This window comes from Deinococcus koreensis, from assembly GCF_002901445.1.
GTDB lineage: Bacteria > Deinococcota > Deinococci > Deinococcales > Deinococcaceae > Deinococcus > Deinococcus koreensis.
In genome coordinates, this window is record NZ_PPPD01000001.1 from 837,160 (window position 1) to 1,057,420 (window position 220,261).

Genomic DNA, 220,261 nt, shown 5'->3' on the forward strand with positions numbered 1-220,261 from the left:
CGTGTCCCAGATGAACTTCATCTTGGGGTTGGCGAACGCCCGGGCCTGGGCGACCTTGTTGGCGCGCAGGGTGTCGCGGCGGTGGATCAGCGTGACTTCCTCGGCGAACTTGGTCAGGAACAGGCCCTCTTCCACGGCGGCGTCGCCGCCGCCCACCACGACCACCTTCTTGCCCCGGTAGAAGAAGCCGTCGCAGGTGGCGCAGGTCGAGACGCCCTTGCCCCAGAAGTGCTCCTCGCCGGGCACGTACAGCCGCTTGGGGTTGGCGCCGGTCGCCAGGATCACGGCCTTGGCGCGGTAGCTGGCGCCGTAGCCGGTGACCGTGAAGGGATACTCGTGACTCAGGTCGTCATCGGTGCGGACGATGGCCTGCACCTCGTCCATCTCGATCCGGCCGCCGAACTTCTCGGCCTGCTGCTGCATCCGCATGGCGAGTTCCATGCCGGAGATCGGCTCGGGAAAGCCGGGGTAGTTCTCGACCTCCTCGGTCTGGGCGATCTGGCCGCCGGGCAGGCCTTTTTCGAGGATCAGGGTGCTCAGGCTGGCGCGGCCGGTGTAGATCGCGGCGGTCAGGCCGGCGGGGCCACCACCGACGATCACCACATCGTAGTTCTGGGGTGCGGCAGGGGAACTCGTCATGCAAGGAGCGTACCACCGGCCACCTTCGCCCATGGTCAGCCGCGCACAGTTTACTTTTTAAAGCATCAAGTGAAAGCATCAGGAGGTTGCTTAGCTATTGATAATCCATTATCATTTCCAGCCTGACGGCCCCCGGGCCACCTGCCCTGTCCTGCTCTCACCCCCGGAGACCCCTGCCCATGATCCGCACTTCGCTGGCCCTGCTGACCCTGTCGACCACCGCTCTCGCCCAGGCGGCCCCGCTGCAGGTCAGCGCGACGACCTCGATCATCGGCGACTTCGTGCGGGCAGTCGGCGGCGCCCGCGTGCAGGTGGGCTTGATCGTGCCCGTCGGCGCCGATGCCCACACCTTCCAGCCCTCCACCGGCGTGATCCGCAGCCTGGAGCGCAGCCGGGCGCTGTTCGCCAACGGCGCGGGCCTGGAGCCCTGGCTGCCCCGATTGAGCGCCAGCGTGCCGAAGGTGCCGGTGAAGGCCCTGACGGCCGGGTTGAAGCTGCGCGCCGCTCCGGACGAGCCTGGCCCACACGAGCCCGGCGAGGAACACCCCGATGAGGGCCACGGCGCCTCCGACCCGCACGCCTGGTGGGACGCCACGCTGGCGGCCGGGTACGTGAAGACGGTTCAGGCCGCCCTGAGCGCCCTCGATCCGGCCGGCAGGGCCACCTACGCGAACAATGCCGCCGCCTACCTGAAACAGCTCACGGCGCTGGACGCCTACGCGAGGAAGCAGTTCGCCACGGTGCCTGCCGCGCGGCGCCAGATCGTGACCAACCACGACAGCCTGCACTATCTGGCGGCCCGCTACGGCCTGAAGGTCGTCGGCGCCGTGCTGCCGGGCCTGAGCACCGAACGCGAGCCCAGCGCCCGCGAACTCGCCACGCTGATCGGCGCGGTGAAGAAGAGCGGCGCCCGCGTGATCTTCACCGAGAACTCCGTGAATACCCGTCTGGCCCAGACCCTGGCGGCCGAGACCGGCGCCCGGATCGCGCCCCCGCTCTACACCGACTCGCTGGGGCCCAGGGGCAGTTCCGGCGACACCTTCCTGAAGGCGTTCCGGGCGAACGTGGACACGATGGTGCGGGCGCTGCGCTGAATCGAGGGGGCGCTGAACTGAGGAGGGCGCTAAATCGACGAAGGGGCTGGATCAAACACGGCGCCGGGTGGCCGACGGGCCTGGAGGAACCACGTCAGCCGCTCGATTCCGATGGGCTCTCTCCCACACCACAGGCGAGGCTTGGCGCTGCTCAGCATGACCAATTTGACTGAATGAATTGAGCGGCTCAAGACGAAGCCCATGTCACCCTGAGCGCAACGAAGGGGCTCGCGGCTCCGCTCGAACAGCGCCCGAATCGCCCATTCGGCAGCTCAGCGCGTCCAGACATACGGCGTGGTCGTCGTGACCCGGCGCAGTCCGCTGCGTTCCAGGATCGGGCGGGAATATTCGGTGCAGTCGCTGTGCAGATAGCGGACGCCCCGGTTCAGGGCCGACCGGGCGCGGGCCGCCGTGAGCGCGCGGTAGATGCCCTTTCCGCGCCACTCGGGCAGGGTGCCTCCACCCCACAGGCCCGCGAAGTCGCTGCCTGGAACGACTCCAAGCTGCCCTATGCAGACGATCTCACCGGCCGCCTCGGCCACCCAGAGTTCGAAGAGGTCTGGACTCCTCTCGATCTGCCGCAGATAACCGCCCACCCCGAAGCCGTAGCCAAACGCCTTCTCCTGCGCGGCGGCGGCCCGCACCACGTCCGGGAGGGGGTCGGGCTGGTCGTCGATGCGGCGTAGGGTCACGCCCTGGGGGAGCGGCACGGGCTGGGCCAGCAGAGCCGCCTCGCCCACCATCACCGTTTCCACGGCCTGCGCCTGGAACCCGTGAGTGCTCAGGCGCTGCGGAAGGTCGGCGGGCGCGTCGTGGCCACGGGTCTTCCATTCGAAGGTCTGGATGTCCGGGTCGGCGGCGTAGTGGGCCACGGTATCCGCGATCAGGGCGTCCAGGGCTGGCCCGGTCAAGCCGTCCAGCGAGCGGTAAGACACGAAACCCCGCCCGCCCTCCTTGCCGCGCCAGAGCGGCCCGGCCCGGTCGAAGCTCGTCATGGATACCATCTCGGCCCCCTCGCGGAGCTGGGCGTCGTAGGCGTCCAGCAGACGCTTCAGGTCGCTGTCTGGCGCAGGGTCGGGCATGGGGCCAGCTTAACGCCCCGACCAGAAGTTCGAGATTCTGATAGCGATTTTCCATTATCAATAGCGGCGCGGTATCCTGCCGGGATGCTGGGCGTCGAGCACCTGACCGTCACCTATGGCCCCCAGGTCGCCCTGGAGGACGCCACCGTGCGCTTCGAGGCCGGACAGTTCAGCGCCATCATCGGCCCGAACGGCGCGGGCAAGAGCACGCTGCTCAGGACTCTGGTGGGTCTGCTGCCCGATCACGCCGGCGCCGTGCAGTTCGACCCCGGCCATACCGCGCAGGGGTGCATCTCCTACGTGCCGCAGCAGCAGACGCTCGACTGGGCCTTCCCCGTGACCGTCTGGGACGTGGCGATGATGGGCCGCACCGGGCGGCTGGGCTGGCTGCGCTGGCCGGGCCGCAAAGACCGCGAACTCGTGCAGGCGGCGCTGAGGGAGACCGGCGTGTACGACCTCAGACACCGCCACATCGGGGCGCTCTCGGGGGGGCAGCGCCAGCGCGTGCTGCTGGCCCGGATGCTGGCCCGCAGGGGCCACCTGCTGCTGCTCGACGAGCCCCTGACCGGCGTGGACGCCGCCACCCAGGAAAGCCTGATGGCCCTGCTGCGCGCCGAGGCGAACCGGGGCCGCGCCGTCGTGATGGTCACCCACGATCTGGAGCAGGCCCGGCGCTGGTGCGACCAGCTCGTGCTCATCAACCGCCGGATCATCGCCGCCGGCACGCCGGAGCAGGTCTACACGCCGCAGAACATCGAGGCGACCTTTTCCTCCAGCCACCTCGGCCACACGCACGCGGAGGCATGAGGAGAGTGATGAGCGGGGAGGCAGGAGTGATGAGGGAGGCCGTGTCTCCTGCTCCTCCTCATTCCTCATCTCTCGTCACTCATCACTCCACCCCATCCCCAAGGCGCACCTGTGAACCTGCTCACTGACCCCCTCCAGTACGACTTCTTCGTGCGGGCGCTGCTGGCGGTCGTGCTGGTCAGCGTGCTGTGTGCGCTGATCGGGGCGTGGGTGGTGCTGCGCGGGCTGAGCTACATCGGGGACGCCATGAGCCACGCGGTCTTTCCGGGGATCGTGGCGGCCTTCCTGCTGCGCGGCAACCTGCTGCTGGGGGCGCTGCTGGCGGCGGTGCTCACGGCGCTGGGGATCGGGGCCATCGGGGGGCGGGGCGGGCTCAAGCAGGACAGCGCGATCGGCATCGTGTTCGTGGGGATGTTCTCGCTGGGCGTGGTCATGCTCTCGCGGGCGCCCACCTTCACCACCGACCTCAGCGCCTTCCTGATCGGCAACCCGCTGGGGGTCACGGACGGCGACCTGTGGGGCGCGCTGGGCGTGACCGTGGTGGTGGGCGGTCTGCTGAGCGCGCTCCAGAAGGAGCTGCTGCTGGCATCCTTCGACCCCACCGAGGCCCGCGCCGTGGGCCTGCCGGTGGGCCGCCTGAACAACCTGCTGCTGGTGCTGATCGGGCTGGTCGTGGTGCTGACCGTGCAGCTGGTCGGTACGACCCTGAGCGTGAGCCTGCTGATCACCTCCAGCGCCGCTGCCCGCCTGCTGGCCCGCTCGCTGAGGAAGATGATCGCGCTGGCGGCGGCACTGGGCACCGTGGGCGGCGTGACCGGCCTGTACCTGAGCTATTACCTCGATACGGCTCCGGGGGCGACCATCGTGCTGGTGAACACCGCCATCTTCCTGCTCGCACTGATCTTCAGACGGCGTGAGTAGGCCTGGTCAGAGGTCATCGAGCTGCGTCAGGACGCACTCCACCCCGGCCTCGACCGGCTGGGCCACATCCACCTCGATGGCGCCTACAGGCGGCTCCAGGGCCGCGAACTGGGTGGCGAGCAGCGAGGGGGGCATGAAGTGGTCGCGCGCCTTCATGCGGGCCTCGATCAGTTCGCGGGGGCCGTGCGCGAACACGATCCGGACGCCGGGCAGGTCGCCGATCAGGGTGCGGCGATAGCTCTCCTTCAGGGCGGAGCAGGCCAGCACGAGGGGGCGGCCCTCCCGGAGGTGCCGCGCCAGGAGGCCGTGCAGACCGGCCAGCCAGGGGGCGCGGTCGGCGTCGTTCAGGGCCTCGCCGCGCGCCATCTTCTCCACGCTTGCCACGCTGTGATGGTCGTCGGCATCGGCGAAGGCCCAGCCCAGGCGGACGGCCAGCGCCCGGCCCAGCGTGGTCTTGCCGGAGCCGGACACGCCCATGACGAGGATGGCGGTGGGGGGCATCTGAGCCCGATTATCGCTCCTGTCCGCCGTCCGTCACCGTGAACCAGCCGGAGCCCGCCACGATCACGCGCCAGGGATCGTAGGTGGCCTGGGCGGCGCTGCGCCCCGTGCGGGCCAGGTAATCGCGCACGACGTGGTAGCCCAGCGCGTAGCCGGCGTAGGGGGGAATGCCCAGTTTCGCCTGCTTCCCAGAGAGGCCGCCGAAGTTCTCCATGACGGCATCCCCGAAGATGTAGCCGCGCACCAGGCCGAAATCCTGCTCCAGCAGCGCGGCCCCGTAGCGGGGGGCCAGGGCGCGCAGTTCCGGCTCCCGCAGCGTGGTCGTCCAGGAGCCCAGGCTGGCCTCGCCGTGCAGCTCGGCGGCGAAACACTCGGCCAGTCCCTCGGCGACCAGGTAGGCGCCCAGCGTCATGGGGAACGTCCAGTCGGGCTGAGCGAAACGGACGTTGTGGTTGAACTCGTGCGCCGTGATGGCCGGCAGCCGGCAGAAGTTGTCGGCGCCGTCGGGCAGGGCCTGGGGCCAGACCGACAGCATGACCCAGCCCGGCGTGTTGCCCGCCCCGGTGTACCCGTCCTCGCCCAGGCCGCCCGGCTCGGCCAGGGTCAGCACGAGATGGACTTCCTGCAGGGAAATTCCGTTCTGCCCAGGGTTCAGCGCCTGGACGGCCTGCTCCAGCGCCGCGCGGTTCTGGCCGAACACGTCGGCCGCCGCCAGCGTGTCCAGCGCCCCCAGGCCGGACTCGGCGTCCAGTTCCGGCCGGTAGAGCTTCAGAGTGCGGGCAACGGCCAGGGCGGGGTCGGCCCCGTCGGCCCCCGGTGGCATGTACCGCCGTATGGGCTCCCAGACGGGCCGCAGGGGTTCCATGACCTGCTCGCGGAAGCGCTCGGGCTGGGCCTCGGCCGGACTGGTCAGCACGCCCCGCAGGGCCTCCAGCAGATTGACTTCGATGATCTCCACAGAGGTCACCTCCTGCGCCACCCTAGACCCACGCCGCGTCCGGCTCAAGCTCCGCATCATGGCCTAGTCGGGCCAGCCCGCGCTACCCTGGGCCCAACGCTTCCGGGCTCCCCGGCGTTCCCCTCCCCTGCTCTCAAAGGACTCCGCTGACGTTGCGCGCCTGACCCCTGTCCAACCGGTTTGAAGCCACGTCCCGCACAGCCGGATATCCGGCCGGGACGGCTCGCCCGATGGGGGTTCCAGAGTGCTGTTACGTGTGAACGAGGTCGCCCGGACGTTCGGCGACCAGAAGATATTCGAGGACGTGTCCGTGGAGGTCGGGGCCGGAGGGCGGCTCGCGCTGATCGGCGAGAACGGCAGCGGCAAAAGTACGTTGCTGCGGCTGATGGCGGGTCTGGACGCGCCCGACGCCGGCACGGTCTCGCTCCAGGGCTCGGTGGCCCTGCTGACCCAGCACGCCGAGGGAGGCGAGGGCAGCGTGCTGGACGGCGTGACGCCGCCGGAGGTGCGGGCAGCGGGCGAGGCCTTCGAACGGGCCTCCGAGGCGCTGGGGGGCGGAGACGAGACGGCGCTCCAGACCTTCGCCGATGCCGAGGAACGCTACCGGCAGGCCGGCGGCTACGACTTCGCGGCTCGGGCGACCTCTGTGCTGGCCGGGCTGGGGCTGGACGCCGGAGCGAGCGCGGCGGCGCTGTCGGGCGGGCAGCGGCGGCGCCTGACGCTGGCGCGGCTCCTGCTCTCCCCTGCCGACCTCTACCTGCTGGACGAACCGACCAACCACCTCGATGAGGAGGGCGGGCGCTGGCTGGAGGGCTGGATCCGGGACTCGAAAGCCGCCTTCGTGCTCGCCAGCCACGACCGGGCCTTTCTGGACGCCGTGGCGGCCCAGACCGCCGAGCTGGAACGCGGCACGCTGAGCGTCTACCCCGGCGCCTACAGCGAGGCGATGGCCCTGAAACAGATTCTGAGGGAGGCGCAGCAACGCGATTATGCGGCGTACAGGCGCAAACGCTCGGCGCTGGACGAGGAGCAGTCGCGCCGGGCCAGCAAGGCGCGCAGCGCGGGTCAATACAACCCGAAGCGGGCCAGCGACGGCGACAAGCTGCTCGCCAAGGGCAAGGCCCAGAACGCGCAGAACGTCAATGCCAGCCACGCCCGCAGGCTGGAGCGTCAGATCGAGCGCCTGGACGCGCAGGCCACCGACCGGCCCTATCAGGATCGCCGCGTCCTGCGCCTGGAGCTGCCCCCGGCGCCGCCCGGCCCCTCGGAGGTGCTGAGCGTGCGTGACCTGTGCGTGTGCCGGGGTGGACGAGCGGTGCTCTCGGGCGTGCGCCTGGACGTGCGGCGCGGCGAGCGCGTCGCCCTGACCGGCCCCAACGGCGGCGGCAAGAGCACGTTGCTGGGCGCGCTCCTGGGCACGCTGCCCGGCGCGGGCCCCATCACCGGCATGGTTCGCTGGGGCGTGGGCCTGACCCGGTACGTGGCCGGGCAACAGGGCGAGGAGCTGGCCGGTCTGGAGACGGTCGCCGACGCACTGCTGGACGCCAACCCGCTTCTGACGCCCCACCAGCTGCACGAGGTGGCGGCGGGTCTGGGCCTGCCGGGCGGCCCGGCCTTCGCGCTCGCGGGCCTGTCCGGGGGGCAGCGCACGCGCCTGAGCCTCGCGCGCCTGAAAGTCACGCGGGCGCAGGTGCTGGTGCTCGACGAACCGACCAACCACCTCGACATCCGCGCCATCGAGGCGCTGGAGGCGCTGCTGCTGGCTTTTCCCGGCACGGTGCTGCTGGCCAGTCACGACCGGGCGCTGGTGGGCCGGGTCGCCACGCGGATCTGGCGCGTGGCGGGCGGCGGGGTGGTCGAGAAGGAACCTGCCCGGCTCTGAAGCATTTGTCCGAATTACAGCGTCAGACAAACTGCGTCTGATGCTTTCATCCTCTGCTTCGCAGCTTTGCAAGCCCCAAATACTCCGGCAAATTCACTCACTGGGTTCGGTCAAAAATGAACAGCTCTTTTGACAAATGCTTGAGGTCAATCTGCGCTGGCCTGCTGTTCGCGGGTGCCGGTGGACGGAATGCCGCGCAGCACGCCCAGGATCAGCAGGGTGCCCGCCACCGAGAAGGCCGCGCCCATCAGGAAGGCGGCGCCGGGAAGGCGGAAGGGGGCGCCGCCACCGTTGAAGTAGGCGAACACGGCGGTCGACAGCACCGGCCCGACCACGCCCACCAGACTGTTCAGGCTGGTAATGGCGCCCTGCACGCGGCCCTGTTCGGTCTCGCTGACCTGCCGGGAGATCAGTCCCTGGATGGCGGGGCCGGCCAGCCCGCCCAGCGCGCCCACGACCAGCGACAGGTACAGCAGCGGGCCGCTGCGGGCGATGCTGAGCACCAGAAATTCCAGAATGGACGCGATCAGGCCGGTCATGATCGTGCGCCGCTCGCCGAAGCGGCTGATGAAGCGGCCGATCAGCCCCGCCTGCACCCCGGCGGTGAGCAGCCCGAAGAAGGCCAGCGCGAGGCCGTTCTGGGCCGGCGTCCAGCGCAGCACGCCCTCGGTGTACAGCACCCAGGTGCTGAAGATGACCTGCCCGGCCAGCCCCAGCAGCACGAAGGTCAGCGCGAGGTTACGCAGCAACGGGTACTCGCCCAGCGCCCGCAGCGGCGTGAAAGGGTTCAGGTTGCTGCGGTTCAGGCGCTTGCCGCGCGCCGAGGCCGGCAGCGATTCGGGCAGCACGAAATAGCCGTACAGCAGGTTCAGGAGGGTCAGGCCCGCCGCCACCAGAAAGGGCACGCGCAGCCCGTATTCGCCCAGCAGGCCGCCCAGCGCCGGCCCCAGGATGAACCCCACCCCGAAGGTCGCGCCCAGCAGGCCGAAATTCTTCGCCCGGTCTTCGGGCGGCGAGACGTCGGCGATATAGGCGTTCGCCACGGTCAGGCTGGCGCCCGTGATCCCGGCGATCAGGCGGCCGATCAGCAGCCACCACAGAGTGGGCGCGAAGTACAGCAGCAGGTAGTCCAGCGCCATACCCAGCAGGCTGAGCAGCAGCACCGGCCGCCGCCCGTAGCGGTCGCTGAGCGTGCCCAGGATCGGCGCGAAGACGAACTGCATGATGGCGTAGGCGGCGGTGAGCCAGCCGATGAAGCGGGCGCCGCCGGCCTCCGATCCGGCCAGATCCTTGACCAGCCCCGGCAGCACCGGAATGATCAGGCCGATGCCCATCACGTCGATCAGGACGGTGATCAGGATGAAGATCAGGGCGGCGGGGCGCCGGGAGACGGCAGGCGGGCGCATAGGGAAACACTGTACGGGAATGGGCCGAAGGGGAGTGGCGGCCTTTCTTCATGTCGCCTCTTAACGTCGCCCCGGTGGGGCCACCGCTCATCCCGGCTCCAGCAGAACCTTGCCGAGGGCGCCGCCGCTCTCGGCAAGGTGGTGGGCAGCGGCAGCCTCGGCCAGCGCGAAGCGGGCGCCGATCTCCACGCGAAGCTCGCCGCGTTCCAGGTGGCCCAGCGCAGCCTGGGTGATGGCCCGGGCCTGCTCAGGCCGGTGCTGGCGCAGGGTGCCGCCGCTGTAGCCGACCACGGCGCGGTGCTCGCGGTGCAGCGGCGCGGTGGGAATCCGCCCGCCCACCCCGCCCGCGTGCCCGAAGGTCACCAGGCGGCCGAAGCGGGCGAGCAGGCCGGCCCCGCGCTCGGCCGTCTCGCCGCCCACCGAGTCGAGGATCACGTCCACGCCCCGGCCCCCGGTGAGTTCCAGCGTCCGGGAGACGAAGTCCTCACGGCGGCGCTCGATGACGTGGTCGGCCCCGAGCCGGCGCACGAAGGCGGCGCGCTCGCCGCTCCCCACCACCCCCAGCACCAGGCCCGCCCCCAGCGTCCGCGCGAGCTGCACCGCCAGGTGCCCGACGCCGCCCCCGGCCGCGTGGATCAGCACGCTCTCGCCCGCTTCCAGGCGCGCGGCCCGGGTCAGCACGCCGCAGGCCGTCGAGAGCTGCGCCAGGGCCGCGGCCGCCTCCGGGGGCACGCCAGGGGGCAGAGGCAGGCACAGGTCGGCCTGCGCCAGCACCTGCGTGGCGTAGCTGCCCCCCACCGTAAAGCAGGCGACGCGCTGGCCGGGGGCCGGGGACGTGACGCCCGCGCCCAGCGCCTCGACGGTGCCCACGGCGTCCAGGCCGGGCACCAGCGGCAGCGTACCGCTCGGCCCGTAGCCCCCCCGCCGGGCCAGCAGGTCGGCGTGGTTGACCCCGGTGACCTCGACCCGCACCCGCACCTGGCCGGGGCCGGGCCGCGGGGTCGGCCGCTCCTGCCAGGTCAGGACCTCGGGGCCGCCGTGCTGGTGAACGACGATGGCGTGGCTCATGCCACCATCAAAGCAGAAAGAGCCGCCCCCAGTGTGGGAGCGGCTCTGGTCTGGTCGCCGGGCGTCTGGTGGCCTGGAAAGGATGCGCCCATGAGCATGGGCCCGTCACCCCTTCCAGGCTCACCTGACCGGGATCAGTAGAACTTGGTGATGCGCTCGACGGCGTGACGGTGGTGCGGGAAGCCTTCCTCGGCGCGCTTGCCGATGGGCAGCAGGCCGGCGAACTGCACGTGCTCGGGCAGGCCCAGCAGCTCCTTGACCTTGTCGGGCTGGAAGCCGAGCATGGGCACGGTGTCGTAGCCCAGACCACGGGCGGCCAGCATCACGAAGCCGAAGGCGATGTTGGCCTGCGACAGGCCCCAGGCGCCGCGCTGGGCAGTGTCCTGTCCGCCGAAGGCGCCGTTGAAGGTCTTGCGCTGGCCGGTGCGGCCCTCGTCGCCCATACCGGGGTGGGCGGTTTCTTCCACGGTGTTCAGCGTGTCTTCCATGTCGGAGTACACGACGATCACGGCGGGGGCGTTGGTGACCTGGCCCTGGCCATAGGCCGCTTCCTGCAGCCTGGCCTTCAGTTCGGGATTCTGCACCACGGCGAAGCGCCAGGTCTGGGCATTCCAGGCGCTGGGCGCCAGGCTGGCCAGACGCAGGATCTCGTGCAGGTCGTCCTGGTTCATGGGTTCCTGCACGTACTTACGGATCGAGCGGCGGGTCTGGATAGCCTCGCTCACGCTCAGGGCTTCGGTGGTGGGGCGCTGTTCGGTCATCGTCATGCCAGGAGGCTATCAACATCACTTTAGAAAGTCAATCGATGTAACTTCGGTTCCACTTTAGGATGCGTTTAGGTGTAGAGTATCATCATGAGCACTGAGCACACTGGATTCTGCCCGGTTTACCAGGCTATCGGCGTGTTGCAGGAGAAGTGGGTGCTGCACATCGTGCGCTCCCTGCTGGACGGTGAGAAAGGCTTCAACGAACTGGCCCGCGCGGTCGGCGGCTGCAACTCCGCCACCCTGACCCAGCGCCTGGAGCATCTGGAAGCCCTGCAGATCATCTCCAAGCGCACCGAGGACACCCACGGCAAGCTGGCGCGCAGCGTGTACACGCTGACCCCCGCCGGGCGCGAGCTGCAGGGCGTGATCGACGCCATCGACACCTGGGGCCGCAGCCACCTGCAACAGAGACTGTCCGAGCACTCACTTCCCCAACCGCAGAGCGCCTGAACTGGCCCCTGCCCCCCACCGGCGCCCCCGCAGTACTGAGCGGGGCGCCGCTTTTCTTGTGATCCGCTCAGCGGCGGAGACCCGTTCCCCCCATCTGCGACCTGGGATACTGACTCCATGATCGCCTTCCTGCTGTTCATCGTGCTGCCGCTGCTCCTGCTGGTGGTGGCGTGGCGGATCAGGCCGCTCGTGCCGCGCGACGAGCACCAGACCGACCCGCTCGGGGGCAGTCTGGCAGCGGGCGGGATGTTCGGGAGTCATGGCCTGGAAGCCGACAGGGTCAGCGTCCGTGAGGAGACGGAGCAGGTACGTTTCCGGCTGGATGACCTCAAGGAACGTGAATAGACTCCCAATCTGCAGCGGGCGAGCGGGGCTTACGCTGACCACATGAGCCTGAAAGACAGCTTCACCAGAGACGAGTGGTTCAAGGTCATGACCGGCCCCGGCCGGGCGGGCGCGGCGGTCGTCACGGCCAGTCCCAGCGGGCTGACCGGCCTGCTGGCCGAGGCCCAGGCGATTGCCGCCAGTGTGCGCGAGAGCGTGAGCAGCGGGGGCCGCACGCCCCTGATGGAAGCCATGGCCGCCGACCTGCTGGGCAAGGCGCCCGATGCCAAAGAGCTTCAGGAGATGGGCGGCGAGCGGGCCAGGAATATCGAGGAGGCCAAGGCGCAGAGCATCGAGGGCGTGCGTCAGGCCGTGTGGCTGGTGTCCAGCAAGGCCAGCCCCGAGGATGCCCAGGCCTACAGGGACATGCTGATGCAGGTCGTGGAGCGCACGGCGCAGGCGGCCAAGGAGGGCGGCTTCCTGGGCATCGGCGGCGAGCAGGTGAACGACAAGGAACGCGCCGTGATGCAGGAGCTGCAGAGCGTGATCCGGGGCCCAGACAGCGGCGCCTCCCTCTCCCCCTCTCTGGCCCCTTCCCCGGACGGCAGCGGCAACAGCAACTGACAGAAGGAGCCACCTTGAACCGTAGGATGGGTCATGACCGACCCTCCTGCGGTTCGTTTCATGACGGTGACAGCGCTGGGGCGAGCAGATCGTCACTCTCCTCTCGTCAGCGCTTCAACCAACTGCACCTCCTCAGAATGTGCTGTGATTCCAATTTCGGCTATACTTATGGTGCCCCTGGGGCGAGTTGCATGACAAGCGGGTACAGAGAGGCCACTCCTCGATCAAGAGGAAATGCAAAAGCCGTCGCTCTAACGACGGCCAACGCAGAAAGGTGGTGCTCTGTATGCACAGAAAGCCTACCAGAAAAAGGAAGTGGCCTCAACCCAAGCGCGTTCTGGAGTGGCTGGCGGTCTTGACCGCCCTCACGACCCTGATCAAGCTGGCGGTTGAGGTGTTCCGACTCCTCTCCTGACCTGAGCCTCTTGTGCGTGCCCGCCGCGTTTCAGATCCGCCCTGTGGGTAAAGACCCCTGGCTCCTCAACGGGCTGGGGGTTTTTCGGTTCATCCTGTAGACTGCCTCCAGCGCGGAGGCAACTGGCGCTGAACGTGGGCAGACCACGGGGAAGCCTCCGGGAATACACCTGATCGCGCGCCTGGGTCGAACGTCCTGCCTGTTGGGGTGAGGGTGTTCGTGGACTTCAGGGAGGACGGCCATGGCAAGACGGGCACTGATCTCGGTGAGCGACAAGACCGGCGTGGTGGACTTCGCGCGGCAGCTCGCCGAGCGCGGCTGGGAGATTCTGAGCACCGGGGGCACCTTCGCCGCCCTGACCGGGGCAGGCATCGCGGCGCGGCAGGTGAGCGACGTGACCGGCTTCCCCGAGATGTTAGGTGGCCGCGTGAAGACGCTGCATCCCGCCATCCACGGCGGCATCCTGGCGCGGCGGGAGGAGGATCACCTGGCCGAGCTGAGTGCCCAGGGCCTGAGCACTATTGACCTCGTGTGCGTGAACCTCTACCCCTTCCGCGAGACCGTGGCACGCGGCGCACCGTTTGATGAGGTGGTCGAGAACATCGACATCGGCGGCCCGGCCATGATCCGCAGCGCGGCCAAGAACCACGCGGGCGTGCTGGTGCTGGTCGACCCGGCCGACTACGCGCTGGCGCTGCAGGACGAGGTCTCGGGGGCCGACCGCCAGCGACTGGCGGCCAAGGCCTACCGCCACACCTCCGAGTACGACGCGGCGATCACGGCCTACCTGGAGGGCGCGTCCGACGTGCTGCCCACCGCGCTGCCAGACACCCTGAGCCTGAAGCTGAGCCGCGTGGCCGCCGTGCGCTACGGCGAGAACCCGCACCAGCCCGGCGCGGTCTACCGGCTGGGCGGGGCACGCGGGCCGGTGATCGACGCGCGGGTGGTGGCGGGCAAGCCCATGAGCTTCAACAACTACGCGGATGCCGACGCCGCCTGGGCGCTGTGCCAGGAATTGAACGTGCAGGAGGCGGCGCTGCCGGAACACGCGGCGGTGTGCGTGGCCGTCAAGCACGCCAACCCCTGTGGCGTGGCCCTGGCCGGTGATGTGAAGACCGCCTGGGAACGGGCCAGAGACGCCGATACGCTGTCGGTGTTCGGCGGCGTGGTGGCGGTCAACCGGCCGGTGGATCTGGCGGCGGCCCAGGCCATGCGCGGCACCTTCCTGGAAGTGCTGATCGCCCCGGACGTCACCCCGGACGCGGTCGAGTGGTTCGCGGCCAAAAAGCCTGACCTGCGCGTGCTGATCGCCGGCCCCAGCCAGGACGTGAGCGTGCTGGACGTGCGCCCGCTGACCGGCGGCTTCGCGGTGCAGGAGAAAGACGCGCGCCCCTGGGACGACCTCTGCCCGGAGGTGGTCACGACCCGCCAGCCCACCGAGCAGGAATGGCTCGATCTGCGCTTCGCCTGGGCCACCGTGAAGCACGCGCGCTCGAACGCGGTCGTGCTGGCACGCGGCGGCGTGAGCGTGGGCCTGGGCGCCGGAGCGGTCAGCCGCATCTGGGCGGCCGAGCGGGCCGTGGAGAACGCGGGCGAGCGGGCCCAGGGCGCCGTGCTGGCCTCCGAAGCCTTTTTCCCCTTCGACGACGTGGTGCGGCTCGCGGCCTCGGTGGGCGTAAACGCCATCCTGCAGCCGGGCGGCGCCAAGCGCGACCCCGAGGTCGTGGCCGCCTGCAACGAGCTGGGCCTGAGCATGGTCTTCACCGGCTCGCGGCACTTCAGGCACTGAATGCAGAGGGCAGAGGGCGGAGGGCAGAGGGCGGAACCGCAGGCCCTGAGCGGTAAGGGGCTGGCCGAGGACGTCATGGCGGGCGTGCGCGCTGCGCTGGCCGAGTGGGCGCAGGCTGATCCGCCCTTCCAGCCGCATCTGGTCAGCGTGCTGGCGTCCAGCGACCCGGCCTCGGCCGTGTACGTGGACGCCAAGGCCCGCCGCGCCCGCAAGCTGGGCCTGAGCTTCAGCGTGCGCGATCTGGGCGCGGGGGCCACCCAGGACGAGTTGCAGGGCGTGCTGGACGAGCTCTCGCAGGACGCCGCCGTACACGGGATCATGCTGGAACTGCCGCTGGCCCCCGGTCTGGACGCCGAGGAAGCGCTGCTGCACGTGGCGCACCGCAAGGACATCGAGGGCCTGACCCCTGGCAACCTGGCCCTGATCGCGGCGGGCCGCGAGAGCGAGGCGCTGCTGCCGCCCACGCCTCGCTCAGTGCGCTTTTTGTTGCGCTCGGTACTGGGCGACGACCTGCGCGGCCTGCGGGTGGCGGTGATCGGGCCGGGCCGCACGGTGGGCCGCCCGCTGACCTTCATGCTGAACAACCGGGGCGTGACGGTCACGCTGTGCAACGAGCACACCCGCGATCTGGGCGGGGTGCTGGCGGGTGTGGACGGCGTGGTGATCGCGGTGGGGCGGGCGGGGCTGCTCAGGGCGGAACACGTGCAGCCCCACCACGTCGTGATTGACGCCGGCATCAACGTGCGGGAGGGGGGCGGGGTGGTCGGGGACGCGCTGCCCGATCTGCCGGTACGTGCCCAGTCGCCCGTGCCCGGCGGCGTGGGGCCGCTGACCAGCGCGCTGATGTACCAGAACCTCGTGCGGGCCGTGAAGCTCCAGCGCGGGGAGCGGGTGGAGTAGGCCAGGGGTGGGCCGCTCAGTCGCCGGTCGTGGGCAGGGACTCGCCGGGCTCGGCGTGGCGGGTGCTCTTGTCCCAGGTGCGCCGACCTGTGAAGTGGTGCCTGTAGGCCATGGGCAGGCTCAGGAACAGCGCGAAGCCGTAGACCGGCAGGCTGGCCAGTGTGAACAGCACGCGCGCGGGCGAGAGGCCGTTCTCACGCTGGTAGCGGGCCACCCACTGCAGCTGCAGGCCGATGTTCAGTGCCGTGATGACCGCGCTGACCGTGGCGTCCAGCACCAGCCCCTGCGTGCCCATCAGCCAGCGCAGGGGCTGGGTCAGCAGCGAGAGCACGATCACGGCGTTCATCCACGGGCTGAGGATGAAATAGGTCAGGTCGAGCCGGGCCAGCCAGGGCACCCGGGAGGCCCACAGGCGCGGCAGGTAGGGCAGGCACTGCATGGTGCCCTGCGTCCAGCGGGCGCGCTGGCGCGAGAACAGGCGCAGATCCGGCAGGCCCTGCTGGGTCACGGCGCTCTCCAGAAAGGCCATGCGGTTCTCCGGGCGGGCCAGGCGCATCTCCAGGCCGCTGGCGAAATCCTCCGAGAGGCAGTCGGGCCAGGCCGGCACGCCGCGGGCGAGCTGGGACGCCAGATACGAGGCCCGCATGAACTGCCCGTTGCCGAACAGGCCCACCGAATGCCAGCGCTCCCGCAGCCGCTGCACGTGGCGGATGATGAAGAACTCCAGATCCTGCTGCTGCTCCAGCATGCGGCCGACCAGGGTGCGGGGGCTCAGGCGGGTCACGCTGGGTCGGATCCGCACGCGGGCCTGCGCGCCCACCACGTGGCCGTCGGCCAGCGCGGCGCGCGCCTCCGCGAGCAGGCCCGGCGTGATCCGGCCGTCGGCGTCCACGACCACGAAGATCTCGCGGCTCAGGTCGGCCCCCGCCGCCTGCAGGGGCGTCAGGAGCTGCTGCACGGCCCAGTTCAGGGCCTGGCCCTTGCCCTCGCGGGCCTGCGGGGCCGTGCGGCTCAGCAGGCTCACCCGGGCGTCCTGCACCGCCAGCCGGGTCATGATGGCGGCGGTGGCGTCGTCGCTGGCGTCGTCGATGACCGCCACGCGCGCCTCGGGGGCCAGTTCGCGCAGGGTCAGCACCGTCGCCCCTATCACCCGCTCCTCGTTCAGCGCCGGGATCAGGAAGGTGAAGTGCAGGGTATCGTCCGGCCGCAGCTGGCGCCGGGGCGTGGGCAGTAGCGCCGACAGAAGCATCTGCAGGAAATACAGGCCCAGCATGACCAGTCCGGCAAGGTCGAGCAGGGTCAACAAGACTGTGAGTGCGTTCGTCAAGGCTCACCCCGAGGGGCCCGGCACCGACCCTGCTGGTCAGGCGAAGCGGCCCGGGCGAGTGCTGGGAACTGTGCTCTCCAGGGTAACGGTTTCAGGATGAGAGCGGCGGCGCCTGCCGCCATCGCGCCTCCAGGCACCCGCCTTGCCGGGCTCGGCCGTGGCTCAGTCTGAACTGAACTGCGCTTCGGCCGGGTGGGCCTCGCGCCTGTGCGGCTCAGCCGGAACGTGGTCGTGCGTCAGTTCGTCGTGGCGTTCACTCTTGTACCAGCCCCGCTGACCGCTGAAATGCCGGATATAGGCCAGCGGCATGTTCAGCAGCAGCGCCGCCGAGTAGATCGGCAGGCTGACCAGGGTGTAGGGCACGGCCGACCACGGCAGCCCACGCTCGGCGCGGTAGCGCAGCGCCCAGTTCAGTTGCAGGGTCAGCGGCAGCAGGGTCAGCCCCAGTCCCGCCCAGCCGGGCAGCGCCAGGCCGTCCCAGCCCGTCAGGCGGCGCAGGAGCTGGCTGCCGATGCTCAGGATCAGGATCAGGTTGAGCCAGGGCGCCAGGATGAAGTAGCTGAAGTCCAGCCGGGTCAGCCCGTGCATGGGGCGCTGCCACAGCCGCGGCAGGTAGCCCAGGCACTGCATGGTGCCCTGTGTCCAGCGTGCCCGCTGCCGGATGAACTGCCCCAGGTCGACCAGCCCCTGCTGCTGCACCTGGGCACTCAGGAAGGCGACGCGGTGGGAGGGATCGTGCAACCTCACCTCGACCGCGCTGGCGAAATCCTCCAGCAGCACGTCGGGCCAGGGCTCCACACCGCGCCTGAGCTGATCGGCGAGGTAGCTGGCGCGCATGCACTGGCCGTTGCCGGTCAGCGAGGCCGTGCCGCCCAGCAGGCGGTAGCGCTGGATGTGGCCGGTGATGAAGGCCTCGAGATCCTGCTGGAACAGCAGCATGCGGCCGGCCGCGCCCCGGGCACCCGCCGGGGCGCCGGTCTGGCGAAAGCGCATCCAGCCCTGCGCGGCCATGACCCGTGGATCGGCGAAGGCGCCGCGCACCTGTGGCGCAAAATCCGTGCCGATCCGGCCGTCGGCGTCCATGACCACGAAGACGGTCTGTGACAGGTCGCGCCCCCGGAGATCAGGGCTGGCGAGCAGGGTGCCGACGGCCCAGTTCAGCGCCTTGCCCTTGTTCTCGCGCGCCTGGGGAAACTCGCGGCGCAGCAGCGTGACCAGTGGGTCGCGGGCGGCAAAGTCCCGCACGATCGAGGTCGTCCAGTCGTCGCTGGCGTCGTCGACGACCACCACGCGCGCCTGCGGCACGGTGGCGCGCAGGTTCTGAACAGTCGCCCCGATGACCTGCTCCTCGTTCAGCGCCGGAATCAGGAACACGATGTCCACCCCGCTGCCCGCCTGTGGAGCCTTTGGGCGCGGCCGGGTGGCACTCAGCACTTGTTGAAGCACGTACGCGGCGAAGAGCAGCAGTCCAAGTACGTCGAGCACGGTCAGCACATTCGTCAAGTTCACCCCGGCAGGCCGGCTCCGGCTGCGCAATCTCGGTACTATGCCGGACAGGTCATGTGGTTGGCCAGGGACAGACGGCCTGGGGTCAGGCTGGTCTGGGTCTGGAGACAAGCGGGACTGAAGTGGAGCGGTGTCCCGTCTCCCCTGGTCTTTATACCCGAGCCGACCGCTTCATGCTGAACGAATTGGGGGAGTGCTGTGGGGGGTGGGCGTGACGTCTGCGCCGGGCCAACCGCGCCGCACCTCGCCCCGTATGCTGTGCCCCATGAGTCTCGTGACCCGCATCGCGCCCAGCCCCACCGGCGACCCCCACGTGGGCACCGCGTACATCGGCCTGTTCAACTTCACCCTGGCCCGCCAGGGTGGCGGCCGCTTCATCCTGCGCATCGAGGACACGGATCGGGGCCGCTATGTGGCCGACAGTGAAACGCGCATCTTCCAGATGATGCAGTGGCTGGGCCTGAGTCCCGACGAATCGCCGCTGCAGGGCGGCCCAGGCGGCCCCTACCGCCAGAGCGAGAGATTTGACCTGTACGGCCAGTACGCCCGGCAACTGGTCGAGTCCGGCCACGCCTACTACGCCTTCGAGACGCCGGAGGAACTGAGCGCCCTGCGGGAGGCGGCGCAGGCCGGCGGGCACGTCATCGCGGTGCCCAGCCGGGAGCTGGAGCCGGCCCAGGCGCAGCGCCGGGTCGATGCGGGCGAGGCCGCCGTGATCCGCCTGAAGGTGCCGCATGACGGCGAGACGGTCGTGAACGACGTGCTGCGCGACCCGATTCATTTCCAGAACCGCGAGATCGACGACAAGGTGCTGCTCAAGGCCGACGGCTTCCCCACCTACCACCTGGCGAACGTGGTCGACGACCGCCTGATGGAGGTCACCCATGTGGTGCGCGCCGAGGAATGGATCACCTCCACGCCGATCCATGTGCTGCTCTACCGCGCCTTCGGCTGGCCCGAGCCCGTCTGGGCGCACATGCCGCTGCTGCGGAACGCCGACAAGTCCAAGATCAGCAAGCGCAAGAACCCGACCAGTGTCGAGTGGTACATGGAGCAGGGCTTCCTGCCCGAGGCCATGCTGAACTTCCTGGCGACCATGGGCTGGACGCACCCGGACGGCCTGGAGATCTTCGATCTGGACGAGTTCGCGCGGGTCTTCCGGCTGCAGGACGTGACGCTGGGGGGCCCGGTCTTCAGCCTGGAGAAGCTGCGCTGGTACAACGGCAAGTACCTGCGCGAGGTGCTCGGCGAGGCCGAGGTCGCCCGCCGCCTGCACGCCTACCTCTCCGGGCACAAGGTCGACCTGCCTGACGACGCCTACTTCCGCGCCGTGACCCGCCTGATGACGCCGCGTATCGAGGTGTTCAGCGAATTCATGGACAAGACGCCCTATTTCTGGTCGGAGAACTACCCGGTCACCGAGAAGGCCCAGGGAGCCATCGACGCGGCCCAGGAACTGCTGCCCGAACTGGCGGCGCGTCTCAAGAACCTGCCGGAGTTCGACGCCCCCAGCATCAAGGCTGCCTTCCACGCCTACGCCGAGGAACAGGGCCTGAAACTGGGCAAGGTGATGCCCCCGGTGCGCGCGGCCGTGGCGGGCACGCTGGAAAGCCCTGATCTGCCCGACCTGCTGGCCACCCTGGGCCGGGAGCGGGTCGTGAGCAGGATCGAGCGGGCCCGGAAGTAGGAGCGCTCGCCCCTGGCCAGAGAGCGAGGCTGATCCCGACCCCAGCGCCCTGCGCCGATCGACTGCCCATGAGAACGCCGCCGACCCTACAGGATCGGCGGTCGCGTTCATCCGGGCTGGGGTTACGGCGCGGGAGGCAGCAGCACCGTGTCGATCACGTGGATGACCCCGTTGCTGGCGGGCACATCCGTCTTCGTGACGGTCGAGTTGCCGTTCAGCGTGACCGTTCCCCCACTGACCGCGATGGTGACGTTCGCGCCGTTCACGGTTTTCGCGCTGGTGAGCTTGACCACATCGGCGGCGAGCACCTTGCCGGGAACCACGTGGTACAGCAGGATCGCCGAGAGCTGCGCCTTGTTCTCGGGTTTGAGCAGGGATTCGAGTGTGGCCGCAGGCAGTTTGGCGAAGGCCGCGTTGGTCGGGGCGAACACGGTGTACGGCCCGGTGCCGTTCAGGGTCTCGGTGAGGCCAGCGGCCGCCAGCGCCGCCTTCAGCGTGCTGAAGTTGGCATCCGCCGCGACGACCCCTGCGATGGTCGGGGTGGTGTCCATCATGGAGCTACAGGAGGTCACGGTCATCAGAAGGGCTGGGCCTACGATTAAAAACGTGCTTTTCATGTTTACTCCTCCAAAACAGCGAATAGCCGAAGGCTTCCCTGAACTCCGCATCGGAGAGTCAGGAAACAGGCACACAAATCATCACTTCGACGCCGATAGTGTAAGCAGAGGCAGGGTTGAGGACGTGTGGGCTCTCATACCATCCCGCCGACGCGGCCATTAGACCGCACCCGACATCAGCACTGTTTCTGCTGTCTGGCATTAAGAGGATCGCGCGATTTTGACCTGGCCCAAAGCGGGGAACGACCGGGGTTCAGCGCTCGGGCCGCGCAGGAGGATCGCCTGCCCCACGGATGAACTTCAGGAATCCAGCCGGGCCGGAGATCGTCAGGGTCTCGCCCTGGAGTTCGTAGCGGGTGGCCGAACCGAGCAGGAACGTGAAGTCCTCCCGCAGGCTCAGCGCGTGATCCGGGCAGCGGTCGCTGGAGCCGGCGTCGATCCCCCGGATCACGATGCTCTGCCCCCGCACGCGCACGCTGGCCTTCAGGGGGCTGCAGCCGGTGGTGCCGGTCAGGGAGGGGCCGGTCAGACTGGGGCCGGAGAGCCGGAGGCTGGGCCGGGTCAGCCGCCGTCCCGGCGCGATGGACACGCCACCCAGCGACAGCGAGGTCAGTGTCCAGATGGTGTCGCCCAGGGCCAGGGCAGGCGGTGTCATGGCGGCTCCTCCGGGGCCGGCGGCTCCCGGCCCACCTCCGAAGGTCAGGGCCAGCAGGGCGAGCAGCGGCAGCATGACCCATAGTGCGCCACTTCGGGCACGCCAGCGGTCCGGGCCGAGGGTGTACCCGCCCCCACGCGGCGCGTAGAATGCAGCCGAACGCTCGTTAGGAGGGCCTCACTGATGGACGACCGCCGAATTCGGGTCTTGATCGCCAAACCGGGCATGGACGGCCACGACCGGGGCGCCAAGGTCGTGGCCCGCGCCCTGCGCGACGCGGGCATGGAAGTGATCTACACGGGGCTGCGCCAGACCGCCGAGATGATCGTGAACGCCGCTGTGCAAGAAGACGTGGACGCCATCGGCCTGAGCGTGCTCTCGGGCGCCCACATGCACTATTTCCGCGAGGTCATGGCGCTGCTGAAAGAACGCGGCGCCGAGGACATCATCGTGTTCGGCGGCGGGATCATCCCGGATCAGGACCTGCCGAAATTGGAGGAGCTGGGCGTGGGCAAGGTCTTCACGCCGGGCGCCAGCACCCAGGACGCCGCCGCCTACCTGCGGGACGCCGCGAGGCAGCGCTGGCAGGCCCAGGGCGAGGCGTGAGCCGTCTGCCGTCCCTGATGACCCATGAGTGAGGCCACCTCCGCCCCGGCCGCCCGGCTGGATCTGGGGCGGCTCTTTCCGCTGTATCTGGCGCAGGCCCTGGCGACCGGCGCGACCACGGTCAGCACGGTGCTCTCCAGCCTGATCATGTCGGGGCTGGGCAGCGAGAGCCTGGCCGGGCTACCCAGCACGCTGATCCAGGCCTCGGCGGCGCTCTCCGCCGGGGCCTTCGGCGCGCTGATGCTGCGCTCGGGGCGACGGCTGGGGCTGGGGCTGGCCTTCACGCTGGGAGCGCTGGGCGCGGCCGTGGGCTTCCTCGGCGCCCGCGCCGGCCTGATGGGACTGTTCCTGCTGGGCGCGGCCATGATGGGCGGCGCCCAGGGCGGCTACCAGCAGGCCCGCTACGCCGCCGCCGAGAGCGTGCCCGAAGCCCGGCGCGGCACCGCCCTGGGCGCCCTGATGCTGATGAGCGTGCTGGGCTCGTTCTTGGTTACCGGCTTCTCGCGGCCCATCGAGGGGCTGGGCGGCCTGCTGGGCACCACCGCCGAGGTCGCCGGCTGGCTGGTCGGCGGCAGCCTGCTGGGCGTGGCGGCCGGGCTGATGCTGGCGTGGCGGCCCCTTCAGGCGCCGGCGCTGGGAGCGAAGACGGCGCGGCTCTCCATGCGGGCCGCCTTCGCCATTCCGGGGGTGCGCTCCACCGCCCTGGCCCTGGCGACCGCGCAGGGCGTAATGGTCACGCTGATGAGCCTCACGCCGCTGCGGGCCCACCACATGGGCGTGGAGCACGCGGGGGTGGCAGCGCTGATCTCGGGGCACATCCTGGGCATGTTCGGCTTCGGCTGGCTGACCGGGCCGCTGATCGACCGCTTCGGCCTGCGCCTGGGCTACGTGGGCGGCGCGGCGCTGCTGCTGTCGGCGGCCCTCACGGCCGCGCTGCCGGGCACCGTCTGGCTGGGCGTGAGCATGTTCCTGCTGGGCCTGGGCTGGAACCTGGCCTTCGTGGCGGGCTCCAAGGCCCTGACCCGCTTTCCGGCCGTGCAGGGCGTCACGGACGGCCTGGGCTACGTGGCCTCGGGCCTGGGCACGCTGCTGGGCGGGGTGATCATCGCCCGCGCCGGCTTCACCACTCTGGCGGCCCTGTGCGCCCTCTGGGCGCTGCTGCCGCTGTTCAGCGCGTGGCGGGTGCGCCCGGCCGCGCCGGTCAGTACAGCCCGGGGATAAAGCGCCTCACGCGGGCGCGGTAGGCGGCGTACTCGGGAAACCGCCCCAGCAGCGCCGCTTCCTCGTGGTCGGCCTTGAAGTGGAACAGCACGCCCAGCGCGGCCGTCCAGCCCAGCGCCACACCGCTCCCCCGGTAGACACCCCAGCCCACGGCGGCGAGCAGCAGCGCTGCATAGATGGGGTGTCGCACGACGCTGTAGGCCCCGCCCGTGACCAGGTGCCCGCCTGGCAGGGGCTCCGGCAACGGCGTCAGGTTGCGGCCCCCGCGCAGGCCCAGCGCCCCTCCGGCGAGCATCAGCGCCAGCCCGAGCACTGAACCTCGCCGGCCCGACCTCGCCCCGCTCAGGCCGATCAGAAAGAGCAGTAGAACCTGCCCGACCACGAACGCGCCGCCCCGCGCCATGAAAGCCGACACTGCACGGTCTTGCCCTGGACTGCGCATGCCTGGAGTGTACGCGCCGCTGGGTATTGGACGGTCTGTGTGGGAACGAAAAAACCTCCGGGCGCTGTCGCCGGAGGCTCCTCGTCCACATCCTGCCTGCTCAGCCTGCCTGCTCAGCCGAAGCGGCCGCTGATGTACGCCTCGGTGCGCTCGTCGCGCGGGGAGGTGAAGATCTGGTCGGTGACGCCGTGCTCGACCAAGTCGCCCACCAGGAAAAAGGAGGTGGTGTCGCTCACGCGCGCCGCCTGATGCATGTTGTGGGTCACGATCACGATGGTGGCGATCTGCTTAAGCCCCTGCATCAGATCCTCGATACGGGCGGTGCTGGCGGGGTCGAGGGCACTGGTGGGCTCGTCCATCAGCAGGATCTCGGGCTCCACGGCCAGCGCGCGGGCGATACACAGCCGCTGCTGCTGCCCGCCGGACAGGCCGGTGGCCGGCGCCTTGAGGCGGTCTTTGACCTCGTCCCAGAGAGCGGCGCCCTTGAGGCTGCGCTCGGCGACCTCCATGAGCTGGTCGCGGTTGCGGACGCCCGCCAGCTTCAGGCCCGAGACCACGTTCTCGAAGACGCTCATGGTGGGAAAGGGATTGGGCTTCTGGAAGACCATGCCCACCCGGCGGCGCATGCTCACCGGATCGACGCCGGGGTCGTAGATATCCTGGCCGTCCAGCAGGATCTTTCCGGTCACGCGGGCGCCGGGGGTCAGGTCGTGCATGCGGTTGATGGCGCGCAGGAAGGTGGTCTTGCCGCAGCCGGACGGGCCGATCAGGGCGTTCACGGTGCCGCGCTGCACGTCCAGATTCACGTTTTTCACGGCGTGGTTGGCGCTGTAGTAGATGTTCACGTCTTGCGCGCTGAGCAGGGGGGTCATGGAAGGGCGTCTCCTTGGATGCGGTGCAGCTGAGAGCTTTGAGCTATGGGCTATGAGCAACACAGGGACTGGTGGTGGCTCAGAGCCCACAGCTCAGAGCCCCAGTCCCCTATCTGCGGCGGCTGAAGCGGCGGGCCAGCAGGCTGGTCACGAAGATCAGGCTGATCAGCAGCAGGGCGCCGGCCTTCGCCAGCCGCTGGTTCTCGTCGTAGGCGCTGGTGGCGCCCCGGTAGATTTCCAGGGGCAGGGCGCTCATGGGCTTACCGGGGTCGAGGTTCACGTTCGGGTTGCCGAAGGCGGTGAACAGCAGCGGCGCGGCCTCGCCCGCCACCCGCGCCAGCGCCAGCATGATCCCGGTGATGATGCCCCCGGCCGCCGCCGGCAGCACGATCCGCAGCGTGACCAGCCATTTGGGCAGCCCCAGCGCCAGCCCGGCCTCGCGCACCGTCTGGGGTACCAGTTTGAGCACTTCCTCGCTGGTTCGCACCACGATGGGAATCATCAGGAAGCCCAGTGCCAGCGCGCCCGCGAAGCCCGAGAAGCCGAACTGCAGCACGATCAGGCCGTAGGCGACCAGGCCCATGACGATGGCCGGAATGCCGGCCAGCACGTCGCTGAGCATCCTGATACTGGGCATCAGCGGGTGGCGCGGGTACTCCGAGAGGAAGATGCCGCCCGAGACCCCCACCAGCACGCCGATCACCGAGGCCATCAGCAGCATCTGCACCGAGCCGGTGATGGCGTTGAGCAGCCCGCCGCCAGTCTCGCCCTCTGGGGCCGGCACCTTGGTGAAGAAGTCGGCGTTCATGGCGCCCAGGCCCTCGCGCAGCAGGTAGATGAAGATCAGCACCAGCGGCGCCACCACGACCAGGGTCGCCACCAGGATCAGCGCCCCCATGATCAGGTTCTGGGCGCGGCGGGCCGGACTGAGCCGCGTGGGCGCGTTGGCGCGTGCAGGGGTGGCGGCGCTCATCACAGGATGCCCTTGGGCGTCAGGCGGGCGATGATCAGCCGGGCCACGTAGTTCACGGCCACGCTCAGGAAGAACAGGCTCAGGCCCAGCGTGACGACCGAGGAGCGGTGCAGCCGTTCCTGCGCGTCGCCGAACTGGTTGGCGATGACGGACGCCATGGTGCTGGCGCCGCCGAACAGGCTCTTGAGGAGTTCCTGGGAATCCCCGATCACCATCGCCACGGCCAGGGTCTCACCCAGCGCGCGGCCCAGCGCCAGGATCACGCCGCCCATGATGCCGGCGCGGGCGTAGGGCAGGATGGCGCGCGAGATGACTTCCCATTTGGTGGCTCCCAGCGCATACATCGCCTCGCGCTGGTCGGCGGGCACCAGCCGGATCACGTCGCGGGCCACCGAGGCGGTGTAGGGCAGGATCATCACGGTCAGGATGATGATCGCCAGCGCCAGCCCGCGCCCGTCGAAGGTACTGGGCACGAAGAAGCACTGCAGCGTGGTCTGTCCCTGATCCCAGAGGTTCTTGCAGGCCGTGTAGGTCGCCACCTTGTCGGGCTGGGCGAAGAAGCCCTGCTCCCAGCGGCTCAGGATGGGCGCGATCACGAACAGCGCCCACAGGCCGTACACCACGCTGGGCACGGCGGCCAGCAGCTCGATCAGGTAGCCGACCGGGTTTGCCAGCCACTTCGGGGCGTACTCAGCGACGAACAGTGCGCTGGCGATCGCCAGGGGCACGCTGATCACCAGCGCCGCCAGACTGGTCACCAGCGTGCCCGTGATCATCGACACCGCGCCGAAGGAGTTGTTCACCGGATTCCACGTCCGCTCGGTGAAAAAGCGCCAGCCGAACTGCTGCAGGGCGGGCCACGACTCCTTGGCGAGCTGCCAGATGCTGGTCAGGAACACCAGCACGATCACCGAGGCGAGCGCCAGGATCACCACCTCGAAGGTGCGGTCGCTGCGGCTGGACAGGCCACGGCGCGGGGCGGGTTTGGCAGGTTCACTCATGGGGTCATGACCTCGGCAGGCATCTGGCGCACAGTTCACTCTGGATTCGTCAGGGGGAAGTCAGCCCGGTGTCCGGCGCCCGCGGATCGCCGCGCTGCGCCGCCTCCAGCGCTCCAGTCCTCTTACACAGCAAACAGGCGGCCTCCACATGGAAGGCCGCCCCACAGAGATCCAGTTCAGGTCAGATCTTCTTGCCGTCGAAGGTCAGCGAGTTGATCAGCGCTTTGGCCTTGCTGGACACGTTGTCGGGGAGTTTGGCGTAGTCCAGGGGCTCGTTGAACTGCTGGCCCGTGGTGACCATCCAGGTCAGCATCTTCTTCAGGGCCGCCGCCTGGGCCGCCGTGCGGTTGCCGTACTTCTGCTCCTTGTAGAAGATCAGGTAGGTGAAGCTGGCAATCGGGTAGGCGTCGGCGTTGGCCGAGTTGGTCAGCGAAACGCGGGTGTCGGCGGGAATCACGACGCCCCTGGCCGCCTGGGCAGCGGGGCCGTTGTCGGCCAGCACGAACTTGCCGGCGCGGTTCTGCACGGAGCCGAAGGGCAGCTTGTTCTGCTTGGCGTACACCAGTTCCACGTACCCGATCGCGCCGGGCGTGCTCTTGACCACACCGGCCACGCCGTCGTTGCCCCGGGCGCCGGTGCCGACCGGCCACTGCAGCGAGTTGCCCACGCCGACCTTGCTCTTCCACTCGGTGCTGACCTTGGACAGGTAGTCCGCGAACACGAAGGTCGTGCCCGAGCCGTCGGAGCGGCGGGCCACCGTGATGGGCAGCGGGGGGATGGTCACGCCGGGGTTCAGGGCGGCGATGGCCTTGTCGTTCCAGGTCTTGATCTTACCCAGGTAGATGTCGGCGAGCACCTTGCCGGTGAACTTCAGGGGCTCAGTCACGCCGGGCAGGTTGTAGGCGGGCACCACGGCGCCGATGGCGGTGGGGATATGCACCAGCGCGGCGGGCGCAGCCTTCATCGACTCGTCGCTCATGGGGTTGTCGGAGCCGGCGAAGTCCACGGTGCGCTCGGTGATCTGCTTCTGGCCGGCGCCGCTGCCGACCGACTGGTAGTTCACATCGACGCCGCTTTCCTTCTTGTACTCGGCGAACATCTTGGAGTACAGCGGGAAGGGGAAGCTGGCGCCCGCGCCGGTCAGGCTCTGCGCGGAGGCGGAGGTTACGACAAGGGCCAGGCCCAGGAGGAAGGTCTTCTTCATACGTCATAGCCTGCCGAAGGTTTGTCAGCGGGCGGTCAAGGCCTGTCATGGCGATGTCAGGGCCGTGGCCTCCCAGCCCGGCTTCCCGAGCCGGGGGCGGGGCCTGAGGCCCCACATACCCCTCCGTCCGCTGGATTCGGGCGCATTCGTCAGCTCCGCTTCAGGGTCAGCTCACACCGGGCACATGAAACCCCCGCCGGCGAGGGCGGGGGCGTTCATTCATCTGACCGTCGTCAACGGTTCCGATATCGCTTGGCGGAACGGGAGAGATTCGAACTCTCGAACAGGTTGCCCCGTTACACACTTTCCAGGCGTGCTCCTTCAACCACTCGGACACCGTTCCAGCGCTGAGCAGATTAGCAAGGGGGGGGAGGAAAATCAAACCCGCGGCCAGGGGGGCGTGTCAGGGGACAGTCCGCGGAACTGCCCTAGAATCCGGGCGTGATCCTCCTGACCGTGCTCGCCCTGCTCGCCTCGTATCTGCTGGGGGCCATTCCGGCGGCCGCCTGGGTGGCCCGTGGGCGCGGTGTGGACATCCGCAAGGTGGGCAGCGGCAACAGCGGCGCCACCAACGTGCTGCGCTCGCTGGGCAAGGGCCCGGCGCTGACCGTGGCCCTCTTCGACATCCTGAAGGGCGGGCTGGCGGTGTGGCTGGCGCGCACCCTGGGGCTGGAGCCGGGCTGGGACGGGCTGTGTGGGCTGGCGGCCGTGCTCGGGCATAATTTCAGCCCCTTCCTGCGATTCCGGGGCGGCAAGGGCGTGGCGACCAGCTTCGGCACCATCGCGGCGCTCGATCCGCTGGTGGGGGCCAGCGTGTTCGTGCTGGGTATCGCCACCATGTGGCTGACCCGTTTCGTCAGCGCGGGCAGCATCCTCGGGGCGGTGGGCGCCGGGCTGATGGTGCTGGTGCTGAACCGGCCGTGGTGGCTCAGCGCCGTGGTGATCGTGCTGGCGGCCCTGCTGATCGTCCAGCACCGTGAGAATGTCCGCAAGCTGCAGGCCGGCACCGAGCGGCGGCTGGGCGAGCGGGTGGATGAACAGGTGAACTGAGCCGGCCCCTGGAGCAGTTTCGCCTTCCGGTGGTTCCGGCGCGTTATCCTGTGCGGGCACCACAACCTGACCGTCATCAACCCTGTGCGGCGGCCCGACGCCGTTTCATCATCGCCCAGTCCCGTTCCCGTTCCCGATCCGTTCAGCCCCGGAGTCATCCATGCCCGCCAGGATTCGTATTTATGGCCAGGAAGCCGTGTTCAGTGAGGGCCGCTGGATCTGCGAGGACGAGAGCCTGCAGGCCATGTTGCAGGCACTGGCCGACCCGCGGGCGCTGAGCGAGGAGGCCGAGCAGGAGCACGCCCGCTACGCCGCCGGGCGCTACGGCGGCCTGGTCGCCACTGCACTGGGCTGGGAGGCCGCGCCGCACCCGGAGGCCGAGATCAAGCTGGAGGACTTCGCCCCGGCACGGAACCCCGAGCGCGCCGGCTGGCTCAGCTTCATGCGAAAGCGCAAGTAGCGCCCTCCACGAACGCGGCATAGGCAGCCGCCTTGACCACGCCCCCGCCAGCGTCTACCCTGACACGCATGAACGCCCGCGCGACCACCATCACTCCCTAGGGGCGGTGTCGTGAGGACAGCCGCCCGCAGGACATGCGCGGCGGTTTTTTCGTGGAAGGAGTGATCATGCGCGTAGCCATCGTCGGAGCCACCGGAGCTGTAGGACACGAACTCATGCAGGTGCTGGAGAGCCGCCTGAAGTTCGACGAGCTGCTGCTGTACGCCTCGCCGCGCAGCGCCGGAAGCAGACTGACCTTTGGGGGCCAGGAACTCACCGTGCAGGTCACCCCGGAGGGGCCCATCGACGCCGACGTGATCCTGGCGAGCGCGGGCGGCAGCGTGAGCAAGGCGCTCGCCCACAGGTGGATCGAGGGCGGCGGCGTGGTGATCGACAACTCCAGCGCCTTCCGCTACGACGCCCAGGTGCCGCTGGTCGTGCCCGAGGTGAACGGCGAGGCCGCGCTGAGCCACCGGGGCATCATCGCCAACCCGAACTGCACGACCGCCATCGCTGTGGTCGCCGTGGCGCCCATCCACCGCGAGTACGGCGTCAAGCGCATGATCGTCAGCACCTACCAGGCCACCTCCGGCGCCGGCCAGAAGGGCATGGACGAGCTGTTGGAGCAGACGCGCGTGCAGCTGGAGGGCGGGCAGGCGACCCACGAGGTCTTCGCCCACCCGATCCCCTTCAACGTCATCCCGCACATCGACGCCTTCCAGGACAACGGCTACACCAAAGAAGAGATGAAGGTGGTCTGGGAGACCCACAAGATCATCGGCGACAGCTCCATCCGGGTGAGCTGCACCGCCGTGCGGATTCCCACCCTGCGCACCCATTCGGAGGCCATCACGCTGGAGCTGGAGCGGCCCGCCACCCCGGCGCAGATCCGCGAGCTGCTCGCCCGCTCGGCCGGCGTGGAGGTGCGCGACGATCCCGCCGCGGGGCTCTACCCGATGCCCCTGACCGCCTCCGGCAAGTACGACGTGGAGGTCGGCCGCATCCGCGAGTCGCTGGTCTTCGACGGCGGGATCGACCTGTTCGTGTCGGGCGATCAGCTCCTCAAGGGCGCCGCACTGAACGCCGTGCAGATCGCGGAATACCTGCAGGAGAAGGGCGCGCTGAAAGAGCGGCAGCGGGTCTGAACCATAGCGGTCTGGAGGGGCGGCCGCGCAGAATTCCGCAGGCGCGGGGTCGCCTTCCGACCTGGGGTTGGCCCCCTCCCTTGACCCCAGCCCCCCACCCCTGTACTCTCCCCCCCATGAGCGAGCAGACAGCCCCCCACACCCTGCGTGTGGGTGCGGGCCTGCCCGTGCTCCCGCCACCCTTTGGGGTGTAACTCCGCCAAGACAGACCATGCGCGGTTTACACGCGCCGGCTTGACGTTTTTACACTCCAATCGAGGTCGAGATGCGGGTATCACAGGGACTCTTCCGCACCTGGCGGGAAGCGCCCACGGGCGCCGAGACGCGCGGCATCACCATGTTGCTGCGCGCCGGGTACGTTCATAAACTGGGCAGTGGGCTGTACACGAACCTGCCGCTGATGCAGCGCACGCAGGCGAAGCTGGAGGCGCTGATCCGTGAGGAACTCCCTCGCGTGGCGCAGGAGGTCAGTTTCCCGGTGCTGCAGCCGGGAGCGCTCTGGCAGGAGTCGGGGCGCTGGGACGGCTACACGCAGCCGGGGGGCATCATGTTCAGCCTGCGCGACCGGACCGGGCGGGCGCTGGCGCTGGGCCCCACCCACGAGGAGGTGGCGGTGGCCACAGTTCGGGAACTCGTGCGGAGCCGGCGCGACCTGCCGGTCAGCCTGTTCCAGATCGGACGCAAGTTCCGCGACGAGCTGCGGCCCCGCTCCGGTCTGCTGCGAACGTGCGAATTCACCATGAAGGACGGCTACTCCTTCCACGCCACCCCAGGGGAACTGGCCACACACTTTGAGGACATGGCGGGCGCCTATGCCCGCATCCTGACCCGCCTGGGCCTGCAGTGGCGGGCGGTGGACGCCGACAGCGGCTCCATCGGCGGCAGCGCCAGCCGTGAATTCACGGTGCTCTCGGAGGTGGGCGAGGACGAGGTGCTGTACACCGACGACGGCCTCTACGCGGCGAATGCCGAGCGGGCGGTGTCGCGGGCTGCGGAAGCTCCGCCCAGTCCGTTCCAGGGCTTCGCCCGGCACCACACCCCCGGCACCGTGACCGTCGCCTCGGCCTGCGCGGCGCTGGGCTGCGAGGCCGCCCACATGCTCAAGAACGTCCTGTACGACGCGGCCTTCCTGACCGCTGACGGCGAGCGGCGCCGGGTGCCGGTGCTGGTCAGCCTGCGGGGCAACCATACGGTCAATCCGGTCAAGCTCTGGAACGCCGTGCAGGAGCGGGAAGAGGGCACCCTGCTGAGTCTGGAGGTGGCGCAGACCGGGCAGTGGGCCGCCTCTCCCCTGCCCCTGGGCTTTCTGGCCCCCGATCTGCCGGACACGGTGATCGCGCGCCGGGAGGGCCTGCAGCCGGCCTTCCTGCGGCTATGCGACCTGGCCGGGGCGGATCTGCGCGACTTCGCCACCGGCGGGAACGAGCCGGACATCCACGTCAGCGGCGCGAACTGGGGCGCCGACTACGCGCTGCCGGAGGTCGCGGATCTCCGGCAGGCTCAGCCGGGCGAGGCGAGCGTACACGACCCGCGGCAACCCCTGCGCTCGGCCCGCGGGATCGAGGTCGGGCACGTGTTTCAGCTGGGCACGCGCTACACGGCCGCCATGAACGCCACCTTCGTCGACACGGGCGTCAATACGGGCGTCGGCGCGGACGGCGCGGCCCACCCACTGCAGATGGGCTGCTACGGCATCGGCGTCAGCCGGCTCGTGCAGGCCGTGGCGGAACAGCTGGCCGACGACCGGGGCCTGAGCTGGCCGGACGTGATCGCGCCCTACCACGTCCTCCTGACGGTGGTGGATGGAGGCGATGCCGCACAGGTGGACGCCGCCGAGGCCCTGTACCGCATGCTGCGGGCCGCCGGTCTGGACGTGCTGCTGGACGACCGGCCGGAGCGGGCCGGGATCAAGTTCGCCGACGCCGACCTGTGGGGCATTCCCTACCGGGTCACGCTGGGCCGGGCGCTGAAGGAGGGGCAGGTCGAGATCAGGGTCAGGCGCAGCGGCGAGGAGCACCGGCTGGCGCCAGAGGAGGTGCCGGACTGGCTGGCCGCGCGGCTGGACTGGCAACGCGGCTGAGCTGACGCTGGGGGTTGACCTTGGGTGCCGGCACCGACCGACGCTGGAGCCGACCCGAGCTCCGTGAGCCGGCCGAAGACTTCGACCTACAGCATTTGTCAAATAAGCTGTTCTCTTTTGACCGAACGGAGTGAGTGAATTTGACGGAGTATTTGGGGCTTGCAAAGCTGCGAAGCAGAGAATGGAAGCATCAGACGCCCTTTGTCTGATGCTGTAATTCGGACAAATGCTCTAAACTTCGGCCCGGCGCTGGAAGATCCAACGCCGGGCCGAAGCAGGGAGGTCAAGCTACAGTTTTATCTTTACTCGTCGTCGCGGCGGGGGGTGTTGCTCCAGCCACGATCCGTACGGGCACGCGGGCGATCCGCAGCGCCGGCGTCGGCCTCGCGGGGGACCGCCGTATCGCGGGGGCGGAACTCGCGGTCGGGGGCACCGCCACGGTCTTCACGGGGACGGTCTTCGCGCGGGCGGAACCCGCCGCCCTGGTAGCCACCACGGTCTTCGCGCGGCCGGAACCCGCCACCGCTGGAACCACCACGGTCGCCGCCGCCCTGATACCCACCACGATCTTCACGGGGACGGAACCCGCCACCACTGGAACCACCACGGTCGCCGCCGCCCTGGTAGCCACCGCGGTCTTCGCGCGGCCGGAACCCGCCACCGCTGGAACCACCACGGTCGCCGCCGCCCTGATACCCACCACGATCTTCACGGGGACGGAACCCGCCGCCACTGGAACCGCCACGGTCGCCGCCGCCCTGGTAGCCACCACGGTCTTCACGGGGACGGAACCCGCCGCCGCCGGAACCACCACGGTCGCCGCCGCCCTGGTAACCGCCACGGTCTTCGCGGGGACGGAACCCGCCCTGTCCACCGGGACGGTCACTGCTGGGGCGGTCGCCGCTGGGCCGCTCGCTCGGGCCGCCGGGGCGCAGGCCAGTCTGGGCCTGGCTCTCGCGCAGTTCGCGCATCTCGCGGCGCAGGCCACGGATTTCCTTGCTCTGGGTTTCGAGCATGTCCTTCAGTTCGGCCAGCAGGCCCAGCAGATCATCGGCGTCGATGAACTCGTCCTCGCCGTCCTCGTCCTCGCCCTGCTCACCGCTCACGGCGCCCTCGGCGCTCAGGCCCGCTTCCTGCTGGGCCTCCTGTTCATCCAGCACGGCGTCCTCGTCGGGCTCGCCCTGAAGCTGGGGAATGATCTCGCGCAGTTCTTCGGGGGTCTGCTCACCCTGGCGCGGTTCCTGGTTCTCGGTCATCTGGTCTGCTCCTTTGCTCTGCGGAACCGGCCTCTGGTGGGTCTCGGGCCGCAGACGTGCCCTGGAGTCTACCACCCCCGACCCCCGCCTCCGGGACGTGAACGACCCCATAACGCGGCCTCATCCCGGAGCCGCCCCGGTGCGCTGTACCCGTGGACAGGGATCATGGGGGCGTCACCTGACGACCCTATACTTCCCGGCATGAGACGCGCGACCCTCGCCACGCTGAGCCTGCTCGCCCTGGGCAGTGCCGGGGCCCAGACCGGAGCACAGACCAGTGCACCCACCCGTACCGTCACCATCGGCCTGGGGTACTTTCCCAACGTGCAGTTCACGCCCTTCTACGTGGCCGACCGGCTGGGGTATTTCAAGGCCGAGGGCCTGAACGTGAAGTTCCAGCACGGCTTCATCAACGAGCTGATGCCGCTGCTGCTGCAGGGCAAGCTCGACTACGTGGTCGGTGATCCCGAGGACGCGATCTTCGCGAAAAACCAGGGCGCCGACGTCCGCTACGTCATGGCGATGTACCAGAAGAGCCCCGTGACCGTGTTCAGCCTGAGCCCCCTGAACTCGCCCGCCGACCTCAGGGGCAAGACGGTCGGGATTCCCGGCCCCTTCGGCAGTTCCTACAACGCCATCCAGGCGCTGCTGGACGACGCAAAGCTGAGGGAGGGCCAGGACGTGAAGCTGGCCACCATCGGCTTCACGCAGCAGGACGCGGTGCGCTCGGGCCGGGTCGACGCTGCCGTGGGCTATATCAACAACGACGTCGTGCTGCTGGGCAAGGCGACCGGCAAGAAGGTCTACAGCCTGGATCTCAGCGGCCCCTACCCGATGGTCGGCGCCGGCCTGATCGCCACCGGCCGGAGCCTGGGCGGCGACGTGGTTCGCAAGGTGGTGCGCGCCTCGCAGCGTGGCCTGAAGTTCACGGTGGCCGACCCGGCGCGCGCCTTCAAGCTGGCCCAGCCGGTCTTCGGCGCCGAGGGCGGGTCGCTGGACATTCTGAAGGCCAGCACCGCCCTGATGACCAGCGCCTACACGCAGCAGAGCGGCCTGGGCGCAATGAATCCCGCCGCCTGGACGAAGGCCGTGGCCGCGCTGGTGGGGCAGAAGAAACTGCCTGCCGGCGCGAAGGCCACGGACTATTACTCCAACAGCTTCATCAGCAAGACCCTGAAGTAAGGGGGGCGGGAGGTCGAGACGGGCGTCGGAACACGCGAGTGAGACGGCCTACGGGCGCCGTCTCACTCTGACCTCCCTCCCCCCGTCTGCGGTCGACCCTCCTCGGGGTCTGATACGCACTGCGCTCCATTCCGGAACATCCAGGACAGCACCGGATGTTCCTCCATACCGCACAGCACGTCCTTTTGTCTCACCCCACGCCCGACCCCCGGTTCGGTGAACGGCCGCACCCCGGCGGCGTCACCGTACCCACATCCGTTCGGCAGGCCGAGCTAGGGCCTGAGCGCGCAGGGTGGCCGCCGTGCGGAACGACCACTTCAGCGGCGTCCCGTTGACCGTCACGCTCACGTGATAGGTCTGTCCGGCGACCAGGGGCGAGCGTGGGATCACGAACACCGCCCCGTAGCCCCTGAGGATGCTGCGCCCGATATCCTGCGCGCTGCGGGGGCCGCCGGGGTAGTTGCCGGGGCTGTCCGTGGTGTTCACGTACTGCGTGCTGCCGAAGGCACACACCTCCAGCGCCCCGCCCCCCTCCAGGGTCAGGGTCGCGTCCGTGGCGGTCGTGTCGCCATGCACGCGGCTGGACGCCACCAGGGGCAGGCCGGTGCGGCGGGGATCGAAGCCCGCGCAGGGCGTCAGCGGGTTCGGCCACTCGCCGCCCGGATACTGCCCCATGTCCGTCTCCCGGCCGTTCCCCGGAAACGTGACCGGCTGCCCCGCGCCCGCACCGTCGGGCCGGATGGACGTGATCCCGCTGCCCGTCTGCACGTACCCCTCGTCATTCGGCCCACCCCCATTCGGCCCACCCACGTCCGGTGAGCGCCGCGCGAACGAGCCGATGCCCACCCGCGCCTGGGCCGAGTGCAGCATCCCCACCGCATGGAAGGGCACGCTGAACAGCGTATCGGTCGCCGACGTGCTTCCGGCCAGCTCCGAGGCCCGCTGCACGCTCCACGACAGGTTGCTGTTGGCCGCGCAGCTCAGGCCCTGCGGGGTCGCCATCGGCAGGGCGGCATCCTCGTTGTGGCCGTACACGCCATTGACCACGCTGTAGCGGCCGTGCAGCCAGCAGTTCATGCTGGCGTCCTCGTCGAAGGCCACCGCGCCCAGGCCGGCCTGGGCCCGCACCGCATTGAAGCGCGCGAACTCTGCCGCGATGCGTGTCCCGATCTCCACCCCGATCCGCGTGCTGGCCGTCTGGCCGCCGCCCTCCACGGTCACCGTGACCGGCACCAGCCCCTGTGGCAGGGCCCCGGCCGCCGCGCGGATGGAGACACCCGCCGCGCCCTGCAGACTGACCGCCAGCAGGTCACCGTCCGGGCTCTGCACGCTCACGCGCACGTCGTCCACCCCCTCCGGGCGCGTGATGCTCAGCGGCACCGTCAGCGCTGCTCCCGGTACCAGGCGCTGCGCGGGCACGGCCGCCACGCCCAGACGCACAGGCTCGGGCTTCGGCTCGACCAACTGCTTCACGGCCCCGCAGCCCCCCAGCAGCAGGGCCAGTCCAGCCAAAGTCCAGAGCTTCATCCTTCCCCCCTTCCCTGTTCTATGGGTCGCTGAACACGTTGTCCGGTGTGTTGCCGGTCAAGGAACCGCCGGGCTGGGCGTAGGCCCCAACACGGGTGTTGAACACGCCGCCGCCATTGCGGGCCGAGTTGCCCGTCACGCTGCCGCTCTGGATGGTGAGGCTTCCGTCGTTCCAGACCCCGCCGCCGTCGAGGCCTTCCGCCCGGTTGCCGCTCAGGGTCGCGCCCGACAGGACAAAGGTGGAGGTCGGCGAGGCCTGGAAAGCGCCGTTGGTCTCGATGCCGCCGCCGTACCAGGCGCTGTTGCCGCTGATCGTGCCGCCGCTGGCGGTCATGCTGGCCCCCGCGTACAGGCGCACACCGCCGCCGCCCCCTCCCGTATCCGCGCCGCTGGTGCGGTTGGTCGCTCGGTTGCCGGTGATCCGGCCGCCCGTCATGGTGACGCTTCCCCCCACGGTGATCCCGCCGCCGGTCTTGACGGCCGTGTTGTCCCGGATCTCCCCGCCCGCCAGGGTCAGTGCGCTGCTGCTGAACACCCGCACGCCGCCCCCCCCATCCACGGTGCCGGTGAGCCGGTTCCCACTGATGACGCCGCCCTGGATGGCGCTGGAGGTGCCGCCGCCGAAGGCCAGGCCGCCCCCGCTATTGACGGCCGTGTTGCCCTGAACGATGCCCCCGGTCATGGTGAAGGTGGTGCGGTCGACCAGGATGCCGCCGCTGTGTTCTGCAGCCCGGTTGCCCCTCACGGTGGCCGTTCCGCCAAGCGTGACGCTGGAAATGACAGTGCGGGCGGGCGGGGTGTACACCAGCAGGCCCCCACCGTGCTTCGTCCGGGCTTCGTTCCCCTCTATGGTGCCGCCCGTGATGCTGGCGTCGCGGAACACCGCGATTCCGCCCCCATAGGGCGCCGAGTTGCCTTTCACGGTGCCGCCCGTCATGGTCAAGGTGCCGCTGATCCAGAAGGCGCCACCGCTGCCTCCACCGGCGTCGTCGGTGACCCGATTGTTCTCGAAGCTGCCGCCACTGAGGGTCACCGTGGGGATGGTCACCGTTCCCTGGGGATCTACGGTGGCCTGGGCGGTGACGCCTGCTCCAAAATAGGCCGCAGTATTGCCGCTGACGCTGCCGCCACTGATCAGGAGGCTCCCGTTGGTCAGGATGCCGCCCCCGGCGCTGCCGCCCGCCACGCTGTTCGAGACGGTGAGAGGCGCGGTCACCGTGTTGGTGTCCACAGCGCCGGCGCTCAGCGTGATGCTGCCGAGGGCGGAGCCATAGATCCCGCCGCCTGCGTATACGGCCGTATTGCCGCTGACACTGCCGCCGCTCACGGTCAGGGTGCCCTTGTTGAAGACTCCGCCGCCGATGCCCTGGTCAATGGTGGTGTCGGCCGGATCGACCAGTTCCGCCGTGTTCCCCGTGACGCTGGTGGTGCCCTTCAGGGTCAGGGTGGCGCCGGCCGCGTTGTAGATCCCGCCGCCGAGATTGGCCTTTCCGCCGGTCACGGTCACGCCGTCCAGGGTCAGGGTGCCGCTGTTCAGCAGCACGCCGCCCGCCGTGGGCGCGGCGGCCTGAGCGCGGAGGCTCGCGGCGCTGAGCTTCGGTGCCGCAGGATCTGCCATGCGGGGCGGGCCGAAGCGTTCACCCAGTCGGGCAGCGTTCAGCCCGGCCGGGAGCACCTGCCCCACCCCGCCCTTGAAGGTGCCCCCCAGCACCGTCACGTTCGCCCCGCTCCCCACCTCCAGGGCGCGGCCCTTGCCGGCGGCGTCCAGGGTGACCCCAGTGGCGATGATCGTGAGGTTCTTGTCGATGCTCAGCGGACTGTTCAGGCTCAGGGTGCCGCTCTGGGTCAGGCGCAGGGTGGCGCCGGCACTGGCCGAGGCGATGGCCTCGCGCAGGCTGCCCGCACCGCTGTCGGCCAATGAGCCGACGGGCGTGCCGGGCGGGGGGCCGCCGCCCCCGCAGGCGGCCAGACTCAGGGCGAGCGAAACGAAGATCAGCGGTGTCCTCCGGGATACCCTCATCCATTCCCTCCTCCCTCCGGGTCGGGCGGGCGGGAGGGAATGCCGCGCCCACCCGGACCGAAGGTGGACACAGGGTCGGTCAGGGGCCGTCAATTCACCGTCAAGTCCACCCGGGGTCAGAGGGCAGGGGCACGGGCGGCCCGCAGCCGGGCGGCCAGATCGGCCAGGATGGGGGGCGGCGCGTGAAAGAGCACCACCTGCCGCAGCGCCGGGGGATGCACCGCGTGCCCGACCACCGCGCCCGACTGGTACAGCCCCTCCAGGGCGCCCACCACGCTGCGCCGGGGCCATCCCAGCACGCCGCTCAGCAGGTCGACCTCCAGGGGCTCCCCGTCACTCAGGGCCAGCAGGCGCAGGACATCCAGTTCGGCCGCGCCCAGCAGGGTGAGCCCCAGGTGCAGCCGGGCCTCCTCGGCGGCGCCCAGACTCAGGCGTTCGGGCAGACCGCCCCGCCGGACGGCCTCCTGCAAGACCGGCACCAGCAGGCCGGGAATGCCGCCGGCGTACCCATGCAGCTGCCCGACCTGCGCGTCCGTGAGCCCCGGCAGGAAGCGCTCACCCACCGCGGCGACCTCCTCCAGGGTCAGTGGGGGCAGCGGGATGATCACGCCGCGGCCCTGGTCGATACAGCGCAGGATGCTCCGGCGGCACCCGGCGCTCACCTCGCCGGGGCGGAAGGTGTTGATCACGCCCGCACGGGGGCTCTGGGCCAGCAACCGGGGCGAGTGGCGGGCCACCACCAGGGTCGAGGCGTCGTCCCAGTGGTGGATGTCGTCGCCCCAGCTGATGAAGGGCTGCTCGAAAGCCTCGGCCAGCAGGGGCCGGGCCAGGGGATCGAGGTCTCCCGAGCGGCGCACCTCGGGCCGCCGCGACAGGTGGGCGGCCACCTCGCGGGAGGGCAGTTCGGGCAGGGAGCGGCCCAGCTCCAGGCCCCGCTGCAGATCCCGCAGGGCGCGGTAGATGGTGGTGTACGGCCACGCCCGGTCGGCGACCTCGCTGGCCACCGGCATGACCAGCTGCCCGAACAGCGGGGCGAGGGCCGCCTGCAGGGCAGTCTTGCCCATTCCGGGCACGCCGCTCAGAAAGACCATCTGATGACGCTCGACCGCCGCCGCCACCGCGTCGAGCACCTGCTCCCGGCCCACGAGGGCGGGGGGTGAGCCACGGGCCGGCGCCTGCTGGCTCTCGGCGCCCGAACTCCGGAGCAGCAGCGGGGCCGGGGGCACCGGCGCGGGGGCCAGCCATGCCGAGAGCTGCCGGGCCCGGCGGCGCAGGCGGCCCGACAGCGGCTCCGGGTGCAGGCGGGCCGCGCGGCGCAGGTGCTCGATGTGCTCTCCCAGCAGCCGGTCTTCGGTGTGCTGCGCCCACTCCAGCCACGCCTCGCTGCCCCGGCTCCGCTGACCGCTCAGGAAGCCCCGCCAGTGGCTCAGCAGCGCGTCCGGGTGCTCGGGCACCGACAGTGCGTCCACCCGCAGCCGCTGCAGATCCAGTTCCAGGAAGGAGGAGCGGCGGCGCAGCACGGCCGCGTGTTCCCCCAGGCCCAGGCACAGGTGATGCACGGTCATGCGGAGGTTGTGCAGCGCCTTGTGGGTGGTCGTCTCCCACAGCAGATCGGCCAGCTTCAGCCGCTCGGACGCGCCCTCCAGCGCCAGGATCGCCAGCAGCCGCAGGCCCATGTTCCGGCAGGGGAGCGGCACGCCGTCCAGGCAGAGCTGCGGCTCTCCGAGCAACTGTAGGGTGACGTCCGCCATGTTCAGGTTCCCCCAGGATAGAGCACGCGCACGCGCCTCCGGGCCGATATTGACGCCGGCACGATCCTCCGGCTTCCCCTCTCGGAACCCTCCACGTCTGTCCAGCGGCCACCATCGGCGCCTGTCCTGGGGTTTCGGGCGGCCCGGACGGCTCGGACAGGTGAGGCCCGCGCCCGTCCTGTTGCCCTGGGCGCGCCTAGGCCTGATGGCTTAGGCGCATCCGGATGGCGGGCCGGGCTGCTACCCTGAGGCCATCACCGAAAGGAGGTGCCGCATATGACCAACATCGACATCGTGTTCCTGAAGGCCGCAATTCCCGCTTCCCGCCCCGCTTCATGGAGTCATCTTGACGAGTTCTGCTCACCTGCCGCGCCCACCTTCGGGCACCCGATCCGCCAGCACTAAGCCCCCGGAGACGCCATGAGCGCCCGCTGGCTCGACGACGAGCTGGCGGACGCCGACACGCGCCCGGCCCCGAAGGGCAAGACCAAGACCAAACGCCCGCTGGGCCGCCGCAAGCTCGCCACCCTGACCACGGCGGACGAGGGCGGAACCGACGAGATCATCCTGCGGCTGCTCGACCTGGGGCACATCACCGAGGTGGTCGCGGAACTCAAGAGCGGCAAGGAGGCCACGGCCTACGTGGCGCGTGGCCCCCGGGGCAGCGTGCTGGTCAAGCTCTACCGCGAACTCGAGGCCCGCTCCTTCAAGAACGACGCCATCTACCGCGAGGGTCAGGTCGTGCTCGACGCCCGCGCGAACCGGGCCATGGGCGGCCGCTCGCGCAAGGGGCTGGGGATGCTGCAGAGCGGCTGGGTGAACGCCGAATACGCCCACCTGTGGACGCTCTGGAAGGCGGGCCTGAGCGTGCCCGAACCGCTGGTCGGCCCGGCCCCCTTCGACTACGCCGCCACCACTCCCGCCGTGCTGATGCGCCTGATCGGCACCGAGGACGAGATCGCGCCGCGCCTGAGCGACGCCTCCCTCAGCCCGGACGAGGCCTGGAGTGCCTGGGAGCAGAGCCTGGACGGCCTGGCCGGGATGCTCCGCCTGGGCTACGTGCACGGTGACTACAGCACCTACAACCTGCTGTGGTGGGAGAACACAGTGACGATCATCGACTTTCCGCAGCTGACCACGAAACAGAACCCCCACTTTCAGGATCTGCTGCGCCGCGACGTGCAGAGCCTGGTGACCTCCTTCCGCAGGCACGGCATCCAGGCCGACCCCGACACCGTGCTGCGCGACGTGCAGCGCCGCGTCACGGGGCCGGCGCCCGCACCCCGGGTGCTGCTGCCGTGACCGGGCCGGCGCGCACGCTCCTGCTGCGCCCCGAACAGCCCGCCGACGCCCCCGCGACCTTCGAGGTGACCCGGCGGGCGTTCACCTGGGACGACGGCGTGGCCGAGAACGCCATGATCCAGTGCCTGCGCGCCAGCCCCGCCGCGCGCTGCTGCTGGGGCCGATGAGCGTCCTGCCGGAGCAGCAGCGCCAGGGCATCGGCAGCGCCCTGATGCGGGAGGCGCTGAGCCGCGTCCGGGACTCCGGCGAGGCGATGGTGGTGCTGTGGGGCCATCCGGAGTTCTATCCGCGCTTCGGCTTCCGGCGGGCCTCCGACTTCGGCCTTCTCCCCGACACGCCCGCAGCGATGGTGTACCCCCTGCAAGCCGATCTGCGCGCCTACGCCGGCCTGTCTCTCCCCCACTGAGGTTTCATTGCATATTCCCGAATGTTACGGCTACCTGCGCCGTTCCCGGCGTGACCTGTGGGCCTGCCTGGAAGGCGTGCCGGACGAGGTGCTTTCCAAGCCTGTCCTGCCCGGCAAGCGCTTTCACTGCGTCAAGGATCTGATCCTGCACATCCCTATGATCGAGGATTCCTGGATCCACGAGGACATCCTGCGCGACACGCCCGTCTGGGAAGGGGTGGCGGCCCTGGCCGGCGCGAAGGACGGCCCGAACTACGCCGCCTTTCCGCTGGACACACTGCTGGACTACTGGCGGCAGGTCGAGGCGAGCACGCTGGGGTATCTGGAGCGTCTGGGCCCCGAGGAACGGGCGCGGCTGGTGGTGGTGAACGGCTCGAAAGGAGAGGAACACTTCACGGTGGACGGCCTGCTGTGGCACGTCATGGTGCACGAGATCAGGCACGGCGCGCAGATCGGCGTGCTGCTGCAGCAGGCGGGCATCAAGCCCCCGTTTCTTGATCTGCTGAACTATCTGCCCACCGTTTAGAGCCTTGGCCGTCCTTCCGTTCCCGGAACTCATCGCCGCCTGCAGCGTCCAGACCTCGCCGGTCGCGTCTCCTCCGGCGAACACCCGCCCGTCCAGGCGTCGCTCCAGTGCTTCCGGGGTCTGAAGGAACCTGGGCCGGGCATCATGAATTCCGGAAGCGCGGTGGGAGAGGCAGAATGAAAAGGTGGACAGGCGGGAATGTGGCGGGCGGCTGGCCCTGTGCGTCGGGGCCGTCTGGATCGGCAGTGTGGGTATCGGGGGTGTGGGCCGGGCCGAGGCGGGCGCTGCCGGCTCCCTTCTCAGCACCGGCGCTCTCAATGCTGGGGCAGGGCCGGGCGTGACCCGCCCGGCGCCGGCCCTCCTGAACGCCCAGCTCCTGAAGGCGGCCGAACTCGGGGACGCCGCCCGGGTGCGCGCGCTGCTCCAGGCGGGGGCGGACGTGAACGCGCGCGACGCGTCGGGCCGCACCCCGCTGACCTGGGCGGCGCTGGGCGACCGGGTGGCGGTCGCCCGCCTGCTCGTCGCGGCCGGCGCCGACCCGGATCTCCAGGACGCCCAGCGCAACACCGCCCTGCTGGTCAGCGGTGAGACCGGCTCGGTGGCGATGCTGCGCGAGGTGCTGCGGGCGGGGCCCGACCTGACCCGCACCAACCGCTTCGGGGGTACGGCGCTGATTCCGGCCGCCGACCGGGGCCACCTGGCCTACGTGCGGGAGATTCTGGCGACCACGACCATCGACGTGAACCACGTCAACGACCTGGGCTGGACGGCCCTGCTCGAAGCGGTGATCCTGGGAGACGGCGGTTCCACCCACACCGAGATCGTGCGCGTGCTGCTGGCCCACGGCGCCGACCCGGGCCTGGCCGACCGGGGCGGCGTCACGCCCCTGAAGCACGCCCGGCAGCGCGGCTACGCCGGCATGGTGAAGTTACTCCAGGCCACCAAGTAGGCGGCGCCGGGGCGGGATACTGCGGCCATGACCCGCGTCCCTGTTCCCCGCCCGCTGCGCTTCCTGCTGGCCCTGTTGCCCTTCCTGCTGGCGTCGAGCGCGGCCCGGCGCCGCCCCGCGAGACAGGACACCCGTGAGCGCTGAGCCCCTGTTGGACACGCTGGTCGTCGGCGCTGGGCTGGGGGGGCTGGCCTGTGCCCGCGACCTGCAGGCGGCGGGCGAACGCGTGCGCGTGCTGGACAAGTCGCGCGGCGTGTCCGGGCGGGCCTCGACCCGGCGCCTGCCCCTGCAGGGCGGCCCGGAGGCCCGGCTCGACCACGGGGCGCGCTTCTTCACCGTCCGCCATGAGCGCACCCGCGACCTGGCCGCCCGGGGCGTGCAGGCCGGCTGGCTGGGCGAGTGGGCCCGCGGCTTCGCCCGCTGGGACGGCGGAACGCTGCAGGAGGCCCATCCGGACGGCCACCCCCGCTATGTCCCCCTGGACGGCATGAGCGCGCTGGGCCGCCACCTGGCGGGGGGACTGGACGTGCAGACGGCCGTCACGGTCACGCGGCTGGAACGCCAGGACGGGGCGTGGCAGGTGTCGGATGCCACGGGGCCGCTGGCCCGCGCCCGGCGCGTGGTGCTGAACCTGCCCGTGCCGCAGCTGGGGCCGCTGCTGGCGGGCGTGGGCCAGGACGCCCCGGGGCCGGTGGAATACGCCCCGGCCTGGGCAGTCGGCGCCGTGCTGAAGGCCGACCTGCGGGCCGACTGGCCGGCGCTGGAACTCCGCGGGCACCCGGCGCTGGAGTGGATCGCCCGTGAGCACACCAAGCGGCGCCCCGGCCACCCGCCCGCGCTGATGCTGCACGCCAGCGCCGACTGGTCTGCGGCGAATCTGGAGCGCCCGCCAGAGGACATCGTGCCCGAGCTGCTGGACGCCGCAAGTGGGGTGCTGGGCGAGACACTGGACGTCCTGGAGGCCTTCGCCCACCGCTGGCGCTACGCCACCCTGCGCCGGCGCGTGCCCGCGCCCGGCCACTGGGATGCGGAACTTGGCCTGGGCATCTGCGGCGACGGCTTTACCCCCGACGACCACGGACCGCGCGTGGAGGCCGCGCTGCTCAGCGGCTGGTGGGTGGCCGCGCAGGCGACAGGCCGGGCTCCGTGACTCAGCCCCCTTAGCATGGCGGGATGACCCCCTCCTCCCCTCGCTCCGGGCCCTTCCGTTCCGTGCTGTACGTGCCGGGTGACAAGCTCCGCGCCATCGAGAAGGCCCGCACGCTGGAGGCCGACGCCGTGATCCTCGATCTGGAGGACGCCGTGGCGCCCGAGTTCAAGGCGCAGGCGCGGGAGAACGTGCGGGAAGCGCTGCAGACGCCCTGGCGCGTGCCCGTGCTGGTGCGCGTGAACGGCCTGGGCAGCGAGTGGGCGCACGACGACCGCGAACTGGCCCTGACTGCCGGCGCGGCCGGACTGGTGCTGCCGAAGGTCGAGGACGCCCACAGCGTTCACGCCCTGAGTCTGGGCCTGCCGCTGTGGGCCATGATCGAGACGCCCCGGGGCGTGCTCAGCGCCCCCGCCATTGCCGCCGTGCCGGGGGTGGCGGGCCTGCTGGTGGGCACCAACGACCTCGCCCGTGCCCTACGGAGTCGCCCGCACCCCGACCGCCTGCCCCTGCTGCACGCCCTGAGTGCCGTGGTGCTGGCCGCCCGCGCCGCCGGCAAGCTGCCCCTGGACGCCGTGCACAACGACGTGCGCGACCCGGACGGCTTCGCCCGCGAGTGTGAACAGGGCCGCACGCTGGGCTTCGCCGGCAAGACCGTGATCCACCCCGGTCAGATCGCCGCCGCCAACGCCGCCTTCGGGGTGTCGGACGCCGAGGCCGCCGAGGCCCACGCCCTGATCGCCGCCTGGGACGAGGCACGCGCCCAGGGCAGAAGCGTGGCCCCCCACCGCGGCGCCCTGGTCGAGCAGATGCACGTGGACGAGGCGCAGGACACCCTGAGGCTCTGGGAGGGAACGCGGGGGGAAGGCGGGGAATAAGGGGCCTGGACTGCATAGGGGTGGTCACACGCCCCCGCTGCTCCGCAGCTGTACCAGCCCCCCCAACCGCTCTCTGCTGGGCAGCTCCGCGAGTCCCACGAGGGGAGAAGGGGGTTCGTTTCCTGGTTCTCACAGTCAGCCAGCCGGAATAAGCGTCCTGCCCGGCACTCACCTCCCACTCCCACCGGCCTTCGGGCGCGTAGGACACGGCCTAGCTCGTTGCGGGATGCCCAGCGCTGCGAAGCAGAGGATGGCATCGAGGCGGACACGTCAGCATCCGACCCAAGCGCGCCCCAGCAGTCGAAACACTGGTCCAGTGCAAGTTGAGCCTCACGGCCCTTTGGCTAACTTCTCCTTATCCCCCTTGCTTTACTCCAGCCTATCCCTTTACTCTGCTTAAGCCGTGCCGCTGACCGAACGAGAACAACACCTCCTGGCCCTGATCCGCGACACGCCCCTGGCGACGCCGGAAGAACTGGCCCGCCGCCTGGGCACCTCCCGCGCGGCCGTGAACGTGCATGTCAGCGCGCTGGTTCGCAAGGGCGCCCTGCTGGGCCGGGGCTACCTGCTCCCCCTGGACACGGCGGCTCCACGGATCGTGGTGGTGGGCGGCGCGAACATGGACGTGAAGGCCCGCACGCTGGGCCCGGCGCTGCCCGGCACGAGCAATCCCGGCGTGAGCGTGCAGTCGCCGGGCGGCGTGGCCCGCAACGTGGCCGAGAACTTGGCGCGGCTGGGCGTGGCCGCCACGCTGATCTCGGTCGTGGGCCGCGACCCGCTGGGCGAGCGCCTGCTGCGCGAGACCGAGGCGGCGGGGGTGGACGTGCGGCCCGTGCTGCGCGCCCCTGGCGTGACGACCGGCACCTACACGGCGGTGCTCGACGACCGGGGCGAACTGCTCGTGGCGGTCGCCGCGATGGAGGCCGCGGAGGCGCTGACCCCGGCGACCCTGCACGAGCGCCGGAGCGTGCTGCGCGGCGCGGCCTGGGTGGTGGTCGACGGCAACGTGCCCGGAAACACGCTGGCGCACCTGCTGACCCTGGCGGCCGAAGCCGGGGCGCGGGTGGTGTTCGAGCCGGTCAGCGTGCCCAAGGCCGGCCGGCTCCGCGCGGCGCTGGCGGCGGGGCTCTCGCCCTACGCCGTGACGCCCAACGTGGCCGAGCTGGGCGCCCTGCTGGGCCGCAAGGTTCCGGACGAGCCCGGCGCCCTGCGGAGTGCAGCGGCGGAGCTTCAGGCCCTGGGGGTGGAACTCGTCTGGGTGCGGCGCGGCCCGCACGGCAGCCTGCTCTCGATTCCCGGCGGCGCCCACGACCTGCCCGCGCTGAGCGCTGCGGTGCGCGACGTGACCGGGGCCGGCGACGCCATGCTCGCCGCGTTCCTGGCCGCCCTGGCGTCGGGCCTGCCCCCCCTGGAGGCCGCCCGCTGGGGCCACGCCGCCGCCGCCCTGACCGTGGAAAGTGAGTTTGCGGTCTCCCCCGACCTGACCCTGGCCGCCCTGCGGGAGCGCGCCAGCCGTTCCTGATTTCCCTCCCTTCCAACCCCCTTTCAAGGAGTGCCCATGACCACCTCGCCCGACCGCCTGCACCAGACCCGCCCCGAGATCGCCGCCCTGATGGACATGCACCCCGACGTCGCCGCCGCCCTGCAGGCCGGGCGGGCGGTCGTGGCGCTGGAAAGCACCATCATCAGCCACGGCATGCCCTTTCCGCAGAACGTCGAGATGGCGCGCGGTGTGGAGGACGTCGTGCGGGCGAACGGCGCGGTGCCCGCCACGATCGCCGTGCTGGGCGGCCGCCTGAAGGTGGGCCTGACGCCCGAAGAGCTGCACCTGCTCGCCACCGATAAGGGCGTGGACAAGATCAGCACCCGCGACCTGCCGGTGACCGTGGCGCTCGGCAAGCACGGCGCGACTACCGTGGCCTCGACCATGCGGATCGCGGCGCTGGCCGGCATCCGCGTGTTCGCCACGGGCGGCACCGGGGGCGTGCACCGGGGAGGTGCGCAGACCATGGACATCAGCGCCGACCTGCTGGAGCTCGCCCGCACCGACGTGTGCGTGGTCAGCGCGGGTGTGAAGAGCATCCTCGACATCGGCCTGACGCTGGAGGTACTGGAGACGCAGGGCGTGCCGGCGATCACGCTGGGCAGCGAAGAGTTTCCGGCCTTCTACTCGCGCCATAGCGGTTTCCGGTCACCCCTGAGCGTGCAGACCCCGGAGGAGGCCGCCCGCGTGCTCCGGGCGAAGTGGGCGCTGGGCCTGTCGGGCGGCGTGCTGCTCGCCAACCCCGTGCCCGCCGAGTCCGAGATTCCTGCCGCCGAGATGAGCGAGCACATCGACCGCGCCCTGGCCGACATGGACGCGCTGGGCCTGACGGGCAAGGACACCACGCCGTACCTGCTGGGCCGCATCGTGGAGCTCACGGGTGGGCGCTCCCTGGACACCAACATCGCCCTGGTGCGCCACAACGCGGCGGTGGCGGCGCGCCTGGCCGTGGCCTACGCGGCGCTGGGCTGACCTCTGGCCTGTTCCCCCTGCAGGAACGCGCCACCTTCCGCATGAGAAGCGGGTGCTAGGCTTATGGGCGCTATGGATTCCTTCGATGTACTGGTGATTGGCGGCGGCCCCGCAGGCTATGTGGCCGCCATCCGCGCGGCGCAGCTCGGCTTCAAGACCGCCTGCGTGGACGCCTTCGAGCGCGGCGGCAAGGCCAGCCTGGGCGGCACCTGCCTGAACGTGGGCTGCATTCCCAGCAAGGCCATGCTGGACAGCTCCGAGAAGTATGAGGTCATGCAACACGACTTTGCCGACCACGGCATCAACGTACAGGGCGCCAGCATCGACCTGGGCAAGATGCTGGGCCGCAAGGCCGGCGTGGTGGACAAACTGACCGGCGGAGTGGCCTATCTGTTCAAGAAGAACAAGATCACCTCCTTCTTCGGCCTGGGCAAGCTGGTTCGGCAGGACGGCGACGGCTGGATCGTGGACGCGGCCGGAACTGAAGTGCGGGCGAAGCATGTGATCGTGGCGACCGGCTCCAGCCCCCGCGAACTGCCGCTGGCCCCCTTCGGCGGGCATGTGGTGGAGAACAGCGGCGCCCTGGAGTTCACGCAGGTGCCGCAGAAGCTGGGCGTGATCGGCGCGGGCGTGATCGGCGTGGAGCTGGGCTCGGTGTGGCGCCGCCTGGGCGCCCAGGTCACGGTGCTCGAAGCCCTGCCCGGCTTCCTGATGGCCACCGACGACGCCGTGGCGAAAGAAGCCCTCAAGCAGTTCCAGAAGCAGGGCCTGGAGTTCCACTTCGGCGTGAATATCAGCAAGGTCGAGCAGACGGACTCCGGCGTGAGCGTGACCTACACCAAGAAGGACAAGGAAGTCACCGCGCAGTTCGACAAGCTGATCGTGTCCATCGGGCGCGTGCCGCACACCGCCGGGCTGGGTGCCGAGAACGTCGGCCTGGCGCTGGACGAGCGCGGCTTCGTCAAGGTGGACGGCCACTACCGCACCAACCTGGAGGGCATCTACGCCATCGGCGACGTGATCGGCGGCGCCATGCTGGCCCACAAGGCCGAGGAAGAGGGCGTGGCGCTGGCCGAGATGCTGGCCGGGCAGGCCGGGCATGTGAACTACGACGTCATCCCCTGGGTGATCTACACCTCGCCCGAGATCGCCTGGGCGGGACTGACCGAGAAGGGGGCCAGGGAACAGGGCCTCATGGTCAAGACCGGTCAGTTCCCCTTCAGCGCCAACGGCCGCGCCCTGGGCCACGGCGACCCGCGCGGCTTCGTGAAGGTCGTGGCCGACGCGGGAACCGACAAGCTGTTGGGCGTGCACATGGTCGGCCCCAACGTCTCCGAACTCATCGGCGAGGTCGTGGCGATCATGGAATTCGGCGGCTCCAGCGAGGACCTCGCCCGCACGGTGCACGCCCACCCCACCCTGAGTGAAGTGGTGAAGGAAGCGGCGCTGGCGGCGGATAAACGCGCGCTGCACATGTAGGGTGGCAGAAAGCTGAAGGCAGATGGCTAGATTCCAGAGCCGTCTGCCTTCAACCTTCCGCCCTCCGCAGCGGCAGGTACTGCGGCAGCCACGCGCGCTCGCGGATCGCGGCCTCCAGCGCCTCGTCGTTCATGGAGCGGATCGAGCGCTGGGCGCACACACCATCGATGATGGCCTGGCGGGCCACGGCCACGGCGATCTGCACGCTGATCTCGCGCAGCTCACTGATGGGCGGGTAGACGTGGTCGGGGTGGCAGCGGCGGGTGTAGTCGGCCAGCGTCAGTGCGGCGGCCATGATCATGGCGTCGGTGATCTCGCGGGCGCGGGCGGTCACGGCGCCGAAGCCCAGGCCCGGAAAGATGAAGGCGTTGTTGCCCTGCCCGACCGGGTAGCGCTGCCCGGCGTACTCCACATCGGCAAACGGGCTGCCCGAGGCGATGATGGCGCCGCCCTGCGTCCACTCGATCAGGTCGGCGGGGCGGGCCTCGACGTGGCTGCTGGGGTTGCTCAGCGGAAAGATGATGGGCCGCGCGGTGTGCGCCAGCATGGCCTGCACGCTCTCCTGCCCGAACAGCCCCGGCACGCCCGTAAAGCCCAGCAGGGCGGTCGCGCGGGCGTTCACGATGACCTCGTGCAGCGTGGGATACTCGCCCGCATAGCTCCAGCCGGGCAACTGCTCCGGCGTGCGGGCGAAGGGCAACTGATGTTCCTCCAGGTCGGGCTGGCCGTGCATCAGCAGGCCGTGGCGATCCACGACGAAGATGTGCTGGCCCGCCTCCGGTGCGCCCAGACCCCGGAACAGCAGCCCCTGGAGGATGGCGCGCGCCACCCCGATACCGGCCGCCCCCGCGCCCACCACGACGAACACCTGATCCGTCAGGCGTTCCCCCTTCATGCCGCAGGCGCACCAGAGGCCCGCCAGGGCCATCGCGCCCGTGCCCTGGATGTCGTCGTTGAACGAGGGGATCACGCGGCGGTAGCGCTCCAGCACCCGGAAGGCGGTGCCGCGTGAGAAGTCCTCCCACTGCAGGATGGCCTTCGGGTAGCGGTGGGCGACCGCCTCGACGAAGGTGTCCAGAAACTCGTCGTACTCGGCGCCGCTCAGGCGGCGGTGATGGACGCCCAGGTACAGCGGGTCGTCGATCAGATCCTGGCGGTTGGTGCCCACGTCCAGCTCGACCGGCAGGGTCTTGTCGGGGCCGACCCCGCCCGCCGCCGTGTACAGCGACAGCTTGCCGATACTGATCGCCATGCCGCCGAAGCCCTGGTCGCCGAGGCCCAGGATGGCGCTGGAGTCGGTCGCCACGATCATCCGCACGTCGTTCACGGATACGTTCTCCAGCATCTCCTCGACCCGGCCGATGTCCTCGGTGCTGACCGCGAAGCCGCGCGGGTAGCGGTAGTTGCTGGAATAGGTCTTGACCGCCTCGCCCACCGTGGGTGTGTAGATGATGGGCAGCATCTCCTCGAGGTGGTCTTCCAGCACGCCGTAGAACAGCACCTCGTTGCGATCCTGCAGGGCGCGCAGGTATTCGTGCTTCTCCAGATCGGAGCCGCATTTCAGGTAGCGCAGGTAGGTGCGCTCCTTCTGCTCGTCGAAGGTGCTGACGTGCGGCGGGATCAGCCCCTCCAGGCCCAGTTCGCGGCGTTCCTTGCGGGTGAAGGCCGTGGTCTTGTTCAGCAGCGGGTTCTGCAGCAGCGCCAGGCCGCTGACCTGCACATCAATGACCCGCTGGCCGCGCTCGTCGCGGCAGACATCGTAATAGCGCGAGACGGGAGGAGTTCTGGGCATGACGCTCCAGCATAGCGGGGAGCGGCCAGGCGCAGCTGCAGACCGGCGGCCAGCGGTTCCGCCTTCAGCGGGCGCCGGCCCGGCGCCGCCGCCACGCCGTTCCGGCCACCAGCAGGGCGGCGAGCCCGGCTGCGGCGGCCACCACCGGCTGCGGCTGCGCGGCCAGATTCAGGACGGTCAGATTCTGCGCGGCCACGCCCCCCAGCCCCCACACCACGGCGGCGGGATAGGTCAGGGGCGCGCGGTGGCGGTTCACCCCCAGGTGCCGGATCACCACGCCCGCCAGCACCCCCGCCGCGCCCAGCATCAGCGCGGCCCAGGCCGGTTCGCTCAGCCCCAGCGGCGTCCGGATGCCGAGCTGGTAGAGGGTCGCGGCGGTGTTGGCGACCGTCGCCAGCGTGATGTAGCCCGCATACAGCCCCAGCGGCGCCACGACCAGCAGGCGGTCGCGCGGGGTCTCGGCCAGGGCCACCGCCCGCAGCAGGGCCACCAGCAGCGACCCGAACAGGGCGAAGATCATCGCCACCGTGCCCCAACTCAGCAGGGGCGGCGGAAACCCGGCCGCCAGCGCCCACAGCGCCGAAGCGCCGAACGCCAGCGCCGCCCACGGCCCGACCTGCCGGTGAAGCGGGCGCGCTCCCTGTCCCGGCCACGCCTGATAGGTGGCGTAGGCCAGGCTGCCCAGGTAGATCGGCCCCCAGATGGCGAAGGTGAAGGTGGCCGGGATCACCGGGGGGTCGCTGCTGCGGGCGTACAGGTCGGTGCCCGCCGTACTGCCCTGCACCTGCCAGACGATCGCCCCCACCTGCGCGGCCGCGAGCGCCAGCACGAGCAGTTGCCGGCCCCGGTCACGTCGGGGGTCGGGGGGAGCGGATGCGGACGCCATGAGCTGGGTCATACGAGCCTCCTGGAAGATAATTGAATCTGCGTTTAATTTAATCAGTCTCCGTTCGCAGACCGCATCAGGCGCCACAATGAGGCCGCGTGCCCGCACAGGGCGCCACCAGGAGTCCGTCATGACCAGTTCCCCCCGGCGGGGTCGCCCGCGCAAGACCGAGACGCCCGCCGATCTGGCGGCCCGCGCCCGCCGCGCCGCCGCCGAGCTGCTGGGCGAGCAGGGCTACACGGCGACCCGCATGGTGGACGTGGCCCGCCGGATCGGGGTGACCCCCGCCGCGCTGTACCACCACTACGCCTCCAAGGAGGCCCTGCTGGTGGCGCTGGTCGAGGAAACCCTGAGCGGCGAATACGCGGAGCTGCAGGCCCTGCCAATCAGCGACGCCCCCACGACGCTGCTGCGCCTGCTGGAACGTCAGCTGCAGCGTGGCGCGGCGCGGCACACGGCCCTGCGCGAGGCGCTGCGCTACCTGCCGCCCACCGCCCAGGCCCAGGTCGCCGACTTCTTCATCCAGCACCTCTACCGCTTCGTCCATGACACCCTGCAGCGGGGCGTGCAGGAGGGAACGCTGCGGTCTCACCACACGGAAATGGCCGCCTGGTCGTTCCTGAGCCTCGTGGGCGGGATCGGCGACCTGCCCCCGGAGGTGCAGGGCGCCCCGCAGGCCACGCTGGAACTGTTCCTGAACGGGGTGGCGCCCCGGTAGTGCGGCCTTAGCCCTGCGCCCCGACCCAACGCGCCCGCAGCTCCTCGAAATTCGCATCGATGCGCGCCTGGGGCAGCACCATCTGGGTGCTCGTGCCGGTGCCGATCTCGTCGCCCAGCGCGTTCATCGCCCGCATGGAAGCGAAGATGCGGCGGCCCTCCTGCCGTACGAAGGTCGCCGTGACGGTCACGCTCATGCCGGGCAGCGCCGAGGCCGTGTGGATCACCTCCACCTGGGTGCCGATGCCGCCCTCGCCGTCTTCCAGGAAGGGCAGGATGATCTTGCGCCCGGCTTCCTCGAAGTGCCGCGCCATCCAGTAGGTCGCGTAGACCTCATGCACCTTGCCCAGCTCGCCGAAATCGACGGTCATCTCCTCGGTGACGGTCACGCTGAGGGTCTGGGTGAAGCCGGCGGGGATGGGGCGCATGAACAGAGGCTAGCAACCTGGGGCGGCGGTCAGATACAGGTTCACCGTGGCCTGTGACACCTCTGCCAGACGGTGCCCTGCTGGTGCGCGATGGGAACTCGCTCAACTGGTGGCGAATGACGCCCTGAGGGCGGGCCCGTAGACTGCCCGGATGAGGCTGACTGCCAGCGACCTGTTCACCCTGATCCGCGAGGCGGCGCTGGCCTTCGGGCAAGACCGTGCGCCGCGGCTGGCGGCGGCCATCGCCTACTACGCCATGTTCAGCATCGCGCCGCTGCTGCTGTTCGCGGTGGCCATCGCCGGGCGCTTCCTGAGCAACGACGCCGTGACCGAGCAGCTGTTCGGCCCCGGCAGCCTGGTCGCGGAGAACCTGGGGCAGGGCGCCGCCGACTTCCTGCGGGGCCTGATTCCGAACGAGGCCTCCTTGCAGCAGGGCAGCGTCACCGCGACCGTGCTGGGCTTCGGGGCGCTGTTCCTGGGGGCCACCGGGCTCTTCGTGCAGCTTCAGGACGCACTGAACAGCCTCTGGGGCGCCGATCCGGCCCCGCAGCAGGGCGTGGTGAACATCATCCGCACGCGCGTCGTGTCGTTCCTGATGATCATCGCCATCGGGCTGCTGCTGTTCGTGTTCCTGGCGCTGAACACCTATCTGGCAGCCATCGCGCAGGGGCTGGGCGACCGGATCGGGGCGGGAGCCATCCTGGTGCGGCTGGGCACCTTCGTCCTGTCCACGCTGTTCCTGGCGCCGGTCTTCGCGGGCATCTACAAACTCCTGCCGGACGTGAAGCTGGAGTGGCGCGAGGTCTGGGTGGGCGGGCTGTTCACCGCCACGCTGTTCACGCTGGGGCAGCTCCTGATCGGCATCTACTTCGGCCGGGCCGCGCCGGGCAGCGTCTTCGGGGCCGCCGCCACGCTGGTGCTGCTGCTGCTGTGGATCTACTACTCGGCCATGATCTTCTTCTTCGGCGCGGAGGTGACCTGGGTGTATTCGCAGAAGTTCGGCACCCACGCGGGCGGCGCCGCCAACGTGGCGAAGAAGCGCGCGATGGCCGCCCAGGGCGCCGAGATCAGCACGGCGCCCAGTCCCCAGGAGCGGGCAGCCGCCGCACGGGCCAGCGGCCCGGTGCACGATTCGCGCGGGCGGGTGCTGGGGGTCAACGTGCCCCGGCTGCCCCGGGTGCTGCCCGCCGTGCCGCGCCACGGCGAGGGCCGGCTGCTGCCCTCAGTGCGCGGCGCCCTCTGGAACGCGCTGCTGGCGATCATGGCCGTGCCCGCCGTGATGGTGCTGCGGGTGCTGGGGCTGGCGGGGGGCAAGCGGCGTGAGTAGCCGGCGCTTCAGTCCAGCACCACCGGATAGCTCAGGGTGCCCTCGTAGATCGCCCGGCCCACGATGGCGCCCTGGATGCCCTCCTCCCGGAGCAGCCGCACGTCGTCCGTGTTCGCCACGCCGCCGCCCACGATCAGGGTGTTGAGCCAGAGCTGCCGTACCTGACGCATCAGCTCGCGGTTCAGGCCCTTTAACGTGCCGTCGCGGGTCACGTCGGTGAAGATCAGCGTTTCGAGGCCGGCGTCGGCGAGGCGGGGGGTCAGCTCGGCCACGTTCACGCCGCTGCCCTGCGCCCAGCCGTGGGTGGCGACCTCCAGGCCACGGGCATCCAGACTCACCACCACGCGCTCCGGGCCGTGCGCGGCGATCAGTTCAGGCACCAGTTCCGGCGACTTCACGGCGGCCGTGCCGATCACGACCCGGTGGACGCCCTGGCGCAGCAGTTCCTCGGCGCCCGCGCGGTCACGGACGCCGCCGCCGACCTCGACCGGCACGCCCAGCTCGCGGGAGATCTGGGCGATCACCCCGCGGTTCTCGCCCCGGCCGGTGGCGGCGTCCAGATCGACCAGATGCACCAGCCCGGCGCCCAGGGAGACCCAGTGCCGGGCCGCCTCCAGCGGGGACTCGAAGTACACGGTCTCCCGGTCGGGGTCGCCCTCGTAGAGCCGCACGGCGCGGCCGGACTGGATGTCCACGCAGGGGATGATCAGGGGAAGGGCCACGGAAGGGGCGGGCGCGCTCATGGCGTTCAGGATACGGGCCGGATCACGATGCCTGATCACAGTGCCGGATCAGACGGCAGGGGGCCGCCCGGCCCGGAGCGTTCCGGCTAAACTGCTCTCCAGCGTGCGGATCGGAATCGTTACAGCCACCTACCTGCCCTCGCGCAACGGCGTTGCGACGAGCACAGCGCTGTTCGCCCGCGGTCTGCGCGAGCGCGGCCACGACGTCCGCATCTTCGCCCCCCGCCACCCCCTGATGCCGGGGCACGAGGACGGCGTGTACCGCCTGAATTCCTCGTTCGCCGGCGCCCGCGCGCTGGGCGCCCCGGCCGACTATCCGGTCATGCTGGCGCCGGGGCCGCTCCTGACGGGGAGGCTGCCGCTGCGCGATCTGGACGTGCTGCACACCATGCACCCCTTCCTGGCCGGGCAACTGGCGCTCAAGTGGGGGCGCCTGGCCGGGGCGCCCGTGGTGTACACCGCGCATACCCAGTACGACCAGTACCTGCATTACGCGCCCATGCCCCCTTCCGTGGGCCGCGCCATCCTGCGCCCGCACATCTCCGCCTTCGCGCGGCGGGTGGACGCCGTGCTGGCGCCCGGTCAGGCGATGGTCGACATGCTGCGCGCCTACGGGTACGCGGGGGCAGTGCAGCTCTTCCCGAATCCGGTGGATCTGGCGGCCTTCCGTGCGGCGGGCGGCGACGCCTTCCGGGCCGAGTTCCACGTTCCAGCCGATGCCCCGCTGGTGATGTACCTGGGTCGCCTGGCCCCCGAGAAGAATCTGGACGTGATGATGCACGCCTTCAACGTGGCCCGCGCCAGCCGCCCCGAGCTGCGCCTGCTGGTGGTCGGCGACGGCCCCAGCCGCGCCCAGGCGCAGGCCCGGGCGCTGGAGGGCGTGACGTTTACTGGCCCCCTCCCCTACGCCCGTGTGCCCGAGGCCTTGAGCGCCGCCGACGTCTTCCTGACTGCCAGCACCTCCGAGGTGCTGCCCATGAGCATGATTGAGGCGCTGGCCGCCGGCACCCCCCTGGTCGCCGCCCGCAGCCCCGCCGCGCTCGATCTGATCCGCGAGGGCGTGAACGGCCTGATCCGCGACGCCACCCAGAGCGCCCTGGCCGACGGCCTGCTGGCCGCCCTGCACCGGGACGCGCTGGCCGGCCTGCAAGCCCGCGCCCGCGAGAGCGCCGCGCAGTACGACCTGGGCACCCTCGCCGGAAATCTGGAAGGGGTCTATCAGGCAGTCATGGGGCGGGGGCGCCGCCGCCCGGCCGGCTGACGGCGAAGAAGACGGCTTGGGTTCCCCCGGGCGAACCCGCTCGGCGCCGTTGAGGGTCTGGGGCCCAGCTCAGCGGCGCAGTCGCCGCAGCACGCCCGAGACTTCCGGCACCCTCAGGGCCAGCGCCCCGGCCAGGTAGGCCGCGAGCCCCGCGCCGCCCGCCACGCTCAGGCCGATCACGCCGGGCACGATGAAGCCGGGCGCCGGCATCAGGCGCGAGACCAGCCAGGCCACCCCCCCCGCCAGCACCGAGAGGGGCACCACCCGCAGCAGGTGCGTGGCGACCTCGCGGCCCGGAAAGCCCAGGGCGCGGCGGTAGAGCACGATCAGCGCCCCCGACATCAGCAGGCCACTCAGGGCCGTGCTGACACCGAAGCCCAGGAAGCCCAGCGGCGGCACCAGCAGGCGGTACAGCCCGACCTCCAGCACGAAGCCCAGGGCGCTGACCACCACGGCCTCCCGCGTGCGTTCACGGGCATAGAAGGTACGCAGCAGCACCGTGACGAGCGCCCAGGGCACCAGGGCCAGCGCCCAGCCGGTCAGGATGCCCGCGCCGGCCTCAAACTTCGTAGTGACCCCGAGGCCGCGCTGCAGGTTGAAGAGACTCACGGCCCAGGGGGCGAGCACCACCAGCAGGGCGCTCATGGGCGCGGCCAGGAAGGTCGTGGTGCGGATGGCCTGGGCGGTCAGGGCGCGGAAGGCGGCCCAGTCGCGGTCGGCGGCGTGCTGCGAGAAGCGCGGGAACATCGCCAGCACCGGCGAGACCACGAACAGGCCGTTGACCGTGGTGAACAGCGCCTCGGCGTTGCCGTAGCCGGTGGTCGTGCCTGTGGGAAACTGCGCGCCGTTGGTGAGCAGGCGGGTCACGTAGACGTTCAGGATCTGCCGCGCGCCGGCGGTCAGGGTGAACGGCGCCATCTGCACCAGCACGCGCCGCACTGCCGGGTGGGGGGTCAGGGCGGGCGTGGGCAGCAGGCCGTATCTCCGCAGCGCCGGCAGCTGCACCAGTAGCTGCGCGACCCCGCCGATCAGCCAGCCGAAGGCCAGCCAGGTCGCGGTGTCGGGCAGCAGCAGCAGCGCCACAATGCTGGCAAGGTTGAAGGCGACCGGGGCGAAGGAGCTTTCCCGGAAGTGCTCGTCGGCGTTCAGCAGGCCCATCGCCACCGCCGACAGGCTGATGAGCGTCAGGAAGGGCATGACGAGCTGGGTCATATAGACCGCCACCGCCCGGTCAATATTCGAGTCGGCGGCGGTCAGCAGTCCCACGATCCAGGGCGCCGCCAGGATGCCCAGCGCCATCAGGATCAGGTTGACCGCGATCAACACGCCTGAGAACGTCGCGGCCAGCTTGCGGCGTTCGGCCGCGTCCAGCGACTTGTAGACCGGGATGAACGAGTTGACCAGCGCGCCCTCGGCCAGCAGTTCGCGCAGCAGGTTGGGCACCTTGACCGCCACGTTGAAGGCGTCGGTGAGCGAAGTATCGAACAGGTTGATGATCTGCTGCCGGACGATGCCCGAGAGCCGCGAGCCCAGCGTGCCCGCCATGACGATCAGGGTGTTGACCCGCAGCGACCGCCGGGGCAGCGGCGAGGGCTGCGCGGGGCCCTGCGGCGGCGCGGCGGGATCGGGTTCGGCGGGCGGAACGGTCACGCGCCCAACTGTACTGTGCCGGCTGCCGGGTGGTGGCTGGCGGTCGCCCTGGGGCCTGGCCCCGCGCGACCGCTGAGGCCGTCAGCGTATGAGACACAAAAAACCCGCCTCCTGAGCGGGTTCCTGTCTTCTCTGGAGCCAGGGGTCGGACTTGAACCGACGACCTGCTGATTACGAATCAGCTGCTCTACCACTGAGCTACACTGGCCGGCCTGTGCAGGCTTGAAAAGTATATGGACGCCCCGGGGGGGTGTCAAGCTCGCCACATGCGCCCGGAATGAGCATGACGCCCTATCCTGGCCGCATGAATGCTGCTTTCGAGACCGTGTATGGCGCCGCCGAACCGCTGGACTGGCTGTGTCTGGCCCCCCACCCGGACGACGCCGAGATCGGAGCGGGCGGCACGCTGATCCGGCTGGCCCAGGCGGGGCGCGCGGTGGGCATTCTGGAACTGTCGCGCGGTGAGAAGGGCACCCAGGGCACGCCGGACATCCGCACCCAGGAGTGCGTGCGCTCGGCGCAGCTCATGGGGTTGAGCTGGCGGGGGCAACTGGGACTCATCGACGGGGAGATCGTGGACACGCCCAAGTCGGCGCACCGGCTGGCCGCGGCGCTGCGGGTTCTGCGGCCCCGGGTGCTGGTGGTGCCTCACTTCCAGGATCGCCACCCGGATCATTTCGGGGCCTACCATCTCAGCAAGCGCGCCGTGCATCTGGCACAGCTGCAGAAGGCCTACGTGGCCGGCGAGCCGCACCGGGTCTCGCGCGTGCTGCTCTACCAGGGCAACGCGGACATCACGCCCACGCTGCTGGTCGATGTCGAGGGCGTGCAGGAGGTCTGGGCCGCCGCCATCCTGGCCCACGAGAGCCAGTTCGCCGGCGCGGCCATCTCGGAGACGGTGACGCCGGAGATCGTGGAGCGCCGCCGCGCCCGCCAGAGCTACTGGGGCACCCTGGGGCGCGTGCGCTACGCCGAGGCCTTCGAGGTCGAGGACGCCCTGCTGGTCGACCCGGCCGCGCTGTAGGCGTTCCAGCGGGAGAGATTCAAGCGGGCACGGCCAGCAGGTCTTCGAGTTCGTCCGCGAGATCGAGGCCGTAGCGGTACGCGGCCTGCCCGCCCACCAGGCCCCCGCCGTACTTATCGCGGTAGGTGCCGGTCGGCCGGTCATAGGTCATCGCCTCGGCGCTGGCGTTGGTCTGCGGCAGGATGGTGCCCAGGATGGGCGGGGCGCCCTCGCCGGTGCCTGCGAAGGCGCGCTCCAGATCGCCCGGCAGCCGCGCCAGCCCCTGCCGGTGCTGGGTGCTGCTGGACTGGTACTTGGTGATGACCACCCCCAGACAGCGGATCGTCAGCGCGCGGGCCCGGCGGATCTCGGCGATGCGCCCGGCGATCTGCCCGATGCCGTAGGTGCTGAGCCGGTCGGGGATGGTCGGGATCAGGTAGTGGTCGCTGACCTCCAGCCCGTTCTGGGTGATGAAGCCCAGGTTGGGCGGACAGTCGATGAGGACGTGATCGTACCCGGCGAACCGGGGCGCGACGAACTTCCGCACGACCTCCATCGGGTTGACCGCGTAGAAGGAGCGGCTGGCGATGTCCTGCATCCGGTCTTGCACGTCGATCAGGCGGATGGAGCTGGGCAGCACGTCCACCCGGCCGTAGCGGGCGCCCTCGGGCAGCTGCTCGATCAGGCTCGCCGGCACCCGGTTGAGGTTGCTGGCGCCCTTGATGACCGCCCGGTTCACGTCGAAGACCTGGGTGCCGTTCACCTGATCGAGAAAGAGCTGCGCGAGGGTCTGCCCCTCCTCGTCGGCCTGCGCCCAGCGCTCCTCGCCGATCAGGGCCAGGGTCGCGTTGGTCTGTGGATCGAGGTCGAGCACGAGCACCCGGCGCTGCTTCATGAAAGCCAGCGTGTCGGCGAGCTGGACGGCCGTGGTGGTCTTGGCCACGCCACCCTTGAGGTTGATGAAACTGAGAACGGAGGGCATCGGGCCCCGTTCTAGCACCCGCACGCCTGCGCCCTGAACCCAGGTGCGCGGGGGGGCAGTCACCATTTCTTCAGGCAGCGGGGGCGGGCCTACAACTCCCGGAGTTTCGCCAGCACCACTTCCGGCCGCACGGTGTAGTCACCGGTCTTCGCCTCGACGTGCTGGAAGCGCACCACGCCAGACTTGTCGATCAGAAACACGGCCCGGCCGCTGATGCCCCGCTCGTCGATGGCGACCCCGTACTGGCGGGCGACCGCCAGGGTCATGTCGGCCAGCAGGGGCACCTCGATGCCGTATTCGGCGGCCCAGGCCTTGTGGGCGTGCACCGAGTCGCGGTTGATGCCCAGCACCGCCGCGCCGGCATCGGCGAAGTCGTCCTGGCGGCCGGAATACTCGGGCAGCTGCATGGAGCAGACCGGGCTGAAGTCCAGCGGGTAGAAGATCAGCACCACGTGCTGGTGGCCCCGGTACGAGCTGAGGGTGATGGTCTGCCCGGTCGAGGCCGGCAGGCTGAACTCGGGCGCGGTCTGTCCGACGAGACTCATGGGCCGAGTGTAGCGGCCGGGTCTGGCGGGAGACACTGGCCCGTCTGTGGCAGGGTTCATCAAACAGCACGGTGCGGGGTTCTCCCTGACGGGGCGATGAGCTCCCGCTCTGCGAGACCGCAAGAACTGTGCCCTTGAACCGCGTACCAGCTCACGGCCCCCCGGCTGGGCGGCGCGTAGGGTGAACCCATATCGTCCGCACCCTGTCTTCACGGACGTCCCAGGAGGAACCCCGTGGCTGACCCCACCGCCGACATCATGCCGCCAGACACCCTGATCGACCGCCCGCCCACCCCGGCCGGGCTACTCAGCAACCGGGAAAAAGACCGCCTGATCGAGCGCGGCTTCCTGGGGCTGTACCGCTGGTACACTGCCCGCAGCCAGGAAACGCGCAACTGGAACCCGGACAAGTCCTTCGACTGGCGGGCCATGAACAAGGCGCTGCCGCCGGAGATCATCACGGTGATCCAGGGCTTCTTCGCCGTGGAGCAGTACGCCCCCGACTTCACCTCCAACCTGATCCACCTCGTGCGCCGCAGCCACGGCCGCAGTCACTTCCAGATGCGCTGGGGCAGCGAGGAGGAAAAGCACGCCGACGCCTGGGAAAACGCCGTGCTGTTCAGCGGCCAGCGCAGCCCCCAATGGATCGCGGACTACAAGGATCGCCTGAAGTCCCAGACCTGGGAGCTGCCCTTCCCCGACGCCATTCACAACCTCGTGTACACCGTGTTCCAGGAGCGCGCCACCCAGCTCAACTACCTGAACATGATGAAAATCGCCCAGGGCAGGAGCGACAAGCCGCAGTTCCAGGGCGTGCAGGACGCCGTGCTGGCGAAGGTCGCCCAGACCATCGCGGTGGACGAGGCGGCGCACTACAACTTCTTCCTCGAAGGCGTGCGGATGTACCTGTACTATTACCCCGAGCAGACCCTGAAGGCCATCCAGAACGTGATCGGACAGTTCTCGATGCCCGCCGCCACGCTGATTCCAGACTGGCAGCAGTTTCAGGAGACCGTCTACCGCGCCGGCATCTACGGCCCGCGCGATTTCCAGCGCGACGTGATGCAGGTGGCCTTCCGTAACATGGGCATCGAGAGCCGCAAGGCCCTGGAACATGGCATCCGCAAGACCCGCGAGGTGCCCGATTTCGACGGCGGCAACTTCAAGACCACCGCCATCTGGGACACCTTCGACTACGGTCAGGTCGAGGGCGACGTCAAACGCCTGCACGTCAAGATCCAGGACTACGAGAAGGACATCGGCTTCGACCTCTACGACCCGACCGGCTTCGTGGAGAACCCCGAGATGCCGCGCCCGCAGGTGCAGGCGGCAGACGACTGAGCGCCGCGTATTCGAGCTACAGCCCTGGTGTCCGCCGGGGCTGTTGCTTTTGGCCTACCGACTCCCGACCCCTTACCCTGTTCCCCATGCGTGCCCTGGAGGTCTTTCTGGTCTTCCTGCGCCTGGGCCTGAGCAGTTTCGGCGGGCCGGTGGCGCATCTGGGGTACTTCCGCACGGAGTTCGTGGCCCGGCACGGCTGGCTCAGCGAGGACGGCTACGCCGACCTGGTGGCGCTGGCCCAGTTCCTGCCCGGCCCGGCCAGCAGCCAGACCGGCCTGGCGGTGGGGTTGTTGAGGGCCGGCTGGCCCGGCGCGCTGGCGGCCTGGCTGGGTTTCACGCTGCCCAGCGCGGCCCTGATGGTCGCCTTCGCCCTGGGGATCACGCGCATGGGCGAGGTGGGCGGCGCCGGCTGGCTGCTGGGCCTGAAGGTCGCGGCGGTCGCCGTGGTCGCGCAGGCGGTGGCGGGGATGTGGGGGCAACTGGTGACGGATCGCCTGCGGGCCGGGCTGGCGCTGGGCGTAGCGGCCGCGCTGGTGGTGTGGCCGGGGGCCGGCTGGCAGGTCGGAGCGCTGGTCGTGTGTGCGCTGGTGGGCTGGCGCTTCCTCCGCGGACAGGCGTCAGCCCAGGGACACCTTCCGGCCGTTCCGGTCTCCAGGCGCGTGGGGCTGGCGCTACTGACCGCCTGCGGAGCGCTGCTGCTCCTGCTGCCGCTGCTGGCGACGTACGGGCCGGGCTGGGCACTGCTGGACGCGACCTTCCGCGCGGGGGCGCTGGTGTTCGGGGGCGGGCATGTGGTTTTGCCCCTGCTGGAGGCCGGCTTCGTGCCGCGGTTTCTGGATCACGAGACCTTCGTGGCCGGCTACGGCGCGGCGAACGCGGTGCCGGGGCCGCTGTTCACCTTCGCCACCTACCTGGGCGCGGCGCAGGGAGCACTCTCCCCTGGTGCGGGCGCCCTGGTCGCCACCCTGGGCGTGTTCCTGCCCGGCGCGCTGCTGATGCTGGGGGCACTGCCCTTCTGGTCTGCCCTCTCGGCCCTGCCGGCGGCCGGCTCGGCGCTGGCGGGGCTGAACGCGGGGGTGGTGGGGCTGCTGCTCGCGGCGCTCTATGCCCCGGTGTTCACCGGAGGCGTGCGGGGGCCGCGCGAGTTCGCCCTGGCCCTGCTGGCCTACGCGGCCCTGAGTGCGCTGAAACTGCCTGCCTGGGCGGTGGTGCTAGGGTGCGCGGTCGCCGGGCAGCTCGCTCTCTAGACCGTAGATCGCCAGAAAGCGCTCCACGCGCCGCTCCAGCGTGGGCAGGGGCGCGACCTCGCCGCACACCCAGTCCGGGCGGTAGTTGCGGCACACGCCGGGGCGCGACTCGTAGATGCGGCACAGGCAGCCGAAATCCAGATGCACACAGGGCACGCCCAGGGGCTTGTTGAGGGCCGCGATATCGGGCGCCGCGCAGCACGCCCCGCAGGCGGTACAGCTCCGCACCAGCGTGGAGCGCGGGGCGTACTCGGGCGGGGCCTGAAAGGGGTCGCTGTGGCTCACCGACCGGCCTAGCGCAGCTCGGCCACGGCCCGCAGGAAGGCGTCGTTCTCGGCGGGCGTGCCGATGGCCACGCGCAGGCAGCCGGAGAGCAGGTGCAGCCTGTCCTGGCGGCGCACCACGATGCCGCGCGACAGGAAGTGCCGGTAGGCGCCGTCGGCGTCGGGCGTGCGGAGCAGGAAGAAGTTGGCCTGACTGGGCAGGGCCTGGCAGGTCGGGTGATCCCGCAGTGCCCCCAGTACCCGCCCGCGCTCGGTGATGGCCTCCTGCACCCGCGCCTGCACGTAGCCCGGCTGTTCCAGGGCGACTTCCAGCGCGGCCTGGGTGAGCGCATTCACGTTGAAGGCCGAGACCAGTTTCTGGATGTTGGCGGCCAGCCCCGCAGACGTGAGCGCGTAGCCGGCGCGCACGCCCGCCAGGCTCCAGGCCTTGGAGAACGTCCGCAGGCTCAGCACGTTGGGGCATTCGCGCACCAGCGGCCGGAAGTCCGAGGCGCTGTACTGGTGGTAGGCCTCGTCGAGCACGACCACCCACTCCGGGGCCGCCCCCACCAGCGCCCGCACGTCCCGCTCGGCGTCCAGGTGCCCGGTGGGCGCGTGCGGCTGGGTGATGTACAGCACGCCGGGGGGGCGCGAGCGCAGTTCGGCGGTGAGGGCCGCCACCGGCAGCGAGAAGTCGCCCTGCAGGGGCACCTGCACCAGATTCGCCCCCAGCAGCTGCGCTTCCAGGGTGTACACGCTGAAGGTGGGGTTCACGGTCAGCACGGTCTGGCCGATGCCCGCCAGTTCGGTGAGCAGCTTGATCAGCACGTTGCTGCCGGGGGTCACGACCACGCCGCGCTCGTCCCAGCCCTCATAGGCGGCGATGCGGCGGCGCAGCTCGTCGGCGTGCAGGTCGGGGTAGCGGTTCCAGGGGCGCAAGAGCAGCCGCTCGGCGGCCAGGGCCTTGAGCTCGGCCGGGAAGTCGTAGGGATTCTCGTTCTGGTCGAGCTTGATGGCGGCGTCGATGGGCGTGAAGGGATAGGCAGGCACCGCGCGAACCGCCGGGCGGATGCCGTCCGGGCTCTCCTGAAGGGTGGGCACAGAGGGGGCGTGGCTCATGGGCCCAGTTTTACCACCCGTTCCCGCACGGCACAGGGCGCCGGCCCACCCACTCCGAACGGGCGTTTGGTCGCGTGCTACCCTCCGCGTAGACGCCCCCGGCGTTCCCGCGACCATGACCGAGCGCCCCCCCGACCCCAGCAAACCCCGCCGCGAGCAGATCCTCGATTCGGCCAGCCGCCTGTTTTCCGAGCGCGGCTACCACGCGACCTCCATGCGTGATCTGGCCGGCGAGTTGGGGATGCAGGGCGGCAGCCTGTACGCGCACATCAGCGGCAAGGAAGAGCTGCTGATCGAGATCGTCAACCAGGCCTCGCGGCAGTTCGACGGGGCCCTGTTCAGCCTGCGGGACACCCCGCTGCCCGCCGATCAGAAACTGCGCGAGGCCATGCGCCGCCATATCCAGGTCGTGGCCGACAACATGGAGAGCGCGACCGTGTTCTTCCACGAATGGAAGCACCTCTCGCCCGGCGCCTACGCCCGCGTGACCGGCTGGCGCGACTCCATCGACGCCTTCTACCGCGAGCTGATGGTGCAGGGGATGAAGGAGGGCGTGTTCCGGGCCGACCTCGACCCCAAGATGAGCGCGTATCTGGTGCTCTCGGCCGTGAACTGGGCCTACACCTGGTATCGCCCCGGCGGCGCCCTGAGTTCCCGCGACGTGGCCGACAGCTTCGCCGACATGCTGCTCAGCGGCCTGAGGAATCCGATATGAAGGTGCTGCTATGAGTAACCCCACCGTCACCGTCCGGATTCGCGAGGCCCTGCAGTACGCGCAGGGCCGCGCCGCCCGCCTGGAGCGCACCCAGCAACTGGAGATCGGCGCCGATCTGTTCATCCGCATCGCGCCCGGTGGGCGGCGCTTCCTGCTGTTCAGCCTGGAGGGCGAGCCCGAGAGGAGCGCCGCCGTGGCCATCGCCGCCGCGCTGGGTTTGAAGAATCCCCAGTACGGCTGGCATCAGGGCGAGACCCTGCGCTCGCTGACCGTAATTGAGGAGGGCGCCGAGGTGCCCGTGCCAGAGCGCAGGGCCGAGGCGGGCGACGACGAATCGGCGGATTCGGCCCGGGTCGAGCGCTGAGCCGGACAGCGCGAGCATCAAAACCCTTGTGATCCGACAGCAGAGGAGGATTTTCCGTTGCGCTGGGGCAACAGCGAAACTTCCGGGATGGTGTGCGAGATGGCGCTACGTAAACCCCTCTGCTTCGCAGCTCTCCGAGTCCCCTTAGAAGAGAGGCAAGGAAAAGCCCGACTGGTACGCTTTTCCTGGCTCCCTTCTAAGGGGAGCTGGCTGTGAAGCAGACTGGCTGGTACAGCTCCGCAGGAGAGGGGTCGCCTTGCCGCCCACTCCTCAGAGCGCCCACTCAACTTCGCGGTCGCCGTTCCTACAGGCCGGGAGAGATGTTTCGCCTCGCTCAACATCACACGCCATCGTGACGAGCCCTGTCCTCAACTCCCGTCCCACACAACTAAAAAGGAGGGTCGCCCACCTACGCGGGCCACCCTCCTCCAGCACCTGCTTACGCCTGGGCGCTGCTGCCCTCGAAGACGGTCTTGAACTTCTGCAGGTCTTCGGCGATCTGCTGGCTGGGCTCCTCGCCGAACAGCTTGGCCACGGCGGCGCCCAGCGGGCCGGCGGGCGGCCGGTACGAGAGGGCCACGTGGATGCGCGTGTGGCCGCCCGGCAGTTCCTCGAACTGCACGCTGCCGGCGTTATCCACGGTGGCGCCGGGGAGCGAGTGCCAGCCGATGCGCTGGCCGGGCTTGTCGTTCACGATCTCGGCTTCCCACTCGACGTGCGTGCCCAGCGGCGCCTTGGCCACCCAGCGGCTGCGCTTGTCGTCCAGGGTGGTCACGCTTTCCAGGTGGCTCATGATCTGCGGCAGGTTCTCCAGCTTGCGCCAGTAGTCGTAGACCTGCTGCGGGGAACGCTCGACCACCACGCTGTGCTCGACGAAGATCGGCTTGGAGGCGGTCGAGTTGCCGCTCAGCCCGGCGGCGGCCATCACCGGATCGTTCCCGGTGGCGGCGCGGTAGGCCAGGTAGCCCCCCACGGCGGCCATGCCGATCCCCAGCACCCCACGCTTGCGAAGACCCATCAGCAGCAGAGCGCCGCCTGCGGCCCCCGTCATCATTCGAGTCTGATCCATTCCAGTCTGGTTGGTCATGCTTGATCCTCCGTAAAGGGCAGTGTAGACGCGCCGTCAGTGGGACATGTGAAGCCTTGCCCAACTTCACATAAACGCGGGTCGGACGCGGCCCGGCTCACTCAGGGCCGGTGTCCTGCACGTGCTGGCGCTCGATCTCCTCGGTGGCGGCGCGATCGGCCGGGGTGGCCGGGCCACCCTGCATATTGGGATCGAGGTTGGTGTTCACGCCGTGTGTGGAGGCGTCGCCGCCGCCGTGTGTGTCCATCGTTTCCGGCGTGCTGACGCCCGTGCCCTGCTCCGTGGTCTGCGGTTTCTCCTGTCCCATTGCCGAGTCCTCCCCTGTGCTGCCGGATGGCGGTGCTAGGTGCCCTGCGTTCATGCTGAGGCCAGCCGGGGCGCCCCGAGTGTGGAGCAGGTCAACCCCCCCTCACGTGGGAACTGGCTCACATGGGAAATGAGCGGGGACGGATACAGAGCTTCCGATCAGTGGGTGAAAAGGTGATGGATCGACAATTCGGCCATCCACTCCACCCTCCGTTCACCTTGAAGGTGCTTACATAGAGGTTCCCCATGCGCATTCCACTGGCCGCCCTGTGCCTGACGCTCCTGTTTCCCGCCCAAACCGCCCAGGCCAGTTCCAGTCGGCCCAGCGCCAGTCAGCCCAGCACCAGCCGGCCCAGCCCGTTCCAGAGCTTCGTGGGCCGTTGGGCAGGAAACCTCGAATATCAGGACTACGGCGCCGACCGGCGGGTAAAAATTCCCGTGCAACTGACGATCACAGCCAGCGGCACCGACAGCGCCCGCTGGCTCTTCAGCTACGACGATTTCGGCACGACCGTGAGCAGCGACGAGACGCACCGCTGGGCCACCGGCACCTACACCGTGAAGACTGCCGGGCAGCCCACCACGCAGACCTTCAGGAGCACGACCTTCGCGGCCCTCGCCAGACCGGGTGGACAGGCCACGCTGCTGGGCAGCGAGCTGGAAAACGGCGTGAAGGTCGAGGTTCGCCGCACGCTGCGCCTGGGTGCGAGAACGCTGGTGACCCTGACCGAGACGCGCCAGCCGGGCGGAGACTTCCGCTTCCGCAACCAGAGCAGCTACACGCGCAAGTAGAGCCGCCCCGTCTGTTCCCTCCGCTGGGACACCAGCCACCGCCATGCTCTAGGCTCAGGCCATGCGCCCGGCCGCTCCCTCCCCTGCTCCTGCCCCTGCGGCGCCCCAGACCGGCCGACTGGACGCCCTCTCGCTGGGGGCGATCCTGGTCACCATCGTGTTCTGGGCCTCGGCCTTCGCGGGCATCCGCGCCGGGCTGGAGGCCTTCACGCCCGGCCACCTCACGCTGTACCGCTTCGGGGTCGCGGCGCTGGCGCTGGGGCTGTACGCGCTGGTGGCCCGCATTCCGCTGCCACCCAGGGACGTGCTGGCGCGCATCGCGCTGCTCAGCTTCTCGGGGATCACGCTGTACCACGTCTGCCTGAACTACGGCGAACTCAGCGTGCCTGCCGGCACCGCCAGCCTGATCATCGCGGCGGGGCCGGTGATCACGGCGCTGCTCGCCACGCGCTTCGGCGGCGAGCGCCTGAACGCGCTGGGCTGGCTGGGCACGCTGGTCAGCCTGGGCGGCGTCACCCTGATCGTGCTGGGCAGCGGCGAGGGCCTAAGCTTCACGCGCGGGGCGCTGCTGATCCTGGCGGCGGCCCTGTTCACCTCGCTGTACTTCGTGTTCCAGAAACCGCTGCTGAAGACCATGAACCCGCTGCACTTCACGGTCTGGTCGCTGATCCTGGGCACCGTGCCCATGCTGGTGTTCCTGCCGGGTTTCGTGGGTCAGCTGCGCGCCGCGCCGCTGGAGGCGCATCTGGCCGTGATCTACATTGGTCTGTTCCCGGCGGCACTGGCCTACCTGACCTGGACCTTCGCACTCTCGCGGGTGGGGGCCAGCACGACCACCTCGTTCCTGTACGTCTCGCCGGTCTTCGCCATTCTCATCGCCTGGGTCTGGCTGGGCGAGGTTCCCAGGCTGGTCACGCTGCTGGGCGGCGCGGTGGCGATCGCCGGGGTGGTGCTGGTGAACACCCTGGGCCGCCCGAAGGCCCCGGTGAAGGCGTGACCGAGGGAACACCTGGGGGCACGCCCCCCATCCAGCTGCAGGACGTGACCCTGCGCCTGGGCGGCGAGACCATTCTGGACGGCGTGACGCTGGACGTGGAGCGCGGCGAGTTCCTGGCCCTGATCGGCCCCTCGGGCGGGGGCAAGAGCACGCTGCTGCGGGTGATCTCGGGGCTGCTCCGTCCCGAGAAGGGCCGCGTGGTGGTGCAGTCCGCCCCAGCGCTGGTCTTTCAGGACTACCGCCTGCTGCCCTGGCGCACGGCGCTGCGCAACGTGCAGCTTCCGGCCGATCTGGGCGCGGGCGGCGGCCTGGAGGCGCACGAGGCGCTGCATCTGGTCGGTATGGACGGTTACGCGGACTACTACCCGGCGCAGCTCTCGGGCGGGATGCGCGCGCGGGTGGCGCTGGCCCGCGCGCTGGCCCAGAGCGGCGACGTGCTGCTGCTCGACGAACCCTTCGCGGCGCTGGACGCCCTGGTGCGCGAGCGCTTCAACGCCGAACTGCTCAAGGTTCATCAGAAGACCGGGCGCACCACCGTGCTGGTCACGCACTCCATCCGCGAGGCGGTCTGGCTGGCCGACCGGGTGGCGGTGCTGCGCGGCGGCCGGATCGTGGAGGTACTGGACACCCGCGGCGAGGGCCGGGTCAGCGCCTACACCGACGGCCTGGAGCGGCACCTGCGGGCCGTGCTGGGCGCCGGCGACTCGACCCGCATCCGAACCGAGGCGCCCGAACGCTTCGGCTGGTCGCGCCTGCTGCCGCTGCTGGCGATCGCGCTGGGGCTGCTGCTCTGGCAGCTCACCGCCGCGCGGGTGGACGACCGGCTGGTCTTCCCCTCGCCGGCCGACGTCTGGGCGAGCTACGTGACACACGCGCCCACGCTCTGGCGGGCCTTCGGGATCACCACCGGCACGGCGCTGCTGGGCGCGCTGACCGGGGGGCTGGTCGGCCTGCTGCTGGGCTACCCGATCGCCAAATCGCGCACGCTGGAGCGCTTCCTGAGCCCCTTCATCGTCGCCTCGCAGAGTACGCCCATCGTGATCCTGGCGCCGTTGCTGGTGCTGGTGCTGGGCTTCGGGCTGTGGCCCGCCGTGGTCGTGTCGTCGCTCAGCGCCCTGTATCCGCTGCTGGTCGCCACGATGGTCGGCGTGCGCGAGGTCGACCGGGCCTACCACGAGGTCTTCAGCTCGCTGCGGGCCACCTTCTGGCAGCGCCTGACCCACCTGGAGCTGCCCGGCGCCCTGCCGGTGCTGCTGGGCGGCCTGCGCCTGTCGGTCAGCCTCGCGACCATCGGGGCGGTGGTGTGGGAGTTCACCGATTCCAACCAGCAGGGGCTGGGCTTCCAGGTGCAGCGGGCCGGCTACAACTACGAAAAACCGCTGCAGTACGCCGCCATCGCCCTGCTGGTGCTGTTCGGGGTGCTCACCTACACGGTCATCACGACCCTGGAACGGCGGGTCATGCGTAGGCGTGGACGCTGAACGCGGCTTCTCCCCCACGCTAGGCTGGCCCCCATGAACAGGCCGACTGCGTGCGTGGGCGCGCTCGTGTGGGGAACGGACGGACGGGTGCTGCTGGTCCGCACGACCAAGTGGCGCGGGCTGTGGGGCGTGCCGGGCGGCAAGGTCGAGTGGGGCGAGACCCTCCTGGCCGCCGTGCAGCGCGAATTCCGCGAGGAGGTCGGCCTGGAGCTGCATGACGTGCTGTACGCGCAGACCCAGGAATCGGTGCTCTCGCCTGAGTTCCACGCAGAAGCTCACCTGCTGCTGGTCGACTTCTTCGCCTCCACGACCGGGCACACGGTCACGCCCAACGAGGAGATTGAGGAGTGGGCCTGGGTCTCGCTGCAGGAGGCGCTGGACTACCCGCTGAACACCATCACCCGCACGCTGGTGGAGCTGGCCGTGCAGCGGGAGCGCGCATGACTTCGGGGCGCGGCACGGCCCTGGTCACGGGCGCGGCGCGGGGCATCGGGCGGGCGCTGGCGGTGGCGCTGGCCCAGGAGGGCTACCACGTCGCCGTCCATTACCGCTCCAGCGAGGCCGATGCCCAGGAGACCGCCCGACTCTGCCGCGAGGCTGGCGTTCAGGCGGTCGTGCTGCCCGCCGACGTGACCGTGCCGGCCCAGGCCCGGCAGCTCGTCCGGGACGCCCACGCAGCCTTTGCGGACTCGCCGCTGGCCGTGCTGGTGAACAACGTCGGCAATTACGTGCACCGGCCGCTGCTGGACACCACGGACGCCGAGTGGGCCGACATGCTGGGCAGCAACCTGACTTCCACCTTCGCCACCTGCCAGGAGGCGGCGGGGCTGATGAAGGCGGCGGGCTTCGGGCGGATCGTGAACCTGGGCTACGCCGGGGCCCGCAACGTGCTGGCGCGACCGGGGATCGTGCCCTACGTGATCGCCAAGGCGGGCGTGCTGCACCTGTCGCGCTCGCTGGCGGTGGCGCTGGCGGGCACGGGGGTGAGCGTGAACGTGGTCTCCCCCGGCGTGATCGAGACCAGCGTCAGCCAGCCGCTGCGCGAGATCCCGGCCGGACGGCTGGGCACGGTGCAGGAGCTGGTGGACGGCGCCCTGTACTTCGTGCGGGCCAGCGACTACGTGACCGGCCAGGAACTGGAGATCGCCGGCGGCTGGAACCTGTAGACCTGTAGATCAGGAAGCCGAGACCGTGAGATTCAGGGTGGAGCGGGACTGCCGGGGCAGAGGCAGATCGGCGCTGCGGTAGAGCAGCCTGCCCGCGCTGTCCACGATGCGGCAGCGCACCACGTAACGGCGCCCGCTGCTCAGGCGGCCGGCGCTGAAATAGAGCTGGTACGGCGTGCTCAGGCGGCTGGTGCCGAATTCCGCGCTGGCGAGGCTGCCCGACCCCCCGACCTCCTCCACCGTGACCCGGATCCGGCTGCCGGCGGGCAGGCGCTGGCCTTCCTGGCCCGTGCCGATGCGCCCGCGCAGTTCGTACATGCCGGCGGGAACAGCTTCCCAGGTGTATTCCGAAGGGCCGGAGCGGGCTGGGGCGCTGGCAGGCGGCGACGGCGTCAGCGTGACCTGCCCGATGCGGGTCTGGGCAGACGCGGGAAGCAGAGACAGGACGAGCAGGGGGAGCAGAACAGTAACAAATTTCACACTCCTATCCTGCCCCGCTTTCCTGATCCCCGTGTGAAGTGGCCCGCGACCCGCGTAGACAGGCCGGGCGGTGGGCGAAGATGGGGTGTGTCCACGTCCATCCTGCCGCTGACCCACCACGACGACGCCCTGCTTCACCTCGCCCGCGACCCGGTGATGGCCTTGGTCACCGCGCAGGTGGGCCCGCTGCCGGTGCTGGCGCCCACGCCCGACCCCTTCGGCACGCTGGTGCGCTCGGTGAACGGGCAGCAGCTCTCGGTGAAGGCCGCCGCCTCCATCCACGCCCGGCTGGTGGCCCACCTGGGCGAGGTCACGGCGCCGGCCCTGCTGGCCGCGCCGGGCGAGGAACTGCGCGCGCTGGGCCTGTCGTGGGCGAAGGTTCGTACCGTCAAGGCCATCGCCGAGGCCGCTCAGACCGGCGCGGTGGATTTCGCCCACCTGTCCACACTGGACGACGAGGAGATCATCCGCGAGCTGCTGCCGCTGCCCGGCATCGGCCGCTGGACGGCCGAGATGTTCCTGATGTTCGCCCTAGCCCGCCCCGACGTGTTCAGCATGGGCGACCTGGCCCTGCGGCAGGGGCTGGCGCGCCTGTACCCGGACACGCCGGGCGCCGAGGTGCTGGCCGGCTGGGCGCCCTACCGCACCCTGGCCGCCCGCTATGTCTGGGCCGACTACACGCGGCTGCAGTCGGGCCAGAAGTCTGGGGGCGCGCCGCTGTAGGAGGGGCGATCAGTCCTCGGGCGCCTTCTCCTGCGCGGCCTGCCACGCCTCGTACCCGATCCGGTCGACCGTGAAGGTGCCCCGCGTGGTCGTGTAGCCGCCCCGGCCCCCCATGCGGCCGATCAGGTCGAGCGCCGCCGTGTCCACGTGATGCTTCCCGGCGTCCTGCACGGCGTCCGAGCGCAGGGTCAGGCCCAGCACCTCGCCCAGGATGATGCGGGTGCGGCCGATCAGCACGGTCTGGACGTGGCGGCATTCCAGGGCGGCGGGGCTGGCGGCCACGCGCGGCGTCCGAACCTGGATGCCGGGCACGAGCGCGATGTCCAGCGTCTCCGGCTCGCCCAGGTGCCGTGGGAAGTCGGTGGCGGTGGCGTTCATGGTGGCCGCCAGCGCCGCGCTGACCAGATTCACGGTGAATTCGCCGCCGGAAGCCACGTTCAGCGCGGTGTCCTTGGGCGTGCCGTCGGCGCGGTCGCCGGGCGCGAAGGCCACCACGGGCGGGTCGGAGCCCAGCAGGTTGAAGAACGAGTACGGGGCGAGATTAACCGTGCCCGTCTCCGACACCGTGCTCACCCAGGCGATCGGGCGGGGCACGACGCTGGCGGTGAGCAGCTTGTAGCGCGCGGCCTGCGGAAGCGCCGTCAGGTCGAAATACGTGGACTCGGGAGCCGTGGAGTCGGGAGCGGGGATGAACTCCGGGGGGTTGGTCATGGCTCAGCCTAGCGGGGTTCCGCCCTATTCGAGCCGCTGCACCTTCAATCTCCAGTGCCCGGCCTCCAGTTCGCGCCAGGCGACCAGCACGCCCCCCGGCCCGGCCGCCAGACTGGCGTGGTCGGTGTCGGCGCGGGGGTCGGCGTTGAGTGGCCCGCCCAGCGGCAGCCAGCGGCCGGCCTCCCAGCGGGCGGCGTGCACCCCTCGCGCCCCGTCGGGCCCCTGGTTCCAGGCCACCACCGCCCGGCCCTGTGGATCGAAGCCCAGCGACGCCGAGGACGCCAGCTGTCCCGGCACGCTGACCGGCCCGCCCAGCCGCTGCCACGTCTGCCCGTTCCAGCGTGAGACATACAGGACGTCCAGGCCGTTCAGGTCTTCGAGCCACGCCACGACCGGGCGCTCGGCCGGGTCGACCCTTAATCTGGGCAGGAAGATGAAGGTGCGGGGATTCACGTTCAGCCTCCCGCCCACGGTCTGCCAGCGCACGCCGTCCCAGACGCGCACCCACAGGTCGGACTGGGTGGTCGCGCCCTCCACGTAGGCGACCATGACCCGTCCGCCCACCGCCGCCACAGAGGGCATGAAGGCCGGGCGCCGGAGGTCAAGGTTGAGGTACGGCGTGGCCTGCCAGCCGCTCCCCGTCCACCGCCGCAGGGAGACCACGCTGGGGTAACGCCGCGAGCCCGTACCGATGTCGGTCCAGCCCACCAGCGGCCGGTTGTCCGGCGAGGCCGCGAAGGAGCGCGAGCGGCCGGCGTCCGAGAGGTTGCGGCGCAGGGCATAGGGCGTGGGGCTCGTCCAGGCCCCCCCCTGCCAGTTGGACATCAGGTACGAGTCGATGTGCGCCAGACCGCTGCCCTCCTCCCAGGCCAGCCAGACCGAGCCGTCGGCGCCCGGATGCACCGTGGGCTTGGCGGCGTTGAAGGGCGCGTTCTCGTTGACCACGCCGCCCAGGGGCTCCCAGGCCAGTCCCCGGAGCCGCGCGGCGTGGAGCTGTTCGGCGGGGTGCCCACCGGCGCGGTTCGTCCGCTCGACCCAGGCCACCACGGCGTTCCCCCGGCCGTCCGTGCCCGCCGCGACCGCCAGCACGGGGTCAGGGCCCGTGGGAGAGCTCAGGCCGGGAGCACCGCCGGCCTCGCCGGCCGGGAGGAGCAGGGAACCGAACAGGGTGAGGGCCAGCCAGTGGGCGCGGTTACGCATGGTTCCTCCATGTCTGGTCATTCTGAGCCGGCAGACCACGGCTGGCAACGGTCAGACCACCCATAGGGCCTGGGGCGGTAGCATGGCGCCGTGAGTTCAGACGCCGCCCTCTCCTACCGCGAGGCCTACGCCACCCTGTCGCGCATCGCGGCCGAGCTGGAAAGCGGCGAGGCCGACCTCGACCGCGTGCTGCCGCTGCTGGAGGAAGCGCGGGTCGCCTACGCCGGGTGCCGCGACCGCCTGGAAGCGGTGCGCGCCGTGCTGGCCGGCACCTGGGCCGACGAGGGTTCAGACGACGAGGCAGATGCAGACGAGTACGACGAGGATGAAAGCTGACCTGAGTCCGGGCGCCATCCGGTACTGCTCCAGGGAAGGGAAAGCCCTTCACGCCGTTCAGGGTGACAGCCGAAGGAACCGGTCTCATCAATAGTCTGGACAGTTTAGGCTCAGTGTCCTTTCAAATGCGCTGAGGACGAGGTTTTTGGCTCCTCTCCCCTTGTGGGGGACTGGAACAGCTCGCTCCGCGAGAGGCTGGGACTCGGAGAGCTGTGCAGCAGAGGGGGGGACGGAAATGGCGTCCCAGACAGCAATAACGGAGTTGTTCAGCACTGGCGGTATGAAACTGTCCGCACCATTGATCACGCCCCCTCCGCTCAGAGCGGCAGGCCCCCCAGCGCGTCGGTGATGCTCTGCTCGCCGGAGACCACCTCGAAGACCCGGCCGACCGTGCGGGGGTCGTCCAGGCAGGCGAGCACCACCGCCGCCACGTCGTCCCGCGGGATCATGCCGCCCGGAAGCTGCGCGGCCACCCGCACCCGGCCGCTGCCCGGCGTGTCGCTCAGGCCGCCGGGGCGCACGATCGTCCAGTCCAGGGCGCTGGCCTGCACGTGCGCGTCCGACCCCGCCTTGATCCGCAGGACGCCCGCCAGGAAGGGCGGCATCTGATTCGGGCGATCCACGCCCATCGAACTCACGACCACCAGCCGGCGCGGGCCGCGCACGGGCAGGGTGTCGGCCACACGGATCAGCGCGTCGCCGTCGATGGCCTGGGCGTGGCCCGCCACGCCGGCGCCGGCGGCCCAGACAACCGCGTCGGCGCCGTCCAGCACGTCCTGCCAGTCGCCGGTCAGGTCACCCAGCACCGGCTCGGCCCCGTGCAGGCGCAGCATCTCGGCCTGTTCCTCGGTTCGTACCAGACCACGTACCCTGTGTCCTGCCGCACTGGCCTGGGCCACGACCCGTCGCCCCACGCCGCCCGCCGCCCCGATCACGCTGAGATTCATAGGCCGAGGCTACGCCGCGGGCGCAGATAAAGAGTTCGTCAATGCACCTTTGCGGGTATCCTGGCAGACATGAGCGACGCCATGCGTCCCGAGTCTCCACAGGCCCCGCCGACCACGCCGGCACTGCCGGCCGACGTGCCGGCGCCGGTCGTGAACCCGCTGATGTACCGCTTCGTGGTGGCCGTGACCTACCTGCCGGTGCTCCTGTCGGGCATGCGGCTGGACGTGGAGGGCCAGGAACACATGCCGCCGCCGGGCACGCCGCTGGTGGTGGCCTCCAACCATGTCAGCGGGCTCGACCCCTTCCTGGTGGCGCGCGCCCTGCCGCCGGGGAGACACCTGCAGTTCATGGCGAAAAAGGAGCTGTTCCTGCCGCTGATCGGCTGGATCATCCGTACCGGCGGTTCCTTCCCGGTCGACCGCTCCGGCAACGATGTCGGCGCGGTTCGCACCGCCCTGCGGATCTTGAAGAACCAGGGCACGGTGGGCATCTTCCCCGAGGGCACACGCGGTGGCCACGAGCTGCAGGGCGGGGTCGCGCTGATCGCCGCCAAGGGCCGCGCGCCGATCCTGCCCGCCGGAATCAGCCGGCAGGGACGGCGCTGGCTGGTGCGCTTCGGCCCGGCTATTTCTCCCAGAGGCGGGATCAAGGCGGTCACGGCCGAGCTGGGCAGCGAACTGGAACGGCTGGCGCAGCCGGGGGCGTAGGGAGTGAACCGGGTTCAGGACGGTGGCGGCGTATACCAGAGTGGAGCATTGGTGTGCAGGACGCTCAGGCCACTCCTGAGTCGGATCGCTGTGCATTCGAAGGCTTCGCGCCCACCCCTCGCGTTCATCACGCCGTCCAATTCCCACCGCATCCGTCCCTTCCTGATGTAGCTCGGAACCCGGGGAGCAGCGTTCAGATCGACCGTCAGGGCCGCGTCGTGGGGATGGAGAAAGCGCATGTCCGCCTCGCAGGCGAGCAGGATGCGCCGCAAAGTCCCCGGACTCGTGACCCACTTGCCGGCCGTGGCCCGCCCTCCAGATGCAAAGCTCGCCAGTCCCAGTAAGGCGAGCAGCAGCAGAGGGATGAACCCGAACAGGCAGTTTCGCATCGTGGATCGGCCTCAGCGTACCTCTACCCTCGCTCTGGAGAATCCACCCTTGGAATGACGGGCAGAGCGACTGGAACGCACCGCCCCACCAACCCTCGCCGCCTCAGCGCCGCAGCGGCGCGGCCAGCGGGATCGGGCAGGGTCGGGGGGAGCTGACAGGCACGGGCGTCAGGGGAACAGGCACCATCTGCGCGCTGCCGGGCCGGAAGGGCTCGCGGGGCAGTACGCGGCCCGAGACCACCGCCGGACATACTGAAAATTGGGAAAGGTTGAAGGCCGGGCCAGAAGCGGCCGAGCCCTTCACGGCCGGGGCCGTGTTCACGCTGAGACCCGTGGTCAGGGCCAGCACCACCATCATCCAGGGCATGCCTCAGCGTACCCCCGTGCCCGCAGCGCTATAGTGCCCGCGACGGCGATGGGGGAAGCCCGGTGAAGGCCCGGCAGGTTCAAGACCTGCACAGCGGCCCAGTCCGGCACTGTCGCGCAACGGTAATCCAGCCTTTCGCGGGTCTGGAAAGTCCGAATACCTGCCGCCGTCCGCGTGACCCACCACAGTGTGGGCCGCGTCTGGCCTGACCTCTCGCGGAAGGAGGGAACGCCGCGCTGCGCCACAGCAGCCCGACGATTCAGCCATCCGCCCTTCCAGCACCCGCTGGCGGGGCGGTGTTCAGTTCCGGCGCCTGTACTCCAGCGCAGAGGTCAGGGGCAAGGAGACCTTCATGAAAAGCACCATCCTGATCAGCCTCACCTTTGCGCTGTCCGCGAACGCCGGCGCGACCACCTATCCCCTGACCCTGCAAGACGACCTGGGCCGCAAGGTGATCATCAAGAGCGAGCCGAAGCGGATCATCTCGATGCTGCCCAGCACCAGCGAAACGCTCTGCGCGCTGAAGGTCTGCGAGCGGCTGGTCGGCGTGGACGCCTACAGCGACTATCCGGCCCAGCTCGGCAAGGTGCCCAAGGTGGGCGACCTGTTCACGCCGAACATCGAGGCCATCGTGGCCGCGAAGCCCGATCTGGTGCTGATCAGCAAGGACGGCAAGCTCGAAGGCCCCCTGACCCAGGCCGGCATCACGGTCTTCGCCCTGTACCCCGTGACCTACGACGAGGTGTTCAGCAAGACCCTCACGCTGGGCAAGCTCGTGAACCGCGAGGCCGCCGCGAAGACCCTGGTGACGGGCATGGCCCGCGACATCGCCAAGACCGAGATCCTGACCCGCTCGGCCGTGAACAGGCCGACCGCCTACTACGAGATCGACCCCACGCCGTACACGGTCGGGCCGAAGTCCTTCCTGGGCGTGCTGCTGGGCAAGGCGGGGGCGCGCAACATCATTCCCGAGAGCATGGGCGAGTTTCCCAAGGTCGATCCGGAGTTCATCGTGAAGGCCAACCCGCAGCTGATGCTGGGGCTGGATCGCCAGGCGGCCGCCGCGCGCCCCGGCTGGGCCGGGCTGCAGGCCGTGAAATCGGGCCGGGTCATCGACATCCCGGCCGAGCTGGGCAGCAGCCTGTCGCGCCCCGGCCCGAGGTTGCCGCAGGCGCTGCGTGGGCTGGCCCGCCTGATCCACCCGGAACTGTTCCGGTAGGGGCGGGAGGTCGTGGCCGTGACCCAGCCCCGCCCGGTGCCCGTCCCCCCGCGCTCCGTGGGCTGGGCGCGGCTGCCGCGCACACTGGGCCTGATCGTGCTGGTGGCGGTCGCGGTCGTGCTGGGCACCGGTCTGGGCAGCGTGACCATCCCGCCGGCCGAGGTGCTGGGCGCCCTGTGGCGCGGCCTGAGCGGGCAGGAGGCGCTGGGCAGCGACGTGATCGTCTGGCAGATCCGCCTGCCCCGCGTGGCGATGGGCCTGCTGGTGGGCGCGGCGCTGTCGGTGAGCGGCGCGGCCTTCCAGGGCGTGTTCCGCAACCCGCTGGCCGATCCCTACCTGCTGGGCGTGGCGAGCGGTTCGGCGCTGGGGGCGACCCTGGCGGTGGTGCTGGAGTGGCCCCGGGCGCTGATCCCGGTGGCCGCCCTGGTGGCGGCGCTGGGCGCGGTGGCGCTGGTGCTCGCGCTGGCGCGGCGCGGCCGGCAGTTCCCGCCCACCCGGCTGATCCTGGCGGGCGTGGTGGTGGGCAGCGTGCTCAGCGCCGCCAGCACCGCGCTGATCCTGCGCGGGCAGGATCGGGCGCGGCTGGTGCTGTCGTACACCCTGGGCGACCTGGGCTTCAGCGGCTGGCGCGACGTGCTGACCGTGCTGCCCTACGTGGCGCTGGGGGCCGGCACGCTGCTGGCGCTGGCCCGCGCGCTGGACACCCTGCAGCTCGGCGACCTGACCGCCCGCTCGCTGGGCGTGCCGGTGGAACGCCTGCGCCTGCTGGTGGTGATCGCGGCCTCCGTCGCCACGGCGGGCGCGGTGGCCTACGTGGGGATCATCGGCTTTCTCGGGCTGATCGTGCCGCATATCGTGCGGCTGGCCTTCGGGGCGGGGCACCGCACGCTGCTGGGGGCCTGTGCGGTGCTGGGCGGCGCGGGGCTGGTGCTGGCCGACCTGCTGGCGCGCACCACGCCGCTCTCGCAGGTGGGCATCGTGACCACGCTGCTGGGCGGGCCGTTCTTCCTGTGGCTCCTGCGGAGGCAGCATGACTGAAGCGGCGCGACTGGGGCAGCGTGACCGGGGCAGCGTCACGGGGATGACGACCGGGCCCGCCGCGCTGGAGGCCGTGAACCTGCACGTCCGGGCGGGCGACCATCCGGCCGTGCGGGGGGTCAGTGCCGCCTTTCCGGCGGGCCGCTTCTCGGCGCTCATCGGCCCGAACGGCGCGGGCAAGTCCACCCTGCTGCGCGCCCTGATGGGCCTGAGCCCCGTGCAGAGCGGCGAGGTGCGCGTGGGCGGGCGGCGCCTGGGCGACCTGGGCCGTGCCGAGCGCTCCCGCACGCTCGCCTTCCTGGCCCAGGGCGAGGCGCTGCCCGACTCTGCCCGTGTGCGCGAGGTGGTGGCCCTGGGGCGCGGCGCGGGCGAGTGGCGCTGGGGCCTGATCCCCACCCGCCCCTGGACGCCGGCCGACGAGGACGCCGTGACCGGCGCCCTGGAACGCACCGACACCCGGCGCTTTGAGGGGCGGCGGGTGTCGGAACTGTCGGGCGGCGAGCGGCAGCGGGTCGCGCTGGCCCGCGCGCTGGCGGCGGAGCCCCGGTTCCTGCTGCTCGACGAACCGACCAACCACCTCGACCTCGCCTACGCCCTGGAGGTGATCCGCTACCTGCGCTGCGAGGCCGAGGGCGGCCTGGGCGTGGTGGCCGTCCTGCACGATCTGAACCTGGCCGCGCGGGCAGATCGTCTGGTCTTGCTACATGAGGGCCTTGTGCTGGCGGCGGGCTCCCCCGAGCACGTCCTGACCCCCGAGCATCTGCGCGCGGCCTATGGTGTCCGAGCAAGAGTGGTCAGGGACGCAGACCGCCTGCTCGTCATCCCGGAGGATGAGGCATGACTGGGCTCAGGTTCCGCGTCCACCCAGGCCCGCCCTCTGCGGCTCCCGCCCTGCCCGGTTCATCGGCCGATGAACACCGGGAGGGCTAGCCCGGTGCCGCCGCTGTACTTCCGCACCTCCGGCCACCTGCTCGTCTGCCAGGGCCCCAACTGTCAGGCGCGCGGCTCGGCGCTGCTCCACAAGGCCCTCTGGAACCACCTGGAGCGGCAATCGCTGGCGTACTACAAGAAGGGCGGCAGCCTGCGCCTGACCGAGAGCGGCTGCCTGGGCTCGTGTTCCTTCGGCCCCAGCCTGTGCGTGTACCGGCGGCGGGAAAGCGGGCTGCAGGAGGCGTGGTACGCCGCCGTGGACTTTCCGCTGGCCGCGCGGATCGCCCAGGCCGTGCACGAGGGCACGGAGCTGCCCGCCGAGCATCAGTACGGCCCGGAACAGCAGCCGGCCCTGTCTCCCTAGCACCGTCTCCACCGTGCTCTTTTTCCAGGGCGCTCGTTCTCACCCGGTTCGCCCCTGGCACCGCACACCCTGAGGGGCGCCGGAAACTCCATCCCCCAGCGCGGCACCCGTTGGCGGGATACAACGGCCGTTTGCGGGAAATGAGGGTCATGTTAAGGTCTCCTCACACACTGGACAGCCTGCAGCGCTCGGCGCAGGCCCCGACAGGCACTAGACCGGCGGGCACGGGGCCGGGTCTGGCAGGCCAGAAGCGGTACCGGACGCCGGCGCCGTGAAGCGTGGGGAGGAACCTATGAAGAGACTGGTCATGGCCGCAGCGACGGCGCTGTTCATGTCGGCCGGCGCCGGGGCCCAGCAGGGCGCCGCCTCGAGCTTCGACACCGAGTTCCCCGGCCTCAATCCCTGTACGGGCGAAACGGTGGCTTATTCCGGCACCTTCCGCTTCGTGAGCACGCCCTCCAGGGTCGGCAGGAGCAGCGTCACGCTGCACTTCACCGGCATCGGCAGCCTGGGCAACCGCTACGTCTTCCAGGACGTCCTGCACGAGACCAGCCGCAGCGGCACCGACGGTTCCTCCGAGTACGAGTCCGCAGAGAAGAGCCTGGTGATCTCCTCGACCAACGCGCCGAACTACCTCCTGACCGTCAGGACGACGCTGACCTACAACCCGCTGACCGGTATGTACACCAATGTGTGGATGAACAAGGAATCCTGCACCGGCAAGTGAAGTCACGCAGACGCTGACGCCCTTGGGCGGTCATCGGTCAGGAGCCATCGGAACACCATCTCCGGTGGCTCCCTGCGTTTGCTGGCCTCAGCCCCGCACGACCTCCAGGATCTTGTCGCCGTACTTGCGGAGCCGCTCGGGCCCCATGCCCTTGACGGCTCGCAGGTCGGCCTCGGTGTAGGGCACGCGGCGGGCGATCTCGGCCAGGGTGGCGTTGCTCGCGATGATGAAGCGGCTGATCTCCTGGCGTTTGGCCTCGGCGTTGCGCCACTCGCGCAGGCGGGCATAGACGGCCGCCTGCTCGTCCGAGAGGTCGGCAGCCGGGTCTTCCTTCCCCTCGGCGACGGCTGCCACGGGCAGGTCGGGCGCGATGATGACCGGGGCCTCGCTGGGGGCTGGGGCCTGTTCCACCGGCCCGCGACCGCCCCGGCGACCAGCCGGAGCCGGCCGGGAGGCCGCCGGAGCGTGCGCCACGGGGGCGTCGGGCTGTGCGTCTGGCCGCGCGTCGGGCTGATCGGCGGGCAGCGAGCGTTCGGGCTGGTGCAGCACGTCGGGCAGTTCGTCGCCCAGATTGGGCGCGTCGGGGCCGGAGCTGACCGGGATCGGCAGCTTCACCTGCGGCTGCGCGATATCGCTGTAGACGATCTCGGGTTCCCAGCTCTCCTCGACCTGGGCGGGCGGGGTGAACATCGGCTCCGCGTCGCTCGGGGCCGTGGCTGCGTCCTCGTCGTGGCGCGGGGCGTCGAAGGTGAAGCGTTCGGGCACGTCCGGCTGGGAGGGGCGTGCCTGATCCGGGCGCTCGCCCCGCCGGCCCTCGCCCTGGCGCCCGCGATCCTGGCGGTTGCGGCCGGGGCGGCGGTCGTCGCGGCGAAACTCGTCGCGGCGGGGCTCCTCACGGCGCAGTTCCTCACGACGCGGTTCCTCACGGTTCGGCTCGCCGCGCCCCTCCTCCCGTCTCGCTTCGGCGGGCGGGTTCATCGGCGCGGGCCGGAAGTCCCCCAGGGGCCGCTCATCGCCGCGCAGCAGCGCCAGGGCCGTGTCGGTCTCCTCCAGGCCGGGGGCCAGCAGCACGCCGCCGGGCACGCTGCGGGCCGCCGCCACCACGCCGCCCAGGGGCGCCGCGCTGTCGGCGGCGGCGTCGGGAGCGAGCAGCAGGGCGGTGGGGCCGGCGGCCTGCGCCGCGCCGCCCAGCCGCTCGGCCAGCTGCACCACCGTCCGGGCCGCCCGTGCCAGGCGCAGGGGCAGGGTTGCCACGTCGCGCAGGGCCATCGCCACGCTCAGGTCGCTGGGGGCGGGGGCGGCGGCCTCGGGGGCGCGGCCCGCCCCGAACACCGCGCTCAGCGGGGCGTCGCCGTGACCGGTCAGGGTCGCGGAGTCGCGGTAGACGATCAGCGCGGCGCCCTGGCCCAGCCAGCCGCCTCCCGGCGCCAGCGTGCCGTCCACGATCACGTCCACCCCGGCGCGGCGGGCCCGCTCCAGCTCGGCGTCGCCGGGTTCCAGCAGCCAGGCGGCCCGCGAGCCGCGCCAGTCGCCGTCCAGGGCGGCCACGGCCAGCCCGGCTTCGGCCAGGGCGTCACGGTTCACGCGCACCCGGGCGTCTACCCGCAGCGTGCCCGGGCCCAGCAGCGCGGCCAGTTGCCGGGCCAGGGCCCGGTCGTCGCGCAGCAGCAGGCCCCAGTCGGCCCCCTCCAGATCGGCCAGGGCGGTGGCCAAGCGGGCAGGCGGGTCGCCGCGCTCGGCGTGCAGTCGCACGAGGCGGGCGTCGGGGCGCAGGGGCGGGAGTGGAGCAGTCATACCCCCATTGTGCGGCACGCCGGCCAGAGGCAGGCGCTACGCTGCTGCTCATGCGACCCCTGCTGCCCGCCCTGTTGCTGGTCTCTGCCGCCACGCAACCAGTCTCGGCCCAGCCAGTCGCAGCGCAGGCAGTCGCGGCGCAACCAGTCGCGGCGCAGGTCGCGGCTCCCGGCCTGCCCGTGCTCACCCTCTCGGCGCCGGTGGGCGCGTCGGTGGAGCTGCGGACGAGCACGAGCAGCCGGCTGCGGCTGGGCGAGGTGAAGGTCTCGGCGTTGCCGGGCAAGGCAGTTCCCCCGGCCGAGCTGAACCGTCTGCGGAGCAGCTTCAACGAGGGCCCCGCCGCGCAGACGACCACCGTGACCGGCAAGGCGTTCTACAGGGTGGCCGCGCGGGGCGAGGGCGGAACCGTGCTCGTGGGCAGCGTGGTGCAGAACGTGGCCGGGCAGCCGCCCCTGACGATGCGGATCAGCCAGACGGTGGCCCCGGGCGGAGAGGTCAGCGGCCTGAAGGTCGAGAGCGACGATCCCCGGCTCAGGGCGGTGCTCGCCCAGCTCACGCCCGAGGGGATCGAGCACATGCTGAGCCAGAACGGCTCCAGTCTGAAGGGGGTCTACGCGCAGGCGCTGGTGCCGGGCACCTTCACCGAGCAGACCGTCACGCTGGACATGCAGGAAATGACGACCGCCCTCTTCTCGTCGCTGGCCGGGGCCGACGGCGCGGCGCTCCCCCAGGTGCAGGTCACCCCGCTGAGCATGCTCACGCGCACGACCTACCAGGGGCTGAGCGCGCAGGGACTGCACACCTTCACCACCCGCTCCTCGGCCCAGGACTGGCAGGTGGCGCTGAAGGGCGAGGGCGACATGCCCGGCATGACCATGCGCCTGGGCGCCCTGGACTCCAGCGGCACCCAGACCTTCCGCCGGGATGGCCTGCCGGGGCCGAGCCAGCAGAGCATGACCATGTCCATGCAGCTGGACATGACGATCGGCGGCGCGCAGGTGAGCCTGACCATGACCCTGGAGCAGCGCACGGCGATCACCCTGCCCTGAGGTGGCCCGCACCGGAGGGGTCTGAACCCGGCCGCGGTGGGCCGCTCCGCCGCCTTCCCGAGCTGACGCGCGGCACCTGAACTTACAAACGCCGCCCCCCAAACGCGCCATGCTGTGCCACACGGAGGTCTTTCATGGCGCGCATCACCCGCTACAGCAAATTCGAGGGCGAACTGGATCAGCTGGAATCCAGCGAACTCATGCAGATGATCCAGGAAGCGCTGCTCGGGCAGGGCATGAACGATCCCTACGACCCCGACCCCAACGCTCGCCCCTCCATGGACGACCTCTTCGACGCGATCCTGGAGGCCCTGGCCGACCGCGGCATGATCCCCGAAGAGCAGCTGATGGAGGCCATGCAGTCGGACGACATCCGCGAGACGCCGCTGGGTCAGCAGATCCAGCGCCTCATGCACAGGCTCCAGCAGGACGGCTTCATCCGCAAGGAATTCGAGGAAGGTGAGGGCGGCGGCCAGGGCGAGGCCGGCGACGCCAAGTTCCAGCTGACCGACAAGTCCATCGACTTCCTGGGCTACAAGAGCCTGCGCGACCTGATGGGCGGGCTGGGCCGCTCCAGCGCCGGCGCCCACGACACCCGCGAGTACGCCTCGGGCGTCGAGATGACCGGTGAACTCAAGAACTACGAGTTCGGCGACACGCTCAATCTGGACACCACCGCCACGCTGGGCAACATCATGGGCAAGGGCTTCGACCAGCTCGAGGAGTCCGACCTCGTGATCCGTCAGGCCGAGTACAACTCTTCGGCGGCGACCATCGTGCTGCTGGACTGCTCGCACTCCATGATCCTGTACGGCGAAGACCGCTTCACGCCGGCCAAGCAGGTCGCGCTGGCGCTGGCCCACCTGATCCGCACCCAGTACCCCGGCGACACCGTGAAGTTCGTGCTGTTCCACGACTCCGCCGAGGAAGTGCCGATTTCCAAACTGGCGCAGGCGCAGATCGGGCCGTACCACACCAACACCGCCGGGGGACTGAGGCTCGCGCAGCAGCTCCTCAGGCGCGAGAACAAGGACATGAAGCAGATCGTGATGATCACCGACGGCAAGCCCTCGGCCCTCACGCTGCCCGACGGCCGCATCTACAAGAACGCCTACGGCCTCGACCCCTACGTGCTGGGCGCCACCCTGCGCGAGGTCGCCAGCTGCCGCAGAAGCGGCATCCAGGTCAACACCTTCATGCTGGCCCGCGATCCCGAACTGGTGGGCTTCGTGCGCCGGGTGTCCGAGATGACCAAGGGCAAGGCCTACTTCACCACGCCGCACAACATCGGCCAGTACGTGCTGATGGACTTCATGACCAACAAGACGAAGATGATCAACTGAGGCTGATGGCGGAAGGCAGATGGCAAATGGCTCAGGATTTTTAGCCATCTGCCATTTGCCTTCTGCGTATCCTCCCCCCATGACCCCCTCTGCACCTGAGGCCCTACCTGTCCTGTCGCGCACGCCGGGCACGCTGGACGCGCTGCTCAGGGGACTGGGATCAGGGTGGACGGAGCGGCGGGAGGGGCCAGGCACCTGGAGCCCACGCGAGGTGGTCGGGCACCTGCTGGACGCGGAGCGCGTGAACTGGCTGCCGCGCCTGCGGGCCATCCTTCATGGAGACGGCGTGTTCCCGCCCTTCGACCGCTCCGCGCATCTGGAGACGTACCGCGAATGGACGCTGGACGACCTGCTGGACGCCTTCGCCGCTGAGCGCACCCGCAGCCTGGACGAGCTGGCCGGGTTCCGGCTCTCCCCCGCCGACCTGGAGCGCCAGGGAACGCACCCTGAATTCGGAACGGTCACCGCCGGGCAACTGCTGGCGACCTGGGCCGTGCACGACCTCGACCACCTCGTGCAGATCACCCGCACGATGGCCGGCGGCTCCCGCGAGGCGGTGGGGCCGTGGCGGGCCTATCTGCGGGTGCTGGAGAATGGTGATGGTTGATCGTAGATGGTTGATGGAGCAAAGCTTTTTCTATCAACTATCTTCCATCACCCATCTACATCTTCACGAACATCGGCGGCGTCACGCCCACCATACGGGCCATCATCCAGGCCTGACCCTTGTGGTGGGCCTCGTGCTGGGTGATGAACTCGAGCAGCATCCACACCGGCATCTCGCGGCCGCCGAAAGCCGGAATACTCCGCTGAAGATCATCGTCGGACAGGGCCAGGACGGTGGACACGAAGGCGTCCTGGGTGCTCTGGAGGCGAGCGCGGGCGTCTGTCAGGCCCGTGCTGGGCGCTCCGGGCGCGTCGGGTTTCTGGCCCTGGAGCATGGCCGGAATCCTGTTCACGCTGGCAGACAGGTGATCGGCCAGCCGGACGAAGGACATCCCCTCGTCCCAGGCCGCGAAACCGCCCTGTTCCTCGGGAAGCTGACCGTACAGGTCGATCAGGGCGCCACGGTGGGACTGAAACGCGCGGGCATAGCGGGTCGCTTGGCTCATGCGTGCAGGATAGCGTTCAGGCGGACTGCCGCTCCATTCAGTCGGATCGATTCCGAACACAGAACGGATGGCATTCGGAGTTCGTTTCAGGCGGGCTGGATCTGCCTCAGCAGGTTCACGGTCTCGATCATGGCCAGCACGGCCTCGGCGCCCTTGTTGCCGGCCTTGATGCCCGCTCGGTTCAGCGCCTGCTCGACCGTGTCGGTGGTGAGCACGCCAAACGCCACAGGCACGCCCGTGTGCAGCGAGGTGTTCAGGATGCCGGTCGCCGCGCCGCCCGCCACGAAGTCGTAGTGGTCGGTGTCGCCCTTGATGACCGCGCCCAGGCAGACCACGGCGTCGTAGCGGCCGGACTGTGCGAGCCGGCGGGCGATGAGGGGCACCTCGTAACTCCCGGGGGCCAGGAAGTGGTCGAGGTTCTCGGTCTTGCCGCCGTGCTGCACGAAGGCAAGTTCGGCGCCCTCGACCAGCCGGTCGACAATCAGGTGGTTCCAGCGGGTGCTGACGACAGCGAACTTCAGGTCGGTGGCGAGCAGGGTGGCTTCGATACGGTTCACGGGGGCTCCTTGTGGGGCTGCGGGCTGCGGGCTGCGGGCTCTGGGCTCTGGAGGCTAGCGGGTCTCGACGGTGACGGATAAAGCAGGCGCTGAAAACGGGGGCTGATCCTCTGGCTCACAGCTCACAGCTCAGAGCTCACAGCCCACATCACCCTGCCCCTCTAATCGCCCATCCCACCCGTGCCGATGTGACCGAGTTTGTCGGCCTTGGTACTCAGATACGCCGCGTTGTAGGCGTTCTGGCCGGCGTGCAGGGGAACGCGCTCCACGACCTCCAGGCCGAAGCCGCCCAGGGCGTGCAGCTTGCGGGGGTTGTTGGTCAGCACGCGCAGCTTGCGGGCGCCCAGCAGATGCAGCATCTGGGCGCCGATGCCGAAGTCGCGGGCGTCGGCGGGAAAGCCCAGGCGCAGGTTGGCCTCCACCGTATCGGCGCCGCCGTCCTGCAGGTGGTAGGCGCGGATCTTGTTCAGCAGGCCGATCCCCCGGCCCTCCTGGCGCAGATAGATCAGCACGCCCCGGCCCTTGGCGGCGATGGCCTGCAGGGCGGCGTCGCGCTGGGGGCCGCAGTCGCAGCGCAGGGAGTGGAAGCCGTCGCCGGTTAGGCACTCGCTGTGCACGCGCACCAGCAGGGGCTCCGGCGTGACCTCACCCATCACCAGCGCCACGTGTTCGGCGCCGCTCAGGGTGTCCTGAAAGCCCACGATGCGGAACTCACCGTACTCGGTGGGCAGCCGAGCCTCGGCCACGAGCTGCACGAACCCGCCGGGCGACGGGCGCGCCGCCGGCAGGCCGTCCGGCAGCGGGGCGCCCACGGAGGCGGTGGCGGGATCGTGCTCCAGGCGCCAGGCGATCAGGGCCTCGATGGAACCGACCTTCAGGCCCTGCTTCTCGCCGAAGGCCAGCAGCTCCGGCAGGCGGCTCATCTCGCCGCCGTCGTTCATGATCTCGCAGATCACGCCGACGGGGGAAAAGCCCGCCAGCCGCGCCAGGTCGCAGGCCGCCTCGGTGTGCCCAGGGCGGCGCAGCACCCCGCCCGGCCGCGCCACCAGCGGGAAGATGTGCCCCGGACGGCGGAAGTCGGCGGGCTGCGCCGCGTCGTCCAGCAGGGCAGAGATAGTCGCGGCGCGGTCGAAGGCGCTGATGCCGGTGGAATTGCCGACATGATCCACGGACACGGTAAAGGCCGTGCCGTTCGGATCGGAGCCTGCCCCAAAGGAGCCGGAACCCACCATCGGCGTCAGGTTCAGGGCCAGTGCGCGCTCGGGCGTGAGGGTCACGCAGATCAGGCCCCGCCCCTCGCGGGCCATGAAGTTCACCCACGCCGGGGTGGCGGTGGCGGCGGGCATCAGCAGGTCGCCCTCATTCTCGCGCCCCTCGTCGTCCACCAGGATCACCGGGCGCCCGGCTCGGAGCTCATCCAGCAGCTCGGGAATGGAAGCCAGTGTCTTGGAGGCCAGCGTCATGCGCCCTCCTCCGGCGTCCAGTCCCGCATCGCCAGCAGGCGTTCCAGATACTTCGCCAGCTGGTCGGCCTCCAGATTGACCCGCGTGCCCGCCGCCCAGGTGTGCAGGGTGGTGACCTCCAGGGTGTGCGGCACCAGCCAGAGCGTGAACTCGTCGGGGCGCAGCTCCGGGCGGCCGGCGGGGCCGCCCACATCCACCACGGTCAGGCTCACGCCGTCCACGGTCACGGAGCCCTTGGGCACCAGATAACGGGCCAGCGGTGCGGGGGCGCGCACGGTCATGGTGTAGGCGCCGGGCCGGGCGTCCACCCGCAGGATCTCGCCCACGCCGTCCACGTGCCCGCTGACGATGTGCCCCCCGAAGCGCGCCTGCGCGGTCATGGCCCGTTCCAGATTCACGGCCCGGCCCTCCTGCCAGTGCGGCGCGGTCTTGGCCAGCGTCTCGCGGCTCAGGTCGACGCTGAAGCCGCGCTCGTCCCAGCCGGTCACGGTCAGGCAGGCGCCGCCGACCGCGACGCTTTCTCCCAGCTGCAGGTCGTCCCACAGCCGCGCGGGCTGGATGGTGACGGTGAGGTTTCCTCCGTTCTCCACGGTGCGGGCGACATGCCCCACCTGTTCGATGATTCCGGTAAACATGATCAGACCTCGGGTGGATGCGGTGGTGGCGCGACTTGGGCGCCCTCCACCGAAAAAGGACGCACTGAACGTCAGAGCCGGGGAATCGGGCTCAGATAGCCCGTGACGAGCACGTCCGGGCCGAGAGGTTCCACGGTCACGTCCTCCAGCGCCCGCGCGTCCGACATGGCGCGCAGGGGCGTGGTCAGCGGCGACAGGCCCGCGCCCAGCAGTTTCGGGGCGAGAAAGACCCGCACCTCGTCCACCAGACCGGCGGCGAAGAAGGCGCTCAGCAGGGTCGGGCCGCCCTCGAGCAGCAGGCTGGAGAGGTTCAGCGAGCCAAGGGCACCCAGGGCGCCGGGCAGATCGTCGGCGCGGACGACGGTCATACCACTGTCCTCGCAGGCGGCGGCGTGGGTCGTCGGGGCTGTGACCAGCACGGTCTCTGGACGCAGGGCCCGCGCCCCGGGAGGAAGGCGCCCGGTGCGGTCGAACACCACCGGACGCGGATTCCGCCCGCCGTCCACGCCACGTACCGTCAGCGCCGGATCGTCGGCCAGCACGGTGCCGCTGCCCACCGCGATGGCGTCCAGCTCGTTCCGCCACCCCATGACGCGGGCCCGCGCGGCCTCGCTGCTGACCGAACCATTCCCCTCGCCCGCTGCGGCGACCTTGCCGTCCAGGGTCATGGCGTATTTGGCGACCACCCAGGGCCGCCCCCGCGTGATCAGGCTGCGGAAGCCCGCCTGCTGGCGCGTGGCCAGATCCTCCAACACGCCCAAGGCGACGTCGATCCCGGCGTCCCGGAGGCGCCGCACCCCCTGACCCGAGACCCTGGGATTCGGGTCGAGGGCGGCCACGACCACCCGCGCGACCCCGGCGGCGATCAGGGCCTCGGCGCAGGGCGGTGTCCGGCCGTGGTGGCTGCAGGGTTCCAGGGTCACGTAGGCGGTGGCCCCGCGCGCCCGTACGCCCGCTTCCCGCAGCGCGAAGACCTCGGCGTGGGGCTCGCCCGCCTTAGGGTGAAAGCCGCACCCGACGACTTCTCTCCCCCTGACGATCAGGCAGCCCACGGGCGGGTTGGGGGCGGTGCGGCCGAGGCCTCGGGCGGCCTCGGCCAACGCGAGGGCCATGAACGCCTCGTCCGCACCCAGGGCCGCCGCCACTCCTGGGGGTGGTGCATTCGTTTCATACATGCGCTGTCGCCACCCGCCGGGGTCGGCAGGGTGACGTTCCTCCTTCTCTCATCCGGACTGTGACCGTCGGCCCCGGAATCTCACCGAGTCGGGCCCGCGCGTACTTCAGTTTGCGCGGGCTTCGCGGGCTGAGGCGACCTGCAACTGGGCGCCATCACCGCCGGTAGGGAGTTTCGCCCTGCCCCGAAGGAAGCGGCCCACCCGACGAGCGGGCCACTGCGAGGCTAACACCCCTCCGGCCGGACACTGTGGGAAAAGCCAGACACGGTGGGGGGGGCCAGCCGGGGGCTCAGCCGGGAGCCAGCAGCGCCACGAGCCCGCGCGAGGCCGTGTCCCGCAGGCTGAAACTCAGGTGCGGCGAGAGTTCGGTTTCCTCCGGATTGATCTCGATGACCACGCCGCCCTCGCCCAGGGTCTCGAAGGCCAGTCCCGCTGCCGGGTAGACCACCCCGCTCGTGCCGACGATCAGGGCCACGTCGGCGGCGGCGAAGGCTTCGGCCGCTGCCTGAAGCGCCTCTTCGGGGAGGTATTCGCCGAACCAGACGATGTTCGGGCGCATCCGGTGACCGTTCGGCGAGACCGGCGGCGTGACCAGCGCGCCCGGCTCGGGCAGCGGAAACACCTCGCCGGTCTGCTCGTCGCGTGCCGAGAGCAGAGTGCCGTGCAGCTCGACCATCCGGCCGCCCAGGGCGCCGCTGCCGGCCCGCGCGTGCAGACCGTCCACGTTCTGGGTCGCCAGGAAGTACCCCTTCCCCTTCTCCCGCTCCAGCCAGGCCAGCAGGCGGTGGGCCTCGTTAGGTTCGGCTCGCAGCACATCCCGGTAGCGCCCGGCGTACCACTCCCAGACCATCTCCGGATCGCGCTGGTACGCCCCCGGACTCGCCAGATCCTCGGGCCGGAAGCGCGCCCAATGGCCCGTCTGGGCATCCCGGAAGGTGGGGATGCCGCTCTCGGCGCTGACACCGGCGCCGGTCAGGACGGCCACGCGGCGGGCATCACGGAGGGCGGCGCGGGCCTGGGCGAGGTTCATGGGCTCAGGCTAACGCGGCAGAACCCAGAGGAACGCGGCAGACACGCCGCCCGTGAGCCACACGCAGTGGGGATGACCGTCTGGACGGGGTCACAGCCTCGAGAGCCACAGTGGCGCCGGCCAGACGGCCACGCGGCCCGGGCCATGAAGTGCAGACCGCTGCCACGGCGCAGCGACCCCTCTCCCGACTCCGCCGCCCCACCGCATCCCACCCCTTCCCCGCCCTCAGCCCTTACCCTGTGCCTATGACCACCGACCCCACCTGGGCCGCCCTGAGCGAGCACTGGCAGACCCTCTCCGACCTGGGGGGCGTGAACTCCCTGCTGGGCTGGGATCAGAGCACCTTCCTGCCCCCGGCGGCGGCGCCGGGCCGGGCGCGGCAGATGGCGCTGGTCTCGCGCCTGCAGCACGAACGCGCCACCGACGCGGGCTACGGCCGTCTGCTGGACGAGGCCCAGGCCCGCAGGGATCTCTCGCCCCAGCAGGAGCGGACGCTGGCGGTGGCCCGGCGCGAGTTCGAGGAAGCGACGCGCTTTCCCGGCGAGTTCGTGGCGGCCTTCACCCAGCACGTGGGCGAGAGCTACTCCGCCTGGACGCAGGCCCGGCCCGAGAACGACTTCGCCCGCATGGTGCCCTACCTGGACAAGACGCTGGAGCTGAGCCTGCAGGCGGCCGCCTACTTTCCCGAGTTCAGCGACCCGATGGACTACTTCATCGACCAGTCCGACGAGGGCATGACGGCGGAGGTGGTGGACGGCGTGTTCCGCGACCTGCGCGCCGCCCTGGTGCCCCTGGTCGAGGCGGTCACGGCTGCCCCAGCGCCCCGCACGGACTTCCTGGCCCGCGCCTACCCGGCCGAGGTGCAGCTGCGGGTCGGCCAGGAGATCGCCCTGGACTACGGCTACGACGTCTCGCGCGGCCGGCAGGATCTCACGCCCCACCCCTTCATGACCCGGCTGGGCGCCCAGGACGTGCGCATCACCACGCGGGTCAAGGAGCACGACCTCAGCGAGGCGCTGTACTCCACGCTGCACGAGACCGGGCACGCGCTCTACGAACAGGGCGTGGCGGGGGAGCTGCTGGACACGCCGCTGGGCGGAGGGGTCAGCTCGGGGGTGCACGAGAGTCAGTCGCGGCTGTGGGAGAACCTGGTGGGCCGCTCGCGGGCCTTCTGGTCGGCGTATTTCGGCAAGTTCAAAGGCGCCTTCCCCCAGCAGCTTTCAGACGTGAGCGAGGACGAGATGTACCGCGCCGTGAACGCGGTGTCGCGCTCGCTGATCCGCACCGACGCCGACGAGCTGACCTACAACCTGCACGTCATCACCCGCTACGGCCTGGAGCGCGAGCTGCTCTCTGGCCGGCTGGCGGTGCGCGATCTGGCCGAGGCGTGGCACGCGGCCTACCAGACGAACCTGGGCCTGCGGGCGCCGGACGACACGGACGGCGCCCTGCAGGACGTCCACTGGTTCGGCGGCGGCATCGGCGGGGCCTTCCAGGGCTACACGCTGGGCAACGTCCTGAGCGCCCAGTTCTTCGAGGCCGCCCAGCGGGCGAATCCGGGGGTGCAGGCCGACATCGCGCGTGGGGAGTTCGGCGCCCTGCACGGATGGCTGCGCGAGAACGTGTATGCGCCGGGCCGCCGCTTCACCCCCGCCGAGCTGATCCAGCGCGCCACGGGTGGGCCGCTGAGCGTGGAGCCGTACCTGCGCTACCTGCGCGGCAAATATGGCGAGCTGTACGGCGTGCCGGTGAACTGACTGCCGGAAACGACCAACCCACCCACAGCCCAGCGGCCGCGCAACCGGGGGAACACCGGGGCGCGGCCGTCTGGCAGGAATGGAAGGCGGGAAGCGCTGTTCCGGCGCGAGCCGCCATGCCGGATGCTCAGGATGCCCCCCGGGCCGTGACAGGACTCTGAACGGGGGCAACGATGAAGTTCACGCGCGGGCGTCAGAGCGCTGTCAGGGAAGCTGCGCCAGACTGCCGACGATCAGGGCCGCCGCACTGGCCCTGGTTGGTGACCCCCGCCGAACCGCGCGGGCCACCGCCACCCTCGGAGGCGTCGACCTTCACCCCCTTAGCCGGTCACCTGGGGTGAAGCGAGCCAATGGTGAGACCGCACGAGGAGACGAGATGAACATCAAGAACACCGCCCTGATCGGGCTGGCCCTTCCCCTGCTCGCGGGCTGCGGGCAGGTCGTCGGCGCGTTCGTGCCCCCCCAGACGGTCTCCAACCCGGGCAACCTGACGGGCGCCACCCTGAGCACCGCCAGCGCCATGAGGATTCAGACCGTGGTGGGCGACATCCAGTACGACACCAGCGCCGCCCTTCCCCCGCAGTCCTTCGCCGACATCAAGTACCCCGACGACGTGCCCTTCGGCATCCGGCCGCGCGCCGTGAGCCTCAAGGTCGCGTTCTCTAAGGCCGCCGTAGTGGGGCCATGCGTGGCCCCCGACACCTTCACCGTGACCCTGAAGACCTTCAGCGCCTCGCTCTGGAATTCGGGCGACAAGGCGGGCGCGGCCACGCTGAGCGGCGCCCCGAACCTGACGGTCAAGGCCACCCGAACCGGCGTGGGCGCTGGCGGCACCACCTACTCGCTGGCCGCCAACTCGGTGAGCGTCAGCGCGAACGCCGCCACGACCGACCGGGCCATCGACATCCTGACCACCGGCGGGCAGAACGACGCCAGCGCCAGCGCCCAGATCAGCGCCGACAGCGACGCCCTGGCCGGCTGCCACCTGTCGTTCACCCTTGGCGATTCCAGCGTGACCCTCAGCAACTTCAAGTAAGCCTGCTCAGAGCGCGATCAGCGCCCGGCTCCCCGAACAGTGGAGCCGGGCGCTGGTCATGGTGGACAGTGGCAGGTGGCAGCCCCGGAGCCCAGGGCGTACCATACCGGGGAACCCCGATGACGACAGACGCCGCCCCCCGCCCCGTGCGCCGCTGCGCTTCCAGGCCGACCCCCGTTCCCTGGCCGGCCGGTGGGAGGCTGCGGTGAGCGCGCTGCAGGCCATGTACAAGCAGGTGATCATGGAGCATTCCCGGAAGCCCCGCAATGCCGGCGAGCTGCCCGGAGCCACGCATACCGGGGAGGGCCACAACCCCAGCTGCGGCGATGGGCTCCGGCTCCAGCTCCAGCTGGAGGGCGACACGATCCGGGACGTGCATGCCACCGCGACGGGCTGCGCCATTTCGGTCGCCAGCGCCAGCCTCATGACGGTGGCGCTGCGGGGCCGGACGGTGGCCCAGGCGCGCGAGACCGCCCAGGCCTTCACGCAGATGATCCGCACCGGCGAGGCGGACGCGGCGCTGGGCGACCTGATGGCGCTGCAGGGTGTCCATACCCTGCACACCCGCGTGAAGTGCGCCACGCTGCCCTGGCAGACGCTGGACGTGCTGCTGTCGTCTCCCACCGACACCCAGCCCTGAACGGCCCAATTCGTCTGGAATAGCGTTGATGTATGGACACCCCCGCAGGTCGATCCATCTCCCGGCCTGTACCCGCCGGACTTCGCGGCTGTGACCGTCTGCCCGGCATCGTCCTGAAGGGGGCCGAGCCGGGCCAGCCCGACACTGCGGCAGCCAATGTGGCCGCCAATGGGGCAGTGACTGGGGCCGCCACTGGAGCAGCGGGCTCTGCTGCCCCCCTGGCAACTGACCACTTGACAATTTTCCGGACACGGCGCACACTGGCCCTATCTGAATGTAATCGTTTGCAACGCCGTCCCCGGCTGCGGGGAGAGTCGGCGCGGCCCGCAATCTCGTCCCGAGGTACACCCCTGCCCATGGCCAGTATCCAGGATGTCGCCCACCTCGCCCACGTGTCCACGGCCACCGCTTCACGCGCGCTGAGCCGGCCGGACATGGTGGCGCCGGGCACGCGGGAGCGGGTGCTGCAGGCGGCCCGGGAACTGGGGTACCAGCCCAACGTGCTGGCCCGCAGCCTGCGGCAACGGGAGACGCGCACCATCGGCCTGATCGTGGCAGACATCCTCAACCCCTTCCACGCCACGCTCGCCAAGGGCGCGCAGGACAGCGCCGACCAGCACGGCTACACGGTCTTCCTGTTCAACTCCGACGAGGAACCCGAGAAGGAGCGCCGGGCCATCGACACCCTGCGCGGCCACCTGCCCCAGGGCCTGATCGTGGTGCCCACCAGCGGCACGCGCGAGCACCTCAGCACCCTGCCCGAGCTGCCCGTGGTCGAACTCGACCGGGTCAGCGGCAACCCCGGCTCCACGACCATCACGGTCGACAACGTGGGCGGCGCGCACGCCGCGACCCGGCACCTGCTGGAACTCGGACACCGCTGTATCGGCATGATCGTGGGGCAGCAGGACATCAGCACCGCCGTGGAACGCCGCCAGGGCTTCCGCACGGCGCTGGAGGAGGCTGGCGTGCCCTCCGACGACGCGCTCGTGGTGCCCGGCAACCACCGTGAGGACGACGGCTACCGCGCCGCCCACCAGCTCCTGAGTCTGCCGGCGCCCCAGCGGCCCAGCGCGCTGTTCGTGGGCAACAACGAGATGACGGTCGGGGCCGTGCTGGCCGTCAGGGAACTGGGCCTGAGGATCCCGGCCGACCTGAGCATCGTGGGCTTCGACGATTCGCGCTGGGCCCAGACCATGTCGCCGCCCCTGACCGTGATCGCCCAGCCCGCCTACGAATTGGGCCGGCTGGCCTGCGAGCACCTGATCGGGCTGCTGGGTCAGGCCCGCCCCGCCCCACCCACCCACGTCCAGCTGCCCACCGAACTCGTGATCCGCCACTCGACCGGCCCACCCCCGGATCCATCGCCCGATCGGCGTCCACACCGTCCGCCCCCTGGCCCTTCGCCCCTTCGCCCCTAAGGAGTCCCACCATGCAGAAAAACAAGATGGTTCTGGCCACCGCCGTCCTCGCCCTGAGCGCCGCCGCCATCGTGACCAGCGCCGTGGCCCAGGCCAACCAGCCCATCATCGGGCTGATCACCAAGACCGAGACCAACCCCTTCTTCGTGAAGATGAAGGAAGGCGCGCAGAAGGAAGCGACCCGCCTGGGCGCCAAGCTGATGACGGCCGCCGGCAAGCAGGACGGCGACAACGCCGGGCAGGTCACCGCCATCGAGAACATGGTCGCGGCCGGCGCCAAGACCATCCTGATCACGCCCAGCGACTCCAAGGCCATCGTGCCCGCCATCGCCAAGGCCCGCGCCGCCGGCGTGATGGTCATCGCGCTGGACTCCCCCACCGAGCCGGCTTCGGCCGTGGACGCGCTGTTCGCCACCAACAACTACCAGGCCGGCATATTGATCGGGAAATGGGCCAAGGCCAGCATGGGCAGCAAGAAGGCCGTGATCGCCACCCTCGACCTGTTCCCCGGCCACCCGGTCGGCATCGCCCGCCACAACGGCTTCCTGGAGGGCTTCGGGGTCAAGGGCGTGACGAGCAAGAGCCCGGATCTCGTGAACACCAGCGTCGTGTGCGCCCAGGACTCCTTCGGCGACCAGGCCAAGGGCCAGACCGCCATGGAGAACTGCCTGCAGAAGAACCCGGACATCAACGTGGTGTACACCATCAACGAACCCGCCGCGGCGGGCGCCTACCAGGCCCTGAAGGCCGCGGGCAAGGAAAAGGACGTGCTGATCGTCTCGGTCGACGGTGGCTGCGCGGGTGTGCGCAACGTGCAGGCCGGCGTGATCGGCGCCACCAGCCAGCAGTACCCCCTGAAGATGGCCTCCATGGGCGTCGCGGCGGGCGTGAACTACGCCAAGACCGGCAAGAAGGCGTCGGGCTACGTCGATACCGGCGTCGCCCTGATCACCAACAAGGCCATCGCCGGCGTGAAGAGCAACGACGGCAAGTTCGGCCTCGCCAACTGCTGGGGCGAGTAAGCGTCACGGTCTGACCGGCGGCCCTGAGCACGCCTGAACGTCCTGACCCGAGCTACGGAACACGGCCTCCCCGCCGTGCGCCGTAGCTCTCGCCACACCTGGGCGCGCCCGGATCCGACCACATCTGTGCCCCACCATGCCGCCGCCAGCCCACGAAGTGTCATGCTGGATCAACCCCCACTGTTCAACGTCCCGCACACTCCCTGAGCCGCATCCCCAGGCGGCCCCTGGCCTCCCTCCGAGTCCTGCGCGCCACCTTCCGGAGATGAACCATGACCCAACCGAGCACCGCGCCGCCGGCCAAGCGTTCCTTCCACCTGCCCAACTTCAGCACGCTGGGGCCGCTGATCGCGCTGCTGGTCGCCTGCATCTTCTTCGCCACGCAGTCCGACCGCTTCCTGACCCTGAACACCTTTTCCCTGATCCTGCAGCAGGCGTCCTTTGTGGGCGTGATCGCCATCGGGCAGACATTGATCATCCTGACCGCCGGGATCGACCTGAGCTGCGGCATGATCATGGCGCTGTCGAGCATGGTGATCGGCAAACTGGCCGTCGAGCAGGGCCTGCCGGTGGGCCTGGCGATCCTGGCCGGCTTCGCGGTCGGGGCCTTCGTCGGCTGGCTCAACGGCCTGCTGATCACCCGCTGGAAACTGCCGCCCTTCATCGTGACGCTGGGGATGTATTCGATCGTGTTCGCGGCGGTGCGGATCTACTCCCGGGCCACCTCCGTGCCCATGCCGCCCGACGGCCTGACCTTCCTGGCGCAGCGCTTCGAGCTGTTCGGTACGCGCTTCTCGTACGGCTCGCTGCTGATGCTGCTGCTGTTCCTCCTGACCTGGCTGTACCTGAACTACACCGCGCCGGGCCGGCACATCTACGCGCTGGGCAACAACCCCGAGGCCGTGCGCCTGAGCGGCATCAACAACAACCGCCTGCTGCTCAGCGTGTACACCTTCGCCGGCCTGCTGTACGGCGTGGCCGCCCTGCTGCTGCTGGAACGCATCGGCGGCGCCTCGCCCGAGGCGGGCCAGACCGAGAACCTGGAAAGCATCACGGCCGTGGTGATCGGCGGCACCAGCCTGTTCGGCGGGCGCGGCAACGTGCTGGGCACCCTGATCGGCGCCCTGATCGTGGGCGTGTTCCGCTCCGGCCTGACCCTGATGGGCCTGGACAGCGTGTACCAGAACCTGATCACCGGCATCCTGATCATCCTGGCCGTGGCCACCGATCAGTTCTCGCGGAGGAGATCATGAGCGCCCCGTTCAGCAGTCCGGGCAGCAGTCCGGGCAGCGCCGCCGCTCCCGGCAGCCGGCCCCTGGTGATGGAAGCGCGCGGCCTCGTCAAGCGCTACGGGCAGGTCGTGGCCATGAACGGCGCCGACTTCGAGCTGCGGCCCGGCGAGATCATGGCCGTGATCGGCGACAACGGCGCGGGCAAGAGCAGTCTCATCAAGGCGCTCTCCGGCGCGGTCACGCCCGACGAGGGCCAGATCTTCCTGGAGGGCCGCCCGGTGGCCTTCCGCTCCCCCATCGACGCGCGGCGCGAGGGGATAGAAACGGTGTATCAGGATCTGGCGGTGGCGCCCGCCATGACGATCGCCGAGAACCTGTTCCTGGGCCGCGAGATCCTGCGCCCCGGCCCGGTCGCCAAACTGCTCAAGCTGATCGACAGGAAGAAGATGCTGGAGGAGGCCACCCGCCACATGCAGGGCCTGCAGTTCGCCATCAAGAGCATGAGCCAGCCGGTGGAAACCCTCTCGGGCGGGCAGCGGCAGGGCGTGGCGGTGGCCAGAAGCGCGGCCTTCGCGCGGCACGTGGTGATCATGGACGAACCCACCGCCGCGCTGGGCGTGCGCGAGGGCAACATGGTGCTCGACCTGATCCGTCAGGTGCGCGACAAGGGCCTGCCGGTGATCCTGATCTCTCACAACATGCCCCACGTGTTCGAGGTCGCCGACCGCATCCACGTGCACCGCATGGGCCGGCGGGCCGCCATCCTGAACCCGAAGGTCATCTCGATGGCCGACACCGTGTCCGTGATGACCGGCGCCCTCCGCCCCGAGGACCTGAGCCCCGACATGCTGGCGGGCTGAGGGCGGGATGCGGACGCCCTCCCCACGGGCCGGGGAGGGCGTTTCGTTGGTGCACCCCATAAACACCGCGCCCCGGAGGAACGTCCAGAGGCGCGGCGCGTGGGAGGGCGGGTGTTCAGCGCCGGGCCGGGCTCAGCTGTTCCTGCTCGCGCCAGAGCTTGAAGGCGCTCACGGCCAGGATGGCCCCCAGCGGCAGCGGCGCGTCGCCCAGATCCATGCGGAGATCCGTGCCCTGCGTGAAGGAGCCGAAACGCCCGCGCACCTCGCCCGCGTAGTGCTTCAGGGCGATGTCCAGGCCGTCGGTGAAGCCCCCGTAGCGGCCCGTGGCGCCCTCCGGCGTGAACGACAGCACGGCGTCCAGCCCATCCGTGTAGCCGCCCAGGTGGAGGCGCAGTTCGCCGCCCACGACCTCGGCGCGCAGGTCGAAGCCCTGGGTGAAGCCGCCGACCCGGCCCTCCAGAACCCCCTGGCCCAGCCCCAGCACGAAGTTCTGCCCGGCCGTGAAGCTGCCGATCCGGCCCCGCAAACTCTGGCCGTCCCACTCGGCCGTCAAGTCCAGTCCGGCCGTGAAGCCTCCCAGGCGCCCCTGCAACGCAGTCATGGGAGCAGCGTAGCGGGGGCGCTCTGGCAGAATCCTGACGGGGGAAGGATGGGTATGGAGGAAAGAGGATGGGTGATGGTCAAACATCTCTTTCCATCACCCATCCTCCATCACCTATCACCGTCTCTTACAGTTCCAGCAGCATCCGGGCCGGGTCTTCCAGCAGGTTCTTGATCATCACGAGGAACTGCACCGCTTCCTTGCCGTCGATGATGCGGTGGTCGTAGCTGAGGGCCAGGTACATCATCGGGGCGATCACGACCTGACCATTCTGGGCGATGGGCCGCTCGATGATGTTGTGCATCCCGAGGATGGCGCTCTGCGGGGCGTTGATGATCGGGGTGCTCATCATGGAGCCGAAGGTGCCGCCGTTGGTGATGGAGAAGGTGCCGCCCGACATGTCCTCCATGGTCAGCTTGCCGCCCTTGGCCTTCACGGCGAAGTCCGCGATGCCCTTCTCGATGCCCGCCAGACTCATCTGTTCGGTGTCGCGCAGGATCGGCACGACCAGGCCGCGCTCGGAGGCGACCGCGATGCCGATGTCGTAGTAGCCGTGGTAGATGATGTCCTTGCCGTCCACGGAAGCGTTCACAACCGGGAAGGCTTTCAGGGCCTCGGTCGCGGCGCGCACGAACAGGCTCATGAAGCCCAGTTTCACGCCGTGCTTGGCCACGAACTGATCCTGGTACTTCTTGCGAAGATCCATCGCCGGCTTCATGTTCACCTCGTTGAAGGTGGTGAGCAGCGCGGCGGTGTTCTGCACTTCCTTGAGGCGTTCGGCGATGCGGGCGCGGATGCGCGTCATGGGGACGCGCTGCTCGGTGCGCGGGCCGGAGGGGATGGCCGGCACTGGCACCTGGGCGGCCGGAGTCTGGGCTGCCGGAGTCTGGGCCGCCTTCATGCTCGCGGGCTCGGCGGCCGACTGCGGCCCCTGGTAGGTCAGGCCGCCCTGGGCCGCCACCACCGCGTCGTCCTTGGTGATGTTGCCGCGTGGCCCGGTCGCGGGAATCTGCGCCGGGTCGAGGTTCTGCTCGGCCACGATCTTGCGGACCGCGGGCGAGAGGTCGTCGCGGCGCGTGGCCTCGTTGGCGGGTGCGGGCGCCGCCGCCTGTGGGACAGACGCGGCGGCCGGCGCTTCCGCCGGAGCGGCCGCGCCCGCCTCACCCATAGTGCCCAGCACTTCCTCGCTGAGCACGGTGTCGCCCTCGTTCTTGAGCACGCCCTGCAGCACGCCGTCCTGCTGGGCCTGGATTTCCAGCACCACCTTGTCGGTCTCGATCTCGGCCAGCAGGTCGCCGCGCTTGACCGCCTCGCCGGGCTTCTTATGCCAGGTCAGCAGGGTGCCCTCGCTGACCGACTCGCTGAATACTGGAACTCTGATGTCCGCCATAACGCCCTCAGTTATACCCCGCGCACGGCGCAACTGCCGTGGGGACGGAAGGGATTGAGGCAGGGTTGGGGGGTTGCCCTGAGCGCTTGGGCTGTGGGCGACCCCTCTCTCCCGGAGCTGTGCCAGCCAGTCTGCTTCGCAGCCAGCCCCCCTCGAAGGGAGCCAGGAAAATCCTTTCCAGCACAACGTTCATCCAATTGGACAGGAGGACAAGACTCAGCAACTGCCCCCCACCTCCGCCCCTGTCGGCAGATGCCCGTACCCCGGCGGCCGTGACACGCGCAGGCTCGCCGCCTGTACCGCGAACGCCGTCGCCTCCAGCAACGACTGCCCGGCAGCCAGAGCGCTCGCCAGCGCCCCGTTGAAGGTGTCCCCCGCCGCGACGGTGCTGACGACCTGCACGGCCGACACCGGGAACTCCTGCACCCGGTCGCCCTGAAGCAGCAGCGTGCTCTGCGAGCCGCGTTTGACGATCACGGCGGGCACCCCCAGCCGCCGGAGCGCCCGAGCGCCCGCCAGCGGGTCGGCCTCGCCGGTCAGGGTCTGCGCCTCGTGCTCGTTGGGGGTGAGGACATCCACGCAGGCCAGGAACTCACGCGGCAGCTCGGGCACCGCCGGGGCCGGGTCGAGGATCACGGTGACGCCCGCAGCCCGCGCCCGCTGCGCCGCCTGGAGGTTCACCTGCAGCGGCACTTCCAGCTGCAGCAGGAGCACGCGAGAACCGGCCAGCGCCGCGTCCAGTGCGCCCAGCTCAGCCTCGCCCAGCGCCTGGTTCGCGCCGCCGTGCAGGGTGATGGTGTTCTCGCCGTCCGGGGCGACGTGGATGTAGGCCTGCCCGCTGGCGCTGTCCGGGATGGTTCGGACACCGGAGACCTCCACCCCGCGTTCCCGCAGGGCCGCCCGGAGCAGCGTGCCGCCGTCGTCGGCGCCCACCGCGCCGATCATGCGGGTGCGGGTGCCCAGCGCCGAGCAGGCCGCCGCCTGATTGGCCCCCTTGCCGCCGGGCACGAAGTCCAGCCCGCGCGAATGCATGGTCTCGCCGGCCCGCGGCAGGTGGGGCACGCGCAGCAGTACGTCCAGATTCAGGCTGCCCAGCACGATCACGGTTCCGGATTTGGGGGTCACGCCCCCCAGTCTAGAAGCAGTCGCCCCTGCTTGCCCAAAGGGAGCGGGCCGGAGATCCCTCCCCGGCCCGTCGCCCGACTCTCTTTCTTAACCGTCCTGCCCTCAGCCGTCCTGCTGCGCGGTCTGGGCCAGTTCCTTCTGCTCCTGAATCACTTCCTTCTGCACCGGTTCGCCCAGCGCGGTGGCGATCACGGCGGCCTGCTCGCGGGCGTGCACCGAGGCGTAGCCGGTGGCGGTGGAGGCGCTGCGGGCGCGCGTGGCGCTGCTCAGGGTCTGCCCCGGGGCGAGCACGCGTTCCAGGTCTTCCCAGATCATCAGCCAGGCGCCCTGGTTCTGGGGCTCCTCCTGCGCCCACACGACCTGCGCGCCGGGGTGGGCGGCCAGCTCGGCGCTCAGGGCGTCGGCCGGGAAGGGGTAGAGCTGCTCCAGGCGGATCAGGGCGGTGCCGGCGTACCCGTCGCGGTCGGCGTCGCGGGCCTCGGCGAGTTCCCAGTGCAGCTTGCCCGAGGAGATGACCACGCGGCGGGCCTTCTGCACCTCGGGATCGCCGATGACCTCCTGGAAGCGGCCGCCCGACAGTTCGTTCAGGGGGCTCATGGCCTGCTTGTTGCGCAGCAGGCTCTTGGGCGTCATCACGATCAGCGGCTTGCGGTAGGGGCGCAAGACCTGACGGCGCAGCAGGTGGAAGATCTGCGCCGAGGAGCTGGGCACCACGACCTGCATGTTCTTCTGCGCGCACAGCTGCAGGTAGCGCTCCAGCCTCGCGCTGGAGTGCTCGGGGCCGGCGCCCTCGTAGCCGTGCGGCAGCAGCATGACCAGCCCGCTCAGGCGCTGCCACTTGCTCTCGCCCGCCGAGAGGAACTGATCCACGACCGCCTGCGCGCCGTTGGCGAAGTCGCCGAACTGCGCTTCCCAGGCGACCAGGCCCTTGGGCTCGGAGGTCGAGTAGCCGTACTCGAAGGCCAGCACCGCTTCCTCGGAGAGCGTGGAATCGACGACCTCCACGCGGCCCTGGCCTTCACGCAGGTGGGCCAGCGCCATGTATTCCTCGTTCAGCGGGTCGGCGGCGTTCTGATCGTGCAATACCGCGTGGCGGTGCACGAAGGTGCCGCGCCCCGAGTCCTGACCCACCAGCCGCACGCCGTAGCCCTCATCCAGCAGCGAGGCGTAGGCCAGCATCTCACCCATGCCCCAGTCGAGCGGCTGCTCGCCGCGGGCCATCGCCTCGCGGGGCCCTATGACGGTGCGCTCGATGGTGCGGTGCACCTTGAAGCCCTCCGGCACGGCGGCCAGCTTCAGGCCCAGTTCGGTCAGCTTCTCCACGGGCACGGCGGTCGAGACCCCGTCCCTGTCCCAGTGGGTGTCGGTGTAGCTCTTCCAGTCGACCGCCAGGGCGCTCTGGGCGAGGTTTTCCATCTCCTCGACCACCGACTCGCCGGCGTCGAGCTGATCGCGGAACTTCGCCACCAGCGCGTCGCCCTCGCCCGGGGCGAGCACGCCGGACTCCTCGAGAGCCTTCGCGTAGATGGCCCGCGCGCCGGGGTGCTGGTCGATCTCGCGGTACATGATGGGCTGGGTCATGCGCGGCTCGTCGCCCTCGTTGTGGCCGTTGCGGCGGAAGCCGATCAGGTCGATGAAGACGTCCTTGCCGAACTCCTGGCGGTAGGCCACAGCGAGGTCGCCGCAGAAGGCCACGGCCTCGGGGTCGTCGCCGTTGACGTGCAGCACGGGCGCGTTGGCGACCTTGGCGATGTCGGTGCAGTAGCGCGAGGAGCGGGTGTCGCGCGGGTCGGAGATCGTGAAGCCGATCTGGTTGTTGATCACGATGCGAACCGCGCCGCCCGTGGCGAAGCCGCGCAGGCGCGAGAGGTTCAGGGTCTCCATGACCACGCCCTGCCCGCTTACCGCCGCGTCGCCGTGCACCGTGATGGGCAGCACGGTGCGGCGCTCGGTGTCGCCCCGGCGATCCTGGCGGGCGCGCACCGAGCCGTGCACCACCGGCGAGACGATCTCCAGGTGGCTGGGGTTGAAGGCCATCGCCAGGTGCATGGCGCCGCCGGGCGTCCGCACGTCGCTGGAAAAGCCCATGTGGTACTTCACGTCGCCGGCCACGTCAGGGTCGTCGCTGATCTTCTTCTTGCCGTCGAACTCGTCGAAGAGGTCGCTGGGCTTCTTGCCGAAGATGTTGACCAGGGTGTTGAGTCTCCCGCGGTGGGCCATGCCCAGCACGACTTCCTTCACGCCCGCGCGCCCGGCCTGCTGGATGATCCGGTCGACCAGCGGGATGAAGCTCTCGCCGCCCTCCAGGCCGAAACGCTTGACGCCGGGGTACTTGTTGCGCAGGTAGAGTTCCAGCCCCTCGGCGGCCGTGAGCTTCTGCATCAGGCGGCGGCGTTCGCCGGGGGTGAGGTCGTGGCGGCCCTGCCCACGCCCCTGCTCGATGCGCGCCTGGAACCACTGGCGCTCGTTCGCGGGCAGATAGTTGTATTCGAAGCCGATGGTGCCGCAGTAGGTCTCCTGCAGCTGGGCGATCACCTCGCGCAGCGGGCCCTCGAAGGGGCCGTCCCTGACGTGCTCCTGCAGGTCGGCCTCGGTGAGGCCGTAGAACTCGGGGGTCAGCTCGGGCACCACCGGCAGCCCGCGCATCCGCAGCGGATTACTGCGGGCGCTGATGTGGCCGTACACGCGGTACGAGGTGATCAGCGCGCCCGCCGCCTGCTGGGCGCCGCTCATGCCCTGGGCGGCCCCGCCTGCCGGCGCCGCGGCGCCCCGGCGCGTCTGGCCCAGGTCGTAGAAGGCCCGCTGAATGGGCGAATGCGCCGTCTCGGGCGCGCCTCCCCGCACCTGATCGAAGTAGGCGCGCCACCCGGCGTCTACGCTCTGAGGGTCAGCCAGGTACGCTTCGTACAGGCCCTCGATGAAGGCCGCGTTCGCACCTGACATGATCGTCTGAGAAACCGTCATAACGCCCCCCAGCATAGCGCCCGGCTGTCACGGCAATGGCACCGCGCGCCGCTTTGTCCCCCGGGGCGTATCACCCTGAGGGGATGTGGGCTATGAGCTATGGGCTGTGAGCTATGGGCTCTGGGCTGAAGGGGCCGGGCTGCCGGGGGAGGCGACGGGGCGCTGTCCAGAGTCTCAGGTCTGTACCCTGTGCCCGGCCTGGATGGGCCTCACCCCCGGCGGCCCGGCAGGGCGCAGCATAGGGGCATGACCCTGAGCGCGACCCATCCCCGTTTTTTCGATCTGTTCCCTGCGGGGGCCACGCCTGAAAAACTCGCGGACGGCTTCACCTGGTCCGAGGGGCCGGTGTACGTGCCCTCGCGTGGGGCGATGATCTTCAGCGACGTGCGGCAGAACCGCACCTGGCGCTGGACGGACGCGGGCCGGCTGGAGCAGGAGACCTTTCCCAGCCACCACCAGAACGGCCACTGCCTGGACGCCCAGGGCCGCCTGATCGCCTGCTCGCAGGGCCTGCGCGCCCTGCTGCGCCAGGGCGAGGACGGCCTGTGGACGATCCTGGCCGACGCCTTCAAGGGCCAGCGCCTGAACTCACCCAACGACGTGGCCCTGCACCCCGACGGCTCGCTGTGGTTCAGCGATCCCCCCTACGGCCTGGACAACCCCGCCGAGAGCTACGGCGGCGCGCGTGAGCTGGCCGGCAACTGGGTGTTCCGCCTCGCCCCGGACGGCACGCTCTCGGCCCCGATCCGCGACCGGGTCAAGCCCAACGGGCTGCGCTTCGCCTCCGCCGAGCGGCTTCTGCTGGCCGACACCGGCGACTCGCAGACCCACGCCTACCGGATAGCGCCGGACGGCAAGGCCGAGTACGAGCGCGTGTGGTTCACGGTCGATCCCGGCAAGACCGACGGCCTGCGCCTGGATACGGAGGGGCGCATCTGGAGCAGCGCCGGAGACGGCGTGCATGTCCTGAGCGCCGGGGGCGAGGAACTGGGCCGGATCGGGCTGCCCCAGAAAGTCAGCAACCTGTGTTTCGGCGGCCCGGGGGGCACCACCCTGTTCATGACCGCCATCCACGAGCTGTGGAAGATCGAGACGACCGTGCAGGGGCAGGCCGGCGGCTGAGGGGCCAAGTCGACCCGGCGCCCAGCGCTGGAGCCGGAGCCACGGGGGCGGGGAGGCGATCCTGAATTCCAGGGCAAAGCGCCGTATCCAAGGCAAAACACCAAGGCCGCCCCCGCCACCGCCCGCCTCCCAACCCTTAAGATCGGGGCATGAGAATCCTGTCCCGTCTCCTGCTGCTGGTGGGCGTCATCGTGATCATCGTCTCAGCGATCATGCTGGGCAAAGACGTGATCGACATCAACCAGCTCCACGCGGTCGCCAACGCCAACCGCAGCACCAACTTTCCCAGCCCGCTCAACAACGTGCTGATCACCTACGGCCTCTCGCTGGTGGGGGCCTTCCTGCTGGGCCTGGGCCTGAGCCTGCCGCGCGGCCGCGCCCCGCGTCCCTGAACGTCTGAGCTGAATCCGGCACCAGAGGAAGGGCCACGGGCGAGACCGCGCCGTGGCCCTTCCTGCTGCCCCGAACCTAGACGGAGCGGCAGCCGCTGAGCTGCAGGCGGCCGGTCAGGTTGTTCTTCATGGCCGCCGTGCCCGCGTCCTGGGTGAACCACGTGACCTGCGAGTTGCGGTAGGTCGAGCCCTCCACCAGCGAGAGCGTGCGGGTCTGTCCGGCGAACGCCACGCGGGCCGCGCCGGTCATCAGTGTGACCTGCACGCGCACCCCGCCCCGGCACACGAAGGTCGCCCGCCCGGTGACCGGCCCCGCCGCCGCGCCCTGCGCCCCCGGGCGCGGCATGCCGTCCGCCGACGCCGTTCCCGAGAGGCCCACGCCCAGCAGGCCGGCCACCAGCGCCGCCGCCCTCCATCCACTCCGAATTGTCTGCATGGGTCAGCCTGTCACGGCGACTCCCTGGCGTGGGTGAGGCGCCGCTTAAGCCGCCTCATGCCGGGGGGCCGGGCTACTGCGACAGTTCCCGCAGCCGCTGGGGCAGCAGGGCCGCGCCCACGATGCCGAACTCCTGCACCTGCCCGGCCGAATCCAGGCCCAGGATGACCGTCCAGCCGTCGCTGGGGCCGCGTTCGAAGGTGGCGGTGCGGGTGTAGTAGGTCACGCCGCCGCTGCGGGTCAGCTGTTCGTTCAGGACGCCCGTCTCGGCTCCGTAGGCCTCGCGCCCCCCGGCGCGGAAGGCCGCGAACTTCTGATACGAACCCCACTCGGCCCGCACCTTGGGCGAGAAGGCCGCCCAGACGTCCTGCAGCCGGCCGTCGTAGAGGCGGCGGGTGAGCAGCCGGGCCCGCCCCAGCGCGGCGTCGGCCGGACTGCTGGTGGCCGGGGTCGCGCTGCCTGAAGCGTCGGTGGCGGGTGCCGGAGAGGGAGGGGCCAGGGGCCGCGCTGGAATGACCGGGGGCTCAGAAGGAGCCGCGAGGCGGGGCTTCGCCGGGCTGGGGGCCGCAGCGGCCGGCTCCGGCTGCCCGGTGGCCCCGGCGCCGGGAATCGCCGGCAGGGCGCCGGTCGTGACGTCCGACCCCTCGACCGTGGCGCGGGCCACCACCGGCGCGGCGCCCTGGGGGGCCCGGGGCACCACGGCCTCGCTGACCACCTGCGGCCGCGAGGGCAGGGGCTCTCCGGGAACCGGCGCGGCCGGAGCCGCCTGGGCGGCAGGAGCGGCGGGCCGCTGGAACTGGTCGCGCAGGCTGGCCCCACACACCACCAGCACGCTGAACACGGCCACCAGACCATAGGAGATGGCCGACGTGAGCTGCTCGTTTCCCTTCCCCCTCATGCTGCCTCCTGCGGGCCGTGCACCGTCGCCGGTGGGCCCCGATCCGGCCACGACAGCCTGTAGACGAGGGGCCAGGATACCAGGGAGGCCGCGCTCAGAAGTTGTTTACGGCACAGTCGGACAGCACGAGCACCCCGCCGGGGTGGAGCTGGTCGGGTCAAGCGGCGGCGTCCGGTGCAGGGGCCTGAACCCCGAAGCGGAGCCCATGTGCCCTACCAAAAAGCGGGGCCAGCCCGCAGGCCGCCCCGGTGTCGTGAAGCCGTGCTTACTCGGTGATGCCGCGCTTGGCGACTTCCTTGTCTTCCAGGATCTTGCCCAGGATGAAGAAGGTGGGCGCCCAATGGCCCACGAACAGGCCGTCGCGCTCCTTGCTGGAGGAGTCGCTCTGGAAGTACTGGCTGGCGCTGAGGATGATGGAACCGAAACCGAGCAGATACAGGATGTTGTGAAGTTTCATGGCATGCTCCTTGTGGTCTGGCCCGCGGGTGCGGACGCTGAACCCTGCGGGCATGACACACTGCGGGCCAGGGCGCAAAAGTACCTCCGGGCACGCTATGAAGCCCCGCTGAACGCTTCGTAACGGCGAGCGCAACAGTGCCTGAGAAGGGCCCGGCCGTCCCGCCGGGGCTGGTGGGGGCCCCGCGTCTGGACGCGGCCGGGCCCTCTTCTCCGCAAAGCGCCGCCTCGCGGACGACCCCCCCGGAGGCCGGACGGGCACCGCCCAGCGCCCCCCGAGCCCGCCCGCTCTAGAGTGGAGGGCGTGACTGCCCCCACCGCCCTGCCGCCGATGCCGCCCGCCCCGCCGCTGCTGGGCCACGCCCTGCCGGTCATGCGCGACGTGCTGGGCTTCATGACCCAGGTGACCCGGCAGTACGGCGACGTGGCGCGCGTGAGACTGGGGCCGCGCGAAATCTGGGTGGTGGGCCACCCCCGCGATATCGAGACGCTGCACCTGCACACCGGGCGCGCCTTCGACAAGGGCCTGTGGCGCAACCCCCTGCTGACCCGCCTGCTGGGGCGCGGCCTGCTGATCTCGGAGGGCGACTTCTGGCTGCGGCAGCGGCGCCTGGCCCAGCCCGCCTTCCACTCGGCCCGCGTGCAGGGCTACCTGAGCGTGATGCAGCAGCAGGCGCACGAGCTGGCCGGGCAGTGGCAGGCCGGCGGCGTGCGCGACGTGAACGCCGACCTCTCGGCCCTGACCATGCGGATCGTGATGCGCAGCGTGATGGGCGTGCCGGAGGGCAGCGGGCGCGTGGACGCCATCTCCCGGAGTCTGGACATGGCGCTGCGCGGCTTCCAGCGCGACCTGGGCAACCCGCTGCCCGCCGCGCTGCCCACCCCGGCCCGGCGCCTCTTCGGCCGGGGCGCCGCAGGGCTGGACGAGGTGATGCGCGCCATCATCGAGGAGCGCCGCGCCGAGGGAAACCCCGGCAGCCGCGACGACCTGCTGGACATGCTGATGTCGGCCCGCGACGACGACGGCCAGGGCATGAGCGACCAGCAGCTGCTCGACGAGGTGAAGAACATCCTGCTGGCCGGGCACGACACCACCGCCAGCACCCTGAGCTTCGCCCTGGCCATGCTGTCCCAGCATCCCGCCCAGGCCGCCGCCCTGGACGCCGAACTCTCGGGCGTGCTGGCGGGCCGCGCCCCCGAGCTGGCCGAGCTGCGGCAGCTTCCGTATCTGGACGCCGTGATCAAGGAGACCCTGCGCCTGTACCCGGCCGCCTGGAGCACCCAGCGCGAGGCCCGCGAGAGCGTGCAGATCGGCGGCTTCACGGCGCCCCCCGGCACACTGTTCTGGATCAACCACTGGGTCACGCACCGCGACCCGCGCTTTTTTACGCGCCCCGAGAGCTTCGAGCCCGAGCGCTGGCTGGGCGACCTGGAAAGCCGTCTGCCCAAGTACGCCTATTTCCCCTTCGGCGGCGGCGGGCGCATCTGTATCGGCCGGGATTTCGCGCGGCTGGAGGCGGCCACGGTGCTGGCGGTGCTGTTCCAGCGCTTCACCTTCCGGATGGCCGGGCCGCTGCGCCTGGAACCCGCCGTGAGCCTGCGCCCTCGCCAAGGCCTGAAGATGGACGTGCGCCCCCGCTGAGCCAGGATGGGGTCAGTCCTGTGCGCCGACGACCGCCTGCACCCGCCCGACCTCCCCGGTGGTCAGCCGCACCTTGATTCCGTGTAAAGCCAACCGCGGTGTGCTTGTCAGCATTATCTTTATAACTTGAGCAAACACCAATCAAACTACTTCAAAACATCTCCATGTTTCAACTTTAATCGTGATCCTTGAAAATTTGAGGTTTAGAATTGTGAAATGCGTAGTGTATTCAAATGAAATGTACACATCAATTTTGCATTAGCAAATTATACTAATCCTTCAATTTAAGCACTTTCAAAAATGCATCCCTCATATAGAATGATCTATGCAGGATAAATAATGGAGGTCTATCCGTATGCTCAATCAGACCTTGATCAATAAATTGTGATTTAAGTATAGATCTTCCACTTGAACTTTGACTCAGATCTTCAATTAATTCCTTAGGCACAAGATTGCCCCTCTGTATCTCCCTTGCTTCGTCATTTGTTACTAGGATGAGATTAGTCAAGGCTTTTTGTGACGATGATTGTCTATTCGCTAACCTCCTTATTTTTGAGACGTCTACAATAGAAGCGAAATTTTTGCCCTCAAACTTATTCATATATTCTTCTGGATCAATCAGTTCTCCAGTAGTCAAGCTCCTAGCCCCATTTATAGCAAAGAGATTGTACACTGCAGACGATAGAGCTGCTCCTGAAATTAACTTTCTATCCCTGAGTTCAGTACCATTGAATTTGATATACTCTTTTGAAATTCCAAAATCTGAGGTTGATATAGCTATCTGCAGTTTCGCAAGATAGTTAGTTATGTATGAATCGGGTTTGCCTCTAAGTCCCTCATTTAGACTGATTGTCCAATACCAACTCCATAAAGCATCCAACAATTTTTTACTAGGATTCGGCTGCAGGATAAAAGCTTTAACAAGATACAAAAACTGTCCCTCATAAGGAATGAAATCATACGATCCCATTCTGTAATATTGCTTCAAATAATCTACCGTACGACTTATAGCCCTTTCAGCGTCATTAACATACCCCAAGAGGGTCTGCCGATTTATAAACCGCATTGACAGCATGTCCTCTATGTTTGGATTCTTACCTGCTGCCATAGCAATTGATTTCATAATCGCTTCATCATCTATGTCAAATCCAGTAACTCTAATCCCATCTTTAATTCCGTTGATTTCGTCTGCCAAATCAAAATCATTACTCCAAGTCAGAGCTCTTACGAAATCCACTGAAGATAATCGCACACCTGTATTATTAATCCTCTCGAATATTTCGGCTACCTCCTCTACAACTTCGTTAACGATGGTGACAGTAGGAATCAGGTACTCTTGAAACGCCGTTTGTAATTTAAATAGGTTATCGAACAAGTGATCGCTATTTTCCGCTACAACAATTTTATTCTGCTCAGAGAGCATTTTTCTTGGATTAAAAATATTGTAAAGGTGTATGGCATTGACGGGAATTTGAGAGCTGTCTAAGCCAGAAATATTTATAAAATCCTCTGAATTTAAGTCAAAAGCAACGTCGAATTCGGGATATTTATTTTGATTCACTTGATCAAAGTGGAAGACACCGTATAAAGAGGATAACCGCTGCATCCCATCCAATACGTATAAGACTCTGGTAGATGAGTTTTTGCCCGGTAATGGAGTATCCGATCGATCCATTTCGGCGAACCTTACATGTTCAGTTCGCCAAAAAAGAAGGCTACCTATGGGAAAACCCTTATATATGCTGCGCAATAACTCAATAACCTGCTCCGCCTTCCACACAAAATTTCTTTGAAAGGCTGGTATCCGAACTTCACCTTCTGCTACTCTGCGGAACAGAGTAGGGATGTAAATGACCTCAGGTGTTGGCGCTGTAGAAATCATCTTCGCTCTCCTTTAAAATAGTCACTGTCCCTCACTTCTAAAATGAGGCTTTCAAGTAGATGTAATGTATGACTAAGATAGGCAGACTTAAATTTCACCGAATCATATTCCCATTGCCAATTCTCTGCCTCCATTACTCTACCAACACGCAACATTTCATAATATGGATGCGTCAAGCTATATAAAACTTGTTGGAGTTGTGTAGTGATCTGCATTTCAAACCTAATATCCTCTCTGGTTGCCTCCCCAGCTCTATAGTTCACAACATCAATTGGGAAAGTAAACTCAATATGATATGCATAGTACCCCCTATCCTTCGCCACAGCAACCAGATTGCTATAGCATCCCAACGATTTCAAATACTCGCAGATTCTACTGCCCAAATATAAAGGCCCATCAATATAACGGCAAACAATTGTACCGCGACATATATCTGTCACTTGATTCATCCATTGATTGGGGATGATTGGTTGAAAATCTCTGATGCTTGGATCATCCTCAAGAATCTTATTTATCCTATATGCCTTGTTAATGATTGATTCGATTGATTTTACTTTAACAGGGTATATGAGATCATGAGAAGCCAGTCCATCGTCTCCTCCGGTCATTAATAATCCAACCCTGTTGCTCTGCCTATACTCAGAATCCCATTCAATAATCTTTTCCCTTAAGCCAAATATCAACGGATCAGATTTCGAGAAGTGGTCAATAGTCCTCTCAAATCTACTATGGAAGCGCTCCAACTCGGGATCTTCATAGTCGATCCCAAGATACTCTCGCGTCCAGATCAAATGAGATTGCGGAATGTTAAATCTACTATTCCATTCACCTGTCATCGATTCCCTTTCAAGAAGTGAAGAGGAATAACAGGTAAGCCTACGTAAGCTGTCCAGAAAGTAGTCAGTCCAAATTCAGTTTTAAACTTAGTAATGAGCATACCAATCTCCTCATTTCCATCACACCAGTGTTGTATACCTACTGAAACGGTGTCACCCACCCGGAAACTCATTTACATAATGCCAGACACAACCCCCCGGTGTCAGCATATTTGCGGAAATCATACCCAATCTCAATGTCACTTGACAGCGAGCATGCCGAATCTAACGAGTGCTCGAATCCTCCCAAATTGTTACCAAGACGAGCAAGTGCCACTTGCCTATCTCAGACATCACAAACGTTCAGATCAGGCCCATTCGCTTCTCTTCCTCATACAGCCGTTCATCCACAAACTGCTTGAGCAACGTCTGGTACGGGATTTTCTTCAACTCAGCAATATGCTTCAGGCGCTTCTCGATATCCCCGTCCAGGCGCAGTGTCGTGACATGCGTGGCCTTGGGCTGACGCGGCTGCCGGGGGCGTCGGCGGGGGGCCAGTTTTTCCAGGAACGCCCACGCTTCCGGGTCATTCTTTCCAGCCTCCCACAGGGCGGGGCCAGCGGAGTGCGTATCCCAGAATTCGGCGGCTTCCTCGGTGGTCATGTTCTCCGGGATGTCCTCTGGACTGTTGATCACGATCAGGGGCTTAGTGGCGGTCATGGTTCACTCCTCGGTGTCGTATTGCTGGCGTTCTTCCGCAGTGGCGGGGCGGGCGGTGACGACGCGAGCCCGGCCGAGCCTCTGTTCGAGGACGATGTAGAGCAGGCGTCCGCTCTCGGTCGTGCCGAGCAGGCCATAGCGGGGCTGGCCCTGTGGCCCTCGGTGGATCGTGTGCATGGGGAGGGCATCGGGATCGCGTGCCGCTTCCTCCGCCTCGTCGGGCTCGACCTTGTGACGGGCGATATGCTCCATGTTGGCAAAATCCCAGTCGAAGTCCATCGGCTGAGATTCAGTGTATACGATTGTATGTCGTTCCTCTACACTTCTAACGCCAGCTTATCCACGTCGTTCAGCAGCGGCGTCCCGGCCGGGTATTCCCCGTTGAAACACGCCAGGCATAAGCCTTTGCCGTTCACGGCCTCGCGGATGCCCCCCTCGGAAATGAAGCTGAGGCTGTCGGCGCCGATCAGCTGCCGGATTTCCTCGATAGAATGCGTGCTGGCGACCAGTTCCTTGCGGGCGGCGGTGTCGATGCCGTAGAAGCAGGGGTGCTTGATTGGCGGGCTGGACACCCGGAAATGGACTTCCGTGGCGCCCGCCTCGCGCAGCAGGTTCACGATCTGCGAACTGGTGGTGCCCCGCACAATGCTGTCATCGACCAGGATCACCCGCTTGCCGCGCACGGCGGAGGTGGGCGAGAGCTTCATCTTGACCTTCAGCTCGCGCGCCTCCTGCGTGGGGGCGATAAAGGTGCGGCCCGCGTAGGGGTTCTTGTACAGGCCGTAATCGAAGGGAATCCCGCTCTGCCGCGCGTACCCAATCGCGGCGCCGATCCCGCTGTCGGGCACCGGCACGACCACATCGGCCTCGACCGGGTGCTCTTTGGCGAGCTGGATGCCCATGCGGACGCGGCTCTCGTGGGTGTCCACGCCGTCCAGCTCGGAGTCGGAGCGGGCGAAGTAGATCCACTCGAAGGCGCAGGGGGTCGGGGCCTTGGGTTCGACCATCAGCGAGTGCAGGCCGTCGCGGTCGACCCAGACGAGTTCGCCGGGCTGCACGTCGCGGATCAGCCGGGCGCCGACCGTGAACAGCGCGCAGGGCTCGGAGGCGATCACATACGCCCCGTCTTCCCGCTGCCCGATCACCAGGGGCCGGACGCCGTGCGGGTCGCGGAAGCCCAGGAGCTGGGTGCGGCTCATCAGCACACAGGCGTAGCCGCCCTTGAGCTGCTGCATGGCGGCGGCGGTCGCCTCGATCAGGTCGAGGTGGCTCTCGCGGGCGATCAGGTTCAGCATCACTTCACTGTCGTTGGTGGTGGCGAACAGCGCCCCTTCCATCAGCATGGCGTTGCGCACTTCCCGCGCGTTCACGAAGTTGCCGTTGTGCGCCAGCCCCAGGATGCCCTTGTTGGTGCGCGTGGTCAGCGGCTGCGCGTTGAAGCGCAGGTTGGAGCCGGTGGTGGAGTAGCGCACGTGCCCGATGCTCACGCGGGCGTTGGCGAGGCGCACGGCGTCCAGCCGCCGCTCGTCGAACACCTGCGTGACCAGCCCCAGATCCTTCTCGACATGGAACTTCTCGCCGTCGCTGACGCACATGCCCGCCGCCTCCTGGCCCCGGTGCTGCAGGGCGAACAGGCCCAGGTAGGTGAACCACGCCAGGTCGGCCGGCTCCGGCGAATACATGCCGAACACGCCGCACTCGTCGCGGGGTTTATCGGTGGCGGGGTCAAAGATCATGGGTGGCTCCGGTGGGACGCTGAGCTAGGGAGCACTGAGCTGGTCTGTGCGCCCCCTCACCCCCGGCCCCTCTCCCACGGGGGGAGAGGGGAGCAGGGCGGTAGATTGCGGTATGAAGGGGCGGGCGGTGACTCGGGCGACGGTGCGTGCGCGGGAGCTGCGCCGCACGCAGACACCTGAAGAACAGATGCTCTGGCGCGTCCTGCGGAACCGTTTCCAGCACGTGAAGTTCCGCCGCCAGTGGCCGGTGGGCGGGTACATCGTGGACTTCGTGTGCTTCGAGGCTCAGCTGATCATCGAACTGGACGGTTCCCAGCACGCTGAAGAGTCTGGCCGCGCGTACGACGCTGTCCGAACCGAGTTCCTGCAAGCCGGCGGATTCAAGGTGCTGCGTTTCTGGAACAACGAGACCAGAACCAACCTCGAAGGCGTTGTACAGGCCATCCACCTCCACCTGCCCTGACCCGCCCTGCTCCCCTCTCCCCCCGTGGGAGAGGGGCCGGGGGTGAGGGGGCGTGTGACCCACGCCTCCGCTCCTCCAGGGCTGAAGCCTCATCCCAGAATCCCCACGAGCGGGCTGTTGTACGCGTCGGCCAGGGCCTGAAGGTTCACGCTCAGGTGGACGTGCTGCGCCGGCAGGGCCACGGTGACGCTCGGCCCGCCGCTCTGTCCCAGGCGGGCGAAGGGGACGCCGTGCTCCCGCAGCAGCACCTCGGTGGCCGCCTCGTCCTGCACGGCGACCAGCACGCGGCTGTGGGCCTCGCCGTAGAGCACCGCGTCGGCGCGCACCTCGGCCGGGGCGTCCAGGGTCACGCTCAGGCCCACCCCCCCGGCAATCGCCATCTCGGCCAGGGCGACCGCCAGCCCGCCCTCGGCGCAGTCGTGGGCAGTATCCGTGAGGCCGGAGCGGATCAGGGCCAGGGTGGCGGTGATGACCTTCTGCTCCAGCTCCAGGTCGAGGGGCGGCACGGCCCCGGCTTCCAGGCCGTGCACCGTCTCCAGGTACTGGCTGGCGCCGATGCTGTCGGCGTGCGGGCCGAGCAGGTAGAGGGTGTGGCCCTCCCCTTTCAGGTGCAGCGTGGCGCGCCTGGTGATGTCGGGCAGCACGCCCACCATGCCGATGGTCGGTGTGGGGTGGATGGCCACCCGTTCGGCCCCCTCGGTGTACTGGTTGTAGAGGCTGACGTTGCCGCCCGTGACCGGCGTGTTCAGCGCGCGGCAGGCGGCGGCGATGCCCAGCACGGACTGCTCGAGCTGGAAGTAGACCTCGGGGCGGTGCGGGTTGCCGAAGTTCAGGTTGTCGGTGATCGCCAGCGGCGTGGCGCCCACGCAGGCGAGGTTGCGCGCCGCCTCGGCCACGGCGGCGGCAGCCCCGGTGTACGGATCGAGGTACACGAAGCGCGGGTTGCAGTCGGAGGTCGCGGCCACGCCCATACCGGAGCCCTTCACGCGCAGCACGGCGGCGTCGGCGGCGCCGGGCACGACCACGGTGTTGGTCATGACCTGATGGTCGAAGCGCTGGAAGATCGGGCGCTTGGAGGCGATGGTCGGGTGAGAGAGCAGCTCGCCCAGCACCGCGCCCAGGTCGCCGGGCAGGGGCACGCCCGACAGGTCGCGCTCGCGCCGGGCGCGGATGTCCGGGGACTCGATGCCCTCGCGGGTGTACCTGGGCGCCTCGTTCAGCAGGGCCACCGGCAGGTCACAGACGACCTCTCCCCCCCAGGTCAGGCGGTAGCTGGAGTGCGCCTCTACCTCCCCGATGGTCACCACGTCCAGCTCCCACTTCGCCAGCAGATCCAGCAGCGCCTGCTCCTTCCCGGGCACCGGCACCAGGATCATGCGCTCCTGAGACTCGCTCAGGCACAGCTCCATGGGCACCATGCCGTCCTCGCGGGTGGGCACCAGATCGAGGTTCATGGTGATGCCCAGGCCCGCGCGGTAGGCCATCTCGCAGGTACTGGAGACCAGCCCGGCCGCGCCCATGTCCTGCACGCCGGCCACCACGCCCGCCTGGATGGCCTCCAGGGTCGCCTCCAGCAGCAGTTTCTCCATGAAGGGGTCGCCCACCTGCACGGCGGGGCGGTCGGCCTGGCTGGCACCCGTCAGGTCGGCGGAGGCGAACACGGCGCCGCCCAGGCCGTCGCGCCCGGTCTTGGAGCCCACGTACACGATGGTGTTGCCGACCGCGCCCATGGTGCCCTTGGCCAGATCCTCATGGCGCAGCAGGCCCAGGGCCATGACGTTCACCAGCGGGTTCTCCTGATAGCTGGGATGGAAGGTGACCTCGCCGCCCACCGTGGGCACGCCGATGGCGTTGCCGTAGTGCGCGATGCCCTCCACCACGCCGCCCAGCAGGAAGCGCGTGCGGGGCGACTCCGGGTTGCCGAAGCGCAGGGAGTCCAGCACCGCGAAGGGCCGCGCCCCCATGGCGAAGATGTCGCGCAGGATGCCGCCCACGCCGGTCGCCGCGCCCTGCACGGGTTCCACCGCCGAGGGGTGGTTGTGCGACTCCATCTTGAAGGCCACGCCCCAGCCGTCCCCGATGTCCACCACACCGGCATTCTCGCCGGGGCCCTGCAAGACCTGCGGGCCGGTGGTCGGGAAGTGGCGGAACAGCGGGCGCGAGTTCTTGTAGCCGCAGTGCTCGCTCCACATGGCGCCCACGATGGCCGCCTCCAGCGCGTTCGGCTCGCGCCCGAGCTGGGTCACGAGCAGGTCGTATTCGCCCCCCGACAGGCCGAAGGTGCCGGCGCGGTCGCGGAGGGATTGGGGTGGGGTGGCTGGAAGCTGGGTCATAGGGATGCCTCTAACTGGGTTTTAGAAGGAAAAGCGTGCCTGGGTTACGGGTGATCGGTCGGTCTAGGCTCGAGGAGATCAGTCAGAATGACCTTCCTGCCCTCAAGTCGGCTCAGCCCTTGAAGCAGCCTGCCGATGATCTCGAGATCAAGTTTGTGGATGGGGCGACGGGCCAGTCCATAAATCGTGCTCGGCGCTCCCCTGCCCCGCACTTGCCGGATCAATTCCAGGGTCGTCAGATTCTGACGCCGGAGGTACCCCCCAAAGTTGAACTCCATCATCCCCCGTGCTTCTTCCCCAGCTGCACCTGGCCCCGGTGGTACGCCACGTGCCGTAGCTGCATGCCCAGGCCGGTCAGGCGTTCGCGTTCGCCGGTGGGCGCGGCGGGGGCGCGCAGCATCTCGCCCAGCTGCTCGCCCTGCAGCTCGCGAATGTGGCGCACGATCAGGGCTTCCACCCGCGCGAGTTCGGCCATGATCATGACCTTGCCCTCGGTCTCGGCCACGGTGGGCGTGCCCCGGAACTCGCCCATCCACGGGGCGTCCTCCCAGCCCAGGTGGGCATACGAGGCGGTGAAATCCTGCAGGACGAAAAAGCGCAGCCACTCGGCAATGTGCAGGGCGTGCCAGGCGGCCGAGTGCCCCAGGCGCGGGTTCTGGAACTCGGCGCCCGGCACGGCCTCCAGCGCGGCGCGGAACATGGACAGTTCCATCTCGAAGGCGTCGGCGACGAAATTCTGGACAGTCGGGGCGGTCATGCGCCCACCTTAACGGCCCGCAGGCTGCGGAACAGGCCCTGGCCGTCCTCGCTGCCCAGCAGGGCCTCCACGGCGCGTTCGGGGTGGGGCATCATGCCCAGCACGTTCCCACGCCCGCCCACGATGCCGGCGATATCGTTCAGCGACCCGTTGGGGTTGTCCGCATAGCGGAACACGACCTGCCCCTCGCCCTCCAGCCGCGCCACGGTCTCGGGGTCGGCGTAGTAGTTGCCCTCGCCGTGCGCGATGGGGATCTCGATGACCTGGCCCTGGGCGTAGGCGGAGGTGAAGGCCGTCCGGGTGTTCTCCACGCGCAGATGCACCGGCCGGCACAGGAAATGCAGGTCACGGTTCCGCGAGAGCGCGCCGGGCAAGAGGCCGGCCTCGGTGAGCACCTGAAAGCCGTTGCACACGCCCAGCACGTAGCCGCCACGGGCGGCGTGGGCTTTCACCGCCTCCATGATCGGGCTCCGGGCGGCAATCGCGCCGCTCCGCAGGTGGTCGCCGTAGGTAAAGCCGCCGGGCAGGAACACCAGATCGGTGCCGGCGGGCAGGCCGCCCTCGGTGTGCCACATGAAGCGGGCCGAGTCGTCGAGCAGCAGGCGGGCGGCGTGCAGCGCGTCGGCGTCGCAGTTGGAGCCGGGGAACTGGATCACGGCAGTCTTCATAAACCTCCGGTTGAAGCCGCGTGAGCGGCGAAATCCGAGCGGAGCGAGTGGGAGAAAACGCAAACGACTGGAACTGCAGCGGCCTGCGGCGTGTTCCCGCTGGCTGCGGAAGTGGAGGGCGTGTGCGTCACAGGTGCTCCGGCTCCGCCACGGTGCGCTCGTTCACGACGTTGCCGGTGTTCAGGGTACCGGCGGGCTCGAACATCAGCATCCAGACCTCCGGGGTCTCTGCGACCGGCAGGTGCTCCACGCCGCGCGGCACGACGATGAACTCGCCCACGCCGATGCGTCGCTCGCCGTCCCGGAAGCGCATCAGCAGGGTGCCCTTGGTGACCAGAAAGAGCTCGTCCTCGTGCTCGTGGCTGTGCCACACGAACTCGCCACTGATCTTGGCCAGCTTGACCTGCTGGCCGTTCAGCTCGCCGACCACCTTGGGCGACCAGTGCTCCTGAAAGAGGTCGAACTTCTCCTGCAGGCGAACGACTTCTGGCACGACTTCGGGCAGGCTCATGCTTCGCTCAACTCCCAGCGCGCGTCCTCCATGACGGGGTTGCTCAGCACGTTCTGGGTGATGTCGCGCAGCTGCGTTTCCACCTCGGCCGGCTCGCCGCTCAGGCTCAGTTCGATGTACTTGCCGACCCGCACGCCGCTGACGTTGCCGTGCTCCAGGTGAGACAGCGCCCGCTCGACGGTGCGCCCCTGCGGATCGAGGATGGAAGGCTTGAGGGTGACGTAGACGCGGGCTTTGTACTGGGGCATGGGGGGCTCCTTGTCGGTGATGGTCGATGGTTGATCGTTGATGGAAAGAGACTGGCCTCTATCAACCATCAACCATCGACAGGCGCGGTCACGCGCCGAAGCATTTCCGCATACGCATCTTCCACGCCGCCCAGGTCGCGGCGGAAGCGGTCTTTGTCGAGCTTCTCGTTCGTCTGGGAGTCCCAGAAGCGGCAGGTGTCGGGGCTGATCTCGTCGGCCAGGATCACGGCGCCGTCCGGGGTGGTGCCGAATTCGAGCTTGAAATCGATCAATCTCACGCCGCGCTGCTCGAAGTAGGGCACCAGGAAGGCGCGAACTTTCAGGGCCAGCTCGCGGATGCGCAACAGTTGCCCCTCGGTGGCCCAGCCCAGGCTCAGCGCCGTGTCGGAGTTGATGAGCGGATCGCCCAGCGCGTCGGACTTGTAGCAGTACTCGACGACGGGGTGATTCAGGGGCGTGCCTTCCTCGATGCCCAGTCTCTTGGAAAAACTTCCGGCGGCCACGTTCCGCACGATCACCTCGACCGGGATGATGGTCACGGCCCGCACGCGCTGCTCGGTGCTCGACAGCTGCTCGATGAAGTGCGTGGGGATGCCGGCCGCCTCCAGCTGCGGGAACAGGTGCGCGGTGATGGCGTTGTTGATCTGGCCCTTGCCCCCGATCTGGGCCTTCTTCACCCCGTTGAAGGCGGTGGCGTCGTCCTTGAACTCCACGATGTATTCATGGGGATCGGCCGTGGCGTACACGCGTTTGGCCTTGCCCTCGTACCTCAGTTCGCCTCTGTACCGTTCGCCGCTGCTGGTGCTGGTCATGGAGCCTCCGCCGTGCAGGTGGGGAATGGGCACCGTCCCGGTGAAGACCGTGCCGATGAACGTAGGACAGGCGTCCCCCGAACGGTGCCGGGGCGACGCCTGGATGTCGCGGTGGTGGGCATGTGGTCTCCATCGCCGCCTCTCGGACGGACTTACCGCCCACGAGGGGCGGGGCGTCTCGCAGGACGCGGGTGGAAAAAGGGTGGCGTGCAACCGTTCGCGGCTGCCGTACCCCAGCCTAACACCCCCGGCGCCGGGGGCAGCGGGGGTGTTCAGGTGAGTTGGCGTGGGCGGGCGCCGCGCGCCTCAGTCGTGGCTGTGCCCCGCCCCCTGGCCGCGCTTGCCGGCCACTTCCTCGCGGATCTCGGCGACCAGCAGGGTGCAGGCCTCGGCACAGGGAATGCCGCCGGGCACGCCGTCCAGGAAGGTCTTGGGCAGCTTGTGGCCGGCCCACAGGCGGGTACGCAGGCAGGACTTGCAGATGTCCCCGGCGACGTGCTCGACCTGCTCGGGGGTGGCCTTCTGCACCCTGGCGTAGATACCGGTCTGGCGGCGGGCGGTGGTGGGCCAGGGGGTGGCGCGCAGGGCGTGGCAGGTGTGGGCGTAGGTCTCCTCGACCACCGCCGGGTACAGGTAATGCACGGCGCGGCGCAGATCGTGGTCGCTGAGCACCGCCCGCCAGCCGCGCGGCAGGTTGCGCAGGGTATGCACGGGGCGGTGGTCGCCGCCGTCGTCGAAACGGATGTGGTCGCGCACGCCCTCGGGTGTGACGAGTGTTTTCAGGTCGCCGCCCGGCAGGCCCTCGTCCAGCGCGTGGCGCATCTCGAAGACGCCGCTGTCGGGGCGGATCAGCACCTCGCCCATGCGCAGGCCCACCTGGGCCTGTTTCAGGAAGACCTGCCAGGCGTGCTCGTGGCCGCGTTCGAGGTCGCCGCCCGCGCCCGCCGCGCCGCTCGCTTCCTCGGCGAGGTGCAGGATCACGTCGGCCACACGGGGGTGGGTGCCCACGGGCCTCGCGTAGTACACGGTCTGGGCGCCGGCCGGGTTCTCGGGGAACACCGTGACCTCGCCGCTCAGGCCCATGTCCTCGGGAATGGTCTCCAGGGTGTGCCAGCCCTCGCTGGCGAAGAAGGGCACCACGACCACGCGGGGCGCCTTCACGACCTCCGGCCAGGTGCCCACCTTGGGGTCTTCATCGAGGAACAGGGCGTGAACCTCGGCGAACTGTCCGCCCTGACGCAGCAGCTCGGCGTTGTGGTACACGATCTTGTTCGAGTTCTCGTTGCGGGTGGTGCCGTGGCCCAGCACGATCAGGGCGGTGTCCTCGGCAGTCGCGTCGGGCAGCACCTCGCGGGCGCGGGCCAGGATCACGTCGGTCATGGAGGGATGCACGCCGTAGGGCAGGGTGTAGCGCACGGTGCGCCCGCCGATCACGCGGGCCACGCCGCCCGGCGGCACCGGCCCCTGGTGGCCCAGGCCCAGCTCGCGGGGAATCACGACCTCGGTGAAATAGCCTTCGCTGATGAACAGCGGAATGACCGTCACGTCGGTGCTGGCCGTGGTCTTGAGCACCTGTCGCAGCGAGGGCTCCTCTTTCCAGTAGCCCTCGATCACCTCGTCGTAGAGGCCGCGCTCGCGGATGAGTTCGGCGTAACGGTAGACCGCCAGGGCCGACTCGCCGTTGAGGTGGGAGCCATGACCGATCAGAACCAGAGAGCGCATACGAGCGCACTGTAACGCCGCCTGGGGCGCACGATTGTCCCGACGGCTGCAGGTTGGGACATTGCGGCGGGGGGCGGGCCCCCCGTGACGCCGCGAGTCCCGCCCCGGAGGCCCGGCTTCCGCACCCTCTCTGGTGCATCTCCTCCGCTCCGGGTACGCCCGCCCGGCGCCGCGGTAAACATGCCTGAATCTGACCCTCACCCCCTTGAACGGTCGGCTCCGTAGCGTGGAGAGTGCCGCGCCTACGTTTCAGGGGAATCCGCCCCTGGCTGGCGCCTGCCATGTTCTGGAGGTTTCCTATGTTCTTTCAGCAAAACGACCGTCATGAGAAGATGGCCAGCCTCGACCCCCGCGACACCAACCAGGACGGCGTGGTCAGCCCTCAGGAAGCGGCCGCGTACATTCAGGACTACATGGCCAACGCCTCGCCCGAGGAGCGTCAGCAGATCCTGCGCGACTACATCGGCGGCATGAGTCCCGATCAGCGCCAGCAGATGGGCGACGCCATCGTGCAGAGCCCCGCCAACCCGGTGCAGAGCGTCAACCCCAACGACCCGAACGATCTGGCCGACGCCTACGCCCGCACCGCGCAGGCGCCCGCCCAGGACGGCCGCAGCCCGCTGGAGGCCGCCTTCGGGGCCGGCGGCGCGCTCAGCAGCCCGCTGGTGAAGGCCGGGCTGGTCGGCCTGGCCGGCATGATCGGCAGCCGCCTGCTGCGCGGCAACAGGTAAGGCCGGCAGGCTAGGAACAGTTCAGGACAGCGCACGAGCGGAGGCCACCCCCAGCGGGTGGCCTTCTCGCTGGCGGTGGGCGGCGGGGACATCGTCCGGGCAGGCCACCTGGGCACGGTTCGGGGAACGCCGGCGGGACGCGGCGGCCGCTTTCAGGCGCCGACCCGGCACACCTCCGGCGCGGTCTCTGCGGACGATGAACGCCGCCGCGCCGCCCACGGCTCCATGCCGTGCGCGCCGAGCCGCTAGAATTGCGCGCAATGCCTTTGTCCTACCTGGCGCGGATCGCGCAGACGCCGGCCCCGACCTTTCAGGAGGAGCGCCGCGCCGAGCTGATCGCCTCGCTGTGGCAGGAACTGGGTCACGTCACCGAACGCGACGAGGTGGGCAACGTGCTGACCCGGATCACGCCGCCCGGCACCGAGGGGCGCCCGGCCCTGCTGCTGGCGGCGCATCTGGACACCGTGTTCGACGCCGGCACCGACGTGACGGTGCGCGAGGAGGGCGGGCGGCTGGTCGGGCCGGGCGTGGGCGACAACTCGGCCAGCCTGGCGGTGGTCACGGCGCTGCTGCGTGATCTGCGCGGCGTTCAGGGCCACCTGAGCCGGCCCCTGTGGGTCGCGGCCAACGTGGGCGAGGAAGGGCTGGGCGACCTGCGCGGCAGCAAGCACCTGATCGCCCGGCACCGCGACTCGCTGGGCGCCTTCGTGGCGGTGGACGGCTACCTGGGGGTGGCGGTCACGCGTGGGGTGGGGGTGCGGCGCTACCGCGCGACCTTCCTGGGGCCGGGCGGGCACTCCTGGGGCGACCAGGGGCCGAGCGCCATCCACGCGCTGGGGCGGGCCATCCAGGGGCTGTACGCGCTGAAGCTGCCGCTCACGCCCCGCACGACGCTGAACGTGGGCATGGCGGACGGCGGCACCTCGGTGAACTCGATCGCGGGCAGCGCGGAGCTGCTGCTCGACCTGCGCTCGCTGGACGCCGGGGTGCTGGCCGATCTGGACACCCGCGCCGTGGCCGCCCTGCACTCGGCCGCGCGCGACGTGGGCGTGACCGTGCGGGTGGAGCGGGTGGGGGACCGGCCCGGCGGCGACCTGCACAGCGAGCCCCTGCTGCCCCTGATCCGCGAGGCGGCCCGCGAGATCAAGCTGGAGGTGCGTACGGCGTCGAGCAGCACGGACGCCAACGCGGCGGCGCCACATGGCCTGAGCGCCGTGGCGGTCGGTGTCTACCGGGGCGGCAACGCCCACCGCCAGGACGAATGGGTGCAGACGACCAGCCTCGCCTCCGGGCTGCGCTTCCTGCGCCGGGTGGTCGAGCTGTACCAGCACCGACCGGCGGTCTGAACCTCCTGCGGGGCCAGACCCGGCAGCACTGTGGGAATCCACCCGATCCCCCCTGTCTGGGGGCAGGTTTTTGGTGACTCAGATGGCAATTTAAGCCCACCAATTTCCCATTTGGAAAGCGCACAATGGGCGGACTGATGAGCACCCTGCGGCCTGCCCAAGCTCCGGTTCGCCCCTTGCCCGCCGTGCCCCGCATGGCGAGGGCGCTGGCGCTGGCCGGCGCCCTGTGCCTGCCGGCAGCGGTGGCCCAGGGCGCGGCCCAGTCGTCGCCCCAGGCACCGGCACCGTCATCCGTCCAGTCTCCGGCATCCGTCCAGTCGCCGGCCCAGCGGCTGTTCGACACGGTCAACCGACTGATCCAGCAGGAGTACGGCGGCCTGTCCACGGTGGATCGCCTGGCGCTGGCCCGCGAATACCAGCTGCGGCTGGACGCCGTGTGTGCGCCCAGCCCCGCCGACTGCGCGGAGGCCAGGGCCTACCCGGTGATCGAGGCCGAGATCACGGCGCTGGGCGACGAGCACAGCTTTTTCATGACGCCGGACGACCTCAAGGAATTCGTGACCCGCGCGACCGGCGGCAGCCGCAAGCAGTTCGGCGTGAAGCTGGCCACTCTGGACGGTGAGAACCGCGTGGTCACCGAGGTCGTGCCGGGCAGCGCCGCCGAGCAGGCCGGGCTCCGGCGGGGCGACCTGCTGCAGACCCTGAACGGCCAGCCCTACACCTACGCGGCCCTGCGAACCGCGCGCGACAACGGCACGCCCATCACGCTGGGGGTCAGCCGGGTCGGGCAGACGCTGAGCCTGACCCTGACCTCCCGCGAGAGCAGCACGCGCGAACTGCCGCTGCTGCAGTACGTCCCGGCCGCCACCGCCGCCGCGCCCCAGGCCGAGGTCGCGGTGCTGCGGATTCCGACCTTCCTGTCGGGCGGCGGGATCGCCCAGCAGGTGCACGATCTGGTCGGCGAGGCCCAGGCCCGCGGCGCCTCGGGCATGATCATCGACCTGCGCGGCAACGGGGGCGGCAGCCTGAACGAGTGCGACAGCGCCGTGAGCGCCTTCGTGCCCTCGCTGACCCGGCTGGCGCGCAGTGCGGGGGGCAACAGCCGCACGGTGGTCAGCCGGGGCACCCGCCTGGAAGACGGCCTGCCGACCGGCGGGGTGCGCCGCCCCCACCTCTGGACGGGCCCGCTGACCGTGCTGGTGGATCAGGGCAGCGCCTCGTGCTCGGAATTCTTCGCCTACGAGGTGCAGTACGCCGGGCGCGGGCCGATCATCGGGGAGAACACGGCCGGGGTGGGCAACACCGCCACGCGCATCTTCGATACCGGCGAGGGCGGCCTGCAGCTCACCATCCTGAACTACGCCAAGCCCGACGGCACGCCCTACCCCACCCGCGTGCTGCCCAACCAGGTCTTCGCGCAGGGCGAGGAGCAGGTGCGCCACCTGACCCAGGGCCGCGACGACCTGCTGGCCGAGGGCCTGAAAGCCCTGCAGACCGCGCCCGTGCTGAGCAGCGATCCCTTCAAGGTCAGTCCCTGAACTGAGGTCGGGGCAGGGTAAAGGGCGGCGAACAGGTCGCCCTTTTCTGCTGATCATGGGGGACTGAGCCTCATGGGGGACTGGGCCCGGGCTCAGACGTGGTTGGAGAGGTCGTCCGAGTGGGCGGACGAGACACTCCATCGGACAGGCGTACGAAGACCCGCGGCGAGGCGCCGCTTGCTGTGCCAGTGCAGATCCCTCGCGGTGTTCAGGATGACACTGTCGAAGGTGCCCGATTTACTGATTCCCCCCCTCGTCATCCCCGAACTCCAGCCCCCGCAGCGCCCAGCGCAGTCCCAGCACGGTCAGCACGCCGATTCCGGCCAGCGTCAGCCAGGGCAGGGCGCCCAGGCCCAGGCGGGCGCCGGCATCGACCAGCGTGCCGCCCAGCACACTGCCCAGCGCCCCGCCGACCCCCAGGCTGATGGCCGAGAAGCCGAAATACGAGCCCACCAGCCCCGGGGGCGCGAAGCGGGCGGTCAGGGTCTGCTGGGTCGGGTAGACCAGCATGGTGCCCAGCGAGTACAGCGCCACGCAGGCCAGCAGCGCCGGGAACGTGGTGACCAGCGCCATCAGGCCCAGGCTCAGGCCGACCAGCCCGACCGCCACCATCAGGGCCGCGCGGGTGGGCAGGGTGCGCTCGGCGAGGCGCAGCAGGGGGTACTGCAAGGCGACCGCCAGACCGGCGCTCAGGCCGTACAGGGGGGCGGTCGCGCCGGGGCCGGCCAGCGAGATGGCCTTCAGGGTCACCGCCACGTTGATCTGGGTGCTGAGGATGAAGTAGCCGATCAAGACCAGCGTGAAGCGGCGGAAGTGCCGATCCAGCGCGGCCGTTCTCAGGCCGCCGAAGCCGCTGACCTTGCTGCCCGCCGGGCGCAGGCGCGGCAGGGTGGCGCCCAGCACCACGGCGGCCAGCAGGTACACGCTGGCCGCGCACAGGGCGGCGGTGCGGAAGCCCAGGCCCAGCAGCGCGGCGCCGATCAGCGGGCCCGTGACCATGCCCAGGTTGCCGGAGATGCTGGTCAGGCCGAACATCCGGGTGCGGTGCTCGGGCCGGGTCACGGCGGTGATCGCGGCGCTCTTGGGGGCGTCGAAGAGGCCGCCGCCCACCCCGGCCAGCAGGGCGGCCGAGAGCAGCACGCCGGGCGTCTCCGCGAAGCCCATCCAGGCGAAGCCCGCGCAGCGCAGCACACAGCCCGCCAGGATCAGCGGGCGCGGCCCCACGCGGTCGGCCCAGGCCCCGCCGAAGACCGTCAGGCCCTGCTGGGTCAGCTGCCGCAGGCCCAGCACCAGCCCCACCGTGGCCGCCGGCCAGCCCAGCCCGCCGGAGCTGGTGGGGCCGCTGAAATGCACGGTGACCAGCGGGATGACCGCGAAGAACCCGCCCCACATCAGGAAATTGGCGGCGATCAGACCGAGCTGCGCGGCCGAGGGGCGCAGGGGGCTGTTTACCGGGTGGGGCGGGGGGCTGGGGGACGCGGGCAGGCTCACGAGGCCGAGGCTAGCGCGCGGCCGGCGCGGCTGGGCCACAGTGAATGGGGTCACAGTGAACGGGGCCACAGTGAACGGGGGAGTGAGCTTCATCGCCCACCCCCCCGGTCTGCCCTCCGTTTGGAAAGGCCTGGGCTTACCCGCCGACGTGCACCATCGGGCGCCGGCTGGCCTCGCGCTCGGCGATCCGCAGGATCTCGTGGGTGAGCGGCGGCACGTCGCCCTCGCCGGCGAGCAGGAAGCGCAGGGCGTTCTGGGCGGGGCCCTTCTCGCTCCACTCGAAATAGACGTGCGGGGGCACGCCGGTCAGGTCGCGCACGTGCAGCAGCACCGCCGCCAGGGTATTGGGCACCGAGCTGCCCTTGGCGCGCAGGATGGCGTGCTGGCCGACCCGCACGCCGCAGACCTGTACGGTGGAGCTGAAGTCGCTGGCGTCGCTGATCTTGACCTCCAGGAACAGGGCGGCCTCGCCGGGCGCGAGGTGGTTGTCCACCCGCACGTCCAGGGCCTTCTCGCGGTACTCCAGATCGTCGCCCTCGTTCAGGCGGTTGGCGATGAAGCGCACCGGCAGGCCGCGCCCTGCCACCTCGTCCAGCATGGCGCGGGCCGTGTCGTCGAGCACCACCGACTGCACCCGCAGCTCGGTCGAGCGGCTGATGCGCGAGGCCACGGAGACGACCAGGATGGCCAGGATGAACATCAGGGCGATCCACAGGCCCTCGGGGCGATCCTTGACGGTCACGAAGGAGGTGTAGACAAACACGGCGCTGACCACGGCGAAGGCCACAGCCGCCCAGCGGTGGCCCCGGCGCAGCTCGGTCAGGAAGACCGCGATGGCGGCCGAGGTCATCAGCGCGAGCACCCCGGTGGCGTAGGCGCCCGCCTGGGAGTCGACGTTGGCCCTGAACAGCACGGTGACCAGGGCGCTGATCAGAGTGAACAGCACGACCAGCGGGCGGGTCGCGCGGGCCCAGTCGGGCGCCATGCCGTAGCGCGGCAGGTACCGGGGCACGATGTTCAGCAGCCCCGCCATGGCCGAGGCGCCCGCGAACCACAGGATCAGGATGGTCGAGAGGTCGTACAGCGTGCCGAAGGTCTCGCCGAAGCGGTCGTGGGCTAGGTAGGCCAGCGCGCGGCCGTTGGCCTGGCCGGCGGGGGTCGAGACCGTGACCTGATCGGTGTTGTCGCCGGGCACGGCGCGCACGTTCACAGTGATAGGGATGCGCCCGCCCACCGTGTCGGCCTGCACAGTGTAGGTGCCCACCTGACCGGCCGGGAGCCGCAGGCTGTAGACCTCCTTGGGGTTCTCGGAACTGTCGAGCGGCACGTCGATGACCGCCCGGCCGGCGTTCAGGTCGGCGGCGTTGAGGGTGCGCGTGGCGCTGGTCACGGCCCAGAACTCGTGGCGCGGGATGAGCAGCGTGGTCACCAGCGACGAGCCGATCAGCATGACGCTCATGATCAGCGCGGCGGTGGTGAGCAGCTTGCGCGTGTTGCGGATGCGCCCCACGGGCCGGGCCTGGGTGTCGCCCTTCTCCCCTTTCACCAGCGGCATGACCACCACGCCGGTCTCGAAGCCGGAGAGGCCCAGCGCCAGCGCCGGGAAGACCAGCAGCGCTCCGCCCACGATCGCCAGCGGCGAGAGGTAGGCCTGCGAGAGCGCCTCCCACCAGCCCGAAAGCAGCGCGGGCTGCGCGGCGACCTCCAGCACGCCGCGCCCCACGACCAGCAGGCTCATGCTCAGGTACAGGATCACGATGCCCACCGCGATCCCGATGGCCTCCTTGAAGCCCTTGAGGAACACGGCCGCCAGCAACCCGATCAGCCCCAGCGTCAGGGGCACCTCCAGGCCCTCCAGGGCGCTTTTCAGGAAGGGGTTCTCGACCAGGTGCGCCGTGGCGTCGGCCGCCGAGAGCGTGATCGTGATGACAAAACCCGTGGCGACGAAGCCCAGCAGCGCCAGCACCAGCACCTTGCTGGGCCAGTAGTTCAGCAGCCGCTCCAGCATGGACAGGCTGCCGTCGCCGTGCGGGCTCTCCTGCGCGACCCGGCGGTACATGGGCAGCGCCCCGAAGAGGGTCACCAGCACCAGCACCAGCGTCGCGACCGGCGAGAGCGCGCCCGCCGCCAGCGCGGCGATGCCCGGCTGGTAGCCCAGCGTGGAGAAGTAGTCCACGCCGGTCAGGCACATGACCTTCCACCAGGGCTGCGTGTGGTGCTGGGCCGCCACCTGCTGCTCGCCCTCGTAGAAGCCCTCGGGCTCGGGTTGGTTGGTTTCCAGAAACCACTTCAGGAAGGGGCTGCGCTGTGGGTCGGCGGACGACATTGCGGCAGTCTACGCATACTCCGGCCGGGCGCATGTGACGCCGGAGGCACAAACCTGTCTGGTCGTCCGCCTTTTTGTCGGCCAGGAGCACGGGGCCGCGGGGCGTGACGTGGGGTCGGCTGGGCGGGCTAGCATTCCGCCATGTCCGCCTCCGCGTCTCCCTCTGCGCTGATCCCCCTGGCCCCCGGCGTCTTCTATCTCGCGGGCGCGGTGAACTCCTTCGTGGTGGGAGACGGCCGGGGCGGCGCCCTGCTGGTCGATACCGGCCTGGACGAGGCTCATGCGCGCCGGCTGCTGCGGGCGCTGGACGCGGCGGGGCTGACCCCCACCGGCATCCTGAACACCCACAGCCACGCCGACCACCACGGGGGCAACGCCAGCATCCTGAAGAAGTTCCCGGAGCTGAAGGTCTTCGCCCCGCCGCTGGAGGACGCGGTGATCACGCACCCCATCCTGGAGCCCATCACCCTGTTCGGCGCCCGGCCCCCGCGCGAGCTGCAGACCAGGTTCCTGCTGGCCCCGCCCAGCCCCGCGCGGCTGGCCCCGGAACCCGGCCTGTGCCGGATCGGCGGCGCCACGGTGGAATTGATCGAGGTCGCCGGCCACGCCTCCATGATGTACGCCGTGCGGGTGGGCGATGTGCTGTACGCCGCCGACGCGCTGTTCGGCCCGGAGGCGCTGGAGAAGCACCCGCTGACCTTCTGCGCCGACTCGCGGCTGCAGAAGGAAGCGGCCGCGCACCTGGGCACCCTGGAGGGCGTGCGGGTCACGCTGCCGGGGCACGGCGAGCCGACGGACGACCTGGCCGGGCTGGTCGCGGCGAATCTGGCTGTGTATGAGCGCACCACGCAGGCGGTGTTGACGGCCGTGCAAGTCGGCGCGGCGACCGTGGACGAGCTGCTCTCACGGGTCTGCGCCGCCCTGGGCGTGACCATGACGACCCCCGGCGCGGTGGTGCTCAACCGCGCGGTGGTCAGCGCGCACCTGACCGAGCTGCTGGAGGCGGGGCGGGTGGAGATGACGGTGCAGGACAACCGGCTGATCTTCGGCGCCTGATGTCGTGCCCCTGGCACTGGCCCGGTATGTACACTGGGTCATGAGCGTCCTGCGGGGGGCGGATCAGGCGGCGTCCGGGCAGCCGGCGCTGGTGGGCCGGGACTACGAGCTGGTGCTGGCCCAGGAACTGCTGATGCGTCCGCAGGTGCGCGTGCTGGTCGTGCGGGGGCCGGGAGGTGTGGGCAAGACGCGCCTGGCCCGCGAGGTGCAGGCCAGATTGAACCCGAACTTCGACCTGGGGGCCGTGTTCGTGAACCTGGCCCCGCTGTCCGGCGAGGATCAGGTGCTGCCGGCGATCTGCCGGGCCCTGGACGTGCGGGACGCAGGCTCCCCGCTGGACGCCCTGAGCCGGGCAGTCGGCGAGCAGGGCCTGCTGCTTGTGCTGGACAACCTGGAACACCTGCCAAACCCGGAAGGAGACATCGTGGCCCTGTGCGCCCGGCTGCCCGGCGTGCGGCTGCTGGTGACCAGCCGGCGCGTGCTGCGGGTGCGGCAGATTCACGAGTTGCCTCTGGCGCCTCTGGCCCTGCCCCTCCATCCCGAGGGCGCCGCGTCCAGCGCCGCCGTGCAGCTGTTCGTGCAGCGCGCCCAGGAGGTCGAGCCGGACTTCAGCCTGACGCCAGACAATACGGCGCTGGTCACTGCCGTGTGCCGGGCGCTGGACGGCCTGCCGCTGGCGCTGGAACTGGCGGCCGCGCGGCTGCGCACCGTCGACCTGACGGGCCTGCTGGGCTGGCTGGAGACGCCCCTGGAGGTGCTGGACGGCGGCCCGCTGGACGACGCGCCGCGCTCGCGGTCACTGCGGGACGCCGTCCGCTGGAGTTACGACCTGCTGACTCCCGGGGAGCAGGCGGTCTTCACGGCCTGCGGGGTGTTTGTCGGCGGCTTCACCCTGGACGCCCTGGAGGCGGTCACCGCCCGCCCGGACGCGCGGGCGACCCTGATCGCGCTGGTGGAGCACAGCCTGATCCAGCGGGCAGAAGGTACCCCGCCCCGCTGGCAGCTGCTGGAGCCCGTCCGGGAATTCGCGGCCGAAATCCTGCGGGCCTCGCCGGACGCCGCCCTGCTGGCAGGACGGCACGCCCGCTTTTATCTGGAGCTGGCCGAGGAAACGGACGCTCTGGAGATGAGACCGTCCCCGGAACGCATGGCGCGGCTGGCCACCGACGAACCCAATCTGCTGGCGGCTCTGGAGTATTTCATGGCCTCCAGCCAGGCCATGCGGGCGCAGGCGCTGGCCTATGGTCTCGTGCCGTTCTGGTTCGGGCGCGGACACCCTGCCCAAGGAATGCTGCACTTGCAGCGGGTACTGGATATGCAGGACAGCGTCCCCGGCACCCAGCGGGCCAACCTGTACGGCAATGCCGCCGGCCTCGCCAGCCGGGCCGGGTTCTCTGAGCAGGCAGAGCGCTGGGCCCGGATGAGTCTGGCCTTGTACCGCGACCTGAATGACTCGGCCGGGGAGGCCGACGCCCTGGCGACTCTGGCCGACATGCTGTCCACCCAAGGAAACCACGCCGAGGCCATTCCACTGATCCAGCAGGCCCTGGCGCGGCTGGAGGCACTCGGCAACCTGACAGGCCAGGGCGTGGTGTCGCACAATCTGGCGGCCACCCTGAGTCAGTCCGGACAGTACCGTGCCAGCATGCCTTTCTTCGAGCAGGCTCTGAAGTTGTGGCATCAGCTGGAACATCCCATCGGCGAGGCCTACACCAGAGGTGTCCGGGCAGTGCAGCACCTGCGCCACCACGAGCTGGACGCCGGCAGGATCGACGCCCGGCGGGCTTGGCAGCTCGGACGTGACTTCCAGGACGTCATCTTTCGAGAGGCGCTGCTGTTCATCGCGGGCCTGCTGGCCGCGCGGCTGGGTCACCAGCTGGTAGGCGTGCGGCTGGCCGCCGCGAGTGAAGCGCTGCGAACCCGTGCCAGCGTCCACCTTCCCCGTGCCTGCTACCGTGAACGCGACGAGCTGATCGCCGAACTGCGCGCCGCCCTGCCCCCCGCCGACTTCGCCGCCGCCTGGGAACAGGGCACGCAGGCCGGGCCGGAGGCCGTCACCGCCGATCTCGACTGCGCCATGCAGACTGAAGCACAGAGCGCGGTCTCACCTCCAGACGCGCTGACCCCACGCGAACTGGAAGTGCTGGCCGGGGTGGCGCAGGGCCACAGCGACAAGAGGGTCGCCCAGACACTGGGCATCAGCCCCGGCACGGTGGGCAAGCATGTGGCGAACATGCTGGGCAAGCTCGAGTTGCACAACCGCGTGGAACTGGCGCGCTGGGCGCTCGAACGTCACGTCACCCCCTAAGCCTCCCCCACCCCCTGGATCCCCGACTGGGTAGTTCTCCCGATGCGGGCCCCGGGCCTCTCCTCCTACCGTGAAGGCGTCGGCCGAGCCAGCCCTGTCTGCACGTCACGCGGGGCCGGGGCCACGAGGGGGAGAGACATGAACGCGCACACCAAGAGGATGGTGGGATGCAGTCTGCTATGCGTCCTGACGCTGGGTACCGGGTCGGCCGGGGGCGCCGGCCGCATGGTGCTCGATCCGGGCGAGGGCGTGCGGGTGACGGCAGCCGCCGCGCTCGCCGGAGAACTGGTTGAGGCCGGGAGCACGCTGCCTCTGGTCATGGCTCTGGGCGACCACCGCATCGAGGTGCTGGACGGCGAATTGACCCTGATGCTCCCGGGAGGCTCCGAGGTTCTTCCCGCCGGGGCAAGGCGAATGGTGCCCACCGGCACCGCGTTCCAGCTGGTCAACCGCAGCGCCCACGCAGCGCGGGTCGTGGTCACCGTGCAGCTGCAGCGCATGGACGCGCCCATGCGCTTCTCGGCCAAGCAGCACCCCGTCTAGCCGCGTCACGTCTGGGGCGCAGTCCGCCTCACCATGTCCGGCCCACCGCACGCGCCCCCTGGCCCCGTGTCCGGGGAAGGAGACCCCATGCTGATCGTCATGCCGCTGCTCGCCCAGGCCACCGGGACGCCCGGCAGCGCCCGGCGCCAGGAAGTGCGCCAGGAACACCACCCCCGCCCGCCCCGGGAGATGAGGGCCACCGTATCGACTGGCCTGCCGCCACACCTTCCGCCGGCGGGGCCGGAACACACCCGCTCGCCGCCCGGCCAGGGCCGCCTGTACTCCGTGAGCCCTTTCGCCCGATCTGAACCCACTTTCCCGCTGGAGGATTGTATGAAGACCCTGCTGCTTATCCTGAGCCTCTCCGCTTCCTCCCTCGCCGCCACCCCGTCGGTGCCGCAGGTCTACGCGACCGATGACGCCGGCATGGCTTATCCCGCCCTGTACACCGAAAGTTCCTGGATGGCTCTGGAAGTTCCCCTCTCCACCCTGGGCGGCGCGGTGCCCAGCGACCTGAACCTGGCGGCCAGCGGCCTGCCCGACGGCGTAAGCCTGACGCTGGGCACGGTCAAGACACGCGGCGCGATGGCGATCGTCCATGTCAAGGTGGCCCGTTCGGCCGCCGCTAAAACGAGGGTCGTGAACAGCCTGGCCACGGTCGAGGTGCGATCCGGCAGCCGGGTGCTGAGCACCATGGCCGTCCCTGTGATGGGCGCCGCGTACGGCCAGTAATCCCAGCGCCGGGCGCCGGGAGAAAGGCAGGCCCGCCGTGGCCCGGCCGGGGGCTTCCACCCGAGCCGGCCACGGCCAGTCATCCTGCAGGAGCCTTTCCCGCAGAGGAGGACCGATGAGACGGCGAACCCTGCTCCAGCTCATGCTGCTCGATCTGGCCTCAACCCTTAATCCAGCCGGCGCCGCTGGCCCTGGCCTGTTTCACCCCGACCTCGGGGCAGAGGTCTCCGGTTTTGCCCCAGCGGCGCAGACCGTGTTCCCGCCGATAGACCTGACGGTCGAGCCGGGCGGCTGGGTGCCCCTGGGCATGGCCCCCGTGGATCGCTGGATCGAGGTGAGGGCCGGGGAGGTGCTCGTGGTGTTCCGGGGCGAGCGGCTGGTGATTCCGGCCGGAGAGATCCAGCCGCTGCCGGCGGGCACGGCCCTCGGGCTGCTCAACACCGGCACCGACCCGGCGCAGGTGCGCATCACAAGCACGGCCCCAGTCGATATGGCACTCCCGCCGGACTGAACGGTAAAGCCCGCCTGCCCTTCCCCGCCGTTCCCAGGGCAGCCTCCAGAGAACCCGGGAGTGTAGGCTCCGCGTGCACCACCGACGCTGTGGTAGTACCATGAAGGGGTTCGCCAGGCCAGTTGAGAAGTCATCACCTTTCAGGAGGTTGATATGATTCTCGTCGTCGGCGCCACCGGAAATCTTGGTTTCAGCATCTGCTCTGAACTCGCCGGGCGGGGATACTCCCTGCGGGCGGTCGTCCGGCCCTCGTCCGATCCGGGCCGGGTGGAGGCCCTGCGCCAGCTGGGAGCGGAACCCGCCCTGGCCGACCTGAAAGACCCCGCGTCGCTGAGGCGGGCCTGCGATGGCGTGGATACGGTCATCACGACCGCCACGACCACCCTGCGCGACCAGGAAAGCGACTCCATCGCGGACGTGGATCTCCAGGGCGGCCGGAATCTGGTGGAGGCGGCCCGGCAGGCCGGCGTGAACCGCTACGTTTTCTTGTCCTTCCCGGAAGCCGCGGACGGCCCACAGTCCTTCCCGCTCGCGCAGGCGAAGCGGGCCGTGGAACAGGCCTGGCGGCAGAGCGGAATGAGAGGCGTGATCCTGCAGGCGGCCCTCTTCGTGGAGTTCTGGCTGAGCCCCGCAGCGGGTTTCGATGCCCCCAACGCCTCGGCCCGGGTTGTGGGAGCCGGCACGGCCCAGATGCCCTGGGTCAGCCTGCGGGACGTGGCGCGGGCCGTGGCCGCCTGCCTGGAGCACCCCGAGTGGGACGGCACCCTGAGCGTGGTGGCTGAGAACCTGTCCATGAACGAGGTGATCCGGGTCTTCGAGGAGGTGGGGGGCAACTCTTTCACCATCCAGACGGTTCCCCAGGCCGCCCTGGAGGCGCAGCGCGCCCAGGCCACCAGCCCGCTCGACCAGAGTTTTGCCGGGCTGATGCTGTCCCAGACCCGGGGCGTTTTCATGACCCCGGACACCCGGCTGGCCGAGCTGCACCCGACCTTCACCACCGTGCGCGGCTACGCGTCGTCGGTGCTCGGGGCCCCCGCCGCCCCTGCCTGAGGCTGCTACCCGGGGCGCTCCGGCCTGGAGAGCGGGACGGTTCGTAAAGAAAACCCGTATGGGCACCCCCGCCTTGGGGGGACTACGCTCGGCCCATGACTAAGAAGAGCAAGTCCGCCCCCGCCAAGGCCACTGCGACCCCCTCCAGTTCGGGGGCCGGCACCCGCACCAGCGACGGCAAGAGCCCGGCTGGCAAAGCCGGCGGCAACGCCAAGGCCGACGCCGCGCACCTGAACACCACCAACAACGCGCTGGTGGATCACGCGTACCTCAGCGAGGCCGAATTCGGCACTGTGGCTGAGACGCTACAGCGCAACCTCGCCACCACCATCAGCCTGTACCTGAAGTTCAAGAAGTACCACTGGGACATCCGCGGCCGCTTCTTCCGCGACCTGCACCTCGCCTACGACGAGTTCATCGAGGAGATCTTCCCCGGCATCGACGAGCAGGCCGAGCGGCTGGTGGCCCTGGGCGGCAGCCCGATCGCGGCGCCCGCCGATATCGCCCGCTATAGCGTTGTGCAGGTGCCCACCGAGACCGTGCGCGACGCCCGCGTGCAGGTCAGCGACCTGGTGGCCGACCTGACCCGCGTGGGCAAGGGCTTCCGCGACGACTCGCAGACCGTGGACGACGCCAATGACCCCGCCACGGCCGACATGTACAACGGCTACGCGCAGACGGTGGACAAGATCCGCTGGATGCTGCAGGCCATGATGGACGACGAGAGGATGAACTGACGCAGATGGCTGATAGCAGATGGCCAAGGGCCAGGACTTGAGAGCCATCTGCCATTGGCCGTCGGCCATCGGCCTTTGATGCCCAAATTCGACTACACCCTGAATTACGCCCAGCTTGACCTGCGCCAGCACCCGGAACTCTACCGGGTGGGCGTGGGCGAGCAGGGTGTTCTACTGGTACAGCCGTACAAGGGCGAGATCCTGCCGCACTGGCGCTTCGCCACGCCGGACGTGGCGCGGGAGAGTTCGGAGACGATCTACGCGCTGTTCCTGGACTACCTGACGGCGGGGGACTTCGTGGGGGCCGACATGGCGCGCAAGTTCCTGCAGATGGGGTTTACCCGCTCGCGGCGCTACGCCAACCACAAGGGCGGCAAGAAATACGACGGGCCGGTGCCGGAGGACAAGAAGGGGCAGAGCGGAGCGCATGGCCGCGCCGAACTGCCCCGCCAGCCCGAAGACCCCGTGAAGGCCGAGTCCGCCCGCATCTTCAAGGCGAAGTGGGACGAGGCTGAGGCGAACGAGGAGTATGCCCGGCTGAAGAGGGAGCACCGGGCGAAGTACGGGTAGCGGGGACTGGCGCTCAGCTCAGCGTGTTGATCCGCTCGCCGGCCGCGGCCAGCAGCCCGTCCAGCCCCCGGTCGTAGCCGTCGTCCAGGCGCGCCCAGGTAGGGGGAAAGGGCTGGGTGCGCGTCACGTCGTTGGGCACCACGACCACACGCATCCCGGCGGCCACCGCGGCCGAGGCCCCGTTGAAGGAGTCCTCGACGGCCACGCAGTCCTGCGCGCGCACGCCCAGGCGCTCGGCCGCCAGCAGGTACAGTTCCGGATCGGGTTTGACCCGCCGCACGTCGTCGCGGGTGGCGAGGGCGCCAAACAGCGAGAGCAGGGCGTGCTGCTCCAGCCAGCGGCTCACCCACTCGCGGTCGGAACTGGTCGCTAGCCCCAGGCGCAGCCCCCGCGCCTTCACGTCCTCCAGCACCGCGCGCACGCCGGGGCGCACGTCCTGGGTGGCGATGTCGGCCATGATCCGCTCGCGCAGCAGCGCGTGGACATTCTCCCGGTCGGCCTGGACGTGCTCGGGCAGGCCCGCCCAGGGGTCGAAGGCGCCCCAGGTGCCAATCCCGCGCTGCCAGTCCTCCAGGGCCAGTTCGCGGTCATGCTCGCGGTACAGGGCCTGCCAATGCCCGAATTCGCGGGTCTCGGTGTCCAGGATGGTTCCGTCGAAGTCGAAGATCACGGCCTGCACGGAGGAGGGGGAAGGACTCATGGCGGCAGTCTAGAGCGGGCCCCGGGGGGTCGCCCAGCTCCTTCGGGCACGGGTAAGAACAGGTGAACGCCAGCGGGGCAAGCGTCACACCTGCGTCCCGTACCCTGGAGGCTATGGCCGAGTGGGTACAGAACCTGATGGACAGCATGGGCTACCTGGGCATCCTGCTGTTGATGATCCTGGAGAACATCTTTCCGCCCATTCCGAGCGAGCTGATCATGCCGTCGGCGGGCTTCGCGGCCTCACGCGGCGACCTGAACGTGGCCCTGGTGATCGTCATGGGCACCGTGGGCAGCGTGCTGGGCACCCTGCCGCTGTACTACGTGGGGCGGGCCTTCGGCGAGGAGCGGCTCGTGAAGTGGGCCGACAAACATGGCAAATGGCTCACGCTGAGCGGCAAGGACATCCGCAAGGCCGACGACTGGTTCGATCGCCACGGCACTAAAGCGGTGCTGTTCGGCCGCATGGTGCCCGGCATCCGCTCCCTGCTCAGCCTGCCCGCCGGTATGTCCGAGATGCCCATGCCGAAATTCCTGCTGTATTCGGCCATCGGCTCGGGCCTGTGGGCCTCACTGCTGACCGGCGCGGGCTACCTGCTGGGCGAGAACTATGACCGGGTGGAGCAGTACATCGGCCCCATCGGCCAGATCGTGCTGGTCGTGGCGGTGATCGCCGCCGTGGTGTGGTTCGTGCGGCGGCGGCGCGAGCAGCGGCAGCAGCCGGGCTGAGCTGGCACCCAGAAGCGTCTCCTCAGTGCTCCAGCTCCACCCGTGGCACCCGCCGATCCAGCCAGCCCGGCAGCCACCAGTTCCAGCGGCCCGCGATCTTCAGGAACGACGGCACCAGCACCAGCCGCACCAGCGTGGCGTCCAGCACCACTGCCACCGCCAGCCCCAGGCCGATGCTCATGGAGGCGACCACCCGCCCGAAGATGAAGGCCACGAATACGATGAACATGATCACTGCGGCGGAGGTGATGATCCGCGCCGTGTGCCCGAGCGCCTGCACGATGGCCTCGTCGTTGTCGCCGCTCCTCAGGTACTCCTCGTGCACGCGCGAGAGCAGGAAGATCTCGTAGTCCATGCTCAGGCCGAACATCACCGCGAAGAGCAGCACGGGCAGGGTGGCATCCAGCACGCCGACATCCTGCGGAAAGCCCAGCAGGTTCGCCAGGAAGCCGTCCTGCACGACCAGCGTGACCACACCGACGGCCGCCCCGACGGTCAGGCCGTTCATGATGATGCTCTTCAGCGGGATCAGCAGCGAGCGGAAGGCGATCATCAGCAGCAGGAAGGTGCCGATGAACACCGCGACGACCACGGTGGGCAGGGTGCCGGTGATCGCGCGGCTCCATTCCTGCCCGCCGATGGGCGCGCCGCCCAGCAGGAAGCGGTAGCCGCTGCCCGAGAGCACGCCGCGCAGCCGCGCCTCGAAGGCCGGGATCTGCTCGGCCTTGAGGGTGTCGTCCGGAATCACGGTGACGCGCAGGAAGGTGCGATCCTGACTGAATGAGCGGCGCGTCAGGGTGCTCAGCGCGGCGAGGCCCTCGGCGGAGCTGCCGCCGGCCTGGGCCAGATCCTCGCGGGTCACGAAGGGGCTGAGCACGGCCCGGACGCCCTCCAGACCGCGCAGCTCACCGACCACCTTCTGGAACCTCGTCCGCCCCTCCGGCGTGTAGCGCTCGCCCCCCAGATCGAGAATGACCTCGAACTGGCTGAGCAGGCCCCCGGCACCCAGGTTCCGCACGTCGGCCAGCGTGTCGCGGCTCTCCAGGCCGGGGGTCAGGCCCCAGGCGCCCGCGTAGCCGGTTCGCATGTTCAGCGCCGGAATCGCCAGGATCAGCAGCAGGGCCGAGCCGCCCAGCAGGCCCACCCAGGGCCGCGCGATCACCCGCCGGGCGAAGGCCGTCCAGCCTGCCGAGGCGCCCCCGGCCTGCGCCCAGCCGATTTTCAGCACGCGCGGCGAGTTGATCCGCTCGCCCAGGATCGTGAACAGCGCGGGCAGCGCGGTCAGGCTGGCGAGCACGGTCAGCAGCACGGCCAGCACCCCGCCGATGCCCAGCGAGCGGATGACCTCGACCGGCGGCACGATCAGTCCGGCCATCGCGATCGCCACGGTCAGGCCGCTGAAGGCCACGCTGCGTCCGGCGGTGAGCATGGTGCGCGAGGCGGCGGCGGCGCTGTCGCCTGGGCCCCGGGGCGCGGCACTCCATTCCAGCGATGACGGGACAGTGCCGTCATCACCTCCACTCCGGCCACGCCCGCTTCCGGATGCTCGCTCCGCTCGGCCAGCTCCGCTGACGTCCGCCTTAAGTTCCTCGCGGAAGCGGTTGACCATCAAGAGGGCGTAGTCGATGCCGGCGCCCAGGCCCAGCATGGTGATCACGCTCTGGGCGAAGGTGCTGACCTCGGTGACCAGGGTCAGGCCGTAGAGCCCGGCCATCGCCACGGTGATGCTCAGCACGCCCACCACCAGCGGCAGGGCGGTGGCGACCAGCGCGCCGAACACCAGCACCAGCAGCAGGGCGATCAGGGGCAGCGCGGCAAATTCGCTGCGCTTGGTATCCACCTCGGCGTAGTACGTGAAGTCGTCGGCAATCGCCTGCCCACCCGTCACGCGGACGTCCAGCGCGGGGCCGTCCACGGTGTTCACGTAGGCCCGCACCCGCCCCAGCGTCTCGGTGGCACCGTCCAGCAGCGGAATCTGCGCCAGCGTCAGGGCCTGCAGGCCGTCGGGGGTGCGGGTGGGGAGCGGCCCGCCCGCCTGCGCCCGCACCACGCGGGTCACGCCGGGCACGGCCTCCAGCCCCCTGACGAAGCGGTCGTAGGTGGCCTGACCCTGCGGCGTGGTCAGCGGGGGCGCGCTGCGCGTGAGCAGGAGCACGGTGTTGGTGTCGCGCTCGCCGAACTTCTCGTTCAGGATGCGGGTCACGCGGGAACTCTCGGTGTCCGGCAGGGTGCCGGGGCCGGCGCCCAGTGCGCCCGGCGCCCGCGCGGCCAGCGGGATGCTCAGCAGCGCCGCCAGCAGCCACGCCAGCAGCACTGCCCAGGGATGACGGGTGACGATCCGGGCCAGGAGGTGCACACTCAGAACTGTAGTGCTTCGCCGCTGTCAGACCGTAGGCGGGGCTCAAGAGCAGACGTCCGTTTAGAACAACTCGTCCAGCAGCATGAAGTACCCGATCTTGCCCCTGTCCACGAGGTCGCGGCCGTAAAGGTCGAGCAGCCGCTCGGCCCACCCCTCGTCCAGGATGTCCCGCACGGAGCGCCACGCCAGCGCCAGATCGGCGTGGCGGTCGGCGATCCCGGCGCGACCCAGGTCGATCAGGCCCTCGACGTGCTCGCCGCTCACGATGAGGTTCGGCAGGCAGGGGTCGCCGTGCGTGACGACCAGATCCTCAGCGTCCGGGCGGGTTCGCGCGAGTTCGTTGAAGACACTGACCGCCGTGCGGCCCCGCCGCTCCTCGTCGAAGTCGGCCTCGTCCACGGTTCCGGCCTCGACCTGTTCGCGGGCCAGGCGCAGGGTCACGTCCAGGGTCATGCGGAAAGGGCAGTCGCGGATGGGCAGGGCGTGCAGCTCACGCAGGGCGCGGGCCAGCAGATCGACCACGCGCTGCGGGTGCAGCGTGGCGTCCGGGTCGCTCATGGGAATGCCGGGCACTCGGGTCATTGCCAGGTATTCGTGGCCCGTCGTCACCTCGTAGCCCACCACCTGCGGCGCGGGCAGGCGACCGGCGAACCAGCGCAGGCGCTCACGCTCCTGCAGCAGGGTCGAGACCGGCGAGCCGCCGCGCCCTTGCACCTTCACCACGTATTTCGTGCTGCGCCACACGCCCGCCCCGCTTTTCCCCAGGGTCACCCGTTCCCAGCGGGCGGCGGGCAGGGTGCGCCGCAGGGAGTCGGGCAGGTGCAGAGGATCGGCGGGCATGGGCCGAGGCTAGCGGGCCAGCCCCCGCAGCTCAAGCCCCGACCGGGCGCCCGACCCGCCGGGCGCGTAGACTGTTCACGATGAAGGTCGGACTGCTTGAATCACGTGCCGCGCGCCTGAACGCCTACTGGGCCACGCTCCTCAAGGAACTGGAGGTGGAGTTCGTACACAGCGCTCTGCCCGACGACCAGGCCCTGGCGCTGGGCCGCGAGACCCTGCCGACCGAGGCGCTGGGCGTGCAGCTGATGGTGGGCCGCGTGCTGGCGCTGGGCCGGGTGGACGCCGTGCTGATCCCCCGGCTGCCCTCGGTGACCGGAGACGCCTGGGGCGAGGCCTTCGCGGAGCTGCTGCCCCGCCGGATCAGCAGCCTGCCCCCGCTGATCGAGGTGCCGGACGGCGGCGACGATCTGGAGACCGTGGCCACCGAGGTCGGCCTGCGCCTCTCGCAGAATGCCGGCCGGGTGCGCCGGGCGCTGGAGAAGGTGCGCCGGCTCGCCAGCGGCCCCCGGCAGGAGATGCCGCTGCTGGCCCGCGCCTCGCACGCGACCGTGGCCGTGATCGGCCCCCGCACCCTGCTGGCCGAGGACATCCTGGCCGGCGGCCTGCGCCCGGCCCTGGAACGGCTGGGCCTGCACGGGGTCTTCAGCCACGAGCTGCCGCTGGCCGAGGTGATCCGGCGCGCCGAGCGCATGGAGAACGCCGGGAAGGTGCCGGCCGGTGAGCGCGAGCTGTTCGGCGCGGCCTCGCTGCTGGCCGGCAAGAGCGGCGTGCGCGGCCTGATCTTCGCCGTGCCCGCCCGCGACGGCGCCGCCGGGGCCGCCCTGGAACGGCTGGCGCGCCGGATGCACAAACCCACGCTGCAGCTGATGGTCGATGCCGGCCAGACCGGGTTCCCGGAGCTGGAAGCCTTCCGGGGCCAGATCGCGGCGGCGGCCCAGGGCGCGCCGCAGGACACAGCCGAGAGCGGGGAGCGCGCATGAACCTCTGGCGCTGGCTGACCACCCCCGATCCGTCGCCCGGCCTCACGCGCGGCAAGCTGCTCAAACTGACCGTGCGGGTGCTGCTGTTCGCGTTCCTGGCCACCCTGCTCAGCTCGCTGCTGAGCCTGACGCCGCTGCGGCCGTACCTGAACACCTGGTGGGGCTCGATGCTGTTCGTGCTGGCACTGTACATCCCGCTGGCGCGTTTCATGACCCTGGACACCTTCAGCGCCCGCCGTGCGCCCCGGGGCGCGAGCCCGGCCACCCAGGCCAGCACCTCCCGCGCCCAGCGCCGCAAGGAGCGCAACCGCTTTGCCGGCGTGAAGAAGGGGCCGCCCAAGTACGGGGGCCGCCGATAGGCCCGGGGCCGCTCGAACAGGGGCTGGCCCAGACCCGAAAGAAGCGGCCCGCCGACGAGTGGTCGAGCACCTGGATCTTCCGGCCGCTGGCCCAGCTGCTGGTGCCCCCGCTGGCCCGCCGGAACGTGAATCCGGCCCATGTGGTGCTGCTGCACACCGCGCTGGGCCTGTACGCCGCATGGCTGATCCGCCGGGGCGGCCGCCTGAGCCCGGCCCTGCTGCTGCAGGTAAAGACCGTGCTGGACAATCTCGACGGCCAGCTCGCCCGCGCCACAGGCCAGACCACCGAGACCGGCCGCTACCTGGACACCGAGATGGATCTGGTCGTGAACGTGGCCCTGAACGTGGCCATCGCGGGCCGCGCCGGGTGGCCCCTGACCCTGCTCCAGAGCCTGATCATGACCACCGAATTCCTGTGGGAGCGCGAGCACCGCGGGGCCAGGGGCGAGGTCTTCCGCGATCCGCCGGCACAGGCCGGCGACGACCCGCGCCTGCTGACCGCCCTGAGAGGCGTCTATGCCGCCTATTTTACCCCACAGGAGACAGGGCTGGCACGACTCTTCGAGCGACGCCTGCGGGCGATCACGGGAACCGAGCCCTCGGCGCTCCAGCGGCAGGCCTACACGCCCAGGACGATCAATGTCGTGACCGCCAACCTGGGCCTGAGCACCCAGCTCCTGGCGCTGGGGCTGTGCGTGATGGCCGGGCGCCCGCGCTGGTACACGCGCTCCCTGCCCGTACAGGCCGCGCTGCTGGTCGGAGTCCAGCTGTGGCGCGAGCAGCAGCTGCGGCAGAGCGCCAGCGCTACCCAACCCTCCTAGGGTCAGCCCTCCTCCAGCGGATAGGTACGGGCCGCGCGCAGGGCCAGGGCGATCAGGTAGAGGTAGAACACGCCGACGCCCAGGAATACCACCCAGCCGGGAAAGTTCCCGATATCGGCCAGGGTCAGGGCTTCAGGGAACTCCAGAATCCAGCCCTTGGGCTGCGACAGATCCAGTTTGGCCAGCCACGCCAGCAGCACCGCCGCGTAGATCCACAGGTAGTTGCGGCTCAGGCGCCAGCCCAGCGCGTCCGAGCGGCTCATGGGGGAGCGCGGCTTGGCGAGTTCGGCCAGCAGGAGCTGGTGCCAGCCGGGATCGACCCGGTCGCCCAGCATGGCCGGGTAGAAGAAGCGCTCCATGATCCGCACGCGGTGGTGGGCGATTTCGTAGGCGCGGAAGCGGCGGGCTTCCAGGCGCAGGAAGAAGTAGTTCATGAACATCGAGAACAGAAAAGTGGCGTGGGAATTGTTCACGTCGCCCAGCGCGAAACTGGCCAGACCGGCGGTGGTGACCACGGACCAGTTGGTGGTCATGTCCAGCCGCTGGCGGTAGGCGGTCATCTTGCCGACCTCGGCGCGGTACAGGTGGATCAGGGCGTTGGCCGTGTTGGTGCTGTAGCTGACCTCGGTCAGTCCGCCGGCCAGCAGCGCGCCGGAGCCGCCCCCGGTGCCTGGCATCAGGAGGCTCCTCTGCAGCGCCCACCGTGCCCCGTCATGTGTGCCCTGTCATGACGTCAGGGTAGCGCCTGCGGCGATCCGCAGCGAGAGAATCCAGGGCCCACAGCGGTCTGCCGTTCCCCCCACGGGTACCTGTGTGTCGGTCACTTCCTGGGTTCGCCCCGGAGGGGTCACCGCTCTCAGCGCAGGAACGGATTGCTGCGCCGCTCGTGCCCCACGGTGGTGCGCGGGCCGTGGCCGGGATAGACCGCCACGTCGCCCGGCAGGCTCAGCAGTTCGCGCTGCAGACCGGCGATGAGCCGGGCGTGGTCGCCGCCGGGCAGGTCGGTGCGCCCGATGCCGCCCTGGAAGAGGGTATCGCCGGCGACCACAAAATCCTCGCCCACGAAGACCACGTGCCCCGGCGCGTGTCCGGGCAGCTCGCGGGCCCGCAACTTCAGGTCACCGGCCGTGAAGACCTGATCCTGCGCGATGGCGTGCTCGGGGTCGGCGGGCTGGACGAAGGGCAGGTTCCAGCGGGCCGCCGAGGTGGCGCCCGCGCGGTAGAGCGGCAGGTCGGCCGGATGCAGGAACACCGGCACCCGCAGCGCCTCCCGGACGGGCTGCACCGCCCCGATGTGGTCGAAGTGCGCGTGCGTGAGCAGGATAGCCTGCACCGTGACCCCTGAGTCTCGCACCAGCTCCAGCAGCCGCGCCGCGTCGTCGCCGGGGTCGATCAGGAAGCCCTGGCTGTCGGCGCCCGCGACCAGCACGGCGTTTTCCTGAAGCGGGCCGGTGGGCAGCGACCAGACCCGCGCCCGGCCATGAATCTGTGGAGAGGGCATGACCGGAGTCTAGCCGCCGCAGCTACCGCTGGAGTGTCGCCTGCACGGTGCCCGAGGCCGGGTCGACGGTGACGCTGGGCCAGGGATTGGCGCTGCCCCCGGTGCGGGTCTCGATCCGGTAGGCGGTGCCCGGCTCCAGCGTGACGGGCGTGACCTGGCCGCGCGAGACCAGCGCCAGGGGTGGGCCAGCCGGCGCCGATCCGGCCAGCGGGGTCACCGTCACGCTGATCTGGGCGAACTCCGCCTGCAGGGCCTCCGGGACGTCCGTGGGCGGGTCGGCGTCCACGCGGCCGTCCGAGGGCCGCACGCGCAGCTCGGCGTAATAGGACAGAAAATAGGCGTCGTTCCGAAACACCGCCAGCGCGGCCGCCAGGGTGGGCGCCCAGACGGTCAGCGTGCGGCCCTCGGCCTGCACGCGAAGGTCGGGGCAATTGAGGGTGTAGTCGGGGGGGACGCTCCCGGCCCCGGCACCCACGCCGTACTCCAGGGCCCCGCCCTCGCCCACGCGCGGCCCGGCGGCGCAGATGCGCGCCTGATCCTCGGTGCTCAGATCCGTGAAGGTGTTCTGCACGGCGACCGGCGCACAACCGCCCAGCGAGCCGCCCAGCAGACTGCACAGCGCGGCCAGCAGGCCCACCCCCACCCACTGCGGATACCTCCTGTCCCCCCGCCCCTTGCCCATCCTGTGGCCTCCCCCGACTGGTGAACGACCAGCCTGAAGCCCATTTCATTCCACCGGGCCCAGGCGCGCAAGCCAGAGTGTGCACGCCGCCGCCCCCAGCAACCGACCATGACTGAACCTCCCAGAGCAGCGCCGGGAGGTCTCGGACTCGACAGGAACGGAGGTCGACAACGGGCCGGCTCCAGCCACCCTCAGGTCTGGTCGTCGGTCGTGGCCCCCTCGGCGGCGCGTTTCACGGCGTCCATGCCGCTGCGCGCGGCGTCGGCGCTGGAGTACGCCTCGCTGTGGCCGATGGCCTGCCCGTTGGCCGCCCTCAGGTCGAAGCGCAGGCCGTCGGCGCTGGGCTCGTAGCGGGCGCCCTGGCCGGCGTTGCTCTGCACCGAGGCGATGCTGCCCAGGGCGCCCGCCCGGCTGGCATAGCGCTCACTGGTCAGCACGATTTGGCCGTTCCCCGCGTGCAGGTTGAACATGAACTGATCACCGGACGTCTTGAGCACGTACTTTCCTGCCATACGTGACCTCCCGGAGGGCTGAAGTGTGAGATGACCCACTGTACACTTCGGGACTGAGGAGTCAATTCCGGGCGTGCGCCACAGCTGCCGCCACCTGCTCGGCCGTGGGGCGCACGCCCGTATACAGCACGAACTGCTCCAGCGCCTGCAGGGCGATCACCTCCAGGCCGGTGATCACGGGCCGACCCTGGCGGCGGGCCTCCCGGATCAGCGGCGTCTCGGCGGGCAGGGCCACCACGTCGAACACCGTGGACGCCGCCGCGATCTGCTCAGGGGTAAAGGCCAGCGCGTGTTCCTCCGCCCCGCCCGCCATGCCGATGGGCGTGACGTTCACCAGCAGGTCGCCCGGCTGGCTCTCGGGCCGTTCCGGCGACCACGTCCAGCCGCAGCGCTCCGCCAGCGCCGCGCCCGCCGCCCCGTTGCGGGCCACGAGGACGCCGCGCGTGAAGCCGGCGTCCCGGAACGCACTCGCCACCGCCTTGCCCATGCCGCCGCTGCCGCGCAGTACCACGCCCCTGGAAGGGTCGAGGCGGTGCCGGTCGATGAGGTGCTGGATCGCCACGTAGTCCGTGTTGTACGCCTTCAGGTGCCCGCCGTCGTTCACGATGGTGTTCACGGATCCGATGGCGGCGGCCGAGGCGTCCAGCTCGTCGAGCAGCCCGATCACCGCCTCCTTGAAGGGCATGCTCACCGCGCAGCCCCGGATGCCCAGCGCGCGCACCCCGGCGATGGCCCCCGGCAGGTCAGACGTGGTGAACGCCTTGTACACGTAGTCCAGCCCCAGTTCCCCGTACAGAAAGTTGTGGAAGCGCGTGCCGAAAGTGCCCGGACGCCCGGCCAGGCTCATGCACAGGGTGGTGTCGCGGGTGATCTCTCTCACTATCGCGGCTCTGCGCTGTGGGAACGGAACAGCTTGCGGAAACAGGACAGAGGGCGTCCTGTTCCCTGCACTCCGGCCGCTCCCGTCACGGCGACTCGCTCCGCTCGATCCGGGCTGCGCCCGAATGGCCGCCCAGGCCCAGCATCAGCTCCAGGTTCTGCACCGCCGCGCCGCCCGCGCCCTTGCCCAGGTTGTCGAGCCGGGCGGCCAGCACCACGCGCCCGCTGTCCGCACTGGGATACACGAAGAGTTCGAGGTCGTTGGTGTCGTTCAGCGCCTGCGGGTCGAGGGTCTCGGGGTTCTCGTTCATGGGCACCACGCGCACGTAGCGCTGCCCGGCGTAGTGCTGCTGCAGCGCCCCGTGCAGGGCCTCCGGGGTGGTGCCCAGCTCGCGCAGATGCAGCGGGATGGTCACGGTCATGCCCTGCGCCCAGCCGCCCACGTTCGGCGTGAAGATCGGCGTGCGGGTCAGGCCGCCGTAGCGCATTGTCTCGGGAATGTGCTTGTGGTTCAGCCCCAGGGCGTAGCCCAGGAACGCGCCGCGCATGGGGTGGGCCTGACCCTGCTCGTGGGCCTCGACCAGCGCCCGGCCGCCGCCGCTGTAGCCGCTGTAACCCTGGATGGACACCGGGAAGTCGGCGGGAAGCAGGCCCGCGGCGGTCAGCGGAGCCAGCAACGAGATCGCGCCCGTGGAGTAGCAGCCGGGATTGGCGACGTGGCGGGCCGAGCGGATGCGCCCGGGCTGATCGGCGTCCAGTTCGGGAAAGCCGAAGACCCAGGCCGGATTGACCCGGTGCGCGGTGGAGGCGTCCAGCAGGCGCGCCGCCGGGTTGGTCGTGAGCCGCGCGGCCTCGCGCGCCGCGTCGTCATGCAGGCACAGGATCGAGACGTCGGCGGCGTTCAGCAGTTCCGAGCGCGCGACCGGATCTTTGCGCCGCGCGGGGTCGATGCTCAGAAGGTCGAGATCCGGGCGGCCCGCGAGCCGGGAGCGGATCTGCAGGCCGGTGGTGCCGGCCTCGCCGTCGATGAAGATCTGGGGTTTAGTCATGGGTGTACTCGCCTCTCATCCGGGAACGAACCTCTTCATCCGTCCATTGTCCAGTATGCGGCGGGCTGGACGACCCAGGCGGCCCTGTCCAGGTGGCCCAGTTCTGTCCAGGGCAGCAGGGCAGGACGGAGCCGCCCGGGGGCGGCTCCGTCCTGCAGAGAAAGGCGCCTACTTGCCGGGAATGACCTGCGTGATGCGGGTGGCCCAGTTCGCCAGGGTGGTGCGCGTACCGCCGCAGGAGCCGAAGGGCGCGGCGGCATACTGCGCCAGCGTGCAGTCGGCGGCGATGTACTCGTTGGCCAGCCAGATGCTCGCGCCGTCGCTGGCGGCGGCCGCGTAGTCGCCCCAGCGCGGGCGCGGCGGATCGCCGAAGGCGCGGTAGCCGCTGAAGCCGTCCTGGGTGCCGCGGCCGGCCGCCGCGATGGCCAGCGGGCTCACGCCGTCCTTGCTGATGCCGAAGTAGGCGGCGCTGGGGTGGTGATCCGGGCCGACCAGGGTCACGCCCACCGCGCCCCGCCCGGCCGAGGTCACGGCGACCGCCGGGAAGAGCACGTTGTTGCCCGGCACGCTCAGCACGCCCTGGTTCACCACCACGGCGTCGGCCTTGTTCTTGTTGGTCTGCGGGCGCAGCACGAACCAGGCCGCCCCGACCCGGTCGGTGCCGGCGTCGTTCACGGCGGTGCCCAGCGTCGTCCAGAGCTTGCCGTCGGCGTACATGACCTGCTGCACTCGGCTGTCTCCGCCGTCCAGCGGCGAGAGCACCTCCGTGTGCGGGGGCTCGGTGGCCAGCAGGTTCCGCCAGCAGCCCGGCCCGAGGGGGGTGGGCAGGGTGGTGTCGTTGATGCACTGGCCCAGCGGGAAGTTGCCGGCCTTCTGGGTGGCGGCCGGCGGCACGGCGTAGGGCTGCACGCGGATCACGCTGGCGTTCAGCGTCAGCGCGGGGCGGCCGGCGTTCAGCGACGAGGTGTTGGTCAGCGCCCACACGACCAGCCGGTCGCTGGCGCCGCTGTCCTCGAAGACCGCCAGGGAACTCACGAAATGCTCGGTGCCCCTGGTGCCCCGGTCGAATTCGCCGTCCGGCGAGCGGGAGGGCATGAGCGTGAAGGCAGGGATCGGGCTGGCGGCCAGGTCGTAGCTGACGATATTCAGCGTGCCGGCGCCCGCCACCAGCTGCGCCTTGGGCAGGGCGTAGATCTGCGTCCCGTTGAAGTCGCCGGTGACCAGCGAGAACTCGTTGGTCGTGATGTACACGCCGTGCTCGTCCACGCCCAGGTGCGGGTAGTCGCCGAAGCAGGGGCAGTCCCTGTGGGCCGGGGTGCCGTCGGTGCCGTCGTTGTGCGCGGCCAGGCGGTAGATCGTCCAGGCGCCGGTCGGATCACCCGTGCGGCTGACCGCCAGATCCAGGGAGTTCTTGCCGGTCAGCGCGCCCGTGGCAGGGTTGGTGCCCAGGACGTCGGTCAGGTGGAACCAGCGGCCGCTGGCAGCGTCGTAGTGGCAGCTGGGGTCGAAGGTGGTGGGGCCGAAGACCGGCGCCGGCCCGCGGATGATGGCGGCCGGGTAGCCGTTGAAGGTGTTCAGATCGACCGGAATGGTGCGGGGCGCGCCGTCGGTGCCGAACACCCGCAGTACGCTGTTCACGGTTTCCAGCACGAAGCCGTTGCCCACGCACAGGCCCTGATCTGGCGGCTCGTTGCTGAACTGCCGGCCGCCGTTCGCAGTGCGGGTGTCGCGGTGGTTCAGGCCGTCGAAACTGCGCTGCAGCGCGGGCTGGGGGGTGAGCTTCAGGGCGCCGAGCCCACGCGGCGCCACGCCCTTGCCGGGCCGGGTCTGCGGCAGCCGGCGGTTGAAATCGAAGTCCAGGCCGCTCAGGGCCTGTGCACCCAGCACCGGCGCCGGCGGCGCGCCCAGGAGCTTCCTGCCGCGCAGTTCAGGATTCTGCAGGGCCCCGCCATCCGGCGCCCCGGCCTGCAGCGAGGTGCTCCCCGCCGCCGACAGTTCCCGCAGGGTGGGCGGCACCTCCAGCACCTGGGCACTCAGGGTCGCCCCGGAGTCCCCCGCCCCCGAATCCCCCGCCAGCGGGTCAGGGGTTCCACCACCACAGGCCACCAGCGCCAGGCTCAGCGCGGCGGCCGGCAGCCACTTCCAGTCCGTCCCCATAGCGTCTCCTCTCGTGCCATCTCTGCATGAACGGGCGTGCGATCAGGCCGCGGCGCGGGTACCCGTCCAGCGGCCCGCAGGCCGGCAGGAGGGTAGCAACGAAGGCCGGCAGCGCCTGAGAGCAGGCACGGCGCCCTACAAAAGCGCCCCCTGGACAGAGGGGCCGGAGACGTTGACCCGACCACTGTACCCCCGTCCGGGGGTGGGAGTCTGCAGGATGGCCGCCCGGGTCTACCAGCGCGGCCGCAGGCTGCCCATCAGGTGGTAGAGCAGGGCTTTCTGGGCGTGCAGGCGGTTCTCGGCCTGATCGAACACGCGGCTCCTGGGGTGCTCGGTCGCCTCGGGCACGGTTTCCTCGCCGTAATGGGCGGGCAGGCAGTGCAGGAAGATACCCTGCGGGGCCAGCGTGTCGAGCATGTGCGGCGTGACCTGATAGCCCCGGAAGGCGCGGCGGCGGATGTCGGCCTCGGCCTCCATGCCCATGGAGATCCAGACGTCGGTGTACAGCACGTCGGCGCCGGCCACCGCGCCCAGGTCGTGGGTCAGGGTGATCTCGGTGCCGCTCTTCACGGCGTCCATCAGCACGCCGGCGTTGGGCTCGTAGCCCACGGGCGTCACGATGGTCACCTGGGTGCCGGTCAGCACCCCCATGTGGATGTGGCTGTTGGCGAGGTTGTTGCCGTCGCCGATGTACACCACCCGCTTCCCGCGCAGATCGCTGCCGAACTCTGCTTCGATGGTCTGGTAGTCGGCCAGCAGCTGCGCCGGGTGCAACATGTCCGAGAGGCCGTTGATGATGGGGACGTCGGCATGGTCGGCCAGTTCGTGCAGGGTCTGCTGCAGGTACACGCGGCCCATCACGCCGTCCACCCAGCGCTCCAGGTTGCGGGCCACGTCACTGACGCGCTCGCGGGTGCCCAGGCCGATCTCGGTGTTGCTCAGGGTGATGGCGTGGCCGCCGAGCTGGTACATGCCCACGTCGAAGGTGGTGCGGGTGCGGAGACTGGCCTTCTCGAACACCAGCGCGAGCGACAGACCGCTGAGCGGCTTCACGCCGCGCCACTCGCCGCGCTTCATGGAGTGCGCGGTGTCCAGCACGGCGCGCAGTTCGGCGCCCGTCATGTCCAGATTGCTCAGGAAATCCCGCCCGGCCATCACCGGGGCCGGCAGCGTCTCGGCGGTCAGCAGCGCTGGGTTATTCACCCCACGCCCCTGACCAGCTGAAGAGCCCGAGGTCGACTTTGGCTGGCTGGATTTCGGTGCAGTGCGGGCTGAGCGGGCGGCCTTCGTCATAGGCAAGGAGTATAGCTGGCCCGGCGAGACCATATCCATCCGGCTCAAAGCCGCATGTTTATTCACCGGATCTGCTTGAAGATGCACGCCCGCCGACGGGAACATCCGGTTCCTCTCGCGGAGGGAACCGGCTGAACTGAGGGGACGGATTACTTCGTCTGGATCAGGGTGTAGCTGCCGGTGCCGCTGTAGGCGTACACGCGCCAGCGGTAGGTGCCACTGGCCGCCGCGTAGCTCACGTTCTCGGTGCTGGTGCTGCCGGTGCCGCTGGCGACCGTGCTCCAGGTCGTGCCGGAGAGCTTCTGCAGGTAGAGGTCGAAGTCGGTGCCGGTGGGGCCGCTCAGCTTGCCGGTGATCGTGCCGCCCGCGTAGGCGAAGCCGCCCGTGCCCGGCTGGTAGGAGTTCGCCCCGCGACTCGCCAGCGTGCCCGTGTAGGTCGTGCTGACCGCGCTGCTCACCGTCACGCTCTGGCTGGTGGTGGTGCTCAGCCCGCCGTTGTCGGTCACGGTCAGCGAGACCGTATAGGTGCCGGACGCCGCGTAGGTCTTGCTGGGGTTGGTGGCCGTGCTCGTCGTGCCGTCGCCGAAGTTCCACGAGCGGCTGGCGATGGTGCCGTCCGAGTCGGTGGAGGTGTCGGTGAACGTGGCGCTCAGGCCGCTGACGGTTCTGGTGAAGGAGGCGGTGGGCGCCGCGTTGGTGCCGGGCGCGGTGACGGTCACGAACACGGCCGAGACCGGGCCGTAGCCGCCGGCGGAGTTCTTCGCGCGCACGTAGACGGTGTGGCGGCCCTGGCTCAGCCCCGTGGTCGGAATGCTGACGCTCAGGCCCTCGACCGAGGCGTTGAAGGTGCCGTCGGCGGCGTTCACGGGCTGCGGAACCGCGCCGTCCCAGAAGGGCGTATCGATGGTGTACTCGGCGCTGGCGACCGTGCGGCTCGGCTCGGCGCCGTTCGAGTTGTTGAAGCGGGTGTTGTCGGCGCTGGCATTCAGGGTAAAGGCGTTGCCCGAGGCCACGCTGGCCGGCGCCGAGAGGTTCAGGACATCCGCGCCGCCCCCCAGCAGGTAGGGCGCGCGGGCCACCCGCAGGGCGTACAGCAGCGCCGCCTGGTTCTGCGGCAGGATCGTGCCCGTGAAGGTCGAGCAGGGCTCGAAGAAGGCCGTGCCGAGTTCAATGGTGTAGGCCGCGACGCCCAGCTCACCGTAGGCGAAGTCGGTGGTGGTGCCCGAGGTGGCATACAGGCCGATCGACTGCTCCGGCGTGTAGCCGTTGAAGTAGGCCAGCTTGCGGCCCAGCGACTGCATCGCCACGCCGTTCGGGGCCACGGTCGCGGTGTGTCCCCAGGGCCAGAGCACCAGATCGGAGTAGGAGTGGACGTCCACGTACACGCCCATGGTGTCGCTCGGGGCGGCGTCGGTCAGGGCGGGGCCCCGGTGGTCGCCGAAGACGTTTCTCATCAGGGTCTGCACGTTCTGGGTCTCGGGCTCGGAGGCGGCCGAGGGGCCCCGGTAGGTCTCGTTGCAGGGGTCGGCGCTGCTGCCGCCGGTGTTCCACAGGAACGAGAAGTTGCGGTTCAGGTCGGTGCCGAAGGCGCTGGTGGCACAGGCGTTGGTGTTGTTCACGTTCTTGCGCCACGACGCCCCCGCCTCGGCCTTCTTGCGGCCGTCGGGGTTGGTCTGCAGCACCAGCTGGACTTCCTGGGTATCCAGCATCCAGGTCACGTCGGCGTCCTTGCCGTAGTTGCTCAGCAGGTACTCGGCGAAGCGGGTGGTCAGCTCGGCCGGGGTGTACTCGCGGGCGTGGATGGAACCCGTGACCAGCAGCTTGGGTTTCACGCCCGTGGTGGCCTTGTTGGTCAGGGTCAGCACCTGCATGTCGTAGCCGCCCTGATTCCGGGTCTTCAGCCAGGTCGGGCCGATGCTCGTCCAGCTCGCCAGATTCGGGTACTGGGTGACCAGATTCTGCGCGGAGGCGTAGGTCTCCTCGACCGTGCGGTAGCAGGAATAGCCGGGAATGCTCAGCGGCTTGATGCTGGAGGGGGTGTTCGCCTGCTTCGTGGCGGCCTCGTCGATCTTCACGGTCCAGCCGCGCACCAGGGCGGTCACGCGCAGCCGCTCGAAGTCGGGGCGGCCCACGTCCAGCAGCACGTAGCGCTCGGCCCGGGTGCCGCCCACCGGCTCGAAGGTCTTCACGATGTCGATCCAGTCGCGGTCGGTCTTGAAGTCCACGCGGGTCACGACGTTGGGCGTGGAGGCGAACACCGCGCATTCGGCCGGCGTGGCGGCCGAGAGCTGGGCCTCGTTGCCTGGCGTCCCGGCCGAAACAGGCGGCGGGGTCTGGGAGCAGGCACCGAGGAGCAGGGTGACGGTCAGGAACAGGGGGACGCTGAGCGGTCGGTGCATGAATCCTCCGGATAGGGCGCGGGCAGAACCTGAACGGCCCTGGGCGCTGAATGTGGCGTGGGCTGAATCTAACATGAGCCCAGCGTGAAGTCGCCCTGAAGCGGTTCCTTCCTCCCGGACGCCCTGCCCGGATGGTCTGCAGGCAGCCGGCGTACACTCGCCGGACGTGACCCCGCGACCCGCCGCCCCGCTCCCGCTGAACGCCCGCGCGCTGGCCCTGGCGCTGCTGATCACCTTCATCTGGGGCGTGAACTTCGTGGTCATCAAGTGGTCGGTGGCCGGCGCCCCGCCCCTGCTGGTGGTGGCGCTGCGCTTCACGCTGGCCGCCCTGCCCGCCGTGTTCCTGGTGCCGCGCCCGGCGGTCAGCGCCCGGCTGCTGTGGGGCTACGGCCTGAGCGTGGGGCTCGTGCAGTTCGGCCTGCTCTACCTGGCGATCGGCCTGGGTCTGAGCGCCGGCATGGGCTCGCTGCTCATGCAGACCCAGGCGTTTTTCACCGCCCTGCTGGCGGCCCGCGTGCTGGGCGAGGGCGTGCGCCCCTGGCAGGCTCTAGGCATGGCCCTGGCGTTCGGCGGCATGGCCCTGATCGGGGCCCTCTCCGGCGCCGACGTGCCCCTGCTCCCGCTGGGCCTGACCCTGCTGGCGGCGCTGGGCTGGGCGACCAGCAACCTGCTGGTGCGGGCCTCGGGCGGCGCGAACGTCTTCTCGCTGGTGATCTGGAGCAGCCTGATCCCGCCCCTGCCGCTGACCCTGCTGGCCGGGCTGACCAGCGGCTGGGACGCCGTGACCCGTACCCTGCTGCACTCCGGCCCCGGCTTCTGGGCGGCCATCGCCTTCATGGGGCTGGCGAACACCGTGCTGGGCTTCGGCGTGTGGTCGCTGCTGATCCAGCGCCACGGCGCGGGCCGGATCGCGCCCCTCTCGCTGCTGGTGCCGGTTTTCGGCGTGCTGGCCAGCGCGCTGGTCTTTCAGGAAGGCTTCCCGCCCGGCAAGGCCCTGGGCGCGGCCCTGGTGTTCGTGGGGCTGGGCCTGCACGTCTTCGGCGGCCGCTGGTGGCGGAGCCGGCGGGCGGCACTGAGCTGAGGCGCCGCCCCAGGCGCCCAGGGGCTCATCCGGTGGCTTACCCTGGAGCCCATGTCCCCTCCCCTCTTCGACTCCCACCTGCACACGCCCCTGTGCGGCCACGCGACCGGCACCCCCCGCGAGTACGCCCAGGCCGCCCTGGACGCCGGCCTTTCGGGCCTGTGCTTCACCGACCACATGCCCATGCCCTCCTGGTACGACGCCCCGTGGCGGATGCGACGTGAGCAGCTGGCACAGTACGTGGACGAGGTGGCCGCCGTGCAGGCCGAGTTTGCCGGGCGGCTGGAGGTCAGGCTGGGACTGGAAGCCGACTTCCACCCCGGCACGGAGCGGTTCGTGGAGAACGTGCTCAATGCCCACGACTGGGACTACGTGATCGGCAGCGTCCACTACATCGGGGCCTGGGGCTTCGACAACCCGGAGTTCGTGGCCGAATACGACTCGCGCGACCTGCGCGGCCTGTACCGCGAGTACTACCTGCTGGTCGAGGGCGCGGCGAAATCGGGCCTGTTCGATTCCATCGGGCACCTCGACCTGCCCAAGAAGTTCGGCCACCTCGACCCCGACGGCTACGCGGCCCTGCACGCACTGGACGTGGTGGCTGAAAGCGGCCTGAGCCTGGACTTCAACACCGCCGGCTGGCGCAAGCCCGTGGCCGAGGCCTACCCCGCCCCGAACCTGACCCGCGCCGCCGCCGAGCGCGGCATCGGGTTCGTGCTGGGTTCCGATGCCCACAGGCCCAGGGAGGTCGGCTTCCGCTTCACCGACGCCATCAAGCAGATCCACGACGTGGGCGGCCGGATCGTGACCTACGAGGGCCGGGGGCGGCACGGGTAGGGGGCCTGAGCTCTGTGTCGTGAGCCCTGAGCTATGAGCTATAGGCTATGAGCGAAAGCAACTCAGAGGCTGAAGCTCGCCTCAGAGCCCAGAGCTCACCGCCCTCCTGCAGCCCCGCTACTCTGAACCCATGTCCGACCTCACGAAAAAATCCCTTGTCGGCGTCCTCAAGACCACCGCCGACCTGCTCGACCTGCTGGGCGTGGGCGACGACCCCTTCCGCGCCCAGGCCTTCCGCAGCGCCTCGCGCTCCCTGGAATCGGTGGACGCCGAGGCGGAGGCCCTGGTGGCCTCGGGCTTCGCGGGCATTCCGAAGGTGGGCAAGGCCATTGCCGCCGACCTGCTGGAGTACGCCAGGGGCGGCGTGTTCGCCCCCCTGGAGGACGCCGCCAGCCTGATTCCGGCGGGCGTGCTGAGCCTCTTCCGGGTGCGCGGGCTGGGGCCGAAGAAGATCCGCGCCCTGTGGGACGCCGGCATCGATTCGCTGGAGGTGCTGCGCGAGGCCTGCCGCGACGGCCGGGTGGCGGGCCTCAAGGGCTTCGGGGCCAAGAGTGCGGCCAGCTTCCTGGAGGCGGTGGAGTTCGCCCTGAGCGCGCAGGAACGCCAGCACCTGAGCACCGGCCTGCAGGTCGCCCAGGCGCTGTGCCGCCGCCTGGAGGGCCTGGAGCCCGAGCTGTCCGGTGACGTGCGCCGGGGCCTGGACACGGTGCGGGTCGCGCGGGTGACGGTCACCGCCAGCGCCCAGGACGTGCTCCACCGCCTGAGCGGCGTGGTCGAGGGGCTCGCGCCCGTCGATCCCAAACCGCTGTTCGCCGGGCGCGTGGACGGCGTGCCCGTCGAGATCGCCTACGCCCCCACGCCCGGCATCCGCGGCGCGCTCGACCTGATGATGGGCGGGAGCACCGAATACCGCGAGGGGCTACGGGAGGAGGCCAGGGCGCGGGGCTTCGACCTCAGCGGGCGGGGCCTGAAGAAGGGGGGCGCCGTACTCGACACCCCCAGCGAGGCCGACGTGATGCGCGAACTGGGCCTGCCCCTGCGCCCCGCCGAATACCGCGAGCCCGAGCACGACGACGTGTGGACGTCGCTGCCGCCCCCGGAGGCACTGGTCAGGGTGGCCGACCTGCGCGGGATGCTGCACACCCATTCCCTGTGGTCGGACGGCGCGGCCAGCGTGGCCGACATGGCGGCCGAGACCCTGCGGCTGGGGCACGGGTTCCTGGGCACGGGCGACCACTCGCGCGCCGCCCACTACGCCAACGGCCTGAGCATCGAGCGGCTGCAGGCTCACATCCGCGAGGTGCGCGAGTTGCAATCAGCAGGCGTGCCGGTGATCGCCGGGGCCGAGGTGGATATCCTCGATGACGGCTCGCTGGACTACCCGGACGAGGTGCTTGAGGGGCTCGATTACGTGGTGGCGAGCGTCCACAGCCTGTTCACGCTCGACTCCGCGCGGCAGACCGAGCGCCTGATCCGCGCCGCCTCGCACCCCCTGGTCACCATCCTGGGGCACCCCACCGGCCGCCTGGAACTGCGCCGGCCCTCCTACGCGGTCGATCTGGACGCCGTGCTGGCCGCCTGCGAGGCGAACGGCACGGTCGTGGAGATCAACGCCAACGCCTACCGCCTGGATCTCGACTGGCGCGTGGCCCTGCGCTGGCGATCTCGCCTGACCTTCGCCATCAACACCGATGCCCACGTGCCCGGCGGCCTGAGCGACGCGAAGTACGGCGTGATGGTGGCGCGCAAGGCCGGGCTGACGCCTTCGATGGTCGTGAATACGCTGTCTCAGGCGGAGTTCCTGCAGTTCGTGGCGAGGCAGCGGGCGACCCGTCTGTCCTGATCGACTGGGGATGAGCCCCATCCCGGTTACGTCGAGAACGGGCACGGGAACCTGAAGTGGTTGGGCACCACGCTGATTGTGTGGACGGGACGCAGGTTCGCTAGGCTGAGCCGTATGAGGCAGCCCAGGCAGCGTGCAGGGACAGCGAAGCCACCAACCCTGTTCATCATGGTCGGCCTGCCCGGCTCCGGGAAAACCACGCTCGCAAAGGAACTGGAGATTCAGCATCACGCCCTGCGACTCACGAAGGACGACTGGATGATGCCTCTGTTCGGCTGGGGTGAGTTCGGGGATCAGCGTGAGCTGGTCGAGGCGCTGCTCTGGAACATGGGAGCGCGGGCCCTGACCCTGGGCGTGAATGTGGTGCTCGACTACGGCTTATGGGCACGCTCGGAGCGCGAGGACTACCGTGCCCGGGCGCTGGCGCTGGGCGCGCGGGTCGATGTCCGATTCCTGGACGTGCCTCATGAAGAACTCTGGCGCAGGGTCCAGGCCCGCAACGCGCGGCCTGGGGCGGGTGATGTGCCGATCAGCGCAGAGCAACTGCAGCAGTACGGAACCATGTTCCAGCGGCCCACCGAGGACGAAATGGCCAGCTGGCGAACGCCTGAATGACCAGCGTCAACCTCCACCACACCCCCCCCCCTCGGCACGATCCCTCCCCCCGTGCCGGTCAAGCTGAAGAGGTCTGTCTTCCGTCCCCTTACCCGTACCGCTTCTCCAGCAGGCCGCTCAGGGCGTGCCATTCGGCCTGTTTGCCGTCCGGGAGCTGCCGGGCCAGGTTGCCCAGATAGCGGCCCAGGTGGCTGCGGGTCACGGCGTCCGGGTCGAGGCCCAGCTCGCTGGCGGCCTCGGGAATGAGCACCTCGGCCATGGGGCCGATCAGGCGGGTCAGGTTCCAGTGGAGGTCTTCCAGGAACTCCGGGCCCAGGGGCGCTTCCGGCAGATCCGGCAGGCCCAGGGCGCGTTCCAGCGTGCCGCCCTCGGTGGTCTGGTCGAGCATGTGGTCGAAGGCCCGCGTGGCGCTGTCCGGGTCGCGCCGGATGATGCCGTGGATGATCTGCTCGTGCGTGGTGTACAGCGCCGGAAAGCGCCCGCGCTGCATCAGGTCGGTGCTGATGGCCCGCAGCAGGTTCGCCAGCGGCATGTGGATGGCCCGCAGCAGCCGCAGCACCACCGGGTTGCCGGCCGCCCGCGCGATCGCCATATGCAGGGCGAGGTCGGCCTGGATGAAGGCCTCGGGCTCGCCCTGGGCGTCGCGCATCCGGTGCAGATGCTCCAGCAGCTCGGTGTGCTGTTCCGGCATGGCGTGCAGGGCGGCCTGTGCGATGGTGTAGTGCTCCAGCACCTGCCGGGTGTCGAGGAAGGCGTGGGCCTCGGCCTCGTCGTGCACGGCGCCCAGCCAGAGGTTGATGCTGGGGGCCTGCTGGGTCACGGGCAGGATCACCGTGCCGCGTCCGGGGCGGGCGTCGAGCACCCCGGACGCCGACAGGATCGAGATCGCCTCGCGCACGGCGGCCACCGAGGTGCCGTAGCGCTGGGCGAGTTCGCGCTGGCTGGGCAGCGTGTCGCCGGGCCGAATCGAGCCGTCGAGCAGCAGGCCCTGGATGTGCCGCGCGATGTGTTCACCCAGCGAGCGCTTCTCCAGCGGCTCCATGTCGAAGTGCTCGCTCATGCCGGGGGTGCCGGGCGTGCTCATGGGCCTTTCCCGCCGGGCAGCAGGCGGCTCAGCGCCAGGTGCAGACTGACCCGCAGGCGTTCCAGCGCGGTCACCAGATCGTGCAGCTCGTCGTTGCTGCCCAGCTGCCGGGCATCGAGCGGCTCGTGCAGGCGCCCCAGGCTGGCGTGGTGGGCCGCGTCGGTGATCGCCAGGATCACGCGCACCAGCCCCCGCACCGCGCGGTAGGCGGCCAGCGCGGCCAGCAGCGCCACCACGGCGCCCGCCAGCAGCACCAGATACAGCTGCCGGTCGAGCACGCCGCCCAGTTCGTTCAGGGTCACCCCGATGTCCAGGCGGAACAGCAGCGCGCCGGGCGGCTGCGGCGTGCCGGGAAAGCGCAGGGCGCGGCCACGCGGCGTCTCGTAGACCTCCACCTGCGTGAGTTCGGTGGCCTGGGTCTGGCCCTGCACCTTCTCCAACGCGGCGATCCGCTCCTGCAGGTGCTGGCGCACGCTCTCTGGCGTGCCGGGCTCCAGCGCGGCCAGCGCGGCGCGGTAGGCCTCGGCGCGGCGGTCGGTGAGGCGCAGGTGCGTGCCGCCGGGGTGGTCACGCCGGAACTCGTCCAGGCGGGCGCGCAGATACCAGTCGCTGTCCGGCGTGTCGGAGGTGAAGAAGCGCAGCTCCTGGCCCGCCGGCTGCACGTCGATAAAGGCCACGCTGGGCGAGGCGACCGCCGCGCGCAGCTGGGTCTCCACCAGGTTCAGATCCTGCACGTCCAGCGTGGAGGCCAGCAGCCCCGCCACCGAGGTGCTCAGGTTGCGCGAGATGGCGTCCAGGGCGGCGCGGCGCTGCACGGTCAGGATCAGCGCGGTCAGCAGCCCCAGCACCAGCACCGGCAGCACCGCGATCAGCAGCGCCTTGACGCGCAGGCTGATGCGCCGCCGGACGCGGGGCACACTCAGGGGGGCGGGGGTGGTCGTGACCGTCATGGGCGCTCCAGGGGGCCGGAAGAACAGGCTCGGAAGGGGGCGGTAAAGTTTGAACCCAGTCCATTGATCTGAACATTCAAACAGTTGACTTGATGGTGGGCTCAGCCTACACTCACCGGGTCACACAACACAAGACCGCCGCGTGCGCGCCAGCCCCTGGCCACGCGTCGGCTCCAGCGACATACACGTCATCTGGCAGGTCGTCTGGAGAGCGCGGGTTTGCCCGCACAAGGAGTCTTATGAAGCGAATGCTGAGCGCCACCCTCCTGCTGACCCTGGCCAGCCTCTCGCAGGCCCAGAAGGTCGAGTCCATCGTGATCGGCGTGGCCGTGGCCCAGACCTCCAACACCGCCCTGCTGGGCCAGGAGCAGGTCATCGGCGCCAAGTTCGCCGAGAAGTTCCTGAACGGGCGCGGCGGCATCAACGGCACGCCCTTCAAGCTGGTGTTCCAGGACACCGGCGGCGACGAGGCCGGCGCCATCAACGCCTTCCAGAACCTGATCACCAAAGACCGCGTCCTGGGCATCGTCGGGCCGACCCTCTCGCAGCAGGCCTTCGCCTCCGACCCCATCGCCGAGCGCGCCAAGGTGCCCGTGCTGGGGCCGAGCAACACCGCCAAGGGCATTCCGCAGATCGGCAACTTCATCGCCCGCGTGTCGGCTCCGGTGGCGGTCGTGGCTCCCAACGCCGTGCGCCAGGCGCTGAAACTCGACCCGGGCATCAAGAGCGTGGCCGTGCTGTACGCCCAGAACGACGCCTTCTCGACCTCGGAGACCGGCACCTTCCAGGAGACCGCCAAGGCCCAGGGCCTGAACGTGGCGACCGTGCAGAAGTTCCAGACCACCGACACCGACTTCACCACCCAGGTCACGGCCGTGCTGAACGCCAAGGTCGAACTGGTGATCATCTCGGGCCTCGCGGCCGACGGCGGCAACCTCGTCAAGCAGCTCCGGCAGCTGGGCTACAAGGGCCTGATCATCGGCGGCAACGGCCTGAACACCTCGAACATGTTCCCGGTCTGCCAGAAGCTGTGCGACGGCGTGATCATCGCCCAGGCGTACAGCCCGGCCCAGCCCAGCGCGGCCAATCAGGTGTTCGTCAAGGAATACACCGCGCAGTACAAGAAGGCCCCGCCCCAGTTCGCCGCCCAGGCCTACGCCGGCGTGCAGGTCATGGTGGAGGCGCTGCGGGCCATCGACCGCAAGAAGAAGCTCAGCACCTGGGAGCTGGGCGACCTGCGCGAGGAACTGAACAAGCAGATATTGAGCGGCAAGTACAACACCCCGCTGGGCCCGATCTCCTTCGACAAGGAAGGCGAGGTGCAGCAGAAAGAGTTCTACGTGGCCCAGATCAAGATGAAGGACGCCAAGACCGGCTCGTTCGTGTACCTGAAGTAAGGCGCTGTGTGCTCTGAGTTGTGAGCTGTGAGCAAGAGCCTCCATCGTCAGCCCGTTCATAGCCCATAGCCCAGAGCTTAGAGCCCTCCCCGCCGTCAGCCCCCTGAACGCTGACGGCGTTTCCTTGAAAGGAGCCACATGGAGCTGAGTCAATTCGTCCAGAACCTCATGAACGGGCTGGCCATCGGGAGCGTCTACGCGATCTTCGCGCTGGGCTACACGCTGGTCTTCTCGATCCTGGGGATCATCAATTTCGCGCACGGGGCGGTGTTCACGCTGGGCGCGTATTTCACGTACACGCTGGTCGTGGGACAGTTCGAGAACAACGGGCTCCTCAAGGGCATCAACCTGTTCCCGAACGGTTCCCCCTTCTCCGGGCAGCCGCTGACCTTCGCGCTCGCTACGCTGCTCGGGGCCATCGGCGCGGGGCTGGTAGCGGTGCTGATCGAGCGCCTCGCCTTCCGGCCCATGCGCTCGCGCGGCGCCGACCCGCTGCTGGCGCTGGTCAGCTCGCTGGGGGTGGCGCTGGTGATCGTGAACCTGATCCAGCTTCTGGTGGGCGCGGAGATCTACAACTTCCCCTCGGACGCCTACGGCGATACGCCACCCGCGCTGTCGTTCGTGCTGGGCGGCAAGGTCGTGATCATCCGCACTGTGCAGGTCATCATCTTCGCGGTCAGTCTGGTGATGCTCGCCATCCTGGGGTACGTGATCGGCCGCACCAAGATCGGCAAGGCGCTGCGGGCGGTGGCCGAGAGCCCCAGCACGGCCTCGCTGCTGGGCATCTCGGTCGACCGCTTCATCCTGATCACCTTCTTCCTGTCGGGCTTCCTGGGTGGGCTGGCCGGCACGCTGGTGGGCACGGCCTTCGGCGTGGCCGGGCCGTATTTCGGCGTGGTGTACGGACTCAAGGGGCTCGCGGTGATCGTGCTGGGCGGCCTGGGCTCCATTCCGGGCGCCGTGCTGGGCGGGCTGGTGATCGGGCTGGCCGAGGCCTTCGTGCCGGCGGATTACTCGGCCTACAAGGACGCCGTGGCCTTCGCGCTGCTGTTCATCATCCTGCTCGTGCGCCCGCAGGGGCTGCTGGGCAAGAACGCGATCCAGAAGGTATAAGCCATGACCGACTTTCTCTCCACCTACGGCTTCCTGATCGTGACCATGATCCAGGCGGGCCTGCTGGGCCTCAGCCTGTACTTTCCCCTGCAGGCCGGACAACTGAGCCTCGCCTCGCCCGGCTTCTACGCGCTGGGCGGCTACGTGGCGGCGATCATGCTGACCAACCCCGCCTTCGCCGGGCTCCGTGACGCGCTGGGGAACGGCGTGTTCGTGCTGACCTGGGTCGTGGCGGCCGTGCTCAGCGGCCTGCTGGGCCTGGCGGTCGGCGTGCCGGCGCTGCGGCTGCGCGGCATTTATCTGGCGCTGGCGACCATCGCTTTCGTGGAGATCCTGCGCGTCGTGTCGCTGAACCTGAGCTTCACGGGCGGCGCGGTGGGCATCTTCGGGATTCCGCAGAGCTTCGGCTTCCAGGATCGCTGGCAGTACATCTTCATCTTCGGGCCGCTGCTGATCCTGACCCTGCTGTTCGCGCGGCAGCTGGAACGCTCGCGGGTGGGCCGCGCCCTGCGCGCCATCCGCGAGGACGAGCTGGCCGCCGACGCCATGGGCGTGCCGCCCACCCAGTACAAGGTGCTGGCCTTCGTGATCGGCGCGGTGCTGGCCGGCATCGTGGGCGCCATGAGCGCGCCCTTCCTGAACACCTGGAACGCCAAGCAGGGCACCTTCGACGCCTCCATCGCCATCCTGGCCTTCGTGCTGATCGGGGGCTCGCGCAACATCTGGGGGCCGGTGGTGGGCGGCGCGCTGCTGACCGCCATTCCCGAGGTGCTGCGCTTCCTGGCCGACTGGCGCCTGGTGATCAACGGCCTGGTGCTGGTCGTGGCCAGCCTGTACCTGCCGCAGGGCATCGTGGGCGCGCTGGAACGCCTGCGCCGCGCCCCGCCGCCGCAGCGGCCCGCCTCTCCCCCACCCCTGCCCACCGCCGAGGTCAAACCATGACGGCCCCCCACCCTGACCCCACGGTCGTGCTGCAGGCCCGCAACATGACCCGGCGCTTCGGCGGCTTGATCGCCGTGAACGACGTCTCCTTCGACGTCTACGAGGGCGAGATCTTCGGGCTGATCGGCCCCAACGGCGCGGGCAAGACCACGCTGTTCAACCTGATGACCGGCCTGACCCCGCCCAGCGCAGGCACCCTGACCTACCGGGGCACCACGGTCACCGGCCTGCAACCCAACCGCGTGGCGGCGCTGGGCATGAGCCGCACCTTCCAGAACATCCGCCTGTTCCGGGGGCTCTCGGCGCTGGAGAACGTCAAGATCGCCCAGCACGTCCGCACCCGCGCCGGGCTGTGGCAGGGCGTGTTCGGCACCTCGCGGCCCGAGGAGGCGCAGGTCGAGCGCCGCGCCTGGGAACTGCTCGATCTGGTGGGCCTGAGCGACCGCGCGGGCGAGCTGGCGAGCAACTTCAGCTACGGCGATCAGCGCCGCCTGGAAATCGCCCGCGCGCTGGCGACCGAGCCGCGCGTGCTGCTGCTCGACGAACCGGCGGCCGGCATGAACACCTCGGAAAAGGGGCAGCTGACCGCCTTCATCCGGGAAGTGCGCGACCGCTTCGACCTGACCGTGCTGGTCATCGAGCACCACGTCCCGCTGGTGATGAACCTGTGCGACCGGGTGGCCGTGCTGAACTTCGGCCTGCTGATCGCCATGGGCGACCCGGCCAGCGTGCAGCGCGATCCCAAGGTCATCGAAGCCTACCTGGGAGGAGAGTGACCATGCCGCTGCTGGAGATCGAGAACCTGAGCGTGAACTACGGCGCCATCCAGGCGGTGCGCGGGCTCTCGCTGCACGTCGAGGAGGGCGAGATCGTCACGCTGATCGGCGCCAACGGGGCGGGCAAGACCACCACGCTGCGCGCCGTCTCGCGCCTGCAGCGGCCAGCGGCGGGGCGCATCGTGCTGGCCGGGCGCGACATCACCCGCATTCCCGCCGACGAGGCGGTGCGCAGCGGCATCGCCCAGAGCCCGGAGGGGAGGCAGGTGCTGGCCCGCCAGAGCGTGCAGGACAACCTGGAGCTGGGGGCGTATACCCGCCGGGGGCCACAGGTGAAAGCGGACATCTACGAGATGTACGAGCGCTTTCCGCGCCTGGGCGAGCGCAAGGATCAGCTGGCGGGCACCCTGTCGGGCGGCGAACAGCAGATGCTGGCCATCGCCCGCGCGCTGATGAGCCGCCCCCGATTGCTGCTGCTCGACGAGCCCTCGCTGGGGCTGGCGCCGATCATCGTGCGCGAGATCTTCACCATCATCCGCGAGCTGAACGAGCAGGGCGTGACCATCCTGCTGGTGGAGCAGAACGCCAAGCTGGCCATGAACTCGTCCAACCGCACCTACGTGCTGGAAGCCGGCCAGATGACCTTTGGCGGCGACAGCGCCCAGCTCGTGAACGACGAGCGCGTGCTGCACGCGTATCTGGGGGGCTGAGCCGCCCCGCCCTCCACCCGAAGTTCAGATGGGCCGCCCTCCATACCGGGGGCGGCCCATCTTCGCTCTGTGTTCCGACGCTTCAGCGCGTGCCGAAGTCCTGCACCCAGTAGTTGGCGTACTTGTTGCCTGGGCTGACCGTTTCGACGACACTGATCCCCACTTCCCTCAGCAGCGGATCCATCAGGGTCGCGCAGTGCTTTTCGCTGTCCAGCCAGCCCTGCATGACCGTGGAGGCGGTATAGCCGGCGGCGATGTTCTCGCCGAGTTCACGCCAGTTCACGTAGCCGGCGGCCTCGACGCGCTGTTCCATCAGGCCACCTTCCGGCGAGACATGATCGAAGTAGTTGCGGTTGGCCATATCCAGGGCGTGCGCGTGCGCGGCGGCGGTGAGCTGCGTGTTCCAGGTCACCGGGCTGGCGGCGGGGAAGCGCTGGGTACCGCACTGCTGGGCCTTGCCCCGCGCGGCGTTCAGATCCTTGAGCAGCTGCGCCATCACGCCGTCGGGGGGCGTGTCGCCCGTGGGGGGGGCGGATTCGGTGGGCGCGCCGCCGCACGAGGCGAGCAGCAGGGCGGACAACATCACTGGAATCAGGCGGGGTGTGAACATGTCGAAGACTCCTCTCAGGCCGTGGCCTGATCTGGAATCAGTCTGTGGAGTGTCCCCTCTCGGGGGCCTCACAGCTCCATTGATGAAGGCCGGTGCCCGGAGGGCCGGCGCTCATGAAGACGGGAGCCCCGGCACGCGGCGGGGGCTCCCTGATCTTTCATCTGTGCTCTGCTGTCCTACCGGCTGGCCGGCGCGGGTCTGCGGCTCAACGCACCCGGGTCAGGCCGTCCTGCGCCAGTTTGTAGTTGGGGCTCAGTTTCAGGGCGCGCTCGTAGCTCTCGCGGGCCTTGATGCGGTCGGGAGCCACGTTCCCGGAGCCGCGTTCATAGCTCAGGCCCAGGTAGTAGGCGTATTCGGGGGTGTTGCTGCCCAGGGCGGCGGCCCGCGTCAGGTTGTCCCGTGCCGAGCGCAGGTCGCCGGCATCGAGCTTCAGGCGCCCCAGGTAGTAGTAGAACTCCGGGTAGCGCAGCGGATCGAGCTTGACCGCGGCATCGAGCTGCGTGCCGGCCGTGGCCACGTCTTTGGCGAGGTAGCTGACCACGCCGTACTGGCCGACCGCGTAGGCGTTCCTGGGGGCCAGACGGGCGGCCTGCGCCGCTTCCGGGCGCGCGGCCGTGATGTTGCCGCTCAGGGCCAGCAGCTTGGCGTAGTAGGCGCGGTTGTAGGGATCGCGCGGATCGGCGATCACGGCCTGCTGCAGGTAGTCCAGCGCCAGCGGCAGGTTGCCGGTCGCGTAGTACATGTCGCCCAGGTTGTACAGGAAGATCGAGTTGTCGGGGTTCAGGGTGCTGGCCTGCTTGAACGCCTCAATGGCCTGCGTGCCCTGACCCTGCAGTTTGTACACGTAGCCGCGCTCGTTCCAGACCTTGCTCAGGCTGACCGACCGGTCGTTGCCGCTCTGGCCCTGGGCCAGCGTGTCGGCGTCGGCCAGCACGCGCAGCGCCTCGGCCAGATTGCCCGCCACGCTGGCGCGGTCGCCGGCCCCGATGTACTGCTGCTGGTACGCCTGGGCCAGCGCGATATAGCCGCTGATGTTCCGGCTGTCCAGGCTGATCAGCCGCTTCAGGGACTCGATGGCGGCACTGTACAGGCGCAGCTTCACCTGCGAGCGGCCCAGCCCCAGCAGGGCGTCGGTGTTCTTCGGGTCGAGCTCCGAGGCGGCGCGGAAGGCCACGTAGGCCTCGTCGTACTTGCCCTGCTCGTAATTGAAGACGCCCAGGGCCACATAGTTCGCGGCGGGCACGGGCCGGGTGGGGGTCGCCGGCGCCGCCTGGGCCGGGGCGGGGGCCGCGGGGGCGGGCGCGGTCGGCGCGGGTGCGGGCACCGCCGGGGTCGTCTGGGCGGTCGCGGCGCCCAGCAGCGCCGCGACGAGCAGACTGATGGTGATGAGATTTGGGTTCACTCGGAAACCTCCGTGGGGTTCAGATCGGATGGCGCTGGTTGGCCCAGCCCACGTCCTGCCCGGATGGGACATGTCCTCATGATACGGGAGCGCGGCGAAGGGCCGGGTGAAGTGCCAGTGAGGAGGGCGTAGGGGGGCGGGGGCCTCTGGGGCACGCCAGACACGGAGCGGGCAGGATGGGGCTCACGGGCACAGTCTCCCCGCCCCGCTTGACCCGCATCTGATCAGGATTCTCATGCCCTGTGCCGCGCCCTGCAGGCTGCCCGCGTCGGGATCTCAGGCGAAGCTGCTCCCCTGGGCCGGGCAACTCCCATCCTCTGCGCCTTGACCACCCTCCGGCGCCCCTGCCTGCGCCGCCCGAGCCCTCCGGGAATCTGACACTTTTCTGAACGCCGGAGCATAAAGGCCGACCGGGGATGAGCCGTTTCAGGCGGTTCCCTACGACCGTGGGCACAGAGGCAGGCAGATTCAGCGGCAACGTTCCGCTGACCTGGGCAGCGGGACTCCCAGCAGGGCCTCCTGCTAGAGTCCGGCTCATGTCCCCGGCTCCCTCTCCGCTCAAGCGCCTGGGCCTGACCGGCTCCATCGGGGCGGGCAAGAGCACGGTGGCCGCGCTGCTGCGCGAACGCGGCCTGACCGTGCTGGACGCCGACGAACAGGCCCGGCTGGTCACCGGGGAGCCCGAGGTGCTGAGCGAACTCGCGCGGCGCTTCCCGGGCAGCGTTCAGGGCGGCGTGCTCGACCGCGCGGCGCTGGCCGACACCGTGTTCGGCGACCCCGCCCGGCTGGCCGAGCTGAACGCCCTGATCCACCCCCGCGTGCGCGCCCGGATGGCGGCGCTGGAGGCCCAGGCGGCGGCCCGTGGAGAGCCCTGGGTCGTGCAGGACGTTCCCCTGCTGTTCGAGGGCGGACTGGAGGCGGGGATGGATGCCGTGCTGGTCGTGGACGCGCCCCTGGAGGTGCGCCTGAGCCGCGTGATGGCCCGCTCCGGCCTGAGCCGGGACGAGGTGCTGGCCCGCGACGCCCGCCAGCTGCCCGCCAGCGAGAAGCGCCGGAGGGCGACCGTGGTGCTGGACAACGCCGGCACTCCGGACGACCTGGCGAGGCAGGTGGACGCCGCGCTGAAGCGGCTCAGCGTCCACCCGGAGACCTCGGGGGGGAACGGTCAGACCTGAACGGCGTGGGCCCTTGAGTCCGCGCCCGAGTGCCGACGTTCCAGCGCCGCCGCCACGAAGCCGGCGAAGGGCGGGCTGGGGCGCATGGGCCGGCTCTTGAATTCCGGGTGGGCCTGCAACGCCACGAAGAAGGGGTGCCCGGCGATCTCGATGCTCTCGACGAGTCCCGCGCCGCGCCCGTTCATGCCCGGCGTGACCCCGCTGACCGTCAGGCCGGCGCCCTGCAGCTGCGCCACGTAGGCCGGGTTGACCTCGTAGCGGTGGCGGTGGCGTTCGCGCACCGTGCCTCCCTGCGGCACCCCGTAGAGAGCGGCGATGGTGGTGCCCTCCCGCAGTTCCATGGGCCAGTCGCCCAGCCGCATGGTGCCCCCCATGCCGGCCACGTCCAGCTGCTCGGGCATCAGGTCGATGACGCGGTGCGGGGCGTATTCGTCGAATTCGGCCGAGTTGGCGCCCGACAGGCCCGCCACGTGCCGGGCGTACTCGATCACGGCGATCTGCATGCCCAGACAGATCCCCAGGTAGGGCACGCCCCGGGTGCGGGCGTACTCGGCGGCGCGGATCTTGCCCTCGATGCCGCGGATGCCGAAGCCCCCGGGCACCAGGATGCCGTCGGCGTCGCCCAGCGGCCCCTGCAGGTCGCCCTCCTCCCCGTCGGCCAGCTCCTCGGCGTTCACCCACTTGATGTTCACGCGGGCGTCGTTGGCGATCCCAGCGTGGGTCAGCGACTCCATGAGCGAGAGGTAGGCGTCGGGCATGGCGGTGTACTTGCCCGCGATGGCGATGGTCACCTCGCGCGAGGGCTGCTTGATCGTCCGCACCGCGTTCGTCCAGACGCCCAGGTTCGGCATGGTGCGCTCCAGGCCCAGCAGATCCTCGACGACCTTGCCCAGCCCCTGCTCCTCCAGCGCCAGCGGCACCTCGTAGACGTGCGAGACGTCGTAGGAGGAAAAGACCCGGTTCTCGCGCACCGAGGTGAACAGCGCGATCTTGCGCGTGATCTCGGGCGGCAGCTTCTCCTTGCTTCTGACCATCACGATGTCCGGGCTGATGCCCACCGAGCGCAGGGTCGCCACCGAGTGCTGGGTCGGCTTGGTCTTGAACTCGTTGGAGGTGCCCAGGTACGGCACCAGCGTCAGGTGCAGGAACAGCACGTTCTCGTCGCCCTCGTCGAAGCGGAACTGGCGGATGGCCTCCAGGAAGGGCAGCGACTCGATGTCGCCCACCGTGCCGCCGACCTCGATCAGCACGATCTCGGCGCCCGCGCTCTCGCCCGCCGCGCGGATGCGGCGCTTGATCTCGTCGGTGACGTGCGGGATCACCTGCACGGTCTGCGAGAGGTAGTCCCCGGCGCGCTCCTTGCGGATCACCTCCTGGTAGACCTGCCCGGTGGTGATGTTGCTGCCCGGCGGGATGTCCAGATCGAGGAACCGCTCGTAATTGCCGATGTCCAGATCGGTCTCGGCGCCCGACGCGGTCACGAAGACCTCGCCGTGCTCGTAGGGCCGCATGGTGCCCGCGTCGATGTTGATGTAGGGGTCGATCTTGACGGCGGACACGCGGTAGCCGCGCGCCCGCAGCAGGGCGCCCAGGGACGCGCTGGCGACTCCCTTGCCCAGGGAACTGACCACGCCACCGGTGACGAAGATGTATTTCATGTCGCTTCCGAGCGCCTGACCCCTGTGGCCGGCTGGGGGGCCAGAAAAAGAAAAGCCGGGGCACTCGGCCTCCGGGATTTCAGGATAGCACGCCCCGCCCGGTGGGGCCCCGCGCCCGGAGCACTCCGGCCCGGCGTCGCCAGTGCCGGGAACGCTCACAGGGAAAAGGACGCGTTGCGCTTATTTCCGAAACATCCGGGAGAGCGCCGGATGTTCCTCCGCATTGCACAACGCGTCCTTTTCGCTTCTCCCTTCGGTCGGGTTGAATCTGAGCGACTGGGCCGCCTTCCGTAGGACACTTTCCAAATCGGGGTGCTCCTCTGGCGATAAACACGCCGTTTTTGCCCCTCCCCCTTGATGGGGGAGGTTGGGAGGGGGTGAGCGGGAAAGGCGTCCCAGATGGACTCATTTGAGTGGACGACCAACAGTTCGTCATAACTGTCCGAACCATTGATCAGTCGGGCAGGTTGCCCAGGTTGCGGGGCACCACGACCACGGTGGTCACGGAATCCAGGGCGCTGGCGCCGCGGCCGGGCACCGTCACGTCCCGCCGCCCGATCCGGCGCGACACGGCCAGGTTCACGGTCACGTTGAAGTCACCCGGCCGCTGGTTCACGGCGCTGCCGCCGCCGAGGTTCCCCGTCTGGAACAGGGGCGGCGTGTCCGGCAGGGCCAGCGCCGGGGGCTGCACGTAGTCCAGCAGCAGCCGCGCCTCGCCGCCCGTCCGGGAATAGGCCGCCGCCGAGAGGCTGGCCAGGCTGGGCGGGTCGAGGTAGTTGCTGCGGTACTCCACGAGCACCCACCGGGTCGGGTTGGCGCTGTCCTCGGCCGGGCGGTTCTCGCTGGTGGCGCCGCCCACCCAGACGCTCCGCGAGACCGGGTAATAGGCCATGAACTTGTAGCAGGCGCGCTGGTCGTTCACGCCGGCACCGGCGGCGTTCTTGCAGCTCCCGACCGTGGAGCCGGAGACCAGCGGGTCGGGCGAGCCCGGCAGCAGGCTGGGCGGGCGCACGAAGGCGACGATGGGCGCGCCGGCATTGACCGTCCAGGTCTGCCCGCCGCTGACCGGATTCTGGGTCGCGTAGCCCGAGCTGCCCAGGGTCAGGGCCGTGCCCTGCGGGAACACGTACACCGCCTCCCGCAGCTGGCCGACCAGGTAGTTCTGGGCGATCTGACTCTCCTGCAGCAGCTCGTTGCGCCCCTGCACGTCCGAGGCCGAGCGCGACGACGAGATCAGCAGGTCGCTGGCGACCACCAGGATCGCCAGCCCCAGCGCCACCGCGACCAGCAGCTCGATCAGCGTGAAGCCGGCAGAGGGCGGCGGGCCTGCACGCGGGCCGCCACAGGGGGCCGCGCTCATGGCCGATCCACCAGCACGCTCAGCTGGGAGAGCACCCGGCCGCTGCTGTCCTGCCGCGTGACCTGCACGCGCCGCAGCGGTGAGGTGTCGGGCGGACTGAGCAGCGTGCCCGCAGTGCAGTCGACCCGCCAGGGCGCGGCGCCCAGGGGCTGGCCGTCGGGATCGAGGTTGGTGACCTCGACCTGCAGGGGCGGCGTGGTGGCGGGCAGGGGCAGGGTGATACAAGCCTGATCGTAGCGGCCCAGGTTCAGCCACTCGCCCCGGATGGTCTCCAGGGCGCGCTGGGTCGCCTGGGTGGCATCGACCTGCTGGTTGCTGCGGCGGGTCAGGCCGAAAAAGCCGGTCAGCGGGGTGAGCACCACCAGCACGATCACGCTCAGCAGGGCGATGGTCACGATGACCTCGATGATCGTGAAGCCGGCGCGCGCCTGGAAATCAGTCGGCCGCGCCACTGAGCATCACCTTGCCCGTGATCCCGACGACCTTCACATAGAGCTGCAGGTCGGTGTACGAGAGGCTGCGGAGCCGCCACACCACCCCGCTGTCGTCCAGGGTGCCGAAGGGCGGCTGGTACAGCACCTGCGGCGGCCCCGTCTCGGTCTCGACCATGACCCGGTGCGGCAGCTCACGGGCGGCGGGCGTGCCGGCGCCGACCCGGACGGTGTAGCCGGTCTTGAGGGGATCGAGCTGCAGGGTCGTGACCTGCCCGGACTTCTGGGCATCCGAGCGGGCCCGGCGCAGGTCGGCGACCAGCTGGGCCCCGGCGTCGCGCAGCTCGGTCTGGCGCAGGCTCCGCAGCAAAAACCAGCTGAAGATGCCGGCGACGATGCCCAGGATGGCGATCACCAGCAGCAGCTCCAGCAGCGTGAAGCCGGCAGCCCGCCTCTTGGCCGTCCTCGAGGGCCTCCTCATGGGCGCCCGCTCCCCACGCTCACCGAGTCGCCCTGCAGCCGGATGCCCCGGCCCCCGGCGTTCTTGTCCAGCACCTGCTCGCCGCCCTCTGCGCCCACACTGCCCAGCTCGATCGTCCAGTTCTGCTGGGTGGGGAAGGCGGGCGGGGCGTAGCCGTCCGAGGTGCGCGGGTCGTAGACGAAGTTGCGGCCGTAGCCGTGGGTGGGGCCGGAGGCGCTGAACTGCCCGAAGGCGCCGTAGTAGTTCTCGATCACCCCGCCGATCAGGTTGACGATCCCCAGCGGCGGCCCCTGGTCGAAAGCCTTGACCTGCACGGCCCCCTGGCTGGCCATCATGACGGCGTGGATCTCGGGATCGGCCCCGATGTTGGGGCAGCTTCCGCCGCAGCTCTCCGGGCTGATCAGGTCGATGTTGCCGGCGCTGGAGTACACGCCCAGGATGTTGCGGGCGCCCAGGTTCTCGCAGCGGGCGGGAGCGGCCTCGGTATTCTGTCCCGCGCAGGGCGGATCGGTGTACTTCAGGCTGCTGGTGACGTTCACAGTGCCGGTGGCGGCCACAGTCACTCCGGCGAAGCTGGCGATACTGGCGCCCTCCGGCCCGGCCTGCGCGACATTGGGGCCGCCGTTGAGATCCTGGATGCCGCCGCCGTCCACCGAGATCACGCCGTTGAAGGTCGTCTGGGTGCCCGAGGCGACGATCTTCCCGTCGGCGTCGCGCCCGGCGCTGACCCAGGCGCCGCCCTGCCACAGGAACAGCCGGCCGTCCTCGCCGTACTGGAGCTGCACCAGCACGCCCCCCTGCTCGTAGCTGATGCGCTGGCGCTCGCTGCCGGCGATCACGTCGCGGAAGAGCTGCAGCCGGGTCACGTCGCCGCTCAGGTACAGGCCGCCCGTCCTGGCGGCCGCGTTCTGGTCGTTGCTGTTGACCGGCAGGGGAATGAAGTCCCTGTCCCACTGCACCGTGCTGTTGAAGACCGGCCTGTTGTCGCCGGACGCGGGGGCGGCCCTCGAAGGGGTCATCTCCTCGTCCCTGACGAAGGTGCCGGCCGAGGAGTCGAAGTAGGCACCAGGATCCTCGGCCACCGTGCAGCCGGGCCTGGACTTCCCCTCGACGATCACCGTGCCGATCCGGCCATCCGGGCACCCGGCGCTGGTGACCTCGCCCCAGAAGATGGGCTGGCCCCCCGCGTCGCCCTCGAACAGGAAGTGCTGGTTGGTGTGCACCGGCCCGCTGAAGATGGTGCGCTTGGTGAAGTTGATGCGTTTGCCTTCCTGCTCGGCCGCCTCGCTCTGGAAATGGTGGTTGGTGAACAGCGCATAGGTGGCGAACGACGGCCGCCCGATGCTCAGGAAGTAGGTCGCGGCGGCGCCGCTGGAGGTCGCCCGCGCCTGGAGGTTCTGGGTGGCCGGCCCGTCGGTGCCCGCCGAGGCGAGCGGGGGCACGGTGAAATACAGCCGGTAGCCGCCGGGGTAACGCCTGAGTTCGGTGGGCGCCAGACCGAACCGCGCCTGATAGCGCCCGGCCCCGCTGCTCCCCGCGTACTCGGTGCCGCCCGGGCCGGAGAACATGCCGGTCCAGAAGGCGTCCCGGTCGGCCTCGCTGACCCGCGTGAAGCCCTGCTGGGCGAATTTGTCGGCCCCGATGGCCAGCCGGAAGATCGACACCTGGGAAGCGTTGCTCAGGCGGTCGTCCGGGAACTCGCAGACCCGCGCTCCCGCCGGCGTGGCCGGGGGCAGAACCGTCACGCCGCACAAGTCCCTGATCCTCGCCTCGACCACCGAGTTGCCCACCGTCGGCGGGATGCTGGAGGCGTCGGTCAGCGCCTTCATGACCCGCAGCCGGGCCTGCACCTGCGCCACGCCGGATTCGGCGGCGTAGCGGGCACTGAGCACCCGCTGCTGATCGGCGGTCGAGCGGCGGGTCGACAGGGTCACCTGGGCGGTCACGGCCATAATCACAGCGAGGATCAGCATGACGAACAGGAGCGACACGATCAGCGTCGCGCCCTGGGTTCGGTGGGGGGCCTGCATCCCCAGAGTATGAATGATGTGGAGGGGGGGCCTCACCCCAGTCTGGGGGCCAGGGCGGCAAAACCATACATTCAGGGGGGGTCGTGTCAGATTTTTGTCAGAGAAGTCTCCTCACTTTTCCGGATACGCCCGGGCTGCCGGCCGGCGTGCGCCCCCCGCTCGATCCGGTTCCGCCTGCTCTGACCCCGCCTGGCCTACCTCGCCCGGATGCGTTCCAGCAGGGCGGTGTTGCGGGCCTCGCGCTGGCGGCCGGCGGCCTTGTCCCAGGCGCTGGCCGACCCGGCCGAGTAGAAGCGTTCGCGGGCGCGGGTCAGGGCGGTGTAGACCAGATTGCGCGACAGCATGGGCATGTGCGCCTCGTGCAGCACGGTCAATACCGTATCCCATTCGCTGCCCTGGGCACGGTGCACGGTCAGGGCGTAGCCGAGCTGCAGGTTGAACAGTTCGGCGCCCGCGAGTTCCACGATGTTGCCGTCGAAATCCACGCTGAGCTTGCCGCCCTCGGCCCTGAGCACGGTGCCCAGGGTGCCGTTGAAGATCTCGTTGCTGTAGTCGTTCTTCGTCTGCACCACGGCGTCCCCGGCGCGCGCCTCGCCCTCGCCGATCCGCACACCGCCCTCGCCGGGGTTGAAGAGGCCCTGCAGGTGGTGGTTCAGGTGATCCATGCCCAGCGGCCCCTTTCTCATGGGGGTCAGCACCTGCACGCGCGCCGGGCCGCCCAGCTCACGCACCATCAGGGCCACGCGCCGGGCGCCGCCGTCGGGGTCGGTCTCGGTGAGGTTCAGGCGCGGATCGCCCCACGCCGGGGCCTGTCCCTGCAGCAGCCCGTGGGCGGCGCGGATAATCGGGTTCTCGGCCGCCTGCCGGTACACCCGCGTGAGGCGCACGGTGGGCGCGGCCTGGGCGACCGCCAGCAGCGGCAGGCCGGCGTCCACCGGGGGGAGCTGGTCGGTGTCGCCCACCAGCAGCACGCGGGCGCCCGGCGGCACGGCCGAGAGCAGCGAGAGCATCAGGGCGTCGCCCATCATGGAGACCTCGTCCACGATGAACAGGTCGTAGGGGGCCGGTTCCAGGTGGTTGTGCCGGAAGCCGGCCGGGCCGTAACCCAGCAGCCGGTGCACGGTGCTGGCCGAGCGGCCGGTGACCTCGCCCAGCCGCCGCGCGGCCTTGCCGGTGGGCGCACACAGCGCGACCTCCAGGCCCAGCTTCTCGGCCAGATCGGCCACCGCGCGGGTGGTCGTGCTCTTGCCGGTGCCGGGGCCGCCGGTGAGCACCACCAGCCGGTGTTCCTCCAGCAGCCCCAGCACGCTGGCCTGCTCGCCCGATAAGCCCACCGCGCTGCCCGCCGGAATCAGCCACTCGTCGCCGCCGGGCGGCGTGGCGATCAGGGTGCGGATCAGCCCCGCGAGCTTCTTCTCGGCGCGCAGCACGTGGGGCAGGTAGATCCGGCCTTCAGTCCCGGTCTCGCCCTCGAAGAGCGGCAGTTCGTCGGCCGTCAGGCGGCCCAGTTCCACGGCCGTGTCGACCGCCAGCTTGGCCTGCGGCAGGCTGACCCGCGTGTAGTGGAGTACGCCCCGCTCGGCGCGGCTGCGCGGCAGGAAGGAGTGCCCGCCCTGCTGCGCGGCCTGCTGCAGCGCGTACACGGCGGCGGCGGTCAGGCGGCGGGGGTCGTCCTGCGCGCCGCCCTGCGACTGCCAGAGCTTGTCGGCGGTGAGAAAGCCGATGCCCTCGACCTCGGTCAGCGCGAAGAGGTCGGCCTGCAGGCGTTCCAGCGCGGCCTCGCCGAAGTGCTTGACCGCCCGCTGCGCCTGGGAAATGCTCAGGCCCAGGCCCTGCAGACCGGCCAGCAGCCGGCGTTCCAGGCCCTGCTGCGACCAGCTGGAGACCATCTTGTGCAGCGTCGAGGCGGTCACGCCCGGCACCTGCAGCAGTTTGTCGGGCTCCTGTTCCAGGATGTCGAAGGTGCCGGGGCCGAAGGTGCGCGCGATGCGCCCGGCCAGCACCTTGCCCACGCCGCCCACGCGCGCCTCCAGGTACGCCGCGATGCCGGCCTCGGTCAGATCCGCCGGCTGGGCCTCCAGCACCATGTTCAGCACGCGGTACTGGTAGCCGTACTCGCGGTGCTCCTCCATCAGGACGTCGGCGCTGAAGGTGTCGCCGGCCTCCAGCGGGGGCATCACGCCGATCACGGTGGCGTCCGGGTCTTCGCCATCGGTGTTGCGGATGCGCGCGGTCATGACCGTGAAGCCCGACTCGGAGCGGAAGCGCACCTTGTTCACGCCGCCCGACACGCGCAGGGGCTCGGTGGTCGGGGCGGCGGGCATAGCTTTCAGGATAGCGCCCGGCAGGGCCGGTTGGCAGGCGGCCTCAGCGGCGGACGGCGTTCAGCACGGCGCGCCGCACCCAGCGCAGCGGGTGCCTGGCCGTGGGCTGAGACAGGGCGACGTTCTGCGTTTCCTGCAGACGCGCTTTGGTGATCAGGTTCAGGTCGGAGACATACATGGGCGCAGTCTAGAAAAGAACGTCTCACACCACCATGACGAATGGCCTGATTGAGTATGAAACCCGGACTTATTTTTATCGACTAAACCGAGAACTTATACAGCAGTGTCTGCGGGATATGGAGCACTGTGTAAGGCTGCAGGGCGACATGCTGTGGATACACACGAGCCAGCCGCCGACACGCTCATCATGGACAAGGCTATGAACCGGCACCAAGGCGACTTCACCAATTGCGCCAACAGATCAGGTCGTGAGCCCCGAACATAGGGCATGAGAGAACTTCAGGCCCTGTACGGTGTCGATGATCAGCGTTACCGGAACACGAGCATATGCCTTGACCAGAGCGTTGCCGAACCAAGTGGCTGTCACAGACAGCCGGGCAAGCCCCCACGATTGACGCCAGGCGCAGGACTTTACCGAGCGCGGTGTGCAGGTGTTGACTCACCCATGAATCCGTGTGGCGCCTGTGTGGAACAGACATGAGTGGCCAGGCACGCCGTTCTGCGAAGCGTGACGCCGAGTACGGCCTTGGCTTCGTAACCTCGAACGATGGCACGAGGATCGGCTACAGGGAGTACGGCTCTGGCCCCGCCATGGTGCTGGTGAATGGCGCGATAGGCACCACGCAGAGCTATCACGAGCTGGCCAGCGACCTCGCCACCGATTTCACCGTGTTGGTGCCGGAGCGTCGTGGCCGCCCCCTGAGCCCACGCGACTACCACCCCGATCACGTCATTGCCAGAGAGGTGGAGGATGTGGAGTCCGTCTTGAACCATTCCGGCGCCCACTTTCTCTTCGGCCTCAGCTCGGGGGCCGTCATCGCCCTTGAGGCGGCGCGTGTCCTGCCGTCCGTGCACAAACTCGCGCTATACGAAGCGCCGCTCTGGGTGCCGCCCGAGCAGATGCGCCTTGATCTGGTCTCGCGCTTCGACCGGGAAATCGAGGCGGGCCAGACCGCCGCCGCCATGGTCACCGCGCTGACCATCTCTGGAACCGCGTCGCCCATTCTGACTGTCCTCCCGCGTCCGCTGCTTGAGCTGGCTGTCGCTGGCATCCTGCGCCTGGATGACCGGCGAAAAACTCGGGAGTATCCTCCTCTGCGGACCCTGGTGCCGACGATGCAGTTCGACTTCAAGGATGTCGGCAGTATGCAGAACAGATTTGAGACGTTTAGGTCGGTGTTGAGCGGGGTGCTGCTGCTGACCTCAACCGGGAGCGCCAAGTACTTCCTCACATCGGCCGTGGCGCTGGAACAGGTGCTGCCGAGATCGCAGCGCATCGAGTTGAGGGGGCTGGGTCATGGTGGCCCCTGGAATACAGATCGGCTCGGAAAACCGAAGACTGTAGCCACGGTGTTGCGGGCGTTTTTCAAGGCCTAGGGCACCAGGTTCACCCTGGCTGCCCTCCGTGATAGGGCACGCAACCAACTTCGCCGACAACATTGTGGTGGGAACAAACGAAAGGCTTGTGACCCTCACGCCAGGTTTCTGCCGCACCCCCTCAGAATTCTCGTCCAGCGAAAGGGCCACGCTCAGAGAACGGCTTGATCTCCCCCTGGCCGCCCTCCTCGCTGAGCCTCCACCCCTGACCCAGCGCAGCGGATGCCTGGACTGGGGCGCAGGCAGGGCGAGGTTCTGCGTTTCATTCGGGTCGGAGACATAGGTGGTCATAGTCCAGAAAAGAACGGCTCACACCACCATGACCAATGGCCTGATTGATCAAGAGGCGTCCATGTTTTTATGAAGCCGGCCGGTTGATTATGCACAGGCCGATTCTGCAGGGCTACAGCACGTTCACCGGACAGGGGCCGCACGCGCCATGCTGGGAGCGTGACCGAGACCACGACCCCCGCGCCTGCCCTCGACACGTTCATGGCGCAGTCCCCCGAACAGGCGCGGCTCCTGCTGGATATCGGCGGCTATCCGGTGCTAACCCAGGTGCTGCGCGGCGTGGTCAGCGCGGGCGAGGTGGCGCGGGAGACCGGACTTCCTCTCAAGCAGGCACACCACCGCCTGACCCGGCTGTGCGCGGCCGGGCTGGTCGAGGTCTGCGGCGAGCGCCAGCGGGGCGGGCGGCCCGTCAAGCTGTACCGCGCACGGGCCGCGAGCTACCGCGTGCCCTTCTCGCTGACCGACGCCGCGACGACCACGGAACTCGTGCAGGCCATCTCGGCGCCGTTCATGCGGGCCTATGCTCACGCTCTGGCCGCCCTGCTGCAGAGCGACGAGGAACGCGAGCTGCTGGTGCAGCTGAACGCACGCGGCGAGTTGCAGGCCACCCTGGGCGACAGCCAGCGCTTCCGCGAGGAGGTTCATGGGGTGGGCACCTTCACGCAGGTGCGCCTGAGCGGCCCCGACGCCGCCGAGCTGGAACGTCGTCTGCACGAGCTGCGTCTGTGGGCCAGCGAGCACCGACAGCCCGAGGGCGAGGCCGAAACACCTGGCACGGCGTCCTACCTGCTGGCCCTGCTGCTCAGCCCTGGAAGCCTGCGGGAGCGCTGACCGGGGACGCGGCGTCCGTCGTGCCCGTCAGATCGGCCGACTCGCGCCGCAGCAGGCCGGCCCAGACGCCCGCCGCCAGCAGGGTGGTCACGCCGGCCACCCCGAAGATCACGCCGATGGGCACCCGGTCGGCGAGGGGCGAGAGCGCCAGCAGGGCCAGCGGCTGCCCCGCCGTCCCCACCATGTTCAACAGGCTGCCGACCCTCCCGTAGAACTCCGGCCGGATGCGCCGCTGGAAGATCACCCCGATGGAGACGTTGGTGGCGGCGTTGAACAGCCCCAGCAGCGCCGCCAGGACGTACATCTGAGCGGCCGTCTGCGAGAGGGCCAGTGCCAGGACACTCAGGGCCATGCCCACGAGGCCCCACACGCTCAGGCGCCGCACGTCCACCCGCTCGCCCAGCCCGGCCAGCGCGAAACTGCCCGCCGCGAGGCCGCCCAGCACCAGACCCAGAAAGAGGCCGAAGCCGGCGGCGCCCACCCCGAGCTGCCCCATCCGGCCCGGCAGCAGCATCTCCAGCGGCGCGAACGAGGCGTTGATCAGAAAGGCCAGCGCGGGTAGGCCCAGGGTCAGGGGCGAGCGACGCACGTAGACCAGTCCGGCACGGAAGGCCGTCCAGAAGCCCTGCTGTGCGGCGGCGGCCGGACGCGCGGGCAACCGCACCAGGGGCAGCAGCGCGGCGAAGAGCAGGAAGCTCAGGCCGTCGAGAATCAGGGCCGGGGCACTCCCCAGCGTGCCGACCAGCATTCCCCCGCCGACCAGCCCGGCGAGCTGCATGGTCTGGGCGCTGCCCTGCATCAGTCCGGCCGCCCGCTGAAGCTGAGTCGCCGGCACCAGCCGGGGCGTGACCCCCATCGCCGCCGGACTGTAGAACGCCCCGATCAGGCCGGTCAGCAAGGACGCTGCGTAGATGGCCTCCAGGGGCACCTCGCCCCGCAGCGCGGCCAGCCCGATCCCCAGCTGCAGCGCCCCGCGCAGCAGGTTGCCCAGAATCAGCGGCGGCTTCAGGGGCAGCCGATCCACCAGCGTGCCGAACAGCGGCGAGAGCAGCCCCGGCAGCAGCGCCAGCGCGAGGTTCACCCCCATCGCCCCGGCACTGCCGGTCTGGTGGAGCACCAGGAAGCTCATGGCGATGCCCGAGAGCGCCGTGCCCAGGGCACTCTGCGCGCTGCCCAGCCACCAGATCAGGAAGGAGCGGTTCCACAGGCGTTCAGGTGGGGTCATAGGTTCAGCGTGGGCGGAAAGCTACTCCGCGCGCCAGGGGGCCGGGCGGAGTAGCCCGTCCCGCCGGGCCGAACCGCAGTCTCACCGCCGGCACACAGGCCACAGGCGGGTTCGGCGCGTCCGGCTCGGTGGCCTCGTTCCCCTGCCCCTGTGCCCCCTTCGTGGTTTCCTCTGACGGGGAAGCGGCCGCCCTGGTGGGCAGGGGACGTGAAAGCTCCCTGCCCATGCTAAATTTTTCTGTGATGCGCGTACTTCACACCGCTGATTTCCATGCGGGCCGACTCCTGCGGGGCCACGACCGAACCCCGGAAATCCATGACGCTCTGGTGGAGATCGCCGGACTGGCCCGCACCGAGCGGGCCGACGCCGTGCTGGTCTCGGGCGACCTGTTCGATACCGGCAACCCCTCCGCGGACGCCGAGCACGCCGTCTTCGATTTCTTCCTGAGACTGCGCGACGCCGGCATTCCAGGCATCGTGATCGCCGGCAACCACGACTCGGCGGCGCGCCTCGCCTCGGTGGCGGGCCTGCTGGGCTGGGTGGGCATCCAGGCGGTTTCGCAGCCCAGCGCCACCCCGCAGGACATGATCCGCACGGTGGAAACGAAGGGCGGCGAGACGCTGGTGGTGGGGGCGCTGCCCTACCTCTCCGAGCGGCGGCTGGTCAAGGCCGCCGACCTGCTGGGCGGCGACACCGGCGCGTGGCGCCAGAAGTACCGCGAGGGCATGGGCTTCTTCCTGCGCCGGCTGGGCGAGGGCTTCGTGCCGGGCGCCGTGAACATGCTGATGTGCCACGCCACCATGGACGGCGCGGTGCCCAGCGGCTCCGAACGCACCATGCAGTTCGACCTGACCAACGCCTACACGCTCTCGGGCCTGCAGCTGCCCGCCGGCGCGCAGTACGTGGCGCTGGGGCACGTGCACAAGCCGCAGCAGATCTCCGACACGCCGCCCGCCTACTATCCGGGCAGCGTCATCCAGCTCGATTTCGGCGAGGCCGGCGAGAAGAAGCAGGTCAATCTGGTCGAGGTGGAGGCCGGCCGCCCGGCCCGCGTCCACGCCCTGCCCCTGGCGAGCGGCCGCGAACTGCGCACCCTGCGAGTGGAGCTGGAGCAGGTCGAGGCCCGCCTGGAGGCCCTGAAGGGCTTTTCCGGGCTCCTCAAGGTGATGGTGAGCGCCCCCGCCGGCACCGCCCTGCCGGGGCTGAAAGACCGCGTGCTCAAGCTCGCCCCGAACGCCCTGGCGGTCGAGCTGGACGCCCCCCAGGACGACCTCGCCACCCCGGAACTGCGGCGCGAGGGCCTGTCCCTGATGGAACTCTACGAGCGCTACCACCGCGAGCGCCGCGGCGACCTCCCCGACGACCTGCGCGCCGCCTTCAGGGAAGCCGACGAATCGGCGAAAACGGAGGACGTGGCGTGAAGATGTTGATGGATGATGGTCGATGGGTGATGGAACAAGATGGGTCGTTCACTATCAACCATCAACGATCGACCATCCCCGCTCCACAGGAGCCCCCATGCGCCCCCTGAAGCTCGAAGTACAGGGCTTCACCGCCTTCCGGCAGTTCACGACGCTGGATTTCAGCGACCTGGAACTGTTCGCGCTGGTGGGGCCCACGGGCAGCGGCAAGAGCAGCCTGCTGGACGCCATGACCTTCGCGCTGTACGGGCAGACCGCGCGGCTGGGGGCCTCGGGGCTGGACGCGCTGATCTCGCAGGGCGAGCGCGGCCTCTCGGCGTCCCTGACCTTCGAGGTCGGTGGGCTGACCTACCGCGCCTCGCGCACCAAGGGGCGGCGCCAGGCCGAGAACGAGGTGCGCTTCGAGCGGCTGGACGAGGAGGGGCGCTGGTCGAACCTCTCGGACGGCGGGGCCAAGGGCATCGCGGAGCGCATCCGCCGGGCCGTGGGGCTGGACTTTAGCACCTTCCGCCGCTCGGTGATGCTGCCACAGGGCGAGTTCTCGCGCCTGCTGCACGGCAGCGGCAAGGATCGCCAGACCCTGCTGGGCGAGCTGACCGGGCTCGACCACGTGCAGGCCATGCAGCGGGTCTCGTCTGAGCGGGCCAAGGAGCTGAAACACGAGTCGGCCAGCCTGAACTCGGTGCTGGAGAGCGAATACGCCGGCGTGACCCCGGAGGCGTTGAGCGCCCTGCGCGCCGAGCGCGAGACCCTGAGCAGCGAGGCCGAGCGCCTGGGCGACGAACGCGAACGCCTGCAGACCGCCGTGACCCGCCTGCGCGATCTGGAAAAGGTCTGGCGCAGCCGTGAGGACACCGCGCGCCGCCTGAACACCCTGCAGGCCCGCGAGGGCGCCGTGCAGGACGGCGCCGCCCGCGCTGCCCGCGCCCGCCGCGTGGCCGGGGTGCTGCCCCTGCTGGACGCCGCCGAACGCGCCCGGATCGCCCTGGAACGCGAGACGCGCGACCTGGGCCGCGCCCAGGCCCAGGCGGACGCCGCCGCCGCTGCCGTCCGGCAGGCCGAAGGGGCGCTGGCCCAGGCCCAGGCCACCGAGGCCCGTATCCCCGAGCTGGAGGCCCGCGCCGACGTGCTGCGCGAAGCCGAGGGTGACGCGGCCCGCCTCAGGCGCGGCGGCGGAAGTGTGCAGACCACCCACGCCCAGCCCCTGCCCTGGGACGAGGACGCTTTCCACGCGGCCCAGCAGGGCGCCGTGAGGGCCGACCGCAACCGTCAGGAGCGCGTGCAGATTGAAACCGAGCGGGTCGGCCTGAAGGCCGCTCTAGACCGCTTCGCCGCCGAGGAGGCCAGCCAGCGCCGCGAGACGGGCGAACTGGAACGCGTCCAGCGCGAGGGCACCACCGCCAAGGCCGAGCTGGAGGCCGCCCAGAAGACACTGGACGAGGCGCGTCTGGCGGCCGGGCTCGACCTGCACCGGGCCCACCTGCACCTGGGCGAACCCTGCCCGCTGTGCCACCAGCCGGTCGCGAGCCTGCCCGACGCGCCCGTCAGCGACCTGGGGGCGCTGGAAGACCGGGTTCGGGCGCTGGCCGCCGCGCTGGACGACCGGCGCAGCCGCTTTACCGACCTGCGCGCCGGCCTCAAGTCCCGGCAGAAGTGGCTGGACGAGAAGACCGTCGAGTACCGCGACTGGGACGAGGCCCTGCGCCAGCGCGAGACCGACCTGCGCGCCGCCGAGGCCCTGGTGCTCGGCGATCCCCAGACCGACGCGCTGCGCCTGCTGGCCTCGCTGGCCACCCGTGTGCGCCAGGCCGGCAGCGACCCGGCCGGGCAGCGGCAGCAGGCCCTGGCCGAGATCCAGGCCCTCCGCAAGGGCGTGCAGGCCGCGCAGGGCGCACTCTCGCGCACGCAGGGCGACCACGCGGCCGCCGTCGCCACCCTGAGCGCGGCTCGCAGCAGCGCCGCCGCCCGGGGCGAGGACGCGGCGCTGGCCGACCGCGCCCTGAGCGGCGTCCTGGCCACCCTGAACCTGGACGCCGCCCAGGCCCGCGCCGCCGCCCTGCCCGAGGCCGATATCACGGCGCTGGAGGACGCGGCCCGCACCTTCGGCGCCCAGGTGGCGCAGCTGCAAGAAGCGCTGGCCGAACTGCAGCGCCAGCTGGGCCTCACGCCCTTCGAGCCGGCCGAGCTCGATCAGGCCAGCCGCGACCTGACCGCCACCGACGCGGCCCTGAACGCCACGCGCGAACGGGCCGGCAGCCTGGCCGAGCAGGAACGCTCGTTGCGCGGGCGCCTGGAGCGCAAGGCCGAGATCCTGGCCCGCGCGGCGGTCGCCTCCCGCCACCTCGACACCTGGCAGACCCTGACGAACACCCTCAAGGCCAACGAATTTCAGCAGTTCCTGCTGGCCGAGGTCGAGGCGCAGCTGCTGACCCGCGCCGGCATCCTGCTGCACGACATCAGCGACGGGCGCTACCGGCTCGCCCTGGCCGACAGCGAATACGTCGTGCAGGATCTCTGGAACGCCGGCGAGATCCGCGGGGTCAAGACCCTGTCGGGCGGCGAGACCTTCCTGGCGTCGCTGGCCCTGGCCATCGCCCTGAGCGACTATCTGGCGGGCAACCGAATTCTCGGGGCGCTGTTCCTCGACGAAGGCTTCGGTACCCTCGATCCCCAGGCCCTGGAAGCGGTGGCCGGCGCCCTGGAGAACCTGCGCACCCAGGGACGCATGGTCGGCATCGTGACCCACGTGGAAAGCCTCTCCGAACGCCTGCCCAGCCGCCTGCTGGTCACGAAGAGCGTGGCGGGCAGCTCGGTGCAGCGGGTCGACGGGTAGGCGTGGTGGACTCGAAACCGGCTTCGCACAGGCCACCCCTCCAGTACAGGTTTTGAACGTCGGGCAGCCAGAGCAGACGTCCCACCCCCATCCCACCGCCACCCGATGTCGTGAAGTGGTTTCACCCGTATGGGGGCGGGCCCTGAACTTCGGAGCTGTCTCATACCGGACTAACATGAATTCAGGGCATGGCGTATCCAGGGGAAAGCGGTCAGCGACTGCACTTCGGACGGTGACGCCATCAAGCGCTGGCACTCGTGGCTCAAGACGTCTTGCACGTCATCCAGGGTCGTGAAGGTTCGGTTCGCCAGGGGACGCTTGACTCGACCGACCAGCGGTTCTGCTGGGGACAGCTCCGGGGTGTAGGGGGGAAACGTGACCAGCAGCATCGTGGGGGGCACGGTCAGCTGCGGGCTGGTGTGCCAGCCCGCACCATCCAGCAACAGCACGATGATGTCCCGCCCAGTCGGATTCACCGCATCGTTGAAGGCCGCCAGGGCCACCTGCATGACCGCCGTGCTCACTGTCGGCAGGATCAAGAAGTCACTCGTGCCGGTGACCGGTTCCACGAAGACATAGACGTAGAGCCACTGGAACCCCCGATGCTGCACCGCGATGGGTCGCTGGCCGACCTTGGCCCACACCCGCATGAGCACAGGTTTGAGCCCAGCGCGGCCTTCGTCCTGAACAAACAGGCGTACCCGCTGGTGCGGGTACGCTGCCTGCGCCGTGCGCAATGTTTGGGCTACTTTTTTTTGAACGCCGCCTGCACGTCTGGATCGGCCGCCAGATGGTGACGGGGACGTGGCAGCTGCACACTGAACCCCAGGCGTTTGAGATACCCCCACGCACACACCTCGGTGATCGCCACCGCAAAGTGCTCGTAGATGTACGCCTGGGCGGTGCCGCTCGTCCACACCCCGCCCCTGGGCGGGGTCTCCATCAGCGCCTCCGAGAGCTGCCGCTGCTGATCGGGGGTCAGGGCGGGGTCGGAGTGGTTGTCCTGACGTTTGTCGCGCACCGCCTCAGGGCCGTGCTGGTTGTATCGGCGCACCAGGGTGCTGATGGTGTTGCGGTTGTACCCCGTGGCATCAGCGATCTGGCGCGGGGGATACCCTTTGGCTTTAAGCCACAGGATGTGCCAGCGGGAGCGTTCGACCGGACGGTGGGCCGATCGATACGACGCTTCAAGTTCCGTGACGGTTCGGTACGGGTGCAGTGGCAGCGTGTCCATGCTTGCAACTCATCTTAATCCCGTATCAGTCGCTCTTCCTGACCAGTCGAGGTAGGCTCACCCGCTCATGGGCGCACGGGCCTCCCGCGGAGCGGGGCTCGGATGAGCCGCCTGCGGACTTGCAAAGCTCGTAGAGAGGAGCTGGGGGTCGGGCCGCCTCCTCCGCGACGCCATGTCTCCCGAACCCGGTCTGCCCTCAGGATGGCGGCACTAGACCGCCATGTCCTCTTTCTCCAGGCGGGCGAAGATCATGCGCCCCACGCTGGTCTGCACGTTGTTCACGACCGTCACGCGAACCGGCTTGCCGCGGTGCTTCATGCCGTCCTCGACCACGATCATGGTGCCGTCGTCCATGTAGCCCACGCCCTGCCCCTGCTGCTGACCGCCCTTGCTGATGGTCACGGTGAGCAGGTCGCCGGCCTGCACCTGGGGCCGCAGCGCCACGGCGATCTCGTGGATGTTGATGGTCGAGACGCTGTGCAGCTTGGCGATCTTGCCCAGGTTGCCGTCGTTGGTCACGATCTTGGCGCCGGTCTCGCGGGCCAGCCGGATCAGCTTGTCGTCGGCGCCGGGCAGCGCCGCGTCGTCCCAGTCCTCGACCCGGATGGGGCGGATCTCGCGCAGTTCCTCCAGCACGCTCAGGCCGCGCTTGCCGCGCGTGCGCTTCTGCGGATCGGCGCTGTCGGACAGGGCCTGCAGCTCGCGCAGGATGAACGCGGGCACCACCAGATCGCCTTCCAGCAGGCCGGCGCGGGTCAGGTCGATCACGCGCCCGTCGATGATCACGGAGCTGTCCAGCAGTTTGCTGCCGGGTTTGCGGCGCACCTGGGGAAAGGCGAGCAGGCCGAAGGCGTCGGCGTGGCCGGAGGCGTAGGTCACGAAGAACACCGCCAGCAGCGCGGTCACGCCCAGGCTCCAGATCCAGTTGTAGAAGGGCAGGCTCTGCAGCAGGCTGCCGACCAGCACGCTGAGCAGCAGGGCGATGATCATGCCGAAGGTGGCGGCGGCGACCTTGCGGGGCGAGAGGCCGGCGTACCAGCGGCCGAAACGGCCGATGAACTGCCCGCCCAGGCGCTCGGCCCGGGGAATCAGCAGCAGGGCGATCAGCGTGCCCGCCAGCATCAGACTCAGGGTGTTCACCCGGCTGAGTTCGGCAGGCTGCGTGGACTCTAAGGCCCGCCCGGCGCCCAGGCCGGCCAGCAGCCCAAAAAGCAAGGTCAGGAGTCGGATGGCCAGCACGCCCATCAGTCTACCCGCCCGGCCGGCCGGAGATCATCTGGTTTTCGCCAGCGCCGGGGGCCTATTCGCGTCACCCCTCGGGGCACATCCAGGGGCACGTGGCCACCTCATCCCGTCCACCCGGCCCTCACCTCCCCCGGCGGCCCGGCTCAGGCGGCCGAGGCGCTGGGCGGGGCGTCGGGCACCTCGTCCACCCGGCGCAGGGCGGGGTTGAGCAGTTGCAGGCCGCTCACCGCGACGACGCACAGGCCCGCCCAGAACAGCACGGCCCCCGGCGCGGCGTGGGCGGCCACCAGCCCGGCGGCAGCCACGCTCAGCGGTGTGGTGCACTGGGCGATCAGCCGGCGCACGCTGAACACCCGGCCCTGCAGCTCCGGCGGCACCTGGGTCTGCCAGATGCTCAGGGAGTGGGCGCTGATCATGGGCACCATCAGGCCGTAGAGCCCCAGGGCGGCGCAGGTGAGGATCAGGGTACCGGCGACCCCGGTCAGGGCGTGCGCCACACCGGCCGCCAGCATGGGAATCAGCACGCCCAGCACGCGCTGGCGTTTCAGGCCGCCCCAGGCGCTGATCAGCACTCCGCCCAGCAGGCCGCCCAGGCTGAAGGTGGTGTAGAGCGCCGCCAGGCCGGTGCCGGCGCTCCAGCCGTGGGCCTGCAGGTCGGGCGCCAGCGTGAACTTCACCAGCAGCGGGTGCAGCACGCTGACCCCCACGGTCATCAGGTTGAAGACCGTGAAGGTGAGCAGCAGGTTCAGCAGGGCCGGGCGCGCGAACACGAAGCGGAAACCGAAGGTCATGTCCTGGCCCAGACCGGGGCGCTGGCCGCCGGTGTCACGGCGCGGCGGGGTGGGGATGTTCAGGCGCAGGAGCACCAGCGCCGCGACCAGGAAACTGGCGGCGTCGATCAGCAGGGCCAGCGGCACGCCGTCGCGCCAGCCGGCCAGCCACTCCGGGCCGCCGGCCGTGCGGGCCAGGGCCGGCAGCCCGATCAGCAGCGTCGCCAGGGCCGGGCTGAGCAGGCCCGACATGCTCCAGAGGGTCTGCATCATGCCGTTGGCCCGGGGCAGGTTCTCGCGGGGCACCAGCACGCTGTAGCTGGTGTCGAAGGCGGCGCTGTGCAGGGCGGCGAGCACCCCCTCGCAGGCGGTGAACAGCACCAGCAGCCAGATGGGCGGCAGCGTGGCGCTGACCATCAGCACGCCCAGGCCCATCAGGGCGGCGTTCAGCCCGTTGCTGACCAGCATCATGCGCCGGCGGTTCCAGCGGTCGGCCAGCGCCCCGGCCAGCGGCGCCCCGAACACCGTGATGAGGGTGAAGGCCAGCACCGTGAGCGAGAGGGCCGTGGCCAGCTCGCCGCGCTGCCCGGGCAGCGGAAAGCGGGTCTGCACCAGATAGATGCTGATGGCGAAGCCGCTCAGGGCGCTGCCGATGACCGAGACCGCCTGCGAGCCCCAGAGCCACAGGAACGTGTGCCAGCCGTTCGCGGGCGGCGCCGGGGGCGAAGATGCGTTGATCATTGCTTCACAGAGTACGTCAGGTCACCGTGGCGGCGATCCGCATTTGACCCCCCCTGTCCAGGGGCCGCTCAGCCGGGGTGGACTCGGGGCGGGGTGACCGCCGGCAGGACTTCCTCGACCTGCCGCAGGGCGGGGTTCAGCAGTTGCAGGGCAGCCACGCCGGCGTACAGCAGCCCCGCGATCACCACCACCGCGCCCGGCGCGTAGCGGGCCGCCAGGACACCGGCCAGGGCGGCGCTGGCCGGGCTGGTGAACTGCGCGATCAGTCGGCGTACGGAAAAGACCCGGCCCTGCATCTCGGGCGGCACCTGCGACTGCCAGATGCTCTGCGAGTGGGCGTTCATGGCCGGGAAGGTCAGGCCCATGATCAGCAGCGCCGCGCTGGCAGACAGCACCGCGGCGCTCAGGCCGAAGGCGGCCAGCGCCAGGCCACTCACGATCATCGGCACGAGCACGCCCAGCACGCGCTGGCGCTTCAGCCCGCCCCAGGCGCTGATCAGCACCCCGCCCAGGATGCCCCCGACGCTCTGGGACACGGTCAGGGTGGCCAGAGCGCTCTGGAAGCTGCTGCCTCGCGCCTGCCAGTCGGCGGCCAGCGAGAATTTGGCGATCAGGGGCTCCAGCACCCCCAGGCCGCTGCTGCAGAGGTTCGCCACCGCGAAGGTCAGCAGCAGCTGCAGCAGCGGCCGGCGGCGACCGATGAACTGCCAGCCGAACTTCATGTCGTCGGTCAGCCGGCGGCGCTCCCCGCTGTCCGTCACCGCGGCGGGTGAGGGCACCCGCAGACGGCTGAGCACCGCCGCCGCCAGCAGGAAGCTCGCGCCGTCCACCGCGAAGGCGAAGGGCACGCCGTCGCGCAGGCCGCCCACCCCCAGCCCGGCCAGCCAGGGTGGCGGGGCACCCCCCTCCCGCAGCAGCGCCGGCACCCCGATGAGCAGCGCGGCCAGCGCCGGCCCGACCAGCCCCGCCAGGCTCCAGATGGTCTGCATCATGCCGTTGGCGCGGGGCAGGCGCTCACGCGGCACCAGACTGGTGTAGCTGGCGTCGAAGGCCGAGCCGTGGAAGGTCGAGACCAGGCCCATCAGGCCGGTCAGGGCCACCAGCGCCCACAGCGGCGCGGCCGGCGAGAGCAGCAGCGCCAGCGTGCCCAGGGCCAGCGCGGCGCCCAGCAGATCGCAGGCCAGCATGATCCGCCGGCGGTCGTGGCGGTCGGTCCAGGCGCCGGCCAGCGGGGCGCTCAGGGTCGCCGTGAGCGTCCAGGCCAGCGCGGTCAGGGCCAGGGCGGTCGCCAGCTGGGGCTTGTCCCCCTCCAGCGGGTAGCGCGTCTGGGTCAGGTAGATCGTGAAGGCGAAGCCGGCCACCGCCGAGCCGATCACGCTCAGCGCCTGAGAGCCCCACAGCCACAGGAAGGTGCGCCAGCGGCCGGGCACAGGGGGGCGTGGGGTCGGGTCGGAGGTCATCTGAAGTCCAGAGTAGGCCCGCGCAGGCGCCCGTACGATAGGCCAGGTGGCTCAGCGCAGGGGCCGGCGCCCCCGGGCGCGCCATGAGAACTGTCCCCGACATCGCCCAAGCCGCCCTCACCCACACCAACCTTCCCTGAACCGCCCGATGCCTACACTGCGGGCGTTCATCCTTTCACCCGCCTCCCACGTCGGCCGGGCCACTCCGCGTGGCCGGAGTCCTGTCTCCATACAGCGTTCCGGTCACCGGGCATCGCCCCCTTTGCTCCGTCCTCCCGCGCCCGCCTTCCCCGCCGCCCGCCACCCGTGGGCCGCAGCCTGTGAAAGGAGGTGAATGCCATGTGGATCAAGCCCAGAGCCAGACGTATCGTCGTGTGCTGTGAAGTGACCGCCTACGCCCACAGCCGCTAAGTTTCCTCTCCCCCTTACGCGCCGCGCCTGGCCTGCCCTCCGGCGGCCCGCGCGGCGCGTCTGTGCAGGTATATGCAGGTGCCCCATGCCGCCCGACCCCACCTCTCCGACCTTCCTCCTGCTGGGCACGGCGGCCGGCGGCGGCCTGCCGCAATGGAACTGCGGCTGCCGCAACTGCGCGCGGGTGCGCGCCGGGGAGCTGCCGGCCCGCACGCAGTCCAGCGCGGCCTTCACGCCCGACGGCGAGCGCTGGTACCTGATCGACGCCTCGCCGGACGTGGCGCGGCAGCTGCTGGCGCTGGGGCCGCCCCGCGGGCGGAGCACGCCGCTGGCCGGGGTGCTCCTCACCGACGCCGAGTTCGACCACACGCTGGGGCTGCTGCAGCTGCGCGAGGGCAGCGCGTGGGAGCTGCACGCCACGCCGGGGGTACACGCCCTGCTGGAGGATCAGTTCCCGGTGCGCCGCCTGCTGTCGCGCTACGCCCAGATCACGCCGGTGAGCGCGCCGCCGGGCGAACCCCGGCTGTTCGGCGACCTCGAGGTCACCTGGGTGGCGCTTGACGACCACACGCCCCGCTACCACCATGGCCGCCGCCCGGAAGCGGGCGCGACCAGCGCCCTGAGGCTGCGCGGGCCGCGCCGCACGCTGGTCTACGCGCCCAGCCTGAGCACCCTTGCGGGCCCCGTGCCCGAGCTGCTGGCCTCGGCCGACGTGCTGCTGGTCGACGGCACCTTCTACCACCCGGACGAGCTGATCCGCCTGGGGCTGGGCACCGGCGACGCTGCCAGCATGGGGCACCTGCCGGTCGTCCAGAGCGCCCCCACCCTGGCCCGGCTGCCGGCAGCCACGAAGCTCTATACGCACCTGAACAACACCAACCCGGCCCTCGACCCGGCCAGTCCGGAACGCGCCTGGCTACGCGCCCAGGGGCTCGATCTCGCGGACGACGGCTGGTTCGTCGGCCTGTAGCGCTGGAGACTGGAGACAGAGCATGTGGACGCCCGCTGAACTGGAACGCACCCTGGAGGGCCTGCTGGCCCGCGACTACCACCACCGTCATCCCTTCAACCGCCGGATGCACGCCGGCGCGCTCTCGCGGGAGGAACTGCAGGTCTGGGTGGCCAACCGCTACTACTACCAGCAGTGCATTCCGGTCAAGGACAGCCTGCTGCTGGCGAAACTGCCCGAAGACGCGCGCCGCGAGTGGATCACGCGGGTGCTGTACCACGACGGCCCCAGCCGGGAGCAGGGCGGGCTCTCGGCGTGGCGGGCGCTGGGCCGCGCGGTGGGCCTGGACGAGGACGTGCTGGAGTCGCACGCCCTGCTGCGGCCAGGGGCGCGCTTCGCGACCGACGCCTACGTGAACTTCGTGCGGGATCACCCCTGGTTCGACGGCGTGGCGTCGTCGCTGACCGAGCTGTACGCGCAGCGGATCATGGCCGTCCGCACCGTGGCCTTCGAGACCCACTACCCCTGGGTCGAGCCCCAGGGCCTGGCGTATTTCCGCAGCCGGTCGCGGCAGGCGGGCGTCGAGGCCAGCGGGGCGCTGCGGCTGCTGGGCGGGCACACGCGCACCCAGCAGGATCAGGAGCGGATCGTGGCGGCCGTGCGCTTCAAGTGCTCGGTGCTGTGGAGCCTGCTCGACGCCCTGGACGCGACCTTGCCCCAGGACGTGCCCGAGGGGCTGGGAGCGGACGACCTGGCCCGGCCCGGAAACCCGGTGGTCGGGGGCGTGGCATGACGCTGCGCCTGTACCGCGGGGCCCGGCTGCGCTACGACCGTACGCGCGACCAGCACGTGCTGCTGCGCGCCGAGGAGGTCACCGAGCTGAACGCCACCGCGCACGAGATCCTGAGCCTCTGCGACGGGCGCACCCAGGCCGCGCTGGTGGACGAACTGCGCTCGCGCTACCCGCAGGCCGACCCAGACGATCTGGCGGCGGACGTGGCAGAGTTTCTGGCGGAAGCGCATGCCAGCCAGTGGGTGCAGCGGGACGGGTCTGGACAGGACGGGGCCGAGCGGGCAGAACCTGAACAGGAAGGGGCCGGGCAGGACGTGACTGGGCACGACGGGGTGGGCGCATGACCGCCGCGCTGGACGCCGCGCACCTTCAGTCGTCGCGCCCGCGCCCGGCCCCGCCGCTGGTGCTGGTCGCGGAACTCACGCACCGCTGCCCGCTGCAGTGCGTGTACTGCTCGAACCCCCTGCAGCTGCTGGGCGCCGCGCAGGAACTCGGCCCCGGGGACTGGCGCCGCGTGCTGGCCGAGGCCGAGGGCCTGGGCATCCTGCAGGTGCTGTACACCGGCGGCGAGCCGCTGCTGCGCGCCGACCTGGGCGAGCTGCTGCGCGCAGGCCGGACGCTCGACCTGTACCAGGTGCTCATCACCAGCGGCGTGGGCCTGAGTGCCCGGCGCCTGCGCGATCTGCTGGACGCGGGGCTGGACGCCGTGCAGCTGAGCCTGCAATCGCTGGACGATCTGAACGCCCGCACCATCTGCGGCGGGGACTTCCTGAAACGCAAGCACGAGGCCGCCGCCCTGATCCGCGAGTCCGGCACGCCGCTGATCCTGAACGCAGTGCTGCACCGCCTGAACCTGCACGAGGTACCCGCCCTGCTGCAGTTCGCCGCCGACTCCGGCGCCGAGCGGATCGAGCTGGCGAACAGCCAGTATTACGGCTGGGCGCTGGAGAACCGCGCCCACCTGCTGCCGGATCTGGCATCCCTGCAGGCGGCCGAGGCCGAGGTGCTGGCCTTCCGGGGGCGCTGCCCGGAGGTCGCGGTGCAGTGGGTGGTGCCCGACTACCACGACGCCTCGCCCAAGCCCTGCATGGGCGGCTGGGCGAGCACGCACCTGATCGTCGGCCCGGACGGCCGCGCGCTGCCCTGCCCGGCCGCGTACGTGCTGCCGGAACTCGCCTTCCCGAACGTGCGAACCTCCAGCCTGGAGGCCGTGTGGTACGACTCCGCGGCCTTCCAGGCGTACCGGGGCACCGCCTGGATGCGCGAGCCCTGCCAGACCTGCCCGCAGCGCGAGGTGGACTTCGGCGGCTGCCGCTGTCAGGCCTTCCTGCTCACCGGCGACGCCCGCGCGGCCGACCCGGTGTGCTCGCTCTCGCCCCACCGGGGCGTGATCGATGCCGCATTGGAAGACATCGGCGAGCGGCCCGCCGTGCCGCTGCGCCACCGGCCGCGCACCGCATGACCGGCCCGGACGTGCTGGACGCGGTGGAGGCCGCCGGGCTGGTCATCGACGGGCACCTGGATCTCGCGTACAACGCGGGCGTGGGCCGCGACCTGACCCTGGCGCTGGACGAGCTGCGCTCCCGCGAAGGGCCGGACGCGCGGGACATCGCCACCGTGACCTTCGGCGCGCTGCGGGCGGGGCGCGTGGCGCTCACGCTGGGCACGCTGTTCGCCATGCCGCGCACGGACACCAGCCCGGACGGTTACACCGACGCCGACGGCGCGTACGCCCAGGCCCTCGCGCAGCTGGATCGGTACCGCCGCTGGCAGGACGCCGGGCACATCCGCCTGCTCACCCCCGGGGCGCAGGTCGCCGCTCACCTTCGGACGTACGCGGCCGACCCGGACGGCACGCCCCTGGGCGTCGTGCTGCTGATGGAGGGCGCCGACCCCATCCGGACGCCGGACGACCTGCCGTGGTGGGTGGAGCAGGGCGTGCGGATCGTCGGGCCGGCCTGGCGGGGCACGCGCTACGCGGGCGGCACAGGCGTTCCGGGCGGCCTCACCCCGCTGGGCGGGGAGCTGCTGGACGCCATGCGCGAGCAGCGGGTCACGCTGGACGCCTCGCACCTCGCCGAGCAGGCCTTCTGGGAGGCCGTGGAGCGGCAGCCGGACGTGATCGCCTCGCACGTGGGCGCACGCGCACGGGTGCCCACGGATCGGCACCTGACCGACGACATGCTGCGCGCCATCGGGGAGCGGGGCGGGATGGTCGGCCTCGTGCTGTACAACGGCTTCCTGCAGCCCGGCTGGCGGCGCGGCGATCCGCCCAGCACGCGGGCAACGCTGGCGGCCATGCTCGCGCACCTGGGCGACGTGGCCGGGTGGGCGCACGTGGGCCTGGGCAGCGACCTGGACGGCGGCTTCGGCATGCGCGAGTTCCCCGAGGGACTGGACAGCGCCGCCGACCTGGGCCGCGTGGCCGACCTCGCCCCGGCCGAACACCGCGCCGGGGTGCGCGCCGGGAACTGGGGCCGCTGGCTCACCCGCGACCGCGCGTAGCCTGAGGGCATGACTTCCGGCCGCCTGATCCCGCCGCCCCTGGCGCCCGACGACTGGCCGGCCGCAGGCGCCCTGCTCGCCCGCGCCATGTACCCCGATCCGGAGCGCGTCGCGCGGACGCTGGCGGGCTACCGGCAAGACCCCGAACGCCGGCTGTGTGGGTGGGTAGTCGGCGGCCGGATCAGAAGCGCGGGGGCTGCTCGTCTCGGAGAAGCTGGCCGAGATACTACACATCGGCATCCACCCGGCGTTCGGGGGATGGGGGGACGCCCGTGATCTGCTGCACGCGGTCATCCCTGCCCTTGACCTGACTCTGCTCTGGGCTGCGACAGACGACGATGCTGTGGACTTCTACCGCCGGGCTGGATTCGATGTCAGCCCTATTCCTTCCCCCTGGCCTACTGCGCGCTATCGCTGCACCCTGAGGCTCTGACGCCGGTTATCAGCCCGCGCGCAGCTTCTTGCGCTCCTGCACGGCCAGCACGTCCACCCGCTCGTTCTCGCCGTGGCCGGCGTGCCCCTTGACCCACAGGAAGGTCAGCGCGTGCGTGCGCGCCTGGAGAATCAGTTCCTCCCACAAGTCCTGGTTCTTCACGGGGTCGCCGCCCGCCGTCTTCCAGCCGTTGCGCTGCCACTTGAGGATCCAGCCGTCGGTGAAGGCCTTGCGGAGATATTGGCTGTCGGTGATCACGCGCACCTGACAGGGGCGTTTCAGCGACTTCAGGCCCTCCAGCAGGCCGCGCAGCTCCATGCGGTTGTTGGTGGTGCCGGCCTCGTGGCCGCTCAGCACCAGTTCCCGCTCGCCGAAGCGCAGGATGGTCGCCCAGCCGCCGTGCCCGGCCCCGGTGTCGCAGGCGCCGTCCGAGTACAGATCGACGAGCTGGCCAGTGATGGGACGTTCCGGCTGGATGCCGGCGCGGATGGGCAGGCGGTCGCGGGCCGCGTCCTGCGCCTTTTGTGCGGCGGATTTGCGGTAGGCAGGACGGGACACCCAGGAACTGTATGAACGCCCGGGCCGTACTGTCAAGCATGAGCACGCCCTCCCACCTCTCGCCCCTCCTGCTGTCCGAGGAAGACCGCACCCCGGCGATGGTCACGCACCTGTCGCCGCTGGCCGACCTGCTGCTGCCCACGCTGGGGGGCCTGCTGGGGCCGCTGCTGGCCTGGCTGATCTACCGCGACCGCAGCCGCTCACTCGACTTGCAGGGCAAGGAGGTGCTGAACTTCCGCCTGAGCATGTGGCTCTATGGCCTGGTGGTGGGCGCCGTGGCCTTCATCGCCTTCAGCCTGGGGCTGCTGGGCGGCGCGGTGGGCGCGGCGGCGGGCAGTCCTGACCTGGGCGCCTTCGCCTTCCTGGGCACCTTCGCCTCGTTTTTCCTGTTCTTCCTGCCCATCCTGGTGGTGCTGGGCATCGTGCCCTTCATCTTCATGATCGTGGGCGTGATCCGGGCCAGTTCGGGACAGCACTACCGCTATCCGCTGACGATCCGCTTCCTGCGTTAACGCGGCACCCTGACATAGACGACCTCCGGATCACCGTCGTCGAGGTGCGTGAGCAGACCGCTGACCGTCCAGCCCTGCCGGGCGAACAGGGCGTGCATGGGCGCGTTGGACAGATTGGTCGAGGAGAAGACCTTGGGCGTCGCGGCCACCCCGCAGAGATGGGCCAGCAGCCCTGCCCCCAGGCCCTGACGCCGCCGGGCGGGGGCCACGTACAGCAGGGAAACGAAGGCGTGGCCGAAGAAGTCCTCCAGCACGCCGTAGGCACAGGCCGCCCCATCCACGGATAGCAGGTGAACCTCGCGCCGGCGCAGGCTGTCCTCCAGCCACGTGCGCCGACCCGGGTCGCCCGCCTGCTCATCGAAGGCCGCGATGGTGGCGAGGTCTGAAGGGCCAGCGCGGGAGAATTCCATGTCCATGCGTTCACGGTAGGCACAGGAAGCCGGGAGCACATCGGCCCTCTGGCCGATCTGCCGCCAACCTCCCCTATCCTGTTCCCCATGCGAATCATGGCGGTGTTTGCCCACCCGGACGACGAGATCGGTTGTATTGGAACGCTTGCCAAACACGCGGCGCGCGGCGACGAGGTGATGCTCGTCTGGACGACGCTGGGCGAACTCGCCAGCCAGTTCGGCGACGCCTCACACGAGGAGGTCACGCGGGTGCGCCGCAAGCACGGGGCCTGGGTGGCCCAGAAGATCGGGGCCTCGTACCACTTCTTCGACATGGGCGACTCGCGCATGACCGGGGGCCGCGCCGAGGCGCTGCAACTGGCGCGGCTGTACGCCCGCTTCCGGCCGGGCGCCGTGATCACCTGGAGCGACGACCACCCGCACCCCGACCACCGCATGACCGCGAAGATCGCCTTCGACGCGATCACGCTCGCCCGTATTCCGAAGATCATCAACGAGGCGGGCGGGGGCGACCCCATGCCGCCCGCCCCCGACCTGAGCGGCGACGACGCCGTGGAGAGCGGGGAGGACGTGGCGCGGCTCGACGCCCTGCGCGATCCCGTACGCCTGTACCAGTACTTCGCGCCCGCCAGCCCCTACCCGGAGGTGTTCGTGGACGTCTCGGACACCATCGAGCAGGGGGCCGAGGTCATGACCTTCTACCACGACTTCTACCGGTGGGCCTGGACGAAGGAGCAGTACCTCGAAGGCCGCGCCAGCACCGGGCGCCTGAGCGGCGCGAAGTACGCCGAGCGCTTCAACCTGCGGGTGTCGCACCCACCGGCCCGCGCGTATCTGGACTGAAGCACAGGCAGGACAGGCCCTCCGGGCATCCGGGCACGGCGCGCTACAGTACCCCCAGAATGTCCGAGTCGATTCAGATCAAGCACGCAATCGTGGTACGCGCCCGCCCGGACGTGCTCTACCGCATGGCGCTGGAACCAAAACGCCGTGCCAGATGGGACAAGAACTTCGTGTCGGCCGAATACGAGGGCGGTGAGGGCCGGCTGGCGAACAACGCGCTGGTGCGCTTCAAGTTTCCCCGCCGGCTGCTGGGCCTGGGCTTCACCGCGAAATACGGGCAGCTCCAGGCCCCCCAGCGCGGCGGCTGGGAGAGCGTGCGGAACGTGGGGCCGCTGGAAAAACTGACCCAGGGCTGGACGTTCAAGCCCATGCCCGGCGGCACCGAGGTCACCCTGACCATGAACGGCCGGGTGCGCTACCGCTGGATCAGGGCGCCCATCGAGCGCGTGCTGAACAACATGGTGGTCAGCACCCTGATCGAACTGCAGCGCACCGTGGACGCCCAGGGGGCGCAGCTCATGGAAGACATGGGCCGTGAACTGGCGGAGAAGCAGAAGGCCGAGCAGAAGGCGGCGAAAGAAGCTGCCAAGGCCGCCCGGCGCAAGCGCTGAGACAGGCTGCGCCGACCCTTCAGCCGACCCCTTGGTGGGTGGGCTGACTTCAGGCGGCGGGGCTCCAGCACCGGAGGACACCCACCCTGGCGCGGCCGCGCCGACCAGCGGTGTCCACCCGCTCGCTCTGGATTTTCCCAACGTCCCGACCTCACATCTGGCCCTCACGGCGCTACTGTTCGGAACAGTGGAGACTGCACGTCTGGGGTCTCCCGGGCCACCGTTATGACCGACGCCGACCGGACTTCATCCAGCCCCACCCTGGCCGCCGAGTACCTTCAGCTGCTGGAGGCCATGCCGGTGATGCTCTGGACGGCCGACGCCGTGGGCCGCTGGACGCACGTGAACCAGCAGTGGCTCCAGTTCACCGGCGTGAGCGGCGACGTGGAGGGCTTCGGGTTCGAGGCCGCCCTGCACCCGGACGACGTGGAGCGCACCGTGGAACACTGGCGGCAGGCCGTGGCCCGCTTCGAGACCTACCAGATCGAGTACCGGCTGCGCCAACAGGACGGAGGCTACCGCTGGTTCCTGATCCGGGGGGTGCCGGTGGCCGACCAGGGGGGCCGGGGCATCGCCTGGGTGGGCACCTGCACGGATATCGAGGAACAGAAACGCGCCCGTCAGGTGGCCCTGGAGACCCGCGAGGCGGCGGTGCGTGCGCTGGGGCTGGCGCTGGAGGCCCGCGACCGCGAGACGCACGGCCACACGGATCGTGTGACCCGCCTGGCGATCCGTCTGGGCCGGGCGCTGGGACTCGGGGGCGAGCAGCTGGCCGCCCTGCGGCTGGGAGCGTATCTGCACGACGTCGGCAAGCTGGCCATCCCGGACGCCCTGCTGCTCAAGCCCGCCGCCCTGGATCAGCGGGAGTGGGAGCTGATGCGAACCCATCCGGCGGCGGGAGAACGCTTCGCCGCCGCCCTGGGCTTCCTGCCGCCCGGCGCCCTGGCCCTGATCCGTCACCACCACGAGCGCTGGGACGGTGCCGGCTATCCCGACGGCCAGCGCCGCGAGGCCATTCCCCTGCTGGCCCGGCTGTTCAGTGTGGTAGACGTCTACGACGCCCTGCTGAGCGAGCGGCCCTACAAGCACGCCTGGACACCGGAGCAGGCCTGCGCCGAACTCCGCAAGCAGGCTGGAGCGCACTTCGACCCCCAGATGGTCGAGACCTTCCTGCAGGTGCTGCGGACGCCCGGCGACGACCCCCCCGGCGGGCCTGAGCTGCCCGTGAGCGACCGGTCAGCGCTGGACGGTGCAGCCCTGGCCGGCGCCACGCTCAACGGTGCGGCGCTGGATGACCTGATGAGTGGAGCCGACCCGCTGACCTGGGAGCGGCACAGCGGCCCTGACGGCGGCGCCCGCTCGGCTCAGGGCACGCGCAGGGGCTGGAGCGCCGTGCGGAGCACGTCGGGCAGCTCGGCCGGGCGCCGGGTCTGCCGATCTACGTACACATGCACGAAATGCCCCTGCGCGCAGGCCGCCGCCTCGCCTTCCCGGAAGACCGCCAGTTCGTAGCGCACCGAGCTGCGGCCCAGGCTCGAGACCCGCACGCCCACGCTGAGCACCTCGGGGAAGGCGGCGGGCGCGAAGTAACTGCAGCCGGTCTCCACGACCAGCCCGATCACTGCTCCCGACTGGATGTCCAGCGCCCCCTGCGCGGCCAGGTAGGCGTTCACCGCCGTATCGAAGTAGGCGTAGTAGGTCACGTTGTTCACGTGCCCGTACACGTCGTTGTCGGCCCAGCGGGTGGGCGTGGGATGCTGGTAGGGGTAGTCGGCGCGGGCGTGTGGGGTGGGCCGGGTCATGGCTCCACTGTAGCCAGCTCGCTCCTGTTGCCAGCGCTCAGGCCACGGGGGGATCGGGCGCCAACATCAGCACGCTGTTCTCCCGCGTGTCGAAGGCCGTCCAGGGCTCATGGGCACTCACGCGGTAGCCCTCGCCGGGGCGCAGGCGCACGAAGTTGTTCAGGGGCAGGTCGAGCACGGCCTCTCCGCTCAGGCAGACCAGCCAGCCCGTGACCCCCGAGCCGGGGAACTTGCCGCTGAGGTGCAGCACGCTCAGCTCGCCGCCGGGCAGCCTCACCCACTGGCCGGGCGTGCCCTGCGCCAGCCGTGCCAGATGCAGGGCCTGGGGCACCTCGGGTCGGGATCGGGTCGGCACCGCTTCAGCCCCTCCCCTACCCGCCGCGCGCCGCCTGGTTCAGTTTCTTGCTGGCCTGCAGCGCCATGCCCTTGGCCTTGGCGACCTCCAGCCCCAGCTCGGGCGCGATGTCCTCGACCTTGCGGCCCTGTTCGCGGGTGGCCGTGACCAGCCGGCGCTCGGGGTCGCTGAGCACACCCAGGTGGGGCCGCAGGTCGGCCCAGGTGAAGGTGGCCTTGGCGGGCGCCTTGGCCTTCGCGGCGGCTTTGGCCGGAGCTTTCTTGGCCGGAGCCTTCTTGGCGGGTGCCTTCTTGGCCGGAGCCGCGCTCGCCGCAGACGTGCTGGCCGCTCCCTTGCGGGCCGGGGTGCGGGCGCCCGACTTCTTGGCTGCCCCCGTCCGGGCTGCCCCCGTTCTCGCGCCGGATTTGCCGGGCTTCTTCTGGGGCTCCTTGCCGCGCTCCTCCAGAATCTCCAGGGCGCGTTCCGCCGTGAGTGTCCCCTCGTCCTCACCCTTGCGCAGCGTGGCGTTCTTCTCGCCGTCGGTGAGGTAGGGGCCGAAGCGGCCGGATTTGAGGATGATGTTCGCGCGGCCCGGATATTCGAAGCTCCTGAGGGGCGGCGCGGCGGCGGCGCGGCCCTTGCCGTAGCGCGGCTGCAGGAAGAGCGCCTCGGCCTCCTGGATGCCCACGTTGAACAGCTCCTCGTGGCTGGTCAGCGAGCGGCTGTCGGAGCCGCGCTTGAGGTACGGGCCGTACTTGCCGTTCTGCGCCCAGACTTCCTCGCCCTCGCTGGTGCCCACCAGGCGCGGCAGGCTCAGCAGCTTCAGGGCGCGGCCCAGCGTCAGGGTGCCCAGGTCGTCGGTGGGGAACAGGCTGGCCGAGCGGATGGGCGGGTTCTCTGCGCCCAGCGTCACGTAGGGGCCGTAGCGCCCGGCGCGGGCCACTACCGGGTGCCCGGTCGCCTCGTCGGTGCCGATCACGCGGTCGCCCGTGGGGCGGCTCATGATCTCCTCGGCCTTCTCGGCGGTGAGTTCGTCGGGGGCCAGGTCTTCGGGAAGGTTGGCCTTCTCGCCGCTGCGCTCCATGTAGGGGCCGTAGCGCCCCACGCGCACCTCGATGCCGCTGCCCTCCAGCTTCGGCACGACGATGGTGGCGATCCCGCGGGCGTCGATCTCGCCCATCTTGGAGTCGATCAGGGGCCGCAGGGCCATGCCCTCGCCGTGGTCGCCCAGGTAGAAGCGCCTGAGGTACGGCACGCGCTGCGCCCGCCCCCCCGCGATGTCGTCCAGATCCTCTTCCATCTTCGCGGTGAAGTCGTAGTCCACCAGCGAGGAGAAATGGTGCTCCAGCAGGGCGGAGGTGGCGAAGGCCGTCCACGAGGGCACGAGCGCCTGCCCCTTTTTGGTGGCGTAGCCCCGATCCTGGATGGTGCCCAGGATGGAGGCGTAGGTGCTCGGGCGCCCGATGCCCGCGCCCTCCAGCGACTGCACCAGCGAGGCCTCGGTGTAGCGGGCGGGAGGCTGGGTCTCGTGGCCCTCGGGCTTCACCGAGTCGGCCAGCACGCGCTCGCCCTCCCTGAGCGGGGGCAGCGGGGTCTCGCGGTCTTCCAGGGCGGCGCTGGGGTCGTCGCTGCCCTCCACGTAGGCGCGCAGGAAGCCGGGGAAGTCGATGGTGCGGCCCGAGGCGCTGAGCTGCACGTCCTCGCCAGTCTTCGCTTTGCCGCCCAGCCGCACGCGCAGGGAGCGGCCACGGGCATCGGCCATCTGGCAGGCCACGGTGCGCTTCCAGATCAGGTCGTAGAGGCGCCACTCGTCGCCGCTCAGCTCGCCGCGCAGCGAGTCCGGCGTGCGGAAGCTGGAGCCGGCCGGGCGGATCGCCTCGTGGGCTTCCTGGGCGTTCTTGGACTTCTTGGCGTACACGCGCGGCTGCGGCGAGAGGTAGCTGGGGCCGTACATCTGCGCGACCTGCGTGCGGGCCGCGCTCACCGCCTCGCTGCTCAGGTTCGTCGAGTCGGTTCGCATGTACGTGATGTAGCCCTGCTCGTAGAGCCGCTGGGCGGCGCGCATGGTGCGGGTGGCGGCGAAGCCCAGCTTGCGGCTGCCTTCCTGCTGCAGCGTGGACGTGATGAAGGGCGGGTAGGGGCGCTGCGTGAAGGGCTTTTCCTCCGCGCTGGTGACCGTCAGGGGCTGGCCGCTCAGGCCCTCGGCCAGCGCGCGGGCCTCCGCCTCACCCAGCAACCTTGCCACCACGCCGTCCTTCAGCCGGCCGGTCAGCGGGTCGAAGTCGCGGCCCAGGGCCAGCTTCTGCCCGGCCACGTCGGTCAGGCGGGCGGGGAAGGTCGCGCCCTCGGCGGTCTTGCCGGTGACGAGCAGATCCCACCACGTGGCGCTCACGAAGCGCATCCGCTCGCGCTCGCGCTCGACCAGCATGCGGGTCGCCACGCTCTGCACGCGGCCAGCGCTCAGCTTGGGCGCCACCTTCTTCCACAGCACCGGGCTGACCTCGTAACCGTACAGGCGGTCGAGCGCGCGGCGGGTCTCCTGCGCCTCGACCAGATTCGAATCGATCTGGCGCGGCGCAGCGATGGCGGCCTGGATGGCTTCCTTGGTGATCTCGTGGAAGACCATGCGCTTGACCGGCACCTTGGGCCGCAGCTCCTGGAACAGGTGCCAGGCGATGCTCTCACCCTCGCGGTCGTCGTCGGTCGCCAGGATGATCTCGTCGGCCTCCGAGGCCATCTTGCGGAGTTTGGCGACGTGCGCCCGCTTCTCGGGAGCCACCACGTAGAGCGGCTGGAAGTCGTTCTCGATGTCCAGCCCGAGCCGCGCCCAGGCCTTGCCCTTGTACTTCTCGGGGATATCGGCGGCACTCTTGGGCAGGTCGCGGATGTGCCCGATGCTCGACTCCACCGTGTACCCCTTGCCGAGATACTTCTCGATGGTACGGGCTTTGGCGGGCGATTCGACGATCACCAGGGTATGGGGGGCAGAGGTCTTGGCCATAGGGGTCACGGGCTCCCGGCGGTGGTTCCAGAGTGCGCGGTGCTCCCGGAATGCACAGTGGTTCCAGCAGAAAGTCAGGGGTGAGCGTAGCACGCGCCCCCGGACTCGTCAGGAAGCTGATCGCCACTCCGCGCCCACCCGCCGGGATGTGAAGAACCCAACAGGGACGCGCTTTGTGACGTGCTTGAGAGTTCCTTCATGCTACCCTCCGCCCATGCGCACGCGCGGCTCCACGCTGACCCTGCTGCCCCTGGCGGTGGTGGCCCTGCTGGTGGCCGGATTCCTGGCGCTGCCGAACCTGCGCGCCGTGAGCACCGAGGCGCCCCACCCGACCGTGCTGGTGCTGGGGGCCGCCCAGTACGCCGGCCGTCCCAGCCCCGCCTTCCAGCGCCGGCTGGATCACGCCCTGGGCCTGTTCCAGGCGGGCCGGGTCACGCGCATCGTGGTCACCGGCGGCCGCCGTCAGGGCGATCCGTACACGGAGGGCGAGGTGGGCGTGGCGTACCTGCAGCGCCGGGGCGTGCCCCCACAGCACCTGCTGGCCGAAACGCGCAGCCGCACGACCATCGAGAACCTGCGCTATGCCCGCGCGGCCCTGCCCCCCGGCACGCCCGTGACCCTGGTGACCGACGAGGCCCACGCGCCCCGTGCCCTGGCCCTGGCCCGCGCCCTGGGCATGGACGCCGACGTGAGCGCCAGCCCCCTGAGCGCCCAGGTCAGCCGGGGCTACCTGCTGCGCGAGAAGCTGGCCCTGATGGGCTACGCCCTGATCGGCCTGCGGCTGTAGGACGGGCCACCCGGAGCCCCTCCCGGAGTGGGCCTCCCGACAGGGTTCTGGACGGGCGCCGCCCCGGAGATCGGCCGGTGGCTCGTGCACCACTCCCCCCCTCCGGGGGCATCCGCCGGGGTGGCCCGTGGGGTAACCCCGGCTCCCAGGGGCTGCCTACACTGCAATCCATGCCCCACGCACCTGAATACACGTTGCGCGCCGGTACGCCAGACGATCTGCCCTTCCTGACGAGCCTGGCCCCCCGCCTGGTCGCCACCGCGCCGGCCTGGCGGGATCAGGGCGCCATGCTGGCCGAGTATCCGCCGCTGTTCGCCCAGGCCCTGCACGACCCCGGCGACGACAGCGCGGTGCTGGTGGCCTGCTGCCCGCTGGGCCGGCCGCTGGGGTTCACGCTGCTCTACTGGCACCCGCACGAGCGCGGCGTGTTCGTCAAGGATCTGGCGGTCAGCGAGGCCGCCCAGGGTCAGGGGGTCGGGCGCTTCCTGATGGCCGCCGCCGAGGCCTGGGGCCGGCAGCGCGGCGCGGTGGAACTGATGCTCAAGACCTCATGGTTCAACACCCACGCCCGCGAGTTCTACGCCCACGCCGGCTTCCGCGAGGATCACGTGGCGCTCGTGCGGCGGCTGGACTGAGACCGGTTCGGAGGGCCCTCCGGTCTGTATTCGGAACTCATCCGACCGAAGACACTCGCCGAGTGGCGAAGAAGGACAAGGGACGGAGTGGAGCGAAATCTAGATGAATGATGGTTCGGACAGCTTCCAGATTGACATGCAGGCGATGCGATGAACGCGGCGTTTTTCGCCCTTGCCCTTTGATGGGAGAGGTTGAGACTTGCAGAGCTCCGCAGCGGAGGGGGCAAACGGGCAGGGCGTCCCAGACGGCACGTTGAGCCTTTGCCTGTGATGGCGTGATGAACCTGTCCGCATCATCGACGATCCTCTGCCAGGATCCGGAGTCAAAGAAAACACCCCAGCATCTCTGCTGGGGTCTTCCTGGTGCCGAGGATGGGATTTGAACCCACACACCTCGCGGCGCTAGTCCCTGAAACTAGTGCGTCTACCAATTCCGCCACCTCGGCACGCTTGTTCTGGTGGGGCCGCCCGGTGAGGGGCGCGTTTCAGGCTCGCTTACTTTAGCGGCGACTTCCCGGACTGTCAACCTGCCGTGCTCCAGACCCCGATGCCTCAGAGTTCAGGGCCGCGTCCAGAAAGGCCCAGATGTCGGCGGCTTCCTCGATGACCAGCGCGGTGGGCTTGCCGGCCCCGTGCCCGGCGCGGGTCTGGATTCGCAGCAGAGTGGGCGCCGCCCCCGCCTGGGCGCGCTGCAGGGCCGCCCCGAACTTGAAGGAGTGGGCGGGCACCACCCGGTCGTCGTGGTCGCCCGTGGTGATCAGTGTGGCGGGGTAGGCCACGCCCTCCCTCAGGTTGTGCAGGGGCGAGTAGGCCAGCAGGGTCGCCAGCATGGCCGGGTCGTCGCTGCGGCCATAGTCGGACGCCCAGGCCCAGCCGATGGTGAAGTGCTGGTAGCGCAGCATGTCCAGCACACCCACCTGGGGCACCGCGGCCGCGAACAGCTCCGGTCGCTGGGTCAGGGCGGCGCCGACCAGCAGGCCGCCGTTGCTGCCGCCCTGGATGCCCAGGTGGGCGGGTGAGGTGAGGCCAGTCTGGATCAGGTGCCCGGCGCAGGCCAGAAAGTCGTCGAAGACGTTCTGCTTGCGGTGCCCGGTGCCGGCCTGGTGCCACTCCTCGCCGTACTCGCCGCCGCCACGCAGGGTCGCCTGCACATACACCCCACCGCGCTCCAGCCAGGCCAGCCGCGAGGGGCTGAAGTTCGGAGTGAGGCTGACGCTGAAGCCGCCGTAGCCGTACAGCAGGGTGGGATTCGTGCCGCCGCGCTCCAGCCCCCGGCGGGCCACGATGAACATCGGCACGCGCGTGCCGTCCGGACTGGTGGCGAATTCCTGCGTGACCTCATAGGGCGAGGCGTCGAACGCCAGCGGCGGCACCGACAGGGCGGTGGGCTCTCCGTCCGGCAGCAGCAGCCGGTAGGGTGTGGTGGGAGCGAGAAAGGACGTGAAGCCCAGGAAGACCTCGGGGTCGTCGGGCTGCACACTCAACTCCGTGACGGTGCCCAGGGCCGGCAGGGCCAGCTCGCGCTGCAGGTCGCCGCTGCGGTCATGCAGGGTCAGGCGGTGGCGGGCGTCGCGCAGGGTCAGGGCCAGGAAGCCGCCGGGCACGGTGCCCACCGTTTCCAGGGTGTCCGGGGCCTCGGGGATCAGCTCACGGGGCGCGCCGTCCGGGGCGTCCAGATCCCAGGCGATCAGGCGGCCGCGCGGCGCCTGTTCATCGGTGCGGAGATACAGGAGGGGGCCGTCGTTGCCGACCAGCGCATACGCCGCGCGGAAGTCGGCCACCAGTTCGCTGAAGGCTCCGGCCGAGCCGAGCGGCCGCACCCAGAGCAGATTCCGGGGCTCGGTGCCGCGCCAGACCTGCACGACCAGCCAGGAGGCGTCGTGCGTGACCTCGGCCGCGAAGCCCCAGTCCGGCTGATCCGGGCGGGCGAGCACCAGCGTGTCGTGCGCCTGGGGCGTGCCCAGCCGGTGGAACATCAGGCGCTGGGCGCGGTTGACGCCGGTCAGGGCGTCGCTGTCGCCGGGGGCGTCGTAGGCGCAGTAGTAGAAGCCGCTGCCGTCCGGCTGCCAGGTCGCCCCACCGAACTTGCTCCACTCCAGGCGGTCGGCCCGGTCGGCGCCGCTGGACACGTCGCGCACCCGCCAGGTGACCCAGTCGCTGCCGCCGCTCTGGGTGCCGTAGGCCAGCACCTCGCCGTCGCGGCTCAGCGAGGCCGCCATCAGGGCCACGGTGCCGTCGTCGCTGAGGGTATTGGGATCGAGCAGGGTACGCCAGGGGCCGTGTGGATCGTCGGCCACCTGCAGCAGCGGCTGGTTCAGCAGCCCCGGATTGAAGTGCCGGAAAGCGCGCCCACCCCGCTTCCAGGGCGTCCCCTCGCGCGGGAAGTTCCAGAGCTGCTGCAGCCGCGCCCGGTAGGCGGCGCGGGCGGGCAGCCCCGCCAGCACCCCCTCGGTCACGGCATTCTGGGCGGCCACCCAGGCGCGCGTCTCGGGCGAGTCCGGGTCTTCCAGCCAGCGGTAGGGGTCGGGCACCCGCACCTCCTGGCCCTGGGCGTCCTGGTACACGTCCACGTGATCGCCACGCGGGGAATCGGGGTAGATGAGGCTCACCCGGCCATGCTGCCACGACTCCCCCGGATCGGGGGCCAACTGTGGGCCCACACAGAAGGGGGCGCACACAAGGGGGGCGAGGCCCGCAAGCCCCGCCCCCCTCTTCCACCGGGCGCTTACCTGACCAGGCCGAGCTTGCGCACCTCGTCGCGCTCCTCGGTCAGTTCCTGCGCTGTGGCGTCCATCTTGCCGCGGCTGAAGTCGCTGACCTCCAGGCCCTGCACGATCTCGTACTGGCCGCCGGAGCAGCGCACCGGGAAGCCGTAGATCAGGCCCTCGGGCACGCCGTAGGAGCCGTCGGAGGGGATGCCCATGGAGACCCACTGGCCTTCAGGGGTGCCCAGCGCCCAGTCGCGCATGTGGTCGATGGCCGCCGAGGCCGCGCTGGCCGCCGAGCTGGAGCCGCGCGCCTCGATGATCGCCGCGCCGCGCTTGGCGACCGTGGAGATGTACGAGTTCTCGTACCAGTCGCGCTCGACCTGCTCCAGCGCAGGCTGGCCGTTCACGGTGGCCTGCGAGAGGTCGGGATACTGGGTCGAGGAGTGGTTGCCCCAGATGGTGACGTTCTGGATGCTGCTCACCGGCTGCCCGGTCTTCTCGGCCAGCTGCGAGATGGCGCGGTTGTGATCGAGGCGCACCATCGCCGTGAACTGTTTCGGGTTCAGATCCGGCGCGTTCTGCTGGGCGATCAGGGCGTTGGTGTTGGCGGGGTTGCCCACCACCAGCACCTTGACACCCCGGCTGGCCACGGCGTTCAGCGCCTCGCCATGCGGCTTGAAGATGCCGCCGTTGGCGCCCAGCAGGTCGCCGCGTTCCATGCCAGCCTTGCGGGGCATGGCGCCCACCAGCAGGGCGTAGTCGGCGTCCCTGAAGGCCACCATCGGGTCGTCGGAGGTCACGACGTCCGAGAGCAGCGGGAAGGCGCAGTCGCGCAGCTCCATGACCACGCCCTGCAGGGCCTTGAGGGCGGGGGTGATTTCCAGCAGCTGCAGGATCACGGGCTGATCCTTGCCCAGCATGTCGCCGGACGCGATACGGAAGAGCAGGCTGTAACCGATCTGGCCGGCGGCGCCGGTCACGGCCACACGGACGGGGGGCTTAGTCATAGGGGTTCCTCCTGGGGGTGCGGCTCAAAGGTTTACGGCACACGATAACGCGGGCCGGGCGAAGAGGGAGCGGAGTTCCTGGGAGGGAGACAGAAGAGATCTGATCAAAAGCAACCCACCCCCCAGCCCCCTGCCCTTTGGGCAGGGGGAGCTAAGCGCTGCGCTCGGCATGTGGTCGCCATGGTTCGGCCGCTGGCCTGACATCGCGGCTTCGTTGGCGAGGGCTGTGTACTTGCCCCTTGCGTGATCGCGTCGTTGCCCGCGCGCTACGCGCACGACGGCATTCGGTCACAGCCAGGGTGGGGCGCTTCGGCTTCTTGCTCTTCCAGATGTCAGGACAAGGAATGCTCACAGTCAACTGCTTTCAAAGGTCACTCGCTCACACGACATAATTGGTTGATGCCTGGATCGAATGGTTCTCGACTGGACGCCAATCATGCCCTTCTGGAACTGCTTCTGGAGGCCATTGACACCATGCCCGATCAGCGGTTTGGACAGTTGCTGGTCAACCTCGACATCCTGAAACTTGACGGCGACAATCGACCTGTCGACCCATACGATGAGGAGCCCACCATCACGCTCCGACGGGCACAGCGCCGCTGGCAGCAACTCAGGACGGGGGGGCAGAACCTCACCTGACGAACACCCACCTCTAGATCGGCGCGTCTTCCTCGAATCTCGGCTCGCGCTTCTCGCGCAGGCTGGCGAGGCCCTCTTTTACGTCGGGGCCAGTGAAGCCCAGGAATTCCAGGGCCAGCGAGGCGTCGAAGATCGGCCCGGCCGCCCGGAGCCAGTTGTTCAGCGCGTACTTCGTCCAGCGAACCGCGGTGGGGCTGCCCGCAGCGAGCTCCCGGGCCACCTCCCAGGCCCGCTCCAGCAGCTCCTCGTCGGGCACGCACAGGCTGACCAGGCCGATGCGTTCGGCCTCCTCGCCGGACACGCTCTCGCCGGTCAGCAGGTGGTACTTGGCCCTGTTCAGCCCGCACAGCAGCGGCCAGATGATGGCGGCGTGGTCACCGGCGGCCACCCCCAGACGCACGTGCCCGTCGAGCAGGCGGGCGGATCGCGCCGCCACGCTGACATCGGCGAGCAGCGCCACCGCCAGCCCCGCCCCGACGCAGGGGCCGTGGATAGCACTCACGATCGGCTTACCGCAGTTCACGACGTTGTACACGAGGTCGCGCGCCTCCTTCCAGACGCGGGCCAGCGCCGTGAAGTCACTCGCCATCTCCTCGATGAGCCCAAAGTCCCCGCCCGAGGAAAAACCCTTCCCCTCGCCCCGGATCAGCACGCAGCGCACCCCCGGGGTGTCGTCGATGTCGCGCCACACGCGGGTCAGGGCGCGGTGGGCGGCGGCGTCCACCGAGTTCAGCGTGCGGTCGTTGCGGATCACGATCTCCAGGATGCCGGGGTCGTGCAGGCTCAGGGACAGGCCGGGATAGGCGCCCTCGGCGGTGAGGGCGGCGGGGGTGAGTGGGGCGGTCATGGGGCGAGGCTAACACCGGGTTGAGACGCCGAAGCGGGATCAGCCTCGGCGCCAGCCGAGCACGCCCGCCACGGCAGCCAGCGCCATGCTGCCCACGACCAGAGGCACGACGCCGGGCCAGCCGCCCGCCTCGAACATGTGCCCGGCGACCAGCGAGGCGACCGCCGCCCCGCCGTAATACGACAGGTGGTACAGCCCCGAGGCGAGGCTGCGCGCCCCCGTGACCGAGCGCTGCACCGCCGCCAGGGCCGCCGACTGGGCCAGGAACACCCCGCAGGCCCCGGCGGCCACGCCCAGGATGATCAGGGGCAGCGGGGCCGCCAGGGTCAGCAGCAGGCCGCACACGCTGGCGCCCGCAGCCGTGAGCAGGGCGAAGCGCGGGCCCCGCCGGGCGAGCAGCGGCCCGGCGACCGGGGTGATGACCACCCCCAGCAGATAGACCGCGAAAATGGCGCCGGTCTGGGCCGAGTTCAGGGCGTAGGGGGCCGCCGAAAGCCGCAGGGTCAGCGTGTTGAAGGTGCCGACCAGCGTGAACAGGATCAGGAAGCCCACCGCGCAGGTGGCCAGCAGCGCGGGCGTGTGCAGGTGCCGGCGCAGGCTCTGCAGCACGGTGCGCGGATCGCGGCTGGGCCGGAAGGCGCGTTCGGGCGGCAGGCCGGCGCGGGCCAGCATGAACCCCACCAGGGCCGAGAGCGCCAGCCCCCAGAAGGCCGCGTGCCAGCCGAAGCGGGCGTCCAGCACCCCGGCGAGAAAGCGGCCCAGGAAGCCGCCCAGCACGGTGCCGGTCACGTACAGGGTCAGCGCCCTCGCTCGCCCGGCCGGAGCGACCTCCTCGCCGATGTACGAGGTCAGGGCGACCATCACGCCGGGGATCAGCAGGCCCTGGAGGAAGCGAGCCGCGCTGAGCAGGGGCAGGGTGGGCGCCAGGGCGGCCAGCACCGCGGGAACAGTCAGGAGGGCGAAGGCCCAGAGCACCGTGCGGCGCCGCCCCAGGGCGTCGGCCAGCACGCCCACCAGCGGCGAGGCCAGGGCCATGGCCAGCATGGTCGAGCCGATCACCCCGCCCACCTGGGCCGCGTCCGCCTGGAACTCGCGGGCCAGCACCGGCAGCAGGCTCTGCGGGGCGTACACGTTCAGGAACACCAGCGTACCCAGCGCCGCCAGCACCCCGCCGGAGGGCTCGCGCCCCGGAAGGCTCAAGGCAGGCCGGTCAGACCGAGCGGGCCCACCAGCGCTGTCCGGACGCCCAGGATGGCGGCCCGCTCGGGATCGGGAACGCCGGGCGGCCCCGCCAGCAGCAGGGTCGGGCGGGCTTCCAGGCCCACGCTGCCCGCGCCGTCCAGCCGCGCGAGCACCTCGGCGAAGGCCCAGTCCTGGGCCCACAGGCGCTTGACCGCGTGCAGCGCGGCGGTGCCCGGGGGCGTGACCTGCGCCGGCTGGGCGGGCAGCGTGCCGGGGCGGCGGGCGTGCAGCTCTCCGGCCTCCAGACCGGCCGCGCCCAGGGCCCGGTAGAAGGCCTGCACCGCGTCGTCCAGCAGGTAGGTGGTGCGGATCAGTTCCTGTGCCCGAGCAGCGCGGTCTTCCAGCAGGTCTTCATCGATCCGCGCCGGATTGATCCCGGCGAACAGGCGGCGCAGCTGCTCAGGCAGGTTGCCGTGGCGGTAGAAGGCTTCCTCGAAGTCGGGGGGAATGACCAGTCCGGCCACGCCGTGGGCCGCCAGGCGCCCCGTCTCCGCGCCCACCTCCCCGGCCGGGCGGGAGGCCGCCTGCGCGATCGTGAACATGGCTGCAGGGTAGAGCATCGGCCGGCGCGCGGGCCAGGCGCGCTCAGTTCAGGGCCACAGGCCCGCTCCGGCGGGTGCCCCAGCGCTGGCGCACCCAGCCCTTGACCGAGCTGGCGGCCGGCGTGTCGCTGACCAGTACGGCCAGCATCTCGCCGGGGCGGAAGCAGGCCACCAGCACCCGGTCGCCGAATTCCAGCTGCGCGGCCCGCACCTCGTCCTGGGCGTCCAGATGGGTGCCCAGGGTCTGGGCGGTGGTGTTCAGGAAGCGCAGGTAGGCGCCCATCTGAACCGTCATCTCGCCCTCGGCCGCCAGCAGCTCGCCGTCGGCCGTGAACAGGCCGGTGCTCATCACGCCCGGCAGCAGAACCAGGGGACGCAGCAGGGCCTGGGCGGCCTGCCGTGGGTCGCTGGGCAGGGCGGTGAAGGCCCTGGAGGCCGCCATGCCGGGGCTGGTCATCTCGGGGCTGGCCATGTTTGGGCTGGGCAGTCGCCCGCCCCCCGGCGTGACGGATCGCGGCCCCAGCGCTGACCCCATTGGTGCCGGCCCAGGAGCGGCGGAGCCCGGATCGGGAAAGCTCAGGTTCGCGGCCCCCTCCTGCCCGGCCAGCCACTCCTGCAGGGAGGGAAACAGCGTCTCGGCGCGCAGGGGTTTGCGGAGCACGTCCAGCGCCCCGAGTCCCTGGGCCCGCGTCCGCAGGCCGTCCTCGACCACGCCGGTCATCAGCACCACCGGCAGGTGCGGGCGGCCGCGCTGCAGCACGCGCATCAGCTCCAGGCCGTCCATGCCCGGCATCCGGATGTCGCTGAGCACCAGATCGGTCTCGGGCGTGATGGCCTGCAGGGCGGCCGCCCCGTTTTCAGCGACCTGCACGGTCAGGTGGGCGGCCAGCAGATGTTTCATCGCGCTCAGCACACCGGGACTGTCGTCCACGATCAGGACGACGGGTCTCCGGGGAACGGGGGCGGTCATGCACGGAGCCTAGGGGACGGCGGCTCACCCCCGTCTTACGGCCCCATTTCCCGGGGTGAAGTTTTCGACCTCCTCTACCCCACCTGGGGGGAGCTGACATACTGCCCCCATGAGCGCCGATCCCCGCTTCCCGCTCGGCCCGGTTCAGTCCCTGCCCACCCGTGACCGCCCGGCCCTGCAGGGCGCCTCGGCACGCATGGCCCAGGCGGTCGGCGGCTGGCGACAGACCCTGAGCGGCCTGGACGGCGCGGCCCTGGCCCGCCCATACCGCCCCGGCGGCTGGACGGTGCACCAGCTGGCCCACCACACCGCCGACGCGCACCTGCACGGCCTGAACCGCCTGAGGTACGCCCTGAGCACCGACCCCTACGTCATCCAGCCCTTCGATCAGGACGCCTGGCTGCGGCTGCCGGACGCCGGGCTGCCCGTGACGGTCGCGCTGAAGCTGCTGGAAGCGGCGAACGCCCACTGGGAGGCGCTGCTGCTGGGGGTGGACGTGGCAGAGTACGGCCGCCGGATCAGCCACCCCGACGAGGGCGAGCAGGATCTCTGGCGGCTGGTCGCCAAGCACGACTGGCACCTGCGCCATCATCTGGCCCAGGCCCGGTTGGCGCTGGGGGAAGGGATCTGACCCCGCCCCTGAATCCCTCGGCGCCGAAGCGCTCGCCGCTGGACGACCTGCTGGCGCTGGACACCCGCCTGAAGACGGTCTGGGCCTGGGTGCACGGCCAGATGAACAAGGACGCGGCGCACGACGACGCCCACCTGATCCGGGTGGCGCGCTGGACACGGCGCTGCGCCCCGGAACTGTCGCCCGCACTGGCGGTGGCGGCGGCCTTCACGCACGACGTCGTGAACCTGCCCAAGAGCCATCCCGAGCGGGCGCGGGCCAGCGAACTCAGCGCGCAGGCGGTGCGTGGTCAGCTGCCCGGGCTGGGCTTTTCCGTTCCCGACACCGAGCAGATCGCGCTGGCCGTGCGCGACCACTCCTACTCGCGCGGGGCCACCCCCGGAACCCGGCTGGGCGAGGCCCTGCAGGACGCCGACCGGCTGGACGCCCTGGGCGCGCTGGGCGTGCTGCGCGTGGCGGGCGTGGGCGGTTCGCTGGGCCGCGCCCTGCTGCACCCGGACGACCCCTGGGCCCAGGCCCGCGAGCCCGACGACCAGCGCTACACCATCGACCACTTCTTCACCAAGCTGCTGCGGCTGGACGGCACCTTCCGCACGCTGGCGGGGCAGGCCGAGGCCCGGCGCCGCACCCTGACCATGCGCGCCTTCCTGGCCGAACTGGCCTCGGAACTGGAGGTCGCGCCGCCGGACTGAGCGCTCAGCCCCTCTCCAGCGCCCGCGTGACCTCTGCGAGCACCCGACCCACCTCCCGCAGCGCCTGCTCGTCCAGCGCCGCCGCGGTGGCGTTGGCCCAGGCGTACTGCGCCGCCTCGATGCGGGTCAGCACCCGCTGTCCCTCCGGGGTGAGGCGCAGCAGCTTGGCGCGCTTGTGCCCTGGGTTGGGCAGGTATTCGGCCAGGTGCTCCTGCACCAGCAGGTCGGCGGTGCGCTGCACGCTCTGGCGGGTCAGGCCCATGATCCGGGCGACGGCGGCAACGGTTCTGGGGGTCTCGTCGATGCAGCCCATGACCTGCCAGCGCCCGCTGGTCTGCCCGGCAGGAGCGCTCAGGCGGTCGCCTGCCGCCGTGAGCAGACCGTTCAGGCGGAAGACCTGCAGCACGAGGTCGGTAAAGGCGGCTCCGGCGGGCGTGTGGGACATCTGTTGACAGCATACTTTCATCCAGGCTAAGCTGGAGAAATTGACAGCAGCCTGTCGATTCAGGAGGTTCCCTATGTCCGAGCCGCCGCTCCGACCGCCGCCCCAGGACGACATCCATGCGCTGGGCCAGTGGGCCGACGCCCTTCTGGCCACCCGCTGGCAGGAGGTGCTGGAGACCCACGCAGGGCAGCTGGAGGCGGCCTGCCGCAGGGCTGGCGACCTGGCCTACGGCACCTACCAGAACCTGCTGCTGCGCGATCTGAAGCGGCAGCTGCGGGAGGCCGGGCTGCGCGCCACCCCGCCCCTGCCCGGCGACTTCAATCGGTCGCGCGAGTGGGGCAACGCGGACGAGACCGACCAGGAACGCTGGATGTGGAGCGTGATCCATACGGCGTCCGGAGAGGCCCTGGGCACCCTGGTGCACGTCATCCCGCACGACCACACGCGCTTTCGTGTGCCCCGTCGGCCCCACATGTCTGGTCTGCCGGAGACGTCGCGGGAAGGGGTGGAAGCTGCCCTCAGCGCCCGCTCCGGCGAGTTCGCTGCCGCTCTGCCCTTCGAGGACTGGTACGCGGCCTACCTGAACACACAGCGCTGACCGGACAGCCGGACGCGGGCGCTGAAAGGAGAGCACCTTGAAACTGAACCACCTGGGGGTCGTGGTGACCGACGTGCTGGCGACCCGGACGTTTCTGGAGACCTCTTTCGGGCTGACGGGCATCGGCAGGGCCGGCCGTCGGATGACCCACCTCCACGACGAGGACGGCTTCGCCCTGAGCCTCTTCGCGGGGGAGCAGGCCAGCGAGGTGCACATCGGCTTCATCCAGGTGAGCGAGGGAGCAGTGAACGCCATCTACGACCGCCTGCGCGCGGACGGCTTCGAGATGGAGCCGCCCCGGCGCAGCCATGGCTGGACGTTCTCTGTCACGGCTCCCGGCGGCCTGATCGTGGAGGTGGTCTGCTGAGACGAGTCCACCGCTTTCCCCTCGCACTCAAGATGCCGACATTAAAGGCCCGATGAAGACCCTACGTGGGGTGTTCTCACATCTTGCACAGGGAGCATAGAGGAGCCAGAGCGGGCGCGCCCTGTGGCAAAGGAACACTCCATGCCCAATCCAGACTCGCTTCCACCCGGCTGGGACATGACCGAGCCGGCCGCCGCCCTCGCCGCCTTTCTGGGCACCCTGCCCGCCACCCCGCGACTGCTGGCCCTGGGCGAACCGACCCACGGCATCGAGGCTTTCCCGGCCTGGCGCAACCGCCTCTTCCGCACGCTGGTTCAGGAACACGGCTTCCGCTCTATCGCCCTGGAGAGTGACGTGATCGCGGGCCTGCGGGTGAATGCCCACGTCACGGAGGGCCACGGCACGCTGGATGAAGCGCTGCAGACGGGCTTCAGCCACGGCTTCGGGGCCCTGGAGGCCAACCGCGCCCTCGTCCGGTGGATAAGGGACTTCAACCCGGGCCGCGCGCCTGAGGATCAGCTGCGCTTCTACGGCTTCGACCCGCCCCTGGAGTGGTGGGCCCCCAGCCCCCGCGCCAGCCTGCTCGCCCTGCACGCCTTCCTGAGCGCCCATCTGGGTTCTCTCCCTGTCGACGCCGCCACCCTGGAACGCCTCTGCGGTGAGGAGGCCCGCTGGACGAATCCGGCCGCCGTGATGGACGCGGCGCAGTCCATCGGGGACAGCCGTGAAGCGCGGCAGCTCCGGCGGCTGGCCGACGACCTGGACACGCTCCTGCAGACTGAAACGCCGGCGCTGGCCGCGCAGGAGGGTTTCTGGGAGGCGCAACTGCACGCCCGCACGGCGCCTGGCCTGCTGCGCTACCACGCGCTGCTGGCGAGTCACGTGCCGGGCCGCATGGAACGGGCGGCGGCCCTGCGGGATCTGATGATGGCCGACAACCTGATGGCCATCGCCGGGCGCGAGCAGGAGCGCGGGCCGACGCTCGTGTTCGCCCACAACACCCACCTGCAACGCCACCGCGCCGCCATGAAGCTGGGCGACCTGAACGTGAAGTGGTGGGGGGCCGGAGCGCACGTCAGCCTCCGCCTGGGCCACGGGTACGCCTTCATCGCGAGCCACCTCAGAACTGCGCCGGTCACCGGATTCGACGAGGCCGACCCCGATACGGGGGAGCCCGTTCCGCTGAATGGCTCCGGCCCGGCTGTGCTGTTCATCCCCAGGGCGCAGATTCCTCAGGCCGGCTCCCTCCCCTCCAACGTGGACGACCCGCCCCTCGCCGATGGCGTGCTGGCCGATGGCGTGCTGGCCGTGGAGAACGCTCCAGACTGGACAGACCGAATCCGCCCTGCCGCCCCCCCCGACCAAGGAGCCCCATGACCGACCGCCCCTCCATCGAAGTCCACGGTGCCCGCGAGAACAACCTGAAGAACGTCTCGCTGAAAATTCCCAAACACCAGATCACGGTCTTTACCGGCGTGTCCGGCTCGGGCAAGTCGTCGCTGGTGTTCGACACCATCGCCGCCGAGGCGCAGCGGCAGCTCAACGAGACCTTCACCGCCTTCGTGCAGGGCTTTCTGCCGCACTACGGGCAGCCCGACGTGGATCAGACCCTGCACCTGAACGCGCCCATCATCATCGACCAGAAGCGGGTGGGCGGCGGCTCGCGTTCCACGGTGGGCACGTACACCGACATCTCGGCTGTGCTGCGGGTGCTGTTCTCGCGGGTGGGGCAGCCCGCCGCCGGCCCCGCCTTCCACTTCTCGTTCAACACGCCGCAGGGGATGTGCCCCGAGTGCGAGGGCATCGGCCGAACCACGCAGCTCGACCTCGATAAGTTGCTGGATCGAAGCCAGTCGCTGAACGGCGGCGCGATCCTGCACCCAGAGTTCAAGGTGGGCAAGTGGATGTGGAAGATGTACCCGCTCTCGGGTTTGTTCGACAACGACAAGCCCGTGCGAGACTACTCCGAAGAGGAACTGCACGCCCTGTTGTACGGCGCGGACGTGAAGGTGTCGTTCGGGGAATTCGGCTCGAAGTACGAGGGTCTGGTCGAGCGCTTCACGCGCATGTACCTCAAGAAGGACGCGGCAGCCATGTCCGAGCGCAACCGGGGCGTCTTCGAGCAGTTCACGACCTCGCAGACCTGTCCTGTGTGCCACGGGGGGCGGCTGAACGCGGCGGCGCTGGCCTCCCGCATTGAGGGGCGCAACATCGCGGAACTGTCCGGGCTGGAGGCGACCGAGCTGATTGCCTTCCTGGAGGGCCTGAGCGATCCTACCGCCCGGGCCATCGCCGCCAAATTGACCCAGCGGATGACCCACCTCGCCGAGATCGGGCTGGGCTACCTGAGCCTGGGGCGCGAGACGGCCACGCTGTCGGGCGGCGAGTCGCAGCGCCTGAAGATGATCCGGCATCTGGGCAACAGCCTCACCGACATGCTGTACATCCTCGACGAGCCCTCCGTGGGCCTGCACGCCCGCGACGTGGCCCGCCTGACCGGCCTCCTGAAGGCGCTGCGCGACAAGGGCAACACCGTGCTGGTGGTCGAGCACGACCCGGACGTGATCGCGGTGGCCGACCACATCGTGGACATCGGCCCCGGAGCGGGCACGCACGGCGGCGAGATCGTGTTCGAGGGGGGCTACGCGGCGCTGAAGGAGGCCGACACGCTGACCGGACGGTTCCTGGCCCAGCATCTGCCGCTCAGGACGGCCGTGCGGTCTCCGAAGGGCTGGATGACCGTG

General features: G+C 69.9%; 216 protein-coding genes, 3 tRNA genes, 1 pseudogene and 2 riboswitches (2 of these 222 running past the window's edge). Of the genes and pseudogenes, 111 read left to right on the top strand and 109 right to left on the bottom strand.

What is annotated here, in order from left to right; translation table 11 throughout:
- Positions 1 to 639, bottom strand: partial view of a thioredoxin-disulfide reductase gene (gene trxB, locus CVO96_RS03925; RefSeq protein ID WP_103310560.1) — the 5' portion only. Its footprint begins 351 nt before the window's first position; 639 of the gene's 990 nt are visible here — the first part of the coding sequence; the start codon lies at positions 637 to 639; the stop codon falls past the left edge of the window.
- 179 nt (positions 640 to 818) lie between these two features.
- Between trxB and CVO96_RS03930 the strand changes: the two genes are divergently transcribed.
- The gene (locus CVO96_RS03930; RefSeq protein WP_103310562.1) at positions 819 to 1,733 is read left to right on the top strand and encodes a manganese ABC transporter substrate-binding protein MntC; all 915 of its coding nucleotides are present in this window, start codon (positions 819 to 821) and stop codon (positions 1,731 to 1,733) included.
- A 272-nt stretch (positions 1,734 to 2,005) separates the two neighbouring features.
- On the opposite strand, the gene CVO96_RS03935 is transcribed toward CVO96_RS03930, so the two are convergent.
- Positions 2,006 to 2,815: a GNAT family N-acetyltransferase gene (locus tag CVO96_RS03935; protein WP_103310564.1), complete on the bottom strand. Its 810-nt coding sequence runs from the start codon at positions 2,813 to 2,815 to the stop codon at positions 2,006 to 2,008.
- An 84-nt stretch (positions 2,816 to 2,899) separates the two neighbouring features.
- On the opposite strand from CVO96_RS03935, the gene CVO96_RS03940 reads away from it, so the two are divergent.
- Together CVO96_RS03940 and CVO96_RS03945 are read left to right on the top strand one after the other, a co-directional pair.
- Entirely contained in the window at positions 2,900 to 3,622 is a 723-nt protein-coding gene (locus tag CVO96_RS03940) for a manganese ABC transporter ATP-binding protein MntA (RefSeq protein WP_103310566.1), read from the top strand.
- Positions 3,623 to 3,733: 111 nt separating this feature from the next.
- Positions 3,734 to 4,543, top strand: a complete 810-nt coding sequence (locus CVO96_RS03945; RefSeq protein WP_103310568.1) for a manganese ABC transporter permease MntB — start codon at positions 3,734 to 3,736, stop codon at positions 4,541 to 4,543.
- A 6-nt stretch (positions 4,544 to 4,549) separates the two neighbouring features.
- Here the strand turns inward: CVO96_RS03945 and CVO96_RS03950 are convergent, their stop codons facing one another.
- The gene (locus CVO96_RS03950) at positions 4,550 to 5,044 is read right to left on the bottom strand and encodes a gluconokinase (protein WP_103310570.1); all 495 of its coding nucleotides are present in this window, start codon (positions 5,042 to 5,044) and stop codon (positions 4,550 to 4,552) included.
- A gap of 10 nt (positions 5,045 to 5,054) precedes the next feature.
- On the bottom strand, positions 5,055 to 6,002 hold the full coding sequence (locus CVO96_RS03955; RefSeq protein WP_103313286.1) for a DUF2268 domain-containing putative Zn-dependent protease: 948 nt from the start codon (positions 6,000 to 6,002) through the stop codon (positions 5,055 to 5,057).
- A 244-nt stretch (positions 6,003 to 6,246) separates the two neighbouring features.
- Here CVO96_RS03955 and CVO96_RS03960 point away from each other — a divergent pair, with 244 nt between their 5' ends.
- A complete protein-coding gene (locus tag CVO96_RS03960; protein ID WP_243398152.1) occupies positions 6,247 to 7,884 on the top strand; it encodes an ABC-F family ATP-binding cassette domain-containing protein in 1,638 nt (545 codons plus the stop codon).
- Between the two features lie 146 nt (positions 7,885 to 8,030).
- Here CVO96_RS03960 and CVO96_RS03965 read toward each other — a convergent pair whose 3' ends face one another.
- From CVO96_RS03965 to CVO96_RS03975, 3 genes are all read right to left on the bottom strand, one after another.
- Positions 8,031 to 9,290: a TCR/Tet family MFS transporter gene (locus tag CVO96_RS03965; RefSeq protein ID WP_103310573.1), complete on the bottom strand. Its 1,260-nt coding sequence runs from the start codon at positions 9,288 to 9,290 to the stop codon at positions 8,031 to 8,033.
- Positions 9,291 to 9,377: 87 nt separating this feature from the next.
- Positions 9,378 to 10,358 (bottom strand): quinone oxidoreductase family protein, encoded by a 981-nt coding sequence (locus CVO96_RS03970; protein ID WP_103310576.1) that lies wholly within the window; start codon positions 10,356 to 10,358, stop codon positions 9,378 to 9,380.
- A gap of 134 nt (positions 10,359 to 10,492) precedes the next feature.
- Positions 10,493 to 11,125, bottom strand: coding sequence for a nitroreductase family protein (locus CVO96_RS03975; RefSeq protein ID WP_103310579.1), 633 nt, complete (start codon positions 11,123 to 11,125; stop codon positions 10,493 to 10,495).
- Between the two features lie 87 nt (positions 11,126 to 11,212).
- Between CVO96_RS03975 and CVO96_RS03980 the strand changes: the two genes are divergently transcribed.
- The 5 genes from CVO96_RS03980 to CVO96_RS04000 all read left to right on the top strand — a co-directional run bounded on the left by CVO96_RS03980 (position 11,213) and on the right by CVO96_RS04000 (position 15,627).
- Positions 11,213 to 11,575 (top strand): winged helix-turn-helix transcriptional regulator, encoded by a 363-nt coding sequence (locus tag CVO96_RS03980; protein WP_103310581.1) that lies wholly within the window; start codon positions 11,213 to 11,215, stop codon positions 11,573 to 11,575.
- A 117-nt stretch (positions 11,576 to 11,692) separates the two neighbouring features.
- Positions 11,693 to 11,920, top strand: coding sequence for a hypothetical protein (locus CVO96_RS03985; RefSeq protein ID WP_103310584.1), 228 nt, complete (start codon positions 11,693 to 11,695; stop codon positions 11,918 to 11,920).
- A 42-nt stretch (positions 11,921 to 11,962) separates the two neighbouring features.
- Positions 11,963 to 12,523, top strand: coding sequence for a hypothetical protein (locus CVO96_RS03990; protein WP_103310587.1), 561 nt, complete (start codon positions 11,963 to 11,965; stop codon positions 12,521 to 12,523).
- Positions 12,524 to 13,046: 523 nt separating this feature from the next.
- A riboswitch (ZMP/ZTP riboswitch) is annotated at positions 13,047 to 13,132 on the top strand.
- A 47-nt stretch (positions 13,133 to 13,179) separates the two neighbouring features.
- Positions 13,180 to 14,727, top strand: a complete 1,548-nt coding sequence (purH, locus tag CVO96_RS03995; protein WP_103310589.1) for a bifunctional phosphoribosylaminoimidazolecarboxamide formyltransferase/IMP cyclohydrolase — start codon at positions 13,180 to 13,182, stop codon at positions 14,725 to 14,727.
- The gene (locus CVO96_RS04000; RefSeq protein WP_103310591.1) at positions 14,728 to 15,627 is read left to right on the top strand and encodes a bifunctional 5,10-methylenetetrahydrofolate dehydrogenase/5,10-methenyltetrahydrofolate cyclohydrolase; all 900 of its coding nucleotides are present in this window, start codon (positions 14,728 to 14,730) and stop codon (positions 15,625 to 15,627) included.
- 16 nt (positions 15,628 to 15,643) lie between these two features.
- Here the strand turns inward: CVO96_RS04000 and CVO96_RS04005 are convergent, their stop codons facing one another.
- Both CVO96_RS04005 and CVO96_RS04010 read right to left on the bottom strand, forming a co-directional pair.
- Positions 15,644 to 16,954 carry a glycosyltransferase gene (locus CVO96_RS04005; RefSeq protein WP_243398153.1) on the bottom strand — a complete coding sequence of 437 codons (1,311 nt, stop codon included), beginning with the start codon at positions 16,952 to 16,954 and terminating at the stop codon, positions 15,644 to 15,646.
- A 162-nt stretch (positions 16,955 to 17,116) separates the two neighbouring features.
- The gene (locus CVO96_RS04010; protein WP_243398154.1) at positions 17,117 to 18,463 is read right to left on the bottom strand and encodes a glycosyltransferase; all 1,347 of its coding nucleotides are present in this window, start codon (positions 18,461 to 18,463) and stop codon (positions 17,117 to 17,119) included.
- A 262-nt stretch (positions 18,464 to 18,725) separates the two neighbouring features.
- On the opposite strand from CVO96_RS04010, the gene gltX reads away from it, so the two are divergent.
- On the top strand, positions 18,726 to 20,147 hold the full coding sequence (gltX, locus tag CVO96_RS04015; protein ID WP_165795198.1) for a glutamate--tRNA ligase: 1,422 nt from the start codon (positions 18,726 to 18,728) through the stop codon (positions 20,145 to 20,147).
- Positions 20,148 to 20,269: 122 nt separating this feature from the next.
- Here gltX and CVO96_RS04020 read toward each other — a convergent pair whose 3' ends face one another.
- Together CVO96_RS04020 and CVO96_RS04025 are read right to left on the bottom strand one after the other, a co-directional pair.
- Positions 20,270 to 20,725, bottom strand: coding sequence for a fasciclin domain-containing protein (locus CVO96_RS04020; RefSeq protein WP_243398155.1), 456 nt, complete (start codon positions 20,723 to 20,725; stop codon positions 20,270 to 20,272).
- Between the two features lie 292 nt (positions 20,726 to 21,017).
- Complete coding sequence (locus tag CVO96_RS04025; protein WP_103310603.1) at positions 21,018 to 21,494, bottom strand: META domain-containing protein; 477 nt, start codon at positions 21,492 to 21,494, stop codon at positions 21,018 to 21,020.
- Between the two features lie 108 nt (positions 21,495 to 21,602).
- On the opposite strand from CVO96_RS04025, the gene CVO96_RS04030 reads away from it, so the two are divergent.
- Together CVO96_RS04030 and CVO96_RS04035 are read left to right on the top strand one after the other, a co-directional pair.
- Complete coding sequence (locus CVO96_RS04030; RefSeq protein ID WP_103310605.1) at positions 21,603 to 22,025, top strand: cobalamin B12-binding domain-containing protein; 423 nt, start codon at positions 21,603 to 21,605, stop codon at positions 22,023 to 22,025.
- 24 nt (positions 22,026 to 22,049) lie between these two features.
- Complete coding sequence (locus CVO96_RS04035; RefSeq protein WP_103310608.1) at positions 22,050 to 23,246, top strand: MFS transporter; 1,197 nt, start codon at positions 22,050 to 22,052, stop codon at positions 23,244 to 23,246.
- Here CVO96_RS04035 and CVO96_RS04040 read toward each other — a convergent pair.
- The 6 genes from CVO96_RS04040 to CVO96_RS04065 all read right to left on the bottom strand — a co-directional run bounded on the left by CVO96_RS04040 (position 23,227) and on the right by CVO96_RS04065 (position 28,081).
- Positions 23,227 to 23,688, bottom strand: coding sequence for a methyltransferase family protein (locus CVO96_RS04040; protein ID WP_207795274.1), 462 nt, complete (start codon positions 23,686 to 23,688; stop codon positions 23,227 to 23,229). The genes CVO96_RS04035 and CVO96_RS04040 overlap by 20 nt on opposite strands.
- Positions 23,689 to 23,801: 113 nt before the next feature.
- Positions 23,802 to 24,560 carry a phosphate ABC transporter ATP-binding protein PstB gene (gene pstB / locus CVO96_RS04045; RefSeq protein ID WP_103310611.1) on the bottom strand — a complete coding sequence of 253 codons (759 nt, stop codon included), beginning with the start codon at positions 24,558 to 24,560 and terminating at the stop codon, positions 23,802 to 23,804.
- A gap of 109 nt (positions 24,561 to 24,669) precedes the next feature.
- Positions 24,670 to 25,533 (bottom strand): phosphate ABC transporter permease PstA, encoded by an 864-nt coding sequence (pstA, locus tag CVO96_RS04050; RefSeq protein ID WP_103310613.1) that lies wholly within the window; start codon positions 25,531 to 25,533, stop codon positions 24,670 to 24,672.
- Positions 25,533 to 26,534, bottom strand: a complete 1,002-nt coding sequence (pstC, locus tag CVO96_RS04055) for a phosphate ABC transporter permease subunit PstC (protein ID WP_103310615.1) — start codon at positions 26,532 to 26,534, stop codon at positions 25,533 to 25,535. Before pstC ends, pstA begins: the two co-directional genes overlap by 1 nt.
- 181 nt (positions 26,535 to 26,715) lie before the next feature.
- A complete protein-coding gene (gene pstS / locus CVO96_RS04060) occupies positions 26,716 to 27,738 on the bottom strand; it encodes a phosphate ABC transporter substrate-binding protein PstS (RefSeq protein ID WP_103310617.1) in 1,023 nt (340 codons plus the stop codon).
- A gap of 253 nt (positions 27,739 to 27,991) precedes the next feature.
- A tRNA-Ser gene (locus CVO96_RS04065) sits at positions 27,992 to 28,081 on the bottom strand.
- 98 nt (positions 28,082 to 28,179) lie between these two features.
- On the opposite strand from CVO96_RS04065, the gene plsY reads away from it, so the two are divergent.
- From plsY to CVO96_RS04085, 4 genes are all read left to right on the top strand, one after another.
- Entirely contained in the window at positions 28,180 to 28,788 is a 609-nt protein-coding gene (plsY, locus tag CVO96_RS04070) for a glycerol-3-phosphate 1-O-acyltransferase PlsY (RefSeq protein ID WP_103310619.1), read from the top strand.
- Between the two features lie 160 nt (positions 28,789 to 28,948).
- Complete coding sequence (locus CVO96_RS04075) at positions 28,949 to 29,248, top strand: hypothetical protein (RefSeq protein WP_103310621.1); 300 nt, start codon at positions 28,949 to 28,951, stop codon at positions 29,246 to 29,248.
- A 167-nt stretch (positions 29,249 to 29,415) separates the two neighbouring features.
- Positions 29,416 to 30,432, top strand: a complete 1,017-nt coding sequence (locus CVO96_RS04080; RefSeq protein WP_103313289.1) for an aspartate-semialdehyde dehydrogenase — start codon at positions 29,416 to 29,418, stop codon at positions 30,430 to 30,432.
- Between the two features lie 265 nt (positions 30,433 to 30,697).
- The gene (locus CVO96_RS04085; protein ID WP_103310623.1) at positions 30,698 to 32,512 is read left to right on the top strand and encodes a proline--tRNA ligase; all 1,815 of its coding nucleotides are present in this window, start codon (positions 30,698 to 30,700) and stop codon (positions 32,510 to 32,512) included.
- Between the two features lie 302 nt (positions 32,513 to 32,814).
- On the opposite strand, the gene CVO96_RS04090 is transcribed toward CVO96_RS04085, so the two are convergent.
- Positions 32,815 to 33,768 (bottom strand): hypothetical protein, encoded by a 954-nt coding sequence (locus CVO96_RS04090; protein WP_103310625.1) that lies wholly within the window; start codon positions 33,766 to 33,768, stop codon positions 32,815 to 32,817.
- 201 nt (positions 33,769 to 33,969) lie between these two features.
- Here CVO96_RS04090 and CVO96_RS04095 point away from each other — a divergent pair, with 201 nt between their 5' ends.
- On the top strand, positions 33,970 to 34,950 hold the full coding sequence (locus tag CVO96_RS04095; RefSeq protein WP_103310627.1) for an ABC transporter substrate-binding protein: 981 nt from the start codon (positions 33,970 to 33,972) through the stop codon (positions 34,948 to 34,950).
- A 240-nt stretch (positions 34,951 to 35,190) separates the two neighbouring features.
- Here CVO96_RS04095 and CVO96_RS04100 read toward each other — a convergent pair whose 3' ends face one another.
- From CVO96_RS04100 to CVO96_RS04110, 3 genes are all read right to left on the bottom strand, one after another.
- Positions 35,191 to 36,477 (bottom strand): CAP domain-containing protein, encoded by a 1,287-nt coding sequence (locus CVO96_RS04100; RefSeq protein WP_103310629.1) that lies wholly within the window; start codon positions 36,475 to 36,477, stop codon positions 35,191 to 35,193.
- A gap of 19 nt (positions 36,478 to 36,496) precedes the next feature.
- Positions 36,497 to 38,497 (bottom strand): beta strand repeat-containing protein, encoded by a 2,001-nt coding sequence (locus CVO96_RS04105; RefSeq protein WP_103310631.1) that lies wholly within the window; start codon positions 38,495 to 38,497, stop codon positions 36,497 to 36,499.
- Positions 38,498 to 38,613: 116 nt separating this feature from the next.
- Positions 38,614 to 40,248 (bottom strand): AAA family ATPase, encoded by a 1,635-nt coding sequence (locus CVO96_RS04110; RefSeq protein WP_103310633.1) that lies wholly within the window; start codon positions 40,246 to 40,248, stop codon positions 38,614 to 38,616.
- Between the two features lie 276 nt (positions 40,249 to 40,524).
- On the opposite strand from CVO96_RS04110, the gene CVO96_RS21565 reads away from it, so the two are divergent.
- The 11 genes from CVO96_RS21565 (at position 40,525) to lpdA (ending at position 49,450) form a co-directional block, all read left to right on the top strand.
- Positions 40,525 to 40,653 (top strand): hypothetical protein, encoded by a 129-nt coding sequence (locus CVO96_RS21565; RefSeq protein WP_279326993.1) that lies wholly within the window; start codon positions 40,525 to 40,527, stop codon positions 40,651 to 40,653.
- A gap of 15 nt (positions 40,654 to 40,668) precedes the next feature.
- Positions 40,669 to 41,550 carry a serine protein kinase RIO gene (locus CVO96_RS04115; protein WP_103310635.1) on the top strand — a complete coding sequence of 294 codons (882 nt, stop codon included), beginning with the start codon at positions 40,669 to 40,671 and terminating at the stop codon, positions 41,548 to 41,550.
- Complete coding sequence (locus CVO96_RS20995) at positions 41,547 to 41,717, top strand: hypothetical protein (RefSeq protein ID WP_165795199.1); 171 nt, start codon at positions 41,547 to 41,549, stop codon at positions 41,715 to 41,717. Before CVO96_RS04115 ends, CVO96_RS20995 begins: the two co-directional genes overlap by 4 nt.
- Positions 41,714 to 41,956 carry a GNAT family N-acetyltransferase gene (locus CVO96_RS04120; protein ID WP_243398156.1) on the top strand — a complete coding sequence of 81 codons (243 nt, stop codon included), beginning with the start codon at positions 41,714 to 41,716 and terminating at the stop codon, positions 41,954 to 41,956. The genes CVO96_RS20995 and CVO96_RS04120 overlap by 4 nt, the downstream gene beginning before the upstream one ends.
- A 7-nt stretch (positions 41,957 to 41,963) precedes the next feature.
- A complete protein-coding gene (locus tag CVO96_RS04125; RefSeq protein WP_103310639.1) occupies positions 41,964 to 42,482 on the top strand; it encodes a DinB family protein in 519 nt (172 codons plus the stop codon).
- A 184-nt stretch (positions 42,483 to 42,666) separates the two neighbouring features.
- Complete coding sequence (locus CVO96_RS04130) at positions 42,667 to 43,431, top strand: ankyrin repeat domain-containing protein (protein WP_243398157.1); 765 nt, start codon at positions 42,667 to 42,669, stop codon at positions 43,429 to 43,431.
- Positions 43,432 to 43,564: 133 nt separating this feature from the next.
- Entirely contained in the window at positions 43,565 to 44,581 is a 1,017-nt protein-coding gene (locus CVO96_RS04135) for an NAD(P)/FAD-dependent oxidoreductase (RefSeq protein WP_243398158.1), read from the top strand.
- A gap of 23 nt (positions 44,582 to 44,604) precedes the next feature.
- Positions 44,605 to 45,456, top strand: coding sequence for an HpcH/HpaI aldolase/citrate lyase family protein (locus CVO96_RS04140; protein WP_103310643.1), 852 nt, complete (start codon positions 44,605 to 44,607; stop codon positions 45,454 to 45,456).
- 403 nt (positions 45,457 to 45,859) lie between these two features.
- Complete coding sequence (locus tag CVO96_RS04145) at positions 45,860 to 46,978, top strand: carbohydrate kinase (RefSeq protein ID WP_103310645.1); 1,119 nt, start codon at positions 45,860 to 45,862, stop codon at positions 46,976 to 46,978.
- A 36-nt stretch (positions 46,979 to 47,014) separates the two neighbouring features.
- Entirely contained in the window at positions 47,015 to 47,971 is a 957-nt protein-coding gene (locus CVO96_RS04150; protein WP_103310647.1) for a pseudouridine-5'-phosphate glycosidase, read from the top strand.
- Positions 47,972 to 48,043: 72 nt separating this feature from the next.
- The gene (lpdA, locus tag CVO96_RS04155) at positions 48,044 to 49,450 is read left to right on the top strand and encodes a dihydrolipoyl dehydrogenase (protein ID WP_103310649.1); all 1,407 of its coding nucleotides are present in this window, start codon (positions 48,044 to 48,046) and stop codon (positions 49,448 to 49,450) included.
- Between the two features lie 49 nt (positions 49,451 to 49,499).
- On the opposite strand, the gene CVO96_RS04160 is transcribed toward lpdA, so the two are convergent.
- Both CVO96_RS04160 and CVO96_RS04165 read right to left on the bottom strand, forming a co-directional pair.
- Entirely contained in the window at positions 49,500 to 51,242 is a 1,743-nt protein-coding gene (locus CVO96_RS04160) for an NAD-dependent malic enzyme (RefSeq protein ID WP_103310651.1), read from the bottom strand.
- Positions 51,243 to 51,306: 64 nt separating this feature from the next.
- Entirely contained in the window at positions 51,307 to 52,140 is an 834-nt protein-coding gene (locus CVO96_RS04165) for a hypothetical protein (RefSeq protein WP_165795200.1), read from the bottom strand.
- Positions 52,141 to 52,258: 118 nt separating this feature from the next.
- Between CVO96_RS04165 and CVO96_RS04170 the strand changes: the two genes are divergently transcribed.
- Entirely contained in the window at positions 52,259 to 52,846 is a 588-nt protein-coding gene (locus CVO96_RS04170) for a TetR/AcrR family transcriptional regulator (RefSeq protein ID WP_165795201.1), read from the top strand.
- Between the two features lie 7 nt (positions 52,847 to 52,853).
- On the opposite strand, the gene CVO96_RS04175 is transcribed toward CVO96_RS04170, so the two are convergent.
- Positions 52,854 to 53,273 (bottom strand): thioesterase family protein, encoded by a 420-nt coding sequence (locus CVO96_RS04175; RefSeq protein ID WP_103310657.1) that lies wholly within the window; start codon positions 53,271 to 53,273, stop codon positions 52,854 to 52,856.
- 151 nt (positions 53,274 to 53,424) lie between these two features.
- Here CVO96_RS04175 and CVO96_RS04180 point away from each other — a divergent pair, with 151 nt between their 5' ends.
- Positions 53,425 to 54,600 (top strand): YihY/virulence factor BrkB family protein, encoded by a 1,176-nt coding sequence (locus CVO96_RS04180; protein WP_103310659.1) that lies wholly within the window; start codon positions 53,425 to 53,427, stop codon positions 54,598 to 54,600.
- 8 nt (positions 54,601 to 54,608) lie between these two features.
- Here CVO96_RS04180 and hisA read toward each other — a convergent pair whose 3' ends face one another.
- Positions 54,609 to 55,343: a 1-(5-phosphoribosyl)-5-[(5-phosphoribosylamino)methylideneamino]imidazole-4-carboxamide isomerase gene (gene hisA / locus CVO96_RS04185; protein ID WP_103310661.1), complete on the bottom strand. Its 735-nt coding sequence runs from the start codon at positions 55,341 to 55,343 to the stop codon at positions 54,609 to 54,611.
- Between the two features lie 103 nt (positions 55,344 to 55,446).
- Here hisA and CVO96_RS04190 point away from each other — a divergent pair, with 103 nt between their 5' ends.
- Positions 55,447 to 56,604 (top strand): glycosyltransferase, encoded by a 1,158-nt coding sequence (locus CVO96_RS04190; protein WP_103310663.1) that lies wholly within the window; start codon positions 55,447 to 55,449, stop codon positions 56,602 to 56,604.
- A 69-nt stretch (positions 56,605 to 56,673) separates the two neighbouring features.
- Here CVO96_RS04190 and murJ read toward each other — a convergent pair whose 3' ends face one another.
- Both murJ and CVO96_RS04200 read right to left on the bottom strand, forming a co-directional pair.
- Positions 56,674 to 58,254, bottom strand: coding sequence for a murein biosynthesis integral membrane protein MurJ (murJ, locus tag CVO96_RS04195; protein ID WP_103310665.1), 1,581 nt, complete (start codon positions 58,252 to 58,254; stop codon positions 56,674 to 56,676).
- A gap of 133 nt (positions 58,255 to 58,387) precedes the next feature.
- Positions 58,388 to 58,462 (bottom strand) — tRNA-Thr (locus CVO96_RS04200).
- A 96-nt stretch (positions 58,463 to 58,558) separates the two neighbouring features.
- On the opposite strand from CVO96_RS04200, the gene bshB1 reads away from it, so the two are divergent.
- Positions 58,559 to 59,278 carry a bacillithiol biosynthesis deacetylase BshB1 gene (gene bshB1 / locus CVO96_RS04205; protein ID WP_103313291.1) on the top strand — a complete coding sequence of 240 codons (720 nt, stop codon included), beginning with the start codon at positions 58,559 to 58,561 and terminating at the stop codon, positions 59,276 to 59,278.
- Positions 59,279 to 59,297: 19 nt separating this feature from the next.
- On the opposite strand, the gene CVO96_RS04210 is transcribed toward bshB1, so the two are convergent.
- Both CVO96_RS04210 and CVO96_RS04215 read right to left on the bottom strand, forming a co-directional pair.
- Entirely contained in the window at positions 59,298 to 60,239 is a 942-nt protein-coding gene (locus CVO96_RS04210) for a ParA family protein (protein ID WP_103310667.1), read from the bottom strand.
- Positions 60,240 to 60,328: 89 nt separating this feature from the next.
- Positions 60,329 to 60,784, bottom strand: a complete 456-nt coding sequence (locus CVO96_RS04215) for a peroxiredoxin (protein ID WP_103310669.1) — start codon at positions 60,782 to 60,784, stop codon at positions 60,329 to 60,331.
- A gap of 258 nt (positions 60,785 to 61,042) precedes the next feature.
- Between CVO96_RS04215 and CVO96_RS04220 the strand changes: the two genes are divergently transcribed.
- Both CVO96_RS04220 and chrA read left to right on the top strand, forming a co-directional pair.
- Positions 61,043 to 62,125 carry an acyl-ACP desaturase gene (locus CVO96_RS04220; protein WP_103313292.1) on the top strand — a complete coding sequence of 361 codons (1,083 nt, stop codon included), beginning with the start codon at positions 61,043 to 61,045 and terminating at the stop codon, positions 62,123 to 62,125.
- Between the two features lie 86 nt (positions 62,126 to 62,211).
- Positions 62,212 to 63,372, top strand: coding sequence for a chromate efflux transporter (gene chrA, locus CVO96_RS04225; RefSeq protein ID WP_103310671.1), 1,161 nt, complete (start codon positions 62,212 to 62,214; stop codon positions 63,370 to 63,372).
- Here chrA and CVO96_RS04230 read toward each other — a convergent pair.
- Positions 63,337 to 63,657 carry a CxxCxxCC domain-containing protein gene (locus tag CVO96_RS04230; protein WP_103310674.1) on the bottom strand — a complete coding sequence of 107 codons (321 nt, stop codon included), beginning with the start codon at positions 63,655 to 63,657 and terminating at the stop codon, positions 63,337 to 63,339. The two genes, chrA and CVO96_RS04230, sit on opposite strands and share 36 nt — an antisense overlap.
- Positions 63,658 to 63,665: 8 nt before the next feature.
- Positions 63,666 to 64,754 carry a pyridoxal phosphate-dependent aminotransferase gene (locus CVO96_RS04235; protein WP_103310677.1) on the bottom strand — a complete coding sequence of 363 codons (1,089 nt, stop codon included), beginning with the start codon at positions 64,752 to 64,754 and terminating at the stop codon, positions 63,666 to 63,668.
- A 115-nt stretch (positions 64,755 to 64,869) separates the two neighbouring features.
- Between CVO96_RS04235 and CVO96_RS04240 the strand changes: the two genes are divergently transcribed.
- A complete protein-coding gene (locus CVO96_RS04240) occupies positions 64,870 to 65,469 on the top strand; it encodes a TetR/AcrR family transcriptional regulator (protein ID WP_103310680.1) in 600 nt (199 codons plus the stop codon).
- A 10-nt stretch (positions 65,470 to 65,479) separates the two neighbouring features.
- Entirely contained in the window at positions 65,480 to 65,833 is a 354-nt protein-coding gene (locus tag CVO96_RS04245) for a hypothetical protein (protein WP_103310683.1), read from the top strand.
- A gap of 439 nt (positions 65,834 to 66,272) precedes the next feature.
- On the opposite strand, the gene CVO96_RS04250 is transcribed toward CVO96_RS04245, so the two are convergent.
- Together CVO96_RS04250 and CVO96_RS04255 are read right to left on the bottom strand one after the other, a co-directional pair.
- Entirely contained in the window at positions 66,273 to 66,920 is a 648-nt protein-coding gene (locus CVO96_RS04250; protein WP_103310686.1) for an SRPBCC family protein, read from the bottom strand.
- A gap of 97 nt (positions 66,921 to 67,017) precedes the next feature.
- The gene (locus tag CVO96_RS04255; RefSeq protein WP_103310688.1) at positions 67,018 to 67,227 is read right to left on the bottom strand and encodes a hypothetical protein; all 210 of its coding nucleotides are present in this window, start codon (positions 67,225 to 67,227) and stop codon (positions 67,018 to 67,020) included.
- Positions 67,228 to 67,472: 245 nt separating this feature from the next.
- Here CVO96_RS04255 and CVO96_RS04260 point away from each other — a divergent pair, with 245 nt between their 5' ends.
- The 5 genes from CVO96_RS04260 (at position 67,473) to tmpR (ending at position 71,662) form a co-directional block, all read left to right on the top strand.
- A complete protein-coding gene (locus CVO96_RS04260; RefSeq protein WP_103310691.1) occupies positions 67,473 to 68,018 on the top strand; it encodes a hypothetical protein in 546 nt (181 codons plus the stop codon).
- 61 nt (positions 68,019 to 68,079) lie between these two features.
- Positions 68,080 to 69,015 (top strand): DMT family transporter, encoded by a 936-nt coding sequence (locus tag CVO96_RS04265; RefSeq protein WP_103310693.1) that lies wholly within the window; start codon positions 68,080 to 68,082, stop codon positions 69,013 to 69,015.
- A complete protein-coding gene (locus tag CVO96_RS04270) occupies positions 69,012 to 70,496 on the top strand; it encodes an ABC transporter permease subunit (RefSeq protein ID WP_103310696.1) in 1,485 nt (494 codons plus the stop codon). Before CVO96_RS04265 ends, CVO96_RS04270 begins: the two co-directional genes overlap by 4 nt.
- 33 nt (positions 70,497 to 70,529) lie before the next feature.
- Entirely contained in the window at positions 70,530 to 70,940 is a 411-nt protein-coding gene (locus tag CVO96_RS04275; protein WP_103310700.1) for an NUDIX domain-containing protein, read from the top strand.
- Entirely contained in the window at positions 70,937 to 71,662 is a 726-nt protein-coding gene (gene tmpR, locus CVO96_RS04280) for a bifunctional dihydropteridine reductase/dihydrofolate reductase TmpR (RefSeq protein WP_103310703.1), read from the top strand. Before CVO96_RS04275 ends, tmpR begins: the two co-directional genes overlap by 4 nt.
- Before the next feature lie 9 nt (positions 71,663 to 71,671).
- Here the strand turns inward: tmpR and CVO96_RS04285 are convergent, their stop codons facing one another.
- Positions 71,672 to 72,142 (bottom strand): hypothetical protein, encoded by a 471-nt coding sequence (locus tag CVO96_RS04285; protein ID WP_133161735.1) that lies wholly within the window; start codon positions 72,140 to 72,142, stop codon positions 71,672 to 71,674.
- Positions 72,143 to 72,229: 87 nt separating this feature from the next.
- Between CVO96_RS04285 and CVO96_RS04290 the strand changes: the two genes are divergently transcribed.
- The gene (locus CVO96_RS04290; protein ID WP_341476163.1) at positions 72,230 to 72,865 is read left to right on the top strand and encodes a DNA-3-methyladenine glycosylase family protein; all 636 of its coding nucleotides are present in this window, start codon (positions 72,230 to 72,232) and stop codon (positions 72,863 to 72,865) included.
- A 9-nt stretch (positions 72,866 to 72,874) separates the two neighbouring features.
- Here CVO96_RS04290 and CVO96_RS04295 read toward each other — a convergent pair whose 3' ends face one another.
- On the bottom strand, positions 72,875 to 73,576 hold the full coding sequence (locus CVO96_RS04295; protein ID WP_103310707.1) for a flavin reductase family protein: 702 nt from the start codon (positions 73,574 to 73,576) through the stop codon (positions 72,875 to 72,877).
- 24 nt (positions 73,577 to 73,600) lie between these two features.
- The gene (locus CVO96_RS04300) at positions 73,601 to 74,776 is read right to left on the bottom strand and encodes a hypothetical protein (RefSeq protein WP_103310710.1); all 1,176 of its coding nucleotides are present in this window, start codon (positions 74,774 to 74,776) and stop codon (positions 73,601 to 73,603) included.
- Positions 74,777 to 74,866: 90 nt separating this feature from the next.
- Here CVO96_RS04300 and xseB point away from each other — a divergent pair, with 90 nt between their 5' ends.
- Positions 74,867 to 75,112, top strand: a complete 246-nt coding sequence (xseB, locus tag CVO96_RS04305) for an exodeoxyribonuclease VII small subunit (protein WP_103310712.1) — start codon at positions 74,867 to 74,869, stop codon at positions 75,110 to 75,112.
- Between the two features lie 317 nt (positions 75,113 to 75,429).
- On the opposite strand, the gene CVO96_RS04310 is transcribed toward xseB, so the two are convergent.
- Positions 75,430 to 76,059 (bottom strand): SDR family oxidoreductase, encoded by a 630-nt coding sequence (locus CVO96_RS04310; protein WP_103310714.1) that lies wholly within the window; start codon positions 76,057 to 76,059, stop codon positions 75,430 to 75,432.
- Positions 76,060 to 76,128: 69 nt separating this feature from the next.
- On the opposite strand from CVO96_RS04310, the gene CVO96_RS04315 reads away from it, so the two are divergent.
- Positions 76,129 to 76,767, top strand: a complete 639-nt coding sequence (locus tag CVO96_RS04315) for a lysophospholipid acyltransferase family protein (protein WP_103310717.1) — start codon at positions 76,129 to 76,131, stop codon at positions 76,765 to 76,767.
- A 492-nt stretch (positions 76,768 to 77,259) separates the two neighbouring features.
- Here CVO96_RS04315 and CVO96_RS04325 read toward each other — a convergent pair whose 3' ends face one another.
- Positions 77,260 to 77,523, bottom strand: coding sequence for a hypothetical protein (locus CVO96_RS04325; RefSeq protein ID WP_103310721.1), 264 nt, complete (start codon positions 77,521 to 77,523; stop codon positions 77,260 to 77,262).
- A gap of 352 nt (positions 77,524 to 77,875) precedes the next feature.
- Between CVO96_RS04325 and CVO96_RS04330 the strand changes: the two genes are divergently transcribed.
- From CVO96_RS04330 to CVO96_RS04350, 5 genes are all read left to right on the top strand, one after another.
- Complete coding sequence (locus tag CVO96_RS04330) at positions 77,876 to 78,742, top strand: ABC transporter substrate-binding protein (RefSeq protein WP_103310724.1); 867 nt, start codon at positions 77,876 to 77,878, stop codon at positions 78,740 to 78,742.
- A gap of 57 nt (positions 78,743 to 78,799) precedes the next feature.
- A complete protein-coding gene (locus tag CVO96_RS04335; RefSeq protein WP_423739371.1) occupies positions 78,800 to 79,780 on the top strand; it encodes a FecCD family ABC transporter permease in 981 nt (326 codons plus the stop codon).
- A gap of 43 nt (positions 79,781 to 79,823) precedes the next feature.
- On the top strand, positions 79,824 to 80,621 hold the full coding sequence (locus CVO96_RS04340; protein ID WP_103310727.1) for an ABC transporter ATP-binding protein: 798 nt from the start codon (positions 79,824 to 79,826) through the stop codon (positions 80,619 to 80,621).
- A 93-nt stretch (positions 80,622 to 80,714) separates the two neighbouring features.
- The gene (locus tag CVO96_RS04345; RefSeq protein ID WP_103310731.1) at positions 80,715 to 81,074 is read left to right on the top strand and encodes a (2Fe-2S) ferredoxin domain-containing protein; all 360 of its coding nucleotides are present in this window, start codon (positions 80,715 to 80,717) and stop codon (positions 81,072 to 81,074) included.
- A gap of 292 nt (positions 81,075 to 81,366) precedes the next feature.
- A complete protein-coding gene (locus CVO96_RS04350) occupies positions 81,367 to 81,801 on the top strand; it encodes a hypothetical protein (RefSeq protein ID WP_103310734.1) in 435 nt (144 codons plus the stop codon).
- A gap of 87 nt (positions 81,802 to 81,888) precedes the next feature.
- Here the strand turns inward: CVO96_RS04350 and CVO96_RS04355 are convergent, their stop codons facing one another.
- Complete coding sequence (locus tag CVO96_RS04355) at positions 81,889 to 83,595, bottom strand: HRDC domain-containing protein (protein WP_103310737.1); 1,707 nt, start codon at positions 83,593 to 83,595, stop codon at positions 81,889 to 81,891.
- A 50-nt stretch (positions 83,596 to 83,645) separates the two neighbouring features.
- Here CVO96_RS04355 and CVO96_RS04360 point away from each other — a divergent pair, with 50 nt between their 5' ends.
- The 3 genes from CVO96_RS04360 (at position 83,646) to CVO96_RS04370 (ending at position 86,594) form a co-directional block, all read left to right on the top strand.
- Entirely contained in the window at positions 83,646 to 84,644 is a 999-nt protein-coding gene (locus tag CVO96_RS04360; protein ID WP_133161736.1) for a hypothetical protein, read from the top strand.
- A gap of 134 nt (positions 84,645 to 84,778) precedes the next feature.
- Entirely contained in the window at positions 84,779 to 85,987 is a 1,209-nt protein-coding gene (locus CVO96_RS04365; protein WP_103310743.1) for a vWA domain-containing protein, read from the top strand.
- 79 nt (positions 85,988 to 86,066) lie between these two features.
- Positions 86,067 to 86,594: a DinB family protein gene (locus CVO96_RS04370; protein WP_103310746.1), complete on the top strand. Its 528-nt coding sequence runs from the start codon at positions 86,067 to 86,069 to the stop codon at positions 86,592 to 86,594.
- A gap of 55 nt (positions 86,595 to 86,649) precedes the next feature.
- Here the strand turns inward: CVO96_RS04370 and CVO96_RS04375 are convergent, their stop codons facing one another.
- The 6 genes from CVO96_RS04375 to CVO96_RS04400 all read right to left on the bottom strand — a co-directional run bounded on the left by CVO96_RS04375 (position 86,650) and on the right by CVO96_RS04400 (position 91,959).
- Positions 86,650 to 87,099: a DinB family protein gene (locus tag CVO96_RS04375; RefSeq protein ID WP_103310749.1), complete on the bottom strand. Its 450-nt coding sequence runs from the start codon at positions 87,097 to 87,099 to the stop codon at positions 86,650 to 86,652.
- An 86-nt stretch (positions 87,100 to 87,185) separates the two neighbouring features.
- Positions 87,186 to 87,656, bottom strand: a complete 471-nt coding sequence (gene ribH / locus CVO96_RS04380; RefSeq protein WP_103310751.1) for a 6,7-dimethyl-8-ribityllumazine synthase — start codon at positions 87,654 to 87,656, stop codon at positions 87,186 to 87,188.
- A gap of 161 nt (positions 87,657 to 87,817) precedes the next feature.
- Entirely contained in the window at positions 87,818 to 89,119 is a 1,302-nt protein-coding gene (gene ribA, locus CVO96_RS04385) for a GTP cyclohydrolase II (protein WP_103310754.1), read from the bottom strand.
- Positions 89,116 to 89,754 (bottom strand): riboflavin synthase, encoded by a 639-nt coding sequence (locus tag CVO96_RS04390; RefSeq protein WP_103310756.1) that lies wholly within the window; start codon positions 89,752 to 89,754, stop codon positions 89,116 to 89,118. The genes ribA and CVO96_RS04390 overlap by 4 nt, the downstream gene beginning before the upstream one ends.
- 71 nt (positions 89,755 to 89,825) lie before the next feature.
- Positions 89,826 to 90,866 carry a bifunctional diaminohydroxyphosphoribosylaminopyrimidine deaminase/5-amino-6-(5-phosphoribosylamino)uracil reductase RibD gene (ribD, locus tag CVO96_RS04395; protein WP_103313295.1) on the bottom strand — a complete coding sequence of 347 codons (1,041 nt, stop codon included), beginning with the start codon at positions 90,864 to 90,866 and terminating at the stop codon, positions 89,826 to 89,828.
- Positions 90,867 to 90,965: 99 nt separating this feature from the next.
- A riboswitch (FMN riboswitch) is annotated at positions 90,966 to 91,124 on the bottom strand.
- Between the two features lie 94 nt (positions 91,125 to 91,218).
- On the bottom strand, positions 91,219 to 91,959 hold the full coding sequence (locus CVO96_RS04400; protein ID WP_103310758.1) for a Sir2 family NAD-dependent protein deacetylase: 741 nt from the start codon (positions 91,957 to 91,959) through the stop codon (positions 91,219 to 91,221).
- A 245-nt stretch (positions 91,960 to 92,204) separates the two neighbouring features.
- Between CVO96_RS04400 and CVO96_RS04405 the strand changes: the two genes are divergently transcribed.
- The 7 genes from CVO96_RS04405 to CVO96_RS04435 all read left to right on the top strand — a co-directional run bounded on the left by CVO96_RS04405 (position 92,205) and on the right by CVO96_RS04435 (position 99,927).
- A complete protein-coding gene (locus CVO96_RS04405) occupies positions 92,205 to 93,716 on the top strand; it encodes a carboxypeptidase M32 (protein ID WP_103310760.1) in 1,512 nt (503 codons plus the stop codon).
- A 376-nt stretch (positions 93,717 to 94,092) separates the two neighbouring features.
- Entirely contained in the window at positions 94,093 to 94,752 is a 660-nt protein-coding gene (locus CVO96_RS04410; RefSeq protein WP_103310763.1) for a hypothetical protein, read from the top strand.
- A gap of 205 nt (positions 94,753 to 94,957) precedes the next feature.
- On the top strand, positions 94,958 to 95,392 hold the full coding sequence (gene sufU / locus CVO96_RS04415) for a Fe-S cluster assembly sulfur transfer protein SufU (protein ID WP_103310766.1): 435 nt from the start codon (positions 94,958 to 94,960) through the stop codon (positions 95,390 to 95,392).
- Between the two features lie 356 nt (positions 95,393 to 95,748).
- Positions 95,749 to 96,813: a LacI family DNA-binding transcriptional regulator gene (locus CVO96_RS04420; RefSeq protein ID WP_103310769.1), complete on the top strand. Its 1,065-nt coding sequence runs from the start codon at positions 95,749 to 95,751 to the stop codon at positions 96,811 to 96,813.
- An 11-nt stretch (positions 96,814 to 96,824) separates the two neighbouring features.
- Positions 96,825 to 97,835 carry a sugar ABC transporter substrate-binding protein gene (locus tag CVO96_RS04425; RefSeq protein WP_103310771.1) on the top strand — a complete coding sequence of 337 codons (1,011 nt, stop codon included), beginning with the start codon at positions 96,825 to 96,827 and terminating at the stop codon, positions 97,833 to 97,835.
- Positions 97,836 to 98,107: 272 nt separating this feature from the next.
- Positions 98,108 to 99,088, top strand: coding sequence for an ABC transporter permease (locus CVO96_RS04430; protein ID WP_103310774.1), 981 nt, complete (start codon positions 98,108 to 98,110; stop codon positions 99,086 to 99,088).
- Positions 99,085 to 99,927 carry an ATP-binding cassette domain-containing protein gene (locus tag CVO96_RS04435; RefSeq protein WP_103310777.1) on the top strand — a complete coding sequence of 281 codons (843 nt, stop codon included), beginning with the start codon at positions 99,085 to 99,087 and terminating at the stop codon, positions 99,925 to 99,927. The genes CVO96_RS04430 and CVO96_RS04435 overlap by 4 nt, the downstream gene beginning before the upstream one ends.
- Before the next feature lie 115 nt (positions 99,928 to 100,042).
- Here the strand turns inward: CVO96_RS04435 and CVO96_RS04440 are convergent, their stop codons facing one another.
- The 4 genes from CVO96_RS04440 to CVO96_RS04455 form a co-directional block, all read right to left on the bottom strand.
- The gene (locus CVO96_RS04440; RefSeq protein WP_103310780.1) at positions 100,043 to 100,528 is read right to left on the bottom strand and encodes a hypothetical protein; all 486 of its coding nucleotides are present in this window, start codon (positions 100,526 to 100,528) and stop codon (positions 100,043 to 100,045) included.
- 127 nt (positions 100,529 to 100,655) lie between these two features.
- Positions 100,656 to 101,918, bottom strand: a complete 1,263-nt coding sequence (gene odhB, locus CVO96_RS04445; protein ID WP_103310783.1) for a 2-oxoglutarate dehydrogenase complex dihydrolipoyllysine-residue succinyltransferase — start codon at positions 101,916 to 101,918, stop codon at positions 100,656 to 100,658.
- 216 nt (positions 101,919 to 102,134) lie between these two features.
- A complete protein-coding gene (locus CVO96_RS04450; protein ID WP_165795202.1) occupies positions 102,135 to 103,043 on the bottom strand; it encodes a PfkB family carbohydrate kinase in 909 nt (302 codons plus the stop codon).
- A 102-nt stretch (positions 103,044 to 103,145) separates the two neighbouring features.
- The gene (locus tag CVO96_RS04455) at positions 103,146 to 106,007 is read right to left on the bottom strand and encodes a 2-oxoglutarate dehydrogenase E1 component (RefSeq protein WP_165795203.1); all 2,862 of its coding nucleotides are present in this window, start codon (positions 106,005 to 106,007) and stop codon (positions 103,146 to 103,148) included.
- Positions 106,008 to 106,253: 246 nt separating this feature from the next.
- Between CVO96_RS04455 and CVO96_RS04460 the strand changes: the two genes are divergently transcribed.
- The gene (locus tag CVO96_RS04460) at positions 106,254 to 107,129 is read left to right on the top strand and encodes an SMP-30/gluconolactonase/LRE family protein (protein WP_103310791.1); all 876 of its coding nucleotides are present in this window, start codon (positions 106,254 to 106,256) and stop codon (positions 107,127 to 107,129) included.
- Between the two features lie 149 nt (positions 107,130 to 107,278).
- The gene (locus CVO96_RS04465; protein ID WP_103310794.1) at positions 107,279 to 107,521 is read left to right on the top strand and encodes a hypothetical protein; all 243 of its coding nucleotides are present in this window, start codon (positions 107,279 to 107,281) and stop codon (positions 107,519 to 107,521) included.
- Positions 107,522 to 107,597: 76 nt separating this feature from the next.
- On the opposite strand, the gene CVO96_RS04470 is transcribed toward CVO96_RS04465, so the two are convergent.
- The 3 genes from CVO96_RS04470 to CVO96_RS04480 all read right to left on the bottom strand — a co-directional run bounded on the left by CVO96_RS04470 (position 107,598) and on the right by CVO96_RS04480 (position 109,312).
- Positions 107,598 to 107,957, bottom strand: coding sequence for a hypothetical protein (locus CVO96_RS04470; protein ID WP_133161737.1), 360 nt, complete (start codon positions 107,955 to 107,957; stop codon positions 107,598 to 107,600).
- A gap of 73 nt (positions 107,958 to 108,030) precedes the next feature.
- Positions 108,031 to 108,855, bottom strand: coding sequence for a hypothetical protein (locus tag CVO96_RS04475; RefSeq protein ID WP_103310798.1), 825 nt, complete (start codon positions 108,853 to 108,855; stop codon positions 108,031 to 108,033).
- A 265-nt stretch (positions 108,856 to 109,120) separates the two neighbouring features.
- Positions 109,121 to 109,312, bottom strand: a complete 192-nt coding sequence (locus CVO96_RS04480; protein ID WP_103310800.1) for a hypothetical protein — start codon at positions 109,310 to 109,312, stop codon at positions 109,121 to 109,123.
- 303 nt (positions 109,313 to 109,615) lie between these two features.
- Here CVO96_RS04480 and CVO96_RS04485 point away from each other — a divergent pair, with 303 nt between their 5' ends.
- Positions 109,616 to 110,953 (top strand): cytochrome P450, encoded by a 1,338-nt coding sequence (locus CVO96_RS04485; protein WP_133161738.1) that lies wholly within the window; start codon positions 109,616 to 109,618, stop codon positions 110,951 to 110,953.
- Positions 110,954 to 110,965: 12 nt separating this feature from the next.
- Here the strand turns inward: CVO96_RS04485 and CVO96_RS20630 are convergent, their stop codons facing one another.
- The 6 genes from CVO96_RS20630 to purF form a co-directional block, all read right to left on the bottom strand.
- Positions 110,966 to 111,067 (bottom strand): DUF2196 domain-containing protein, encoded by a 102-nt coding sequence (locus CVO96_RS20630; RefSeq protein ID WP_112778688.1) that lies wholly within the window; start codon positions 111,065 to 111,067, stop codon positions 110,966 to 110,968.
- A 157-nt stretch (positions 111,068 to 111,224) separates the two neighbouring features.
- Positions 111,225 to 112,835 carry a DUF262 domain-containing protein gene (locus CVO96_RS04490; protein WP_103313296.1) on the bottom strand — a complete coding sequence of 537 codons (1,611 nt, stop codon included), beginning with the start codon at positions 112,833 to 112,835 and terminating at the stop codon, positions 111,225 to 111,227.
- Positions 112,832 to 113,626, bottom strand: a complete 795-nt coding sequence (locus tag CVO96_RS20690) for a nucleotidyltransferase family protein (RefSeq protein WP_133161739.1) — start codon at positions 113,624 to 113,626, stop codon at positions 112,832 to 112,834. Before CVO96_RS20690 ends, CVO96_RS04490 begins: the two co-directional genes overlap by 4 nt.
- A gap of 387 nt (positions 113,627 to 114,013) precedes the next feature.
- A complete protein-coding gene (locus CVO96_RS21380; protein WP_165795204.1) occupies positions 114,014 to 114,370 on the bottom strand; it encodes a hypothetical protein in 357 nt (118 codons plus the stop codon).
- 3 nt (positions 114,371 to 114,373) lie between these two features.
- A complete protein-coding gene (locus CVO96_RS04500) occupies positions 114,374 to 114,649 on the bottom strand; it encodes a BrnT family toxin (RefSeq protein ID WP_103310806.1) in 276 nt (91 codons plus the stop codon).
- Between the two features lie 38 nt (positions 114,650 to 114,687).
- A complete protein-coding gene (purF, locus tag CVO96_RS04505) occupies positions 114,688 to 116,106 on the bottom strand; it encodes an amidophosphoribosyltransferase (RefSeq protein ID WP_103310808.1) in 1,419 nt (472 codons plus the stop codon).
- A gap of 112 nt (positions 116,107 to 116,218) precedes the next feature.
- Between purF and CVO96_RS04510 the strand changes: the two genes are divergently transcribed.
- Positions 116,219 to 116,569 carry an endonuclease domain-containing protein gene (locus CVO96_RS04510; RefSeq protein ID WP_103310811.1) on the top strand — a complete coding sequence of 117 codons (351 nt, stop codon included), beginning with the start codon at positions 116,219 to 116,221 and terminating at the stop codon, positions 116,567 to 116,569.
- An 89-nt stretch (positions 116,570 to 116,658) separates the two neighbouring features.
- Here CVO96_RS04510 and purL read toward each other — a convergent pair whose 3' ends face one another.
- The 7 genes from purL to CVO96_RS04550 all read right to left on the bottom strand — a co-directional run bounded on the left by purL (position 116,659) and on the right by CVO96_RS04550 (position 123,821).
- Positions 116,659 to 118,902 (bottom strand): phosphoribosylformylglycinamidine synthase subunit PurL, encoded by a 2,244-nt coding sequence (purL, locus tag CVO96_RS04515; RefSeq protein ID WP_103310812.1) that lies wholly within the window; start codon positions 118,900 to 118,902, stop codon positions 116,659 to 116,661.
- A gap of 277 nt (positions 118,903 to 119,179) precedes the next feature.
- Positions 119,180 to 119,659, bottom strand: a complete 480-nt coding sequence (locus CVO96_RS04525) for a DinB family protein (RefSeq protein ID WP_103310818.1) — start codon at positions 119,657 to 119,659, stop codon at positions 119,180 to 119,182.
- Positions 119,656 to 120,327: a phosphoribosylformylglycinamidine synthase subunit PurQ gene (gene purQ / locus CVO96_RS04530; RefSeq protein ID WP_165795205.1), complete on the bottom strand. Its 672-nt coding sequence runs from the start codon at positions 120,325 to 120,327 to the stop codon at positions 119,656 to 119,658. The genes CVO96_RS04525 and purQ overlap by 4 nt, the downstream gene beginning before the upstream one ends.
- Positions 120,328 to 120,454: 127 nt before the next feature.
- On the bottom strand, positions 120,455 to 120,838 hold the full coding sequence (locus CVO96_RS04535; protein ID WP_103310823.1) for a cupin domain-containing protein: 384 nt from the start codon (positions 120,836 to 120,838) through the stop codon (positions 120,455 to 120,457).
- A complete protein-coding gene (gene purS, locus CVO96_RS04540; protein ID WP_103310826.1) occupies positions 120,835 to 121,086 on the bottom strand; it encodes a phosphoribosylformylglycinamidine synthase subunit PurS in 252 nt (83 codons plus the stop codon). The genes CVO96_RS04535 and purS overlap by 4 nt, the downstream gene beginning before the upstream one ends.
- Before the next feature lie 68 nt (positions 121,087 to 121,154).
- Positions 121,155 to 121,898 (bottom strand): phosphoribosylaminoimidazolesuccinocarboxamide synthase, encoded by a 744-nt coding sequence (gene purC, locus CVO96_RS04545; RefSeq protein WP_103310829.1) that lies wholly within the window; start codon positions 121,896 to 121,898, stop codon positions 121,155 to 121,157.
- 306 nt (positions 121,899 to 122,204) lie between these two features.
- A complete protein-coding gene (locus CVO96_RS04550) occupies positions 122,205 to 123,821 on the bottom strand; it encodes a DR2241 family protein (RefSeq protein WP_279326994.1) in 1,617 nt (538 codons plus the stop codon).
- Between the two features lie 98 nt (positions 123,822 to 123,919).
- Between CVO96_RS04550 and CVO96_RS04555 the strand changes: the two genes are divergently transcribed.
- The 4 genes from CVO96_RS04555 (at position 123,920) to CVO96_RS04570 (ending at position 127,235) form a co-directional block, all read left to right on the top strand.
- Entirely contained in the window at positions 123,920 to 124,351 is a 432-nt protein-coding gene (locus tag CVO96_RS04555; RefSeq protein WP_103310834.1) for an SPFH domain-containing protein, read from the top strand.
- Positions 124,352 to 124,408: 57 nt separating this feature from the next.
- On the top strand, positions 124,409 to 124,600 hold the full coding sequence (locus tag CVO96_RS04560) for a hypothetical protein (protein WP_103310836.1): 192 nt from the start codon (positions 124,409 to 124,411) through the stop codon (positions 124,598 to 124,600).
- A gap of 11 nt (positions 124,601 to 124,611) precedes the next feature.
- Entirely contained in the window at positions 124,612 to 125,697 is a 1,086-nt protein-coding gene (locus CVO96_RS04565; RefSeq protein WP_103310838.1) for a M20/M25/M40 family metallo-hydrolase, read from the top strand.
- A 137-nt stretch (positions 125,698 to 125,834) separates the two neighbouring features.
- Entirely contained in the window at positions 125,835 to 127,235 is a 1,401-nt protein-coding gene (locus CVO96_RS04570) for a S41 family peptidase (RefSeq protein ID WP_243398160.1), read from the top strand.
- Between the two features lie 237 nt (positions 127,236 to 127,472).
- On the opposite strand, the gene CVO96_RS04575 is transcribed toward CVO96_RS04570, so the two are convergent.
- Both CVO96_RS04575 and CVO96_RS04580 read right to left on the bottom strand, forming a co-directional pair.
- Positions 127,473 to 128,726, bottom strand: a complete 1,254-nt coding sequence (locus tag CVO96_RS04575; protein WP_479928739.1) for an MFS transporter — start codon at positions 128,724 to 128,726, stop codon at positions 127,473 to 127,475.
- A 136-nt stretch (positions 128,727 to 128,862) separates the two neighbouring features.
- Positions 128,863 to 131,052, bottom strand: coding sequence for an APC family permease (locus CVO96_RS04580; protein WP_103310840.1), 2,190 nt, complete (start codon positions 131,050 to 131,052; stop codon positions 128,863 to 128,865).
- A gap of 141 nt (positions 131,053 to 131,193) precedes the next feature.
- On the opposite strand from CVO96_RS04580, the gene CVO96_RS04585 reads away from it, so the two are divergent.
- The 8 genes from CVO96_RS04585 to CVO96_RS04620 all read left to right on the top strand — a co-directional run bounded on the left by CVO96_RS04585 (position 131,194) and on the right by CVO96_RS04620 (position 138,559).
- On the top strand, positions 131,194 to 132,108 hold the full coding sequence (locus tag CVO96_RS04585; RefSeq protein WP_103310842.1) for an MBL fold metallo-hydrolase: 915 nt from the start codon (positions 131,194 to 131,196) through the stop codon (positions 132,106 to 132,108).
- A gap of 40 nt (positions 132,109 to 132,148) precedes the next feature.
- A complete protein-coding gene (locus tag CVO96_RS04590) occupies positions 132,149 to 134,416 on the top strand; it encodes an ATP-binding protein (protein ID WP_133161740.1) in 2,268 nt (755 codons plus the stop codon).
- A 138-nt stretch (positions 134,417 to 134,554) separates the two neighbouring features.
- Positions 134,555 to 134,959 carry a cupin domain-containing protein gene (locus CVO96_RS04595; protein WP_133161741.1) on the top strand — a complete coding sequence of 135 codons (405 nt, stop codon included), beginning with the start codon at positions 134,555 to 134,557 and terminating at the stop codon, positions 134,957 to 134,959.
- Positions 134,960 to 135,046: 87 nt separating this feature from the next.
- Positions 135,047 to 135,691 carry a hypothetical protein gene (locus tag CVO96_RS04600; RefSeq protein ID WP_103310850.1) on the top strand — a complete coding sequence of 215 codons (645 nt, stop codon included), beginning with the start codon at positions 135,047 to 135,049 and terminating at the stop codon, positions 135,689 to 135,691.
- Between the two features lie 115 nt (positions 135,692 to 135,806).
- Entirely contained in the window at positions 135,807 to 136,202 is a 396-nt protein-coding gene (locus tag CVO96_RS04605) for a hypothetical protein (RefSeq protein WP_103310852.1), read from the top strand.
- Between the two features lie 153 nt (positions 136,203 to 136,355).
- Entirely contained in the window at positions 136,356 to 137,252 is an 897-nt protein-coding gene (locus tag CVO96_RS04610) for an SDR family oxidoreductase (RefSeq protein ID WP_103310854.1), read from the top strand.
- A gap of 95 nt (positions 137,253 to 137,347) precedes the next feature.
- Positions 137,348 to 137,989: a Dps family protein gene (locus CVO96_RS04615; protein WP_103310855.1), complete on the top strand. Its 642-nt coding sequence runs from the start codon at positions 137,348 to 137,350 to the stop codon at positions 137,987 to 137,989.
- Positions 137,990 to 138,067: 78 nt separating this feature from the next.
- Positions 138,068 to 138,559 (top strand): DUF4385 domain-containing protein, encoded by a 492-nt coding sequence (locus CVO96_RS04620; RefSeq protein ID WP_165795206.1) that lies wholly within the window; start codon positions 138,068 to 138,070, stop codon positions 138,557 to 138,559.
- 13 nt (positions 138,560 to 138,572) lie between these two features.
- On the opposite strand, the gene CVO96_RS04625 is transcribed toward CVO96_RS04620, so the two are convergent.
- Positions 138,573 to 139,259 carry an HAD family hydrolase gene (locus CVO96_RS04625; protein WP_103310856.1) on the bottom strand — a complete coding sequence of 229 codons (687 nt, stop codon included), beginning with the start codon at positions 139,257 to 139,259 and terminating at the stop codon, positions 138,573 to 138,575.
- A 113-nt stretch (positions 139,260 to 139,372) separates the two neighbouring features.
- Here CVO96_RS04625 and CVO96_RS04630 point away from each other — a divergent pair, with 113 nt between their 5' ends.
- The gene (locus CVO96_RS04630; protein WP_103310857.1) at positions 139,373 to 139,987 is read left to right on the top strand and encodes a DedA family protein; all 615 of its coding nucleotides are present in this window, start codon (positions 139,373 to 139,375) and stop codon (positions 139,985 to 139,987) included.
- Between the two features lie 22 nt (positions 139,988 to 140,009).
- Here the strand turns inward: CVO96_RS04630 and CVO96_RS04635 are convergent, their stop codons facing one another.
- The gene (locus tag CVO96_RS04635) at positions 140,010 to 142,343 is read right to left on the bottom strand and encodes an MMPL family transporter (protein ID WP_103310859.1); all 2,334 of its coding nucleotides are present in this window, start codon (positions 142,341 to 142,343) and stop codon (positions 140,010 to 140,012) included.
- 63 nt (positions 142,344 to 142,406) lie between these two features.
- Positions 142,407 to 143,186 (bottom strand): APH(3') family aminoglycoside O-phosphotransferase, encoded by a 780-nt coding sequence (locus tag CVO96_RS04640; RefSeq protein WP_103310861.1) that lies wholly within the window; start codon positions 143,184 to 143,186, stop codon positions 142,407 to 142,409.
- Positions 143,187 to 143,266: 80 nt separating this feature from the next.
- Here CVO96_RS04640 and CVO96_RS04645 point away from each other — a divergent pair, with 80 nt between their 5' ends.
- The 3 genes from CVO96_RS04645 (at position 143,267) to CVO96_RS04655 (ending at position 145,346) form a co-directional block, all read left to right on the top strand.
- Entirely contained in the window at positions 143,267 to 144,166 is a 900-nt protein-coding gene (locus tag CVO96_RS04645) for a hypothetical protein (protein WP_103310863.1), read from the top strand.
- Positions 144,163 to 144,525: a hypothetical protein gene (locus CVO96_RS04650; protein WP_103310865.1), complete on the top strand. Its 363-nt coding sequence runs from the start codon at positions 144,163 to 144,165 to the stop codon at positions 144,523 to 144,525. The genes CVO96_RS04645 and CVO96_RS04650 overlap by 4 nt, the downstream gene beginning before the upstream one ends.
- Before the next feature lie 101 nt (positions 144,526 to 144,626).
- Complete coding sequence (locus CVO96_RS04655) at positions 144,627 to 145,346, top strand: CDP-alcohol phosphatidyltransferase family protein (protein ID WP_243398161.1); 720 nt, start codon at positions 144,627 to 144,629, stop codon at positions 145,344 to 145,346.
- Between the two features lie 2 nt (positions 145,347 to 145,348).
- Here CVO96_RS04655 and CVO96_RS04660 read toward each other — a convergent pair whose 3' ends face one another.
- The 9 genes from CVO96_RS04660 to CVO96_RS04700 all read right to left on the bottom strand — a co-directional run bounded on the left by CVO96_RS04660 (position 145,349) and on the right by CVO96_RS04700 (position 155,818).
- Positions 145,349 to 146,023 (bottom strand): DUF2270 domain-containing protein, encoded by a 675-nt coding sequence (locus CVO96_RS04660; protein ID WP_103310867.1) that lies wholly within the window; start codon positions 146,021 to 146,023, stop codon positions 145,349 to 145,351.
- Between the two features lie 179 nt (positions 146,024 to 146,202).
- Positions 146,203 to 146,847, bottom strand: coding sequence for an MBL fold metallo-hydrolase (locus tag CVO96_RS04665; RefSeq protein WP_103310869.1), 645 nt, complete (start codon positions 146,845 to 146,847; stop codon positions 146,203 to 146,205).
- Positions 146,848 to 146,869: 22 nt separating this feature from the next.
- Entirely contained in the window at positions 146,870 to 147,529 is a 660-nt protein-coding gene (locus tag CVO96_RS04670; protein ID WP_133161742.1) for a hypothetical protein, read from the bottom strand.
- Positions 147,530 to 147,720: 191 nt separating this feature from the next.
- The gene (locus CVO96_RS04675; protein ID WP_103310873.1) at positions 147,721 to 148,041 is read right to left on the bottom strand and encodes a YegP family protein; all 321 of its coding nucleotides are present in this window, start codon (positions 148,039 to 148,041) and stop codon (positions 147,721 to 147,723) included.
- A 61-nt stretch (positions 148,042 to 148,102) separates the two neighbouring features.
- Positions 148,103 to 148,921 carry a shikimate 5-dehydrogenase gene (locus CVO96_RS04680; RefSeq protein WP_243398162.1) on the bottom strand — a complete coding sequence of 273 codons (819 nt, stop codon included), beginning with the start codon at positions 148,919 to 148,921 and terminating at the stop codon, positions 148,103 to 148,105.
- Between the two features lie 85 nt (positions 148,922 to 149,006).
- Positions 149,007 to 149,969, bottom strand: coding sequence for an N-acetyl-gamma-glutamyl-phosphate reductase (argC, locus tag CVO96_RS04685; protein ID WP_103310882.1), 963 nt, complete (start codon positions 149,967 to 149,969; stop codon positions 149,007 to 149,009).
- Between the two features lie 168 nt (positions 149,970 to 150,137).
- The gene (locus CVO96_RS04690) at positions 150,138 to 152,126 is read right to left on the bottom strand and encodes a hypothetical protein (protein ID WP_103310885.1); all 1,989 of its coding nucleotides are present in this window, start codon (positions 152,124 to 152,126) and stop codon (positions 150,138 to 150,140) included.
- Between the two features lie 231 nt (positions 152,127 to 152,357).
- Complete coding sequence (argF, locus tag CVO96_RS04695) at positions 152,358 to 153,281, bottom strand: ornithine carbamoyltransferase (RefSeq protein WP_165795356.1); 924 nt, start codon at positions 153,279 to 153,281, stop codon at positions 152,358 to 152,360.
- Between the two features lie 287 nt (positions 153,282 to 153,568).
- A complete protein-coding gene (locus tag CVO96_RS04700; RefSeq protein WP_103310889.1) occupies positions 153,569 to 155,818 on the bottom strand; it encodes a M14 family zinc carboxypeptidase in 2,250 nt (749 codons plus the stop codon).
- A 196-nt stretch (positions 155,819 to 156,014) separates the two neighbouring features.
- Between CVO96_RS04700 and CVO96_RS04705 the strand changes: the two genes are divergently transcribed.
- The 4 genes from CVO96_RS04705 to CVO96_RS04720 all read left to right on the top strand — a co-directional run bounded on the left by CVO96_RS04705 (position 156,015) and on the right by CVO96_RS04720 (position 160,194).
- On the top strand, positions 156,015 to 156,899 hold the full coding sequence (locus tag CVO96_RS04705; RefSeq protein WP_103313302.1) for an EamA family transporter: 885 nt from the start codon (positions 156,015 to 156,017) through the stop codon (positions 156,897 to 156,899).
- A 51-nt stretch (positions 156,900 to 156,950) separates the two neighbouring features.
- A complete protein-coding gene (locus tag CVO96_RS04710) occupies positions 156,951 to 157,736 on the top strand; it encodes a histidinol-phosphatase (protein ID WP_103310892.1) in 786 nt (261 codons plus the stop codon).
- A 130-nt stretch (positions 157,737 to 157,866) separates the two neighbouring features.
- Complete coding sequence (locus CVO96_RS04715; protein WP_103310895.1) at positions 157,867 to 159,579, top strand: DNA polymerase/3'-5' exonuclease PolX; 1,713 nt, start codon at positions 157,867 to 157,869, stop codon at positions 159,577 to 159,579.
- Between the two features lie 114 nt (positions 159,580 to 159,693).
- Positions 159,694 to 160,194, top strand: a complete 501-nt coding sequence (locus CVO96_RS04720; RefSeq protein ID WP_103310898.1) for a P-loop nucleotide/nucleoside kinase family protein — start codon at positions 159,694 to 159,696, stop codon at positions 160,192 to 160,194.
- An 88-nt stretch (positions 160,195 to 160,282) separates the two neighbouring features.
- Here the strand turns inward: CVO96_RS04720 and CVO96_RS04725 are convergent, their stop codons facing one another.
- Entirely contained in the window at positions 160,283 to 161,278 is a 996-nt protein-coding gene (locus CVO96_RS04725) for a FadR/GntR family transcriptional regulator (RefSeq protein ID WP_103310901.1), read from the bottom strand.
- Positions 161,275 to 162,228 (bottom strand): hypothetical protein, encoded by a 954-nt coding sequence (locus CVO96_RS04730; RefSeq protein ID WP_103310904.1) that lies wholly within the window; start codon positions 162,226 to 162,228, stop codon positions 161,275 to 161,277. The genes CVO96_RS04725 and CVO96_RS04730 overlap by 4 nt, the downstream gene beginning before the upstream one ends.
- A 248-nt stretch (positions 162,229 to 162,476) precedes the next feature.
- Here CVO96_RS04730 and CVO96_RS04735 point away from each other — a divergent pair, with 248 nt between their 5' ends.
- The 5 genes from CVO96_RS04735 to CVO96_RS04755 all read left to right on the top strand — a co-directional run bounded on the left by CVO96_RS04735 (position 162,477) and on the right by CVO96_RS04755 (position 167,166).
- Positions 162,477 to 163,625 carry an ABC transporter substrate-binding protein gene (locus CVO96_RS04735; RefSeq protein ID WP_423739372.1) on the top strand — a complete coding sequence of 383 codons (1,149 nt, stop codon included), beginning with the start codon at positions 162,477 to 162,479 and terminating at the stop codon, positions 163,623 to 163,625.
- 138 nt (positions 163,626 to 163,763) lie between these two features.
- Positions 163,764 to 164,738, top strand: a complete 975-nt coding sequence (locus CVO96_RS04740) for a branched-chain amino acid ABC transporter permease (RefSeq protein WP_103310909.1) — start codon at positions 163,764 to 163,766, stop codon at positions 164,736 to 164,738.
- A 3-nt stretch (positions 164,739 to 164,741) separates the two neighbouring features.
- Positions 164,742 to 165,680, top strand: coding sequence for a branched-chain amino acid ABC transporter permease (locus CVO96_RS04745; RefSeq protein ID WP_103310912.1), 939 nt, complete (start codon positions 164,742 to 164,744; stop codon positions 165,678 to 165,680).
- On the top strand, positions 165,677 to 166,456 hold the full coding sequence (locus CVO96_RS04750; protein WP_103310915.1) for an ABC transporter ATP-binding protein: 780 nt from the start codon (positions 165,677 to 165,679) through the stop codon (positions 166,454 to 166,456). The genes CVO96_RS04745 and CVO96_RS04750 overlap by 4 nt, the downstream gene beginning before the upstream one ends.
- A 2-nt stretch (positions 166,457 to 166,458) precedes the next feature.
- Positions 166,459 to 167,166, top strand: a complete 708-nt coding sequence (locus CVO96_RS04755; RefSeq protein ID WP_103310918.1) for an ABC transporter ATP-binding protein — start codon at positions 166,459 to 166,461, stop codon at positions 167,164 to 167,166.
- An 82-nt stretch (positions 167,167 to 167,248) separates the two neighbouring features.
- Here CVO96_RS04755 and CVO96_RS04760 read toward each other — a convergent pair whose 3' ends face one another.
- Positions 167,249 to 167,776 (bottom strand): CAP domain-containing protein, encoded by a 528-nt coding sequence (locus CVO96_RS04760; RefSeq protein WP_103310921.1) that lies wholly within the window; start codon positions 167,774 to 167,776, stop codon positions 167,249 to 167,251.
- Between the two features lie 205 nt (positions 167,777 to 167,981).
- Positions 167,982 to 169,178: a tetratricopeptide repeat protein gene (locus tag CVO96_RS04765; RefSeq protein WP_243398165.1), complete on the bottom strand. Its 1,197-nt coding sequence runs from the start codon at positions 169,176 to 169,178 to the stop codon at positions 167,982 to 167,984.
- Positions 169,179 to 169,714: 536 nt separating this feature from the next.
- Here CVO96_RS04765 and coaE point away from each other — a divergent pair.
- On the top strand, positions 169,715 to 170,353 hold the full coding sequence (gene coaE, locus CVO96_RS04770; protein ID WP_103310928.1) for a dephospho-CoA kinase: 639 nt from the start codon (positions 169,715 to 169,717) through the stop codon (positions 170,351 to 170,353).
- Here coaE and CVO96_RS04775 read toward each other — a convergent pair.
- From CVO96_RS04775 to CVO96_RS21570, 7 genes are all read right to left on the bottom strand, one after another.
- On the bottom strand, positions 170,344 to 172,011 hold the full coding sequence (locus CVO96_RS04775) for a CTP synthase (RefSeq protein ID WP_103310931.1): 1,668 nt from the start codon (positions 172,009 to 172,011) through the stop codon (positions 170,344 to 170,346). The genes coaE and CVO96_RS04775 overlap by 10 nt on opposite strands.
- A 454-nt stretch (positions 172,012 to 172,465) precedes the next feature.
- Positions 172,466 to 173,371 (bottom strand): PilW family protein, encoded by a 906-nt coding sequence (locus CVO96_RS04780; RefSeq protein WP_103310934.1) that lies wholly within the window; start codon positions 173,369 to 173,371, stop codon positions 172,466 to 172,468.
- Positions 173,368 to 173,823, bottom strand: coding sequence for a prepilin-type N-terminal cleavage/methylation domain-containing protein (locus tag CVO96_RS04785; protein WP_103310937.1), 456 nt, complete (start codon positions 173,821 to 173,823; stop codon positions 173,368 to 173,370). Before CVO96_RS04785 ends, CVO96_RS04780 begins: the two co-directional genes overlap by 4 nt.
- A complete protein-coding gene (locus CVO96_RS04790; protein WP_103310940.1) occupies positions 173,807 to 174,283 on the bottom strand; it encodes a pilus assembly FimT family protein in 477 nt (158 codons plus the stop codon). The genes CVO96_RS04785 and CVO96_RS04790 overlap by 17 nt, the downstream gene beginning before the upstream one ends.
- Positions 174,280 to 176,313 (bottom strand): DUF4900 domain-containing protein, encoded by a 2,034-nt coding sequence (locus CVO96_RS04795; RefSeq protein WP_103310941.1) that lies wholly within the window; start codon positions 176,311 to 176,313, stop codon positions 174,280 to 174,282. Before CVO96_RS04795 ends, CVO96_RS04790 begins: the two co-directional genes overlap by 4 nt.
- A 194-nt stretch (positions 176,314 to 176,507) precedes the next feature.
- Entirely contained in the window at positions 176,508 to 178,637 is a 2,130-nt protein-coding gene (gene recD2 / locus CVO96_RS04800) for an SF1B family DNA helicase RecD2 (RefSeq protein WP_103310943.1), read from the bottom strand.
- Positions 178,638 to 178,680: 43 nt separating this feature from the next.
- Positions 178,681 to 178,815, bottom strand: a complete 135-nt coding sequence (locus CVO96_RS21570; RefSeq protein WP_279326995.1) for a hypothetical protein — start codon at positions 178,813 to 178,815, stop codon at positions 178,681 to 178,683.
- Between the two features lie 479 nt (positions 178,816 to 179,294).
- Between CVO96_RS21570 and CVO96_RS04805 the strand changes: the two genes are divergently transcribed.
- The gene (locus tag CVO96_RS04805) at positions 179,295 to 180,194 is read left to right on the top strand and encodes an alpha/beta fold hydrolase (protein ID WP_103310945.1); all 900 of its coding nucleotides are present in this window, start codon (positions 179,295 to 179,297) and stop codon (positions 180,192 to 180,194) included.
- 450 nt (positions 180,195 to 180,644) lie between these two features.
- A complete protein-coding gene (locus tag CVO96_RS04810; RefSeq protein WP_103310947.1) occupies positions 180,645 to 181,316 on the top strand; it encodes a helix-turn-helix transcriptional regulator in 672 nt (223 codons plus the stop codon).
- Here CVO96_RS04810 and CVO96_RS04815 read toward each other — a convergent pair.
- Positions 181,288 to 182,541 carry an MFS transporter gene (locus CVO96_RS04815; protein ID WP_103310949.1) on the bottom strand — a complete coding sequence of 418 codons (1,254 nt, stop codon included), beginning with the start codon at positions 182,539 to 182,541 and terminating at the stop codon, positions 181,288 to 181,290. The genes CVO96_RS04810 and CVO96_RS04815 overlap by 29 nt on opposite strands.
- Positions 182,542 to 182,783: 242 nt before the next feature.
- Between CVO96_RS04815 and CVO96_RS04820 the strand changes: the two genes are divergently transcribed.
- Complete coding sequence (locus CVO96_RS04820) at positions 182,784 to 183,962, top strand: metallophosphoesterase family protein (protein ID WP_165795207.1); 1,179 nt, start codon at positions 182,784 to 182,786, stop codon at positions 183,960 to 183,962.
- Between the two features lie 97 nt (positions 183,963 to 184,059).
- A complete protein-coding gene (locus tag CVO96_RS04825) occupies positions 184,060 to 186,795 on the top strand; it encodes an AAA family ATPase (RefSeq protein WP_103310954.1) in 2,736 nt (911 codons plus the stop codon).
- A gap of 170 nt (positions 186,796 to 186,965) precedes the next feature.
- Here CVO96_RS04825 and CVO96_RS04830 read toward each other — a convergent pair whose 3' ends face one another.
- The 5 genes from CVO96_RS04830 to CVO96_RS04850 form a co-directional block, all read right to left on the bottom strand.
- A complete protein-coding gene (locus tag CVO96_RS04830; RefSeq protein WP_341476161.1) occupies positions 186,966 to 187,649 on the bottom strand; it encodes a transposase in 684 nt (227 codons plus the stop codon).
- On the bottom strand, positions 187,541 to 188,029 hold the full coding sequence (locus tag CVO96_RS04835; protein WP_103310445.1) for a winged helix-turn-helix domain-containing protein: 489 nt from the start codon (positions 188,027 to 188,029) through the stop codon (positions 187,541 to 187,543). Before CVO96_RS04835 ends, CVO96_RS04830 begins: the two co-directional genes overlap by 109 nt.
- A 210-nt stretch (positions 188,030 to 188,239) precedes the next feature.
- Complete coding sequence (locus CVO96_RS04840; protein WP_103313303.1) at positions 188,240 to 189,268, bottom strand: PIN/TRAM domain-containing protein; 1,029 nt, start codon at positions 189,266 to 189,268, stop codon at positions 188,240 to 188,242.
- A 149-nt stretch (positions 189,269 to 189,417) separates the two neighbouring features.
- The gene (locus CVO96_RS04845; RefSeq protein ID WP_103310956.1) at positions 189,418 to 190,785 is read right to left on the bottom strand and encodes an MFS transporter; all 1,368 of its coding nucleotides are present in this window, start codon (positions 190,783 to 190,785) and stop codon (positions 189,418 to 189,420) included.
- 68 nt (positions 190,786 to 190,853) lie between these two features.
- Positions 190,854 to 192,245: an MFS transporter gene (locus CVO96_RS04850; RefSeq protein ID WP_103310958.1), complete on the bottom strand. Its 1,392-nt coding sequence runs from the start codon at positions 192,243 to 192,245 to the stop codon at positions 190,854 to 190,856.
- A 496-nt stretch (positions 192,246 to 192,741) separates the two neighbouring features.
- Here CVO96_RS04850 and pqqB point away from each other — a divergent pair, with 496 nt between their 5' ends.
- From pqqB to CVO96_RS04875, 5 genes are read left to right on the top strand one after another with little or no spacing between them, the layout of a single operon-like run.
- Complete coding sequence (pqqB, locus tag CVO96_RS04855; RefSeq protein WP_103310961.1) at positions 192,742 to 193,626, top strand: pyrroloquinoline quinone biosynthesis protein PqqB; 885 nt, start codon at positions 192,742 to 192,744, stop codon at positions 193,624 to 193,626.
- Positions 193,627 to 193,648: 22 nt separating this feature from the next.
- A complete protein-coding gene (gene pqqC, locus CVO96_RS04860) occupies positions 193,649 to 194,398 on the top strand; it encodes a pyrroloquinoline-quinone synthase PqqC (RefSeq protein WP_103310964.1) in 750 nt (249 codons plus the stop codon).
- Positions 194,395 to 194,742, top strand: a complete 348-nt coding sequence (gene pqqD / locus CVO96_RS04865; protein ID WP_103310966.1) for a pyrroloquinoline quinone biosynthesis peptide chaperone PqqD — start codon at positions 194,395 to 194,397, stop codon at positions 194,740 to 194,742. Before pqqC ends, pqqD begins: the two co-directional genes overlap by 4 nt.
- Positions 194,739 to 195,860 (top strand): pyrroloquinoline quinone biosynthesis protein PqqE, encoded by a 1,122-nt coding sequence (gene pqqE / locus CVO96_RS04870; RefSeq protein WP_103310968.1) that lies wholly within the window; start codon positions 194,739 to 194,741, stop codon positions 195,858 to 195,860. The genes pqqD and pqqE overlap by 4 nt, the downstream gene beginning before the upstream one ends.
- On the top strand, positions 195,857 to 196,903 hold the full coding sequence (locus tag CVO96_RS04875) for a dipeptidase (RefSeq protein ID WP_103310970.1): 1,047 nt from the start codon (positions 195,857 to 195,859) through the stop codon (positions 196,901 to 196,903). The genes pqqE and CVO96_RS04875 overlap by 4 nt, the downstream gene beginning before the upstream one ends.
- Before the next feature lie 442 nt (positions 196,904 to 197,345).
- Here CVO96_RS04875 and rnhA read toward each other — a convergent pair whose 3' ends face one another.
- Positions 197,346 to 197,894, bottom strand: coding sequence for a ribonuclease HI (gene rnhA / locus CVO96_RS04880; RefSeq protein WP_103310972.1), 549 nt, complete (start codon positions 197,892 to 197,894; stop codon positions 197,346 to 197,348).
- Positions 197,895 to 197,932: 38 nt separating this feature from the next.
- Between rnhA and CVO96_RS04885 the strand changes: the two genes are divergently transcribed.
- Positions 197,933 to 198,406 (top strand): DUF4870 domain-containing protein, encoded by a 474-nt coding sequence (locus CVO96_RS04885; protein ID WP_243398166.1) that lies wholly within the window; start codon positions 197,933 to 197,935, stop codon positions 198,404 to 198,406.
- Here the strand turns inward: CVO96_RS04885 and CVO96_RS04890 are convergent.
- Complete coding sequence (locus CVO96_RS04890; protein WP_103310974.1) at positions 198,403 to 198,822, bottom strand: GNAT family N-acetyltransferase; 420 nt, start codon at positions 198,820 to 198,822, stop codon at positions 198,403 to 198,405. The two genes, CVO96_RS04885 and CVO96_RS04890, sit on opposite strands and share 4 nt — an antisense overlap.
- Before the next feature lie 81 nt (positions 198,823 to 198,903).
- On the opposite strand from CVO96_RS04890, the gene CVO96_RS04895 reads away from it, so the two are divergent.
- From CVO96_RS04895 to CVO96_RS04905, 3 genes and pseudogenes are all read left to right on the top strand, one after another.
- Positions 198,904 to 199,659, top strand: coding sequence for a PIG-L deacetylase family protein (locus CVO96_RS04895; RefSeq protein WP_103310976.1), 756 nt, complete (start codon positions 198,904 to 198,906; stop codon positions 199,657 to 199,659).
- A gap of 59 nt (positions 199,660 to 199,718) precedes the next feature.
- Positions 199,719 to 200,270, top strand: coding sequence for an SRPBCC family protein (locus CVO96_RS04900; RefSeq protein WP_103310979.1), 552 nt, complete (start codon positions 199,719 to 199,721; stop codon positions 200,268 to 200,270).
- Positions 200,271 to 200,495: 225 nt separating this feature from the next.
- Positions 200,496 to 201,365 (top strand): annotated as a pseudogene (locus CVO96_RS04905) (HD domain-containing phosphohydrolase); the annotation flags it as partial.
- A 269-nt stretch (positions 201,366 to 201,634) separates the two neighbouring features.
- Here the strand turns inward: CVO96_RS04905 and CVO96_RS04910 are convergent.
- The 3 genes from CVO96_RS04910 to topA are packed head-to-tail and all read right to left on the bottom strand — an operon-like array spanning position 201,635 to position 205,407.
- Complete coding sequence (locus CVO96_RS04910) at positions 201,635 to 202,072, bottom strand: acyl-CoA thioesterase (RefSeq protein WP_103310981.1); 438 nt, start codon at positions 202,070 to 202,072, stop codon at positions 201,635 to 201,637.
- 37 nt (positions 202,073 to 202,109) lie between these two features.
- Entirely contained in the window at positions 202,110 to 202,427 is a 318-nt protein-coding gene (locus tag CVO96_RS04915; RefSeq protein WP_103310982.1) for a hypothetical protein, read from the bottom strand.
- Positions 202,428 to 202,443: 16 nt separating this feature from the next.
- Positions 202,444 to 205,407, bottom strand: a complete 2,964-nt coding sequence (gene topA, locus CVO96_RS04920; protein ID WP_103310985.1) for a type I DNA topoisomerase — start codon at positions 205,405 to 205,407, stop codon at positions 202,444 to 202,446.
- Positions 205,408 to 205,621: 214 nt separating this feature from the next.
- On the opposite strand from topA, the gene CVO96_RS04925 reads away from it, so the two are divergent.
- Positions 205,622 to 206,194 carry a YdcF family protein gene (locus tag CVO96_RS04925; RefSeq protein ID WP_103310988.1) on the top strand — a complete coding sequence of 191 codons (573 nt, stop codon included), beginning with the start codon at positions 205,622 to 205,624 and terminating at the stop codon, positions 206,192 to 206,194.
- Positions 206,195 to 206,364: 170 nt separating this feature from the next.
- Positions 206,365 to 206,829, top strand: a complete 465-nt coding sequence (locus CVO96_RS04930; RefSeq protein ID WP_103310991.1) for a GNAT family N-acetyltransferase — start codon at positions 206,365 to 206,367, stop codon at positions 206,827 to 206,829.
- Between the two features lie 361 nt (positions 206,830 to 207,190).
- Here the strand turns inward: CVO96_RS04930 and CVO96_RS04935 are convergent.
- From CVO96_RS04935 to CVO96_RS04945, 3 genes are all read right to left on the bottom strand, one after another.
- A tRNA-Leu gene (locus CVO96_RS04935) sits at positions 207,191 to 207,275 on the bottom strand.
- 54 nt (positions 207,276 to 207,329) lie between these two features.
- Complete coding sequence (locus CVO96_RS04940) at positions 207,330 to 209,438, bottom strand: prolyl oligopeptidase family serine peptidase (protein WP_103310993.1); 2,109 nt, start codon at positions 209,436 to 209,438, stop codon at positions 207,330 to 207,332.
- A 116-nt stretch (positions 209,439 to 209,554) separates the two neighbouring features.
- Complete coding sequence (locus CVO96_RS04945) at positions 209,555 to 210,544, bottom strand: malate dehydrogenase (protein WP_103310995.1); 990 nt, start codon at positions 210,542 to 210,544, stop codon at positions 209,555 to 209,557.
- A 399-nt stretch (positions 210,545 to 210,943) separates the two neighbouring features.
- On the opposite strand from CVO96_RS04945, the gene CVO96_RS20695 reads away from it, so the two are divergent.
- Complete coding sequence (locus CVO96_RS20695; RefSeq protein ID WP_133161743.1) at positions 210,944 to 211,183, top strand: hypothetical protein; 240 nt, start codon at positions 210,944 to 210,946, stop codon at positions 211,181 to 211,183.
- Between the two features lie 13 nt (positions 211,184 to 211,196).
- On the opposite strand, the gene CVO96_RS04950 is transcribed toward CVO96_RS20695, so the two are convergent.
- From CVO96_RS04950 to CVO96_RS04965, 4 genes are read right to left on the bottom strand one after another with little or no spacing between them, the layout of a single operon-like run.
- The gene (locus CVO96_RS04950; RefSeq protein ID WP_103310998.1) at positions 211,197 to 212,030 is read right to left on the bottom strand and encodes an enoyl-CoA hydratase/isomerase family protein; all 834 of its coding nucleotides are present in this window, start codon (positions 212,028 to 212,030) and stop codon (positions 211,197 to 211,199) included.
- 39 nt (positions 212,031 to 212,069) lie between these two features.
- The gene (locus tag CVO96_RS04955) at positions 212,070 to 213,230 is read right to left on the bottom strand and encodes an MFS transporter (RefSeq protein WP_243398167.1); all 1,161 of its coding nucleotides are present in this window, start codon (positions 213,228 to 213,230) and stop codon (positions 212,070 to 212,072) included.
- Positions 213,227 to 213,814, bottom strand: coding sequence for a hypothetical protein (locus CVO96_RS04960; RefSeq protein WP_103313305.1), 588 nt, complete (start codon positions 213,812 to 213,814; stop codon positions 213,227 to 213,229). Before CVO96_RS04960 ends, CVO96_RS04955 begins: the two co-directional genes overlap by 4 nt.
- Positions 213,815 to 213,857: 43 nt before the next feature.
- Positions 213,858 to 214,784 (bottom strand): response regulator, encoded by a 927-nt coding sequence (locus CVO96_RS04965; RefSeq protein WP_103311002.1) that lies wholly within the window; start codon positions 214,782 to 214,784, stop codon positions 213,858 to 213,860.
- A gap of 109 nt (positions 214,785 to 214,893) precedes the next feature.
- Between CVO96_RS04965 and CVO96_RS04970 the strand changes: the two genes are divergently transcribed.
- Together CVO96_RS04970 and CVO96_RS04975 are read left to right on the top strand one after the other, a co-directional pair.
- Positions 214,894 to 215,415 carry a DinB family protein gene (locus CVO96_RS04970; protein ID WP_103311004.1) on the top strand — a complete coding sequence of 174 codons (522 nt, stop codon included), beginning with the start codon at positions 214,894 to 214,896 and terminating at the stop codon, positions 215,413 to 215,415.
- A 101-nt stretch (positions 215,416 to 215,516) separates the two neighbouring features.
- The gene (locus CVO96_RS04975) at positions 215,517 to 216,107 is read left to right on the top strand and encodes an HD domain-containing protein (RefSeq protein ID WP_103311007.1); all 591 of its coding nucleotides are present in this window, start codon (positions 215,517 to 215,519) and stop codon (positions 216,105 to 216,107) included.
- Positions 216,108 to 216,111: 4 nt separating this feature from the next.
- Here CVO96_RS04975 and CVO96_RS04980 read toward each other — a convergent pair whose 3' ends face one another.
- Positions 216,112 to 216,552 (bottom strand): MarR family winged helix-turn-helix transcriptional regulator, encoded by a 441-nt coding sequence (locus CVO96_RS04980; protein ID WP_103311009.1) that lies wholly within the window; start codon positions 216,550 to 216,552, stop codon positions 216,112 to 216,114.
- A 73-nt stretch (positions 216,553 to 216,625) separates the two neighbouring features.
- Here CVO96_RS04980 and CVO96_RS04985 point away from each other — a divergent pair, with 73 nt between their 5' ends.
- From CVO96_RS04985 to CVO96_RS05000, 4 genes are all read left to right on the top strand, one after another.
- A complete protein-coding gene (locus CVO96_RS04985) occupies positions 216,626 to 217,150 on the top strand; it encodes a DUF6022 family protein (RefSeq protein WP_103311012.1) in 525 nt (174 codons plus the stop codon).
- Between the two features lie 37 nt (positions 217,151 to 217,187).
- The gene (locus CVO96_RS04990; protein ID WP_103311014.1) at positions 217,188 to 217,517 is read left to right on the top strand and encodes a VOC family protein; all 330 of its coding nucleotides are present in this window, start codon (positions 217,188 to 217,190) and stop codon (positions 217,515 to 217,517) included.
- Between the two features lie 141 nt (positions 217,518 to 217,658).
- Entirely contained in the window at positions 217,659 to 218,894 is a 1,236-nt protein-coding gene (locus CVO96_RS04995) for an erythromycin esterase family protein (RefSeq protein ID WP_103311017.1), read from the top strand.
- Positions 218,891 to 220,261 carry the 5' portion of an ATP-binding cassette domain-containing protein gene (locus tag CVO96_RS05000; RefSeq protein WP_103311019.1) on the top strand. 873 nt of this gene lie beyond the right edge of the window, so only the first 1,371 of its 2,244 coding nucleotides appear in the window; the start codon lies at positions 218,891 to 218,893; its stop codon lies beyond the right edge, outside the window. The genes CVO96_RS04995 and CVO96_RS05000 overlap by 4 nt, the downstream gene beginning before the upstream one ends.

Excerpts from the sequence above, each read along its gene's own strand:
- CVO96_RS03930 (WP_103310562.1), top strand. The coding sequence starts at position 819 with ATGATCCGCACTTCGCTGGCCCTGCTGACCCTGTCGACCACCGCTCTC.
- CVO96_RS03935 (WP_103310564.1), bottom strand. The coding sequence starts at position 2,815 with ATGCCCGACCCTGCGCCAGACAGCGACCTGAAGCGTCTGCTGGACGCC.
- CVO96_RS03940 (WP_103310566.1), top strand. The coding sequence starts at position 2,900 with ATGCTGGGCGTCGAGCACCTGACCGTCACCTATGGCCCCCAGGTCGCC.
- CVO96_RS03950 (WP_103310570.1), bottom strand. The coding sequence starts at position 5,044 with ATGCCCCCCACCGCCATCCTCGTCATGGGCGTGTCCGGCTCCGGCAAG.
- CVO96_RS03965 (WP_103310573.1), bottom strand. The coding sequence starts at position 9,290 with ATGCGCCCGCCTGCCGTCTCCCGGCGCCCCGCCGCCCTGATCTTCATC.
- CVO96_RS03970 (WP_103310576.1), bottom strand. The coding sequence starts at position 10,358 with ATGAGCCACGCCATCGTCGTTCACCAGCACGGCGGCCCCGAGGTCCTG.
- CVO96_RS03975 (WP_103310579.1), bottom strand. The coding sequence starts at position 11,125 with ATGACGATGACCGAACAGCGCCCCACCACCGAAGCCCTGAGCGTGAGC.
- CVO96_RS03980 (WP_103310581.1), top strand. The coding sequence starts at position 11,213 with ATGAGCACTGAGCACACTGGATTCTGCCCGGTTTACCAGGCTATCGGC.
- CVO96_RS03985 (WP_103310584.1), top strand. The coding sequence starts at position 11,693 with ATGATCGCCTTCCTGCTGTTCATCGTGCTGCCGCTGCTCCTGCTGGTG.
- CVO96_RS03990 (WP_103310587.1), top strand. The coding sequence starts at position 11,963 with ATGAGCCTGAAAGACAGCTTCACCAGAGACGAGTGGTTCAAGGTCATG.
- purH (WP_103310589.1), top strand. The coding sequence starts at position 13,180 with ATGGCAAGACGGGCACTGATCTCGGTGAGCGACAAGACCGGCGTGGTG.
- CVO96_RS04000 (WP_103310591.1), top strand. The coding sequence starts at position 14,728 with ATGCAGAGGGCAGAGGGCGGAGGGCAGAGGGCGGAACCGCAGGCCCTG.
- gltX (WP_165795198.1), top strand. The coding sequence starts at position 18,726 with ATGAGTCTCGTGACCCGCATCGCGCCCAGCCCCACCGGCGACCCCCAC.
- CVO96_RS04020 (WP_243398155.1), bottom strand. The coding sequence starts at position 20,725 with ATGACCGTGACCTCCTGTAGCTCCATGATGGACACCACCCCGACCATC.
- CVO96_RS04025 (WP_103310603.1), bottom strand. The coding sequence starts at position 21,494 with ATGCTGCCGCTGCTCGCCCTGCTGGCCCTGACCTTCGGAGGTGGGCCG.
- CVO96_RS04030 (WP_103310605.1), top strand. The coding sequence starts at position 21,603 with ATGGACGACCGCCGAATTCGGGTCTTGATCGCCAAACCGGGCATGGAC.
- CVO96_RS04035 (WP_103310608.1), top strand. The coding sequence starts at position 22,050 with ATGAGTGAGGCCACCTCCGCCCCGGCCGCCCGGCTGGATCTGGGGCGG.
- CVO96_RS04040 (WP_207795274.1), bottom strand. The coding sequence starts at position 23,688 with ATGCGCAGTCCAGGGCAAGACCGTGCAGTGTCGGCTTTCATGGCGCGG.
- pstB (WP_103310611.1), bottom strand. The coding sequence starts at position 24,560 with ATGACCCCCCTGCTCAGCGCGCAAGACGTGAACATCTACTACAGCGCC.
- pstA (WP_103310613.1), bottom strand. The coding sequence starts at position 25,533 with ATGAGCGCCGCCACCCCTGCACGCGCCAACGCGCCCACGCGGCTCAGT.
- pstC (WP_103310615.1), bottom strand. The coding sequence starts at position 26,534 with ATGAGTGAACCTGCCAAACCCGCCCCGCGCCGTGGCCTGTCCAGCCGC.
- pstS (WP_103310617.1), bottom strand. The coding sequence starts at position 27,738 with ATGAAGAAGACCTTCCTCCTGGGCCTGGCCCTTGTCGTAACCTCCGCC.
- CVO96_RS04075 (WP_103310621.1), top strand. The coding sequence starts at position 28,949 with ATGCCCGCCAGGATTCGTATTTATGGCCAGGAAGCCGTGTTCAGTGAG.
- CVO96_RS04080 (WP_103313289.1), top strand. The coding sequence starts at position 29,416 with ATGCGCGTAGCCATCGTCGGAGCCACCGGAGCTGTAGGACACGAACTC.
- CVO96_RS04085 (WP_103310623.1), top strand. The coding sequence starts at position 30,698 with ATGCGGGTATCACAGGGACTCTTCCGCACCTGGCGGGAAGCGCCCACG.
- CVO96_RS04090 (WP_103310625.1), bottom strand. The coding sequence starts at position 33,768 with ATGACCGAGAACCAGGAACCGCGCCAGGGTGAGCAGACCCCCGAAGAA.
- CVO96_RS04095 (WP_103310627.1), top strand. The coding sequence starts at position 33,970 with ATGAGACGCGCGACCCTCGCCACGCTGAGCCTGCTCGCCCTGGGCAGT.
- CVO96_RS04100 (WP_103310629.1), bottom strand. The coding sequence starts at position 36,477 with ATGAAGCTCTGGACTTTGGCTGGACTGGCCCTGCTGCTGGGGGGCTGC.
- CVO96_RS04105 (WP_103310631.1), bottom strand. The coding sequence starts at position 38,497 with ATGAGGGTATCCCGGAGGACACCGCTGATCTTCGTTTCGCTCGCCCTG.
- CVO96_RS04110 (WP_103310633.1), bottom strand. The coding sequence starts at position 40,248 with ATGGCGGACGTCACCCTACAGTTGCTCGGAGAGCCGCAGCTCTGCCTG.
- CVO96_RS21565 (WP_279326993.1), top strand. The coding sequence starts at position 40,525 with ATGACCAACATCGACATCGTGTTCCTGAAGGCCGCAATTCCCGCTTCC.
- CVO96_RS04115 (WP_103310635.1), top strand. The coding sequence starts at position 40,669 with ATGAGCGCCCGCTGGCTCGACGACGAGCTGGCGGACGCCGACACGCGC.
- CVO96_RS04120 (WP_243398156.1), top strand. The coding sequence starts at position 41,714 with ATGAGCGTCCTGCCGGAGCAGCAGCGCCAGGGCATCGGCAGCGCCCTG.
- CVO96_RS04140 (WP_103310643.1), top strand. The coding sequence starts at position 44,605 with ATGACCCCCTCCTCCCCTCGCTCCGGGCCCTTCCGTTCCGTGCTGTAC.
- CVO96_RS04150 (WP_103310647.1), top strand. The coding sequence starts at position 47,015 with ATGACCACCTCGCCCGACCGCCTGCACCAGACCCGCCCCGAGATCGCC.
- lpdA (WP_103310649.1), top strand. The coding sequence starts at position 48,044 with ATGGATTCCTTCGATGTACTGGTGATTGGCGGCGGCCCCGCAGGCTAT.
- CVO96_RS04160 (WP_103310651.1), bottom strand. The coding sequence starts at position 51,242 with ATGCCCAGAACTCCTCCCGTCTCGCGCTATTACGATGTCTGCCGCGAC.
- CVO96_RS04165 (WP_165795200.1), bottom strand. The coding sequence starts at position 52,140 with ATGACCCAGCTCATGGCGTCCGCATCCGCTCCCCCCGACCCCCGACGT.
- CVO96_RS04170 (WP_165795201.1), top strand. The coding sequence starts at position 52,259 with ATGACCAGTTCCCCCCGGCGGGGTCGCCCGCGCAAGACCGAGACGCCC.
- CVO96_RS04175 (WP_103310657.1), bottom strand. The coding sequence starts at position 53,273 with ATGCGCCCCATCCCCGCCGGCTTCACCCAGACCCTCAGCGTGACCGTC.
- CVO96_RS04180 (WP_103310659.1), top strand. The coding sequence starts at position 53,425 with ATGAGGCTGACTGCCAGCGACCTGTTCACCCTGATCCGCGAGGCGGCG.
- hisA (WP_103310661.1), bottom strand. The coding sequence starts at position 55,343 with ATGAGCGCGCCCGCCCCTTCCGTGGCCCTTCCCCTGATCATCCCCTGC.
- bshB1 (WP_103313291.1), top strand. The coding sequence starts at position 58,559 with ATGAATGCTGCTTTCGAGACCGTGTATGGCGCCGCCGAACCGCTGGAC.
- CVO96_RS04210 (WP_103310667.1), bottom strand. The coding sequence starts at position 60,239 with ATGCCCTCCGTTCTCAGTTTCATCAACCTCAAGGGTGGCGTGGCCAAG.
- CVO96_RS04215 (WP_103310669.1), bottom strand. The coding sequence starts at position 60,784 with ATGAGTCTCGTCGGACAGACCGCGCCCGAGTTCAGCCTGCCGGCCTCG.
- CVO96_RS04220 (WP_103313292.1), top strand. The coding sequence starts at position 61,043 with ATGCCGCCAGACACCCTGATCGACCGCCCGCCCACCCCGGCCGGGCTA.
- chrA (WP_103310671.1), top strand. The coding sequence starts at position 62,212 with ATGCGTGCCCTGGAGGTCTTTCTGGTCTTCCTGCGCCTGGGCCTGAGC.
- CVO96_RS04235 (WP_103310677.1), bottom strand. The coding sequence starts at position 64,754 with ATGAGCCACGCCCCCTCTGTGCCCACCCTTCAGGAGAGCCCGGACGGC.
- CVO96_RS04240 (WP_103310680.1), top strand. The coding sequence starts at position 64,870 with ATGACCGAGCGCCCCCCCGACCCCAGCAAACCCCGCCGCGAGCAGATC.
- CVO96_RS04245 (WP_103310683.1), top strand. The coding sequence starts at position 65,480 with ATGAGTAACCCCACCGTCACCGTCCGGATTCGCGAGGCCCTGCAGTAC.
- CVO96_RS04250 (WP_103310686.1), bottom strand. The coding sequence starts at position 66,920 with ATGACCAACCAGACTGGAATGGATCAGACTCGAATGATGACGGGGGCC.
- CVO96_RS04255 (WP_103310688.1), bottom strand. The coding sequence starts at position 67,227 with ATGGGACAGGAGAAACCGCAGACCACGGAGCAGGGCACGGGCGTCAGC.
- CVO96_RS04260 (WP_103310691.1), top strand. The coding sequence starts at position 67,473 with ATGCGCATTCCACTGGCCGCCCTGTGCCTGACGCTCCTGTTTCCCGCC.
- CVO96_RS04265 (WP_103310693.1), top strand. The coding sequence starts at position 68,080 with ATGCGCCCGGCCGCTCCCTCCCCTGCTCCTGCCCCTGCGGCGCCCCAG.
- CVO96_RS04275 (WP_103310700.1), top strand. The coding sequence starts at position 70,530 with ATGAACAGGCCGACTGCGTGCGTGGGCGCGCTCGTGTGGGGAACGGAC.
- tmpR (WP_103310703.1), top strand. The coding sequence starts at position 70,937 with ATGACTTCGGGGCGCGGCACGGCCCTGGTCACGGGCGCGGCGCGGGGC.
- CVO96_RS04295 (WP_103310707.1), bottom strand. The coding sequence starts at position 73,576 with ATGACCAACCCCCCGGAGTTCATCCCCGCTCCCGACTCCACGGCTCCC.
- CVO96_RS04300 (WP_103310710.1), bottom strand. The coding sequence starts at position 74,776 with ATGCGTAACCGCGCCCACTGGCTGGCCCTCACCCTGTTCGGTTCCCTG.
- CVO96_RS04310 (WP_103310714.1), bottom strand. The coding sequence starts at position 76,059 with ATGAATCTCAGCGTGATCGGGGCGGCGGGCGGCGTGGGGCGACGGGTC.
- CVO96_RS04315 (WP_103310717.1), top strand. The coding sequence starts at position 76,129 with ATGAGCGACGCCATGCGTCCCGAGTCTCCACAGGCCCCGCCGACCACG.
- CVO96_RS04325 (WP_103310721.1), bottom strand. The coding sequence starts at position 77,523 with ATGCCCTGGATGATGGTGGTGCTGGCCCTGACCACGGGTCTCAGCGTG.
- CVO96_RS04330 (WP_103310724.1), top strand. The coding sequence starts at position 77,876 with ATGAAAAGCACCATCCTGATCAGCCTCACCTTTGCGCTGTCCGCGAAC.
- CVO96_RS04340 (WP_103310727.1), top strand. The coding sequence starts at position 79,824 with ATGACGACCGGGCCCGCCGCGCTGGAGGCCGTGAACCTGCACGTCCGG.
- CVO96_RS04350 (WP_103310734.1), top strand. The coding sequence starts at position 81,367 with ATGAAGAGACTGGTCATGGCCGCAGCGACGGCGCTGTTCATGTCGGCC.
- CVO96_RS04355 (WP_103310737.1), bottom strand. The coding sequence starts at position 83,595 with ATGACTGCTCCACTCCCGCCCCTGCGCCCCGACGCCCGCCTCGTGCGA.
- CVO96_RS04360 (WP_133161736.1), top strand. The coding sequence starts at position 83,646 with ATGCGACCCCTGCTGCCCGCCCTGTTGCTGGTCTCTGCCGCCACGCAA.
- CVO96_RS04365 (WP_103310743.1), top strand. The coding sequence starts at position 84,779 with ATGGCGCGCATCACCCGCTACAGCAAATTCGAGGGCGAACTGGATCAG.
- CVO96_RS04370 (WP_103310746.1), top strand. The coding sequence starts at position 86,067 with ATGACCCCCTCTGCACCTGAGGCCCTACCTGTCCTGTCGCGCACGCCG.
- CVO96_RS04375 (WP_103310749.1), bottom strand. The coding sequence starts at position 87,099 with ATGAGCCAAGCGACCCGCTATGCCCGCGCGTTTCAGTCCCACCGTGGC.
- ribA (WP_103310754.1), bottom strand. The coding sequence starts at position 89,119 with ATGACGCTGGCCTCCAAGACACTGGCTTCCATTCCCGAGCTGCTGGAT.
- CVO96_RS04390 (WP_103310756.1), bottom strand. The coding sequence starts at position 89,754 with ATGTTTACCGGAATCATCGAACAGGTGGGGCATGTCGCCCGCACCGTG.
- ribD (WP_103313295.1), bottom strand. The coding sequence starts at position 90,866 with ATGGCCCTCGCGTTGGCCGAGGCCGCCCGAGGCCTCGGCCGCACCGCC.
- CVO96_RS04400 (WP_103310758.1), bottom strand. The coding sequence starts at position 91,959 with ATGAACCTCGCCCAGGCCCGCGCCGCCCTCCGTGATGCCCGCCGCGTG.
- CVO96_RS04405 (WP_103310760.1), top strand. The coding sequence starts at position 92,205 with ATGACCACCGACCCCACCTGGGCCGCCCTGAGCGAGCACTGGCAGACC.
- CVO96_RS04410 (WP_103310763.1), top strand. The coding sequence starts at position 94,093 with ATGAACATCAAGAACACCGCCCTGATCGGGCTGGCCCTTCCCCTGCTC.
- CVO96_RS04420 (WP_103310769.1), top strand. The coding sequence starts at position 95,749 with ATGGCCAGTATCCAGGATGTCGCCCACCTCGCCCACGTGTCCACGGCC.
- CVO96_RS04425 (WP_103310771.1), top strand. The coding sequence starts at position 96,825 with ATGCAGAAAAACAAGATGGTTCTGGCCACCGCCGTCCTCGCCCTGAGC.
- CVO96_RS04430 (WP_103310774.1), top strand. The coding sequence starts at position 98,108 with ATGACCCAACCGAGCACCGCGCCGCCGGCCAAGCGTTCCTTCCACCTG.
- CVO96_RS04435 (WP_103310777.1), top strand. The coding sequence starts at position 99,085 with ATGAGCGCCCCGTTCAGCAGTCCGGGCAGCAGTCCGGGCAGCGCCGCC.
- CVO96_RS04440 (WP_103310780.1), bottom strand. The coding sequence starts at position 100,528 with ATGACTGCGTTGCAGGGGCGCCTGGGAGGCTTCACGGCCGGACTGGAC.
- odhB (WP_103310783.1), bottom strand. The coding sequence starts at position 101,918 with ATGGCGGACATCAGAGTTCCAGTATTCAGCGAGTCGGTCAGCGAGGGC.
- CVO96_RS04455 (WP_165795203.1), bottom strand. The coding sequence starts at position 106,007 with ATGACGGTTTCTCAGACGATCATGTCAGGTGCGAACGCGGCCTTCATC.
- CVO96_RS04460 (WP_103310791.1), top strand. The coding sequence starts at position 106,254 with ATGACCCTGAGCGCGACCCATCCCCGTTTTTTCGATCTGTTCCCTGCG.
- CVO96_RS04465 (WP_103310794.1), top strand. The coding sequence starts at position 107,279 with ATGAGAATCCTGTCCCGTCTCCTGCTGCTGGTGGGCGTCATCGTGATC.
- CVO96_RS04470 (WP_133161737.1), bottom strand. The coding sequence starts at position 107,957 with ATGCAGACAATTCGGAGTGGATGGAGGGCGGCGGCGCTGGTGGCCGGC.
- CVO96_RS04475 (WP_103310798.1), bottom strand. The coding sequence starts at position 108,855 with ATGAGGGGGAAGGGAAACGAGCAGCTCACGTCGGCCATCTCCTATGGT.
- CVO96_RS04480 (WP_103310800.1), bottom strand. The coding sequence starts at position 109,312 with ATGAAACTTCACAACATCCTGTATCTGCTCGGTTTCGGTTCCATCATC.
- CVO96_RS20630 (WP_112778688.1), bottom strand. The coding sequence starts at position 111,067 with ATGCTGACAAGCACACCGCGGTTGGCTTTACACGGAATCAAGGTGCGG.
- CVO96_RS04490 (WP_103313296.1), bottom strand. The coding sequence starts at position 112,835 with ATGATTTCTACAGCGCCAACACCTGAGGTCATTTACATCCCTACTCTG.
- CVO96_RS21380 (WP_165795204.1), bottom strand. The coding sequence starts at position 114,370 with ATGACCGCCACTAAGCCCCTGATCGTGATCAACAGTCCAGAGGACATC.
- CVO96_RS04500 (WP_103310806.1), bottom strand. The coding sequence starts at position 114,649 with ATGGACTTCGACTGGGATTTTGCCAACATGGAGCATATCGCCCGTCAC.
- purF (WP_103310808.1), bottom strand. The coding sequence starts at position 116,106 with ATGATCTTTGACCCCGCCACCGATAAACCCCGCGACGAGTGCGGCGTG.
- CVO96_RS04510 (WP_103310811.1), top strand. The coding sequence starts at position 116,219 with ATGAAGGGGCGGGCGGTGACTCGGGCGACGGTGCGTGCGCGGGAGCTG.
- purL (WP_103310812.1), bottom strand. The coding sequence starts at position 118,902 with ATGACCCAGCTTCCAGCCACCCCACCCCAATCCCTCCGCGACCGCGCC.
- CVO96_RS04525 (WP_103310818.1), bottom strand. The coding sequence starts at position 119,659 with ATGACCGCCCCGACTGTCCAGAATTTCGTCGCCGACGCCTTCGAGATG.
- purQ (WP_165795205.1), bottom strand. The coding sequence starts at position 120,327 with ATGAAGACTGCCGTGATCCAGTTCCCCGGCTCCAACTGCGACGCCGAC.
- CVO96_RS04535 (WP_103310823.1), bottom strand. The coding sequence starts at position 120,838 with ATGAGCCTGCCCGAAGTCGTGCCAGAAGTCGTTCGCCTGCAGGAGAAG.
- purS (WP_103310826.1), bottom strand. The coding sequence starts at position 121,086 with ATGCCCCAGTACAAAGCCCGCGTCTACGTCACCCTCAAGCCTTCCATC.
- purC (WP_103310829.1), bottom strand. The coding sequence starts at position 121,898 with ATGACCAGCACCAGCAGCGGCGAACGGTACAGAGGCGAACTGAGGTAC.
- CVO96_RS04555 (WP_103310834.1), top strand. The coding sequence starts at position 123,920 with ATGTTCTTTCAGCAAAACGACCGTCATGAGAAGATGGCCAGCCTCGAC.
- CVO96_RS04565 (WP_103310838.1), top strand. The coding sequence starts at position 124,612 with ATGCCTTTGTCCTACCTGGCGCGGATCGCGCAGACGCCGGCCCCGACC.
- CVO96_RS04570 (WP_243398160.1), top strand. The coding sequence starts at position 125,835 with ATGAGCACCCTGCGGCCTGCCCAAGCTCCGGTTCGCCCCTTGCCCGCC.
- CVO96_RS04580 (WP_103310840.1), bottom strand. The coding sequence starts at position 131,052 with ATGTCGTCCGCCGACCCACAGCGCAGCCCCTTCCTGAAGTGGTTTCTG.
- CVO96_RS04585 (WP_103310842.1), top strand. The coding sequence starts at position 131,194 with ATGTCCGCCTCCGCGTCTCCCTCTGCGCTGATCCCCCTGGCCCCCGGC.
- CVO96_RS04590 (WP_133161740.1), top strand. The coding sequence starts at position 132,149 with ATGAGCGTCCTGCGGGGGGCGGATCAGGCGGCGTCCGGGCAGCCGGCG.
- CVO96_RS04595 (WP_133161741.1), top strand. The coding sequence starts at position 134,555 with ATGAACGCGCACACCAAGAGGATGGTGGGATGCAGTCTGCTATGCGTC.
- CVO96_RS04600 (WP_103310850.1), top strand. The coding sequence starts at position 135,047 with ATGCTGATCGTCATGCCGCTGCTCGCCCAGGCCACCGGGACGCCCGGC.
- CVO96_RS04605 (WP_103310852.1), top strand. The coding sequence starts at position 135,807 with ATGAGACGGCGAACCCTGCTCCAGCTCATGCTGCTCGATCTGGCCTCA.
- CVO96_RS04610 (WP_103310854.1), top strand. The coding sequence starts at position 136,356 with ATGATTCTCGTCGTCGGCGCCACCGGAAATCTTGGTTTCAGCATCTGC.
- CVO96_RS04615 (WP_103310855.1), top strand. The coding sequence starts at position 137,348 with ATGACTAAGAAGAGCAAGTCCGCCCCCGCCAAGGCCACTGCGACCCCC.
- CVO96_RS04620 (WP_165795206.1), top strand. The coding sequence starts at position 138,068 with ATGCCCAAATTCGACTACACCCTGAATTACGCCCAGCTTGACCTGCGC.
- CVO96_RS04625 (WP_103310856.1), bottom strand. The coding sequence starts at position 139,259 with ATGAGTCCTTCCCCCTCCTCCGTGCAGGCCGTGATCTTCGACTTCGAC.
- CVO96_RS04630 (WP_103310857.1), top strand. The coding sequence starts at position 139,373 with ATGGCCGAGTGGGTACAGAACCTGATGGACAGCATGGGCTACCTGGGC.
- CVO96_RS04640 (WP_103310861.1), bottom strand. The coding sequence starts at position 143,186 with ATGCCCGCCGATCCTCTGCACCTGCCCGACTCCCTGCGGCGCACCCTG.
- CVO96_RS04645 (WP_103310863.1), top strand. The coding sequence starts at position 143,267 with ATGAAGGTCGGACTGCTTGAATCACGTGCCGCGCGCCTGAACGCCTAC.
- CVO96_RS04650 (WP_103310865.1), top strand. The coding sequence starts at position 144,163 with ATGAACCTCTGGCGCTGGCTGACCACCCCCGATCCGTCGCCCGGCCTC.
- CVO96_RS04660 (WP_103310867.1), bottom strand. The coding sequence starts at position 146,023 with ATGCCAGGCACCGGGGGCGGCTCCGGCGCGCTGCTGGCCGGCGGACTG.
- CVO96_RS04665 (WP_103310869.1), bottom strand. The coding sequence starts at position 146,847 with ATGCCCTCTCCACAGATTCATGGCCGGGCGCGGGTCTGGTCGCTGCCC.
- CVO96_RS04670 (WP_133161742.1), bottom strand. The coding sequence starts at position 147,529 with ATGGGCAAGGGGCGGGGGGACAGGAGGTATCCGCAGTGGGTGGGGGTG.
- CVO96_RS04675 (WP_103310873.1), bottom strand. The coding sequence starts at position 148,041 with ATGGCAGGAAAGTACGTGCTCAAGACGTCCGGTGATCAGTTCATGTTC.
- argC (WP_103310882.1), bottom strand. The coding sequence starts at position 149,969 with ATGACTAAACCCCAGATCTTCATCGACGGCGAGGCCGGCACCACCGGC.
- CVO96_RS04690 (WP_103310885.1), bottom strand. The coding sequence starts at position 152,126 with ATGGGGACGGACTGGAAGTGGCTGCCGGCCGCCGCGCTGAGCCTGGCG.
- argF (WP_165795356.1), bottom strand. The coding sequence starts at position 153,281 with ATGGCCGGGCGGGATTTCCTGAGCAATCTGGACATGACGGGCGCCGAA.
- CVO96_RS04700 (WP_103310889.1), bottom strand. The coding sequence starts at position 155,818 with ATGCACCGACCGCTCAGCGTCCCCCTGTTCCTGACCGTCACCCTGCTC.
- CVO96_RS04710 (WP_103310892.1), top strand. The coding sequence starts at position 156,951 with ATGTCCCCTCCCCTCTTCGACTCCCACCTGCACACGCCCCTGTGCGGC.
- CVO96_RS04715 (WP_103310895.1), top strand. The coding sequence starts at position 157,867 with ATGTCCGACCTCACGAAAAAATCCCTTGTCGGCGTCCTCAAGACCACC.
- CVO96_RS04720 (WP_103310898.1), top strand. The coding sequence starts at position 159,694 with ATGAGGCAGCCCAGGCAGCGTGCAGGGACAGCGAAGCCACCAACCCTG.
- CVO96_RS04725 (WP_103310901.1), bottom strand. The coding sequence starts at position 161,278 with ATGAGCACGCCCGGCACCCCCGGCATGAGCGAGCACTTCGACATGGAG.
- CVO96_RS04730 (WP_103310904.1), bottom strand. The coding sequence starts at position 162,228 with ATGACGGTCACGACCACCCCCGCCCCCCTGAGTGTGCCCCGCGTCCGG.
- CVO96_RS04735 (WP_423739372.1), top strand. The coding sequence starts at position 162,477 with ATGCTGAGCGCCACCCTCCTGCTGACCCTGGCCAGCCTCTCGCAGGCC.
- CVO96_RS04740 (WP_103310909.1), top strand. The coding sequence starts at position 163,764 with ATGGAGCTGAGTCAATTCGTCCAGAACCTCATGAACGGGCTGGCCATC.
- CVO96_RS04745 (WP_103310912.1), top strand. The coding sequence starts at position 164,742 with ATGACCGACTTTCTCTCCACCTACGGCTTCCTGATCGTGACCATGATC.
- CVO96_RS04750 (WP_103310915.1), top strand. The coding sequence starts at position 165,677 with ATGACGGCCCCCCACCCTGACCCCACGGTCGTGCTGCAGGCCCGCAAC.
- CVO96_RS04755 (WP_103310918.1), top strand. The coding sequence starts at position 166,459 with ATGCCGCTGCTGGAGATCGAGAACCTGAGCGTGAACTACGGCGCCATC.
- CVO96_RS04760 (WP_103310921.1), bottom strand. The coding sequence starts at position 167,776 with ATGTTCACACCCCGCCTGATTCCAGTGATGTTGTCCGCCCTGCTGCTC.
- coaE (WP_103310928.1), top strand. The coding sequence starts at position 169,715 with ATGTCCCCGGCTCCCTCTCCGCTCAAGCGCCTGGGCCTGACCGGCTCC.
- CVO96_RS04775 (WP_103310931.1), bottom strand. The coding sequence starts at position 172,011 with ATGAAATACATCTTCGTCACCGGTGGCGTGGTCAGTTCCCTGGGCAAG.
- CVO96_RS04780 (WP_103310934.1), bottom strand. The coding sequence starts at position 173,371 with ATGAGCGCGGCCCCCTGTGGCGGCCCGCGTGCAGGCCCGCCGCCCTCT.
- CVO96_RS04790 (WP_103310940.1), bottom strand. The coding sequence starts at position 174,283 with ATGAGGAGGCCCTCGAGGACGGCCAAGAGGCGGGCTGCCGGCTTCACG.
- CVO96_RS04795 (WP_103310941.1), bottom strand. The coding sequence starts at position 176,313 with ATGCAGGCCCCCCACCGAACCCAGGGCGCGACGCTGATCGTGTCGCTC.
- recD2 (WP_103310943.1), bottom strand. The coding sequence starts at position 178,637 with ATGCCCGCCGCCCCGACCACCGAGCCCCTGCGCGTGTCGGGCGGCGTG.
- CVO96_RS21570 (WP_279326995.1), bottom strand. The coding sequence starts at position 178,815 with ATGTATGTCTCCGACCTGAACCTGATCACCAAAGCGCGTCTGCAGGAA.
- CVO96_RS04805 (WP_103310945.1), top strand. The coding sequence starts at position 179,295 with ATGAGTGGCCAGGCACGCCGTTCTGCGAAGCGTGACGCCGAGTACGGC.
- CVO96_RS04815 (WP_103310949.1), bottom strand. The coding sequence starts at position 182,541 with ATGACCCCACCTGAACGCCTGTGGAACCGCTCCTTCCTGATCTGGTGG.
- CVO96_RS04820 (WP_165795207.1), top strand. The coding sequence starts at position 182,784 with ATGCGCGTACTTCACACCGCTGATTTCCATGCGGGCCGACTCCTGCGG.
- CVO96_RS04825 (WP_103310954.1), top strand. The coding sequence starts at position 184,060 with ATGCGCCCCCTGAAGCTCGAAGTACAGGGCTTCACCGCCTTCCGGCAG.
- CVO96_RS04835 (WP_103310445.1), bottom strand. The coding sequence starts at position 188,029 with ATGGACACGCTGCCACTGCACCCGTACCGAACCGTCACGGAACTTGAA.
- CVO96_RS04845 (WP_103310956.1), bottom strand. The coding sequence starts at position 190,785 with ATGATCAACGCATCTTCGCCCCCGGCGCCGCCCGCGAACGGCTGGCAC.
- CVO96_RS04850 (WP_103310958.1), bottom strand. The coding sequence starts at position 192,245 with ATGACCTCCGACCCGACCCCACGCCCCCCTGTGCCCGGCCGCTGGCGC.
- pqqB (WP_103310961.1), top strand. The coding sequence starts at position 192,742 with ATGCCGCCCGACCCCACCTCTCCGACCTTCCTCCTGCTGGGCACGGCG.
- pqqC (WP_103310964.1), top strand. The coding sequence starts at position 193,649 with ATGTGGACGCCCGCTGAACTGGAACGCACCCTGGAGGGCCTGCTGGCC.
- pqqD (WP_103310966.1), top strand. The coding sequence starts at position 194,395 with ATGACGCTGCGCCTGTACCGCGGGGCCCGGCTGCGCTACGACCGTACG.
- pqqE (WP_103310968.1), top strand. The coding sequence starts at position 194,739 with ATGACCGCCGCGCTGGACGCCGCGCACCTTCAGTCGTCGCGCCCGCGC.
- CVO96_RS04875 (WP_103310970.1), top strand. The coding sequence starts at position 195,857 with ATGACCGGCCCGGACGTGCTGGACGCGGTGGAGGCCGCCGGGCTGGTC.
- CVO96_RS04885 (WP_243398166.1), top strand. The coding sequence starts at position 197,933 with ATGAGCACGCCCTCCCACCTCTCGCCCCTCCTGCTGTCCGAGGAAGAC.
- CVO96_RS04890 (WP_103310974.1), bottom strand. The coding sequence starts at position 198,822 with ATGGACATGGAATTCTCCCGCGCTGGCCCTTCAGACCTCGCCACCATC.
- CVO96_RS04895 (WP_103310976.1), top strand. The coding sequence starts at position 198,904 with ATGCGAATCATGGCGGTGTTTGCCCACCCGGACGACGAGATCGGTTGT.
- CVO96_RS04900 (WP_103310979.1), top strand. The coding sequence starts at position 199,719 with ATGTCCGAGTCGATTCAGATCAAGCACGCAATCGTGGTACGCGCCCGC.
- CVO96_RS04910 (WP_103310981.1), bottom strand. The coding sequence starts at position 202,072 with ATGACCCGGCCCACCCCACACGCCCGCGCCGACTACCCCTACCAGCAT.
- topA (WP_103310985.1), bottom strand. The coding sequence starts at position 205,407 with ATGGCCAAGACCTCTGCCCCCCATACCCTGGTGATCGTCGAATCGCCC.
- CVO96_RS04925 (WP_103310988.1), top strand. The coding sequence starts at position 205,622 with ATGCGCACGCGCGGCTCCACGCTGACCCTGCTGCCCCTGGCGGTGGTG.
- CVO96_RS04930 (WP_103310991.1), top strand. The coding sequence starts at position 206,365 with ATGCCCCACGCACCTGAATACACGTTGCGCGCCGGTACGCCAGACGAT.
- CVO96_RS04945 (WP_103310995.1), bottom strand. The coding sequence starts at position 210,544 with ATGACTAAGCCCCCCGTCCGTGTGGCCGTGACCGGCGCCGCCGGCCAG.
- CVO96_RS20695 (WP_133161743.1), top strand. The coding sequence starts at position 210,944 with ATGCCTGGATCGAATGGTTCTCGACTGGACGCCAATCATGCCCTTCTG.
- CVO96_RS04950 (WP_103310998.1), bottom strand. The coding sequence starts at position 212,030 with ATGACCGCCCCACTCACCCCCGCCGCCCTCACCGCCGAGGGCGCCTAT.
- CVO96_RS04960 (WP_103313305.1), bottom strand. The coding sequence starts at position 213,814 with ATGTTCACGATCGCGCAGGCGGCCTCCCGCCCGGCCGGGGAGGTGGGC.
- CVO96_RS04965 (WP_103311002.1), bottom strand. The coding sequence starts at position 214,784 with ATGACCGCCCCCGTTCCCCGGAGACCCGTCGTCCTGATCGTGGACGAC.
- CVO96_RS04970 (WP_103311004.1), top strand. The coding sequence starts at position 214,894 with ATGAGCGCCGATCCCCGCTTCCCGCTCGGCCCGGTTCAGTCCCTGCCC.
- CVO96_RS04975 (WP_103311007.1), top strand. The coding sequence starts at position 215,517 with ATGAACAAGGACGCGGCGCACGACGACGCCCACCTGATCCGGGTGGCG.
- CVO96_RS04980 (WP_103311009.1), bottom strand. The coding sequence starts at position 216,552 with ATGTCCCACACGCCCGCCGGAGCCGCCTTTACCGACCTCGTGCTGCAG.
- CVO96_RS04985 (WP_103311012.1), top strand. The coding sequence starts at position 216,626 with ATGTCCGAGCCGCCGCTCCGACCGCCGCCCCAGGACGACATCCATGCG.
- CVO96_RS04995 (WP_103311017.1), top strand. The coding sequence starts at position 217,659 with ATGCCCAATCCAGACTCGCTTCCACCCGGCTGGGACATGACCGAGCCG.